The sequence below is a fragment of the Faecalicatena orotica genome, assembly GCF_905197545.1.
In the GTDB taxonomy this organism is placed as follows: Bacteria; Bacillota; Clostridia; order Lachnospirales; family Lachnospiraceae; genus Faecalicatena_A; species Faecalicatena_A orotica.
Genome location: NZ_CAJJZH010000005.1, coordinates 1 through 230,686, shown reverse-complemented (window position 1 = coordinate 230,686; position 230,686 = coordinate 1). Strand labels below are relative to the sequence as shown.

Genomic DNA, 230,686 nt, shown 5'->3' with positions numbered 1-230,686 from the left:
TCCATACCGGAGAGCACAATCTCAGACATCTATTCCGGCAATACGGACGAGAACCGGCATATTTATATAACTGACGGGGAGGGCATCGTTAAAAGTACTGACGGAAGCCTTCCGCTGGAATCAGATTATGCAGACTTTACAACGAAAACAAGAGACCTCTCCACCAGTTATATTACATTTACAAGGCACCTGTCACGGCTGGACTGGTATATTACGAACAGTATTTCGTTTGCCACCTTTTTCCGTCCGCTGGTGCAGGTACTGCTGCTGAGCGTGCTTGCCGCGATATTCTGTGCCGGGATTTGTTTCGTTATATCACGCAAACTGTCCAAAACGATTACCTCCCCTATTTACAGCCTGATCGACCATACACAGAAGATCAAACAGGGGGACTGGTCCACCATCGACAACATTCCCTGTGACGATCAGGATATCGCTCTGCTCTTTACAGAGTTTAACGCCATGATCCAGGCACAGGAACAGCTGAAGGACAACCTTCTGGAAACGACTAAGATGAAGAATAAGATTTCTCTTGATCTGATCCAGCAGCAGGTTAACCCACATTTTCTTTACAATACACTGGATAACATTTGTTCTCTCGCTGAATTGGATGAAAAACAGACCCTGATCGATATTGTTATGAGCTTGTCCACGTTTTACCGGGTCGGCTTAAGCAGCGGCAAGTTCCGCGTTACGGTCGGGGATGAACTGGAGATTACAACTGCCTATCTGCATATCATGCAGATCCGGTATTTTCATAAATTCGATTATACAATTGAGTGTCCCGACGAGCTGAAACAGTATTCCTGCATTAAACTTCTTTTACAGCCCATCGTGGAAAACAGTATTTACCACGGAATCAAGGAAATGGAATCCAAGGGGCTGCTGGAAATCCGGATACAGGAGAAGGATGAAAATATTCTGATCATTGTGCAGGACAACGGTGTGGGATTTACCCAGGAGGCTTATCAGAAGATATGGGAATGCAGTGACCATTTCGGTGTCAAGAACATCCATCAGAGAATCCAGCTCTACTATGGCGAAGAATATGGACTCGTCATGTCCAACAGGCCCACGGGAGGCTGTATAACAACAATTACAATTCCTAAGAAGGAGGCAGTAAACAATGCAGACAACATTAGTGATCGCGGATGATGAATATTTTATCCGCCAGCGCCTGAAAAAAATCATCCCCTGGACGGCGCTGAATTTAAAGCTGGCAGGTGAGGCAGAAAACGGGGTCGAGGTCCTTAATATTTTAAACGAGCAGCACGTGGATATCGTACTTTTGGATATCCGTATGCCCAAGATGCTCGGGACAGAGACGGCGCTGCATATCCGGCAGAACTTCCCGGATACACAGGTGATCATCCTTTCCGGATATAACGAATTCGAATACGCACGCTCTGCACTTCAGAACGGAGTCAGCGACTACCTGCTGAAACCGGTTGACCCGTCTGCACTGCTCTCTTCCCTTGAAAACTGCATAGAGAAAATTTCACAAAGGCAGAAGACAACCGCCAAGTTAAAATCCTTTGACCGGCATATGCGCAGTAATGCGCTGGCTGACGTCCGTGATAAAAAGATCAGTTATGCAGAAGTCTGCCTTAAGTATCCTGATTTTTCACAGTACCGGTATTCTGCATATATCGGTATCTATACTATGGATGATACGCCCGCAGGCGTTTTCGGACTTACGGATCTGATCCAGAGTGAACTGGGGCTCAATTGCGAACATTTTCAGGAATCCGGGCACATTTATGTGATCCAGCTGTTTTTCAGCACCGGCTCTGATATCAGCCACCTCGGAAGTGTCCTGACTGGTTTTGTTGCGGAATCTCCCAACTACATTTTCCTCACTGCCAATCATGTTTTTTCTCTCGAGGAAGACTGGGGAACATACTACCGGCGGATTACATCCAGTTTAAACCAGCGGTATTTCCATCCGTCCTCAGATCTCTTTATGGAATTTAAGCATAAAGAACAGGGAAATGAAAAACTTGACCTTGTAAAACTCAGGCAGACTGTCATGGAGTACCTGAACTTAAGTGATGTAAAGAATTTCGAGAGTTTTATCGAAAAGTCCTTTGACACCATTATGCAGAAGAAAAATATTGACCTGCTTTTTTCGTTCCTCAACGAACTGTTTATCACCTTCCAGATTCATTATAAGATTCCTGCGAATCTGGACTGCAGTATTTCCGATTTTATTTCAGATATGATTGAAGAGGAGCACGACTGCGGACGGCTGAAAGAGGAGGTCCTGCATTACGGGAACCAGTGCATGAGTCTGAAGAAAACACCGCCGTCCGATGTCAGCTACTGCCGGAAGATTACGGCCTATATTGATGAAAACTATATGAACCCGGACCTCACTGTCTCATCCATAGCGGAGCATTTCCAGCTGAATGCCTCCTATCTGGGCACGATTTTTAAAAATGTCAGGGACCAGTCAATCTTACAGTATATTACAAAAGCCCGGATGGAGGCCGCAAAAAAGCTGCTCGCAACCGGGGACTATCTCGTGTCCGAGGTTGCGGCAGCAATTGGCTACTCAGATGTATTTTATTTCAGCAAATGTTTCAAGAAAAACTTCGGATGCTCTCCGAAAGAATTCATCCGGATCTGCGAGGCAGAAAAGGAGTAAACACTGCGGCCTTCCGGCTGTTGCTATACAAGGCCGTTCATTTCCTGATACAGCCGTTTGGCATAGCTGTCGGTCATGCCGCATATATAATCTGTTACAAGCAGCAGGCGGAGATATAACTTCTCCGCTTCGCTTTTCCCTTCAGCCTGATATTTGTATGCATTCTTGTAATTATCGGAAATAAAGGAAATTACCCTGCTGTCGATAGAATTTAATTTTGCATCTGTATCATAATACAGTACGGCATGTACCAGTTTATTCATGAGAAAGTCCAGTATCACTGCTTCTGTCACTTCCATCTTATAGATGGCCGTGGAGGAAAACACGTATCTGTATGCCATATCCCCCAGCAGTTCCATAAGCTGTTCTCCAAAGGTCCCGAAGAAGATATCTTTTTTGAAAGTCCCATTCATGATACTTTCATAGTTCGATGTAAACCCAAAAGTTGCACAGCTGATCAAATATCCCTGCACACGGACGATCCAGTTCTTCACTGCATAAGATTCCGGGCTACCGGACTGTTTTTGTTTTCCTCTTTCATAATATGTGTGAAGCTTCTCAAGTGCATTGAAATTGGAATCCGGATAGGTTTCCTGCAGCTGCTCCAGTTCCCGCTCCAGATCATAGTAGCTTATAAACCCTTTGACGAATGCATCCTCTATATCCGCCGTCTTGTATGCCAGATCATCCGCCGCCTCGAGTATATAGGTCAGGGGGTGTCGTATACCTGTCGTCCCTGTATCTGCGGCGATCTCCTCGTAAATCTGCTGGTCTGCGTAGTAGTATCCCATCTTCTTATCTTTGATGTTCCCGGTGTTTTTGTCAATGCCCGTGGATGGTACCGGATACTTCACGATTGTATTGAGCAGTGCATATGTCAGGTTCATTCCGTTTTCGTCCACCAGATAATGCAGCTTTGTCACAAGCCTGAGTGCCTGCGCGTTTCCCTCAAAATGGTAGAAATCTTCCCTCATCTGGGGCGTGAGCATCTCCTCTACACTCCTGTCAAAGAAGGTGAGTGTGGAAAGGTGCCGCGTAAACCACTCGCGGATTGCATCTTCACCGAAATGTCCGAAAGGAGGATTCCCTATATCATGGATCAGACCGGCGCACTGAAGAATATGACATATATCCTCCTTCATCTGCGGTGTGAACCCGGGGTCTCTTTTATGAGTGATAATGTTCTCCCCGATATTCTGGCCGAGAGATTTGGCAAAGGAAGATACTTCCAGTGAATGCGTAAGGCGGGTACGGATAAAATCGCTCTTATCTAAAGGAAATACCTGTGTCTTGTCCTGCAGGCGCCTGAAAGACGCACTGCCTATGATCCTGTGGTAATCCTTTTCAAACTCGCTTCTTAAATCTGTTGATTTTACCCTTGCACCTGAGGCGCTTCCGCGCATTCTCCGGGTAGAAAGCAGTGTATTCCATTCCATTTTAATTTCACCATTCTTTAATCTAAATAAATCGGCGGCTCATAATCTTTTCCAAGCAGAGCTTTCTTCCTCTCCTGATACCCGAGGAAAGCCCATTCCGTCATATCTGTCCATCTATGTGTATTGCGGTCATAGACCTGCACATAACCGATCCTGTTCGGATGCATGCGCACGCTGTTAGACTGGAACTCACGTCCTGTATATGGATTGATATCGCCCTGCACCAGATCTTCTTCCGCATCATCATGTTTGATGACCGGCTCGAAATCTTCCGGGTCAGGCAATGGTTCTATTGTCTTTGTCTCCTGTACAATTGGTTCTTTGCTGATCGCTTCTTCTCTGTCCGGTTCCGGTGTGACGCCCTTCTTTCGCAGGAAAATGCCTCCGGTGCGGAACTTTTCCTTCTTGGGCTTTTCTTTCTCTGTACCGTTTACCGCAGCTGACGGGGCTGTGTCCTGAGGTGATTCTTCCTCTGCACTCTTTTCCAGTTCAGATAATTCCTCATGTATTTCATAGAGTTCGCCAATGGTCATATCAACTTCTTCGGCGTCTTCCTTGATCTCAACAGATTCTGCTGTCTCTTCTATATCTTCAGCATCTTCTTCATCCAGCAGTTCTTCCGCCTCCTGCGGCTGTTCTGCCGGCTGCCGGTCTACTGTAAGTCCGGAAGGCTTCTGCTCATACTTTGACTCTTGTTTCCTCTGCTCCTTCACCGGGGCCGCCTCTGCTTCTGCTGCCACTACTGCTGCCGTCGGCGGTGCTTCTCCTGATAATATGCTCAAATGAAAAGGACAGCCAAGAATATTCGCAATCATGCGCATATCCTGTTCCTGAAAGTTGTCTCTGCCCAGGCGCTGTGTCAGGTTCTGTCTGGACATCTTCATTCCCGTACGTTCCTCAATAATCTCTGCCAGTTCTTTAATCGTCATGCCTTTTCGGCCTAAAATAATCTTGACCTGTTCTCCGAATGTAAGATCTTCCATGATGCTTCGTATACCTCCTTATTGAATTCAACTTATACTCCGTAGTTCTAACACGTCCCCATCCACATCCTGTTTTTTACACAGGCTCCCTATGAATCGGTATGTGAGAAACAAATTAATTGCTTCATAAACCTATCTTTTTCCCTATTCTTCATTTTAGCAAATACACCAGAACCCGTCAACGACAATTTATGCGCTTATGCAACCCCCAGATACTCCTCGAGTGTGACATTCTTTTCCATAATCTCTTTTGCTGCCTCTTTTCCTACATAGCGGTAATGCCAAGGCTCGTACACGATCCCTGTGATGTCGGACTTGTCAGACGGATAACGGAGGATAAAACCGTACTTGTAACAGTTTTCTGCAAGCCATTTGGATTCTTTTGTATCAGCCTGTTTGTCATCCAGGTCCTGATAATCTTCGGAAACGATATCCATTGCCAGCCCGGTTGCATGTTCACTGTATCCGGGTATTGCTACAGATTTCTTAGTCTCCTCATAGGCATCCAGATAGGTGCTGCCCTGATTGATCCAGTCCCCCATCGTTTCATTGAACACCGTCTTCTGATCTTCATAGTTACGATAAGCAGAAAGGACATACATCTTCAGGCCGGCTTCCTTTGCGTCAGAAAGCATCTTTTTTGTGTCTTCCGCAATTCTTGCGTCAACTGAACGTCCCTCTGCTATCTCTTCCAGCTCTGGTTCATACTTTTGATCCAGCGGATAGTTATCGTTCACCAGCAAAAGCTCCCAGTCATCTGTGCCTTTTGTTGACAGAGTGGCCGCAGCCTCTATCGACTTCTGCTTTTCGACCTGCTCCTCAAGAGCCTTTTTTTCTTTTTTCAATGTCTTCTCAGTCTTGGCGAAAGCTTCTGCCTTCTTATCGACCGCCTTACTTGCAGCCGCAAATGTAATCAGCACGCCAAGTGCGGCACCCGCAACCGCCCCGAATGCCAGGGCCCTCTTTATCTTTCGGTTCATTTTCACACTCATAATCTGCCTCCTAATGAGCCGTCATATACCACTGCTCACTTGATTTACAAAACATGAGACACGACTCTTCTAGTCAAATCTCAGTTCTGTATGTATTTCAGTATCTATCTTTTTCTCTGTGGAACAAACTGCTATTTTATAAGGTACCCCGTCCAGCTTATATTCGCAATAATAATAGCTGCGCGGAAACTCATCCGGCTTTCGCTTCAGAACGGGCGGGCAGCCGAGCCCAATTTCAAAACTTTTCATATCAAGCGCCATTCCCTGACGCGTTGCTTTCATGAAACTTTCCTTCAGCACCCAGAAACGGTAAAAGACATCACTTTTTTCTGCCGCGCTCTCCTGCCTTAGGATCTCTTCATATTCCGACGGGCAGAAGAATCGGCCCGCGACTTTCATATTTGCTACCTTTATCTTCTCAATGTCGCATCCGACCTGAGTATTAAGGCCTCCGTCTGTATCAACAGAACACAGCACAAAATCCCCCGAATGCGAGAGATTAAATGCTGCCTGTTCTTTCACTCCATATTCTTTTCTGATACTCTGAAGCAGTGTCCAGGCTCCGGCGCTCTGCGCCTTCCCCTCCTGAAACCGCATACGGTCAGCCTTTTCTTTCCGGAAATCAGGAAGCTGCCTGTAATGCTTGCGGTAATGTGCTTCATCATATAACGGTGTGATGTCGGCAATCCAGGTTCTAATCATCGCCTTATCCCTTCATATACCGTACTTCAAATGTATCAATGGTAATAGGCTTATTAAATAAAGTTCCCTGTGCATAATCACAGCCCAGCTCTTTCAATACATTCAGCTGATCCTGTGTCTCCACACCGGCCGCCGCCACGTGCACGCCGAGCTGGCGGCACACATCGATCACTGCTTTCGCAACGATCTGGCTTCTGTTATTCCCCACAATATTGGTAACCAGACTCTTGTCCAGCTTCAGCCCGTCAAACTCCATAATGGAAAGAATGGAAAAGCTGGAATCTTTTGCTCCAAAATGATCCAGAACAACCCTTACATTTTCTTTTCTTATCTTATTGCTGGTCTCGGCCAGCATCTCCTGATTCATATCTGTATAGGATTCGGAAACCTCTACTTCCAGATATTCGCAGGAAACCCGGTACTTTTCTACCAGGGAAAGCATCTTCTCGGCAACACTTTCCTCACGGAGTGTGGCCCCTGCAAAGTTTACAGAAACAGGAAGCATTGGCATGTCTTCCAGTTCCCATTTCCTCAATGTCTTACAGACCTGTTCGAACACATATAAGTCAAGGAAGTGTGACAGCTTCGTCTCTTCCAGAAGTGTAATATATTTTCCCGGGTCTACGATCCCAAGATCTTTATGGTGGTAACGCACTACCGCTTCGGCCCCGACGACTTCCTCTGTCATTACATCCATTTTGGGGACAAAGCACACGATAAAGCTGCCATGTTCAATGTCTTCCAGAAGGTCCTGCTTAATGATCGGCTCATGATGGCCTTTTTTCAGATGCTTGTAGTACTTCTGCTTCTCCTCGCGCATCATATTCTCGGCATGTGCAACAAGGCTGTCCACATCGATGTCAACCTTCTCCCATGCATACCCCATCGTTACGAGTCCGAGACTGATATTCTCCAGCTTATTATGCGCGCCGTGAACATGCTTCATAAAGTCCTCGTATGAGACGTCTTCCATAATCGCCAGATATTCATCACCGGTCAGCCTGAACACCATCGCCCCGCGGAAGTACTCTTCCAGAACTTCACCGACACGGATGACAACCTCATCCCCGTATTCCCGGCCGAACTCCTTATTGAAATTCTTCAGCCCATTAATATCAACGGACAGCGCACCCAGCGACTTAAGTTCCTCCTGCTTTACCTCTGCCAGATACCCGACAAAACTGTTGCGGTTCAAAAGACCTGTCAGGTCATCATGGTAACTCAGATATTCCTGCTGCTTCTGCATCTTCTGAAGCACGATCGCCTGAGAGATATACGGAATGACCGCACGCATAAGCGAAAGGTCGCATCCCCCCCTGTGTACTCCAACCGCTGCCAATACAGCCGTCACATCATCATCTAAAGGACGGAATACACTGTAGTCCGCCTCAGTTGTATCTGTAATCTCCTGCCTGATCCACCTCGGCAGCTGATCAGCATCCAGCATCTTGATACGGTCTCTCTGCCACGGAACATTCTCTGCACACCACTCATAGATTGCGAGGATATCATCCTCTTCTTTTTCTATATAATAAACATATTCCGAATCATAGTAGTCGCGTATCGTGCTTAATACGTCGTTCATAATCTCAATGATAGAACGTTGTTTATACTTCTCACTCATGGATTCTTCTCCCCTGATTTCACTAGATAACAGTTATAAATACCATCTGGACTGACTAAAGTACAGATATGATTATTGTAGTATAATCTTATTTAAATTGCAAGAAGCAAAAAACGGAGGCGCAAAGGGGTCTGACCCTTTTGCCCTCCGTTTTCAGAATATTCTGTCTTTGATCCGCAAAAGGGTCAGACCCCTTTGCTACAAATTCCATTTCTGTCCCTGTGACACTTTCAGCCGGTTCATTGCCCGCGCCAGTGATGCCTGGGTCCGGTAGTATTCCTGAATGCTCTGCTTCTGCCGCATCTGCTCCTCGGCACGCTCTTTTGCTTCCTCGGCCCTGCGCACATCGATCTCTTCCGGGCGCTCGGCAGTGTCCACGAGCACCGTAACACGATTGTTCACGACCTCGGCAAAACCTGCACCAACTGCAACGTCCACCCAGTTTCCTTCTTCGATCTCCATTCTGGCATCCCCGACTGTTACGGCAATTACCATGTTCTCATGATTGGCCAGAATTCCCATCTCCCCGTCGGGAGCCGGGAGGGTCAGCTTTCTACAGCGGCCTTCGTAGAACACCCTGTCGCTGGCTATTATTTTCAGCCCAAATGTATCCATATGCATACACCTCTATTCTGCGGCACTTTCCGCCTTTGCTTTCTCAATGACATCTTCGACTGTTCCTACATTGAAAAATGCAGATTCCGGATACTGGTCCATCTCGCCGCTGATAATCATTTTGAAACCGCGGATTGTCTCTTTGAGCGGCACGTATTTACCCGGGATTCCGGTAAATGTCTCAGCAACGTAGAATGGCTGTGACAGGAATCTCTGGATCTTTCTTGCACGCATAACGACCGCTTTATCTTCATCTGACAGTTCTTCCATACCCAGAATTGCAATGATATCCTGCAGTTCCTTGTATTTCTGGAGGATTGCCGTTACCTGGTTGGCCACTTCATAGTGTTCCTCTCCGACAATATCAGCCTCCAGAATACGGGAGTTGGATTCCAGAGGATCGACTGCAGGATAGATCCCCTGCTCTACGATCTTTCTGGACAATACTGTTGTCGCATCCAGATGTGCAAACGTTGTGGCCGGGGCCGGGTCAGTCAGGTCATCGGCAGGCACATATACGGCCTGTACGGATGTAACGGAACCGTTCTTTGTCGATGCAATACGCTCCTGCAGCTCACCCATTTCTGTAGCAAGGGTCGGCTGGTAGCCTACGGCTGAAGGCATACGTCCGAGAAGTGCGGATACCTCGGAACCAGCCTGAGTAAAACGGAAAATATTGTCAATAAACAGAAGCACGTTCTGGTGCTCTTTATCCCTGAAATACTCAGCCATTGTAAGCCCTGTCTCCGCAACACGCATACGTGCTCCGGGCGGCTCGTTCATCTGTCCGAATACCAGGGCCGTCTTCTCAAGAACCCCGGAAGCCTTCATCTCCGTCCATAAGTCATTCCCTTCACGGGAACGCTCACCGACTCCTGTAAAAATAGAATAACCGCCGTGCTCTGTAGCAATATTACGAATCAATTCCTGAATCAGTACGGTCTTACCTACACCGGCACCACCGAAAAGGCCAATCTTACCGCCTTTTGCATAAGGCGCCAGAAGGTCAATAACCTTGATACCTGTTTCCAGAATTTCAATAACCGGGCTCTGGTCCTCAAAACTCGGCGGATCTCTGTGGATCACCCATTTCTGATTCGTTTCAAGAGGCTGGCCATCATCGATGGTTTCCCCCAAAACATTAAACAATCTGCCCAGTGTCTGCTCTCCAACCGGTACTTTGATGCCTTCCCCGGTAGCAGTCACTTCCATATCTTTATGCAGCCCTTCGCTGGCAGCAAGCATCAGACAGCGCACCTCATTATTCCCGAGATGCTGTGCGACCTCCATGATGCACGTCTTACCACTATTTTCAACTTCAAGCGCATCTTTGATAAAAGGAAGATTGCCGTCTTCAAATACTACGTCAACGACAGGTCCCATGACCTGTACAATTCGTCCTTTATTCATAATCGTTCTCACTTCCTTATTTGTGAGTGCAAAGGGGTCTGACCCCTTTGCACTCCATTGTCAGAATATTTTACTTTTTCCGTTTCTGGGCATTTGCCCCGCTGCATACCTCGGTAATTTCCTGGGTGATGGCAGCCTGCCGTGCCCTATTATATAAGGTAGATAAATCTTTGATGATACTCTCGGCACTGTCTGTTGCAGCCTTCATTGCCATCATACGGGCGTTGTGCTCGCTGGCATAGGCCTCTACCAGACAGCCGTAGACCATACCTGTTATATAATTCGGAATGATGCTGTCCATGACGCTTTTGGCGGATGGATAGAGTTCTATTTCTTCCCTGTACATGTTCAGAGGCATAATCATCTTATTAAAGGAAGCCCTCTCCAACGGGAGAAGTCTTACTTTTTCAGCATCTGACTGCACAGAGTTTTCCATGCGGGTGTAAATCATGTATACTTCATCCAATTGCCCCATTTCAAACTGGTCCAGAATGACGGATGAGATATTTCTAGCACGGTGCATCGTCGGCTTCTGGACTGTATACTGGAAGTTTGTATCAATTTCTACCTTATGTTTGGCAAAATAGTGTCTTCCCAGTTCTCCGACAACGAATAGTTTATGTTCCCCGGGCCCGCTAAGCAGTTCTTCTTCAAGCTTGATGATATTATGGTTGTATGCCCCTGCAAGTCCTTTATCCGCAGTTATGACAATGGAGCCGATCTTCCTCTTTTCAGCGGGGATCTTCTCCCTCAAGTCAAAATACGGATGTTCAATATCAGGGACATGGCGCAGGATTCTGGAAATCTCACCCTGCAGGCCATAGAAATACGGCTCTGTATCAGACAGCTTCTTCTTTGCCTGTTTCATTTTGGAAGAAGAAATCATATACATCGCATTCGTAATCTTCATCGTATCCTTTACGCTGTTTATACGGGTCTGTATTTCTCTGATATTTGCCATATTAACACCTGCTCTTCTTAAATTCCTTCGCTGCTTCCACGATCTTTCCAATCAGCTCGTCGGTCAGGGCCTTTGTTTCTTCTATCTCTTTCCCGATCTCCGGATATTGTGTATCAAAATAGCTTAACATATCTGCCTGAAACTGTTTGATCTTCTTCTTTTCAATACCAAGCAGCACCTTATGTGTAGCTACACAGAGGGTGATAACCTTTTCATGCAGGGAAAGCGGATGGCACAGAGGCTGTTTTAAAAGCTCCATCAGGCCGCCGCCGTATTCCAGCTGCTCTTTTGTGGCAGCGTCAAGGTCAGAGCTGAACTGTGTAAACACTTCCATTTCTCTGTACTGCGCCAGATCGATACGGATACTTCCTGAAGCCTTTTTCATCGCCTTCGTCTGGGCAGCACCGCCGACACGGGATACGGACAGACCTACGTTGACCGCCGGCCTCATTCCCGAGAAGAACAAATCACTCTCCAGAAAAATCTGGCCGTCTGTGATGGAAATTACGTTGGTCGGTATATAAGCAGATACATCACCTGCCTGCGTCTCGATAATCGGGAGAGCCGTGATGGAACCTCCGCCCAATGCATCACTCAGCCGGCTTGAGCGCTCCAGCAGTCTTGAATGAAGGTAGAATACATCTCCCGGATATGCCTCACGTCCCGGAGAACGTCCGAGCAGAAGGGATAATGCACGGTATGCAACCGCATGTTTTGATAAATCATCATAAACGATCAGGACATCTTTCCCCTGATGCATAAAATGTTCCGCCATCGCAGTTCCTGCATAAGGTGCGATATACTGGAGCGGAGCGCAGTCACTTGCAGTTGAGGAAACAACAATTGTGTAATCCATAGCGCCATTCGTCGTCAGCGTATTCACAACCTTGGCTACAGTAGATGCCTTCTGCCCGACCGCAACATAAATGCAGACAACATCTTTTCCTTTCTGATTGATAATCGTGTCCAGGGCAATGGACGTCTTTCCCGTCTGCCTGTCTCCAATGATCAGTTCTCTCTGTCCACGCCCGATCGGGAACATGGCGTCGATTGACAGAATACCTGTCTCCATCGGCACACTGACTGACTTCCTGTCTATAATTCCCGGTGCCTCCTGCTCGATCGGCCTGTAATCATCAGCCTCGATCTCGCCCTTCCCGTCGATCGCCGCACCCAGAGAGTTAACAACTCTTCCTATATATTTATCACCAACCGGAACTCCGGCTTTTTTCCCAGTCCGGGTCACTTTTGTGCCTTCCTTAATCTCGGTATCATGTCCGAAGAGGATACATCCGATAGAATCCTTCTGGATATCCTGGACCATCGCCTTCAGCCCGTTTTCAAAAGTCACAATCTCCCCGTACATGGCGTGATCAATTCCATAAACAGTGGCTATACCGTCTCCTACAGTAATAACCGTACCGACCTCACTGTCCTTGCTGATTGTATCAAAATTTTCTATTTCATTTTTCAGAATAGAAATAATTTCATCTGAATTGATTGAACTCACCTTGTTCACCTCCAGGTCAATTTTTGTTCTAATCTATTCAGGCGTCCTTTCAGGCTCCAGTCATACTCATCACTGCCGGCCGTTAACACAAAGCCTCCCAGCAGAGCGTGATCCGTCCTGATTTCAATATTTGCCTCAACGGCATTATATTTCCTGCAAAGAAACGCCTTCATTTCTTTTAGCTGTACCTCACTTGGAGGTTCTACACAAGTCAGCACTGCATTCAGAACCCTGTTCTGTTCATCACAGTACCTGTCATATGATACGAAAATATCCCCGATCAGGTCCATCCTCTGATTTTGGCATGTCACCTTCAGGAAATTCCTGATTTCTTCCGGAAATACCTGGTCGATCACTCTCAGTTTCTGTTCCTCTCTGATAGTCGGATTTACGAACACATCGTTTAACTGGGGAACTTCTGTGAATATATCCTTTGCTTTCTGTATGGCTTCTTTGGAAATATTCAGCTCATACAACACTTTTGCATATCTTACCGCCGCCTGCGGGCAGTACTGGATGTTAGTGTTTATCTGTGTCTTCATGAGCGTCACCTGCTTCTTCCAGAAACTGATTATATATGTCCTGATTTCCTTGATTCTCTGTCTTTTCGCCTACAATTCTGGCAGCCGCTGTCATCGCAAGTCCTGCAATCTCTGACTGCAGGGCCTTCATTGTCTGCTCCCGTTCTAACTGAATCTGTGCCTTCGCAGAATCCAGCATGCCGCCTGCTTTTACGCCGGCTTCACTTACAATCCGCTCATACTCGGCCTTTGCCTGCGTCTGTGCCTTTTCCACGATCTTCACAGACTCGTCTCTGGCACCCGTAAGGGCTGCTTCATACTCAACTTTAAGCTTTGCGGCTTCTTCCCTGGCACTGCTTGCCTCGTTTAAGCCGTCCGCAATCAGTTTCTCACGCTTTTCCATGATATCAGTTACCGGTTTGATCAAAAACTTTTTCAACAAAAGATAAAGAACAACAAGGTTTATTATGGTAAAGAGAAGGTTCACATTTAATTGCAGCACCTGTCCCACCTGCCTTTCCTGTTTTTATGGTATCTGTTCAGAAATATGAACGGATACACCTGTGATCTATTATTTCAAAAGTAAAATAATCAGCAAACCGATAATAAAACCGTAAATAGCAGTTGCTTCGGCGAGCGCACATCCAAGGATCAGTGTCTTGCTGATCTTGCTTTCAGCCTCTGGCTGTCTTGCAATTGCATCTGCTGCTTTCCCTGTTGCAATACCAATACCGATACCTGCTCCTACACCTGTTAAAACTGCGATTCCTGCTCCAATAGCTATAATTGTTCCCATAATACAAATCTCCTTTTCTTTCAAAAATTTCTTTCAGAATTCCTCTACTCTTGTTCTTCATTCATAAACAGTGCCGTAAGGAATACAAACACATATGCCTGCAAAAGACCGTCAAATATATCAAAATAAAAACTAAACGGTATAGGCACCAAAACCGGCACAATGGCTTTTAAAAGCTCCATAATGACAAATGCTCCGAGCACATTACCGAATAACCGCATACAAAGAGACAACGGACGGATTACAATCTCCAGAATCATAATCGGTGCAACTACAGGCACCGGCTTTGCAAAATGCTTCATCCAATGCTTTACTCCATTTTTATGTATGCCTGAATATTCAATCAGGAACATGCTCATAATCGCGAGCGCCGCTGTCACGTTCAAGTCCTTGGTAGGCGGCTTGAACCCAAACAGACTGATAATATTGGAAACACCCAGATAGAGAACTATTGTAATAAGATAAGGTATATATCTCTTATTCTCTTTCCCTATGATGCCCTCGAAGAAGTCCGAAGCCCATCCAACAGCCGACTCCAGCACAATCTGCTTCCTGCCCGGATTCTCAACCTTCAGGTTCCGGACGAAGATAATTGACAGCCCGACCAGCACAGCCATGATCACCCATGTTACGACTACCGCTTCTGATACGCCGATTCCCCCGAATATAGGTATTGTAAACACGGTCTCACAGTTCAGCTCCTCCAGCAACTTCTCTGTTAAACTTTCCGTATCGCTCCCTCCCTTTCTTTTAAATATTTAATGCAGCGGTAATTCTTTCACCCATGATTATTTCTTGCATAAAAAAAGAATTTCTTCACCTGAAATTCCCTCACCGCCGCTCACTCTTAAGATTTTGTTCTCTTAAAAGTTAAATAAAGATTACGCCCAAATTTTTCGTTTGTCAACGATAAAAAAATGATGCTATTTGTCGACCCACATTGACCTTTTTTATCCAAATTTTCCTTCTTTTAAATCTCGAAATTTATGATTTTTATATAAATTTAATCTTTATTTTTTTATTTTTTACATTTCCAAAATAATTTCAAAGTCATTTTGCACAAATACGATATTGATGGTCCCAATACATTTCGTCATTATATCCATCACTATGTCTATGTTTTCACAATGGTTATGGAAACTTTAGCAATTTCTTAATCCCCCGGCCCTTATTTCTACATTATACTGCCAATCTTCCTCTTTATTCCTGTTATATATTAAAATAGCAAATAGTTTTATGTGGCAGCGGTAAAAATGAATATGAAGAACATTCCTTTATGCCGCAGATTTGATGTGCACTTTTATCATATTTGAATTATAATAATGCCAGAGACAAAAGGTTAAACGACGCCTGACTGAAGGCATCAGGGGGCAGATAAAAATGAGTACGTTTGAAACGAAAAACAAAACCAGTATTAAATTCAACCGCTTTTTCTTTTTTTGCGGCATGATTATGGCATTCAGCGAAGTATGGAAGCAGTGCTGTCTGACCTTCATCGTCAACAGGGGGGTCTATGACTGGTGGTATTTCCCTTTCCAGCTCTGCAGTATTGCAATGTATGTTCTGCTGGTCCTTCCCTGGGTAAAGAATACACATATACGCCCTGCCCTGCTGTCATTCTTAATGAATTACAGCCTGCTTGGCGGGACAGCCGTTTTTGCGGATACAAGCGGACTCCACTATCCGGTTCCGGCACTGACGGTCCACTCCTATCTGTGGCACGTCCTTCTAATCATAACCGGGATCTCCGCCGGAGCTGCGTGTATTGCAGAAAACCAGAACCATATGCCCGGCCGCCGGCTGTTTAGAAACAGTACTTTTATCTACCTCGGCTGCTGTGCCGCCGCCACAGGAATCAATCTACTGTTTGACCGCTTCGGAGATATCAATATGTTCTATATCAACCCGGATTATGAAATGCAGCAGATCGGTTTTTCCTCACTGGCCGGCTATATTGGTAATATTCCCGCAATCATCCTGTATATCCTCACAACGATTCTCGGAGCATGCATCCTTTTTCACATCTGGCGCCTGGCTGCCCGTTGTTATCAACATTTTTTCAGACATTGAAAGAAAAAACTGATCATACTATTTTGCATAAACATACAATTTTAAAAAAGAGTTTCGCTTGCGAAACTCGCGTCTGCGGCGGCCGCTCCGCGGCATCTACCGCTTACGCCGCAGTGCGCATCCCGCCGGGAGGGCCTTTTGTTTCATAGGGCGTACTTTCTCCTATGAAACAAAATGGCCAGGCAGCCTCAATTCTGAGGGGTGCCTGTACCCTTTTTCTCAAGATTCTCTTTTTCTACCTCTTCAGCCTCTACAATCTTCAGGAAGTCCCTCTCCGCCTTTTTCTTGCGCGGGATAAATCTTCTGGCAACCGATCCTTTCCCGCGGTTCTTCACATAGAAGAAACCAATTACGGAAAAGACGACCGCCCCGACAAAATTTACCATAAGGTCTTTCATCGTATCTATCAGGCCAATATCCAGATAACCGCCAAGCCCTAGGTCCTTTCCATTGACTGTCACATTCTTTATATTATCGATAACGGCGACATTATTTCCCCCCGCCGGGTCTAACATAACCGAGCGGATCGTATGGATCACCGTATCTTTCTGCATGTCATATCCCAGAATCTGATCCATTCCGAACTCAAAGAACTCCCAGATGACGCCGATTGTCATGGAAAAGCAGAAAGCGACAATTGCCGTAAACAGAGGCGAAAGCTTGAAAACCATCTTTTCACTCCTGTTGAGGAGGTCAACAAGGGAAAAACCTATTGCAGCCGCGAGGAACCCGTTCAGCGTATGCAGAACCGTATCCCAGAAAGGAAACACAATATAGAATTCCCGAATCTCACCCAGAATCTCCGCCGCAAAGATAAACACGAGGATAATGATCTCAAGCGTCGTCGGGAGTTCTATTTTCATGGTCACCTGCACAAGACTGGGAACGACTAAAAGCAGCAGCGTCAAAATGCATAAAAACACATTTTCATAATTTTTGTTGAATATTTGCAGGATCATCATGATAATGACCAGCAGGCGTAAAATAAAATACACTATGAAGGAGCTTTTATGCTCCCGAAGTTCCATGCCCAGAGCCTTCCACATGTTGCGGAAGAAGTGTTTTTCCCTTTTGTCGTTATTTTTCATTTCATACCATTCCTTTAAAATCAGTCCACATTTATCCTCCTATTATAGGGATATTTACTGATTTATGCAAGGAATTTATCTTAATCTGTCAACCAGCGCTTCTTTGCGGAATCCACGCAGCATTACGGATGATACAATGACCGGTACGATTGCGGTGAATACGGCATATCCCAAAAACATAAGCCACGGAAAGTGAAAGTGCATATAGCCTGCCCCAAAATACTGCATTATCCGCACCATTGCATACCCGGCTGCCGTTCCCAGTATAAGTGTGATCACCAGATTTCCGGCTGTCAGCATCAGCCCTTCGGCCTGAATCATGTGAAACAGCTGTTTTGTTGTCATTCCTACAGACTGCAGCATGGCAAACTCTCTTTTTCTTGTCAGAATATTGGTAATAATCGTATTCAGCATATTCAGGATACTGAATGCCACAATAAAGATGCTGAGTCCGATCATAACTGAATTGAGTATGGCGAATGAACTTTCCCCTTCTGCTGCTATCTCCCGCAGGGTCCCCATTGTAAGGGCAGGGTAATCCTCAAGAACAGCGTCCAGCTGCTTTTCAACCTCACTTTCTTTTGTCTGGTCAACCTTCACGATCATTTCATGGTTCAGGTTCATTCCGTTCGTCATTTCTGCAAGTATCTCTTCCGGCAAAATAAAAGCGGAGAAATTATTGCTGTAATTTACATAGTCATTTGTATTGAGAATCCCTGCAACAGTAAATTCTTTTTCTTTCTCTGTCTGGCCATCGTACCATGACAGTTTCACCTTATCACCGACCTGATAGCCCCATCCGAATACTTCCTGTTGTACTTCATTATACTGTATAAGAACAGAATCGCCTTTCAGCATGGTATCATAGTCAATGCTGCCTTCCTCAAGCATAGTACTGAGCTTATCTGTTTCTTCTCTGGTGAAAGATGCCATGCTGTCCTCATCGTTATCTCCTTTTGCTTCCCACTTTGTGCTTGCTTTCTGGCCGATTCTTATCTTTTCTACGCCATCAATCGCCTGTACTTTCTGCATCAGTTCTTCATTAATCGGATTATTCATCTGGATGTCTGTATATCCATGATCCGCTGTCTCTGCCAGATTATAGGATAGGTTGATGACGAACTCTCCGTATTTATAGGACCCTTGCCGGGCATATTCTTCCAGATCTGTAGCTATCGTAAAAAAAGCCGCCAGCATATACAGAACCCCGCCTATTCCAAGAGAAACCATTGTCAGTACTGTTTTTTTCTTGTTCCTGCTGCGGTTCATTGATGCCATGCTGACAGGAGTAATTTTGCGGTACAATTTTTTGCCCGCAGTCCGGGGTTTTACAGTTTGACTCTGTTTCTTTTTTCTTTTTTCCTCTACTCCGGAAAACTTACTTGCTTCGACAGGTGAAATCGAGGATGCAATCAGCGCCGGTTTTCTGATCGAAAGAAGTACCGTTATGATATCCGCCACTACTACACAGGCCCCTATAAGCAGAGTATTTTTCCAGCTCCAGCCTGCAGGTTTGATAAAGTAGCTGACCGTACTTCCGATCAGCAGACCTGCCGGAATTCCGACACTGCACAGAACCAGCCCCTCATAGCGCACCATCCTGCGGATCTGTTTCTTTGTCATTCCGATGGTCCGCAGCTGTCCGAACTGCTGGATTCTCCCAACCACTGCCAGATAGAAGACACTGTAGATCACGAGTACACTGACAAACAAGATTCCGATGGCAACACAGATAATCATGATGTTCTGCTGCCTTTCCATATCACCGCCTGGCAGGGTATTCAGGAAGTAGTTATTCTCGTTTATATTTTTTCTTTCTACTTTATAATCGGAACCCATCGCACGGATTATGTCAAGAAATCCCGACTGGTTCATTTTATCCGCACCATGAATCCTTACAATGCCGTCATATGTCATATCTTTCAGCTGAGAACCGCTTTCGCCATATGTCTGTGAAAGTATAATGCTGAAAAGCTTTGGATTTCCATCCACATGATAGATACCTGATATGACAAACTCTTCCGTCGTCCCGTCCAGAAACGTAAAGGAAACCTTTTCCCCCGGCTTATCTTCTATATCAAGTGCCCTGCAGTGTGCATCCGAAAGCATTACCTCGTCTACTTTCTGCGGTTCGTGTCCTTTTACCGGAGTCACGGTCTTTATGTGAACTCCCTCATCCTTTGCCGGTTTACTGTCGTAGCATACCGGCTGAACCATTTTCCCGTCCACTTCCATACTCTGTCCACGTTTCATCCCGAGGACGAATTCCGTACGTTTATCCTGTGCAAATTCCTGAATCTGTTCTCTGTCCAGACCATAGTAAACCACATGCTGCATTTCTGCGACCTGACGTGAACGTTCCGTATTCATGGAAGCATAAAATAAAGACATGACCATCAGCAGACTGACGGAAAGCGTGATGGTAACTATAATAAAGAAATTACGCAGCCTGCTGCTCTTCACACTGTTGACTGCCAGCTCCCATACAGTCTTCCCGTTATTATTACCGGCTATTTTTCCTTTCACACTACGGCTCATGCATTCCACCTGCTTTCCCTGATCCGGCCATCCTCAATGCGGATCGTCCGGTCTGCAAGCTGTGCAATTTCTTCGTTGTGGGTAATCATAACAACGGTCTGGTGGAACTGTCTGCTCGTCATCTTGATCAGGCCCAGTACATCCTGACTGGTTCTGGAATCCAGATTTCCGGTCGGTTCATCAGCAAGTATGATCGCCGGCTTTGATGCCAGAGCCCTGGCGATTGCAACCCTCTGCTGCTGTCCTCCTGACAGATTGTTTGGCATTTCCCCAAGCTTTTCCTCAAGGCCCAGCAGGGAAATGATCTTATTTATATATGTCCCGTCCGGTGTCTCGCCGTCCAGCGCCACCGGAAGTACGATGTTCTCATAAACATTCAGAATCGGGATCAGGTTGTAATTCTGGAAGACAAACCCGATCCTCCTGCGCCGGAAAATCGTCAGCCGTTCATCGTCCATCCCGGATAAATCCTTCCCCCCAATGATGACCTTCCCTTCCGTCGGCTTATCCAGTCCGCCCATCATGTTAAGCAGGGTGGATTTTCCGCTTCCCGATGTTCCTACAACCGCGACAAACTCACCTTCTTCTATCTCCAGTGACACGCCGTCCAGCGCACGCACAATATTCGGTTCTTCCCCGTAATACTTTTTCAGATCTTCCGTTTTCAGTATACTCATGTTACACACTCCTTTGTCTGTATTTTCGACCTGAAATAAGAATAACAGAGAATTGTTTCAAAAACCTCTCGAAAAAACAAAGAAATGTTTAGTTTTCTTTTATCCCCCTATTTTCCCTGATTTGGAAGATATACAGATACGCTTGTCCCCTTTCCCTCTTCGGACTTTATCTTAAGATATCCGTTTTGTCTCGTTATGATTTCTCTTGTCAGATACAGGCCAATTCCAACCCCCTCTATACTGCTTGATTTTTCTTCCCTGAAAAACCGCCTGCATACGTCATTTATATGCTCCGGCGCTATCCCCGTGCCGTTATCCTCTACCGTGATTTTCGTATAAATTTCCAAGGGCTCCGCACAGATCCTGATTTTTCCACAGTCGCCTGTGTATTTGACGGAGTTATCCACAATATTAAATATTGCTTCTGCAGTCCACTTCTCATCATAATATACGTGCAGATTTTCAGGACACTCCAATGTAACCTCCGTTCCCTTCTTCTGTGCACGCAGCCGGATACTCTCGGCCACTTCGAACAATGTATTCTTCAGCACATTTTCCCGGGGATGCAGTACAATAATCTCATTCTCCAGACGCGACATCTGAAGAAGAGACTGGATCAGCGAATCCAGTTTTCTCACCTGATTTTTCAGAGTCCTGAGGCATTGCTGCCTTGTCTCCTCAGACAGCTCCGGCCTCAAAACCGTATCAGAATACATCGTAATATTGGCGATCGGCGTTTTTAACTGATGGGAAATATCTGAGACAATACTCTGCACCTGCTTCTTCTGCTCTTCACTCTCACGGGCCGCAGCCTCAGTAATATCCGCAAGCCTTTCCAGTCTCATCTGAATCTTAGAAAGGAGGCTTTCGTCATCAAAATCAAAGTCCCCTGTTCCCTCTCCTGACAAAATCTGATCAATGGAGCCACAGACCGCATTTGTAAAATCCACATATTTCCTTCTCATATAAATCCAGACACCCGCCCAAATACAAACCGCACACAGTAAAACTGCGGCGATTGCCAGAACCAGACCGTTACTCATCTTCCATTCCCGCCTTCTCTAATCAGATCTCCTCGCCGATCCACCGATACCCTGTCCCGTACATCGTCTTAATATAGGAATACGTTTCATCAGATATCTTCGACCTGAGCCTGCTCACAAAAATAGTCAGCGTATGCTCATCCACATAGTTTTCCTCTTTATCCCACAATTCCTCGAGCAGTACCTGCCTCGTCAAAACAATCCCCGGATTCTGGCAGAACTTAACAAGCAATTTAAACTCCGTGGGCGTCAGCGATAATACATCTCCATTTTTCATTACCGTATAACTCTCGAAATCAATCACCAGATTCCCCACCGACAAACGCGCCGCTTCCTCCTGAACCACCTGATACCTCCGCAGCACGGCATTCACCCGCTGAATCAGCACCTGTACATTAAAAGGCTTCGTAATATAATCATCCGCGCCTGCCTGAAACCCGACAATCATATCCTCATCCAGATCCCTCGCTGTCAGAAAAATAATCGGAATATCTATCCTGCCGCGCAGCTCCCTTGCAAAAACAACCCCGTTCCCGTCCGGCAGATTCACATCCAAAAGAAGCAGATCCACTTGACAGCCGTCAAGAAATCTCTCCGCCTCCTTAACTCCATACACAACATCCGGCTGGTAACCGGCAAGCTCCAGATTCAGTTTTAGCCCTTTTGCAAGAGCAACATCATCCTCAATAACCAAAACCCTCACCCAAAAACCTCCTTATTGGGGACGTAGCCTTCTTGAAGTTTACTACGTCCCCTGTTAAAATATTGACGAGGTGATATTTATGAAACATCCGTTTAAATACGAAATTATTTACAGCAGCCGCAAGACTCTTGCCATTCAAATCACACCGGATGGCAGTGTAAAGGTCCGCGCCCCGAAACGCTGCCCTAAATCTACAATTGAATGCTTTCTCAATGAGAAAGAATCCTGGATTCTTAAGCATGTTAATAAGGCCATGCAAAATCCGCCTGTTATGAAAAATCTTCTTTCTGTACAGGAACGAAACCGCTATATTAAAATTGCCCGGGATATTTTTACGCAGAAAACGGCTTATTATGCTTCCATTCTGAATGTAACATATGGCCGTATCTCTATCCGTGAACAGAAAACCCGCTGGGGCAGCTGTTCGAGCGAAGGAAACTTAAACTTCAACTGGAGACTGATCTTTGCTCCTGAGGAAGTTCTGGACTATATTGTGGTCCATGAACTTGCCCACCGCAGAGAAATGAATCACTCTCAGGCATTTTATGCAATCGTGAAGTCTATACTCCCCGACTATAAAAAATCTCAGAAATGGCTTCGTGATAACGGACGTTCCCTCTGGACTGTTGTGTAGATGATAGACACAGTTCAGCATTTTAGAAACTTTTTTATTTCATATTCCAGAATATTCTGAAAGTGGGCCGCAAAGGGGTCTGACCCCTATAAGTTACATCTGTTTCCTGACGATTTTATATTCGTCTCCACCACGATAATAGGGGCACTCATGAAAGTCCCCCTTCACAAACCGCACCATTTCATCTTCATCCAGATTCTGTGTACAGATGTAGCATTCGTAATCTTCATCATATTCATAGTTCATACAATATTCGCAGTTTGATGCCTCACGTTTTTTCATTTATCTGCTGCCCCTTTCGGTGATTGGGTAATTCCGGTTTTCTTTAATTGCTGGTATATATACGAAACCGGAAGTCCAACTACGTTATAATAGTCTCCTTCTATTTTATCAATATAGGCGGCAAATTTCCCCTGTATTCCGTATGCCCCGGCCTTGTCCATTGGTTCTTTGCTTTTTATATATGAGAGTATTTCCTGTCTGTCCATCTCATGTACGTACACTCTGGTCTCCACAGCATGGCTGCTTACCTGACAGTTTCCGGTCTGGTCAAAATCCAGGATGGCTGCGCCGGTGAATACCTGATGGGACCTTCCCTGAAGGCTGGTGAGCATTTGATATGCATCTTCTTCGTCCTTTGGTTTGCCCAGTATCTGTTGGTCCAAAGCTACTATCGTATCTGCCCCGATCACAACGGTGTCTTCCAGTCCCCCTTTTTCCCTCAATTCGGAAGCCACATTTTCTGCTTTCATCAGTGCCAGTTCTTTCACGATTTCTTCCGGCCTGGTACTTTCATAGCTTTCCTCTTTATGGCTTATCACGATTTCAAACTCCAGCCCAATCTGCGATAGCAGTTCTCTGCGGCGCGGAGAGGCGGAGGCAAGTATTATTTTCTTCATTGTAAAATGTCCTCTCTTATTTCAATAATATGGTGTCAGAGACAAAACTTCTTTTACCCCGACATTATAGTGCTATTGTACCATGACTTCTCTTGATACTACAATATCGTTATGTCAAGGATAAAATATTATCGTTTATCGTTAATAAATTATTGACTTTCTATAACCACTCACATATACTTTAGTTAAGGAACCCTGCCAATATGATTTATTAAAGAATCTCAGCCTATACCTGCCGTTTTTAAAGAAAGGAGCTTTCTATAATGAGCGAAAATAAAACCATGTCCCCTCCGCCTCTATGGCATCTTAGTCTCGCCCGCGTTCTGTTCTGCTTTCTTTTCATATTTTTTGTGTACAGAACTCTTGCAAGTGTTGTAAATATCATTTACTTTGCATCACAGCCGGCTCCCGCCATTTCAGTATCAGCTAATGAAAGTCGTTACATTTTCCCGGGACTCTTTGGTTACTACAGAATTCCCTTTGATTATCTGGCAGTATATGATGGAATCACCAACGGTAAACTGTTTGCACTTTCCATAACTATTGCCTGCTTCCTGTTTAAAGATATCCCTTTACTCGTGATCATAAATCTGGGGAGAATCCTATTCAAAAATCTGAAAGGTTCCTATACGCCGTTTACTGCCGGAACGACATCCTGCATTAAGAAAATAGGGATTATTATGATTTGTATGGGTTCATTAAGCAAATTGCTTATACAGGTGAGCGTAAATGTTGTTAACCTCCACCGGTTCAACTGTGTGAATCCATATGAACCGAGCTGGATTCTGGCTGGAATATTTACATTTCTTCTGGCGGATATTTTTGCAAGGGGATGTTACCTCCAACAGGAATCTGATGAAACGTTATAAGGAGAAATACCTATGGCAATTATACTAAGATTAGACCGTGTCATGGCTGACAGGAAGATTTCCTTAAAAGAGCTTGCCGAAAAAGTAGGGATCACCAATGTAAATCTGTCCAATTTAAAAACTGGCAAGGTTAAGGCAATCCGGTTTTCAACGCTGGAAGCCATATGTAAAGAACTTAAGTGCCAGCCCGGAGATATTCTGGAATATGTAGAAGACTGCCCGATGAGGACTGACAAAGAGAAAGGATAAACTTATGATAAAAATTATTATTTCGCCTGCAAAAAAAATGAATATCATCGACGAATATGACTGTACGCTTACCCAGCCGGTATTTATGGAAGAGACAAGGTTGATCCAAAGCATGCTGAAGGAAATGGCGCGCGAAGACCTGAAGAAGTTATGGCAGTGCAGCGATAAGCTGGCCGACTTAAATTATGAGCGCCTCCATACATACAGCCTGGACAAAAACCTCACCCCGGCGCTCATTGCCTACGAGGGGATTCAGTACCAGTACATGGCGCCCCACATTTTTTCAGATGCACAATGGAATTACGTCTCTGAACATCTCCGTATTTTATCCGGGTTCTACGGAATCCTCGCTCCCACGGACGGAGTCATTCCCTACCGTCTGGAAATGCAGGCAAAGTTAAGGGCAGATGATAAAAAAGACCTCTATCAATTCTGGGAAAATAAGATTTACGACAAACTGGTACAGGATACAGACGCCAGTGATCTCCAGATACTCAATCTGGCATCCGCTGAATACAGCAAGGCAGTCCTTCCTTATATTGCTCCCCCCGTATCCTGCGTCACCTGCGTTTTCGGCGAAGAGACAAACGGAAAAGTAAAAGTAAAGGGAACCCAGGCAAAAATGGCCCGCGGGGAGATGGTGCGCTGGATGGCCGAAAATCAAGTAACTAAAATAACCGGCGTCCGGGAATTTGACCGGCTCGGCTATGCATTTTCAAAAGACCTTTCTAATGACAGTGAATATATTTTTTTGAAAACCGAAGATAAAAAGGATGAGGAATTTTCTCTATAGATCGACGGACACGCCTGCCGCTCATCATTCTTTGACCAGCACCGCCCTGCACGGCGCCCCGTCGCATCCCGCTAATTTCAGCGGCTGGGCGCACAGGAAATATGTTCCCTCTTCCACCTCTTCCAAAACAAGCCCCTCTAAAATAGCCATACCGGCCCCGAGCAGGATCTTATGCACGCCTTCCGTATGGTCTGCTGGTCCCACAGTCTGGCTCTCGACCCCTACCAGTTCAAGTCCCGCTTCCGCAAATGCCCCGGCTGCATCCTCCGAAAAAAACACATCTCCCTTCCAGAGAATTTTCTTCCCCCTGCCCGATATCAGCATTTTTGCAGTTTCCCCATCCAGTTCTCCATCATACCTTAACACATAGCAGACACCCATCACCTGCTCAAGCGGCAGCTCATCAATCGATTTCCCCTCATCCAGAAAATGCCTCGGTGCATCCATATGCGTGCCGTTATGCGCACACATTTTCAGATAAGTCAGATTACATGCATCCCCATTCTTCACTTCCATAATCCTGTCATACTCCGGGGCCGGGTCTCCCGGATAAACCCTTGAACTGAACAATTCTCTCGTAATATCAAACAATTCCATCCCTATTTTCAATTCCTCTCTGCCTAAAACGGCGGTTTTCCGCAAAGGGGTCAGACCCTTTTGCGGTCCGTTTTCTGAATATTCTGAACTTTTCCGATCAGCCGGATCAGTGATTCTTCAAAATGTTCATCGTCTTCCTTCATTCGTTTCCTTGGTCCTTTTAAGTGATTTTTCTTTGACTTCCTGCGGACTTCTTTCGCGATATGGCGTTCAAACATCATCTGGTCTATGTTTTCCAGTGTATACCACTTTCCGCTCTGATGTATCGGAAACACGCCTTTTCCAAGGCACATGGAGGCTACGCCGTAATCCTGGGTGACTACGATGTCTCCTTTTTCTGACAGGGTAACGATTTTAAAGTCTGCGGAATCGGCTCCTTTTTCTACGGTTACTACCTGACTGTATGAAGTCTGGAAGATATGCGCCGTGTCACAGACTAATATAACCGGTATGTTTTCTTTTTCAGCGGTTTTCTCAACGATGCCTACCACCGGGCAGGCATCTGCGTCTACGATGATCTTCATTTTCCACCTTTCTTTAACAATTCCCTACAAATACATGTTTCAAATACTTCCGTGCCGTATCCGCCAGCTCATATACCCTTTCGACATCGGTCGCCGGGCGGTCTTTCATATGGTACTGCGGGAAAAAACGTGTCACGTGGAGGGGGATTTCTGCATTCAGGGAGGCGATCCACCCGGCTTCTGCTTCCATTTCACGGGTGCTGTCACTCTCCCCCGGGACGATCAGCGTCGTGAGTTCCACATGGCAGGTTTGTGCGGACCGTTCGATAAAGTTCTTTACCGTCTCAAGATCACCGCCCAGTTTCCGGTAATATTCCTGTGAAAAACCCTTCAGGTCGATGTTCATGGCATCGATATATGGAAGAATCTCTTCCAGCACCGAAAGGCTCGCAGAACCATTGGTTACCAGAACATTTACCATCCCCGCCTCCTTTACCAGTCTGGACGTGTCCCGCACATATTCATAGCCGACCAGTGGTTCATTGTATGTGTAGGCAATTCCTATATTGCCGATTGATCTGTATTCCGCCGCCTTATCTGCCAGATCCTGTGGAGAGAGGTACAAAGTCTCTGAATCTATTTCCCCAGCCATAGATATCTCATGGTTCTGGCAAAACGGACACCGCAGATTACATCCGTAGCTTCCGGCCGACAAAATCATCGTCCCGGGACGGAACATACGGAGGGGCTTCTTCTCAATCGGGTCAAGGGCAAGTGATGTCACCTGCCCATAGTTTGAACAAACGATACTTCCACCTTCGTTCTTTCTTGCCCTGCAGATACCGCTTTTGCCTTCTTCTAGCTGGCAGTGGTGCATACATACCTGACAGATTACTTTCATCGTCCATTCATCTCCTTTTTCAAATCAGTAATGCCGTACAACCTCAAAACGTTCCAGCTTCACCCCGTCATTTTCTCCGATCCCCGCTTTCCTTTTTGCAATCGCAATCTGCTCCTCAACCGTATCCACACCGTCCAGATTCGGAAGCAGGAGCCCTCTTTTATACCCTCTGGTCACAACAACGCCATAGCGCTTTACGTCCAGTTCCTCTGCAGAACTGATCTTTTCTGTATCTCCGAGGACATCCACGCTGATTGACAGTTTATCCAGCTCCTCCCGTCCTATCGCAGGAAACCTCGGATCACGCGAACATGCACTGACTGCATTCTCAATGATCTCCTGCACAAGGGAAGGCTGCGCCGCCTGAATTGTTCCGATACAGCCCCTCAGCCGGCCCTCCTCCTTGATCGAAACAAATACTCCCGCCCTCTTTCTGTACATTTCCTCCGGCAGCCCTTCCGGAACCGGAATCATTTCCCCTGTACGCACATACGCCTCAATCGTCCTGCGCGCAAGCTGCACATAAGCATCCTCTTTCTTTTGTCCGGCAAGCACACGCTCCCGCTCCTTCTTTTCATACTGATCCTTATAATTCCGTTCCTGATTTCTTCCGCAGACTGCATAACCGCAGACACCATATCCTACACCAAACGGGCCCTCATAAGACATCCTCTCTGCAACCACTTCGGCCGCATCCAGCGCTCCGGCCATAATAGTAAACGACCGGTGTCCGCACTCTCCCGCCTTCTCACAAAAATCTTCCGAAAATTCCAGCAGTTCCCCGAATTCTCCGCGCCCCATTACCTCCATGATCCGCGCATCATATTCCGGTCCCTCTTTCCTGTATCCATAAGGTCCTTCCTCCTTCAGATGGTGGGATAAATCCCCGCTTGCTATCAGCACGACGTTTCTCCCCAGTTCCTCCGTTGTTTCTTTGATACACTGTCCAAGTTCATAATGCTTTGTGAGAGGAAGGCCTGATAAACCGATCCGGACAAGTTTATATTCTTTCCAGAACTGATTTACAAAGTAAAGTGGCACCATCGTTCCGTGATCCAGACGTTTGTCTCGCTCCCCCAGCGTCCCCGCGTTCAGGTCATGTGCATCGGCCAGTTCACAGAGATGTTCCACAAACGCTTCGTCATACCGGACTTCCATTTTAACATGCCCTGCGCCAAACTGTCCGAAATCTCCCTTCGCACCTTTTCCCGGGGAAATGTGGAAATAATCGGCATACATAACCTGATGCGGTGTTGTCAAAACGATCGTCTCCGGCTGGAGCTGCCCGATCCGTTCCGCAATCTTCCGGTAAGCATCAATTGTCCTTTTAATCTTCTGCTCTTCCCCCCGCCCGATATCCGGCACAATCAGCGGCGGATGCGGTACCATAAATGCTGCAGTAATCCCCATAACATGACCTCCTTTGTGAATAATGAACCGAGAGTATCTGTCCTTTACATTTCCTTCCACGCCTCTTCAATCTTTTCAGGATGCTTCACCAGAATCCAGCTGCCAAGTGCCATACACTCCGCCACATACAGCATCCCCTTCTGCCCGATGCCCATCCCGGCCTGAGCCGCAGCGGACCAGTGGTGGAGCGGCGTCCCCTTGCACATCGCCTGGGCGCTTAACATGACCGTCGGCACGGTATGGCTCACATCAGAAACATCGGTTCCGATGGACAGCAATACCGGTTCCTCCTCCAGAGGCTCCAGCCCCGAAAAATAGACACCGTCATTCTCAAGGCCTGCCGCCTGGCTTACCTTCTTTGCAAACTGAACTTCCTCCTTCGTGTACTCCGGTACCGGAACCTGCTCCATAGCATGGAAAAATATTTCCGAAAGTGTCCGGTTCACCTTCATTTCTTTATTACTCGTCACAAGCTCGATTTCCACTCTCGTACCGGTCATCAGTGCAGCGCCCTTTGCACAGTCATCCACACGCATGGACGCATTTTCCGTCCGGGAACGTTTGCCGGAACGGATGAAATAATTTGTTGCAGCATAATCCGGGACAATGTTGGCTGGTCCGTCTGTATTTGTGTACGTGTAGTGCATCCGCACATCATCTGCCACATGTTCCCGCAGATAATTCACGCCCACATTCATAAGTTCCGCCGCGTCAAGCGCACTGCGCCCCAGCTCGGGATGTTTTGACGCATGGGCCGCCGTCCCGTAAAACTTATAATTTTTTACATCCTGCGCCTGCCAGATATCGTAGCTCACCCGGTTCCTGTCAAAAGGATGCCATGTCACAGCCACGGAAAGGTCATCAAATACACCGGCCTCATTCATCTGAATCTTACCGATTACGATTTCCTCCGCCGGACATCCATACACCCGGACCGTTCCAGCAGTACCGCTGTTTTCCATCTGCTCTTTTAGTGCACAGGCGGCCCCGGCACACGCCGTACCAAGAAGATTGTGGCCACACCCGTGTCCCGGCCCGCCGGACGGCTCGTATTCAGCCACCGGTTCCTGTCCCAGTCCGGGGAGAGCGTCGTATTCAGCCAGAAATCCGATCACCGGCTTCCCGCTGCCCCACTCCGCGATAAACGCAGTCTCGAATCCTGCAACATTCCACCTGATCTCAAACCCTCTTTCCTCAAGGAAATCCGCCAGACGTCTGGAAGAATAAACCTCCTCCCCGGAAAGCTCCGGATGCCGGAAAATATCATCCGCTGTCCGTATCATCTCCCCGCTGTTTCTCTGAAACCAATCACAAAACGCTGCCACGTCTCTGTCTGCACCCTGTCTATCTGCCATTTTTACCATTCCTCCCTCTAACATGGGGTGTGCTAATCAATAATGCTGTACTGGAGATATTCGTACAACAGCCTACTGCCCTCCCTAATCTCCATAGGCAAAAGCGCCCTCGCCACCAGCTTCGGCTCCGCTTTCGGGTCTGTCTCATCCGTCCTTCGAAGCAAAGCATAATCGCCGTCAATTCTTTCTACTATATAAGTACATGTCAGCATCCCTTTTCTCCTCCTAAAGTTTCTGTTTTTTTCTGCTCTCGAAATAAATGAATCTGTCAATGGAGTCGAGTATATCTTTAAAATCCTCCCTCGGCGCCAGTTCGATGTATCTCGTCAGCAGTTCCTGTTCCTGCGCCTTATATCTTCCATAAAATATATCATACAGGTTATGCCCGCGCAGATAGACCCGGATCTCTTCCATATGCATCTTCACGTCCCCGGCCGTCTCAAGATCCTTCCCCAGAACCTCGCGCAGATGCCTGCCGCTTCTGATCTTGTAAAGATATTCTTTCCATTTCTGAATAAAAATCTCATAAAATTCCTCTTCCGACCCAATCACCCCGAGCTGTGCCATAATCTTCGGGTTCAGAAAATAGTTTTCGAAAGAATAGTAGTGAAGGATCAGGACATTCTGGGGCATGACCCGCGGAAGCTTATCAATATCTTCCTTGTTCCGCTCCTCATAATACCTGCAGAGCTGGTGCTTCAACTTTTCCGGGTCATCACCGTCCCCGTCGCGGATCATCAGAAACTGGTCCCTTAAATATATCTGGTTCATGTATTTCAGATTCGCGTAAGTCTTGATATTCGTACAGCTGTTTGTAGTGATAATCGCGATTCTGGACAGGTTGCCCTCCTCGTCAAATGTTTCCGAGTAATATTTCCTGATCAGCAGCGGGAGCCTGCTCTTATCCTGTTTGCCTTCGACTATAAAGACAAAGTTCACGTTCATCAGATCATTTGCCGTATATCCCAGATCATCCAGAATTGCACTGATGTCGGTCTTTTCGCGAACCGTTGAAAATCCCTCTTCATCCAGCACGGTCTGCCGGATCTGCCTGCTGCTGAAATTGGCGAGGAGATTCGGTGAATGTGTCGAAAATATAACCTGGTTTTTCCTCGACAAACGGTAAAGGATCTCCCCGGACACTTTCTGAAGCCTCGGATGGAGGAATATCTCAGGGTCCTCCACCATGATAATACTTGGCACCCGGTCCTCCCCCTCTGCATAAGTTTCCAGAAGGGACAGCATATAGACACTGCGCATGCCCTTTCCCATCTGGCCGATCGGCCGAGTGGCGCTTTTCTCCCGGTTCCTGATCTCCGCAGTAACAAGGAGCATCCGCTCTACATCCCGGTTCATGGAATAAATGATCTCTTCCTGCCCGCCGTTCTTCTTAAAATTCTCGTTCACCCGCTTCGCAAAATCACCCAGATTCAGCTGGTAAAGCTTATAGTCCAAAAGCTTCGCCGTCTCAAATGCATCCAGCTCTTCCGGTTTTTTCTGGTTAATCAGCCCGATACAGGCAAAGCAGTGGTTGCATGTCTTTGACTGGTCAAATATACAGCAGTCACGCCTCATTTTTTTCAGAAGCTCATCCTCCTGAAGCATCAGCAGATCCTCCTGGAGCTGGTCTAAGTCCCTCTGCGTATCCATATAGTAAATCTGTGGAAACACTTCTTTAATATAGGGGTTATTTTTCTGGACCCCGTCATGATACCGGATGCGTCCGTCTTTATTTGCAGAAAATTCAAAGGACAGCACCCTCTGGTCGTCAAAGGAGGGCAGTTTCCTTCTGAAATCCTTCTGCCATGCCTCCAGCCGCCTGTACTGGCTCACAATCCCGCGCTCATGCAGGCGAAGTAAATCCTGCTCCTCGAACTGCAGCGTCACAAACACCTCAATATTCGGAAAATTTTCCTGAAAATCCTCCGGCCGGATACAGTAGGATCCCCCGACTGCACGTATGGCGTCCAGAACCGCCGTTTTTCCTGTATTATTCTGACCCACAAGAATCAGGGCATTATCAATGTCATCCAGATACATGTTCTGAATTGATTTAAAATTCCGGATTCTTAAACTGGTTATCCGCATAAAGCGCTCCTTCTTTCTCTGCGTGAAAAGCCTCCCGCAATGAAATCCCTTTTTACCATTATACGATTTTTCACAGATTACATCCACCCAAATTTCAAATACAGCAGCCCAGACACAGCAAAACCGGCGTGACCTGTGCCACGCCGGTTCCCCTTAAGCCATTTCCATACACCGGACAAGCTCCGCTTAGCTGAATTCCTCGATAATCTCCCGCTTCAGATCTTCAATATCTTCTTTCAGGATATCCAGAGACAGTTCCAGATTACGCTCTGACATCGCCTCAATTAGTTTCTTGTGCCGCTGTGCCTTCGTATCATGACGCCGGTTCCATGACACGGAAAAGTACTGGATCGCTCCGCGGTAGGAAAACTTCAGGGCCCTCTCTACCTCTGTGGTGATCTGTGTATTTCCGCAGAAACTGCATAGGAGCAGATGGAAGCTGATGTTGCTTTTCCAGTGCTTCATCATGTTTTTCCCTTCATGGATCTCATTCGCCTCAGAAATATTTTCTTTCAGCAGCCGGATATGGTGCTCGTCCAGAATCGTAAATGTCTTTCGCAGTGCCGCCAGCTCCAGAATCACACGCAGTTCCACGATATCAGATATCTCCTTCATCGAAATGGGACGTATCTGGTAGCCCATACGGGGACGGCTTTCTAAAACCTTTTCATTACAGAGTTCAATCAGTGCCTCCCTGACCGGAGATTTGCTGACTCCATACTTTTCGATCAATTCCCGCTCCGTGATAATTTCATTCTGCTGATAATAACCTTCTGTAATCTCATTCAAAACCTTCTCATATATCTGGTCTTTCAGTTTTATCGTTTCCGCCATAAGTTTCTCCCCGATCTATTATATTTGAGGTGGTAAATACAAATAGTATACCATGTACACTAGATTCGAAAGGACCTCATCAAGTGTCCAGGTATGCATTTTCACTAAGCTCGATAGAACCTCGCTAAGTGTAAATAGTATACCATATTTTGGAAGTCCCCTGCATCTGATTTCTTACTTCTATTCACAGGTTCCCCGTGCACAGCGGTGATTTCTGCTTTCTGTCCTTTGCAGCATGATTTCGATAATCTTGCGGTCAGTCTGCCTCATTCCCTCTTTCCCCAGAATACCTACGTTCTTGATCGTTTCATCCGCATCACACGTTACAATGCCGTCACCGCCGACAAATTCTTTCTTATCCCTGAACATATCATATCCGAGCAGGCCTGCCTCGACTGATGCCGCGATCTTGGCCGCACAGGAGGGTTTTGCCCCATCACAGATCACGCCGGATACCGCAGCCAGTGAGTTAATCAGGGTGTGGGCGACTTCCTCAAAGCCCCCGCCCTCCAGATATGCAATCCCTGCCGCGCTGGCACACCCCGCATTGACGGCACCACAGTATGCCGACAGCCTGCCAATGAACTGCCTCTGATATATGGTAAGCAGGTCCGAAAGTGCAACCGCGCGGATCATCCTCTCCTCATCGAATCCTTTTTCTGCCGCATATACGGCAATCGGAACAGAAGCGGTAATCCCCTGGTTCCCGCTGCCCGACACGATAATGACCGGAAGTGTACAGCCGCTCATCCGTGCATCTGACCCGGCCGCTGCATAGGCCCTCGCCTTATCTGCCGGTGTCTGTGCAGAATGGGACAATATGGTCCGACCCACAGAGCCTCCATATTCGTGTGCAATCCCTTCCCTGGCAATTGCCATGTTAAAATCTATCTGCCTGCGGATAAGGGGTCTGATTTCATTGATTGCTGCCTCGTCCGCAAATTCTACAATCTGCTCGATTGTAAGAGCAGTTTCCGTGTTTTCTAGCCCTGTTTCTTCCGTTTTTTGAAATACAGTCTTCCCGTCTTTCTCCACATATACGATATTCATATGCTCCCTGACAATACGGACAAGCGCCTGTTTCTCATTGTCTTTTACGGAAACCCTGATATCAAAGACCTCATCGTTTTCGCTCGCAGATACCCTGACAGGCACCTGTTCTAAATATTTTCTGATGAAAGGAATCTGTTCTTCAGTAACTGCCGAGATTACTTCCAGTTTCTTCTGCGGGTCCCCGGCCGCGATGCCGGCCGCAGCAGCAGCTTCTATTCCCTTCATTCCGCCCGTATTCGGTATCGTGACACTTTTTACGTTCTTAATAATATTGCTGCTGACCTTAACGTCAACTTCTTTAGGCATTGCCCCCAGTACTTCTCTTGCGTACGCCGCTGCATAGGCAATGGCGATCGGCTCTGTACACCCGAAGGCCGGGACCAGTTCTTTTTCCAGCAGCCTGATATATTGCTGATTATGTCTCTCCATACGATTCACCCTGCATGTTTTCCAATAGCTCCGTTACCAAGTCAATCTCCTCTTCCGTGTTCCAGTAATGGACCGACAGACGCGCCGTCCCTTCTATACCAAAGAGCTCTGTAACACCGGGGCAGAAAAAGTGGTGGCCCATCATTCCGACTCCGTTTTGATTCAAATAAGCCGCGATCTCCCCGCACATTTTCCCTTCCATGACAAATCCCAGCGTTCCGCATCGGCATGACGCATCCTCCGGTCCGATGATCCGTACACCCTTTATTACTTTCAGTTTTTCGAACAGGTAACACGTCAGTTTACGGATTCTTGCTTCAACATCCTGCATTCCACCGATTTCACCTATATATTCAACAGCCTTCGAAAGTCCGAATATCCCCGGAAAGTTTTTCTCCCCGAACTCCAGCTTACGGATATCCCCGTGAAATGTAAACTCATTTCTTTGATAATCCCAGTTCCCGCTGTTCCACGCCGGTACATATCCTTTTAACTTCTCTGTCATTTCCTTTTTCACATACAGGATGCCTGTCCCGGACGGCCCCCTCAGATATTTCCTGCCGGAGGCAGTAAGAAAATCACATCCTATTTTCTTCACGTCCAGAGAAACCGCGCCCATCGTCCCCGCTACATCAACCAGATAGGGAATCCCATATTTTTGTGCCAGTTCACCGATCTTTTCGACCTCCTGAAGAACACCAAGGCTATTGGCTGCATGGGTCACACTGATTAATGCCGTATTTTCATCGATCAAATGCTCCAGTTCCTCCAGATCCAGATATCCCGGCAATACAGCCGGTATATAACGGATCTCCAGCCCATACAGTCCGGCCGCCTCTATCCAGGGGGCTGCATTACTGACGAAACTCATAGAATCCAGCAGGATATTCTGTCCCTTTTTAAAGCGCAGCCCCCTGGCTGCCATATCGATCCCCACAGTACCGTTAGGCACGAACATGATTTCCTCTGCGTCCGCATGAATAAATTCTGCCATGTTCTGCACGGCACGCCCACATATACATGCGGTCATCTCTTCCGCCTGCCGGCTGGTCGCCCCATATTTCATGATCATCCTGTAATATTCCTGCGCGGCTTCTGTCACCGGAAGCGGCGGAACCGAAGTCGATGCGTGATTCATATAAATATTGCCGCAGGGGGTATCCTCTCTTATTTTCTTTATATCCATATTTCTCCCTCATATACAAATCTGCTCAATTAAGTTCATTCCTCTTTCGGAAATATGCGGTTTTCAGCCAAATGACAGGATACCAGATGGGCATTCTTCACATCATTCAGTTTCGGCCGTTCCGTTTTGCAACGATCTGTTGCATACCTGCACCTTGTATGAAATGCACACCCTTTCGGTATATTCACCGGGTTCGGGACATCACCCGCCAGCATGATCCTGTTCTTTTCCTGCTCCGGATCAGGAAGCGGAATCGCAGAAAACAACGCCTGCGTATAAGGATGCAGAGGATTTTCATACAGCTCCTCACAGTCTGCCATCTCCACAACCTGTCCCAGATACATGACAATGACCCGGCTGCAGATATGCCTTACAACCGACAGGCCATGTGAAATGAAAAGGTAAGTCAGGCCAAATTCTTTCTGAATATCTTCAAGGAGATTAATGATCTGCGACTGTGTGGAAACATCCAGAGCCGAAACCGCCTCGTCACACACAATCAGCTCCGGTTTCAGAATAAGTGCCCTGGCGATCCCGACCCTCTGCCGCTGGCCGCCCGAGCATTCAAACGGGTATTTCCCGTAAAAATCCCTTACGAGCCCGACAACATCCAGCATTTCAAGAACTCTCTTACTGATCTCTTCTTTACTGCCAAGGTTCTGTATCTTTAATGGTTCTCCGATAATCTCACCGATCTTCATCCTTGGATTCAGGGATGTATAAGGGTCCTGATAGACGATCTGGGCATGTTTTCTGAACTGGCGCAGTTCCTTTCCTTTTAATTTCAGAATATCTTGTTCCTGAAACAGAATTTCCCCGGATGTAGGTTCAAACAAATGCAGAATCAGTTTCCCGAGAGTTGTCTTTCCGCAGCCGGATTCACCGACCACTCCTATCGTCTCTCCCCTGAAAATCTGAAAGCTGATGTCATCCACAGCCTTGACCACCCGTTTGTCCAGTGAAAATGCCCCTGATTTGGCCGAATAATATTTGGAAATATGGCGAATATCAAAAAGTGGTTCCATTCTCTCTAACTCCTCTCCCAGTGTCGGACGCGTCCGGTCAGTCTTTCGCATAGAGCCAGCACGCAGTCTTCTGCCCGTCTCCCATATCTTTCATTCCCGGTCTTTCTTCCCTGCATCTTGGAAGTGCATACTCACACCTGTCGCAGAATTTACATCCCTTCATCTTATACTGTTCTTCCGCGCCCGGCACAGTCCCTTCGATCATATACAGCCGTTCCTTCTTTGTATCCGGTCTGGGGATGGCCTTCAGAAGCCCTTTTGTGTATGGATGGAGTGGATTCCTGAAAAACTGTCTGACCGGTGCTTCCTCTACCACGTTTCCCGCATACATTACAATGACTCTGTCTGAAATGTCGGCAATCACCCCCATATCATGGGTGATAAACATAACCGCCATGTTTCTTTCCCGCTGGAGCTTCTTCAGAATGTCCAGTATCTGTGCCTGTATTGTCACATCCAGAGCCGTGGTCGGTTCATCGGCAATCAATAGTTTCGGATTGCATGCTATCGCCATCGCAATCATGACCCTCTGGCGCATTCCCCCTGAAAGCTGGTGCGGGTACTCCTTCACACGTTTTTCCGGCAATGGAATCCCTACCATTTCAAGAAGCTGTTCTGCCTTTTCCCATGCCTCTTTTTTCCCGATCTTTTCATGATACCTGATAGACTCTACTATCTGATATCCGCAGGTAAGCAGCGGGTTGAGCGAAGAAAGCGGCTCCTGAAAGATCATAGTCAGATCTTTTCCTTCAATTTTTGAGAACTCTTTTTTGTCCATAGAAAGAATATCTTTCCCGTCAAATAGAATCTCACCGCCGGTAACCCCGCCGGCCTGTTCGGGAATCAGACGCATGACAGACATGGACGTCACACTTTTTCCGCAGCCGGATTCCCCTACGATTCCCAGAATCTCGCCTTCATTCACATGGAAGGAAACTTCGTCCACAGCCTTTGTAGGATGGTCTTCCCCCCAGAACTCCGTAACCAGATTGTTCACCCGCAGTATTTCTTTAGACATATTCCTCACCTCTTTCCGAGAGTATTTCCTACTCTGTCGTCAGGATATCATGTGTAAGCTCTGTCAGGCATTCAGCCTTATCTTCCCTCAGAAAAAGTACGTCCTCCAGCCGGATGCCGAATTTTCCCGGAAGATAGATTCCCGGTTCGTTTGAAAACACATTTCCACTGGAAAGCGGAACCTGATTTCCTTTTACGATATACGGTTCTTCATGGACATCCATTCCAATCCCATGCCCCAGTCGGTGCGTAAAAAATGCTCCATACCCGGCTTTTTCAATGACAGTACGCGCCGCTGCATCCAGCGCTTCTCCGGTCATGCCCGGCCTCGCTGCTTTAGCGGAAGCCTCATTGGCCGCCCTCACAATCCGGTAAATCTCTTCGAATTCTTTTGGTATGCCTCCGACCGCAGCTGTCCTCGTAATATCTGCGTAATATCCTTTATAACAGCCTCCGAAATCTATAATAACAGTATCCCCTTTTTGGATAACTGTATCGTCTGCACCATGATGCGGCAGAGCACCATTTGCGCCCGCCGCCACCAGCGGCGTCCCGGGGCATTCCAGTCCTGCTTCCCTCATGAGGTCATTGAGCCTCAGGGCAGCCTCCAGTTCTGTTTTTCCGGAAAGCCCCTCTTTTAAAAGGGACAGCAGCGCCTGGCCGGAAAGTTTCTGTGCTGTTTTCAGACACTGGTACTCTTCTTCATCTTTTATGGAACGAAGGCGTGCCATAATGGTTCCAGCCGGTTCCCACTGCCAGTCCGGAAATGTTTCTCTCAGCCGGTAAAACATAACCGCCTGCATCTGATTGCCAAAGACTGCACGGCTGACCTTCTCTAAAGAGAGCACCTGTGCGGCTTTTCCATACGGGTCCTCCTGTTCCTTCCAGGGCACCGGAACTACGGCGGACTTCAGGTCCGTGTCCAGATTATCCAGCTCAAATTCCGGAAGAACAAAGAATGCCTTCTGTTGTGTCAGCACCAGAAAGATGGGGCGTTCCAGTGATATCCCGCGGAATCCGGTCAGATAGGAAAGATCAGTGGAAGGGGCCAGTACGATACAGTCCTTCCCACAGTTTTTCATGATACTTCTTGCTTCTTCGAATTTTTTAGTAATATCCATAACTGTTCTCCTAACGGATGTTTACAAATTTTTCAGTTCCGGGTTCGTCGCTTCCTGCAGGGAATCCCCGAGAAGACTGAACCCCAGCACTGCAAGGAAAATGAAGATTCCCGGAATAATAACATAATACGGCGCGTTAAATATAAACCTGCTGCCCTGCGATATCATTGCCCCCCACTCCGGCGTAGGCATCTGTGCGCCCAGCCCTATGAAAGAAAACCCGGACGCCGCAATCAGGGCATTGCCGATCCCCATCGTAATCTGGGGGATTACCATCGACATCGTCTGCGGAATGATAATTGTAAAAATAATCCTTAAAGGATGCATCCCGATGGATTTCGCCGATTCCACATACAGCTTTTCCTTGATTACGATCACCATCCCCCGTACCATTCTTGCATAATTGGGCCACCAGGAAACGGCCAGTGCAAAGATCGTGGGCCCGATACCGGCGCCTATTGCCGCCGCGATAATCATAGCCAGAAATACCTGTGGAAATGACAGGAACACGTCACAGATACGCATGACCAGATTGTCAAACCAGCCTCCCACATATCCGGCTATCCCTCCGATGACGATTCCCGCCAGTGCAGCCAGCAGAACAACCGCCAGTGCGGTTCCCATTGAATACCACGCCCCGTATGCAAGCCTTGAGAAGATATCCCTCCCCATTTCATCCGTCCCGAAAATATGCGCACTTCCCGGTTTCACGAGTTTTGCCCCCATATCTACGGTCAGTGGGTCAAATTTCGTTACAAAAGGCCCTATGATCATGAACAGGAGGATTCCCAGCGATATCACAGTTCCCATTGCAGACGGAATATCTCTGAAAAAGTATTTTTTAATCGTTTTCATCATGACAACCTCACTCTCGGATCTATGAGTACATAGGAAATATCTACAATTAGGTTAATTAGTATGAAAATGACAGCCATTACCGTCGTAATTCCCGCTATGACAAGCAGGTCCATAGACATGATCGCCTCCAGTGCGTAAGAGCCGAGTCCCGGCCAGCTGAATATCTTCTCGATCAGGACCGTACCTCCGATCATGCCCCCCGCCTGCATTCCCAGCATCGTCAGAATCGGGGATATTGCATTTTTCATGGCGTGGCGCCTGATCACGGTACGTTCCGGAATCCCCTTGGACCTGGCTGTCCGGATATAATCCTGACGCAGTTCCTGAAGCAGCTGTGTGCGCATCATTCTTGTAGTAATGCCGCAGTAGCCGATGACCAGACTCAATACCGGGAGGAACAAATGCTTCGCGGACAATGCAAACAATGTCCAGTTCCCCTGGATCGCGCTGTCCAGAAGGTAAAATCCGGTCACGGTATCCGGGCCGGCCATTCCTGCCGGGAGCCTGTAGCCTGATGGGAACCACTGTGCTTTATAATATAGAAAGTACTGGAGCAGCAGGGCCAGCCAGTATGGCGGCACAGCCATACTGCCGACCGAAAGGAAACGGATGATATGGTCGATCACCCTGTTTCGTTTCAGTGCCGCAATACTTCCCATTAAGAGTGCGATGATAAAGAATATAATCAGGGATAAAACAGTAAGCTCCATTGTGGCTGCCAGTCTGGAAGATATTTCCTGTGTGACCGGCTGTTTACTTTTATAGGATTTACCCATATCAAAATGCAGAAGCCCTTTCATATAATCCAGATACTGGACGTATACGGGCCGGTCCAGTCCCAGCTCCACTCTCTTTTCTTCAACCTGTTCCTTTGAAGCGGACGGCCCGGCAGCCGCCCGCGCAGGATCAGCCGGAAGACAGTGTGTCGCTATGAACACAATTAACGTAATTCCGATTACGACGAATATTAAGGATAACGCCCTTTTCGCCAAAAATTTAGCCATAACCTGCCCCCTTAACCTTCCGGATGAGTATGTATTATTCTCCGATACTGATCTGGTAGAACCGGATGGAATAATAGTAATCCAGCGGATGAATCTTAAAGCCCTGATATTTATTGTTAATAGCCTCTACTGAATCCGGGGATGTGATATAAAGTGCCGCACAGTCATCCACGAGGATATTCTGGGCCGTATTCAGATATTCCTGTTTTTCTTTTTCATCCACGGTTGCTGTTGCCTTATCAATTGCCTCATCAAATTTCGGATTTTCATAAAAGCTCCAGTTGTACGGCTGGCCGCTGTACATACTGTGGAAATTCTGTTTCAGGAAGAAGACAGAATCCCCTGTAAAAGCACCCATGTTAAGCGCTGACAGTTCCGGTGCAGTATCTGGTGAAGAGTTTTCTTCTACCATAGAAAGCCACGGCATTACTTTTACTTCCAGAGTAATTCCGATTTCCGCCAGATTAGCCTGAAGAATCTGGGCCATCTGGACCTGGTCGTCACTTCCTTCACACAGATGTACCGAAATATTACACTCACCCACGCCTGACTGCTCCATCAGTTCTTTCGCCTTCTCCAGATTCTGGGACTGCTGTGGGATACTGTCATCATGCTCTGCAAATTTTGCCGGCATGAATCCGCTTGGAACCGTAGCCTTTCCATTATAAACATTATCTTTTACACCCTCATAATCCATTGCTAGAGTCACGGCCTGCCTCACCAGAAGGTTATCAAAAGGAGCTTTTTTTGTATTAAACGTAAAGATATTCGTCTGTAGTGATTCTTCTGTCAGCACATCGATATTTTCATTCGCTTCCAGAATGTCAAGATTTTCCGTGATCGGAATCTGGAGTTTGTCTACTTCACCGGAGTTCAGCATCTGAATCTGGGTCGCATTGTCTTTTACGATCAATGTCTGGATCGTGTCGATCTGGTTATCTTTCCAGCCGCCCCAGTAATCCTCGAATTTTTCCATCGTATAATACTGGTCTTCCTCATAACCGGAAATCTGGTATGCGCCCGTACCGCAGGAATGGCGCGCGCAATATGCCTGTGCCCAGTCGCCGTCAGATTCGTTCTCTTTGCACCAGGTTGGGGAAATGATCCCTATTTTTGCTACGTTGTACAAAAATCCTGAGTTGTCGCTCTTTAATTTGATCGTGACGGTCATATCATCAGTCGCTTCTACGCTCTCTATCTCCTGTACCAGAGTCGATATGGAGCTTACAAATGCCATCGCACGATTGTAGGAATATACGACCGCTTCTGCATTTAAATCTGTTCCGTCAGCAAATTTCACTCCTTCACGCAGCTTGAATATGTATGTCTTCGCATCCGGCACCTCGTAACTCTCTGCCAGCCACGGTTCCAGTTCTGTCGTCCCGCGCACTTCCTCGACAAGGGGTTCGTAGCAGGTTCTGGATGCATTCATATCGCCGGCCCCTACCAGATTCGTCGGGTCAAAATTGGATGGCATGACACCTAATGCCGCAGTAAATGTTTTGTCTTCATCACTGACCGCATTCGTGGAATCTTTTTTGCCTTCCTTTTTATCCTCAGACTTACCGCATGCTCCAAGGCTCATGAGCATAGTCAGTATTACAACAAATGCAGCCGCCTTCTTCAAATTCTTTCTCATAAACTTACCTCCTGTACAATCTCTGAACATGTTCCAGTGTCAGGTATCCATTCTCAATATCTGACTTAATTGCTTCCTGGCTTCTCTCTCCCGGATCTCCGTATCCACCTCCTCCGCCTGTACTTATTTTTATGATGTCCCCCTTCTTCACAGGGAGCATGTTTGTCTTAAGATAATGTTTTTCTTCGGGTGTTCCCGGATTCACGACCACATCGGGTGCCTGCGCCGCATGCCCGCCAAGGAGGCCCCACGCCGTAGTTTTGGAGCGTTCCACCCAAAGCATCAGGTTACATTCCTCTTCGGTTTCCACACGGTAAGTACGTTCCAGGCCAAGACCGCCACGGTATTTCCCGGCGCCTTCCGAATCAGGCCTCACCTTGTAAGACAGAATTCTCAGAGGGTATTTACTCTCAATAAATTCGATCCCCCAGTTCTTCAGGTCACCGTTCACCACATTGATCATTCCGTTCTGTCCGTCCCCGCCATCATATGCTCCCCAGCCTCCTGCCGTTGCCTCGCAGATTGCAAACTGTTTCTTACGGATGCTGTCATAGCCGCTGAACAGGATGACGTTGGAATCACCGTAATGTGCGGCCGCCGCCTGCTGCGGGATCACTGGTGCCAGCGCCTTGATGATCAGGTCGATCAAAAGCCCCAGTCCCGTAAAATACCAGCCGCACGGTGCGGGTTCCTCCGCCGCCAGAAAACTGCCCTTCTCAACGATCACTTTGAGGTTGCGGAAGGTTCCGCCTGATACCTGGCTTTCCGGATTAATGACTTCTTTATATCCTACACGGCAGGCTGCAATTGTCTGCGCCTCGCCACAGTTGATCGGACCGATTCCCATCTTTGAACTTCCACTTAAGTCAATCGTCATCTCTCCCCCCTGAATCGTAACTTTTACCTTAAGTGGACGTTCTTCCTGTGTAATTCCGTCATTGTCAAGACAGCCTTCTGCAAAATACTCCCCATCCGGTATGGCCGCCACGGCCTGTCGGTCCAGCAGTTCGGACTGCCGGAATATCTCAAGTGCCGCCTCCTGCACTGTTTTTGTGCCGTAACGCCTATAGAGTTCCCCCATCCTTGTCTCTCCGGTATAGCAGGCTGAGATACAGGCGTTCAAATCTCCTCTCATCATGGCATGGTATCTGCTGTTGATCGTCAGAAGGTCCATGACATCCTCACATATCTTCCCTTCACTGCACAGCCTGACCGGCGGGATTCTCAAGCCTTCCTGATAAACCTCTGTACTGTCCGAACACCCCATCGGGTTCTTTCCGCCCATATCCTGCATCGCCGCACGGACAGCCGAAAATCCTTCCAGCCTGCCTTCATAGAAGATCGGCGAAAACACGGTTATATCAGCGGCATGTGTCCCCTGCAGATACGGATCATTCATGACAAATACATCGCCTTTTCTGTAACCCCCGAGCCCAATCTTATCTGTCACGATCTGGATACAGATTTCCAGATTTCCAAGAAAGATTGGAAGCCCGGAAGACTGTCCCAGAAGCCTTGCCTCTCTGTCAAAGATCCCCACGCTGCAGTCTTTCATCTCATAGATGCCGGGTCCGAATGCACTCTTGATCAGACAGCTGTTCATTTCCCTTGCGGCTGAATTTACCGCATTGCGGATAATTTCTACGACAATCGGATTCACTCTATCTGCCATCTTCTGTACCTCCGTTTCCTCTTCTCATCACCATGCTGTCCGCCTCGTCAACCGTTAATTCCCACCCCGGCGGCACGATCGTAGTAGAAGTCAGTTCTGTAACGATTGCCGGGCCGGAGATTTCTCTTCCTGTCACAAGACATTCTCTTGCATATATATCAATGTCATACTTTTTGCTGCTGAAATATCCCTGCAGTGTCCCGACCGGTTCTGCCGGGCTGTCACTTAAGCGCCTCTTTACCGCTGCCTTATTTACCGGCACGAGTACGGTCATCCTGTAATTCACCAGTTCCACTATATTGTCCGGAGAGTGGTGGCCGTAAAGTCTTTCATAAATGGCACTGTAGGCCTGTTCGATCTCTTCCCTGTCAAATACCGTTTCATCCGGGATATCTACGGAAATGGTATACTCCTGACCAAAATAGCGCATATCGAGCGCACAGATATAGTTTCTCTCCTCATTCTGCAGCCCTTCTTTCAAAAGCACCTCATCCAGTTCCTTCTTCAGTTCTGCAAAGTTCTGGTGGAAGTCCTCTTCTGTAAGCGAAGACAGCAGGCATACCTTCGTGTGCCCCGTATCATGCCGTATGTCCGCGTGCAGCATGCCCCATGCGGAAAATACACCCGGGTTCGCCGGGACGATGACTTCTTTTATATCCAGCATCTCTGCAATCAGTGCCGCATGCATCGGGCCTGCACCGCCGAATGCGAGGATCGAAAAGTTCCTTGGGTCGATCCCCCTCTTTACCGTAAGTTCCCGGATGGCATCCGCCATCTTATGATTCGCAATCTCACATACCCCTTCAGCCGCAGCCTCCGCATCCAGCCCAAACTGCCTGCCGTACGCTTCAAAAGCAGCCATTGTTTTTTCTGCATCAATCTGCATCCTGCCGCCTAAAAAATGCTCCGGAGACATATGTCCCAGTACAAGATTCGCATCTGTAAGTGTCGGCTTCTCTCCGCCCCTGCCATAGCACACCGGACCTGGGGCCGCCCCGGCACTCTGCGGGCCGACACGCATTCCACCTGCCTCATTCCATGCAATGCTTCCGCCGCCTGCACCGATACTGAACACATTTACAGTCGGCGCCAGTACCGGAAATCCCTCGATTTCTGCTTCTACCGTGGTTTCCATCCGGTTATTCACTACAATACTCACATCAAAGCTTGTGCCGCCAATATCAAAACCGATGATATTTTCCCGGTCAATCACACTCGCCCCGATAGCGCCTCCTACAGGTCCGGACATCAGGGTGTATACCGCCGTGGACGATGCCATCTCTGCACGGATCACACCACCGCTCGACTGCATCATATAGAGAGTTCCACCGAAACCTCTTTTCAGAAGCTCCTCTGATAGTGCAAAAACATGTCTCCTCGTACTCGGCGCAACGTAGGCGTTGAGTACAGAAGTACTGACTCTCTCGTATTCCCTTGACTCTTTAGCAATCTCATGGGACGCCGTAATAATGGTTCCTTCGTCCAGCTCTTCCTCCAGAATCCTGCATACCTCTTTTTCATTTTTCGTATTTGCATAGCTGTTGATCAGGCATACCGCCACAGAGTCATATTTTCCTTTTAATGCCTCTATGACTTCTCGCATCATCTCTTTTGTAACTTTCTTTTCAATCGTCCCCTCAAAAGAAACCCGCTCGTCTATCTCATAGATATCTTTCCTCGGTATCAGGGGCTCCGGCTTATGATAACGAATATTATAGATCTCCGGCCGGTTCGCCCTTGCTATCTCATATACATCCCTGAACCCCTTCGTTGTCACGAGGGCGCAGTGGGCGCCCCTTCTCTCGATTACAGAATTCAAACCTGATGTCGTACCATGTACGATGCTGGTTATCTGGCCGTACTTATCTCCGGCCAGTTCATCAAATCCCTTTAGTATCCCTTTTTCCAGAGCGTCCGGAGTCGTCAGCACCTTTGTTGTCTCATAGACGCCTGTGTCATCATTCAGCAAAACAATATCTGTAAAGGTTCCGCCCACATCCGCTGCTAATCTGTATGACATACACGTTCCTCCTATTCTCTGGCCGCCTCTGCCGCCGCTTTTACCCTCCAGCACTCGATCTCTGTAGGAATGGTGCAGTCCGCGCCCAAAATGAAGCCCGTCTTTCCATTCTCCTGAATAATCTTTCTTACCTCCGCCCGGATCTCTTCCTTTGTACCTTCAACGAGTACACCGCTTCTGTTTGCAAGGCCTCCCATGATAGCCGGCTCCGGAAATAGCTCCTTTGCCTGTGCGATCGTAAACGGCGCCTCATAGATCCCCCAGTTCACAACATCCGCGTACCTGCCATAACCGGCATAGCGCTGCATATTCAGTCTGTCCTTGCAGATGTGGAGGAAACAAGTACCCCCGCTTTCCCTGATGGCTGACATGACCTGTTTGTCAAGAGGTGCGATGTAAGTCTCGAATTCCTCATCCGTATAGTAGCGGTACTCTCCGCCCAGAGCCGCATAATAGACAGAATCCAGCCCGGCCTTTATGTATTCTTCGGCCAGCACACACATGATATCGGCAACCCGTTTATATACATCAAACACAGCATCCTTATCCTGCCGCAGATGTTCCGGCATCACCAGGCGTCCCGTATCGTATCCGTATGTCTTCTCGATCAGGTGCAGGCTGGAAGCCACGATCCCATGTAGTGTCCCCATTGTATAGTGTCCCGGTTCACACTTGTCCAGTATCCGTTTCACAAGATCGAGCTGCCTCGTCATCCACGCATCATTTTTGGAAAAACCCGGAATCAGCTTCCAGTCCGCACCGCAGCGGATGCCTTCACATGCAGGCAAAAGATTCTCATTCATGATTTTATAGATGTCTGTGCCTGTCTTCTCAAAAAACTCCAGATGCGCTTCCGCGCCCTTCTCCCCATATTCACATCCTGCCGGGAAATGGAGTGAGAAACTTGATGGAATCCCGTCAACCGGTTCTTTTTTTATTGCTGCTGTCACACGCTCTCTGCCATTCATCTCTGTTACTTCCTTTCTTGTTGATATCACTGTTATTTCCTTTAGTATTATCTCTGATATTATCAGAGGGAGTAAAAAAAATAGATGTACATCTGTAAGCTTAATTTGATATTATCATTGCAATTGCGTTTTGTCAATCCAATTTTTCAGATTCTTTCACTTTTACTTTACTTTTATTTCATAGTTAAATAAAACATGTATAGAAAAAGCGGTTAACTTTCATATATCAGCAAAATTAACCGCATATTTCTAGATACCATATTATACTCATTTATTTCTCAACCAATTCAATTTTATTTACTTCAGCGAGGATAGCAGGAATTTGCTCGCGGATACCGCCACTATAAGTAATAGAAACTTTATCCCCTACTTTAAACTCAGACAAGTCTTCAAGGTTATCTGGTTTACCAGCCTCACACAAATGACCGTCCGAATCTAACCTAACGATTAAATAAGTATCCTGATTTTCAACTACCTGACCCATCACTGTTATGTCTATCAGCTTATCGTCCAAATAATCCTTGTACTTGTAAACAAAGGGCAATAGCAGGGGAATTAAAACCAGTACGATACCTATAGCATATTTAAGTTTCCTTTTCATAATAAGTCCCTTCTCGAATGAAGTTAAAAAACTTGTAATAATCCGGACATTCTTGATACTAAAACTATTATAGCATTTTTCAATTAATTTAACATCCAATCTTAAAGTTGAACTCTAATATCATGATTAGACAGTATAGCAGTCAGGGGTAAAGCCTTTCATATTAAATTTAAGTTTATTAACCAACATTTATTGAAATGAATTAGTTTGTATGTTAGCAGAAAGAAAATGTATTTGCTTATCAAATTGAACAATTCCACAGCTGACTATGACATTATTGTGGTTTTGTGTGGCATTCAGCAACACGCGATGTGGTTTTTTGCTAGATTTGAACATTATTTCGTTGCTATTTCCCTGTAGTTGTTGTATAATTAAAATACTATGAACAGTAATCCCAATTCCGTTAGGAGAAGAGAAAATATGAAGAGATCAAAACGTATTGAAACACTGGACAGGCGCCCCGTGAATCTGGATGGTTATATCAACGAATGGCCGGAGATGGGGTTTGTCGCAATGAGCAGCCCATACGATCCGAAGCCGTCAATCAGGATAGAGAACGGAAAAGTGACAGAACTTGATGGCAAAGAAAGAGAGGATTTCGACTTCATCGACCAGTTCATCGCCGATTATGCAATCAATGTTGACCGGGCAGAAAGGTCCATGACCGTGCCTTCACTCGATATTGCAAGGATGATCGTGGATATCCATGTTTCCAGAAAAGAGATTCTGGAAGTCATAAGCGGGATCACTCCTGCCAAGATGGTCGAGGTCATGAACCATCTGAATGTCGTGGAGCTTATGATGGGGATGCAGAAGATACGCGCACGTAAGACTCCGGGGAATCAGGCCCATATTACGAACTTAAAAGACGATCCGGTACAAATTGCCGCCGATGCCGCCGAGGGAGCCTTAAGGGGATTTGCCGAGGAAGAGACGACGATGGGTGTTGCAAGGTACGCGCCGCTGAGTGCAATGGCGCTTTTGATTGGTTCCCAGGTCGGCCGTCCGGGCGTTCTCACACAATGTTCCGCAGAGGAAGCTACCGAGCTTGAACTCGGAATCCGCGGGCTGACTACATATGCAGAGACACTTTCCGTCTATGGCACGGAAAAGGTATTTATAGACGGGGATGACACCCCTTATTCCAAAGCTTTTCTGAATTCCGCCTATGCATCCAGAGGATTGAAGGTCCGGTTCACATCCGGTTCCGGTTCCGAGGTGCTGATGGGGAACAGCGAAAAGAAATCCATGCTCTATCTGGAATGCCGCTGCCTCTATGCAACAAAGGGCGCGGGAAGCCAGGGAATCCAGAACGGTTCCGTGAGCTGTATCGGTGTACCCGGAGCTGTGCCGGGAGGTATCCGTGAAGTCATGAGCGAGAACCTCGTTGCCGCACTGCTCGGTCTGGAATGTGCTTCCTCCAATGACCAGAGTTTTTCCAATTCTGACATGAGAAGGACTGCAAGGACAATGCTCCAGTTCCTGCCGGGAACCGATTTTATTTTTTCAGGTTATGCCGCAGAGCCGAACTACGACAACATGTTCGCAGGCTCCAATTTTGATGCGGAAGATTTTGATGACTACAATGTACTGCAGAGAGACATGCAGGTGGACGGCGGTCTGAAGCCGGTTACCGAGGAAGAAGTGATCCGCGTAAGGATGAAAGCCGGAAAGGCCATACAGGCAGTCTTCAGGCAGCTCGGCCTGTCTCCGGTATCTGATGAACAGGTAGAAGCGGTCGCTTATGCACATGGCAGTAAAGATACCCTTGAACGTGACGTGACGGCCGACTTAATGGCGGCCGAGGATGTCTTAAAACGTGGAATAACGGGAGTGGATGTGGTAAAGGCTCTGGCAGAATCCGGTTTTCAGGATATTGCAGAGAGTGTGTTAAGTATGCTGAAGCAGCGTGTTGCAGGTGACTACATGCAGACAGCCGCCATTCTGGACCGCGATTTCCATGTGCTTTCCGGAGTCAACACCCCGAATGACTACATGGGACCGGGAACGGGATACCGTGTTGAAGGTGAACGCTGGGAAGAGATCAAGAAGATCCCCCATATCATAAACCCACAGGATATATAGGAGGAAAGAGCATGCAGGTAAATGAAGATTTAGTAAAACAGATAACAAATGCTGTCCTCACAGAGATGAAGCACCGGAAAGACACGAACCCGGCCCCTGTGACGTCCGGCAGTCCGGCTGCAAGTACAGCAGTTTCCCAGTCTCTGGCCGGACGCGACAGAATCAACCCGGTTAAGACTTCCTATGCTTCTTATCCAAGGGCAAAAAAGGGAACCGATCCGAAAGAAGTTGTCATCGGAGTCGGCGCTGCCTTTCAGAAGGAAATCCAGAAGACCATCTGCGGTATCCCGCTGGATGATGTCTTAAAGAATGTAAAAGCCGGCATTGAAGAAGAGGGCATGGTCCCGAGGGTGGTCAAGATTCTTGACACTTCGGATGTCTGCTTTATGGCCCTGGAAGCTGCTAAGACTTCCGGCTCCGGCATTGGCATTGGCATCCAGTCCAAGGGGACAACAGTCATCCACCAGAAGGACCTGTATCCGCTTTCCAATCTGGAACTGTTTCCGCAGGCGCCGCTTATGGATCTCGAAACTTACCGGAAGATCGGAAAGAACGCGGCAAAGTATGTTAAGGGCGAACAGGTTGTGCCTATACCATGTACCAATGACCCTATGTCCAGACCAAAATACCAGGTAAAAGCGGCCCTGATGCATATCGCTGAGACCGAGCAGCTTGACCCTGAGGTCGGAATTATCGAATGGGAGGAGAAATAGATGCAGTACCCCTTAGGTGAACACGAGAAAGAGAAGATCACATCCAAAACCGGAAAAAAACTGACTGACATCACTCTGGATGAAGTCATGAAGAACCACGTTTCCGCTGATGATATCAAGATTTCCAAAGAGATCCTGAAAGCACAGGGACAGGTTGCCCTCAAAGCGGACAACGGCCCGATGCAGAAGAATTTTGAGCGCGCCGCCGAGCTGGTGGACGTACCGGATGATGTCATTTTAAAAATGTATGATAAACTGCGCCCGAACCGTTCTACCAAGCTGGAACTGGTTCTTATGGCACAGGAACTGCTTGAAAAATATAATGCCAAAAACTGTGCAAGGCTCGTTATGGAAGCCGCAGAAGTTTATGAGAAAAGAGGTATTCTGCTTTGAGTTTAATTGCTGGAGTAGACATTGGGAATTCCACAACAGAAGTCTGTGTCGGGGAGGCAGCCGCTGACGGCACCATCCATTTCCTGACAAGTGCTTCACGCCCTACAACCGGGACCAAAGGTACGGTTGCGAATACTCATGCAATCAAAGCAGCTTTAAACAGGGCCATGAGCAGTATCGGACGTACGATCAGCGACATCTCGCTCATCCGTCTCAACGAAGCCGCACCAGTCATAGGTGACACTGCTATGGAGACACTGACCGAGACGATTATCACAGATTCGTCTATGATCGGCCATAATCCTTCGACTCCTGCCGGAGCCGGACAGGCAGTCGGGGAGATCCTGCTGATTAATAATCTGTCACGGGGAATTCCCGGGTCGCCTTACATCGTAGCCGCCGATGATTCTTACTCCTACGAAGAGGTTGCCGCGATCCTCAATCAGTCTGCGGATACACTGGATATTGCCGGAGTCATCCTGAAGGCGGATGAGGCAGTGCTGGTGGAAAACCGGCTTCGGAAAAAGATACCGATCATCGATGAGGTTGCAAGGATTGACAAACTGCCTGACGGCGTTCTGGCTGCGATTGAAGTTGCCCTGCCCGGACAGACCGTGCGCATGCTTTCCAATCCATACGGAATTGCCACACTCCTGCATTTGAATGCGGAAGAGACGCGGACTGTCACGCCAATTGCCAAAAGCCTGATCGGAAAACGCAGTGCAGTTGTTTTAAAGACACCGGGCGGAAATGTCCGGGAAAATGTCCTGCCCGCCGGGGAGATTTATCTCGATGCCGAGAACAGTGCATCGATCAATCTTGATGAAGGTGCCGCAGAAATCATGAAGGCAGTTGCAGATGCCGGGAAAATTCATGATATCAGCGGACAGCCGGATACGAATGTCGGCAATATGCTCACCCGCATCAAGCGTGGTATGGGGGAATTAGACCATACTCCGGATGCAGATATCCGGATCACTGATATCCTTGCCGTGGATACACTTGCGCCGGTCCTGATTTCCGGTGCACTCGCAGGGGAAACCTGTCTCGAGAAAGCGGTCGGGATTGCAGCGATGGTAAAGACGCAGCACCTTCCGATGCGGGAGATTGCGGATAAGCTGAAGATGGAACTCGGAATGGATGTCAGAATCGCCGGGGTAGAGGCCGTCATGGCAAGTCTCGGGGCACTCACTACTCCGGGAACGAAGCTGCCTCTGGCCATTCTGGATATGGGCGGCGGTTCTACAGATGCGGCAGTGATTTCGGAAGACGGCAGAGTGACCATGACGCATCAGGCCGGTGCCGGGGAACTGGTATCCATGCTGATTGAAACCGAACTTGGTCTGGGTGACCGCCATATTGCGGAGCAGATCAAGAAATATCCACTCGCAAAAGTAGAAAGCCTTTTCCATATGAGAATGGAAAACGGGCAGATGACATTCGTTGATGAGTCCATTGACCCCCGTTTCTACGGGCGGGTTATTTTACTCGCAGAAGACGGATATATCCGGATAGAAAAAGAGATTCCAATGGAAAAGATCGTTCAGGTACGGCGGGATGCGAAAAGAAAGGTATTCGTCACCAATGCGTTCCGTGCACTCAAGAGCGTCGCCCCCGGACAGGATTTGAAGAACATTTCCAATGTGGTGCTTGTCGGAGGGTCTGCCGAGGATTTCGAAATACCGGAAATGCTGATGGAGGAATTTGCCGATTACCGGATCGTATGCGGGCGCGGCAATATCCGCGGAACAGAAGGACCACGCAATGCCGTGGCAACCGGACTTGTGCTTTCATATGCAGGAGAGAGACAATGATTATAAAAAGACCTTCTATTTTCATATATGTAAACCATCCGGACCCTTCTGTCCTGAAGGAGCTCTGTGCAGGCATCGAAGAGGAAGGCGTGTTTTTTGATATCAAAGAAATGGATTATGATTCGCCTGACGAATTAGCCTGGAATGCGGCGAATGATTCGATGCTCGGCTCCGGAATCGGGATGTGCAGGACTCATGCCGCACTGCAGATGCGAGGGATTGAGAAGGGGCATAATATTGAAAGCTATCTGGCACCGGATAAGGAACAGAGCAGAAAGCTGGGGGCTAACAGCGCCCGGGCCATAAAAAAGCTTGCTTTTAAATAAAAAGGGGAGATGACCATGAAAATTTACACGAAAAACGGGGACGCAGGGAAGACTTCCCTCATGAACGGAATCAGCGTTTCCAAGTCCGATGACCGGATTGAGCTTCTCGGCACGATTGACGAGCTGAGCAGCCATATCGGACTTGCCAAGGTAATCGCCGATTCCTCTTTGAGTGAACGTCTTTCCAAGATTCAAAAGGAACTGATGCAGATTATGGCCGGTATTGCTGATCCGCGTAATCCGGACCATCGCTTTACAAAAGAAGAGACTCTTGCTCTGGAAGAAGAAATCGACCATCTGGAGGATTCGTTCCCCCGCGCAAAGGAATTCGTCCTTTACGGCGGCTGTGAGCAATCAGCCCGGCTGGATGTGGCAAGGGCCGTTGCAAGACGGGCCGAACGGAGGTTCCGCAAGGTTTCACAGAATTACGGTGCTGACAGTAAGGCAATGCAGTATATAAACCGGCTGTCTGACTACCTTTATGTAGCGGCAAGGTATGCCGATTACAAGTCTTCTGCCGAGCCTGATGAGGAATTCCGCCAGGAAGTCGTGAAAAATGTTATGAAAAGTATCGGGAAGTAAAATATGCCGGCCCTTCCACTTTACCTGGAGGGACCGGCATATTTTTTATTGTCTTTTGATCTTCCTGGAAGGTGTTTTTTCAAACTCTTCTTCTCTTATTGTCAGCCCGTGTATCTTTTTATAAGGGGGAAGCCCTCTGTTGTAATCGTCAATGACCTCCTGCAGGCGGGCGGGAACATCCTTGATTCTCTTCTTCTGCGCGTACTCCATGTCCGGATATATTTCTGCTTCTATGACGGATTCTTTCTCCCTGACGATAATCTCTTGTACAAGAGGGTCTTTTCCAATCTCATTCTCGAGCTCTTCCGGTGATACATTTTCCCCGTTTTTCAGAATAATCAGATTCTTCTTCCGTCCCGTTATGTAGACAAAGCTGTCCTCATCAATGTATCCCAGATCACCCGTCCTGAGCCATCCGTCCGTCAGTGCCTCTTCTGTTTCTTCGGGCATTTTATAATATCCGAGCATGACACTTGAACCCCGCACCCAGATTTCACCGTCTACGGTCTTTGCTTCACAGTTAGGAAGGAGTTTACCAACCGAACCGGTTCTGGAGTCCCATGCCAGATTTGTGCTGATAACCGGTGAACATTCTGTCATACCATATCCCTGAAGTACCGTGATGCCATATTCTGCAAATGCCTGAACCATCTCCGGCGGCAGGTATGCCCCACCGCTGCAGATTGTTTTCAGGTTTCCGCCGAAAGCCGCCTTTGCGACCATTTTCTTTGGCAGGATACCTGTTGATTCTTTCAGTTTTTTATAGACTGATTCTATTACCATAGGCACAAGCAGTACGATCTCCGGCTTGAAAAGCTTCATGTTTTTCGATACATGCATAATAGAATCGTTGATACAGATCACAAGGCCAATATAAATTCCTTTCAGGATATCCATTGTAAAGCAGTATGCGTGGTGAATCGGAAGGAGCGTCATCGATACTGTACCGGCAGGGATCTTCATATCCAGACATACTGCATTATCCGTCAGATTCCTATGACTTAACATAACGCCCTTGCTCTTCCCCGTCGTACCGGAAGTAAACAGAACAGCACACATTTTTTCTGGATCCAGTTCACATTCAAAGCTTCCTTCATGCTCATCCAGCAGTTGGTGGAGAGAAAGAATATCCTCTTTGCTTTCCTCTGCCTGCATGGAAATCATGTATTTCACCCCGGGACATGCCTCCTTTGCCTTTGCGGCCACATCTTTGCGCAGACTGTCAAAAACGAGGACACTTATGTCCGCCCGGTTCAGAAGCTCACAGACATCCTCCGTTTTCAGCTGCGCATCTAGCGGGACAATGACACTTCCGCTATTTGCCGTACCGAAATAACTTATGATCCACTCATAGGTAGTCGGCCCGATCACAGCCACATGCTTCCCCTGCATTTCCAGCGATTCAAGTACTCTGCTGAACGATTCGCTGTCCTTTTTCAAGTCCTGATAGGTCTTCGATACCACTTCTTTACGCACTTTATACCGGATTGCCGGATTTTCCCCGTAAGTATCTGCCGCATAGCGGATAATATCTTTCATTGTCTCCATCTTCATACCTTTACCTGCCCCTCTTAATCCTGCAGACTCTCAATATACCTGACAGCCTCACCTACCGTCACGATGTCTGCAACCTCACGTTCTTCCACTTCAACATCAAACGTATCTTCCAGTTCACCAACCATACTCATAAAATCATAAGAAGTGAAGCCAAGATCCTCGACAAAACGCGAATCCTCCGTAATAGATCCCTTATCCACTTCAACGTACTCACAAATAATATCACGTAACTTATTAAACATATTTTAACCTCCTAGGGGTCAGACCCCTTTGCGCTCCGTTTTCAGAATATTCTCAAGTTTTAGACTGCCGATATGAGTTCCCCTACTGTGATGTCCGGATTTTCAACACCTTTGAAGATGATACGGCAGAGGTAGTAATAAAATTGTTGTAATTGTTTGTAATTTACTACCCCTGTCTGGTGTTCAAAGTTGAAGTTCATTCCGTTGTCTTCCGCCCGGTGCATCACGGTCAGGTAAAGGGCATGTGCCGCGGCACCATTGCTGTACCACGCGGATTTGTACCGGATGTCCCCCAGGCGGTCCAGACCTTTGTCTTTCAGGGTCAGGGGCTGGTAAGTCAGGCTCAGTGGCTCATATGTCTGGCCGGACTCCAGTCCGTAATATTTACTGCGGTATTTATAATACTCCGTCGGGTCATAGTTAGCATGGCGGAAAAGCTGGTTCTGCCCGTCTCTTATCTTGAACAGCCCTTCCATAAAGGTATCTGACTCCTTTACAATCGTACGGAATGGAAAGCAGTGGATTCTGGTTCCGCCGCATTTTTTCTCGGAGAGCGTCGCTCGTCTGGCGACTGTTGTCGTCACAGAGACGTCATCATTCCCATTTTCTTTTTGTAAATATGTACGAAGCCCCATCATCAGGAGGCACACCATCGAAATATGGTTTTCTTCGCAGAATTTCATCAGCCGCCTTGACGGATCTTCTTCCAGCTCAAATGTAACGATGTTTGCATCTACGTTATCCGAAACTGCCGTAACTGCACGCAGGGACGAATCTTTTTTGTTCTCCTGTTCTTCCAGAAGCTTTTTGGGACCAAATACGCCGTTAAATACAGGTTCGGATGAAGAAATCATTTTCTCAAAGAATTCCGTATCTCTCTGTTTTGACCTGCACCCGGCCTCGTATGCGAGGTCTTTTTCGAGCTGCGCAATATAAGAGGACATTTCCTTCGGATAACCAATCCCCTCGTATTTCATGTTGCAGTAGATTTCTATGACGTCTTTTAAAAATAAAATCAGTGACTGGGCGTCCATTGTCATATGGTCAACGAGAAGATAGATTCCCTGAAATCCGTCCGGGGTAATAATCATGACGACTCTGTTCAGAGGAGAATGGAAACGCTCAAACGGAACGGATGTCCATTCTTTCATCTTCGCCTCCGCCGCCCAGCCTTCCCAGCCGGTGAAATCGAAGAATTCAATGTCTCGTTCCTCTCTGGCCGCAATATACTGCACAACGTTTCCGTCTTCGTCCTCTGCAAAACGCAGCCGCATGGATTCGCATCTGGAATAGGCTTTGTAAATTGCTTCTTTCAGTGCACCAAAATCCAGGCTCTGCTGGATCGTCAGGCTGGTACCAATGTTCAGCACCTGCTTTTTCGGGCAGTATTTCTGGTAAAAAAAATGCAGTTTCTGTGCAGCGGTCAACGGGTATGTTTCTTTTCCATCAATAATTTTCATGATTCCATCCCTCTTTTCTTTAAAAAGGCCGTCAAAGTTTCCTCATATTTTTCCTGATCTTTATAAAAGGATTCGCAGTGTCCTGCCCCTTTGATGATCAGTATTTCTTTCTCTGAAGCACAGGCATCATAAATTTCCCGGCACATCCGGCACGGGACAAATGTGTCCGCATCCCCGTGAATAAACAGGATCGGCACTTTTGCCTTCTTCACTTCCTCTTTCGCACTGCATTCCCGCAGGCTGTAGCCTGCACGGCTGATTGTCATTTGGTCGGAAATATTCAGGACCGGAAATGCGGGAAGGTGGTACTGCGTCTTAAGCACATGGGAAAACACCTCCCAGGCGTTTGTAAAAGCGCAGTCGGAAATAATTCCCTTCACCTCACGTGGAAGATTCATCCCGCTTGCCATCAGCACAGTAGAGCCTCCCATCGACATGCCGTGAAGCCATATTTCACAGCCCCTGCCAAGGATCTCCACCGCGTATTCTGCCCATTTTGCCGCATCTTTCCTGTCCAGACATCCAAAACCGATATATGTACCTTCACTTTCGCCGTGTGCCCTCTCGTCTACGAGCAGCATCCGGTATCCTCTTTTGATGTAATAGTTTGAAAGACCGATATAATCGCTCATTCCTTTGCTTGTGTAACCGTGGAACCCTAGGATGATCTTATTTCCACCCTCTCCCGGGAAATAAGTCCCATGCAGCTTCAGTCCGTCTGACGAGCGTATCCATACATCCTCATGCGGCTGTGACAGCATCCATGCCTTCCACTCTTTCATCCGCGGCATGTACTGTTCCCAGTCCGTCCCCGCCATATCTATCGTACGTTCTGTTTTGGCATTCTGCGTGAGCATGGTGCGCCTGAAAAAATAAGATGCAATACCATATTCAGCGAAAGCCGCTGCTGCCCCGATTCCAAGTAATGTCTTTAAGCCCTTCATAGTCGGTCCCTCCCGGAATATCCCTGTCCTATTTACCTGCTGCCGCTGCTTTCTTCTTATCCACAGCCTTTCTCACCGTATTTTTTACCGATGCGGCCTTCTGGACCGCAGCCTTCTTCACACCGGATGTCTGTGACGCCCCCTTCGTAAAGTCCTGAAGCTTCAGCGCTTTCTCAAAGTCTCCTTCCACCTTCAGCTTCCCCTTAGTAAACGCATCCACTGCATCTAATTTACCCGCTGAAATTTCCAGAAGCGTTTCCGCCGTTGTTGTAAAAAGCACATCCCTGTCATAGTACTCATATGGTTCAATGCTCAGCTTTCCGTCAGCTATATCTGCATAGAAAGCACCCTGCGCCTCACCCTCGATATTAAACTGATATGCAATATGCTCTTTGATCCGGCTCACATCTGCCTTCATAAACTGTTCCTTTATCTCTGCCACAAGCTCATCATATTTCATTTTCTCATTTCCTCCTCGAATTTCGACATTTTTCGACCAATGGTCGAATCAGTATCTTCACTCAAAATAACACTTTTTCGACCATCAGTCAAGTTTACATTTTCCAGATTACATGATACAATCTAAAAAAATCGGAGATGAAAATTATGCATAATAATCAAAAAAAAGACCTGATTTTAGATGCTATGCAAGAATTAATGAACAAATCAAACGCACAGACTATATCAGTAAGCGATATTGCCAAAAAAGCCGGGATCGGGAAAGGAAGTATTTACTATTATTTCAAATCCAAAGAAGAAATTCTGGAAGGTGTCATCGAACGCTCCTACTCAGACGCCCTGAAAAAGGCAGAAGAACTGGTGAAAAATCCGGAATTGAAAGCACTGGACAAACTCGAGATCGTATTCAGGACCTGCCGTGACTCCTCACTGGAGCTTTTAAGACAGGAGGCCGGCGATTTTTTTGAGATACAGCAGAGCGCACTGCTACACCAACAGTACATACAAATCATGATCAGGAACCTGAGGCCGGTTCTGGCAGATATCATACGTCAGGGAAATGCAGAAGGGACAATGTTTTGCAAATCACCCGAAGAGGCTGCCGAGATTGCATTAATCGTGCTGCTTATCAAGATGGACAGCCGGCTCAATTCCCAAAGCCGGGAACAGGTCCAAAAGACGCTGGATGTATTCTCCTATATGCTGGAGACCAGCTTCGGAATCGAGAAGGGAAGGCTGGATTACCTGTGGGAAGGATTTAGCAGCCATAATCCGGACAAGTCACAGGCAGTGTCTTAGAGGGGGCCTGTAAAAGGCCCCCCTTAGTGTGTCTCCCCCATTGCCACACTCACGTCCTCATCACATTCCACCACCGCCTCCACGGCAAATTCCAACGCATCCGCAATCATCCGGGCGGACATGCTCGGCGTGCCGTCAGGAAGGTTAACCACCTGCTCCGGCAGATAAGGTACATGGATAAAACCACCTTTCAGATTCGGAAAAGTCCGGTCGATCATATAGAGCAGCCTGTACATCACATCGTTGCAGACAAAGGTGCCCGCCGTGTAAGAGATTTTTGCCGGTATACGGTGTTCCCGTATCTTCTGCACCATTGCTTTCACCGGGAGCTTTGCAAAATAAGCATTCTCCCCGTCTGCACAAACCGGCCTGTCAAGCGGCTTTTTCCCCTCATTATCCGGAATCCTCGCCTCCATCAGATTAATAGCCACCTTTTCTATCGTAACCGCCGACCGGCCTCCGGCCTGTCCCACACAGATCACCGCATCCGGCCTGTGTTCCACAATCCCTTTTTCCAGAATCTTTCCTTCCTTCTCAAAAACCGTCGGTATTTCTATCTTTACAATATCCGCCCCTTTGATTCTGTCCGGAAGCAGCTTTACCGCCTCATAGGCCGGATTAATATCCTCTCCGCCAAATGGATCAAATCCCGTTATTAATATCTTCATCATATTCCTCCTTTAACTGAAATCCTGTGCATAATACTTAACGTTGCGCGCATTAAAAATCATAACTGGCAGCATGTCAAAAAAATACCGGCTCCGGTATGATAATCTTCCCCCGCTCCATTATCTTCCTGTTGTCCGCATAAATATCCGGCCGCTTCGCCACAATATCAAAGTGCCCGTTCGCCTCATGTACACCGCCAAGGGCAATATTTCTTCCAACCCCGATATGAAATGTCCCATAAGCAGACTCATCCTCAATATAGGAATCCCCCCGGCATTTTGCGTAAGAATTTAAACCAATCCCAAGCTCCGACGCGGCATAGATTCCCGGATCATGAAAATCGTCCATATATTCCTTCAGCTTTCTTCCCACCGCAGTCATCTCAATTTCCCGGATATATCCATCTTCCAGCCTGATCCAAAACGGTTCGTCCACCCTTCCTATATATCCAAGCGAGCCGTCTGGTATCAGTATCCCTCTCGTTTTTGTCTCCTCAATCGGGACATATACCTCGATACTGGCCGATGAAAATCCCTTTCCGTCCCTGACGACACCGTTAAAAAATCCTGCCGGGCGGTTTCTTTTATACAAGGTAAGGTCCGTTCCCAGCCTTGTCGTGACATGGACCACGGAAGAGGAATTTAGATATTTCATGATGATCCCTGCCATCATTTTACTCTTTTTTGTATCCATCATCATAAACTGAAAAGCCAGCATCGATTTTCCATTATTTGTAGAAAGCGGAAGTGACAAAAACTTGCTGCCTCTTTGTATCGCTCTTTTGGCCGCTTTTGTCGTGACCAGTGAATAGTCGGTTGCTCCTAAGACTGCCTGATAGCCGTCAAACACATCTTCGTGGCTGTCAAAAAAGACGCCCACATGTTTCCCGCGCTTTTCAACTACCATCAGGTCCACTGCTTTTGACCGCCTGTGGGCACATTTCCGAAGAATCTCTGCCTCTGCGATATGGTTTTCACTCGTAACTATCAAAAGTTTCTCCCAGGGCTTCAATCTGAGCCAGTCCCTGACCACGATCATGGCTCCGCGCTCCGTTTTACTGTGTTCTGCTTTCCTGTGTTCTTTCATCTGTACACCACCGCTATTTCAATAAGATCATGTAAACGATCTGAAATATAAAAATCAGCGCTGCCGGGACAAGCTGGTTTTTGATTACGCCAAAGCGGTCCTTCATATCAAGCATGGCCACCGGGACAACATTAAAATTGGCCGCCATCGGTGTGCAAAGTGTTCCGCAGAATCCACAGGTCAATGCCAGCATTCCGATTACAGCCGGATCGGCCCCGTAACTCAGAACAAACGGCGCCCCGATCCCGACAGTCATAACAGTGATTGCCGCAAATGCATTTCCCATAATCATCGTAAACAGCGCCATTCCAATGGCAAATATGACAATCCCCAGGTTCACATTTCCTTTGGGAACCACTCTTTCCACCAGACCTGCAATGACCTGCCCCACACCCGCTTCTGTAAAAACCGCTCCCAGACTCGCAAGCAGCATCGGAAGCATGCTTAAAGGGCCTACCGTTGACAGCAGGCGCTCGGAATCTCTCAGGAACACGGCCGGTTTATTATCTCTGGATAAAAACATCAGGATGATCATCGAAACAACAATTCCGGCGCCAACCCCGACGATTGCCCCCAGATCGGGAAGGAACACGGCAAAAATAATGGCTGAAATCCCAATGGCAAGGGCTGGTGCAAAAATTTTCATACCGATCTTCTCCGACATTTGATTCACATATTCTTCCGGCAAAACTTCTGACTTTCCAATCTTCACTTTCTTCAGAATCGCAGGTATCGTCATTAATATGATCAGCCCTCCGTTGATCACGGACGGAATCCACCGCCCGAAAGCAAGGACGATTCCGAGAACACACCAGAAAAATCCCGTCCCAAATCTGGACGGATTATCCTTGTCCACCGCATTTTTGACACCTGTGTACAGCGCAGTTAATCCCATAGCTATATAAATCACTTCAAGAAGCTTCGCCCCTAACGTAATATCAGGACTGGTAAAATAGGCCATAAGGCGCCTCCTTTTTTATAACCACTTTTGTAGCTGTCCAGAATCATGAACAGTTACCTCTTTTCTTTTTTGCGGCCATAGTACTTTCTATATAGTTTTCTGTCTTTCAGGAAATAATATACAGTTCCCACTGCAATCGCAAAAATTCCTACCGGGATTTCCACTTTGGCCAGCTCAATCAGTTCCACCTTATACCCGAGTGTTTCCATTGTAGACTGCACAAGAAGTGCTCCCGATCCGCCGACAAATAAAACCTGGCAGAAGAACCACGCAATATTCTCCATTCCCGAAGACATACCCTTAAGCTGTTCCACATGCTCCTCATCCGGCTTCTGTCCCCCCGCCTCTACAGCCCCCGTGGCCATCGGCATGACGATCGGTCTTACGAAACCTGCCACACCGCCAAAACTGACATTAAACGCCGCAAAAATCCCGCGCATGATCCCATATGCACCGATCACTGCACCGGCAGAAGCATTTTTTATCTTTCCAATTAAACCTGCGGCCGCGTGCTTCAATCCGTTTCGTTCCAGAGTTCCCGTAACAAGCATGATCAGAATAAAAATCGCCATATTGCGATTGGAAATAAAGCTCGACCCCAGCGTCTCCAAAAGCCCCATAACCCCAAGATTTCCGACGGCTGCCGTGACAATTGCAGCAATCAGAATAATCAGGATGGAGTCCAGTTTTAAGGCAAAACCTATAATAACAATTAAAATACCTGACAACTTTATCAGTTCCATTTTCATTTCCTCCTTGTGGTATGTAACGCATATATTCTTTCTCATTTGGGAGGATTTTACTCGGAATTGCCTGCTTTTTATTTTATAGGGCATACTTTCCTCGTATAAAATAAAAAGCCAAAGGGTGTATCAAATAAACACCCTTTGACTCAATTATGTTAGTTATTCTTATTCAAAAATCAGACCCGCTGTAACTTCTTTAAAAATGACACCCAGAGCGTGTGCTCCTGCGTCAGGGTATCCAAGGCTTCTTTCACCGACTGTGCCGGCTCTCCCCATGCGTGCAACAATCTCTTTTGTCTTTTCGGCTCCATCCGCCGCTGCCCCGGCTCCCTTTTCCAGAGCCCCTTTCATCGTCATCTTTTCCTCTGCACTCTGAGTCAGGATATCTGCACACGGTACAAGAGCATCAATCAAAGTCTTGTCGCCTACAACAGCACCGCGGCCAAAAGAACGTTCTCCCGTTTTTTGTATTCCTGTAACCGCCGCCTGCATCATACCGGAAAAGTCTTTCAAATCAAGCTGCGTCTTATCTCCCGCCTCAATTCCGGCTGCACGAAACGCAGCTCCCCATATCGGTCCGGAAGCACCACCGCAGTATTCCATAATCACGATAGCGCATGCCTTCAGAAATTCACCGATTGTCCGGCTTTCCTCTGCAAGTATTTCCTCCCATTCATTCATCAATTCCAGAAAACCTTTTGCAACACTCATTCCAAAGTCTCCATCTCCTGCATAGGAATCCAGCTCACAAAATGCAACTTCGTTCTTTAGTATACATTGGCCCATAGCCGCAACCATATACTGCAGATTCTCAAGGCTTATTATATTGTTCTTTACTACTTTTGCCGACTCCTCTACTTTAAATTCCTGCGGTGTATGTTTCTTTTCTCTCATCCGCTCCGGCTGATACATAACCGGTGTAACAGGCCCGTCTACCCTGAAGCCCGGAGCATCTGACGGCATATCCAGATAGTGTTTTAATGTGTCATCCAGTTTCATCAGGCTGACTGAAGCCCCCTGCATGTCAATGCTCGTCATATAGTTTCCTGCAAAACATCTGTAGACTTTTATTCCTCTGGAGTTTAAGTATTTTATCACGGAATTAGTAAAAACATACAGCTCCTGCATAGGGGTACCGCCAAATCCATTGATTAAAAGTACCGTCTCTTCCTCTTTTGAAATTTTAAGGTTCTTTAACAAATCTTCTGCCATTTTTTCAGCCATTTCGTCTGCCGGGACTATTTTCGTTCTGCTTATTCCGGGCTCGCCATGTATCCCAACACCATATTCCATCTCTTCTGTTCCTATATCGAAGGTTGGAGTCCCTTTCGCCGGCACGGTACAGGAAGTATAGGCAAACCCGATACTCTTTACCGAGTCTGCTGCATGCTGCGCCACATTCTTTACCCCTTCCAGGTCAAGTCCGCTTTCCGCAGCAGCCCCTGCGATCTTATGTACAAGAACAGTTCCCGCTACGCCTCGTCTTCCGACCGTATACAAGCTGTCCTGAACCGCAATATCATCCTCTACTTTAATATATTCACACTTTATACCATCTTCCCCTGCCAGAGCTGCACCATTTTTAAAATTCATTACGTCTCCGCTGTAATTTTTAATAATCAGCAGTGTCCCTTTATCTGACCGGGTTTCCCTGATCGCCTGATATACCTGAATCTGAGAGGGTGATGCAAAAACATCCCCGCACACGGCGGCATCCAGCATCCCCGTTCCGACATACCCGGCATGGGCAGGTTCGTGTCCGCTTCCGCCGCCGCTTATAAGGCTCACCTTGTTACGATCCAGCTTCTTCTTCCTGATAATCTTATATTTCTGTAAAAAAATAACATCTGGATTCGTAAAGGAGATACCATCGCACATCTCATTTACAATTGTCTCCGGACGATTTATTAACTTTTTCACTTTTTTGCCGCCTCCTTTTATCAATCCAAAAACACTTTACTTAGCTATTATCTGCCTGTTCAGAAAGATTTTTATAATATTGTGTCTCAATTTCCTGAATACGTTCCACCTTCTTAACAGACCCTCCGCCCGCAAAATCACAATTGATCCAGATGTCAACCAGATAGCCTGCAAGTTCTTCTCCAATTACTCTGGCGCCCATGCATAATATCTGTGCATCATTACTCTTTCTCGAACGTTCTGCGGAATATGGGTCATGGCAGACTGCAGCGCGTATTCCTGGCACCTTATTTGCGGTAATTGCCATACCAATCCCGGTACCGCATATCAGGATGCCTCGTTCAAACATACCTTTGGCAACTGCATTTGCCACACTCTGCGCCACATCGGGATATAGAACCGTCTCACCTTCTCCGGAACCAAAATCCTGATACTCGATCCCCCGTTCCTCAAGCTGTGCCATAATTTTTCTTTTCAGGCTGTATGCAGCTTCGTCACAGCCAATTGCAATCTTCATAATCGTTTTCCTTCTTCCTGTTCCTTCAGCTTTCTAGCAGCCTCATCATTGCCTCTGCCATTGCCTGAAGTATAATGAAACAAGACACTGCCCCTGCATCCAGTACTCCCCTCGATCTTTCCCCGAGCCGGCTGGAACGTCCAAACCTTGCAGTCATATCTTTTGTAGCATCTTTTCCTTCCTCGGCCGCCAGTTCCATCAGTTCCAGTGCTTCACCAAAAGAGGTCTGCTTCCCGGCCGAATCCCGTAAACTACACACTGCCGGTGAAAGCGTATCGATCAGGGTCTTGTCCCCCGGCTGCGCTTCTACGATTTCCTTCAGACCGTCAAGTCCGGCCTCCAGCATATTTCGGAAATCATTAAGTGTTATTTTATCTAAGGCTTCTGCCTGTTCTCCCATTTCCATAAAAATAGTTCCATATATTGGCCCCATAGAGCCGCCTATCTCATTCAGCAGAACCATTCCAAGTTCATTCAGTCCGTCTGAAAAAGAAATTTCGTCTTCATGCAAACCTGATGCAAACAGTGAAAATCCTTTATTCATATTGGCCCCATGATCACCGTCTCCGATCAGCCCGTCTATTTCTCCCAGATATGTCTTATTTTCCTGTATTGCCCTGACCATCGCCATCAGAATTGGCCAGCCATTTTTGTTTCTGATATACTCCATACCGCCACCTCAGAATTGTTTTAACCCAACGCTTTCAGCCGGATAATCTAACAGCTGTTTGAGTTCATCGTCAAGCTTCATTACCGATAATGTCGCCCCCGTCATTTCAAGGGAAGTAAAGTAATTACCAACATAAGATTTATATATCCGGATTCCTTTTTGTTGTAATTCCTTTACAATCTCATCATATAGAATATAGAGCTCCATGACCGGAGTTGCTCCCAGTCCTGATACCAGTACTGCTACCTCATCTCCGGCCGTAAAGGGATAATCAGGAAGTATAATATCTGTCATCCTCTTTGCCATCTGAGCCGCATCCTCCAATGGCAGTACTTCAATTCCCGGCTCTCCGTGATGACCAATCCCGACCTCCATCGTCCCTTCCTCAATCTTAAAATTTGGATGACCTACAGATGGGAGTGTACAGGGGGACAGCCCGATTCCAATGCTGCGGGTCCGCCCGACTGCCTTTTCTGCAGCCTGTACAACATCATCCAGATTTCCTCCCTGGGCTGCTTTTGCACCGCCAATCTTCCACATAAAGATCTCTCCCGCCACTCCCCTGCGTTTTTCTTTCTGATCTTTTGGTGCTGAAGCAACATCATCATTTGCAACGACTGTTCTGACTTCTATTCCCAGCTTTTTTGCCATTTTAACAGCCATCTTCACATTCATGTTATCTCCGGAATAATTTCCGTACAGACAGGCAACGCCTTTCCCCCTGTCAGCTTCCTCAAATGCATTTAAAAATGCCGGGGCTGTGGGTGAAGAAAATATTTCTCCGACTGCGGCCGCATCACAAAGATTTCTTCCTACATAACCAATAAATGCTGGTTTATGTCCGCTCCCCCCGCCTGTTACGACACCGACCTTGTCCGGCTCCATATGTACAGATTTTACGACCCTGGAATGGCTTCCGCCCGCAACAATCTCTTTATGTGCCTTCAGGAAACCACTCAGCATATCCTCAACCATAGTATCCGTATTTTTTATGATCCTCTGCATGACCCCACCTGCTTTCCTGATTTCCTACCATGTTCTGGAAGAAAAATCATAGCCATTTCCAAATAATTCAATAGACTCCTTTACAGCATTTTTCATAGCATCTTTTGCAATATCCAGAAGCTCATGGAAAAACATCGGTTCCTCGCTCCTTGACATCGCGTCCTGCAGAGCCGGCTGTGCTGAGGTGGATAATTTTGTATATGCATTAATCTTGCGTATACCATACGGGATCGACTGTTTTATCTGCTCTGTCTCGACCCCGGAAGAACCATGCATGACAAGGGCACAGTCTGTTGCATCCTTTAGTTCCTGAAGCAGTTTGAAGTCAAGCATCGGCTGCATGATCTTCATATTATGTACCGTTCCGAATGATATTGTCATGGCATCTGCATGTGTAGCCTCCACAAATTCCTTCAATTCATCCGGGTTTGAGAAATATTCCCGGATATCCAGATCCGGTTGTTCGGCAAGATCGTAAACAGACGGCATCTTCCCACACATTGCCTCCACTGATATATCCACACTATGGCAGAAATCCACACATTTCCTGACCATTTCCACATTCTCTTCGAACGGGAGCATAGAAAAATCTGCCATTACAGATGTATACCCCGACCTGACGGCCTTCATAATGTACTGGATACTCTGTCCGTGGTCTAAATGCAGGCACACCGGAACTTTTGCCCTTCTTGCCATGTCCGCCATGATTGGTCCGTATATCTCTATGTCTCCATACTGCTTCCAGCATTCTACCTGTCCCACCATGACAGGAGCATTCATTTCTTCGGCCGCTTCTATTACAGCCTCGGCAAACGGCATTGTCGGGGCAGTAAACATACCTACTGCATAATTATTTTTTTCAGCATCTGCCATTAACGTACTCATATTTACCAACATTTACTTATCCTCCCGTTCTAATTTTCTTTTGATTTTCTTATCACATCAATGATGACTGCAAGGAGTATGATGATGCCTTTGCAGACATACTGCCAGAATGAATTTACTCCCATCAGATTCAGTCCATTCTGGAGGACACCTATAATCAAGATACCAAGGACCGTTCCGCCTACAGTTCCTACGCCGCCCGACATGCTTGTGCCCCCGATGACTACCGCGGAAATCGCATCCAGTTCAAATCCGTTGCCGAGCATCGCGGCTGCAGATCCCAGACGTGCCGTCCACAGGATTCCGCAAAAAGCGCATGCTATGCCGCTAAATACATAGGGAAGCGCATTAAACAGCTTTACATTAATCCCTGAATATTCGGCAGCCTGACGGTTACCGCCTATAGCATAGATGTAATATCCAAATTTCGTCTTATTCAGCAGCAGCCACGTAATCAGCAAAAATATAACCGCATAAATGATAATGACCGAAACCCCGCCAATGTTTGTCATCGCAATATTCGAAAAAGCATCGTTTCTTACTCTGATCGAGATACCTCCCGAAATTACCTGTGTCAGGCCTCTTCCGATACATTGTGTAGCCAGAGTTGCAATAAATGCCGGAACTTTAAAATAGGCAATACTCACACCATTTATAATTCCGATCACTACACCTACCAGAAGACTCACTAAAACAGCAACGCCGACCGGCATTCCAAAATCTGTAATCAGTGATGCCGAAACAACTCCCGCCAGCCCCACTGTAGAACCGACAGAAATATCGATTTCACCGAGAAGAATAGCCATCAGCATGGCACAGCTTATAATGGCATTTACAGAATTGGATTTAAGCAGATTCAACAGGTTCGTACCTGAAAATAATTTTGGTGCAATTACTCCTATAATAATAGACAGCGCCGCCAGTCCGATTAATGACCCCAGATTTCTTCTGAAGTAATTTGTAAAACTATTTGATGCCACTATTTTATTTTTTTCCTTCATCTTCTTTCCTCCTAACTAAACAGCTTCTTCTTTTTCGATTCCGGTCATGGTTGAAAATGTCATGATCTTTTCCTGCGAGAATTCTTCCGCCGATAGTTCGCCTGTAATACGTCCTTCGCACATAATATAGGTGCGGTCACACATATTTATAATTTCAGGTAAATCAGAGGACACAATGATAATTGCTGCACCATCCGCTGCCAGATCATTAATAATGGAATATATCTCAGCTTTGGAACCTACATCAATTCCTCTGGTAGGCTCATCCAGAATAATCACCTTAGGCTTTATTGCAAGCCATTTTCCGAGAACAACCTTTTGCTGGTTTCCTCCGCTTAACCGTCCTGTTTTCTGCCGGGGGGATGTAATCTTTATAGAAAACTTCTCCACATAATCGTCTACGATTTTTTTCCATTTGGATTTTCGTACACGTATTCCCTTTACCAGATCTTTTATATCAGCCAGTCCAATATTAAACTCTACATCATTCAAAAGGACCAGCCCTTCTCCCCGCCGGTCCTCCGGCACATACGCGATTCCTGCTTCCATCGCATCACGGGGCTTTCTTATCTTCACTTCAGTACCTTCAAGCAGTATCTTCCCTCCATCATGGGGGATCCCCCCGAATACAGCCTTCATCACTTCCGTACGGCCTGCTCCTACCAGTCCTGAAAACCCTATAATTTCTCCATAATGCACCTGAAAGCTAATATCACTAAACAGTTTTTTATGCTGCAGCCCCTTTACTTCTAATGCAATATCCCTGATCTCATTCTTCGTCCTCACATAATATTTATCAAGAACCCTGCCTACCATCATGTTTATCAGTTCTTCTCTTTTTGCCTCCGCAATAGGGACCGTATTAATTACTCTGCCATCCCTTAAAACCATAATCCTGTCTGATATCTGAAACAATTCATCCAGGCGATGTGATATATAGATTATGCCGACGCCTTTTTTCTTTAGCTTTTCAATGATCTGAAACAATATTTCTGTTTCACTTTCTGATAAAGATGAAGTAGGCTCATCCATTACTACAATTCTGGCATTTGCAGAAACTGCTTTAATAATTTCAACCTGCTGCTGAAGACCGAGGGACAGTTCACACACTAACGAATCCGGATCCAGATCAATCCCAAACTCATCCATTATTTTTTGAGATTCTGAAACCATTTTCTTATAATCTAAGGTACCGAGGGATGTACGTGGTTCCCTGCCCAGAAAAATGTTGGCAGCAATCGTCCTGTGCGGAACTAATACGATTTCCTGATGTATGATTCTAACACCGAATTCCTGTGCAGCCGCCGATGTGGAAATCGCTTTCTTTTCTCCATCTATGTAAATTTCACCGGAATCAGAAGAGTATATGCCGCCCAGTATCTTTATCAATGTAGACTTGCCCGCACCATTTTCCCCCAGCAGTGACAGAATTTCACCATTATGAAGATCCAGACTAATATCAAGCAATACCTTATTGCTTCCAAATGCTTTTGATATCCCTTTCATTTGTAAAAGACAATTATTTTCCATGTATACCTCCCTGGAATGCATTCTAAATGAAAAACATAGCCAGCCTCAAACACATGAAGCATCCAAGGCTGGCCCATTACCCCCGATACGGCATCAGATATCATGCCTATGACCAATTGTCGATATCGTATTCGTCAATATTATCCTGTGTAACGCTGAATGCATCTATTTTAGTAAAGAAATCAAAGTCTTTATCAGCTTTTTTCCCATTAATCAGTTCATAACATCTTTCACCACTAATTGATCCCACTGATAATGGAGATTGTCCGGATGACTGAACCTGTTTTCCGTCTTTAATCGCCTGCTTGCCGATTGGTGCCGCATCTTTACCAAGGACTGCAATCTTATCGCTCTTTCCTGCTTCTTCCACTGCCTGAATTGCGCCCTGCGCGGATGTATCATTAATACAGTAAATTACATCAATGTCATCGTGTGCCTGTAATGCATCTGTTACGGCGTCAAATGTTACGTCCGATGCACCTCCGCCTTCTACAACCTGAATCTCTTTATATTTAGACGGATCTGATGCCTTTTCTTTGATTCCGTCCCAGAATCCTTTTACATTTAAGACACATGCTTCAGCTGTCTGAAGATGTGCGATCAGCACATTTGCCCCATCCGGATAATTTTCAGCAACCCATTCGCCCGAAAGCTGTCCAAGCCCTTCATTATCTGATGCTACAATCGCATCCACTACGTCATAATCATCTTCAGAAACTACGGCGTCCGCATTCACCACGTATACTCCTGCATCCTGCAGTGTCTGGCATACATTTCTTGCCCCGGAAAAATCATATGGGATATAAACGAGTGCTTCAATCCCCATACTGATCATATCGTCAATCTGTTTGCTTTGTGTCGTAGGATCGTTCTGGGGATCATAATAAATGAGTTCCATGCCCAGTTCGTCACATTTACTCTGAAGCCCGTCAAGAATTGCAGAAAAATATTCATTGGTCATCGTATAAGGTGAATATCCTATTTTAATCTTTCCGCTGTCACTCTTGTCACCGTCTTCTTCTGCCTCAGTTTTTCCTTTGTCCGCTGTGTTTGCATCCTTTTCCTCTGAAGAACTACTGCATCCCGCCATAGAAAATACCATTGCAGCTGCTAACAATACGCTTAACACTTTTTTCTTCATACTTCTCTCCCTTTCTTTTGTTTGAATATGTTTCATGTTGTTTGTTTATGTTTGAATTATATAACATTATATTACAATTTACAATATGGCAATTAATACAAATCGTCAGCCTTATTTTCGTATAAAATTAACAACTTTCTTTTATCTTACGTTATAAGTCGATTTTTTACTTATTCTGCATGTTTTTAGTTTACATATTATGTTTTTACATGTATAATATAAGAACAATTTCAAACATTTTAAAACATTCATTAACATTTTGATTCAGAAAGGTGGTTTCATAATGGCATATGCAGGAATTGACATTGGAACAAGCGGATGTAAAATGACCGTCTACAGCAGTAAAGGCCAGATCTTATCTTCAGCTAAAAGAACATATCAGGAAACCGGACACAGCGGATATAGGGAATTAAATGCAGATATGGTATGGAAACACACAAAAGAAGTCATCAAGGAAGCGGCAGCTGCTTCCAGTGAATTAATCGAGAGTATTGCCGTGGCCTCACTTGGGGAGTCCATTGTTTGTATAGACGAACACGGTACTGTGCTGGCAAACTCCATGCTCACCGGGGATAAACGGGGTATTGAAGAATGTATCCGGCTTCAGGAATCCGTCAGTAAAAAGGAAGTGATGAATATAACAGGGCTCCCTTTAAGTGAAATGTATTCACTCCCCAAATTTATCTGGATGAAAAATCATACCGATATATTCAGTAAATCAAAGCATATTTTTTTCTATGAAGATTATGTGGGGTATCTGCTTACCGGAAAAAGAATGGTCAGCTATTCTTCTGCCGCAAGAAGTATGGCATTCGATATCAAACGAAAATCATGGTCAGACAAACTTCTTTCCTGTGCCGGGCTAAATAAGGAACGATTCTCTGTTCCTGTCCCCTCCGGTACGGTTCTCGGCACTGTCCTGCCTGATCTTGCAGAAGAACTTGCTCTCTCACCCGGAACACTGGTTGCCGCAGGTGGACATGACCAGGGCTGCGCCGGATTGGGCAGTGGAATGATCCTCCCTTCAGAAGGAGAAGACGGACAGGGGACATGCGAGGTTATGCAGTTCATACTTCCCGGTATGACAACGTCCTCGTATATGATAGAGAATGGAATCCCATGTGCGCCCTACGTGGTTCCCGATGTTTACCTTGCACAAATCGAGCTTACAAACTGTGGTATTTTAATGAACTGGTCGAGAGATACGATTTTCTCAAATATTTTTAATGATTGTGCAGAACGCGGAGAAGACTTTTTCTCCTACATGGACTGCCTCGCTTCCGAAAGAGCGCCCGGCGATATCCTCGTTCTTCCGTCTTTTGGTTCCTCCGGAAATCCCGACATATGTTATGATGCACTTGGCACAATATGCGGGCTCACAATACATACACAGCCGGTTGAACTCTATCAGGCTATTAAAGAAGGGATGGCATATCAAATGTATATGGCATACCAGACACTTGACCAGCTGAACATCAATGCTGATGTGATCCGCATCACCGGAGGCGGAGCCGCTTCAGATTATACCCTTCAGTTAAGAGCGGATATATTTGGCGTCCCTATGGAAACAATAGATAACAATCAGGCCGGAACTATGGGCTGTGCCATCCTGGCCGCACATGCTGTCAGGCCGGATGTTTCGATAGAAGAACTTATTCAGAATATGGTACATACGAAAAAGCGTTTTATTCCAAGGCCTCAATATCATGACCTTTATATGAAGCATTACAGACATTATAAAAAGCTATATAATATGTTGACAAATTTTACCAACAAATCTATCATAAAATTAAAATAATAAAGAATGAGGTAAGCTATGCTCAAAGAAAAAAGACTGCAGAAAATAGAGAATCTTTTAATTTCTAACGGTTCTGTGGAAACTGGTCAGCTCAGCCGGACTTTTGATGTAACAGAAATGACTATCCGCAGAGACCTAGAGACTTTAATCAAAGAGAACCCCAAAATTGTACGCACGCATGGCGGTGCCATGCTGACCAATTCCGGTGACCAGGGAGAACTGCCATATGAACGGCGAATGGCAGAAAACGGCAGTCTCAAAGACCATATTGCCCAGAAAGCGCTGTCCTTCATACATCACGGGCAGGTACTTTTTATTGACTCAGGAACAACCACCCTCCATTTAGCACGGCAGATGTCTAATGAAATAAATAATACAGTAATTACAAACGGAATCAATATCGCTACGGAGCTGCTTACACGAGACTGGATCAATGTGATTTTAATCGGTGGGGACCTGAGAAGAAATACACATTCTACAAGAGGCCCTCTTGCTGAGGAGCAAATGCGTAATTTTAAGGTTGATGTTGCGTTTATCGGAGCAAACTCCATTGGAGACAACGGCAATATTTATCTAGCCAACACCTCCGAAATCGGGTTCAAAAAGAGCGTACTGGCTTCAGCAAAAGAAGTATATGTTCTGGCAGATTCAAGTAAGTTTGATAAATTCAATCTAATCTCCTGTGCTGATGGACAGGATGTGACAGGAATTATAACCGACCACAAATTACCCGGCGAGACTGCATCCCGGTTAGAAGAGCTCGGAGTCAGACTGATCATCGCATCATGAGCTATTTCCATCCACCAAAAAGAATATCCCCGCTGGAACCAATGTTTCTGACGGCATTGAACTTTCCAGCAGGGATATGTAACGGGAATGGGGGAATGCCTCCCCCTATTTCTCATTGACCTAAGATCTCAATATTATAATTTACCCTCTGACAACTTTTTTACTATATTTCTCAATTCTTCAACTTCTTTTTTCAGTTCTTCCTTCTCAAGCCTCTCTTTTTCCATCAGCCTGCGCTGTTTCTCAACTTCTTTGTTCTTTTCCTCAGCCTCTTTCTTCTTTTCCTCAAGTTCCTTGTTCTTTTCTGCAACCTCCTGGCTCTTTTCCTCTAGCTCCTTGTTCTTTTCTGCAACCTCCCGGCTCTTTTCCTCAGCCTCTTTCTTCTTTTCCTCTAGCTCTTTCCACTTTTCCTCAAGCTCGTTTCGCTTTTCCTCAACTTCTTTGTGCAATGTATCCAGTTGTTCCTGCTGCTCTTCAATCATATACTGCACTGTGTTGCGGTCTAATTCCAGTAATTCCTTAGAGAACATATCCATCACCCCTTCGATATTACCGCAGATTTCGTATACCTCTTCATACATTTCCTGAAAGACGGGATACTTACCTACAATCTCTAAAATCCGTTCCGGGCTGTCATCACACAAAAAACTCAGCCAGGCCTCCAACTTGTTATTTATAGTTTTATTGTGCGTGCTTTCTTTGTAAATGTCAAGTGGGATTAAAACATACTCCTGCAGCATATTCAAATTCAGTCCTGTCTGAAATACCTGTTTTGCCCTGTGAATATATGCGGATTCGATTTCGTGAAACTCAGATGTGCTTTTTTCGAAAAATACAATGGTATAGACGGTTTTTACATCTTGATATGTAAACTTCTTTTTCCTCTGTCCTTTGACCCTTTTGTATTGTCTCAGCAGTAAATCGGCGGAATAGCAGGCTCCGCGCTGGCCGGGGAATGCATATCCGATTTTCTGGATTTCAATATTTGCCAGACTTCCCTCTTCCAGTTCGACCACGATATCCGTAATCAGAAGCGAACTTTCGTCGGCCAGCCGGACCGAGTCATTGGGAAGCACCTGCCGGATATGTATATTCTGCCCCAGTAATAAGGAAAGCAGTTCTTCCAGACGTTCCGGATGAACATCGGGATTCATAATTTCTTTAAAGAATGAATCATATGTCATTTTTACTCCCCGTACACCCGTGCATACATCCAGAAATTCTTTTTTCTGTTCATCATTCCACTGGGCAAACTGCCACGAACATACCGGACTGCGGTTAATCTCATCTAACACCTCCTTTCGTGTCCTGATTTGTGGAAAATACTTTTTTAGCCCTTTTTGCATAGGCAATGCTCCTTTCTTTGCATACTGCACTGATTTCTTCTTTGTTTTGGTTTTTTCATTCGCGGATACAGTTTCGATAGTGAAACGCCGAAATGAGATGTCAAACGGCTCTGAGCCGGCGGAATCGCCTGCCGTTTTGATGGATTAAGAGTATCATATCCAAAATGAGAATTCAATAAATAATCTATTAAATTTAAATAAGAATTTCTGCCGGTTACTGTTCTCACCATAAGAATACCGGAAAATAGATAGCTCCACAGGAATCAGTGCTGCTTAAAACAAAGATTTCCGTGAAGCTACTTTTTTAATGGCCGGATTATCTATATTTGCTATTTAACCAATACCGCATCAGCGTCCGCGTCTTCTCTGCCGCTGCATCTCTCTTTCCCGTTCTCTCTGTCTTGCCCTCTTCCGCTCCCATCTGCGCCTGCTGCGCTCCATCATTCTTCCCGGGGCAAGGAACGTCCAGCAACAGATGCGTACGGCCATAATACCAAAAAAGACACCGATACTGTCAATCCCGACATCTTTCACAGAAGGTCCCCTGCCGTCTACAAAAGACTGGTGATACTCATCCCCGCAGGCAAATCCTACACAGATAAGCCCTGCAACGATCATGAGTCCAAAGCCCCTCAGACCATATACATAGAAGGGAAGAGATACCGTAACGGCAAGGATAAAGTATTCTGTCATATGGGCCAGCTTTCTGACCGGATATTCGATTTCATAGGCCTTCTCATCTATCTCCCAGTCCTCCATATTCTTCTGAAGAACTTCATTCCCAAATGTAACAATCTTGTGGCTCACCGTATAGCTCAAATTTCCGGAATCATCCCCTGTCTGAGCTGAAAAGTTAAAGATGACCAGCATCATGAGGATCGCCGGTAAAAAAGACAGCGGTTTTAATATTAACAACATACATTTCTTGAACATTTATGTCACTTCCTTTGTATAAAACACTTATATGGTAACTGTTAGTGGTAAAATTATTTTTCTATCATACCGTGTTCCCCACATAAAATCAAGTTCTGGAAGGACTTCAATTCAGTGTTAATGCTGCTGTAATTCCATCATCCGTTCAAACTCCGTCTTCTCCGGAAGATCAAGCGCAAACCGTTTTTCCAGCCAGCACTCTGCCAGTTCAATCCATTTTGACGCATCTTTGTTTATCATCTTTTTTGACATTGCCGTTGCCTGGGTAGCAAGACTTAAGCCGTGGTCCCCCTCTTCGAAGATATGCAGTTCGAACGGAACCTTCTGGTCTGCGAGGGCATGTGCCATACGCAGGCTGTGCTGAACCGGAACCATTGCATCTGCGGACGTCGCCCATAAAAATGTAGGAGGAGTATGTTCAGTCACATTCAGTGCAGGACTAACTTCCCTTAATTTTTCTTCAGAAGGTTCAGGCTCGCCGAGGTAAGCTGTGTTTGACCCCTTAAAAAATGCTGTATCCATCTCATTCATTTCAAATTTTTCCATAAAAGTATAGTCACTCAGCGTATATCCCAGAATAATCGCGGCAGGTTTCAGCATATCCGCCTCCACCCCGAAATACTCTGTCAGCAGGGGACTGTTCCAGTAAACGGAATACATGGCCGAATTATGGGCGCCCGCGGAAAAACCGCACACTGCAACGCGTTCCATGTCAACCAGCCATTTTCTTGCGTGTTCACGGATATAGAGCATGGCCTTCCCAATATCACGGACAGGCGCCGGATGTTTCGTATCCTCTTTCGGTACAACCGGCCTGGAAAGATCTGGGAATGTATTTTTTCCGTCATCATATGTAGAATATCTCAGGACAAATGCATGGTACCCCATAGACACAAACCTCAGTGCAACCGGCTCCGCCTCCCTGTCTGAACAGCTGAAATAACCGCCGCCGGGACAGATCAGGATAGCAGGACGCTTTCCCTGCTGCCTCATTTCCCCTTCCTCTGCTGTCACATAGGTTGTTAAAGTGACATTATCGCGATCCTCATAAAGCTTAATTTTTTCAGTTAACATAACTTTTGCCTCCTTAAGAAATACTTCTTTGATTATACCACTTTTTTACCAATGAACATCAACCGATATCCAACAGTTCACCGAATGTTTCTATCCTGTAATCTGCTTTCTCATATCCCGATGCATCTCCAATCCCGACCGATGCCATGCCCGCTGCCTTTGCGGCATCTATCCCGGCATACGCATCTTCTACAACAATACACTCCTTGGGATTCACTCCAAGAAACTCCCCGGCCTTCACAAACACCTCCGGGTCCGGTTTCGAACGGGTAATATTATTTCCGTCTGAAACAGCGTCGAACGCATCTGTAAGCCCCACCTTATCCAGAATAAATCCGGCATTTTTACTCGAAGAACCGATTGCAAGCTTATGGCCTCTTTCGCGGAGTCTTTTCAGCGTTTCTCTCACTTCTTCTGTTACATCATCCGGAGTCATTGTTGCGAGAAGCTCACGGTAGGTGCAATTCTTCTGTTCCATCATCTGTGCCTTTTTTTCGCCGGACAACGGCTCTCCTTCATACTTTTCCAGAATAATTTCCAGACTTTCCGCACGGCTCACACCCCTGAGCCGGTTGTTGATAGTTTCATCAAAATAAATCCCCATCTCATCCGCCATCTTCTTCCACGCCTGATAGTGGAACTTGTCTGTAAATACAATCACACCGTCTAAATCAAATATAAATGCTTTCACTTCTCTTCTCCTTTATCCTTGTACCGGTTGGTTTCACGCCGTACACTTTCATGACCTGCTTTTTCTCGATGAAAATACTTGCATTTCTGTATCTCACCCTGCATAATCTCTCTGCCCCCGGGTCCATTTCTACAAATGGATGGTTTAATTTATCCTCTATGGCTGCGGTTCCGTCAAATATACTGTCTACAAGCCCTGCATAATCATCAAGATAACTTTTTGCAATCGGATATCCATTGTGGTTCGGGAGTATGTAATCAAAACAATCTGACATGTCTTTCAGCCTGAGGAAGTTCTCTTTAAAGTTCTTCAGTCTCTCTTCCACGTCATACGGAGCTTCCGGGTTTCTGGAATTATCAAACATCATTACCTGTCCGGCCTCGAGCTCGTCACCGCTAAACAACATCCGGTGCCCTCTGTCCAGATAAAACAGGCTGCTGTTACAGTGCGCCGGTCTGACATCCAGCACGTCTACGGTCCGGCCGCCCAGTTCGATTGTATCTCCCTCACCGATATATATTTTTTTATAATCTGGATACGGAAGGAGTGTCAGGTCAAAGGGGACCGCACCGGGTGTTTCAACAGACGGAGCATCAATCCTTTCCCCCCTGCTTACATAAACCTCCTCAAATTCTCCGTTTCCCCCTGAATGGTCCGGATGATAGTGGGTATTTGCTACAATGACCGGCTTTTCTGTCAGCCGTTCCACATACGGCCTCAGATTGCCGGCCCCGTATCCTGTATCAAGCAGAAGGGCTTTTTCTTCCCCTTCCAATAGATACATGTTTTCTGTCCCGTTCATGAAGTTAATCACCCATGTCGTATCGTCTATCTTCCATGACATATATGTCCCGAAAATCTGCTCCAGTGTTGGTTTCATGCTGCTGTCTCCTTCCAATTTTTATCTATTATTTATCGACCACCTTTAGTTCACTGATCTCTTCAATGGCTTTTTTCAGCTGTTCTGGTTCAAACGGCAGATACCCCATCTTCGAAATATCTTCCAGTGTATTCGCCCCCATTTCCGGGTCACCGGATGCAGCCATTCCTGCGATTGCCGGCGCGTATCTGCCAAGTACCTCCATCGCTTTTTCATCCCTCGCAATTCGGGAAAGTGTGGTTTTGCTATGATACGGCTTTCTCAAGTCTTTCTCTGGCTGATAAGCAAAATCGTAACTTCCCGCTCCCAGAAGCTGTTTTCCTCCGGGATATCCAGGCAGGCAGGCCTCGGCCTCACAGCCGAATGGGACCTCAATATGCACCTTAAATGTTCCGTTTTCCTCAATGCTCCACTTACTGACATACAGGCCGTTTACAGAATCGTAGAGGCATTCCAGACTTCCCAGACGTATGTCCGGATGCGGTGCGATCACAGCCTTCCTAAAACCGGGTTCCATCGGGCGGATTCCTGCCACATATGCGTAGACAAATTCCATGACGGAACCATACGCATAGTGGTTCAGAGAGTTCATCCCCGTATCACTGATCGTTCCATCCGGTAAAACCGAATTCCACCGTTCCCAGATTGTAGTCGCCCCGAGGTCGACGCTGTACAGCCAGCCGGGGAAACCTTCCTGAAACAAGAAGTCATATGCGGTTTCGTACATGCCCGCTTCAGCCAGAACCGTGCACAGTAGAGGTGCACCAACGAAGCCGCATTTGATCTTGTTGCAGTCTTTTTTCAACCGTATTTTAAATTGTTCTATCGTTTTGTCTCTGTCAACATACAGTCCGAACTTCAGAGCAATGACATAAGCCGCCTGCGTATCCACGGCCAGACGCCCGCCGGGTGTAAAGAATTCATGTAAAACTGCCCGTTTAATTTTTTCTTCCAATGCAAGGTAATGTTCTGAATCCTCCTGTTTCCCCAGCCTCTGAGCCATCTTTCTCACAATCTGCGCGGAGCGGTAGTAGTAAACGGATGCAATATAGTCATCGTCTGTACTTCCCTTGAAACTGGATTCGGTAGGACCGTCCAGCGCAAGCCAGTCTCCGAAATGGAATCCGAAATTGAACAGATACTGCCTATTTCCCCTCATGGAATCTTTTCTGTCAATATAATCTACCCAGTCTTTCATTAGGGGATAGCAGTACTCCATCTCATCCAGATTTCCATAGTATGTATAAAGCGTATCGGGAAGAAATGTGGCGATATCGCCCCATACACTTCCTACATCCTCTTTGTGCCCGATATTCGGCAGATAGTTTGGAACCCCGCCCTCCAGATATTGCTGCTCATCTCTCAAATCCTTCACAAATTTATGGAAGAAGGCGCGTGTATCCATGTGGTAGCTTGCGGTTGGCGCAAAAACCTGTGCATCTCCGGTCCATCCGAGGCGCTCGCTTCTCTGTGGACAATCCGTAGGCATATCGATAAAGTTGGATTTCAATCCCCATACTGTGTTTTTATATAATCGGTTAATTTTCTCGTTTCCAGTAGTGATATAACCAATTCTGCGGAGATCTGAATAGAGTACCCGGCCTGTAAAATCTTCTTTCTTACATGCTCCCGGCCATCCCGTCACACGCACATAGCGGAAACCAAAGAAAGTAAAATGTGCCCGCACAGTCTCTTTACATCCGTTGGAAACGTAAACAAACTGTGATTTTGCCTCACGGTAATTTTTGTTGTAGAAATTACCTCCCTGCAGGATTTCCCCAAAATCAAGCACGACCTTCGTCCCTTTTAGGAAATCTGCCCTGAATTCGAGATATCCCGCGAAGTTCTGCCCCATATCCAGCACGGTCTCCCCCGCCGGAGTACGAAGGACCTCCTGCACCGGGATTCTTTCCTTTGCCAGGACCTTAAGGCTGATGCGGTCCGTCAGATGGGACTTAGCAAGGTTTCTTGTCCCTTCCCCATTCTCCGGATGCTCCAAAACCTGTACCGGACGGTGTGGATTTTCCTTTTTCTCCCACAGCATCCGGTTCAGAATCTCCCCGAAATAAATGCCAGATTCCTCGATATCAGAGCCATAATATTTCCAGCTTTTGTCCGTACAGATACATTCGTGCGTCCCGTCTTCGTATTCCAGATGCAGCTCTGCAATCGCAGCCATGCGGTCCCCGTAGTTTTCCTTCTGCATTTCCAGCCCGAAGGTCCCCATGTACCAACCCTTTCCAAGCAGCAGTTCCAGCGTATTCCCACCGTTTTCCCTCAGAATGCCATCGAGCGGGAAGGTCATGACCTGAATATTTTTCTCATAGTTGTTCACGTAGGGGGCCAGATATTCCTCCCCAAGTTTCTTCCCATTTATATATGCCTCAAACAAGCCCACTCCGGCCGCATATAATCTGGCACGGCGTATCTTTTTGGAAACGGAAAAGGATTTCGTCATGACAGAGTGGAAGGTATCCTCTTTTTCCGTGCTGATCCAGTCGGCATCCCAGCACTCATCCATTTTCCCCGTCTCAAAAGTGCAAATATCACTGACCGCGCGGTCCCTGACATCGCCCTCTACCGCAATACGGTAAAAATAAGTTGTCCGCGGCCTCAGGTCCATATCCAGCCTTTCACCGCCCTGCTTTAAATCCGGCCCCTCCTTTTTACAGAGTATCGTTTTAAAGTCTCTGCTGTCACTAACCTCGATCACTGCATTTGTCTGTCTTTTACTTGCCGTATCACGGACATTCCATGAAAAAATGAGCTTCTCATAGAGAAATCCAGCCGGATTGTCGATCCCGTTGATCCTTATATTCGTAATTCTCATGTTCCATTCCTCCCAAAAACGACTAAAATGTTAAGTCCTCCCTGCCGCAGAAAGCATCTACAGGTGATACCCCTTTGAAGCTGCTTCTGCCCAGTATCTTTTCAACGACTGACTCGATGACATACTCTGAATTACAGTATCCGTTGATATACGTCTTTATCATCGGCGCGTCCAGAAGATGATACGGATTTCCCACGCTGACAAACATGACCGGAACCTCATGTACCATCCACGGCATATTGTTGCCAAGCCCAAACATCGTGTGCCAGTTCAGGCGGGATACTGTCTTGTTGGAAGCGGTCTCTACATTACCAATATAAAGAACAAGATCGTACCTCTCTTTAAAAGCGGTAACTGAGTCTTCCATGACTTCGAAGCCTTCCGGTTCATATACCGTAACCTCAAAGCCTTCTCTCCCAAGCTTCTCCGTGAAGGACGAGCAGACTCTTTCATTGGACGGAAAGTCCCCCATCATCTCCAGAAGGATTCTTTTCTGTTTCTGCGGGCTGATCGGAAGTAAACTCTGCGTATCCTTTACAAGTGTCACACCCTTGTCAGCACATTCTTTCGCCCATGTATCGTGTAATCCGCAGTTCAGAATCTCCAGGGCTTCCGGTCCGGGTACAAGGTTTTTGTTTTTCTGCTTTTCAATGAGTCCCATTGATGCTTTTACTGCAAGTATTCTTTTTACAGCCTCCTCGAGACGCTCCTTTGACAGAATTCCTTTTTCATATCCCCTGCGCATGAAACGGAAGTCCTCTTCCATGTTCCTGTTAAACAGAATGACATCGCATCCATTTTCGATGCTCAGCGGAATCGCTGTCTCCCTGTCGCATGCAGCACAGAAGCCTGTCATCGGGGTCGCATCTGTGGAGATCAGTCCGTTAAAACCAAGTTTTTCCCGCAGCAGACGTTTCAACAGATTTGGTGACAATGTGGCCGGAATTATTTTTGCCGGTTTTTTTCCGTCGAAATATTCCTCATATGCAGGCATGGCAATGTGTGCGGCCATGATTGTCAGGGTGCCTGCCTCTATCATTTCGCGGTATATCTTTCCATAAGTCTCATCCCATTCAGCGCAGGAAAGGGAGTTGACACTTGTCACGAGATGCTGGTCACGCTCATCGACCCCATCCCCCGGGAAATGCTTTACAGAAGCTGCCACTCCCTGTTCTTTTGCCGCTTCCAGATATGCTTTCCCCATCTTTATGACAGTTTCCGTATCCGAGCCAAAGGTGCGGACATTCGTAATCGGGTTGTGGTAATTGAAATCAAGGTCTACAACTGGCGCAAACGACCAGTTTACGCCGACTGCCGCTCCTTCACTGCAGCTTACCCTGCCGAGCTGGTACGCTTTTTTTTCATCCCCCGATGCCGCCACAAGCATTTCCCTGCCAAAATAAGTTCCCTCAATTGCCGAACCATTTCCGCCATACTCCAGGTTGGAGGCTGTCAAAAGCGGGATTTTCGATGTGTCCTGCAGCACTTTATGGGCCTGTCTGATCTCTTCTCCCGGCCCCTCTCTGTACAGCATACCTCCGATATGTTTCGTTTCCACTAATTCCTTTAATTCATTTTCATTTTTCGTAAAGACAATGGGGCAGAATAACTGCCCGATCCGCTCGTCAAAACTCATGGAATCATATGTATCATGCACCCATTTCACCTGTTCGTCTGTTAAATAAAATGGTTTTTCCTTATATCTGATCATGCTCTCTTTTCTCCTTTTGATACACATTTTGTATTCTTTTCCTTTTCTACTTACTATTGTAGTGTACCCGCACCATAACCTCCATGTAATATTTTTTTTATTATCCGACTTATTTTCAGTTACTGTGTCACCCTCTTGAATGTCCACAACTATTTTCATATATACGGTTTATTTAATTTCCTGAATATCCCTGCTTATTTTGTTGAATATAAATCCGGCATTTGTTATACTTTTGGTAATCAGGAAAGGAGGGACAGACATGCCATATTACATTACCTACGGGGAATTTCAGAAGCATATGAAAGACTATTATCTGCGGACCGGAAACAGGATGCAGTTCCCGGAGATGTCCGACTATTTATATAAAAAGGGGCTCCTTCTGGAAACGTCCCCTGAATCCCCTGCTTCGAGTGAATTGTTTGGAAGCATGACAGATGATGAGTTTAACCGCGTTGTAGATTCTATGGTACTGACTCTGAATCCCAGCCAGACTCTGAATTTCAAGGTTGCCGAGACAGATATCTTCCCTACGGCAAGGGATGCTTTTATCATCCGGCATCCCCGTTATACAAGGCCATCCACACATACTCATAACTATTTTGAGATTAACTATGTGGCACAGGGAACCTGCACCTTTGTGTTTGAGAAAACAAACCGGGTACTCAGCGAAGGAGAGCTGTGTATTATCGCACCTTCTTCGGAACATGACCTGGTCATTGACGATGATTCCACGGTGTTCTGTATCATGCTCAGAAAAAGTACGTTTGACACAACCTTTTTCTCACTAATGTCCAGAAAAGACCTGCTTTCCTACTTTTTCCGCACGATTCTGCAGGATGATTCCCACGCGAATTATCTCCTGTTCTTTGCTGAAAATAATACATGGCTCAAGACCATCGTGCGCAATGCTATGGGAGAGAGCTACAAGAATGATGTTTATAGCAATACCTGCTGCATCAGCTGGATTAACCTGCTATTCTCCAATCTACTGAGAAATTACAGTAAAACTCTTCAGTTTTATAATTATCAGATGGGATCAGATTTTTCACTCGTACTGCAGTATATCCAGCATAATTACCAGACACTGACTCTGTCCTCGCTAGCGGAAATGTTCCACTACAGCGAACCTCACCTTTGTACTTTGATTAAGCAGAATACGGGGCATAACTTTACAGAACTGATCAAAAGACTGCGGATGGCCGACGCCGTAGATTATCTGACGAATACAAACCAGAAGATAAGCGAGATTGCCGAACAGATCGGTTATAACTCCGCGGACCACTTTTCCCGGGTGTTCCGGGGGACTTACCATATGTCACCTCAGGAGTACCGGAAGGTGCACGCAGGGGAAAAAGAAGACTTCCGGCCCTTTACTTAGGACCGGAAGCCTTCTTTTTCATCTAAATTCACAATTCCTCTGCATTTCGGGAATCTGGAACATCCGTAAAACTCCCTGCCTGCATTTTTCCCCTTTGCCGCAGTGCGCTTTACCATGACCGCCCCGCATCGCGGACACAAAACATCAGTACAAGGTTCTTCCTCTGCTTCCACAGGCTCCACATCTGTAGGTTCTTCGCTTTTCCCCGGATCTTCACATTCTGTCTCTTCAAATAACTCCTCTTTATATTTTGCCACATAATCTATCGGGTTCTCTGTACTTTTCTCAAGAAAAAACTGCGCTGTTTTCATCATTTCTTTTTCTGAGCAGCTTTCCGCGCCTCTTTCAGAATTGGCATTTCTGATAAATGATATCAACTGGTCTGCCCTGATAACCTGGTTTTTAACTTCTTTTTTGGCATATTTTGCATTTAAAACTGTCTTGGAATTTGCCAGCACAACAATAGAGCGGTAATTCTCTGGAAAATATTTCTCAAATAGTGCTTTTGTCAGCATATTCCCTTTCGCTTCCATACGGATTTTTTTAATCACTTCCATGTGCCGCTGGTTTTGCGTAATCGGTGAATATACCCCCTCTTTTCTGTAAAACTTCCCATAAGTCAGAGTTCTCACAAAATTCCCGCCGCTGTCGATCTCAATATTGCCTATGAGATTTTTACATTCAACAATAAATGTTCTGCTCCTTGTAACGATCAAAAAATCGATCTGTGCAGTGAACCCATCTTTTTCAAAATAGAGATCATGCAAAACCACCATTGGCATGTGACTGTTCTTAAGTTCAAACATAATCTGGTTTTCACCATAAATGCCTGCCTCAACAATTTTAATTTCATCTTCAATCTTCTGCAGTAATTTACCTGATGCCTGCTGTTTTAGAGTATTCAAAGCCTCCAGTTGTTTTTCAGCAGAACTACTTTCTTTTAAAAAAACTGGTTCCCGTATTGTATCAAATAATCCCATCCGTACTCTCCCACCCTGCACTTCACCACATTTATTTTATTTTAACACATAATCATAGCAAAAACACCTAAATGATTGCAGTAGAAAAGGACCTGCCGTAAGTGCTGGTCCTTTTCCTTTATCAATCTTTAATGCTATTGTATTCTAAATTCCGCGAAATCCAAATTCCCCTCTTTTACCCTGAAGTACAATGCATGCTCCCCTTCGACCCTCTCCATGTTCGCCGATACTTCTGTCCATGCTTCACTGCTTTCTGGCCCGCCGACTGGAACCCCGGCAATTCTTTGCCCCTCCAAAGAATCCAGCAGGACTTCCATGACTCCTCTGCCCCGCAGTGTAAGCCGTATAGACTTCTCATTACCGTCGAACCGGAAATACTTGAACCCCGCCGCAGCGCCTGCCCGCATATTGTGTATATAAGGGTATAGTCCATGTTCCGCATTGCGGTCCGGTTCTTCTGTGATATAAGGCATTTCTTCCGGGAGAGGAGGCAGGGGCTGTCCCGGCATGCTCATTATGACCTGCCCTACCTTTGTCCTGTCTCCCTCCGTCAGATGGCATGCAATATATGTCCTGTAGGATGCTTTAGACGGAAGTGCCTGACCGTTCAGGCCGCAGCTCGTGATTTCAACCTGCGGAATTGTTCCATCCTCCAAAATCTGAACCCGGTCAGCGCAGCCCTGACGGCTGAATGCTGTTCCGTGTGTATGTCTGTGCCAGAAAATATAGATCTCACGAGCCTGCTCATTTCCGGCCATTTCTTCGCCCGACACATTTTTGATATCCTTCTTTATTTCTATCAATCCGCCATGATTGTTTCCTGTGTAGTTGACCGGCAGCGTGTTTCCCTGATATCCTATATCGCCGTTGGATACAATGACACCCTTAAATGCAAAAGGTCCCTCCGGACTCTTAGACATCCCATAACACAGTTCGTGTCCCTGCAGACTGGAATAAACAAAATAGTACCAGTTTCCTATTTTACGGATACTGGATGCCTCAAAAAACGGATTTTCCTCATATGAAGTACCTGACGCAGTGTCCACCCCGTTTGCCACGCAGACCGGTTCACTCATAATCGTATGCATGTCATCCTTCAGCCTCACCATCATCGCCCCCGGGTAATTTGCATCCTCCATCCCCGGAAAACGCACCGGCGGGCAGAAGCCATAATACAGGTAGTTTCCACTTTCTTCACACAGAATCGCCGGATCAAACCATCTTCCGACCGTGGGAATACTTCCGTCCTCCCGCCTGACATAATCCAGAAATTCATATGTCCCGGCAGGGGTATCACACACTGCAACAGAAATCACATTAACTGTGTCCAGGGCGTAGTAAAGATAATATCTTCCGTCCGGTCCCTGAGCCACATCCGGTGCATATAAAAAACGTGTATTCTCCCCTGTAAAGGAAGGCTCATACAAAGGCATGCCCCCGTCATACGGTGCCCCGTTTATCGGGTCCTGCTCCTTTTTATAGATAGTTCCTTCACATCGCCAGTTTCCAAGATCATCTACCGGTGCACTCCAGCACACATAATCATCCTCACAGAAAGAAATTCCGTTTAATTTATCATGGCTACCGTAAATATAAATCCGGTCCCCAAATATATGCGGCTCTCCATCCGGAATTGTTTCCCAGAACGGAAGATAAGGATTGACTGCTGCCTGTTTCATTATAATCCCTCCCTGCTTATCATTCTATATACAGCGGGACTCCCCAATAAGCAGGGAGCCCGGTTATATCTTACTATACTATTCCATTTTTGATTTCATCTCTTCAATTTCCGCACTGTACTTTTCTACCGGATTAAAGAATACACAGATGATCAGGATAATCCCCGTCAGGGACGGTGCGCCGAACTTCAGGAAATTCAATGCAAACATTGTAGATTCAGGCTGTCCCCCGATTGCCTCTGCAATATATCCGGATGCTGAAAGAACGGCCAATATGCCGGAACTAACTACTGTATTTCCGCATTTCTGGGCAAATCCCTTGATAGAAGAGATTACGCCATTTGCCGATAAACCTTCTTTATACTGTATGTAATCAATTGAATCATTTACCAGTACATTCACAAGTGCATTCTGCATTGCTGAGAAGCAGGATGAAATAAATGTCACTACACATAAAAACGTAAAGCTTGATTTTCCAAAGAAGAATAAAATTACATAGCATATAATAGAAGCCACCTGAGATACGATTAATGCTTTTTGCCCGGTTTTACAAATCTTCAATACAATAGGCATCAAAACAACCATAGAAACCAGAGCGCCTATAGAAATAACACCCATGTAAGCAGAAATCAGATCAGGCCTCATATAATAGTACTTCATGTAGTAAACAGAGGTAGAAAACATCATACCGTATCCCATTGATGCCATGATCCATGCAATGATATTCGGAAACAACTCTTTATGCTTTAAAACAAGTTTCATATCTCTGAATGCAGTTCCTTTTTCTACCGGCTGCAAGTACCTCTCTTTTGAAGTACCAAACAATCCCCAGAAGGATATGAAAGCGAAGACACCGCAAATAAGCATAAGCGGTACATAACCGTTGCTGAGTCCAATCCCCTGGAAGACCCCTGTGATCTGAGGTGTAAATGTATTTCCAATTGTAAATGCACATGCACAGACACCGGCACCCATCGTAATGATCATGTTTCTCTGCTGATTATTCTTAACACATGCAGGAAGAATCGCTACCTGAGGCATTGTATACATCGTGACCGTCATTCCATATCCAACATAAACAACCAGAATATAAATAATTTTCCCTGTTGTTGAAAATCCCCAGTCGATCCAAAGCAATGTTGAAAACAATGTTAACAATATGGGGGCAGCAATAAAGTAAGGTCTGTAACGTCCCCATTTTGTATGTGTCCTGTCGGCGATCACTCCCATCATCGGATCGTTAATCGCATCCCATAAAGTTGCAACAAACATAATCATCGAACAAGCTGCTGCCGGAATCTTCAGGGTATCAGTCATATATACTGAAAAAAAGCTTGCTATCACTGCCGCAATTAACATAGCCCCACCGTTAACAGATGTTGCATGGAACCATTTAAATGCTGTCGTAACTTCCTTATTTTTCTTCGGAACTGCTGCAGCACCTGCCGTCATTTCGTTTTCCATTTTTCTCTCTCCTTTTCCTGTTCTTTTTTCACCTTCGTTCAAGATAGTTATAGTTTAGCGCAGCACAGTGTATAAATCCATGTTATAAATTACCTCAAATCCGACATTTTTTCATATCACTTTTCTGCATCCGGCTTTTTTTATTCGTAACCCGACATATCTTTTGACAGCCTCAATTCGTTGCCTTTTGAAGAACAGGAATCCATATTTCTCATCTTTTTATATTATCAACAATATACACTGATTTTTCAACAATAAACACATTGAAATTACTATCTGGCAATGCTATCCTGACCATACAAATCTTTATTTCCGGAATATTTTATTTTCTGACTTTCGTCAAAAAATCCAGATTTGTATTTCACAATTGAATAAAGCTGTATTAGAAACAGAACCCACAGTTTACAGGCCTGACTGTGGACAATAGCAAAGAGAGCACTGTACATATCCATTTATACCGTAATACGCTCTTTTTAAGCTCTTTTTAAGTTACAAACAGATATACTCCGTACATTTTCACATGCTATAATGGAGGTGTAATACATGACAGATAAAAGGCTGCAATGGCACCCGGCATTTATTGCCGCCATGCAGATTGACTTTGGAGAGGAGGCTGACCGTCTTATTTTTCTTTCCGAGTTGGAATTAAACAAGATGCCCATGCGGATTGACGCACTGGTCATTAAAAAAAGCGGCTCTGAACCGTTGAAAAAGAATATGGGCCGATTATTAAAGGGACATAATATCTTCGAATATAAAAGCCCGGAAGACACCCTGAATATTGATGATTTTTATAAGGTTTATGGCTATGCCTGCTTTTACAAGTCCAATTCAGAGCAGACGAATGCAATTAAACAGGATGATATCACTATAACATTCGTCTGCAGCAGGTATCCGCGTAAAATGCTGGAAGAAGTTACACGTTTTCGAAAACTTGAAGTCCGAAAGACTGCCCCGGGAATTTATTATCTGGAGGGTGACCCCTTTCCAATACAAATTTTAATATCAAAAGAATTATCCCCGGAAGAGAACCGATGGCTGGGCAGTCTGCGTACAGACTTACAGCCTGACCAGAGTCTGAATGTTTTGTTTGAAGACTATGAGCAGCATAAAGATTCTAAACTCTATCAGGCTGCTATGGATTTAATAGTGCGGGCTAACCCCGCGGCAATGGAGGAGGCGAGATCAATGTGCGAAGCGCTGCATGAATTATGGGCTGATGATCTGGAAAAGGCTACTAAGGAAATTGCTAAAGAAATTACTAAAGAAGTTACCAAAGAAGTTACCAAAGAAGTTACCAAGGAAGTTACCCACAATGATATCCTGCTTTTTGTTGAAATTCTGCTTGAAGACGGATACGGGGAATCCACCGTCTGTGAAAAACTACATCAGAAGTTTCACATTCAGAAAGCGGATATTCAGGATTACATACGGCAGGTACAGGGCAAAAATGCTGTTTACAGACAGGCTTGTGAGCAGTGATTTGGAACATATAATTTATTTTTTGCATTTACCATAATTAAATATGAAGATACCGGGTAAGCGTCCACATCGTACCCGGCATTACATCAAGTTATCCACATAAGATATCAACAGTAAGCTTTCATCTTATGTGGATATTTTGTAGCTTTTCAAGATTTTGAACAGTTACAAGATTTTTTCTTAGACCCGTAGTACTGCTTTTTCACACAAGGAACAGTTTGAGTCTCCGCCGGCATAGAATACAAACTCTCCCGGGTCAATTACATAGTTCATGTTCCAGTCATAATATCCCAGTTCTGTAAATGGTATGATGAATTCTACCGATTTTGTCTCTCCTGCCTCTATTAGAACTTTCTCAAACGCTTTCAGCTGCCTTATGGGTCGTACTCTTTTTGCAGTTTTATCCTGAACATAGCACTGCACGATCTCTTCTCCGTCCCGGCACCCGACATTTTTTACGCTAACATGGATTCTGAATGCAGACTCCTCACATCTCACCTGCAGACCGCTGTATTCATATTTTGTATAGCTGAGTCCATATCCGAAGGGATAGACCGGGTCAAGGGGAGTGTCTATATACTTGGAAGTGAATTTTGATTTTCCACCCGGCCGTCCAGTTTGAATATGTGCGTAATATACCGGGCACTGTCCCGACGCATATGGAAACGTCGCAGTCAGCTTTCCACTTGGATTCGCATCTCCAAACAGGATATCCAGCACTGCGCTGCCCGCTTCTGTACCGGGATGCCATGCTTCCAGAATCGCAGGGACCTTTTCTGCAATATGCGGAATGGACAGAGGTCTGCCATTAAACAGTATCGCGACCACCGGTTTTCCTGATGCCAGCAGTTTTTCCACAAGCGCAATCTGCTCTCCGGGCAGCGTGATATCGGCCCTGCTGGCCGCTTCTCCACTTTCATCTTTCTTTTCACCAAGCACGGCAAGGAAAACATCTGACTTCGCTGCCATTTCCGATATATTCTCAGCATCACGGCTGTAGTTATATGTAATCCCTCTTAGCTCGCATGCCTCCAGAATACTGACACAATCCTCCGGATTGGAGCCAATGGCCCATGCGCCTGTCATCTCTTTCTTGTCTTCAGCCAGTTCCCCGAAAATGCCGAGACATGTGCCTTTCTGAAGAGGAAGAAGCGGTCCTGCATCAGATTTTCTCCGGGTACCATCCTTATCCGGCATGCAGTCGTTCTTGAGGAGCACCATCGACTTTACTGCCGCCTCTTTTGCCAGCGTTCTGTGATCTGTTTTCAATAATGTACTTTTTTCACGCTCTTCATCCGTCTGGTATGGGTTGTCAAACAGTCCCAGTTCAAACTTCACCCTGAGGATATGTTCCACGGCACGGTCTACAGTTTCAATTTCTGTCTCAGAATCCTGCACCAGTTTTAGAAGCTCCCCGGCATAGACATTTGAGGTCATATCCATCTCCATGCCCGCTTCCAGGGCTGCCTTTGCAGCCGTTTTTCTATCCGGGACAATCCCATGTTCCACGCATTCTGCAATGGCGTTGGCATCACTGATGGTCATCCCGTCAAATCCCCACTGTTCGCGAAGCACATGCTTCAGCAGCCAGCCATTTACAGAACAGGGCACACCGTTTATGTCATTAAAGGCCGGCATGATTGCCCGCGCCCCGGCATCCACACACGCCTTATACGGCGGAAGATATTCCTCGAACAGCTTTTGCATGGACATATCCACACGGCCATAGTCTTTTCCCGCCTCCACGGCCCCATATGCCGCAAAATGCTTTACACAGGCAGCCATCGAATTTGTTTTTTCAAGGTCTGTCCCCTGAAATCCACGAACCTTGGCCGTACCATATGCAGAATTTAGAAAAACGTCTTCCCCTGCCCCCTCGCTGATGCGTCCCCAGCGTGCATCCCTTGCGACGTCCACCATCGGGGCAAATGTCATATGGACACCGCCGGAGGTCGCTTCTTCGGCCGCCATTCTGGCCGTCCGCTCCCAAAGCCCGGGGTCCCACGCACAACTTTCCGCCAGCGGGATCGGGGTTACTGTGCGAAAACCGTGAATTACATCATACCCGAACAAAAGGGGAATACCAAGTCTTGTCTCTTCCACGGCTATTTTCTGCAGTCTGTTTGCAGTCTTCGCATCGCCTACGCCATTATAGGATCCAATCCGGCCCGCTTTCAGGTCATCTTCGTGAAAATCCTGTTCCGCAGTACTCATCAGTCTGCCAAATTCCTCTTCACTGATACGCCCGTCAAACATCATATCCAGCAGTTCTTCAAAACTAACCTCGAAAGCCCCGACTAAAGAAGGACCACACTGCCGGAGCTGTCCGATTTTTTCTTCCAGTGTCATTTGAGACATCAGGCTTTTGATTCTCTCATCATAATTTTTCTTCATTAAATACACCTCCGAAACCTGCAGGCACATGTTTCCTATTCGTTACTGTGCATACCTTTCTGGTGCGCACAGCACTCCTATTCTGGCATCAGGTTTAGTTTTGCATGCTTTCCGTCTTCTGAACTGACTTGGACATTTATCTCACCGGGACCTGTCCTCATAAGAATAATCTGGGCCCGTCCATGAAATGTTTCTGTTACACCTTCGTTAAAATTATATGACGGCTTCGGATTCCCACTGCCGAAGCCCGCCGCCACCGCGCAGCCCTCTACATGCAGGTTCAACCGGATATCCCGGTCTGTTACCAGATTCCCCGTACTGTCCTTAAGCAGCACGTCGATATAGAAGAAATCCTCCTTCATCTCCGGTTCGGCCGCCATTACAATCCTGTACTCCTCTGCCGCAGTATGAAGCTCCATTCTTCCCAGTTCATTCCCGTTCTCATCATAGGAAACCGCGGTTACCGTGCCCGGCTCATAAATGGTCTCAAAAAGTGTCCTGAATCCAGCTTTCTTTCCCGCCGTCTTTCTGCCGCAGGACTTTCCGTTGACCAGCAATTCTGTTTCGGTTCCCGGTGAATATACCTCCACTATAGCAGGCTGTCCCTCACAGCCTCTCCATGTCCAGCTTGATACCGTGTCACTTATGACCCACGGTGTTTTGATCAGCTTCTGTCCATACCGGTTCGGGTCCTGCACTGCAATATAAGGATCTTTTCTCAATCCAAAGACAACTTCACGAAAGTAAGATGCGGGCCTCCTGTAACCCGTAATATCCAGATCTCCCGGATACGCAAGCTGGCACGGGAATCCGGCACCGAATCCGCCTTCTCCCCATTGATAGGCAGGGACACCAACACCTGCTTCGCCAATATAGTCCCAGCCGGTCCATGTGAAATCACCAATAACATGGTTATGCTTCTCAACCAGATTCCAGTTTCTTGCAATTTCAGGTGGGTATGTCTCACTTCCCACAATCACACGGTTTGGATATTTCTCCCCATCTATCTCATATCTGGCTGTCATATAATTATAGCCTGCAATATCCACGCCTGCACATGCCTTTTCCAACCGCTCTGTGATCGCCTCATGAACCACGATTTCATCCAGATGCCCATCCATCAGTGTCATGAAATCATTCACATTTCCGTCGATTTTTCCTTCCCGGCTCAGATCAGATACAACATCAGACACAATCCTGTCCACCTGGTCTCCGGCTGCAAACACACCATTGATCGATGCCAGTGTGTATCTCGTATCATCCAGCTCTTTTATTTTCCCGCTCAGGTCACTGCATATTTTTGCCCCATGATCCGTTCCGATCTCGGGAATCTCGTTGCCGACAGAATACAGGATGACGGACGGATGATTATAATCTTTTCTTACCATAGCCGTCACATCGCTTTCCCACCATTCCTGAAAATACAGACCGTAATCATAATTGGACTTGCACCGGTTCCACATGTCAAAAGTCTCATCCATGACATACATCCCGAGAGCGTCGCATGCCCGGAGCATGGCCGGGGCCATCGGGTGATGGGACATGCGGACCGCGTTAAATCCTGCTTCTTTCAGCTTCCTGATCTCACGGAACTGCACAGGTTCATACGTGGCAGTTCCCAGCAGCCCGCTGTCATGGTGGATACACGCCCCCCTTAATTTTACTGTTTTTCCGTTTACGCGCAGCCCTCTTTTTGCATCCAGCTGAAGCGTCCTGATCCCGAATTGTTCCTTGCTTTCATCCAGTACACCCTCTTGGTTAAGAAGTCGTGTCGTACAGGTATACAGTGCAGGATGATCCTCTGACCAGAGCTCTGGCGCCTCCACGGTCACCCGCTGTGATACCGTCCGGGTTTCCTGAGAAAAGAGCACAACAGGTGTCACCTCACTCGATACAACGTGCCCTTTTGCGTCCCTGACCACCGTTTCCAATGTCAGTTCTGATGCCCCATGACAGTTGTTTTGCAGCTCCGTATTTATATGCAGTACTGCGTATTCCCTGTCCGCCGATTCTGTTTTAATCTGCACCCCTTCCGGTACAATATGTACAAGGCCGGATACCAGCAGATATACATCACGGTAGATGCCGCCCCCGGAATACCAGCGGCTGTTTGTCATCGCGCCGTTCCTGACCTGGACACGGATTTCATTTTCCTCACCAAATCTCAGGTAGTCGTTAAGAGCCACATAAAATGTCGTATACCCGAACGGGTTCTTTCCTGCAAGCTGCCCGTTCACATAGACAAAGGCGTTCATATAAACACCTTCAAATTTCAGCATAACCACCTTATCTTTATACTCTGCCGGAGCCTGAAACAAGTTAACATAGGTATAAATATCACCGTCCCGGTATCCGGTATTGCCTCCATTTTCGCTTTCCGCATGTGCGGGCTTCTCAATCATTGCATCGTGCGGCAGTGTCACATCTGACGCAATATCAGGTATGTTCCACACCAGGGCAAACGAGTCCTTATCCACCCAGAATTTCCAGTTATCATTAAATTTTTGTTCAAACATTTTTTCTCCTCTTCTCTATCTTATAAATCTATATAAACCTGGGGCCAGTTCGTGAGTTTCCCCGTCCGGAAACTTGATTACGGCTCCGGCATGAAACGGCACCTGAACTTCATATGCCGCCGTCCCGTCATCCAGACAGTCCCACCTGCATCTGTAAGTCCCCGACGCGGTATCCATTTTACACTCGGCGTATCCCAACCGCTTATCTGGATGCGGCTCAAACGCGGCCCTCCTGAATCCCGGTTTTACAGGACGGATTCCGCAAAGGTCACGGTACATCCACCCCACAATACTTCCATAGCTGTAATGGTTCAGACTGTTCATCCCCTCTTCGCTTATCCTGCCATCTGCAAGTACCGAGTCCCACCTCTCCCAGATCGTGGTCGCCCCGAGATTCACACAGTAAAGCCATCCGGGAAACTCTTCATTCAGCAGCAGGTCAACCGCTGTCTTATGGTGTCCCGTATGGGTCAGCGCGGGACACAGAAGCGTGGTCCCCACGAACCCGGTATTCAAATGCCCCTGATTCTCCCGGACTCTTTTTTCCAGTTCCCTGCCTTCTTTCTTCTGCTTACCCGGCATAAGGCCAAATTCTGCCGCGATTGCCGCTCCCGTCTGTGTCCTGCATTTGCACGTGCCATCCTCTTCAAAATAAGTATCCTGCACCGCCCTTAAAATCTCATCCGCCAGTCTGCCGTATTCCTCCGCATCTTTTTGATAATTCCTGCCTGTCAGTATTTCCGCCGCCTGGGAAACTATTTTCGTACACCTGTAATAATAAGCACTCGCTATATACAATGGGTCTGTCGCCCCGAATGGCCCCGGCTGCTCATTGTCCAGTGCCAGCCAGTCCGCAAAGTGGAACCCGTCTTTTACAAGATAGGGTCCGCCCAGTGCTTCTTCCCGCCTTCTCTCACATTCCACCCATGCCTTCATGCCCGGATAACATTCTTCCAGCAGTGTTTTGCTTCCATAATAAAGATACACGTTCCACGGAATTATGACCCCCGCGTCCGCCCACGGACAGGATCCGTGCTCCGCGACCATCCCCTGTTTCAGCCTCGGCACAACGTTCGGGACCGAGCCGCCTAAAATACTCTGCTCCGCCCTCATATCCCAAAGATATTTTCTGTAAAACGCAGGCATATACATGTTGCAGCATGCGGTTTCCGAAAATACCTGTGCATCTCCGGTCCAGCCGAGGCGCTCATCCCTCTGCGGGCAGTCTGTAGGAACATCCAGAAAGTTATCCTTCTGGCTCCAAAGTGCATTTAAAAACAGCCGGTTCACTTTTTCGTTTCCCGTTTCAATCCAGCCCGTCTGGTCAAAATCACTTCTTATGTGGTATGCCATAAAGTTTTCTGGTTCTATGTCAAACGAACATTCCACTTTCATATAACGGAATCCATAAAATGTAAAATGAGGCCTCACATGGGCTCTTTTTCCGTTTGAAATGTATGTGAATTCCGTCTTTGCCGTCCTCAGATTGTCATGGTAAAAGCACCCGTCCTGCAAAATTTCGGATGCCGTCAGCCTGATCCTTGCACCTTCCGGCAATTCACAGTCAAATTCAACCCAGCCTGTCAGATTTTGTCCAAAATCCAACACGAGTTCTTCTTTTGGCGTCCTGATAACCTGACAGACAGAAAGCTTCTCCTTTTTTACAATGGGAAGACTGAACCGGTCCGTCAGCGCTCCGCATTTTTCAGGTTCATACAGTCTTACGGGGCCCCAGTTTTGTGCATCCTCTAACCGGGCGTCGTATATTTCCCCATCATAAATATTGCTGAATGTAACCGGTGATACCTTGCTCCTCCAGCTCTCATCCGTACAGACCAGTGTATTTGGGCCATCCTCATGCCCAATATGAAGTTCCGCTGTTGCACAGCACCTGTCACCATACAAATTCACATAGCCGCCGTCAAATCCAAGCCTGCCTTTATACCATCCATCGCCAAGCCAGATTTGAATTTCATTTTCCCCTTCCTTCAGATAATCCGTTACATCGTAGGTTTGAACCTGAAGGTGAAAATCATACGAATGATAGCCAGGGGCAAGGAATTCGTTCCCGGCCTTTTCCCCATTCAGATACAACTCATACACCCCGAGGCCGCAGACATACATTCTGGCTCCTGTTACACTTTTGTTTATCGTAAATTTCTTCGAAAGAACAGGCTGTACAGATTGATCCAGTTCAGGAGTGATCCATTTTCCCTGCCACCCCTCAGTCATCTTTCCAGTCTCAAACCAGCTTTCCGCATATGCCGTTTCTCCGTTATCCGCCGTCACACAGACTGACCACTCATATCTTGTACGCGGTAAAAGTTCTATATCTGCCCGGTAATCCAGACTATCTGCTTTCGAATCTTCCCCGCTGTCAAAGACAGTCACATCCTTCCTTTTTACTATTATCCTTGCCGTCTTTTGGAACTTAGCGTTACCCGCGTCTTCCACCTTCCACGAAAGGCTTACCGGTGTAATATTAAACCCTGCCGGTGTTTCTATATGGTTCACCCTCAACTGTGTCAACTTCATATTGCACATCCTCTTCCTTTTCTTTCTGCTACCCTTATTTTAAAAGTGTTTTTCCTGAAATACCACTTCATAAATTTATGGAAATCCGACATTTTATAAGATGATCGATACAAGAGCACTTTTATGCATCGGATTTCTTTTAACATGATATAATAAAATTAAAGAAGAAGAGAAACAAGTATTGATGGAAGGAGGCCATACCCATGATGAAATCCCACAAAATGTCCCTCGCTGTTTTATGCATATTTGTCACCCTGTTTTCTGCCGCCTGTGCAAAGGCTCCAAAGCAGGAGGAGGATACCGAATGGGTATTCAACTCCATCCACACTTATAATCAGGACAGGGTAAAACAGTTCAGTAAAACCATCATCACAGAAACAGCAGCCGGTACCTATGAAAAGACGCAGATCCTGATTTCAGACTCCAATAATGACATCGTGTATATGAACTGTGTACAAAAAGGACCCGGCAATTATCATTTATATACCCGTGACTACATGATGCTCAAAGACGGGAAAGGTTATGACATTTACAAATATGACACACAGGAGACTTTTTACAAAACAGAAATCAACACAGACTTCATAAACAATGCTTTTAACTCTATGTATATAATCCTCTCGGATAAAGCAGAAGCCAAAATTCTGGGAAATGAGACAGTCGACGGGACCGACGCCGTCAAAGTTCTTGTGACGGACCGTGATTTCCCCCGCATCCAGAACTCCAGTGATTTCTCAAAACTATATGCACAGGCTGTTGTCTCTGACGTTTATCAGGAGGAACTAAAGGCTGCTCACGATAATTATATGAATATGAAAGAAAAGGAATGGACCTTCTGGTTTTCCAAAGAAGACTCTCGTCTGCTCAAGATGGAATATGACAACACGCTGGACACGACATTTACATATTACACCCTTGCCGCTGCCAATCAGGGGATCTGTGCTGAAAAAAATGTCCCGTCAAAGGAGATTGTAACAGGTTATATAAAGTCAGGAAATGACTGTGACAAGATTGAAGTTCCTTTAGAATATCAGACTTTATAGATGAGTTCGCGCTGCATCAATGCGGCACGTATATTTAAAAGCTATACAGGGCTGCTTTGTCCTGTATAGCTTTTTTATTCCCGGGGCAACGATTCAGTGCTGCCTGACATTAGCGGCTTTTCTGTTACTATGCATAGCCTCTGGCCGTGAATAGAGACGCTTTACATAAACAGATACGCCGTCTGTGCCACGATAAAGCACAGGACCATGCCCGCCAGTGTGGGGATTACCAGTGCAGTAAATGTCCATTTCCAGCTTCCGGTCTCTTTCTTTATGGTCAGCAGTGTCGTAGAACACGGCCAGTGCATGAGTGAAAACAGCATCGTGCAGACTGCCGTGACCCAGGTCCACCCGTGGCTGACAAACAAATTTCTCATCTCTGTCAGGCTATCCATTTCCAGAATACTCCCCTGTGCCATATAAGCCATGATGATAATCGGAACAACGATTTCATTGGCCGGAAGTCCAAGAATGAAGGCAATCAGAATCACACCGTCCAGCCCGAACAGTCTGGCAAACGGGTCCAGCATGGCAGCACAGTAATTCAGAAGACTCTGGTCACCGACAAAAATATTTGCGGCGGCCCAGATGAATAGACCGGCTGGAGCTGCCACCATTACCGCACGCCCCAGTACGAACAGGGTTCTGTCGAAAATAGACCTGACGATGACCTTCCCGAACTGTGGTCTGCGGTATGGCGGAAGTTCCAGTGTAAAGGAGGACGGCACTCCTTTTAAGATTGTTCTCGAGAGAAGCCACGACACGAAAAATGTCATACCGACCCCAAGCATGATAAATAAAGTCAGTAAAAGGGCGGATAGCAGTGAAGTACCTGCCCCTTTTGACGTTCCTATGAAGAACATCGTAATGATCGCAATCAGGGTCGGAAATCTCCCGTTGCACGGCACAAGGCTGTTGGTCAGAATGGCGATCAGACGTTCTCTCGGGGAGTCTATAATCCGGCATCCGGTGACTCCCGCAGCGTTGCACCCGAATCCCATGCAGAGTGTTAATGCCTGTTTCCCGCAGGCACAGCATTTTTTAAACGGTTTATCCAGATTATATGCAATCCTCGGCAGATACCCCACATCCTCAAGCAGGGTAAATAATGGGAAAAATATTGCCATCGGCGGCAGCATGACTGAAACGACCCACGCCAGCACTCTGTATACTCCCAGCACAAGCATCCCATGCAGCCAGACCGGCGCCCCCATATAGCGGAAAAACTCTGTCAGCCGGTCCTGCACCCAGAACAGTGCTTTTGACAACATCTGTGACGGATAGTTTGCCCCGGTTATGGTAAGCCACAGGATCACCATCAGAAGAACCGCCATAATCGGATATCCAAGCCATTTTCCCGTCAGTATATGATCGATCTTTCTGTCTTTTAAGTCAGACCGTTCTTTTTCATTTGCTACAGCTGCCCGGCTGATTTCTTCGGCCGTGGCCATTACGGAAGAGACGATCTCTTCCTCCAGCCGTTTCTGGTCCAGACCAGCCTGTGCCAGAAGCTTCTCTGCACGGGGCAGCGCCTCTCTGACAGGCAGTTCCTGACAGATGTCCTTCTGAAGGTATGTACGCACCCCTTCATCCAGAGCACTGTCATAATCCAGAAGTTTTAGTGCAAGCCATCTGGGTCCCGGGCCTTTCAGTTTCCTCTGCCCTATCCTGCATTTCTCATATTGAAGCGCAGTCTCTTCCAGCACCGCCTCTGCCGCAGGTTCCAGTATGGCAATTGCCTGCTCAACCGCATCCGGATAGCATATCCGGTATCTCCCGTCAGAATCATACATCCTGCGTCCGTCGTCTGCGTAGCAGACAGCTACAGCCTTCACGGTAATCCTTTCACTGTCCATCATATCGTCCAGTGTATCTAAAAGTTCATCAATTCCCTTCCCGTCACGGGCGACCATGCCGATGACGGGAACCCCCAGTTCCTTTGAGAGGGCATCCAGATCAATATGAATCCCCTTTTTTGCTGCTTCATCCAGCAAGTTCACACATACGATGACACTGCCTGTAATCTCCATAGTCTGGAGTACGAGATTCAGATTCCTTTCCAGACACGTTGCATCGCACACTACGACAACCGCATCTGCGTCACCAAAACAGATAAAGTCCCGGGCGACTTCCTCCTCCGCAGAGTGTGCCATGAGAGAATAAGTGCCCGGTATATCCACCATTTTGTAAGAAAATTTTTCGGTACTGCAGTACCCCGTTGCGTTCACAACCGTTTTTCCCGGCCAGTTTCCTGTATGCTGGTGCAGGTTCGTCAGATTATTAAAAACCGTACTTTTCCCTACATTCGGGTTGCCCGCAATCGCAACAACACGTTCTCTGTCCATACTATACTCCTTCCGGCAGCTGAATCATAATATTCCCGCAGTCTTCTGAACGGATTGCGATCACCGCACCGCGGATCAAGAATGCACAGGGGTCCCCGCCAGGGCTTCTGCCCACACATTCCACTTTTGTCCCTTTCACCAGGCCGATATCCAGAAGCCGCCTGTGGATACTCCCGTCAGCCTTTAGTTCTCTGATGACTGCCTTCTGTCCCGGATGTATATCATTTAAACAGAATTCCATTTTCATAAGCGCCACCGCCTTAACATAGAATTTAGGAGAAGGAAACTTTCTTTCCTGATTCTATAATATTAAATGATTCTCATTGTGTTACTAATCTCTGAGAAATTCATAATTAAATATGGAATTACAAACGTAGATTAATGATGAATGGGAGAAATATTTTAATGGACAATAGAAATGATTTTTATACGCAAAAAGGATATGAACTTCACAGTACAGATGATTTAACTGCTTCTATGGAAGATTATCTGGAAATGATATGCCGGATGCTGAAATTAAACGATGTGGTAAGGATACAGTCCTTATCTGAAAATCTACACGTCAAGCCCTCCTCGGCCTCTAAGATGGTAACCGCCTTAAAGGACAGAGGGTATATTTCCTTTCAGAAATATGGTTATCTGACTGCCACGGAGAAAGGACTTGATGCAGGAAATTATTTACTTTACCGTCACGATGTCCTGCATGAGTTTCTCTGTCTGCTAAATCATTCTGATAATGAATTGGAACAGGTTGAGAAAATTGAGCACTACATAGACCGCAGGACCGTGCATAATCTTCAGATGTTACTGGGAGAACTGAAATCTTCGACCTCTTTTTTCCAGTAAATTTGAAACTGTGTGTCATCAATGCGCTCCACAAACTGCCGCTTATAATTCAGGAAATCTTCCAGATCCATCAAGATATGATAGAGCACCGCACGGCCTTCAAATTCTTCCCGGGTCTTCGGAAGTTCCTCTTTTTTCATATCATTTGACAGCTGTTCCAGCCTTTTCAACTGATTTTCAGGGTCATTCATCTCGGTCACATGCCGGGACAGATAGTGGATATACTCCGCGATCACGGCTGCCTGTCTGGGCACCTGCTTAATCTTTTCCATTTCATAATGCAGATTATGAAGAGCTTCACACTGCTTTTCCCGCATCTCAAAGTAACGGCCGTAATAACTCGTATGGGGCTGAAAAGTATTATTATAATATACCCGGGCCTGCTGGATAAAATCATCCAGATCTTTTGTCAGCAGTTCCAGTTTTTCCCATACGGCATCCGCGCCTGTCCCCTCCTTCTGACCTTCCCGTTTCTCCGAATGCAGGAGGTACCAGGACAGTTCATTCAATATATTCTGGAAGGCACCTTCTGTATATCGCATATTTGCAATTATTTTATTTCTTTGTAAATTATTATTTTGAAACAAGTTTACGATGACAGCTATGGTAATCCCCAGCAGTATGATCAGAAACTCATTCATAATAAAAGAGAAACTGAAGTCACGTACAGCCAGAAAATGGGTCCCGATCACGGCATTTACGGACGCGGTCACTCTCCAGCCAATCCATTCACTTGCAAGAATCAGGAAAAATACGAACACTCCGAATGCGGCCCCCTCATTCTTAACCTGCGTAAATATTATCCAGCATAGGAGAACCGCCATGAAAAACGTGATAATACGCGCGGCCGAAAGCTTCAGTGTTTCCCATTTCGTCGTAAGAATTGTGAGCAATGTTACCATCCCGGCCGACGCCGCAAATTCCAGATGGAGCGCCGATGCCGCAAACATCGCCGCGCCGCTTCCCGCCGCAATCCTGACTGCCTGTACGATTGTATCCGCAGCCGGCATTTTGTCTCTTTTTTGTATTCTTTTCATCTTCGACTTTAAATTTTCCATATCCGCCATCCCTTCTTTCCATATCATATCCTCTTTTCTTTCAGACTATCCTGACGTATCGCAGTCTCCATTCAGGACACCCACCAGTGGTAATGAAAAACGCTGCAGACTGAGGGACTGGCTCCGTTCTGCAGCGTCTTTTCATTTTATATTCATTCCGATCATAGTAAAAAAGTCCAGCAGCGGTTTCCATAATCCGGGATGATGTTCCAAAAGGAATCTCCGTATCGTGGTTTCTGCAATTCCGTCATAGTACGTCAGCTCATGAATTCCGCGGGTGCTCTCCCCGATGACCGTCTTTCCTCCTGCCGCAACACCTACCGCAATCTGGCTTCCGTAAACCGCAACACCACCTGCATAGACTCCGACTGCCGCGGTTCCAAATGCCAGTAATCCGAATGCCACGACCCCCAGAGCCGCAATTCCCACCGAAATAACACCAAGTGCAAGCGCTCCCAGTGCCAGACAGCCAAACGAAAATATGCCTGTGGATAAGATTCCTATGCTAATCACCCCTACAGAAACATTACCGATTGCGATTATCCCTTTCGCGACTGAGCCTTTCCCTAATCTGCGCGAAAGCCTTATAGAAACGAGCGGAATCCCGGCAATCTTCGTCTTGCTTGTAAACTCGTATCCTCTCATATAGCTTCGGATTTCATCCACTGTTTCCTCAAGTCTTGCAGCATCATAACCATTCTTCCTGTCTGAATCCCCGTCACCGGAATCATCTCTTTCTGTCTCATTCTCAATATAATCCTTTACCAGATAGTCCACACTTACATCAAATATCTCCGACAGGGTGATTATTTTCATCAACTCCGGCAATGCCAGTCCTGATTCCCATTTACTCACGGACTGTCTTGTGACTCCAAGCCGGTCCGCAAGCTGTTCCTGGGACATCCCCCGCTGCTTTCTCAATGTAATTAGTTTTTCATCAAATCTCATGTCCGCCTCCTGATCTCCTCTTTAAATGAATGAAAGGGTATGTCTGATGTTCATGTGCACCAATGCAATGAATCATTAAACATACCCTAAACCATCCTGCTAAATCTGACAAGAACATGCTGCATTGCAATTTGTCAACCAGAGGTTGCAGGGCCGCAGAACCGCGGTTTAAGCACTATATTCTTCCATCGCTTTGCTGATACTTTCTTCACAGGAGCGCATCGCCAGAATGGTCTTTTCAAACAGATCGTTCATTTCCCATCCAAGCTTCAGGGCACCCTCTCGGATCACATTTCTGGAACATCCGGCGGCAAATCTTTTATCTTTAAATTTTTTCTTTATACTGGATACTTCCATATCCATTACGCTTTTTGAAGGACGCATCAGGGCAGCTGCACCGATCAGCCCTGTCAGCTCATCCGCGGCAAACAATACCTTCTCCATCTCATGCTCCGGTTCGATATCACTGCAGATCCCATACCCGTGTGAACAAATGGAACGGATCATATCCTCCCCCACACCGCCTTCTCTCAGCAGTTCCGGTGCCTTTTGGCAATGCTCTTCCGGATAAAGTTCAAAATCAATATCGTGGAGAAGCCCGGTAATTGCCCAATACTCATCTTCGTCCGCAAAACCAAGTTCATTTGCATACCAGCGCATTACACCTTCTACCGTCAGTGCATGCTGAATATGAAACGGTTCTTTATTATATTTCTTAAGCAACTCTAATGCATCTTCCCTTGTGATTTTACTTTTCATTTTCTCTTCCACCTTTCTTAATCATGATACCAGCAGTATTTAGCTTTACCGGAGGCTTTCGCCATGTACAGGGCCCGGTCTGCCTTATAATAAAGATCTTCAAAGTCTGCCTGCCGGGCTTTCGCACAGGCAATCCCGATCGAACAGCTTTGTTCGAATTGTACCTCACCAAGCACCTCACTGATCTGGCTTATCAATCTTTCCGCGAATTTTTCTCCCTCTTCCTTCGTCCTTTCTCCCGGAAGAAAAATCATAAACTCGTCACCGCCGACCCTTCCCGCAATTTCCGGGGACTTTACATTGTCTGCCAGTATGCGGGATGCTTTCTTGAGTAATTCATCCCCCGCAAGATGTCCAAAGCAGTCATTCACATGCTTGAAATCATCCAGGTCAATCACAAACATCAGTCCTCCAGCTTTATCTTCTGTCAGCAGCCTGTTAATATGCAGTTCTGTATACTGCCGGTTATACAGCCCGGTCATCGAATCCAGCTGGATGCTCTTCTCCAGAACAGCGCTTCTCTTCAGAGCCTTTTCTGCAAGATTAGCAAACGTCTTCGGGTAATATTCCCCCTCCTGCTGGTAAATATATGGCACAGACTGGTGAATACTGTCAATCATCAGTTTCCCATCGGCTTCTCTGTGCACCGATGCCGTAATTCTCGTATCCATATTGATGATCACCTGTTTTCCCTCAGTATTCGTCTCACAGGCCTCAAACTCCCCATATACCACACATGCATCTTCCGTAATCTGCTTCGCCTCAAACCATTGCCTCTTGATCGTAAACTCAATCCCGCTGGCTTCTTCCTGATCCTTCTCCAGCCATTGTAAAAGTGATTCAAGATTATGATAAAACTCATGCTTTCCTGTTCCAATCACAATGATATCAGGAGAAAAATACGGAATCATGCTTTCAATCTTTACCGGATCGCCCGATATATAACTCTCCATCACACGTCCAGTCAAAAGGCTGGCTTCCCTGCATATCGAATCCTTCATATCCGCCTCCCGTGTCCTAAAATTCTGAAATCATCATAACATAAAAACGCCTGCATTGTCGACTTTATTTCTGCCTGCATTTCCAGCCTTAATTTCAGAAAATTCTGAAAACGGTCCGCAAAAGGGTCTGACCCCTTTGAACCGAATACTCCGATGCCTTCGCATTATTCCATATTCAGGTTTCCCTCCCCCTGTTCCAGATCTTTTATCCCCAAAAAGGCCGGTCTGGCAGCTACACTTAGCAGAATGATACATACAGCCGATCCGACCATAATCCACATCACATTATTTCTGAATGCATCAAAGAGTACGCCATATATAACCTGCCCAAGCGGCTGTGCACACAAGGTCACTGTTGCAACATATGCCATCACCTTCCCCAGAAGTTCATTCGGTGTCCTCTGCTGAATCAGTGATACGCAATAAATGGAAAAAATGCTGACCAGTACCTGCATAACTGCAATTGAGAGTAAAATAATCAGGTAAATCATTTTTTCATTATCAAGCAAAAACCCCATTCCCATTGGAATCATACATATCCCCACTGCCAAAGGGTATTGATACATCTTATCAGCCTTCAGCCGGCCTGCGGCGACTCCTACAATGACACTCCCTAAAATAGCTGTAAGACCGCAAACGCTTTCCGCCGCCCCCGCATATTCCGCATTCAGTCCCAGAATCGTCCGTATCATAAAGGGCATGCCTACGTTTACCGTTCCCATGATGAAAAAACTGATTGCCGATGCTGCAAGGAGGATCTTCATGATCTCGGGCCTTTCTCTTGTAATAAAGCTGAAACTGATTTTGAAATCATTTCTTATTACACGTATCCAGCTCTCATGAAGAGTTTCTTTTGTAAACGGGAGTCTGATAAAAATTTCCAGGAATGCAGTCAGGAAAAATCCAAGGACACTGACAGCAAGAACTGTTTTTACACCGAAAGCAGTATAGCATGCGCTCCCGATAAACGGGGCGATCAGCGCAGCCAGTGCCGCCACCTGGTTGACAACCGCATTCGCCTTGATGATGTTGTCCCCTGTCTGCATTTGTGGCACCGCGGCCTGCACAGTCGGGGATTCGAATGCCGCAAGTATGGAGTATGCAGTCAGCGCCGTTCCTACAATGATAACAGCATTGGATTCGCGAATCGTAAGCATCGTAAACACAGCGATTACCCCTGACAGAAAATCAAGTCCCACCATAATGTTTCTCCGGTTGGCCCGGTCGGCCAGAACACCGCCAAACGGGGACAGTATCACCGTAGGAATCATGGAGACCGCCAGAAGCCCTGCAAATATAGACGCAGAACCCGTCAGATCAAGTATATACATGGATAACGCAAACCTGAGGATCGTATTGGCGAACAGAGAACTTACCTGCCCAAAGACCAGAAGGGTAAAATTTCTGCTGAATAATTTTCCCTCTGTATTTGCTTTCATTTGACTCATAAAATTTCCTCCTATTATTTATACATGTTGTATGTATGTATTTAGTTAAAAAAATATTGCCTGGCTTGTTTGAATATTCACGATGCCGAGGAGGACGCACTGCAGCATATAATTCTTACGCTGCAATGCGGTTCCTGACCGCAGGACTCCTTATCACTCTTCCCCTGCAGTCTCAAGAACTGTCTCCAGCCGGGCAAAAGTTTCATCATCCAAGAGCGGGACCCCCAGAAAGGCACTCAAATCTTTTACCATCTCCAACCTTGCAAGCCCTTCTTCCTTGGTAAAAGGAAATATGGTCGGCACCATCCAGAAATTGGTCAGAAAAGTAAATAATTCAGCAATCTGCTTCGGATGCCTGCACTTCACAGACCCATCCCGGATGCCTTCCTCGATCAGTTCCTGATACGCCGGAACAAGCACATCCCGGTTACTCTCGATAAACTCGGCTAAAAACTTCGGATTTTCCAACAGAGAGACGGCCTGCCCGCTCAATTTACGATAATCCGTCTCCACCGTAGTGTCCTTTATGATCTGCTGCAGTTTCTGAAGCCCGTTCAGCTCCTTTTGTTGTTTCACCTTCTCAAATGGATTGTTTTCACGAAACATCTGATCCGTCAGGGCATCAATCACTTCCTCCTTTGACTTGAAATGATGGTAGAAAGCCCCACGCGTCAACCCTCCCAAGTTGTCTACGATATCAAGCACGGTCGTATTCTCATAGCCTTTTTCCATAAACAGCTTCATAGAAACCTCCAGAATCTTCTGAACCGTCTCTTCCGGGTATTTATTTCTCGGCATATTATCACCTCTTTACATACAGTTTGTATGTTTAACTTAACAGATGGTTCCGGCCTTGTCAAGTAATAAATACATTGTGTATGTAACTTATGTCAGACCCCGGCTTTTGGAATTAATGAAATTAGCATTTCCAGTGACATAAAAACTGTATAATATGATAAAATGAGAAAAGCATCTGCAAGCGGCCGGAAGGGAAGGACCTTTCAATTATTATAAGAGCTATGCAGGCCGACAAACCGAAATGATATTGTCTGAATACAAAATGTAAATCAAGGAGGATTACCCGTATGAAACGTTCCCGAATCAACCAGGTCATCAAGGACATGGAAAGCCTGATAAAAGCGCATGGATTTGAAATGCCGCCCTTTGCCTGCTGGACGCCTGAAGACTGGCACAGCACCGGCCATGAATATGATGAGATCCGCGACAATAAATTAGGGTGGGATATTACAGACTTTGGTCTTGGCAGATTTGACGAGATCGGCTTCTCACTATTCACAATCCGAAACGGCAACCTGAAGATGCCTGAGAAATATAAAAAAACATATGCCGAAAAGCTCCTGATGTTATACGAAGGCCAGACAGCGGCCATGCATTTTCATGTAAGTAAGATGGAGGATATTATCAACCGGGGCGGCAACGATGTATACATAACCGTATATAACGGTACACCGGATGAAAAAATGCTGGATACGGATGTTGTCGTATGTTCGGATGGGAAGACAGAATCCGTACCTGCCGGAACAAAAGTCTGCCTGCATCCGGGACAAAGCATTACGATCACACCGTATATGTACCATGATTTTATAGTACCTGAGACGGGCGGCCCGGTGCTTCTGGGTGAAGTTTCTATGTGCAATGATGACGATAACGATAACTTCTTCTATAATAAAGAGATCGGACGTTTCCCGGAGATCGAAGAGGATGAAGAGGCCTACCGGCTGCTTTGTAACGAATATCCTAATCCGGATTAAGAAGTTTTTAAGGCCCGCCTGTGTATCAGGAGCACAGGCGGGCTTTTACTATTTTTCTTTGAATGTATGGACCACATAGAAGCCCACCATCAGGTGGCAGCACTTCAATGCAGCTGGAAAATTAAAATAAAAAAGTTGTAACGAATTACTTTTCAAGGACACTTATAGGCAAGGAGGTAGGACATGAAAGACATGGAACAGATTTATAAGAAATATATGCCTCAGGTATATAAATATCTGTTTAGCCTTTGCCATGACACCCAGCTGACAGAAGAACTGACACAGGAAACCTTCTTCCAGGCCGTGAAGTCCATAGAAAGTTTCCGCGGGGACTGTAAGCTTTATGTCTGGCTATGCCAGATCGCGAAGCATCTGTGGTGCAGAGAATTGAAGCAAAGAGGGAGAGAAAACCTCACGGAACTAACAGAAGATATCCCCTCTCCAAAGCAGCCACCGGAATCAGCCGCAATTCAGAAAATGGATACGATTCAATTGTACAAGCTGCTTCACGCCCTCGAAGAGCCGATGAGAGAAGTCATGTATTTAAGGCTAAACGGGAATTTCAGTTTTAAGGAAATCGGGGAAATTCTGGGCAGAGACGAAAACTGGGCACGTGTAACATTTTACCGGGGCAAACAGAAAATCAGAAAGGAGAGCCATTATGAAATGTGAACTGATCCGGGACCTGCTCCCGCTGTATATCGACGGTCTGACAAGCGAAGAAAGTAACAGGGAAATCGAAAAACATCTGAAAAGTTGTAAAGAATGCAGAATCTACTATCTGGAAATGAAGGGCGAAATTCCTGAAGCTAAAGCCGTATCGGAAGAGGAAATCGAAGATGCCGGCCTGATAAAGAAGATAAAGAAAAAAAGGAAACACAGAATCACAGCCGCCTGCGCGGGCGCCGCCGCAGTACTGCTGCTTGCTATTTTCGTACTGCTTCCCCGTACCTACGGTGAAGTAAAATATGAGGATATAACATTAAGCTACGGCACAAGAGAAAACAAGGCCTATCTCCAGATGACCATAAAACCGGGACACGAAATAGTCTTTTCCGGTGAAACAAATCGTAACGGTACTTACTTTAAAGTACTGGCAGCTACACGGATTTTGAACAATGAGAGTGACAGCATGGGATGGGAAGATGAACTCGGGACGAAAGATTCCCCGTGCAAATGGACACTCGAGTTTAAAAACAAAATCCTGTACTTCGAAAACGGAGAACTAATTCAGGAAAAAAACAAATAACCACAAACAGAGCGCCCGTACCGCTTGATACAGGGCGCTTCTGTTTCATGGAGAAAATATTCGTTGTTTCAGTCAGTTTCACTCATCCTCGAATTCAAACAGTTCTTCTACTGTAACCTGAAAGATCCGGGCAATATCCATCGCCAGCTTCAATGACGGATTATAACGTCCGTTTTCCAAATGCCCGATCGTCTCGCGTCTGACCCCCACCCGTTCCGCCAGATCTGTCTGGCTTAAGTCGAATGCCAGCCGGTATTCTTTTATCTTTGTCTTTAGCATCCTACTCCTCCATATATTTTCTTTCCTGCCGGTTGATCTGCCAGAGCATAACAATGAAAATTGCCATCGCTGCCACAAAACTGATGAGATACAGCCTCATAACCAGCGTAACCATGTCAGCCGAAATATACTTTATATGTTCGAGAACCGCAACGATAACCAATATAAGACTATTGGCTGCCACTTCAAAAATAAACGCCCTGAACCCCGCTTTTCTTACATTCATCCAAAACAACTCATCAGCTGGCATATTCGTGTAAATGAAGAAAAAGAAATAAATCAGAAACAGCTGCAGCAGCCAGTCTCCTGTATTGATCCCCACTACACCGACCAGCCCAAGCCATCCTAAATAAGACAGTGGATTATGTTTTTTCGCTTTTGCCATACTAATCCCTCCTCCTGACAGGCCTGCCGCATCTTACTGTGCTCTCTTTGCAGCGCCTTTGTGTTATAAATATATCACATTTGTTGTTATAAATATATAACATAAGAAAGTAAAAGTCAATAGCAAATCACAAACTCTTATCTTTTATTTTCTACAGCTGTTTCCGGTACTCCCGCGGAGTAATTCCTGCCGCCCGCTTAAACTGCCGGATGAAATAACTCACATTTTCAAATCCGCAGTCCAGGCTCACCTCCAGCACTGTTTTGGTCGTATCCTCGAGCATCTCCTTTGCCTTTTCTATGCGGTATCCGATGAGATACTGAACAGGCGAAATATTTGCTATCTCCTTAAAGAAATGGCAGAGGTACTGCGGGTTGCACTGCGCCTCCCCGGCCAGCTGTTCCAGAGTAATCTTCTCCATATAATGCTTCTCCACATAGGAAACAATCTTTTTATACCGGTCAATCCGCTCCTTCTCCGATGCATTCAGAACACTCGCTGCCGCCACCATCCTGCGGTTCCTGTCCAGTTCATACATCATTTCAAGCAAAAAGAGCTTTGCCCGGAAATACCACCCCTCATTTTCTTCCAGTCCACACTTCGCCGCCTGATCAAACAATTCCGATATCTTCCTGTATATCCCATCCCGCGGCCCAATCACCCTCGGAAGCGAAGAAACATGTGCGAGCAGCGGTGCCGCAAACTCTTTCTGAAATTCATCCTGATAAGTAAATTCCAGTATATGAGGGTTAAAAATAAGAACGTCATGCACGGTATCCTGTCCGGTTCCCTCTATCTGATGGAGCTCTCCACTGTTTATAAAACCTATCTCCCCCTCTTGCAAAACAAAATTTTCAAGGTTCAGCTCGACTAAAAAACTTCCTTTTATAGCCTTTAAGATCTCAACATTATGATGCCAGTGTCTCTCTACATAAAAATGTTCCGGGTAAATCGTTCCCGGCCCGGTGGTAAAATGCATGGCCGTCAATGGCCGCTCCTGTGTGCCGTGCCTGACATCTTCTTCCAGAGAATGATCCTTATTCATATAAATCCTCCCGTCTCTGCACGCATTTAAGAAACATACGCAGATTTTCCACAACCTCAATATTGTGTTATTATTTTAAGTAATAATGCAAGATATTTCAATCTTTTTTTCTTATACTGATAAAAAAGTGTTACAGGCGTGCCTGTAAACAGTAATACAGATTGTATATCAGGAGGTCACGAAAATGATTCAGAAGTATGTATATGGAAGTCCATTTGAAACCGGGGCAGTTACCGAAGCCTTAGAACCCGCTTCAGGCTCCCCGAAACACGGCAGCATTTCCTTAAATAACGGTTTTCATTTCACCTGCGAAATGGAGGAGGAAGACATCGTGTATGGTCTGGGCGAGGCCAACAGAGGCATTAACAAGAGAGGTTTTCTCTATATCAGCAATTGCAGCGACGACCCAAATCACACCGAAAACAAGAATTCCTTATACGGCGCACACAATTTCATCATCGTTTCCGGACAGGAAACCTTCGGTCTTTTTCTCGACTACCCCGGCGCAATGCGGTTTGACATCGGCTATACAAGGCAGAACCGGCTGGAAATCAGCTGCGAAGATGCGGACCTTGACCTGTATGTCATCGATGGTGACAACGCCTATGATATTGTAAAACAGTTCCGTAAAATCATCGGCCAGAGCTATATCCCGCCAAAGTTTGCATTCGGATTCGGACAAAGCCGCTGGGGATATACAACCGAAGAAGATTTTAAAAATGTAGTAAAGGGATACCGCGAAAACCACATCCCAATTGATATGCTGTATATGGACATCGACTACATGGACAATTACAAAGATTTTACTGTAAACAAGGAAAACTTCCCTGACTTTAAAGGATTTGTAGATGAAATGAAGGCGGAGAATATCCATCTGATCCCTATCATTGACGCAGGTGTCAAGATTGAGGAAGGATACGATATTTATGAGGAAGGAAAAGAAAAAGGTTACTTCTGCAAACGGGAAGACGGAAGTGAATTTGTAGCCGCAGTATGGCCGGGCTGGACACATTTTCCGGATGTCCTGAATCCTGATGCCCGCGCATGGTTCGGAAGCAAGTATGAAAGACTGATCTCCCAGGGAATCGACGGATTCTGGAACGATATGAATGAACCGGCAATCTTCTGCACTCCCGAAGGAGTCGATGACCTGAAGAGCTATTTTAAAGACCTGCTTGAAAAAGAGGATGAAGTACCGGGCTTCCTCCTCAATGACAAGGTGATCGGCCTCGCCAATAATCCGGACGATTACAAACGTTTCTACCATGAGGTTAACGGAAAGAAAATCCGCCATGACAAGGTCCACAACCTGTACGGCTTCAACATGACCCGCGCGGCATCAGAAGCGTTTGAAAAAATCGTTCCTGACAAGAGAATCCTGATGTTCTCCCGCTCCTCCTACATAGGAATGCACCGTTACGGCGGAATCTGGACCGGCGACAACCAGTCCTGGTGGTCACACATCCTTCTGAACCTGAAAATGATGCCGTCCCTCAACATGTGCGGTTTCCTCTATACAGGGGCTGACTTAGGCGGTTTCGGTTCCGATACGACAAGAGACTTAGTCCTTCGCTGGCTGGCGCTCGGCGTATTCACACCGCTCATGCGCAACCACGCCGCACTCGGGACAAGAGAGCAGGAATGCTACCAGTTTGAAAACATCGAAGATTTCCGGCATGTAATCTCCGTCCGCTACCGCCTGCTGCCATACCTTTACAGCGAATACATGAAGGCCGCCTTAAACGACGATATGTATTTTAAGCCGCTCGCATTCGAATACCCGGAAGATGCAATGGCAAAACAGGTCGAGGACCAGCTCATGATCGGAAACGAAATCATGATCGCCCCCGTCTACACCCAGAATGCCGCCGGAAGATACGTCTACCTCCCGGAAAACATGAAGTTCATAAAATTCCTTCCGGACGGAAACATCTCCGAGAAAGAACTGCCAAAGGGCCACCATTATGTAGAAATCGCACTAAACGAAGTTTCCTTATTCATCCGCAGCGGAAAAAACATACCAATAGTCGATGCAGCAGAATGCGTAGAAAAAATCGATATGGGCACAAAACAAACAATCGGATATCCTGACGGCGAATATGCACTTTATGAAGACGATGGAATCTGCAAAGGGGTCTGACCCCTTTGCAGTCCGTTTTCAGAATATTCTTAAAATTCAACTCCGCAGCATATTTTCGCTGATGTTTGCGAGTATCTCCAATACTTTCTCGTTTTCATCGTTCATATGCTGTTCGAAGGCACGGAACGTGCCCTGAATCAGGACGGTAAACAGCAGGTCCTTTTCCAGATCGCCCTGATATTCCGGACAGTTACTGTATATCACTTCTTTCAGAAGCTGTTCCAGACGGTCCACAAGCAGCGGCCTTCTCGTGCCGGAATACAGGATGTCGAGCATCGGGCGCCGGGAAAGAATGGCATTTGCAATTTCCATGACACCCTCCCGCGGGTCTGAGATAAGATTTTCTGGATGGTTCATATCCTGGATTGCCGAAGTGAGCACTTCCAGCTCTAATTTTTCCGATAAATCATAGATGTCCTTATAATGCTGGTAGAAGGTGGCTTTGTTTATACAGGCCAGCTCTGCCAGCTCTTTTATCGTAATCCGTTCCAGCTCCTTTTTTGAGCGCAGTTCAATAAATGCATTGATAATGCTGTTTCTTGTCTTCTTCACTCTTAAGTCCATAGACTCCACAGTTATTCAACAATATCCCGAAAGCGTTGAATAACATACTCCTTTCAAAAATTGTCGATTGATTCCATCTCTAGATCCTTTATAATGATAATAGTACTAAGAAAAGCGACGGTAGTCAATTAAACTATTATAGTAAAAAAACAAGTACGGGAGGATAAGAATGGATTATTACGGATTTTATACGGGAAAAATATTTGATGCCTATAAATTCCTCGGATGCCGGCTCACCGGAAACAAAGCTGTATTTACTGTCTTTGCCCCTGCGGCCCAAAAGGTAGGTTTGATCGGGGAGTTCAATGGCTGGACTGAAACGCCGATGGAAAAGATTTATAACGGCCAGTTCTGGCAGATTACGCTCGACAACATGAAAGACGGTATGCTGTATAAGTACAGAATCTATAAAAACGACGGCAGCTGCACAGACCACTGCGACCCATACGGCTACGGAATGGAACTCCGCCCGCAGAGCGCTTCCGTTGTGCGTGACCTGAACAGTTATACCTTCCACGATGAAAAATGGATGAAAAAAAGAACCGACTGCAAGAACAGTCCCCTCAATATTTATGAAATGCACCTCGGTTCCTGGAAAATGAATAAAAATGACGAAAATGGCTGGTATACTTATGCCGAAACGGCTGACCTGCTCATTCCTTATCTCAAAGAATACGGTTACAACTATGTCGAAGTCCTTCCCGTCAGCGAGCACCCCTCGGACGATTCCTGGGGCTATCAGGGCACCGGCTATTTCAGTCCCACCTCCAGATACGGAACGGTAAACGACCTGAAATACTTTATTGATCAATGTCATTTAAATGATATCGGTGTCATACTGGACTTCGTTCCGGTCCATTTTGCAGTCGATAACTACGCCCTTGCTGATTTCGACGGAACACAGCTTTATGAGTACCCGAACAGCGACGTCAGTGTCAGCTCCTGGGGAAGCAAAAACTTCAACCATTCCAGAGGTGAGGTCCAGAGTTTCCTGCAGTCCAACGCAAATTACTGGCTTGCAGAATATCATTTCGACGGACTGCGCATGGATGCCATCAACAATATCATTTACTGGCAGGGCGACCCCCAGCGGGGAATCAACGTAAATGCCACCGAATTTCTGAAAAACATGAATCGCTATATCAAGGAAACTTACCCGACTGTCATTCTGGCCGCAGAAGATTCCAGCGCTTACGCAGGAGTTACAAAAAAGACGGAAGAAGGCGGTCTTGGGTTTGATTACAAATGGGACATGGGGTGGATGAACGATACACTGGAATATTTCCGCACAGATCCGCTCTACCGCGGCAGGGACTATCACAAACTAACCTTTTCCATGCAGTATTATTATGACGAACATTTCCTGCTGCCGTTTTCACACGATGAAGTTGTCCACGGGAAGGCAACCATCATCCAAAAAATGTTCGGTGAATACGACGGGAAATTCCCGCAGGCACGGGCCCTGTACCTCTATATGATGACGCATCCCGGAAAGAAACTGAACTTCATGGGAACCGAACTGGCCATGTTCCGAGAGTGGGATGAAAAACGGGAACTGGACTGGGATATCCTCAAGTATCCCCTTCATGATGCCTTCCACCATTACATCCAGTCACTCAACAAGCTTTATCTGGAGCATCCGTCCCTGTCCGCTCTTGACTTTGACAGGTCCGGCTTCCAGTGGCTCGACTGCCATCAGGAGGAAAAGGCCATCTATGCCTTCATGCGCTCCGACGGAAAAGAAAAAACCGCCGCAGTATTCAATTTCTCCGGGGAAGATATCGAAGATTATGAATTACCAGTTGGGGAAGGACACGAACTGAAACTGCTGATCGCAAGCGATATGGACTGCTATGGCGGAGAAACTTCTTATAAAAAAGGCCAAAGCTGGAAGATCAAAAACGGAAAGGCTGTTCTGAAAATGCCTGCATTTTCTGGAAAACTGCTAGATTTAAAATAAGTTTTTCAGCATAATTTTATATAGGAAAGAAGAAAAAGGCGGGTGCTCTACTGCATCTGCCTTTTCCATACATTTTTATTCTGATTTTTATTTTTCGCATTTTGACCGAAAAAAACACCATCCCCGCGGCTCTGGACTCCGCGAAAACAGTGCTTCAAGTGCGCGATCAGGGGTTCGAACCCTGGACACCCTGATTAAGAGTCAGGTGCTCTACCAACTGAGCTAATCGCGCATATTTCTTAATTTTTGTCTGCATCCTTTAACTGTGACGCAAGTGATATTATATATGATAAAAAATAAAAATGCAACCCCTTTTTTAACATTTTTTTATTTTTTTCTAAATTTTTTTATATAATATCACTTGGTCCGCTATCCGGCGACAGGAAACATCCCGGATTATGTACTTTTATATGTCTCTCTTCCTTCTTCCGAAGTGATGTCCGCACACCAGCATTTCAATATTATCTATCAGGAATAATCACCGCTTGCCCGGATGTCTTCCAGCACGGCCCCGAATGATTCGAGTGGTTCGAACCTGACATCATATGGATACTGCGGATAGTCCCAGTCCAGTTTATGGATGTCTCTGACTTTTACGCTCATGACGCGTTTCAGCAAAAGCAGTGTCATTTCATCCCTGACGGCCCGGTAAGAATCGTCATGGTAAAGATTATGGAGTTCGTGCGGATCTTTCTCAAGATCGTACAGTTCACCGAGGTCATCTGCATAAACAGAAAGTTTCAGGTTTCCCTTCCTGATCATCGCTCCCGGTCCGAACGAGGTTGGGGCATGGGGCGCCGTTATGGTGAAGCCCTCGATTGGTTCCTGACAGGTCGGGCATCCGCCTCCTGCCTCGCAGAGAATGGTGTCCCTGCCGGTATCATCGCCTGCGTCCAGAGCCTGTACCCAGGATCTGCCCACCATTGTCGGGGGAATCTGTACGCCCAGTATTTCAAGCAGGGTAGGAACCATATCTACTTCCTCAGTCAGCCCACTGAACACGGTATTTTTCCATCGTCCGTCCGGATGGACAAGGATGGCCGGAATATGGGAAAGACATTCATAGAATGTCGGATTTTTGTGGGTCATCCTGTAGTCTCCCAGCAGTTCTCCATGATCAGAAAAAAACAGAATCACTGTCTTTTTATCCTGACCGTTTTCTTTTAGTGCATCGCAAAGTCTTCCCACATTGTCATCCACATACCTGATCTGTCCCATATAATGTGCGATTGCCTTTTTCAGGTCATCTTCCGTGCACTGATCCATCTCCGAGTGCACACGGAACACCTCATTTTTTACCGGCTGGCTTTTACTGTCATAAGCATAGAAGCTCTCCGGCACATCGATTTCTGAAGGATCGAACATGGTATCATATGGACCCGGACAGCAGAACGCCGGGTGGGGGTCCTGATAATTTATCCACAGAAAGTACGGTTCCTCCCCGGAGTTTTCCACAAACTGAATTGCTTCTGTCGTCAGTTTGTGGGTAATGTTGAAAGGATGGTCTTTTTCCAGAGTAAAAGAGGAATAAGAATGTTCATATTTGGGATGTCCATCGTAATTGCCCAGACAGACTTCGTCCAGACTGTCCCAGAGCTTTGGCAGTTCCGAGTATGTGAATAAATGGTTTTTCCCAAACATCCCTGTTCTGTACCCGGCCTGTTTCAGTGATGTGACGATATTCGGCACGGACGGGGAGATCGTGGACCAGTAATTTCTGTGATTATGCTCTGAAAAATACGTGCTTGTCGCGAAACTGCATCTGCTCGGTCCGCAAAGCGGAGCCGCACAGTACATATTTTTAAACCGGACGCCGTTCTGTGCCAGGGCATCGATATGTTTTGTGCCTATTGTACTGTGCCCGTAGCATCCCAGATAATCGGCGCGCATCTGGTCCGGGGTTATGATAATTAAATTATACTTTTCCATGCTACCACCATTTTATCAGGTCCGTTACTTGATTACGAAGTGCTACAAATTCCGGATCAGATACCTTTCTCGGACGGGGGAGATCGTTAATGATTTCCGTTTTGATATGAGTTGGTTTATTTGTCAGGACGATAATCCTGTCAGACAGATAAACAGCTTCCTCTATATTATGTGTGATGAACAGGACCGTTGTTCTGATTTCCTTCCACATTTTCAGCAATTCATCCTCCAATTTATACTTTAGTGTCAGATCAAGCTGCCCATATGGCTCATCCATCAGGAGTAAATCCGGCTCTATGGCAAATGCTCTCGCGATAACCACCCTCTGGAGCATACTCGCCGACAGCTGGCTGGGATAATAATTCCGGTATTTGTCAAGCCCTACCATCCGGATTACATAATCAGAGCGTTCCTTTAGCTTATCCGGCGGGAACTTCTTGGCTTTCAGCCCGAATTCCACATTTTCCTGAATATTGAGCCACTCCATTGTAGAATACTCCTGAAAAATATATGCCAGATTATGTTTCTTCGGATGGATATCCTCGCCGTCTACCTGAATACTGCCTTTATTGATGTCATAAACCTTTGTCAGGGAGTTCAGAAACGTTGTTTTTCCGCACCCGGTAGGCCCTACGATACACAGGAATTCTCCGTCGTATACATCAAAGGAAATGTTGTCCAGTACCAGCAGGTCGCCGAATGCCTTGGTCAGTTCCTTTACTTCCACTTTCACCCTTTTCTCATCCATTTTAACCCTGCACCTCCTCTTCGGCCACATTCCCCTCCACGCACTGTGTAATCTCTTCGCGCAGTGCCAGAAATGCCTCGCTTGTATAGTCTCTCGGCCTCGGCAGGCCGATGATGTATTCTTTCTTAACCGAAGCAGGCATTTCTGTGAGCACAACGATCCTGTCCGCCAGATAAATTGCCTCTTCCACATTGTTCGTCACAAATACGACTGTACGTTTTTCTTTGGAGCAGATTTTCTCAATCTCTTCCTCCATCAGATACCTGGTCTGTGCATCCAGATGGCCGAACGGCTCGTCCATGAATATCACATCCGGGTTGTTGCAGTAGGCACGGGCAATCCCCACCCGCTGCTGCATGCCGCCTGAGAGCTTGACCGGATAGCTGTCCTCGAACCCGGTCAGGCCGACTAAGTCAATATAGTACTGGGCTCTTTTTTTCCACTCTTCCTTCTTAACCCCCTGCATCCTTGGTCCGAAAGATACATTCTTCATAACGCTCATCCACGGGAACAGTGCAGTTGTCTGATAGACCATCCCGCGGTCACAGCTCGGCCCGTCCACCTTTTTCCCATTCACCTCTATCTCCCCTCCGGTTGCATCTACAAGGCCCGCCAGCAGGTTCAGGATGGTTGTCTTCCCGCACTGTCCCGGCCCGAACAGGACCAGAAACTCGTTTTCCTTTACTTCAAGGTTTAGATTCCGGATAACCTCATTCACTTCATCCTGTTTTCTATTTTTTGCATAAAAAGTTTTACAGAGATCCTTACATCTGACTGTTACTTTCCCCTTACCGTCCATGAACATAATCTCCTTTCTAAAACTCTCATAATATTAGCTAGTGCGAACCCGATGATTGCTATGGAAATCATGCCGACCAGAATCAAAACGGTATCCCCTGTGTTCATTCCCATATTGATAATCCATCCTGCCCCCTCATAGGAGCTGATCATCTCCGCCGCCAGAACTGCCATCCAGGATGTGGACAGGGAAACCTGCAGCCCTGCGAATATGTATGGTGTGGCGCTCGGGAGGATGATGTTCACAAAAATCTGGAACTTATTCGCGCCCAGAAGTTCTGCCGCCCCGACCAGTGTCTGATCGACTTTGTTTGTGCCGTCATAAGAGTTCAGCACAATATTAGCAAAACCACCCATAAAGATGATAAAATATTTTGTCGTCTCGCCGATTCCAAACCAGAGGATTGCCAGCGGTATCCACGCCAGTCCCGGGATCGGGCGGATAATATTGAAAATGGGCCTGACGATTGCATTGACTGTTTTGGAGTATCCCATTGCAACCCCCAGGATAATTCCTGTTACAGAGGACAGACCGAACCCCACAAATACGCGCTTCAGACTATACAGTACATGCATCTGGAGCGTATACTTCCCAATCGGGACTGACAGTGACTCGGCGAATCTGGAAAAGACTTTCTGGGGAGTCGGAAAGAACAGCGACACCTTTGTATAGGAGGCCGCAAAGTACCATATTAAAAACACGCTTAAAATCGCCGCCGCCCCAATACCCACGGCAAGGCTTTTTTCCTTTGTCTTCATCTTCTACCTCCTCACGAATTTCTTTTCCAGAAATTCCAACGTTCCTGTCAGAATTGCACCGACTCCGGCAATGACAAGCATCCCCATCACAATGATGTCCGGGCGGCCGATCGTCCTTGCAATCTGCAGCATGTATCCAAGTCCTTTCGTAGCCGCCACGAGTTCGGCAGCTACCAGCGTCATCCATGCAACCCCGAGAGAAACCCGCAGGCCCGTAAAGATCATGGGCAGTGCCGTCGGGATAGCTATCTTCCGGAGGATTTCAAATTTTGTCAGCCCAAAGGTTTTTCCCACATTGATATGTACTTCACTCGTCTGCTTAATGCCTGAATAGGAATTGATAATGCAGGGAATGACTGCGGACACGAAGATAACCATTGCTTTCGATTTAAGGTCAATGCCCAGCAGGAGGATCATAATCGGAACCCAGCCAATCGGGGGGATCGGCCTTATAAGGTCGAAAATAGGTTTTACAAACAGATCCACGGGCTTATACCAGGCCATCAGAATTCCAAGCGGGATTCCCACGATTGCACCGAGCACATAGCCGGTCAGGGCCACCTGCAGACTTGCCGCAACATGGACCAGTAAGACAGAGCCGTCCGGGGACGGGTTTACCAGTTTGATAAAAAATGCCTGAAATGTCTTGATGGGACTCGGCATGGAGTACACCGGAAATAAATGGAATACGTCTGTCACCAGCTCCCACAGGACAAAAAAGCATATCATGGAAATTGCGGAAATGACCATATATTTTTTGTTCTTCTTCATTTTATCCAGCCTTTCATTTCTTTTATGTCTGTTACAGGAGGATGCCGGGTAAATGACCATTCACATGCCCGGCATCCTGTCTCTTTATTTCAAAGCTTCATCAAGAAATTCTGAAGTTGTGTTATTTTTTACAGTTTCTACTTTATCGCCGTCGAGTTTATCCTGAGATACCATGAATTCGGCGTAAGCTGCCTCATAATCGCCCAGTTTTAATGCTTTTGCATCTTCTGTTGTCACAAACGGCTTTAAGTCGCATTCTGCCTGGATATCTTCATCTGTAGCAGACCCGCCGTTGTCGTTGTACCATTTCTTAACAGCCTCGAACTTCTTGTCCGGGTTTGCCTCCAGTTCGTCGTTTACTTCATAGAGTGTCTTTAAAAATGCCGGGATAACAGCCTTAATCTCTTCATTGTTATATGCCTTGTCTGTTAAAGTGATTTCCTCATAAAGCTGCAGCCCTAACTGGTCGAGGTCCGCCACTTTTACCATCGTATCGTCTGTCTGGAAACAATAAGGTGAGGTGAGCGCCGCCACATCGGCCTGTCCGCCCTTGAAAGCCTGATAGCACTGTGCAAATTCCATATGTACCATCTGTACGTCTGTCTCCGGCACGCCGATGGCCTCCAGCCATTTTGTCACGGCGAGCTGTCCGGTCGTTCCGGTTGTCTGTACGATCTTCACTCCTTTGACTGTATCCGGTGATCCGAGTACATCCGGGTAGTCCGGGTTAGTCCCCTTCACACCTGCGAGTGCAGAATCTTTGTAGGCCCAGATTTCATTGCCGCCGGTCCCGTTGATATGGCTCGCGATAACATGAGCGTCAAAATTGGCAACTCCAAATACAAACGCTCCACCGATTGTTGCCACATCATAGGAATCGGATGCGATCGCTTCGTTCATTGGCGCCCCTGTCGGGAACATGACAGGTTCAATCTTAAATCCGTTTGCCTCATCCAGCTTGTTATCGATGATGTAGCCGATCTGTGAAGAAATATAAAACGGCATAACCGCCACCCGGACCACCGGGAGTTCTCCGGAATCCGTATCCTCTTTCGCATCCGAAGCCTCTGTTTTCCCCTGTTTTTCTTCCGTTTTTCCTCCCGACTGGCAGCCAACCAGACATGAGAGTGCCAAAGTCATTGCCAAAAATCCCGCCAATACTCTTTTCTTCATAACCTTTCTCCTTTATTCCTTTTATTTTAAACAAGACAATTCTTGTTTAATTCCCTCTGTTCTGCGTCTCAAATGCCTCCCGGAACAGCTCCCGGTCTACATTTTTATCTACATTTGGAAGTCCGAGAGGCGGTATATTTCCGATCGCCGCCATATACTCCGCATATTTTATTTCAAAATCGCCAAACTTCTCTATGTCGTAATTTTTCCTTGTCACTAAAATCTTGTCCTTACATTCCATCTCCAGAATATCCTTAGAAACCGACTGTCCCTGTTTCAGATACCAGCTTTCACCGGAGGCAGCCTTCTCTCTGGAGTCAGCTTCCAGTATCTCATTTGCATATAAAAGACATTCCATAAAACGTACCAGAGATTCTCGTTTTTCCTCATGCGCCTTTTTAGTCGCCAGAATTACCTCATATATTTCCGTATGCAGTGACTCGGTGTCGGCCACCTTCTTAAACCCTTCCTTCAGGGCCATATAAGAATAAGGTGCGCTGAGCACAACCGCATCGCCCTCACCATCCAGAAACCTGTTGTAGGTATCCTGAAAGTCCCCGTAAGCAAGTTTTACAGAGCCCTTCTTGACTCCGATCGATTCCAGCCATTTCATCCCCAGATACTGCTGGGTCGTGTTGCTCTTCATCAGAATCCGGCATCCCTTCACCGTATCGAGGTCCCCGTATACCTGCGGATAAGTCGGGTTAAAGCCTTTCACGTCCAGTATCCGGCTGCTGTTTCTTGCATAAACCGCATCCCCGCCCGTGGACCGGATATGTTCCCCGATCACAACACCCTTGTTCTCCACCAGAGGGTACAGAAACGCCGCGCCTGTCGTGGCAACATCATACTTATCCTTTTCAATATCCACGATCTGCTCCGCCCCAGACGGATATTCCACCGGAACCAGCTTCAAACCAAATTCCTCGTCCAGACCATGCTCCATAATATAGCCGACAGGTGAACTGATGTAATACTGCTGTACCGCAACCCGAAGCTCAGCCAGCTCTTCTTTATCCGCCGGCCGGCCCTGCCGGTCCACATCATCCGTCACATTCCTGCCACATGCAAAAATTCCGATCGCTAAAATGACAGAACCCAATAACAGTACTTTTCTCTTCATCTCTATCTCCCTGTCTCTAATAATATCTTACCGGATCTGCAGAAAAATCCAACACACAGAACTGTAAGCATCTTGCACTTTTCTGACTTCTTAAAAGAAATGCTTCTTGGTTATTAACACAAAAACGACTTTTTGTCGGGATTCTGCAAAGGGGTCTGACCCCTTTACCGCTTCTTTTGGTAAAAGAACGGATTCACACCCATTACCTTTTTGAATACCCTCGAAAAGTAGGACAAGTTGGAGTACCCGACCTTCTCAGCTACTTCATATACCTTCAGATCGGTGTTGGTGAGTAGTTCCACAGCTTTTTGAATCCGGCAGTTTGTCAGATAACTATTATAGGTAGACCCTGTTTCGGCCTTGAACAGCCTGCAGAAATAGTCTGCATTGATATTCACGTAATCAGCGACTTCTGTCAGTGATTCGATGAAAGCGTAATTGTCCACAGTATAAGCAATCGCTGATTTCACGTATTCGGAGTATGCTTTCTCGCCGACTACCATTGTGCCTTTCAGTTCCCGCAGGAAGGTATCCATTTCTTTCCTGAGCTGCTCCAGACTCCCGGCGCCTTCAATTCCATCCCTGGTCTTTCTGCATAGTTCCTCCAGCCCGCGGCCGGCGAACTCCATCTTCGACACTTTGTATGCATCCACCATATCTGTGAAGCATCCCCGCACCTGATCCAGATCCAGGACCTGTGCCTTCGTAAGCTCTTTGTACAGGTCTGCAATATATCCCTTTGCCTCCTCCTGACGGTCTTTGCGGATCATCGATATTACATTTTTCCGAATGCCCTTTATCTTCTGAAGACCGGCCTCCTGATTCTCTTCCTTGTACAAAAATACACCCTGGCGGTTCTCATAGAATCCGAGGTTCAGTGCCATCCTCGCACGCCGGCATGCCTCCGGGATTTCTTCCGTAAAACCGGAAAACCCGACCCCCGTTTCTTTCAGAAGCGCCAGATTCTTACAAAATGCCATCGCCTCACCAAAACATGCCCCCGTAGAATAGCTGTTTTTATAGCTGCATACCCAGACCGAAATATCTTTCTCATAAAAACAAGGCTCGATTCTCAGCACAAATGCATTCAGAAAGCTTTCAAATACCGCCTTGTCCGATTCCTTCTCTGCAAAAGCAGCCGCAAAGATGTGCTCTCCCTCTTTCTTTTTCACCGGAAATGTTTCTGTCAGATGAGGGTTCGTAAGCAGGTCCTTGATGTACTGGGGTTTTTCCACCTCTTTGCGGCTCTTTTTACTTTCGTGATAATTTTCCATGATCTGCCCGAGCACTTCTGCCGTAATCTCATTTTTTAACACATACTCATTCGCCTGATATTTAATCGCCTCTCTGGCATATTCAAACTCACTATATGAAGTCAGCATCACGACATATGTCTCCCCGCATGAATCCTTGATCTTCTGCAGAAGCTCAAGCCCTCCCATTTTTGGCATTTTAATGTCCGTTACAACCATGTCGAACGGCTCCTTTGAAAACATCTCCCACGCATCCTTGCCATTTGGCGCAGTACATACCTCATTTGTATTTCCTTCCAGTGCTGATATGGACATCTTCAGCCATTCACGGATTGGAAGTTCATCATCCACAATCAATATTCTCATTCTTTTACCCTCCATGCTTATGTAAAACCGGTCCTTACACCCCTGACCTATTCCAGCACCGGAATCTTAACGATAATCCGGGCGCCATCCTCATAATTTGTATCAATGCTTAAGCCGTATTTTTTTCCGAAGTTCATCTTAATCCGCTCCCGGATATTATTCATCCCGATCATGTTCGACTGCTCCTTAGAACGGATTTTCCTGCTCAGTTCCATGTAATTCTCATCCGTAAATCCTACGCCGTCATCCGTTACCGTAATCAGCATATCGCCATCGCACACCTGAAAACTGACCGTTACGTGGATCGCATCCACCTCATCATCCAGACCGTGGAAAAGCGAATTCTCGACAAGAGGTTCCAGAATCATTCTGAGTACCTTTTTCTGATACAGTTCCTGCGGACATATAATTTCGAGTGAAAACTGATCTCCGTACCGGTATTTCTGCAGGATTGAATAATCCTCCAGAAACTTGATCTCCTGCGACACATCCACAAATTCACTCTTATATGACAAAATATATTTCAAAATCGAAGTGAACGCATCAATGATCCCGATCGCCCCCTGTTTATTCCCCATATCCACAAGACAGCGGATGGAAAACAGAGTATTATAGAGGAAATGCGGACTCATCTGTGACTGCATAAATCCCATCTCCGCGGCCCGCTTCTTTTTCTCCGAATCTTTAATCGCGGTCACAAGACTCCTGATCCTCTGGTTCATATAATTGCATTCCTCGCAGATCGTGTTAATCTCACGCCACCCCGCGGCCTCGAATTTCTGGTCATTTTTTTCAGATTTCCCCACCTTCTCCAGTTCATGCACCAGCTCCCCGAGCGGCCTTGTTGTCCTGTGGGAAATGTAGAAGCAGACCAGCATACTGACCGAGAAAATGATCAGCCCAATCATCACCATCCTCCTCTGTATGGATTTCACGTCTCCCAGAAGTAGTTCGAGCGGAATCTCCTCCACCAGAATCCAGTTCAGCTCCTGATTTTTATAGATGGAAAACAGATATTTCTTCTGACTTTTCTCGATGATATTATAATTCTGCTCCCGGAACATCTCATTCATGACATCCATATCGTAAAAACGAATTCCTATCAGTTCTTTATTCCTGTGCGATACGATATTCCCAATATTGTCCACAATGTAGATATCGTTTTTATCAGACAGTGACTCAAACACCTGGCTGAAATTCTTCTCGTATATATTAAAAAGGAACAATCCGATAAAATCCCCGTTTTCATCCGTCATCGTCCGTGCAATCGAAACGATACTCTTCCCCTGACTGTCCTCATATGTAGAAATCCATTTTTCTTTCTCTTCCAGCACATCGAGAAACCACAGCTTATTCCTGTAATCTGCCAGTGACTGTGCATTTTTCGCCGGACCCGTACTGTAGGTATACCCGTTTTCCATGAGAAAAGAATAGTAAAAATCAAGCCCTGTCGCAGCCTGGGTCATTCCTGATAAACTTTCTATATTTTTGAAATTCTCCAGTATCTTTTCCTGCTCCTCCCTGGTATAGCTTCCCTCGTGGTAGAGATCTGTCAGATTTTCATTATAAAAATACAGGTTCGATAACATCTCTGCGTTAGATTTAATTGCCGAAACCTTCTCAGAAATCTGGGTCAGTACATCCACTCTGGAATTAGAAATTTTCTGTACCATCAGTCTCTCAAACATCTGGAAAGAAATAATCCCGCTGATACCCAGCGTACAGATAATAATACTTGCAGATAAAATAATCAGAATTGTCTTCAGTTTTAAGGGGCGGCGGTGTTTTCTCATATTAACTTCTCCCATCGGATAAAATAACTATCAAATACACTATAGTTTTATTCTATCTGCAATTTTAAAATAAGCAACTGAAACTTAAAAAGGAAGCGCAATATTTTATCTATTTACGATTATCTAATGTTAAAGTTAAATTTTCAGAATGCTACCCTTTTTCATGATAAATTGATATACTGACTTCATAAGAATATTATCTAACACCAGTTTAAAGGAGGAATCTGCCATGTCACCAACACAGCCAGCTTGTAAAATCGAACATCACGCCACCCTTTTCGGCCTTTTAGCCAAATACGCCATTAAAGAAAACGGCGAAAAGGGAAAAGATGCGATTCTCAAAGGCATGACAAGATATGGAAACGAACGCGGCGCACGTATGGCGCAAAATGCCTTAAAACACGGGGACGACCTGACCACAATGACCAGCCAGGCTTACGGGGAGTGGCATCCTGATTATGAAGGACAGATGGACGCCGGACAATTATGTATAACCCCCACCCTGAGAACCTATGTCTCAAGATGTGCGTGGTGTGACGCCTGGAAGAAACACGGTCTGTCCGAATACGGAAAATATTACTGCCTGAATGTGGATAACGCCGTCTATCAAGGGTTTCGAAGTGACTTCATATGCACACAATTATCCACACCATTAAGCTGGGGCGGTGAACGGTGTGAATTTGACTGGGGGCACCCGCTGACAGAGGAGGAAAACCAACTGCTGGCAAAGAAAAAGACAGAGCTTGGCACTTCCTGTATGAAGGACTTTACATATCATACCGCACATATTTTATATACCATCAGTAAAATGCTGGAAAAAGAGCTTGGCGATGCTGGCAGAAATGCGGTGAAGTGCGCTGTAAAAGAATATGTCCGCATATTCGGGGCGGAATATCTTGAGGTACTCGACCAGGTTTATGAAGAACACTCCATGCAGGAATACCTTTAAACTGCAGGAGCACCATCGATGCTTCACTTTATTTTGAAGCCTTAACTTTGTTTATAAAAAGAATTTAAGGTGCATAACTGACGGAGTCATGATATACTTTCATCAAGTCAGGGGAATTACTGATTCTCCGTCACGCAAAAAAATAAGGAGGACCTTTGAGACTTATGCTTAATCCTATCTTTATGACTGCATAGCAGAGGCTATTGCGGTGAAATGAATTTTTATCACAGATACCCTGAGCGGGCAGAAGCACTGACGCTTTAGCCAGGGTATGAATGTTCAGATTTACAAAAATAGCCCTTGCTGATCCTGAAACAATTTCAACTTAATTAAACGCTATGTTTCATTAAGAACGAACTAGGAGAGCAACATGAGCTATCAGAAAGCAAACCATATCCTGCCCCGTGATTTACTGGAAAAGATACAGGAATATATAGACGGCGAGCTGATCTACATCCCCAAGGCTGCGGCAAATAAAAAGTCCTGGGGTGAAGGAACTTCAACCCGCCAGGAACTCAGACTCAGGAATGAACAAATCTATGCCGACTACTTAAAAGGAGAAAGCATGGACCGCCTTGCAGAAAAATACTTTCTGTCTTTCAAGAGCATCCAGCGGATCATTGGCCAGGAAAAGAAAAAGAAATGATATAAGGAGACTAAACCCATGCCATAACCGGCATCCGTTTGGTCTCCTTTTTTATGCCCCGCCGCAAAGTAAAGTATAAAAAATCTATTAGGTAGGTTTTACCTGCCTGTCATGCTACACTTTTTACAGCAGGAAAACCTGCAATCGTAAGAAAGGAGACCAGATCATGAGAAAATCCGAAAAAAATCCACCTGTTATTACTTTCTTGTTCTAAATTAACAGGAAAGGACTCGAAAGAAATGCAAAAAATAGTATGGGAGGTGCAGTACAGCACCCCTCCTCTGGCACTTAAATACTGCAAAAAATGCCAGAAAAAAACAGAGCATGCAAGCTCTGGCAGGTTCCGGGTAAATGCCCAAGGCAAATATCTGGACATCTGGCTGATCTATAAATGCAAAAACTGCCGGACAACCTGGAACCTGCCCCTCTATTCCAGAATCAAACCCGAAAGCATCGACAACCGCCTGCTGGAACAATTTTACAGCAACGATGGAAGCCTTGCCCTTCAATATGCTTTCTCCACCTGGCTTCTCCAGACTAACGGCGCAGAAATCGTACTTCCCGATTATCAAATCCTTGGCCCCCATCCCGATTCCGGCACAACCGTTGAACTTCAGATCACAAGCCAGTATTCTCTTCCCGTGAAAGTATCCCAGATCCTTCGGGAAAAGCTTGGACTCTCCTCACGGGAACTCGAAAAACTAATAACTGACGGCAGAATACAAAATATTTCTTTAAAAGGACTAAAGAAATGCAGGCTAAATCAGGAAATTACTCTGTACATAGATATGTCCACTCCCTATAAATAGAAACCGGCGGTATACCTCCTGTCCCGGAAAGCATACCGCCGCTCCATATCATGACTCGATCATATCTATCAGAACTTCCTTATTCAGCACCCCGCTGGCCGCTGAAACCGGCCTGCCACCTTTAAAAAGAACAAAGGTCGGCACCACCTCAACATCAAATTCCGATGACAGGATTTCACATTCCTCAATATCAATCTGACACACCTTGACCCTGCCTGCATATTCAGATGCAAGTTCATCCACAATATCAGCCATCATTGCACATTTCCCGCACCAAACAGCAAAGAATTCAACTAACACAGGCATCCCTGACCGAAGTACCTCCTGTGGGTAATTTTTCGCAGTTACTTTGATTTTCATAGCAAACACCTACGTTTCTCTATATTCTATTTACCACGGCAGCTCCCGCTGTTCAGTATCTCACACACCTCGTCAAGCGAACGCTTCAGACACATCAGCTTGCGGTTCAGGTCCGGCCTGCAGTACATCTTATGACAAACAAAATCCTTCCAGCCTCTGCCTCTCATACATACCTCCAACTGCCCGTGTAAGGCTATATCTCCTCATGGATATAATATGCAAAATATGAAAAAACTGTGAATGGGGACGTAATATTTTAAAGGTTTACTACGTCCCTAATTAACTTTTGTGGTGTACCTAATTGTAATGTTTCTGCCTGTTTGTGCTCTTATTTTCTCACTGCTACCAGTTTATTAATCGGATTTCCCTTTGCTGAGAATTTCTCTTCGTATTCTGTCATTACATTTCCCGCATTCATTATTTCATGATGGTGCAGGTCATATGTATAATTCTCAAGAATCCACCCTGCTTCCCTTACCTGTTCCATCGAAAATTTAAATAATTCTGTATTATCCGTCTTAAACTCGATTTTTCCACCCTTTGCAAGAATCTTCTCATACCTTGTCAAAAATTCTGTTGAAGTCAGGCGTCTTTTCGCATGCCTTGCTTTAGGCCAGGGATCAGAAAAATTCAGATATATTTTTTCCACTTCGTTTTGTGCAAAAACTTCTTCGACATCCTTTGCATCCATGCAGACAAGCCGTACATTTTTCAGCATATTAAACTCCTCGGTATCAAACTTTTCCACAGCCCGGAGTAATACACTGGAATATCTCTCAATCCCGATAAAATTAATCTCAGGATATTTTACTGCCATATTCAGCAGGAAACGGCCTTTTCCCATTCCAATTTCTATATGTATTGGATTTTTATTGCCAAAAACCTGCCTCCAACAGCCTTTCTGTGCCTCCGGACGTTTGATTACTGCCGGATGTGCCTGAAGCGTGCCTTCCGCACGCGGTATATTTCTCAATCTCATAATCTATATACTCCTTTTTCACTTACTTCCCATAAATAACGTTTTTTATTTCCATTTATGGTAAGTATAATACAGAACAGCTAAAAATCAATCCTCTTATTGTGTAAAACTTGAAATATTTTTCTACAAATTATAATACCATAACATAAGGTACAGGGCAAAATACATTTTGGGACACCACTTAATTCAATTTGGGACACCATCTAACTTAATTTGGGACGTAGTATACCTGAGAAATATTACGTCCCTAAACGGTTCGTAACTTGCTTTTTTTTTGAAAAGGTGTATTATAAATACAACTACTATCAATGATTAACAGGAGGCTTAACATGGACTCTATTGTAAGGAAATTATCGGAAATAGAATCTGCCGCCGCCGCTATCGTGAGCCATGCCGAAGCGCAGAAATCTGTTCTGGACAAGGAATATGATGCCGCGCGGCGCAGGTTCGACGAGGATCTGGAGGCAAAGACTCAAGAACGCATCGGAAAGATACGGGATGAGCTGGAAAGCAGCACTACCAGACTTTTAGACAGCCAGACAGGGGCTAACAGTGACTCCATCGAGGCATTGCTAAGAGAGTATGAGGAAAAGCATACACAATACGCACAAAATATTTTAAAACGGATAACAGAGGTATAGCCTATGGGGAATCTACTTGTTTACAGCGGGATTGTGACGAAAGTCCGGGCTATGGAAGCAAGGCTTTTGAAGCCGGAACAGTTTGAAGAGATTGCAAATCTCCACAACGTGCCGGAAGTTGTCTCCTACTTGATGGAGAATTCTTCTTACACAGATGTTCTGGATGAGATTGACGAGGCCAGGCTCCACCGCGGTGACATTGAGAAAATCCTGATCCAGTCACTTTATCAGGACTACACCAAGATATACCGCTTCTGCAGTCTGGAACAGCGCAAGTTCCTGCAATTATATTTAAAGCGTTACGAAGTAGACCTGATCAACTACTGTTTTCGTATCGTTATCAACCACTACGCCGAGCCGTTCGACTTGAATTACAAGAAACCATTCTTTGACCGTTATTCCCAGATATCCATTGAGAAGCTGATCACTTCCCGGACGACGGATGAACTGGTCGAGAATCTGAAGGGCACGGAATATTATGAACCGCTGAAAAAGCTGCGGGACACCCAGTCAATCACATTGTTTGATTATGACCTGACACTTGACTTATATTATTTTTCTACCGTATGGAAAGAGAGAAAAAAGGTTCTAAAAAAGAAAGAGCTGGAGATTTTCACCCGTGATTGCGGCGCCAAGATCGACATGCTGAATCTTCAATGGATCTACCGTGCAAAGAGATATTACGATATGGCACCTGCTGACATTTATTCCCTTCTGGTTCCGATCCATTACAAGATTTCCACGGATCTGGTCAAGGAAATGGTTGAGTCTTCTAATAAGGAAGAATTTTACAGCGCCATGCGCAAGACATCCTATTCCCGCCACTACGATTTTGGCCAGAACCTGACGATTGAACAGATGTATGCGGAATGCCTTTATCATCTCTACACCGTGGACAGGAGGCGCAATCCTTACTCCATCGCCACGATTAATACGTATTTATTCCTGAAAGAAGAAGAGCTTAAAAAGCTGACGACCGCCATAGAGTGTATCCGTTACGGCCTTACACCAGGTGAGACGCTGGCATACGTTGGAGGTAGAACTCAATGATAGTTAAAATGAAATTCATCAACATCTCCGGCCCCAGAGGTGACATAGACCGTGTTACGGACCTGTACCTGTCGCGATATGAAATCCAGCTGGAATCTGCATTATCCGAGCTGAAGACCGTAGACAATCTAAGGCCATTTGTTGAAATCAACCCATACCGGGATGCACTCAATAAAGCAATCCAGTTCGTAGGATACCTGCAGAATGCAGACGAAGTCGAACCGGACGTTTCCCTTGGGCTGGACGATATGTTCGAAGTTGTAAGAACAGCCAACCATGACTACATGGAACTTCAGGACAAGAAGGATAAACTAAAACGCAAGATCGATGATCTTCGTAAGAAACAGCAGATTATAGCGCCTTTCAGGCCTCTGGACTGTGAATTGAGCCAGATTTTGAATTACAAATACATCACATACCGTTTCGGGAGAATCGCCATAGAATTTTATCATAAGATGGACAAATATCTGATGGACGATCTCGGCGCTATCTTCGTGGAAGGTGAGCGTGATGAAAGCTATGTATACGGTGCTTACTTTGTATCCCCCGGAGAGGCCCAGAAGGTGGATGCCGTGTTCCGGTCCCTGCACTTTGAAAAAATAGAACTCCCGGAGGAATTTCAGGATACGCCCGCGGAGGAATACCGCAGGATTGTAAAAGCCATTTACAACACAAACCAGGAAATCGAAGAACTGGACAAACAGGCCGGTGAAATGCTTTCCGGGCGTGCACCGCAGCTGATTGCTGCAAGAAACCGTCTGGAAGAGCTGGCGAATAACTTTGATGTCCGCAAGATGGCGGCACGCATGGAGGATAAGAAGGAAGATTATTACATCCTCTGCGGCTGGATGGCAGAAGATGATATTGAAAAGTTTCTGCATGAGATCAAAGATGATGACAAGGTTTTCGTTGTTGTCGAGGATGACCATGATACTTATTTCGGTGAACCGCCGACCAAACTGGAGAACCCGAAGATCTTCAAGCCCTTCGAGATGTTTGTCCAGATGTACGGGCTGCCCTCCCATGATGAATTTGACCCGACTGTGTTTGTAGGCCTGACCTACTCATTCATATTCGGAGTCATGTTCGGGGATGTGGGACAGGGACTTCTTCTGTTAATCGGGGGAGGCCTGATCTACTACTTTAAAAAGGCACCGCTGGCGGGAATTATTTCCACAGCCGGTATATTTTCCACAATTTTCGGTTTCATGTTCGGCAGTATATTCGGATTCGAAGACGTTATAAAGCCACTCTGGCTGAGGCCCATCGACCATATGACCACACTGCCGTTTATCGGTAAGCTGAACACCGTATTTATCGTGGCGGTCGCATTTGGTATGGCTGTCATACTCGTGGCTATGGTTCTTCACATTGTCAACGCAGTCAGGAGCCATGATATGGAGAATATCTGGTTTGATGCAAACGGCGTTGCCGGACTCGTTTTTTATGCATCTGTCGCTGTAACGATCGTATTATTCATGACAGGACATAAGACACCGGGCGGAATTGTCATGGCAGTCATGTTTGGTATACCGCTTTTGTTAATTTTATTAAAGGAACCTATCACAAGAAAGATCCAGAAACGTGCTGACCAGATGGAAGAAAGCGCAGGTATGTTCTTTGTACAGGGCTTCTTCGAACTATTTGAAACACTGCTCAGCTATTTTTCCAACACGCTGTCATTTGTGCGTATCGGCGCATTTGCAGTCAGCCATGCAGCAATCATGGAAGTTGTCCTGATTCTGGCAGGTGCGGAGAGCGGGTCACCGAACTGGGTGGTCATTGTACTCGGGAACTTGTTTGTATGCGGTTTTGAAGGGCTGATCGTAGGTATCCAGGTACTTCGTCTGGAATATTATGAGATGTTCAGCCGTTTTTATAAAGGAAGCGGAAGAGCTTTTGATCCATATACAAAAAAATCGAAAAAATCTAAGAAAAAGTAGGGAGGACCTTAACTATGAATTTAGCAACAAAAATCATTCTTATCGCAGCTTTAACCTTAAGTATCATCATTCCATTCGGATACTATTTAATCGGAGAAAAGAACAAGAAACGTTATAAAAGAACGATTGGTGTAAATGCCTTCTTTTTCTTCGGTGCTTTTGTCCTTGCATCCATCATGATGCTCGGCGGCAAAGTAGAAGCAGCTGACACAGCAGCCGCTGCCGCTTCTACAGCAACAGGACTTGGCTATCTCGCAGCCGCTCTGGTTACCGGTTTATCCTGTATCGGCGGAGGTATTGCCGTGGCAAGTGCAGCAAGCGCTGCCCTTGGCGCTATCAGCGAAGATTCCAGCGTACTTGGTAAGTCCCTGATCTTCGTAGGTCTTGCGGAAGGTGTATGTCTGTACGGACTGATCATCTCCTTCATGATCTTAGGTAAACTGTAAGATGAAAATGTATCTGATCAGTGATAATGTTGATACCTATACAGGAATGCGTCTTGCAGGCGTGGACGGAGTTGTCGTCCATGAACGTGATGAGCTGCACACAGCCCTTCAGGATGTCCTGCAGGACAAAACCGTAGGCATCGTCCTCCTGACTGAAAAACTGGGACGCGAGTTCCCGGACATCATTGATGAATTCCGTCTGGAGAGGAAGATGCCTCTTCTGGTTGAGATTCCTGACAGGCACGGAACCGGACGTAAGAAAGACTTTATCACATCCTATATCACAGAAGCAATCGGATTGAAGCTGTAGCCAAAGGGATTCCATCCGGATCACAGATGCATCAGTTTCAAAAATTGACAGTTTAAAGAATAAATGAAGGAGGTACCCCTCTTGACCCTGGAAGAAAAAATCGCACACTTACAGACAACCTCCATGGAGGAGGCGAGGGCTGAAGGAAACGCCATCATCGACACCTACCGTGAAGCGTTGGAAAAAGTATTACAAGATCATAAAGAAGAGGCGCTCCGCCAGTCTGAGACCCGTATCAAGGCCGAAACAGTCAGCGCCAAGCAGCAGTTAAATCAGGCTATGGCCAGGTCCCAGCTGGAGTTAAAACGCCGTCAGGGAAAGGTTCAGCTGGAGTTAAAGGATAAGATCTTCAATGAAGTGAATGATCTGGTCAATAAATTTATGGAAACAGAAGCTTATGAGGATTATCTGATCAAATGTATCCAAAAAGCAATCTCTTTTGCCGCAGGTGACCCGATGGTTATCTATATCAACCCGTCAGACGAAACACGCCGTTCCGATCTGGAGGACGCAACCGGCACAAGGCTTACAGTCAGTGCTGAAGATTTTACAGGTGGTATCCGTGCAGTCATCCGGAACCGTAATATTTTGATTGATAACTCATTTAAAACAGCCCTGCGCAACGAATATGATAAATTTATTTTTTTAGGAGGTGACGGCGTTGCTTAATACTGGAACAATTTACGGAATCAACGGTCCCGTCATCTATCTGAAGGGCAACACGGGCTTTCGTATGTCCGAGATGGTATATGTCGGCAAAGAAAAGCTTGTCGGCGAAGTTATCGCTCTGGACAAAGACCTGACTACAATCCAGGTTTACGAAGAAACAACAGGGCTTCGCCCTGGTGAGGAAGTGGTGGCCTCCGGCAACGCAGTATCGGTTGTCCTTGCTCCGGGAATCCTGAATAATATTTTCGACGGTATCGAACGTCCGCTTGAGAAAATCGCAGAATCCGGCGGGGCATTTATCACCCGCGGTGTTAGTGTAGACTCCCTCGACCGCACAAAGAAATGGCAGACACACATCGTAGTCTCAAAGGGTGATTATCTCCACGGCGGAGATATCATAGCGGAAGTCCCCGAGACACATGCAATTACACATAAATGCATGGTTCCCCCTGATTTGGAAGGAAGAGTTGTCGATATGGCAGAAGACGGGGAATACAACATCGATGAAGTTCTGGTTACTCTTGAACTTTCCGACGGCACCTTAAAGAAACTGACCATGACACAGCACTGGCCAATCCGCGTGGCGCGTCCGACGCATCACCGTTTTCCGGCATCCACACCACTGATTACCGGGCAGAGAATCATCGATACCATGTTTCCAATCGCGAAAGGTGGTACGGCCGCAGTTCCCGGAGGCTTCGGTACCGGCAAGACAATGACACAGCACCAGATCGCCAAGTGGTCGGATGCAGATATCATCATCTACATCGGCTGTGGAGAGCGTGGGAATGAGATGACACAGGTTCTGGAAGAGTTCGGACAGCTGACTGACCCCCGTACAGGAAATCCTCTGATGGACAGGACTACTCTGATCGCGAATACATCCAACATGCCTGTGGCCGCCCGTGAAGCCAGCATCTATACTGGTCTGACACTGGCAGAATACTACCGCGACATGGGCTATGATGTAGCCATCATGGCCGACTCCACCTCCCGGTGGGCAGAAGCCCTGCGTGAATTATCCGGGCGTCTGGAGGAAATGCCTGCCGAGGAAGGTTTCCCGGCATATCTGGCATCCCGCCTCTCCGCATTCTACGAGAGAGCAGGCATGATGCACAACTTAAACGGAACTGACGGCTCCGTCACCATCATCGGTGCGGTTTCCCCGCAGGGCGGTGACTTTTCCGAGCCTGTCACACAAAATACAAAACGTTTCGTGCGCTGTTTCTGGGGTCTGGACAAGAGCCTTGCGTACGCGAGACATTTCCCGGCGATCCACTGGCTGACCAGCTACAGTGAGTATCTCGGTGACCTTGCCCCCTGGTATCAGGACCATGTTTCACCGAAATTCGTGGATTACCGCAACCGCCTGATGGCCCTTCTGAATCAGGAAAGCAGTCTTCTGGAGATTGTAAAACTGATCGGAAGCGATGTGCTTCCCGATGACCAGAAACTGGTACTCGAAATTTCCCGTGTCATCCGGCTCGGTTTCCTGCAGCAGAATGCGTTTCATAAGGACGATACCTGCGTATCAATGGAAAAACAGTTTTTAATGATGGATATTATTTTGTATCTTTATAAACAATCACGTGCACTCGTCACGATGGGGCACCCGATGTCAGTACTGAAGTCAGAAAACATTTTCGATAAGATCATTTCCATTAAATATGATGTGCCCAATGACAGGCTGGAAATGTTCGCACAGTACAGGCGTGATATCGATGCCTTTTATCAGCGTGTGCTTGAAAAGAACGCGTAAGGAGGGGATTACCGTATGTCAATAGAATATTTAGGACTCAGCAGTATTAACGGCCCCCTGATCGCATTAGAAGGGGTCCAGGATGCCTTTTTCGATGAAATCGTAGAGTTTGTCGTGGACGGCACTGAACGCAAAATAGGACGTATCGTAGAGATCTACGAGGACAGGGCAGTCATTCAGGTATTTGAAGGCTCTGAGAACATGTCTTTGAAGAATACACACACACGCCTGACCGGGCACCCGATGGAGATTGCACTCTCACCTGAGATGCTGGGCCGTACGTTTAACGGAATCGGCCAGCCCATCGATGATCTTGGACCGATCACATCCACACTGAAACGTGATGTGAACGGACTTCCTTTAAACCCAGTCATGAGAGAGTATCCACGAAACTATATCCACACTGGTATATCCGCAATAGACGGTCTGACGACACTGATCCGCGGGCAGAAGCTTCCGATCTTTTCCGGAAACGGACTTCCCCACGACCAGCTGGCAGCGCAGATTGTAAAGCAGGCTTCCTTGGGGGAGAACTCCGACGAACAGTTTGCCATCGTATTCGCTGCAATGGGCGTAAAGCATGATGTGGCCGACTTCTTTCGCCGGACCTTTGAAGAAAGCGGTGTGGCGGACCACGTTGCCATGTTCCTGAATCTGGCAAATGACCCGGTTGTAGAGCGTCTGATCACTCCGAAAGTAGCGCTTACCGTAGCAGAATATCTCGCATTCGAAGAGAACATGCATATCCTTGTTATACTGACCGATATGACTTCCTTCGCCGAAGCCATGCGTGAGGTCTCCTCCTCCAAAGGAGAGATCCCCAGCCGTAAAGGTTTCCCCGGATACCTCTACAGCGAGCTTGCCACCATATACGAACGAGCCGGCATCGTACAGGGAATCAATGGTTCCGTAACCCAGCTTCCGATTCTGACCATGCCGAATGACGACATCACACACCCGATCCCTGACCTTACCGGTTACATCACAGAAGGCCAGATCGTACTGGAAAGAGAGCTTCACGGACAGTCCATCTATCCGCCGATCAACATTCTCCCGTCACTCTCCCGTCTGATGAAGGACGGTATCGGAGCCGGATACACAAGAGAAGACCATCAGGACCTGGCAAACCAGCTCTTCTCCGCCTATGCAAAAGTAGGTGATGCAAGAAACCTGGCATCCGTAATCGGCGAAGACGAATTGTCACCGATCGATAAAAAGTATCTCGAATTCGGTAAAGCTTTTGAGGAGCATTATATCGGCCAGGGACCAAACGAAAACCGCAGCATGGAAGAGACACTCAACCTCGGCTGGGAGCTTTTAGGGCTTCTGCCTAAAGAAGAACTCGACCGTGTCGACACAAAGATACTCGATAAGTATTACCGGACTGCATAGGGGTCTGACCCCTTTGCACTCCGTTTTCAGAATATTCTGACTAATCAATTGTAAGAAGGAGGAGTTGCATGGATCCGCGTACCTTCCCTACCAAAGGAAACCTGATGCTTGCCAAGAATTCGCTTGCGCTGGCAAAGCAGGGTTATGACCTGATGGACAAAAAGCGTAATATCCTGATCCGGGAATTGATGGATCTGATCGACGAGGCCCGGGATATACAGGACGAGATCGACACCACGTTCACTTATGCGTATCAATGCCTTCAGCGTGCTAATATTGAACACGGTATCAATATGGTATCACAGCTCGCCTATACGGTGCCCATAGAAAACTCCATCACGATTCAGACCCGCAGTATCATGGGCACAGAAATCCCCCATGTCAAATATACTCCGGGTACCAAGACTCCAACCTACTCGTTCAGTACGACGCGTGAGTCTATCGATATCGCCTCGGAAGCGTTTCGTAAGGTGAAGGACTTAACGGTCAAGCTCTCGATGGTGGAGAACGCAGCCTACCGTCTGGCATCTAATATTAAGAAAACGCAGAAGCGCGCCAATGCCCTGCAGAATATCACGATTCCAATGTATACACAGCTTGTATATAGCATTACAAATGCCCTGGAAGAAAAAGAGCGTGAAGAATTTACACGTTTAAAAGTAATCAAGCGTATGAAACAGAGAAAAGGAGCCTGATCAGAATCAGTGCTCCTTTTTATATGCGTCTTTCTAAACTGTAGATTTAAAATACTATATACGGGTCCAGCCCTTCCGGCAGGTCCGGATTGCATCCTCTTACAATCGCCTTTTCATAAGCCAGTATCTGGATCACACTGATGAGCACAATCCCCCATGTCTCATACCGTACACTTTCCCCCGCAAAAATATGCAGGTCAGAACCATAAGTACTACTTTGGTCACAGGACACCGTCACAATCACCGCTCCCTTAGCCTTCAGGTCTTCCGCCAGATTTTTCTGCATCTCATTTTTACCAGGCTTTATCAAAATAATATCCAATGTTTCAGAATCATTCAGAACCATCGGCCCGTGCCTGTAATCCAAAACATTCGAATACCGGCCGGGAATTCTGGCAATCTCCGTAAACGCCAGCGCCCCCTCCTGTGCGATACCACACGGCACCCCGTCAGCAAGCACTGCCGCATTCTTCCAGCCTTTCTCCGCAATACGTGCCAGATCTGCCCTGTATTTCTTTTTCAGTGCCTCATTTTCTTCTATCGTAACCCTCAGATTATAGACAAGGTCCATGTCCTTTCCGTAAAATCCGGCCAGCATCAGAACAGCAGCGTATAAATTTGTCACTGTTCTTGTCTGGCAGACACTTTTATCGTAACACCAGTCCATGATCAGTTCCAGATCACTAAACTTTGACAGATCATTCTCCCGCAGCATGGAAAAACTGATGACCGGGCACTTATAATTCTCCTTAATAAACTCCACTGCCTTCACAATCTCTGTTGTCATTCCCGAACGCGACAAGGTGATCACAATACTGTCTCTCACGGACGCATCATAAAGGTCGCTGTTCAGGAGGAAATCGCCCCCTGCCACTGCTGCCGCAGACGTCCCCTCATATCTGGATAAAGCCCTTTGGGCGGATTTCGCCAGCATATAGCTGGAACCACAGCCCAAAATGATAAACTTTCTTTTCGGATTCTCTGAGAAAAACTGCTCGATTCTGGGCTTTTCTTCCATGAAGTACGCAAATGTATCTTTAAGGGCCTCATGCTGTGACATAATTTCCTTTTCTGTATAAAACATTCTTCTCCTCCCGCTGTATACTAACCCTGCATTTCTAAAACCGACATAATACTATCTAACTCTTGTTCCGTCTTCCCCCCTTGCTCTGCTGCCAGAAGCACGGCTCCCTGAGCCGGTGAAAAACGGGGTATCTGAAACCTGATTTTTTTCTCCTTAAGCTGTTCCTGCAGCGGCTTTAATACCAGATCTCCCGCATGGAACAGGCCGCCGGAATAAGAAACCGGTACTGTTCCTTCAAACTCTAACTTATCATAAACCGCACACACGATCAGGGCCAGCTCCTTTGCCGCCTCTTCATACATCCCCTGTGCCGCCGCGTCGCCGTCCACGGCAGCCCGAAGCAGAATCTTCTGCAGTTCTGCTATTTTCGTCCGATTGCCTTTCAGCCTGTTATCAAAAATATCAATCAAATCAATATCGCTTTCCAGCTGAAAATGTTCCCGCATCAGATTCAAGAGACATCCTTTCTCCACTCTGCCGTCACTCTCTTTAGAAAACAATTCCAGTGTCCTCCTCCCGAGCCAGCCGCAGGACCCTTCATCTGAAAATACATCATTCCATCCTCCGGCACGTGCCGACTTCCTGTCTGCCCTCTCACCATAGGCAATTGATCCGGTCCCGGAAACCAGATTTATCCCTGGCTGCAGTGCAAGCGACCCTGCCCATCCTGCTGCACAGTCATTCACCACCTGAATCGGATGCCTGCTTATCTCACTCAATCTTCCGGCAAAAAGCGCATCATTCTCTCTCGATTCCCCCCAGTTCGGAAAAGCAAGGCAAATACTGACCTCTTCTTCAATCCCCTCAAGCATGCTGCCGATGACATCCTTCAGAAGAGTAATGCATTCCTCCATCCCGATCTGCTTATATGAAATCGTCCCGCTTCTTCTCCGGGACACTGTGCATCCGTCTTCCCGAACCAAAAGAAACTCTGTTTTTGTACCGCCCCCGTCTATCCCTAAAAAATACATTCTAATCCTCCATATCTTTAAAAGCTTCCCATACGAATACCAGAGCCCTCACAAGGTGGAATGCACACTTCCACGGGGTTCCCTTATCGCTGTTCTTTACCTGGGCATCATATGTCAGGCGTTCATACCACTCACCATACAGGGCATCATAAAAATTTTCCCTGCAGTACTCATGCTGCTCCAGAAACTGTTCCAGATAGAAAACGTCTCCCGAGCTTTTGTACGCAATCGCATACGCAGCAAGCGCCTCTGCGTTTGGCCACCACACCTTCTCATTCCACAGTGAGTTCGTCTCTTTAAACCAGTCGATAGGTTCCGGGGTTTTCCCAAGTGCATCTGCATAGGAAATTATTCCACCGTCCTCCCTGTCCTTTCCGACCCGGTTGGCCCATCTGGCTAATTCCACGCCACGCCTTACTACCTCTTCATCCTTCAGCATCTCCCCGGCTTTTATGCAGAACCATGCAGATTCATGCATATGCCCCGGATTCACAAACCGGCCCTTGTCCGTATCCAGACAGATATCATTGTCCCGCGTCACCGCCTCGAAAATCACCTGATACTGATCACGGGCAAACCAGTTTTCAATCTTATCCACGCATTCACCCAGCAGCCTCTGCGTTCTTTTAAGCCCCAGTATCTCCGCGCAGGTTTCCGTCGCCGCGAGACAGGTCAGGTACATATCATGCCAGATAAATACAGGGCTCCAGGTATTTTCATAGATGTCCTTGAATTCAGGGTCGAACATGTTCTGCTCCATTACATCGAAGCACTCACTGAGCAGCTCCATCCCCTCCTTCGTTCTTTCCCCTTCTATTTTCAAATACTCCGCAACTCCCTGTATAATATGGAAATCCGAAAAAATAGAAACCGTCCCGCTAAGAACCCGCCCCCTTCTGTCAAGCATATAATTCCACCGGCCGTTTCCCGCGTATACATGCTTCACTAGAAATTCATACCCATGTCTGGCATTTTCAAGCCATTCTGCCCTCTTTTCCACCTTATTATAAAGGAGTGCGTACACATATAGCTGACGCCCCTGAAACCAGCCGTATTTCTTATCATCTGTCAGATTCCCCTGCCTGTCAAAACAGGTCAGGTACCCGCCGCACTCCTTGTCAATACACCTTGCATCCCAGAAAGGCATCACCTCTTCCTGTATATGTTTTTCATAACAGGATGCAATCTCACCGCTCAACTTCCCTTCCATAGAACCCTCCAACTTATGATTTCCAGAGCATCACAATCTGCTCCTCTGCATAATCCAGTGCAACCCTGACGCCTCCGATCACCGGCGCATTCACTCCCAGCTTAGACACCACTACCTCAGGGACAAAAGGGCACACCTTCTCCAGAACCATTTTTATTTCGCTAAGGTACTCCTGAGTAAACGCCTCTGACATCCCGCCTAAAATCACGACTTCCGAATTCAGCATAAGGACCGTATTGGCAATCACAACGGCGATCTTGCGAATAATCTGTTTAACAATTACAGCTGCCTTTTCATCTCCTTTAGCCGCAAGCTTCTCGAGCTTTACGAGATCCAGATTCTCTTTGCCGGTATATTGTTTTAAACTCTTGTCACAGACGTCTCTCTCAAACCGCCCCGGACAGACAAATCCTTCTGTCAGCTCATCCTCCATACCTGCATAATATCCCAGCTCACCCGCCGCCATATTATGTCCCTTTAAGAGATACCCGTCTACAATGGCTCTGGCGGCAAAACCATCCCCATATTTGATATAAATAATATTCTGCTGGTCTTTCCCGTCGCCTTTTTCCCTTTCCCCCATCAGCGCCAGTTCAACGTCATTGACAATAATTGCCTTTACCTGATACTTACTGTAAATATACTCTTCCAGATCTACGTTCTTCCAGTCATCCAGATAGGCAGAAAAAAGGTCATTCAAATCGTTCTGCCCTGTAAGGGCCGGGACTCCAATCGCGATTGCTATAATCTTGACATCATTGTTCTTATCCTCAATCAGCTTATCAATCACATATTCCAGCTGGATCAGAACGCCTTGTGCCCCATGATCCATCGTAATCTCTTTTTCTTCCCAGTACAGCACGTTCCCGTATAAATCTGCAATTCCCCCGCGCACTTTCTTCGGCATCAGTTCTACCGAAATCACATAATAAAGGTCACCCTTATAACTGAGCTGTCTCGGTTTCCGTCCCAGACTCGTATCGTCACAGCCCGTCTCATAAATAATTCCGTTTTCAATCAAAGCCGCAACATTATTACTGACTGCCGGTGCACTCAGGTGCAGCCTCTTTGAGATCTCCTGTCTGGAAATACCATCATTATTCTTAATTGTATGTAATATGGAGAGCTTATTCCTGTCCCCTATATCTGTCGGGTTATAAACCTTCAATGCATGTCCTCCTTTTCTCCTACTCTTTCACAGAACCTGCCAGCATCCCTTCAACCAGATACTTCATTACTTTTGCTACAGCCGGTTAACAACGATACGAATAAAACAAAAGCAAACACCACAAAAACTTTTTTCATAACCTTATCCTTTCAATATTTAATGTTGTTAATTAATATAATTAAATAATAACATAAATTATATGTTTGTCAATCACTATATCGCTATTTTGCCAACAAAAAAGGAATGGTAAATATCACCATTCCTTTTTCCTGTTATATAATCTCTGAAATTTTCGTTAGAACTCGAAAACTGCAACCCCGTATCCCGGCAATGGATAGGCAAAGGAATAATTCCTGCCATCGCATTCCTGCTTTACAGCCTTATAAATCAATGGACGCTCTTCCCCGCTGCCCCCGTATCTGGCATCATCACTGTTCAGGATCAGCCTATACTGTTTCCTTCTCGGCACTCCGACCCGGTAATCCGGGCGTTCAACCGGCGTAAAATTACAAACAAACAAAAGATTCTTCTTTTTATCCTTAGAATGCCTTACAAAGCTGAATATACTCCTGAACGTGTCATCCTTATTGATCCATTCGAATCCGTCCGGATCATTATCCAGCTCATACAGGGCCTTATTCTTTTTATATAGATGCAGCAGATCACGGTAAAAATTCTGAAGCTGACGGTGAGGCTCTTCTGCAAGCAGATACCAGTCCAGCTCACGCTCTTCACTCCACTCGCGCAGCTGTGCAAACTCCTGCCCCATGAAGAGAAGCTTCTTCCCCGGATGCCCGATCATAAATGCATATCCGGCCTTCAGATTGGCAAACTTATCAAACCCGACTCCCGGCATCTTATTAATCATAGAACACTTCAAGTGCACCACTTCATCATGGGACAGCACAAGAATATAATTCTCTGCATATGCATACTCCATCGAAAAACACATCTGGTAGTGTGCGTTCTTCCTGAACAGGGGATCCAGCTTCATATACTCCGTAAAATCATGCATCCATCCCATGTTCCATTTCAAACTGAATCCAAGCCCGTCATCTTCCGGCGCCCCGGTTACCTTTGGCCACGCAGTGGATTCTTCCGCAATCATCATCGCGCCGTGGTTTCTGCCAAGGACAACAGAGTTCAAATGTCTGAAAAACGCAATTGCTTCCAGGTTCTGGTTGCCACCATACTTATTCGCTACCCACTGGCCGTCCTGCTTGCCATAATCCAGATAAAGCATGGATGCTACCGCATCAACACGCAGTCCGTCGACATGATAGTGCTCAATCCAGAACAGCGCATTGGCAATCAGGAAGTTCTGGACTTCCGGTTTTGCATAATCAAAGATCTTCGTGCCCCAGTCCGGGTGCTCTCCCTTTTTCGGATCTGCATACTCAAAGACAGGTGTCCCGTCAAAGTCGGCGAGTCCGTGTGCATCCTTTGGAAAATGTGCCGGTACCCAGTCTAGGATAACACCGATCTTATTCCTATGAAGATAATTGATCATATATGCAAAATCTTCCGGAGTGCCATATCTGGCTGTCGGTGCATAATATCCCGTCACCTGATATCCCCAGGATCCGTCAAATGGATGCTCTGCCATCCCCATCAGTTCTACATGTGTATATCCCATCTCTTTAACATACTTCACGATTTCCTTCGCAAACTCGCGGTATGTATAGAACCCTTCATCCTCACGGCCCGGATGTCTCATCCATGACCCTAAGTGGACTTCGTATATAGACATCGGATTCACCCTGCAGTCCCACTTCTCCCGTGCCGTCATCCACTCGCTGTCTGTCCAGTCAAGGTGGGAAATATCCGTAATTCTGGATGCCGTACCCGGCCGCAGCTCCGCATAATTAGCAAACGGGTCTGCCTTGAATATCCGTTTGCCCTTCTCGGTCTCTATACAGTATTTATATAACTCGCCTTCCTTAACCCCGGGAACAAAGCAGGTATAAATACCGACGGGATCATGGCGCTCCATATAATTTGCCTCAAAATCCCATTCATTGAAATCACCGACCACAGCTACACGTCTCGCATTCGGGGCCCAGACTGCAAAATAAACGCCTTCCTTTCCCCTTACTTTTACCTTGTGAGCACCAAGCTTCTTATAAATCTCATAGTGTGTGCCCTGCCCGAAGAGATATTGGTCCAGTTCTCCAATCTCATAAGGCTGCACCTTCTTTTGTACGGTCTTTGTCTTTCCCATAAGCCCACCTCACAAATCGTATTTTTATATGTACAATTATACTTGAAATAGAGTAAAAAGGAAAGAGAAATCCGCCGCATATAGGAAAATGAAATACATATGCAAAACAGGCAGATCCAAACGGGTCTGCCTGCCATAAAATTCTTAAATATTAAAGTCTTTTTCTGACAGGATAATTCTGTCAGCATCATCTGTATTTTTACCAAATACACGTTTTACAAGCTTCTTCGCAGACGCCTTCTGTGAATGTGCCATCGCCTCATCCATCACTTCCTTGACCTCTGCAACAGTTACTGCATGGTCTTCTCTCTGAAGCGTGTCAATCTTGCTGTAGAGTGCCAGGATTCCCATCTCATCGATCCGGTATCCATTCTCCTGTGCATAAGTCTGACCAAAAGTTACCAGCTCATCATTGATGAAAATCGGTACCTCAAGACGGCTTGTAAACTTTCTGCGGAACTCTCTGTTGGAAGAAAGCAGGCGGTCCAGAGGCTTTCTCTGCTCCTCCAGAACAATCAGCATCTCTCCGGTGTCCCGTTCCATTGCCTTATTCAGCCGGGCAACTGTCTTTTCATTCATCTTAGAAGCTTTTTCAATAATCAAAGCACCGCCGTATAATTTTGCGAAGATATCACCAATCTTCTTCTTATTCAGAGAATCACCGGTTACAATAGCGACCTTGCCCTGACGGATATTTCTCTGTTTCTGAATGGCTTTTACAACATCAACGGCCAGCACCGTCTTACCGTTTCCTTTATTACCGATAATCAGGAGATTTCCTGTTCTGGAAGTTCCCTCCCTGTTCGTGCAGTTGCGGTCCTGCTCCAGAACATCCACAAGCTGTTCGCTCATACCTCTTACCGGAACAAAGTAAGAGAACAATTTCTTCTGCTCATCTGTAAGGCCTGCCCTGGTTCCGATCCCGCTCTGAGCTGCAAGATCATAACGGCCATGAACTACAAACCCTGTATCTGATAAAGAGAGGGCATCTGAAATCTCATCCAGAGGGAGCGGAGAGGTCTTTCCTGTAGCAATCAGTTTCGCTGTTTCCTTACGGCTCAACGGCGTTGTAGCGGATAAAATGTCCATTCCGTCATCTTCATCCGGAATCTCCCTGTCATCCGGCTCGTTCGCATGCTTTGGATTCGGGCGGAACTCTTCCTCAAAGCTCGCCTCTATATCACCATAATCCTCTTCATATCCATCTGCGGCATCATATTCGTCATCGGTATATTCTTCCTCTGCATACTCGTCTTCGTACTCATCGGTGTAGTCTTCCTCCGCATACTCGTCTTCATACTCATCGGTGTATTCTTCCTCCGCGTACTCGTCCTCATACTCATCGGCGTATTCTTCCTCCGCGTACTCGTCCTCATACTCATCGGCATATTCTTCCTCCGTGTACTCATCCTCATACTCATCGGCGTATTCTTCCTCTTCGTACTCGTCCTCATACCCGTTAGCATATTCTTCTTTAGCATACCCGTCGCTGTACTCGTCAGCTGCTTCCTCCCCCGGGTACTCATCCTCATACTCACCGGTGTAGTCTTCAGCATACTCGTCTTCATATGCATCGGCATCAATCTCTTCCGGCAGGTCGTCCATATAGGTCTCGTCATCTGTAGCGGCCAGATAATCAGCAATATCATCTATCCTGAGCTGTTGTGTAATCGCCCCCATGTTATCGCGGCGTTCATCTCCCCTTCTCCTGATCGGACGCACCGGCTCCTCTTCTGGCTCTGTCGGCAGCACACCTTCAATCTCATCAATCATACGCTGGATATCAGGCGGCAAAATCGGCTCCGCCTTTTTCTTATTATCTCCCATGTCTACCTCTTCCGCCGACTCATTTTTCAAGTCATTCATAATATCCTCAATACTGAGCTGACCTTCTATTTGTTCCTCTTCTGCCGGCTTCTTACTTTCTGGTTTTATATTTTCTGCTGTTTCGACTTCTTCTATTCCTTCTTCACCCTCCAGCGCCTCTGCCATTTCAGGTACTTCCGGTATTTCAGGTGTTTCTGGCATTTCAGGTACTTCCGGTATTTCTGACATTTCCGGTACTTCTGGTGTTTCTGTCTCAGAAGCAATTACTGGCTCAGAATCAGTTTCTAAAGAATCAGTTACTTCTTCAATCTCTTCTGCAGATTCTTCCGGAAATTCTTCATTCTCCTCCGGATATGGTTCCTCTTCTGGAAGTTCCTCCCCTTCCTCGAAATCTTCTTCCACAAGTTCTTCTTCAGCTTCGGGATAAACTACTTCTTCCTGAATATCTTCTGAATCCTCTTCACTCAAATCTTCTATATCTTCCAAATATTCTTCTGAAAGTGATTCCTCTGGATAAATATTTTCCGTATACTCTTCATCAGGAAGTTCTTCCTCTTCTTCAGGGTATTCCTCTATATACGCTTTGGCTTCATCATAGTCATCTGCTTCTTCGGAATCCGCAAGCTCCTCTGCCTCTCCTTCTGGAAGTTCTTCGGCGTCTTCCAGATATTCTTCAGAAAATTCTTCTTCCTCTTCCAGATACTCCTCCGGAAGTTCTTCTTCCTCTACTAAATATTCCTCTGAAAATACTCCGGCCTCTGCAATATCTTCTTCAGAAATTTCCTCTTCCGACTCTTCATATGCTTCCTGAGTATCTTGAGATGTGCCAATTATTCCACCCTGAGCTTCCTCGATTTCTTCCAGAACTTCATCTGGAATATCCTCAAGTGCTTCGGTTTCATCAGGCTCTGATCCTACGCCCTCATCTTCATCCGGCAGCTCTTCCAATGGCTCTGCTTTTAGTTCTTCCAGATCGGAATCAAACCGGATTCCTTCTTTTTCTGGCTTTCCTGTGATTTCGTTAACCAGTTCCAGATCAATCACATTCTCAATCTCTTCTATAGCAGCCTCCAGCTCAGGCATTTCTTCTTCCTCATCCTCGTCCGGGTCTTCTTCAGCTTCCTCGGTGGTTGGATGGAGCAGGCTCTTCAGTGCATCCTCAAGCTTCATCCTGCTGCCAATGCCCTTTTCTTCCAGTTTCTTGACCGTTTCGTCTACCTCTGGCTCCTCTTCCGGTTCAGCATCCTCCGGCTCCTTTGCTGCTTCCTCCGGCCCAGTCTCCTCTGCGGTCTCAGGTTCTTCTTCCTGAACGTCATCATCGTCTGGTGTTTCTTCTTCAGAATCCTCCGGTGGTGCCTGATCGCCTAATTCTCTCTTACGGAGTATTTCACGTTCACGTTCTTTATCCAGCTCTTCCCTGTCCAACAGGGTATTTTCTTTCTCTTCATTACGCATCTGGTATTCAGATAAATCAGGAATCTCTACCGTCTCTGATTCCAGTTTCTCATATCTGCGGTCATACCTTTCCTGCTGTGATGGTGTAAGCTGCTTATACTGCATCTTTAACTCCATCGCCTTATAAACAAACTTGCCTTCGCTGAACCAGAGTATCAGATCATCACATTCTTCCAGGCATTCCGCCGTCATTCCCGCTTCCTGATATAATTTGGCAAGTTCGAACGCCCACTCTTCAAGATACTCTGCCTTTTTAAACTCTTCAAGTGCTTCGATCTGCTGTTCAATCGGAGCTCTCCGGGCCCTTAAAATCTTATATTTCAGAATATGCTGATTCGGATCCTTTGGCGCTACCTGAATGAAGTCATCATAATAATCAATCGCCTCATCAACATTTCCGGTCTTAAGTGCCAGTGTGCATAACCTGTAAAGCACTTTTCTGCTTCCTTCTGCACGATGATAAGCAATATTCAGAACTTCATAGCTCTTCTGATAATCTCCGTTTTTCTCATAGATATCACTGACATTCGTCAGCATCGTAGCGTTTCTGACTCGTTTCCAGTCAATGGCATCCGCAATCTCCGCTGCCCTGTTGTATGCACCGTTTTCCATAAGTTCAAGCATCTGTTCTGTCTTTAACTTATATTCGTACTTATCCACTGCACTCACCTCGTAATGTAATATTATTTATACTCTCCAAGCACCCCGTAATTCATGCCCCGTCGGCAGTAAACATCTTAGGATTTCTGAAAATCACAAGTCATTTACCGTACCTGTTTATTCACTGACTTCGGGCGGGCGTGCAGTAAAGGCTGCACGATATTGTATACGCACACTTTGAGATAATTCTGTCCTTAGTTTACCATAAGCACTTCTCAATGTCAAAAAAATGCATCCTCAATTGACATTGAAGATGCATTTTAAGATTTATTTAATTTTTTCATTCTATTTATTTTATAAATCGGAGGAATGTTTTGATTTATGTTCCTGTAAGACCTTTACCTCTTTGTTAATTGATATTTCAGTCTGTTCACTAAGACTGGCTTATTAAACCTCCTGTCTTACAATATAACAAATCGATGAATAACTAGAATCCATTCCCTTTCGTTCCTGGTATCCGTTCATATTTCAAAATATAACCTTGAGTTATTCATCCTATAACCGTTCAGCTTCCGCAGTATTGTTTAACAATATTCCAAAAACTTATTTAGCTATTTCTTCTATAACTGTGTATATTTTTTATGAACTGACATCCTTTTTCATGTTTCTTTACACATTACTAGGAATTCTGTTATATGTGGTATCTATATTCAATACGTTTGCAAATGGTTAAATCTTTTTATTATCATCCAGCTTTTACGAACTCTCCGATCAATTCCTTTTCATTCATCTTTTACTGGATTCCTTTATCTTTTAATGGTAAAGGTCTCTTCTTCACAGGAACTTCCATCTGCCGTACCACTAACATATTGAATTATAACTGATGTTAAATTGTCCATTGGACCTCTGCCTCCTTAAGCTAGTATTTTAATCCATCTGAACATTTTTATTTATGTTCAATAGATAATATCCTTTGAGATGTTTTTTATTTTTGTATCTCTTTTGGATTGACTTTATCTTAGCATATGAGTTTTTATTTGTCAACACATTTTTATTATTTTAAATAAATAAATTTTTAATTGTATTATTTGTATATAATTATCTGATTATTTATACATATAATAGTATTTAATGTGCATCTCCACATCTAGATTTTGTGTTTTCCTGAAAAGTGTAAACACAATTCTGAAAACGGACCGCAAAAGGGTCTGACCCCTTTGCGGTGCCGACCCCTTTTCGGTCCGTTTCTGATTACTTCAAGTTTCCTACCCTGTCATATTCATTGCACAGTGGATGCAGTACGGTTTCGTCTTCTTCTATCTCGGAAAACCGTTTCTGCTCTTCTGCAAATACATTATCCTGATTATCATCGTTAATCTTTGAAACTTCCCCCGCTACCAGATTCCCGGCGTGCTGTTTTGCACCGAATCTGTGGTACAGTCCCGGGGTCAGAGTGATGCTGTTTCCCGGAGTGATCTCCAGGATTTCCCCGGCCTTCACTGTGTAGAGGATTCCGTCCATATAGACTTCCACATTTTCTGTGTTATAATCTATTTTGCCGTCTTTTGTGGAGTTGTAGAGTTCTATTTCCATGATTCCGTTGCCCCGGTTGATGATATCCTCTGTTTTGTTATTGTGGTAATGGAACGGTATAACTTGTTTTTCTTCATCACTGAATACGATCACTTTTTCACAATACGGAACACCGGCCTTTGGATTATACAGGTTGCCGTTTCTTATTGTAAATAATACGGCGCCGGTATGTTTAAAATCTCCGCTGCCGAAGTCAGTGACGTCCCAGCCCAGCATGACCTCTCTGATATTGTCTGCCTTACTTATATTCTCCAACCATTCTTTTTCTCCCCATTCTGCAAAATACGGGAGTTTAAAATGGATCGCATCCAGTGCTTCTTTTGCCGTTTTTATTGCCTGATTGATCTCTGATCTTTTCACTTACTTATGTCTCCTTATATGCCTATTCCTGATAAAAAATCTCATCCATTGTGCTCCAGAGTCCGTCTGTTTCCCCCGGATCCGCGGGTTCCTGGCACTTGTCGGTTTCTTTTAACCATTCTGCGGTTAGTTCATCCAGCTTTTTCATATCATCTTCATATGCATTTCCAACATATTCAAAATAAGAAAACAGGATTTCTCCTTTTACGTAAATTGAGAAGTTTCTGATTCCGCAAATATGGATCGCTTCTGTGACCTCGGGCCAGGGATCGGCGTGCAGCCGGATGTACCGCTCTTTCATTTGTGGTTTTAATTTTACAATTCTGCCAACACGTTTCATAACGTTTCCTTCCTGTCTGCTTTGCTTATTTGGCAGGAGCTTCAAACTTGTCTGCCCATGTTTTTGCGATTTCCATCGTTGCTTCTTTCTGAGTCTCTTCTACCTTGTCTACATTCTCTGAAGTAATATAGAAGGAGCCTGAATCAATCAGAAATTCTTCGCTGTCTTTGTATGTCCAGCCGTCTGTCAGCATTTTCAGGGTTACTGTTGCCAGATAAGCCTGTCCCCACGGGTTCTGTGACATGGTCCCGTCCAGTGCGCCGCTTTTGATTCCATCGAGGACGGCTTCGTCAGTGTCGCATCCGATGGCATGAATCTCACTGTATTTATCTTCGGAAAGTATACTTGCCAGCGCTACGGAAGGGTAATAGCATGTACTGATAAACCCATTGATCTGGTCTCCTTTAGCAGCCAGAATGTTTTCTACTGCTGTCACAGATGCTTCAGACTCATCGATGTCACCGATAATCTGCACAAGATTGACGTCAGGATACTCTGCACAAGCGTCCTCTATGGCCTTCATCCTGGACTGGGTATTTGTATCTGTTACCGCACCACACAGGCCGACAACTCCGCCTTTCCCGCCCATTGCCTCGATCAGGTTTATGGTTCCGTCATAAGATGCCTGATAAACATCCGTTGCTAATGTAAGCGTTGCTTCTGAAGGGGTGTCCGGTGAACCTCCCACACATACGACTGGCACACCCGAACCAACCATCTTGGAAATCTGCTCATTTCCGGCGACCGGGTCAGAGGTCATCATGTAGATGCCCTTCAGTCCTTTCGCAATCAGTCCGTCGAGGATGGTATTCTGGTCATTCTGAACCCAGTCTTTGGGGGCGTCGAACTGTGTGGAAGGAATCCCCAGTTCTTCAGCCGCCTCATCTGCGGCCCCCTGCATCGGGTCACTATAGGAATTGATGGCTCCGAATACACCTCCGAAGGCGTAGTCCTTATCCGTTTTCCCGTCTGCCGGTCCGTAATCAACGACATCCTTCCAGACGCTTTCACCATAAGCCGCTGATGGTTCCTTTGAATCTGAACTACTGCCGTCTGTATCCGCATTTTTACCGCCTGAACACCCTGTTACCAATGTTGCTGCCATTGCGATGCTTAATAATATACTGATGATTCTCTTTTTCATATCTTTTCTCCTTTACTTTGACATTGAACTTCATACCCGCCGGTGTGGCCTGCTGTATCTTCGGGTACACCGGGTTCCTCTATGCAAAATGGTGGAATACGGCCGTTTCTTCCTCCATCTCTGCCTGAATCACTATAATAAAATACTTCCCATTACTTTAGTGCTCATTGTTCCGTAATCTTTACTGTTCTCAAGTTCACCTTTGATTTCATTATCTTTAAACACAACAATCCGGTCTGCAAGTCCCACCAGTTCCCCCATGTCTGAGGAGATCACGATGACGGAAATCCCCTGACCGGAAAGCCCGTAAATCAGTTTATGGATCTCACCCTTTGTGTTGACATCAATACCCACGGTGGGCTCATCTATGATCATGATTTCGGGATTTACACACAGCCCCTTCGCAATACATATCTTCTGCTGGTTTCCCCCGCTCAGGCTTGCCGTTTCTACAAAGATGTCTTTCGCCTTGATGCTGAGAGATTTTTTGTATTTTTCTGTTATATCATTCTGTTTTTTATAAGAAATGAATCCGGCTTTGCTGCATATCATTTTCAGGGCAATGATCCCGATATTATCGGTTATGCTGTGCTGCAGAAAGAGTCCTTCTTCTTTCCGGTTCTCGGAAATATAGCATATTTTATGCTTCCGGAAAGCTTCCTCATAACTGCTGATCCTGACAGGCTGTCCATTCACCTTCAATGTCCCGTTTCTGACAGGGTCGATACCTATGATCTCCCGTGCATATTCCGTTCTGCCTGCACCTACCAGTCCATACCATCCTAAGATTTCGCCCTTCTTCAGAGAAAATGATTTTGGTATAGGGTTCTTTTTACTGCTGATCCCTTCTGCCTCCAGTACGACGGGGGCATCCTTGAAGTCTCTCACCGCATAAGTCTCTATAACATGCCTGCGCCCAACCATCAGTTCAATCAGTTTATCCTTATCCAGTGTATCCGCCGGAAGCGTCTGCCCTACATTTTTGCCGTCCCGGATGACAGTAATACTGTCAGCTATTTCAAAGATTTCCTCCAGCTTATGGCTGATATAGATGATAGAGACGCCTTCCTCCCTCAGCTGCTTCACCGTTTTCAGAAGAATCTCCGCCTCTGTCAGTGAAATAGATGCGGTCGGCTCGTCTAAAAGCAGGACTTTGGAGTCCATACACATTGCCCTGGCGATTTCTAACATCTGTTTTTTCCCTGAGGTAAGTTCCTCGATCCCCTGTTCCGGGTCCAGTTCCAGACCAACGCGCTGCATCGCTTCCCGGGCCTTTTTATGCATGGCAGCTTTATCAACGAATTTCGTTTTCCCGGTTGATACATCCATAAAACATATGTTTTCAGCAATATTGAAGGTATCGATCAGATTTCTTTCCTGATGCACTACGCCGATACCAAGTTCAAATGCCCGGCCCGGATTCACAATGTGTTCTGCCTTCCCGTCTACTTTAACCTGCCCCTTTGTAGGCTCAAATACACCGGATATAATATTGATCAGAGTCGATTTTCCTGCACCGTTTTCTCCAACCAGCGCATGGATTTCCCCCTTTTTTATTTTGAACGATACATCATCCAACGCCTTTACACCCGGAAAAATCTTGGTGATGTTTTCTAATTCTAATATGTATTCAGACATGTGTCTCACCTTATCCTTCCTACTTCCTCACTGCACGCACCCGGTCGAGGGCCATAATCACGATAATCACCACGCCATTGATCAGTTCGGTCCAGTAAACATCTACGCTCAGGTGGACCAGGGCATTTTCTATGATTGTCAGTACCAGGGCTCCTAGAATAACTCCGAATACGACTACTTTTCCTCCTGCCTGTCTCGTTCCGCCAATCAGCGGTGCGGCGAAGGATTTCAGCATCCAGTCGGAACCGATATCGGGCTGTGCCGTTCCTACCCTCATGACGACAAGCATTCCTGCCACTGCTGCAATCACGCTCGCAAGAATGTTCACAAGCAGAATCGTGCGGAATCTTGATATCCCGTATAGTTCGGCCGCCTTCGGATTCGCGCCAAATGCAAGAATCTGCCTTCCCGGGCTTGTATACCGGAACATGATATATACAAGAGTCAAAATGACCAGCATAATCACCACCGACGTCGGAACCGCACCCAGCTTTGTGTTTCCAATTGCAATGAAGGCGCGCGGAATCTTGCTGACACCATGTCCTGTCGTAATCATATAAATAATTCCCGTAAATACGGAGTTTGTAGCAAGTGTTGTCAAAAAGCTTGCCACACCGACTCCACCGTTTCGGAAAATCAGAAGCCCGTTGATTACGCCGCAGACGGCTCCTGTCAGCAGCCCGGACAGGATGGCCAGCGCCACCGGCACCCCGGCATTCTGCATGAGAAGGCCGCTGAAAATCGCTGACATGGCTCCGGTTGCCCCGATAGATACGTTCATTCCCCCGCTTGCAATACTGATCATCTGGGAGGTTCCAACAAGAGCTGTAACTGCCAGTACCTTTAACAGTGCACTAATGTTATCCGCCGACAAATAATTTCGTTTTATCACACACATTCCAAGAATCATACAAAGGATAATGATGGATACACTAAATGCGTTTGATTTCCTGATTTTTTTGAAATCCATAACTACCCCTCCCTCTCAACAGCATTTTTCGCCTGATTTGTCATCATCTTCTTCCGCATACGGTCTACTTCGTATGCCAGCAGGAGAATGATACCGACAGCCGCATTTGTGGCGTAGGAACTTACACCCCACAGAACGATCGCATTATTGATCAGCACCATCAGGAAACCTCCGAGAAAGGTTCCTATAACATTTACCTTTCCACCTGAAAGCAGGGTGCCTCCCAGTACGGGTACAACAAAGGAAGTCAGCATCCAGTCATCCCCGATAGAAAGCTGTACGCTTCCAAATCTGGACACCTGGAGGATGGCTGCTATTGCACAGAGCACTCCACTTACACAATGCCCGGCAATCACCGTTTTATCATAGTTTACACCTGAATAAACCGCCGCCACTCCGTTGGCCCCACATGCCAGAAGTTTCTTTCCAAGCCTGCGGTACCGTATAAGAATGTACATAACAACACTGACTAAGATGGCTATAAAAATAGTAGCCGGAAATAAGTTGGCAATTTTCATGTTTCCGAATTCCTTAAATCCCACACTCAGCTGGGAAAACGGCTGCCCGCTTGTGATGACCAGCGCCAGTCCCTTATAAAGACTCAAAAGCGCCAGTGAAATGATGAATGGATTGATCCCGGACTTTGTTACCATGACCCCCTGCAGAAATCCCTGGAGCAGCCCCGCCCCGCATGCCAGTATGATACATATTGAAGCGGGCAGGCCGGCTTCCTGCATCGCAATTCCGAAAACCACACTCGACAGAACTCCGATTGAACCGACTGCAAGGTTCATCTGCCCCAGTGATAAAACAACCATTTGTGCCAGCCCCACGATGACAAAAATGGGAACTGACTGAAATACCGAATACATGTTATAGGAAGATAAGAATCCCTCGCTCGTTGCCGCCAAAATTGCAAAAATCACAATGATTGGCAGTATAACGCTGGACAAATCTGCCTGTAACAGCTGTTTTACTTTTTTCATATCTGACTCCTCTTCCTTTACTCCCGCAAGCAGCTTACTGCGCGGTCTCTGACTTTCCCGAAATCAGTTGACTGATTTCATCCCGTATTTTTCCGAGTGCCTTTTGCGGCGATTCCTTTTTCAGAACTGCTTTTTTAATCCCTCCGGATATCGCATCATCAATCAGTTCTGTGTTGATGATCCGCTTTTCACGGTCCATGATTTCCTCCCGCAGGCGGCCCAGTTCCACTTTTTCATTTACCATGTTCAGCCAGGGATAGCTCAGTTTCAGCGTATCGTCCTGAAACACGGTCGTTGTCGGAACACACCCGCACAGACGCATGTTTAGAATTGCGGTCTTATCGTTCAGGTTCCATTTTATGAACTCATAGCACTCTTTTATATTCTCTGAAAACTTGTTGATTCCCAGGGCCCAGCCTCCCAGCATCGGCCTGTGTCCGGGCACCGGAACCGCTTCTATGTATTTTTCATATGTATTACCCTCGACGGAATATTTCCCTGGCTGGTAATGTGACGCGAATCCCTGCGCCATTGGAATTTCCCCTCTGAGAAGCATTTCAAAAATCTCATCCCAGAAGTAGCCTTCCGTGCCCTCAGGGATATGCTCGAATGTAGCTGTCAGATTCTCCAGTGCTTTCACATTCTCCTCACTATCTATCACTACCTTGCCCCAACGGTCCGTTATCTGTCCGTGGAAGGCCCATTGCCGGGGGAGAAATTCATTGATCAGTCCGATCGGCTCCAGTGCACTCGCTGCGGTTCCATATCGGAACGGGGATCTCGGATTGACGCTTCTGTCGAAGAATTCCGCTATTGTGTTAAAGTTTGACCATGTGCCCGGAGGAGACAATTCGTAACCATACATATTCATAAACTGCGATTTTACATCCGGGTTGGTAAAAATATCTTTCCGGTACAGCAGGACCTGAGTTGTCGCTATGATCGGGAATATATGCACTCCTCTGTCGAACCTGTAAAATGCCTTTACGATTGTTTTTGGATAGCGCCTGAGCAGATTGTCTTCCTTAACCTCCTTAGACAGGTCAGCAAAAACGTTTTTCGAGAGCACACTGCCCATCCAGGGAAGGTCAAACATATAGATATCGTATTCCCGGGACTGTGCTGCAAACTCCTTTTTCAACTGTTCTCTGAGCTTTGTATATCCCAGTTCGTGGAACTCTACTTCTGTCCCGCACTGTTTTCTATAACTGGCAGCCAGCTTTTTCAGGGCATTTGATGCATCACACTTATAGGCCAGAATCCGGATTTTTTTTCTGGATTTCTCATTCCCGCTAACCTCGGATATACTGTAATTTTTCTTTGATTTGATATAAATAGTATTTCGTTCCGGAAGGTTTCTGTGCGACAGCAGTTCGTTCATCTTCTCCCCTGCCTGTTTCCCCATAAGGATTGCATTTCTGCCGTATTGAACCATATTTTTCTGGATATCCGTCATGTACCATTTTTCTCCCGCAAGGGCATGGATACAGATATCAGCCTTTAGAATGTTGCATACTTCCACACATATTTTTGCAAATTCAACGGAAGACGCTATGACGTGTGCCGGCTTCGGATCAAAGTACATAAGGCAGCGGTAAATGTGGTCGAAAACAGCTTCCCTGTTAATTTCCTTGATTACCTCAATGTCACCTTTGCCTGATTCACGCGCCGCCAGATACCCCTCCGCACAGTCCTTTTCATTGGAAAATTCCTGTTTGCCAAGCAGAACCTTGATATTGACATCTGGATTCTCCTGGAGCAGTCCGGCTGTTATGTCATAGACCAGATCTTTATTCTCAAAAAGTACGTTGCTGAAACTTCCCTGTCCGACTTTTCTCTCAACAAATACGAAGGAGACACCTTTTTTCTCTATTTTCTTGTATTTTTTTATGTTTGCGGCATCATTGGATACCATAATGATTCCGACTGCACCGATATTGACCAGCTGGTCCAGAAACTGATTTTCCAGAACAATATTATTCTGTGTTAGTTTCAGTACGGTTATGAAATCCTTCATGTCCAGATATTCGGTGAGTCCTTTATAAATATCGTTGTAGGGCTCATCTAAATTCGGAAAAAGAATTCCGATAATCTTCCTTTTCATCCCTTTGAGATTCTGCGCCATGTAATTCGGCCTGTAATCCAGACTCTCCATAGCCTGCTTAATCAGTTGTACTTTCTCTTCCTTCACATTTTCCTTCCCATTCAGGAAGTTTGAAACTGTACCGACTGAAACCCCTGCAATCCGCGCAACATCCTTGATTGTCGACATCACTCTAACCCCTTACGGCTGCATTTTTTCACGGAACATTTTTACTGAGACTGCAGCCAGCCTTTCCATTTCCTCTGTCTGGGCGCCTTTGCTGATATCCCGCCAGACCTTGATATCACGTCCAACCTCGCCACCCATTTTTATGAATGGCTCCATTACGATGGCTCCTTCATAATGGATGGACTTCAGTGCACCTGTGATCTCATCCCACGGCATCCTTCCGTCTGGCTTAGGCGGTCTCCGGTTCGGTTCTCCTACGTGGAAATGTGCAAGACTGCCGCCCGCCAGCTGAATTGCCTTTTCGAAGCTGTCTTCTTCAATATTCATGTGGTATGTATCCAGCAAAAGCTTACAATTCGGGCTTCCGACACGGGAAATATACTCCATCGCTTCCTCTGCCGTATTTACAAGTGAGGATTCATAACGGTTAACCACTTCCACTGCAAATGTTATTCCTTTCTCTTCTGCGGACTTCATGATTTCCTGCACAGATTCGATTGAATATTTCCATTCCCTGCTTTTGTCAATAACACCGTATGAGTAGGTCTGGTTCCATGTTCCGATGTCTACACCGGAATACATCGTACTGCCCATTTCCTGCATAATATCGAATGTGTCCAGTGTAAATTGGATTCCAGCTTTTCGGATCTCTTTATCCGCAGAAGCAAGATCATACTCCTTCCCCAGCCCCACGGAGAAAGTCAGGTCAATCCCTTTCTCCTCTGCATGGTCACGGATCGCTCTTCGCTGTTCTTTCGATAACTTCATCAAAGGCGCCGGTGCAACTTCCAGAATATCAAAGCCGATCCTTTTCACCTGATCAATCTGGCGGATAAAATCCGTATCCCAGTCCGTATTGAAATACCCAAAATGTATGCCTATTTTATTCATCTAAATCCTCCTGTCTGACAATTTGTTTTCAAGTCATCCTGATGCAATAAACTTATTAAATTCCGGAATTAGTATATGAAAATGATAACGGAAGAATATAGAGAATACAATACTCCCGAAATGCAAATTCATTGAAACGTTTCAATATACGATTCAAAAATTAATAGGATTTTTTATATATTTTTAACTATACACTTGATATTTACAGATATTCTATAGGTAAATAATCCCATAGACTTAGAGATGAATTGATAAACGATTCTGAAAACGGACCGCAAAAGGGTCTGACCCCTTTGCGGTCCGTTTACAGCATTGGAAATGTGATCTGTACGTTATATACTCCGGCCTGATTTATGACGTATAATGTCCCGCCATGCAGTCCAACCATTTTTTCGACACTTTTTAGTCCAATCCTGTTGCTGTCTATTTCGTCTTTTTCTGTTTTTACAGTATTGATTAATGTAACCTTGATTTGTTGCTTTTCTGTCTGGAAGGTTAGCTTTACCGGATATTTCTTATCTCCGTACTTGAGGATGTTAGAGAATAAGTTGTTGAAGATTCTTTTGAGCATAGTCTCGTCTCCGAGTATCCTGCCTGTACATTCTTCCAGCACAGCCTCTGCCTGAAATCCGGCCAGCTGCAGGAAGTCCAGGTTCTCCCTGAGGACTGTGCGGACGGATGCAGCGCTTACTTCTGTCATGTTGACATCCTCGGACTCCTCGAATACGAGGGCATATTCGAACATTTTGTCTGTCATTTCCTTGATGTCACTCGTCTTCTGAAGGCACCGGTCGAGATATTCCTCTTCTGTTTCAGGGGGGATTCTTTTTAACTTTAATACCTCGAGATAGCCGTTAAGGATTGTAAGGGGTGTCCTTAAGTCATGCGATATGGCAGTGATCAGGTCCTGGTTGGCTTTCCGGCTTTCTTCCTCCTGCTGAATATTCTCTTTTAGGGCAACCCTTAAATTATCCAGCTCGCCGGATAGTATTCCGATCTCGTCTTCTCCGCAGTCCGGGATCTTATGTTCCAGCTCGCCGGAGGCCATCAGCAGGATTTCGTCCTTCAGGTTCAGGATTGCTTTCATTCTCCGGTTAATAAATATGAGTGTCAGTGACAGGAATACAGCAACACTGAGCAGCACACTGATTAGTAAATAAGGATAGATCATGTTTAGGGCATGGTAGGAGTAAATGTATACATTATATTCTCCGTTATGGAATTCCATCGGGATAAACTCGTATTCTTCAATTTTTCCTGTTGTGACTCTGTATCCTAAATCCATCAGACTTCCAAATACGGCCTCATCCATGATTTCCGGGTACCTGCCTGTCCGGTACAGGCCGTCACCATCGGCTTCGTAGATATACACCCCGGTATATTCATCCTTTGCATCAAAAAACGGGGCAATCTTTGCTGCCCCTTCTTTATCTTTTTCACTCTCCGGCACATCATAATACTTTGCCGTTTCCTTCAGCGTCTCGATGAGCCCCTGCTTGTCCCACGACAGCGCCGGATACCTGCATAAAAAATCCCATGCGTTCCCGACGTTTTTCCATAAAAATGAAAATAACAGAAGGCTGATTACAGCCGATGTCAGCATAAGGAGGGATAGTTTTGTTCTGATTTTTAATTTACGGATGCGGGCAGACATTCTTTTAATCACACCGATACCCCTTTCCCCATATAGTCTTTATCATGACCGGATTTTTCGGATCTTTTTCTATCTTCTTTCTGAGATTGCGGATATGGACCATAATCGTATTATTTGCCCCATAATAGTACTCCTCCTCCCAGACTGCCTCATAGAGCCGTTCTGCGGAAAATATCTGCCTGCGGTTTTTCACAAGCAAATGAAGCATGGCATATTCTGTATCAGTGAGTTCGATCTGATGCCCTCCGGTAAAAACAGTCTCCGCAGACTCATCTATTTCTAAATGATGAAAGTGTATGATGTGGCTGTCAGAACCGTGCGATGCCATTCCCTTTATGTTATCCTGCGGCTTTAAAGTCTCTGATGCGGCATCCTTGCCTTTGTAGATCTGGTACCTCCGTATGAGCGCTTTGGAACGGCTGACCAGTTCATTGTAGGAAAACGGCTTTACAAGATAATCATCTCCCCCGCTTGAAAATCCGAGTGTCTTGTCGCCTTCCTGCCCCTTTGCGCTCAGAAACAGGATCGGTGCATTGCTTTGCTTGCGGATTTCCAGACATGTCTGATAGCCATTCATTCCCGGCATCATAATGTCCAGAATAATCAGGTCAAATGCCTGTCCCGCGAGGGCCTGAAGCGCCTCCATACCATTTTTCGCCTGTTCGATCGAAAATCCTTCTCCCTGAAGCAGAATCTGAATAATTTCACGGATTTCAGGATTATCATCAACGACTAATATACTCACCGGTTCCATTTCTACGCTCCCCCTTACGTCGGATTTCTTAATAACAGTACTTCTAAATAAGTACCATTATACATGAATTTTGAAAAAATATATTCCATCTTAAGAATTCTTCAGATTCAGTTTGGGCAATCTTTAAGAAATAGCGGGTATATTAAATACTGTTGAATTTATTTGGAAGGAGAGCGTTATGACCCGAAAAAAATATTTCTTCCCCGTGCTTTTAACCGGGCTCTTCATTTTGTTCATATTGACAGTGATACCAAAAGGTACTTTTTATGGCTCCTATACGGACTGGCTGAGCCAGCATGTCCGGCTGGCCGAGACGATACGTGATACCTGCATCGAGCAGAAAACGCTTGTCCCTGCCTTTCTTCCGCTGGGCTCCGGAAGCAACGGATACCAGTTTTCCTATTATGGATATCTGCGCCCGGATATCGTCATCGGGTGCCTGCTGCCATCAGTGCCGATGGTGTATCTCCTAATCGGCTATATGCTGGCAGGATATTTATGCTCTGTCCTGCTGTTTTATTATTTCCTGAAGTCAGAAGACGGAATCGACAGCCTATCTGCCTTTGCCGGAAGCCTGCTTTTTATGACGGCGGCATGTTTTTTCCATACACACCGGCAAGTCATGTTTGTCAATTATATGCCCTTCCTGATTCTGGCACTAATAGCCGTTAAAAAAAGACGGTTCCGGTTTCTGCCGTTGATTTTATTTTTTATTTATGTAAATAGTTTTTATTACTCGATTGCATGCCTTGCAGTAATTGGGTGGTACTGGCTTAGGCAGGAAGGCCTCACTTTCTGGAAAAAAGGATTTCCCTGCTTTCTGAAATCAGCTTTTCTTTCCATCGGGATGGCTGCCATACTCCTGATTCCGACCGGGCTGGTCATACTGGAACACCGCCGGGCGTCCGCAAGTTTAAGCCTGCCGGAAATATTCGGCGTGTCACTGAATCTTCAGTCCATCCTTTACAGTCCATACGGGATGGGGCTGACCGCTGTCTGCCTTTATGCACTGATTCTCGGCGTTACAAGTAAAAAATACCGGACTGACAGTATTTTTCTTTTGATTATATCCACCTGGTTCTTTGCATCATGGGTGCTTAACGGTACATTGTATGCGCGCGCGAAGATTCTAATTCCTTTTGTTCCTCTTATTTTACTGCAGTGTACGAAAATCCTCAGTCTGCTGCGTCAGGGGGACATCGGCCCGAACCCCGCATCGGCCCCGGAAGATACCGGACAGGAACACCTTCACTGGAAACTCTGGCCCTGTCTCATCATTGCGGCCTTCTTACCGGCGTGGATGTATTCCGGTAATTTCAAATGGATTGTCGCTGACATAGGAATTCTGGTCTTTGTTGCAATCTGGCAGAAAATACGATGCAGCCAAAAGACAGATCAGCTTCGTTTTCTGGTATCACACCTTCTCCTCTGCATCATGCCGTGTGTGCTGTTTTTGCAGACTATGCAGACAGAAGATTTCGTAGACAAAAACGATGTATTTGAACAGGAAATAACTGCTTCAGATACGGATACCCCCGTGATGGACCCGCTCTACCGCTATGACAGCCTTGCAGATGTACTGGCTTCCTGTAATCTTACCTCGGATACCACGGTGCAGAAAAGCGGAATGTACTCTTCCATCACCAATAAGGATTATTCGAACCTCTACTATGATACCTTTCACTCCGCAGTACAGATCAACAACAGGCTCGCCGTTCTGCCGTCAGCCAATCCTTTTTTGCTGAATTTCCTCGGGGTGCGCTATCTGCAGACAACAGAGGATAATATCCCCTGCGGTTACCAGATTGTATCCCAGGCAAAAAAAGGCCGAATCGTATTTGCAGAAAACAAAAACGTACTGCCGATTGCCTATGTGACCGGCTCCTGCATCACTGATTCCCAGTTTCTAAGGCTGAACCAATACGACCGTCTGGATGCGATTACACGTTATACCGTTGTTCCTGACAGTGAGGAAACCGTCGTTTCCAACAATGAGGACACAGCCATTTCTGACGGTGAGGCCACAGCCGTTTCTGATTATGCGAAAGGAATGAAGGAATATGCACCGGCTTTTAAAGACCTGGTTCTTCCCGACACAATCCGTGTCACCAAAACCAACGGCGGATACCTGTTGGACGTAAAGAAAGAAACTTCGGTCACAATGGCACTGGAACATACCTTAAAAGATAAAATACTGCTGCTCGATTTCGACGTTATAAATCATGGAAAGAATGCCGTTGTCATCGATATTAACAGCATGAGAAATAAACTTTCCGGCGCTTATGCACCTTATCCGAATGAAAACGACACCTTCCATTATCAGCTGTCCGATTCAAAAGGGAAAGGGCTTAAAAACATTAAGTTCCAGTTTTCGAAGGGAAAATATTTTATAAGAAATATCACCTGGCATCTTTATGATGAGCAGCTGCTCGGGGAAAAACAGTATACCCCTGTGGAGAATCACGATACAGAAGGCAGCGAAATCTTATCCTGCACTGCAGATGCCGCAGCGGACGGATATTTTGTAACCTCAATTCCACTTCAAAAAGGAATGGAAATTACAGTTGATGGGAAAAATGTACCTATATTAAAAATAAATCAGGCGTTTGCCGGAGTGAAGCTGGAAAAGGGGACACATGATATCCGGATCCTATTCCACGCTCCCGGTCAGAAGGCCGGATATGTGATTAGCATTCTTTGCTTCCTGATTTATCTAATATCGGCCGTAATTACCGGATGGAAAAATTTACAGGCAAAAAACATGCAACGGAGGGATTAATTTATGGACAGAATCAGTATCATTGTCCCCTGCTACAACGAAGAACAGGTGCTCCTTCTCTTTTATGAGGAGACAGAAAAAGCGGTACGGGAAATCGAAACAGCAGAGTGCGAATTCATTTTTATAGATGACGGCAGCCGGGACCACACGCCTGAGATACTGGAGAGCCTTGTCTATAAGGACAAGCGCTGCAAGTACCTTTCCTTTTCCAGAAATTTTGGCAAAGAGGCCGCCATGTATGCGGGATTACAGCATGCCTGCGGTGAGTACTGCGTTTTCATGGATGCAGACCTCCAGCATCCCCCTTCCTTGCTCAAGGAAATGTACGATGTCCTCAAAAACGAAGGCTACGACTGCTGTGCCGGATTCCGCGAAGACCGAGAGGGCGAAGGAAAAGTCCGGAATTTTCTTTCGCGGAACTTCTATAAAGTAATCAACCGGCTGTGCGACCTCAATATGAGTGACGGCGCGGGCGACTTTAGAATGATGAACCGGGCGATGGCCGATTCGATTCTCGAATTTAAGGAATATAACCGGTATATGAAAGGAATCTTCTCCTTTATCGGATTTGACACCAAATGGATCCCGTTCCACAATGTCGAACGGGCCGCCGGAGACAGTAAATGGAACCTGAAAAGCCTGTTTAAATACGCACTGGACGGGATATACTCCTTCTCAACCGCCCCGGTCAGACTGGCCGGGAGCACGGGAATCCTCCTGCTCATCCTCGGAATCATCCTCGGAATCACCGCCGCAGTCCGCACAATATTTTTCGGATACGCCCTGAACGGGGTCATGCTGATCATACTGCTGATCCTCATCCTGAATGGAATACAGCTGCTGTTCATATCCGTACTCGGACAGTATATATCAAAAGATTACATGGAGACAAAAAAACGGCCACTTTACATCGTAAAAAAAGAAAAAGGCTTTTAATTGGGGACGTAGCCTTCCTTAGAAATAATACGTCCCCCGTTATTTTTTTCACATTCTTTTCGGGTATTCGTTACACAGCAGCCGGTACGGCTTTTCGTCCTCTTCTATTTCCGGAAAACGTCCTGTGCTTTCGTAAAATCGATTGTCAGTCTCATCATCATTGCACATGGAAACTTCTCCCAGAAGTACATCACCGGTCCCCGGTTTGACATCGAAGTCGTGATACATATATGGGTAGATTGTGATGCTTTCCCCGGGATTGAGTTCGATCTGTGTCCCTGCTTCTACGGTGAACTGACATCCATCGCAATGGACTTTTACTGGTGTGTCGGCCAGTTCTTCGTTTTCTGTGGAATTATAAACTTTGATTAATACTGTTCCCCCGCCTCTGTTGATGATGTCCTCCATTTTGTTCCAGTGGAAATGCATAGGGGAATGTTGTCCTTCTTTTAGCATGAGTAGTTTTTCTGCATATGTTTTTGTGTACCTGGAATCTTTCTGGTTTCCGTTTCGGATTGTGATAAGCGCAAATCCGGTCTTTGAAAAATCTCCTGTACCATAATCTGTAATGTCCCATCCGAGTCCGTTATGGCGTATTTCATCATACTGGGGACCTTTTTGGGTCCACTCCTCCGGGGTAAAGGAACAAAATGGAGGCAATGCAAATCCATGCTTTGCTGCCAATGCTTCCATGTCCCTTATGGCCTTATTTATCTCTGATCTTTTCATTACTTTTGCTCCTTCAGATTTTATAATTTTATGTACTTGTTTCTTCTGTCCACATTTTACTCTTAATATAGTGTTTCCTATTCCCGGGCTGCCTCGGCCATAGCCCTGATATTTTCAGGAGGTACATTCCCCAGAATTTCTTCATGGCTCGGCGATACCACGAGGCCAGGTCCTAATATGTCTCTTACCCTGTGTACTTCATCCCTGATCTGCTGCGGCGTTGCATTTACAAAGAAAGATTGTGCATCAATTCCCCCTACAAAGGCAATGTCATTCTTGTATTGTTTTAGTTCCATAGCACTCATCCCGAACGCCTGTGCCTGCAGCGGGTGGAGAATATCGACGCCTGCATCGATCAGGTCCGGTATGATCTGGTAAATGGAGCCGCAGGAATGCACCATGACTTTTTTATGATGTTTTTTCCCGACATCGATCAGTCTTTTCAGTGACGGCATTACAAATTTTCGGAACAATTCAGGTGAGATCATGAGGTTCCTCTGCGTCCCGAAATCATTTCCGATAAACATGACATCAGACCGGTCACCTGTTTCTGTCAGCATTTTATCGTTTGCTGCCACATAATAGTCCACAATATGCTCGGTAGCCGCTTCTACCACCTCCGGATCTGTATACATTTTTATAAAATAATTTTCCATACCAAAAAAATTGCACAGGTCCTGAAAGAAACCGCTCCATATACCGCCTAAAATCATTTTGTCCTGATGCTTGTCCATTTCGGCAATGACATCCGTAAAATCCATATATTTCACATCTGGCCAGGGATATGCTTCGATCTCGCTGATTTCCTCGCATTCTGCAAAGCACCCCGGGCAGCTTAAGGATTTGCCTTTTTCCATGTTCCAGAATGCATCCAGCGCAGGGCGCCCATCGGGTGCATGATAGCAGTTCACCCCGCCGATCCACCGGATATCATCATTCAGATAACGAAAGACTGCCTCACGGCTCGCCTCTATGTCCCATGCCTTCGAGAGTATCGGTATAATCTCGTCACTCGGGTGCCCGGTCCACATTGCCCCTTCTGGTACCTCTTTCCGTTCAAAAACTCTCATCACTTTTTCTCTTGCATTCATTCTATTCACCCTTTCCGGCCCTCTGCCCGCATCCTGTGTTCTCGGCAACACGGTCATTTATCAGTCCGGCTGCCTGATTATCATCCAAATCTTTCATTTTCCACTGCTGCACACAACGCATGGTATACCGGGAGGTGCAGCTCCTGAATTTTATATGTTTCATTTTCAGGGACAGCTATCGTCACGTCACAGAGTTCTCTCAGCAGACCGCCGCATGCCCCGGTCAATCCGATGGTCTTGATTTCCATTACTTTTGCAACCTTTACAGCATTTGCCACATTGGCAGAATTGCCCGAAGTACTGATTCCAAACAGAATATCGCCCTTTTTCCCGTAACCTAAAACCTGCTGTGCAAATACAGTTTCTGAACACACATCATTATTAAACGCTGTTGCAAATGCCGTATGTGCCGTCAATGCAATCGCAGGCAGAGCTTCCTGAAGCTGGTCTGCCAAATGGTCACTCTGATATTGTTCATCAAGTCCTCTTCGTATTTTATCCGGGAGGGGTCTTCGCAGCCGGAAGCCCTTCATCAACTCACCGACGATGTGTTCTGAATCCGCCGCACTGCCCCCGTTCCCGCATACCAGCAGTTTGTTCCCCGTCCGGTATCCGCCGAGAAGTATCTCAAGTGCACTTTCGATCTCTCCTGAAATTCCCGCAAGTGCAGGGTAATCCGTATAAAGGACTTTCAAAATTTCCCTTGTTTTATCTTTCAACCTAATCCTCCTTATATCATATCAGGGAGTCTTTAAAGCTGCTCCCCCAGGCCAGCTCAGTGGCTGACAGAAACCTCATCTGCACCCCAGTGCAGTAGTCAGTGCCGCCATGTCACCAATGGATTCCGAAAGCATCGCCGGCAGAATCCTGCAATTTTCCGCCGCTGCCGGTATGCACTCTTTTTCTATTACTCTGCTTACCGCAGGCATCAGAAGCTCATAATTTCTGGCGAAAACGCTTCCCCCGATAATTGCCTGTGGGTTCAGGATGTCAATCAGTACCGCCATTCCCCTGCCCATATATTCCCCTGCTATATTGCAAATTTCCATGCACAGTTCGTCTTCTTCCCGGGCAAGGCAAAATACCTCTTTTGCTGTAATCTCTCTGTCCATCAGCGGATGCGGTAATCCTTTCTGCCTGTATTCCATTACCTTCAGTTCCGCCAGGCAGGCAATACCACCGCCGCTTCCAAACCCTTCAAACGCGCCGCTTTTACCATATCCTACAGGTCCGAACTCTGCCAGACGGATATGCCCCGCTTCTCCTGCCAGATCATTCCCACCTGTGTATAAACTTCCGTTGAGTATGAGTCCCGCCCCCAGTCCTGTCCCGCATGTCAGGAAAATCATGTTGTCCAGACCTTTTCCGGCACCAAACTTCCATTCGGCAAGTGCCCCCGCATTTGCATCATTCTGCAGATATACAGGTATCCCAAATCTGTTTTTAAAATAAGAAACCGCCTCCACATGATCCCAGCCAGGAAGGTTCGGCGGTGACAAGATGCAGCCTGTACGGCTGTTAAGCGGGCCTCCACAGCTGATTCCGATACCTGAATAAGATGAGAAATCGCCGCCTGTCATTTCTATTGCTGTTTCAGCAATCTTCTTAAGGGCTTTTTCCGGCTTCCGGCAGTCCCTTGTCTCAAAAGCCTCTCTGCCCGTCACACAGAGTTCTCCCTGACTGTATCTCCCGTCAATTACTGCGCATTTCGTTCCTCCTATATCAATCCCTAATAATTTTTTCACCTTTTCCACTCCAAATTTGATTTTCCAATTTTATCTTTTCTTCCCGTTTCATAGACTTTATATCCCCAAGCAAATATTCAAGCCCTATTTTCCCCCACTTTCCGGCACCTGTACTGTGATAAGGCATAACTTCAACCTCTGTAATGCAGGCATATATTCTTGTCAGTTCCCTTATTTTATCCAAATGTTCCGGATTATCGTTAATGCCGGGTATTATAGGACACCTCAGAATCGCTTTTTTCCCGGCCTCTGTCAGCAAAGACAGAAGCCTGAAAACGTCTCTGTTATCACTTCCGGTATTTCTTATATGCTGAACAGGGTCCGTCACCTTAAAATCCACCAGAAATAGGTCTGTAACATCCATAAGTCCTTCAAAATTCTCTCGTCTTCCGATTCCATTTGTCTCAACAGCGGTTGATATTCCCTGGCTTTTGCAGCTTTTCAGCAAAGAGCGTAAAAATTCATACTGCACGGTTGGCTCTCCGCCGGAAAACGTGACACCGCCGCCGCTTGCGTCGTAATACTTTTTATCCCGCAGGACAATCTCTGTGACTTCCCCGCTGTCCATCCACTTCCCGATCATACTGACGGCCTTACTGGTGCAGACTTCCATACACTCTCCGCAGCGGATACAGCTTTTAAAATCAATATGGTGTCCTGCCCCGTCAAACGTATGAACGCTTTGCGGACAGACCGCTTCACACTTCCGGCATCCAATACACTTTGAACTGTCATAGGCAAGCTGGGGATTTACCTCAAAAGACTCGGGATTATGGCACCATCTGCACCTCAGATTACAGCCTTTTAAAAATACCGTAGTCCTGATTCCCGGGCCATCGTCCATGCAGCATCTCTGTATGTCAAAAATACAGCCCTTCATTTACACTCCTCCCCTTAACACACTTTAGTACAGTGTCCTCGCTATGATTTCTCTCTGTTCTTCCTCTCCGAGCTCTACAAATCTCGCACTGAACCCTCCGACACGCACCAGCAGGTTTTTATACTTTTCCGGTTCCCGCATGGCATGTTCCAGATCCTCACGTCCTACCACGCTGATCATGGCCTGACTCCCGCCGGACCGGAAGTAGGTTTTAAGCATCGCCCTGACTTCCTCTGGATGCTCCGCGAACATCTGCTTTGAAAATTTTATGTTCTGCACGCAGCCTGCATGGATAGAGGGGTCAAGCTTTGACAGCGAATTCAGAAGGGCTGTAAGTCCGTTTGCATCATTTCCGTTAAATGGATTGTTGGCATTCGACATAAACGTATGTGCCATCCGCCCGTCTGCCGAAGCGGATGTATGCTTCCCTAACACGCTGTTTGCGTTGTTGTTAATAATAACGATAAGATATGTGGACAGATCCGTATACTGTTTTCCTGCCCGGGCGGCGGCTCGGCAGATGTGGTCATGCACCATCCATGCCATACCGTCGGCCGCATCATCATCATTTCCATATTTAGGGGCGGCAAGCAGTATATCCCTGACGTCTTCATACCCCTGAAAATTACTTTTTAAAGCCTTTAGAAGAGTCTTCGGAGCAATTTTCTTTTCCTCGTATACAAGCTGACGGATCGCAGCCAGACTGTCCGATGTATTGATATTCCCATAGGATTCCAGTGTACCGCCAAGGTAGCGCACGCCCCCATCCAGCAGCCCTCTCCCCCTCTCTATGCAGTCATCATATAAAATGCTGAAATAGAGGAAAGCACATTCTCTGCCCGCAGTCTGGTATTCCTTTTCTTCCTGGATTGCCAGATATTTCAGGAAATACTCACACTGCCTTTTATAAGTCTCCACTAACTCATCGAAAGACGTATAATCTTCAATGCTGCCCCATTCCGGGGCCAGTTGTTCATCCGTATGCATATCGTGTCCGTTATTCAGCGTCACCTCCAGAACCTTCAGCAGATTAATCAGACCGCTTGGCGTTCCAATACTCTGATGATAGATAACATATTCCCCGCACCCGTACGGACAGTAATCCTGTGCGGTCCGTGAGTCTACGCCAAATGCCCTGCAGACAGCCGGGATATTTATCTCATCACAATACAGCATAGGGAATGTCGCACCTTTCCCAATGGCTTCGAAAGCCTTTTCCATAACAGGTTCTGGTGTTTCTTCTGAAAATCTCAGCGTAAGCTGGGGCACCACATCCATTCTTTCGAGCGTTGCCTGAATTGCCAGTATACAGAATCTATCTGCCTCCTCTTCATTCGTTCTTCCCTTTCCGCCGATCACAACCCTTGTATCATAAGGTTTGTTTCTCACAGAGAAAGCCTTCCACATTCCTTTGAGTAGTTCAAGTGCACGCTCTTGTGTAATCCTGCCGCTGTCTACATCCCGGACATAATAAGAAGCCAGATAGGTATCCATTCTCCCAAGGTTCAGACTGCCTGACTGGAGCCAGTAGAGCAGGACAAGCTGTATGGCTTCCATAAAACTTGCCGGCTTCTCCCTGCTGATATGAAGTAATGCCCCAGAAAGCTCTGATAAGTGTGCGGCACGTGCTTCATCCTCTGTCTCCTTAAGCATTTGAATGACCATCTTACGGTAATACAGACAGGTATCTGACAGGACCGTGAGTGCAATCTGCATCCCCTCATAGAGTGCTTCTGCATTCTCGTCACAGTCCCTTTTCTTCTCTTCAATTATTTGCTGCAACCCGTCCAGTCCATGCTCTAACAATAATCCAAAATTGAGCTGGGTTCCTGAAATCCGGTAGAGTGCATAAGCCGCCGCTCTCTCATATGGATAAAATTTATCAGGAACCGCCTTTTTCAGGTCGCGGTCATAAGAACTCTTTATTTTAGAAATCGTATACTGCGTTTCCCAGAAATCCCTCATCTCCAGCATCGCTGTTCTCTGCTCGCTGGAAATGTCCTCCTTCATAATTTCTTCAAAATGGTACTCGTCGTAATAATATCCGAGCTGCTGGCATTCCTCCTGTGGGTTAAACCCGATCGGGACTGCCCCCAGCCGCCCGGCAAACAGATCCTCATCTGTCATCCTCCCCATAACTGCAGGAAACTGGACCTGCAGACACATTGCCTCTCTGATTGCGGGCGGTGCATTTTCATACTTTTTATAAGTGTCCGTAAATGCTTTCATCAATTGAATCTTTTCACTTGTGGAAAGCACACTCTCGTGCATGATCGTAAACATTTTATTGATCCTCCGTTTCCAAAAAATCGGTTTCCTGCATCTTCCAGCCCTGCTCTTCCCCTGCATCATACAGCCAAATACTCTTTACTTCATTTGGCTGAAACTGAATCGAAAATGAGAGGTTTTGTTTTGGAAGAATAAGCTGTGTCTGAACAGAACTTCCATAAAGTTCCTGCATTCTCATCACAAATCCATTCTTCGATTCCGCTTTTTTAAAAGCCGTAATGGAGATATTCTCACTGGTAATCTCCGCGTAGCTCCCACTCATTGGCAGCTTCCCCCTGTGCCATGTCTCCACAAGTGGCCTGAGTGGAGAGTTCAGCTCTTCCGCCTCCTGAATGATGCCGCTTGTTTCGAACGCTCCTTTATACGGTATAAGAATATATTGGAATTCGTGCCACCCCTGATCCATATAGTGTCTCCTCTCCTCACAGGGCAGCTCTTCCGGCTCATGGTGTGCATAAACTGCCGAGCGTACGGCCGTCATAGAAAATGACTGATGTTCTGCACTGAAACTGTACTGGCTGTCATTGACCAGACCCAACCCATAAGGGAATCCCCTATCTTTATCAACCCCTGCATAATCCAGCCATCTCTGGGCACATACTTCACTGCCGTTGACTGCCCTTTCCGCTCTTCCATACGGTATTTCGTAAGTACAGCGGTTAAAAATGGTGTCGGGCCGGAAGCAGAGTTTCAGGACTTTTCCCTTTTCCTGCCATAAAAGTCTGGCCGAAACCCTTATGTTTCTACTTCCATAGTAAAGATAGAATTCCTGAATCATCACAGAAGATCCACAGACACTCGTCACACGCACCCCCTGTCTCACAGAATTGGCCTCAGTCAGTTCCGTCTTTACTTTTGAAAATTCCCCGCAGACCTCATTGAACCGGTATACATTGTGAGCCCATGTATCACTGCCGGCATCTTCCATAACTCTCGGGATTCCTAAACCGGTATGGCTTACAGACACTTCGTTTTCCTTGTCATACAGGGCATCTATTCCCGGACACCCGTCTTTTTTAAACGTCAGTTCCAGATACTCGTTTTCGATCCTGATACTGTCCTCAATTTTCTTAACCTCGTCCCACTTCCTCGGCGTATTTTCCCTGTATACCCGGTAAACACAGTATCCAAGCGACGGTACTGCTGCCTGAAACACAATTCTTGTCCTTCTGCCAGCCAGTGATTCTTCGGGAATCACCGCAAATGGAACACTCCTGCCATCACTGTCTAGTACAGATGTTACATTGTCCGTCCCCTGAAACTCTACTTCCACCGGCTGGCATGCCCGACGCGAATGAGAGTGAAACAGTACTACCGGAAGCATTCCCTCTTCCTTTTCAATATCAATATTCCACGCAACAGACTGAAGCGCATGGTTCATATTCTCATGACCAATTGTCAGTGCAAATCCATAAGTGTCCCTGACATGCTCATAAGCCGGCGCAATACAGGTTCCTGCCAGAATGTCATGAAACTGATTGAACAGTACTCTTTTCCATGCCTCATTAAAGTTATCCGGGTAGGCGTATAACTGCTCCAGATCAGAAATACAACAGAATACCTCCGACTGGATCAGGCAGTTCTCCGACTTTCTGTTATACTGCTTTACCATCCTGCATGCGCTGTAGCAGCCAGGAGAATGGTACTGTAGTTCCTCTGTGACCTCAGGATATCCGGTCCGGGTGTCCAGTGCCGCAAAATACTCCTCTACCGTGCCGCAGGAAATGCCCATTCCTTCCTCACTGCGCATTGTACGGATACACTCCAGATTTGCCCGTGTAGGACCTCCTCCGTGATTTCCCACACCGTAGAAGCACATGTTTTGATCCAACGGTTCCCTGACTGCGTCCATACACCTTTTAATATGCTCCTTAAGCGTGTTCTCCCAGCTTAGGTATTCATACGGAAGACGAAAGGTGCGGACCTTCGATCCGTCCGGTGCATACCAGTCAAAAGTCTCCTTTGGCAGTGGCTTTTCCCCCGGCATTGGGCGCATAAAGACATAATTCTTCATTCGCCCTCCCCGCAGCAGCATAGGCAGCGTCCCCGCATGTCCGAAGCTGTCGGGGCAGAAACCGGTCTCTGCAATTGTGCCGAACTTCTCCATATAATACCGCTGCGCGATCAATGCCTGACGTGCAAATGACTCTCCGCAGGGAATGTTGCAGTCCGGCTCTATCCACCACCCGCCCACGATATTCCACCTGCCCTGTTCTATCCGTCTTTTTATTTCCCTGAACATTTCCGGATCATTTTCCTCCACAAATTCATAGAATGCCGCAGAGCTGCAGGTGAATACAAATTCATCATATTCATCCATCCGGTCCAGAGCCGAACGAAATGTAGCTTTCACTTCCTGCATCCCTTCCTGCCACTCCCACAGCCACACCGGGTCCAGATGTCCGTGACCGATCATGATCAATTTTTTTCCCATATCATATTCCTCTTTTAAAAGTAACCTTGAATGTCTTGATTTCATATGGTGCCACCTCAACGGTAAAACTGCTGCCATTCACTTCGACAGGCATAAGCTCTTCCTCCATCAGGCTGCACTCCCATACAGATGCCGGCTCTCTGTCAAAACAGAAGGCAGCCTTCCCTCTGTACTGCATACATTCATAAGCACGGATGATCCATGCCTCTTCGTCCTCTGCCTTCTTCACCGTTTCTATCACAATATTGTGGCTGTCTGACCGGACAAAGGAAAACTGCTCCGGAAGATACTCCTGCCCTTGGTCCGCCGTTCTCCAGTGCATCGGATAGTTCAGTTCGAAGGCACTTCTGTGGCTTTGGGCCTCTTTCCAGGAACCCCCGTGAGGCAGTAATGCATAAGTAAAAATATGCTCTCCCAGATCCGCGTTCCGGTCCGGATAAGAAGAAGTCTTAACCAGTGTCAGGCGCATCTTCCTGCCCTTAATGTCGTAACCGTATTTGCAGTCATTCATCAGCGTGACACCGTAATTTCCTTCCGACAGGTCGGCCCACTTATGTGCACACACCTCAAACTGTGCATAATCCCAGCTTGTATTCGAGTGCGTATTCCGAGCGACATTGCCAAACTGGATATCGTAAACCGCCTGTGTGGAGCGTATATCCACATCAAACGAAGTCTTCAGGAGAGAATGTCTTTCCTGCCAGTCACACCACGTGTCAAACCGTATTTCCCTGCTGTTCTGGTATACCGTAATTCTCTGGCGGATCATGGATTTTCCGAATTCATATGTAAGCTCAAGAACCATTTTCAGGGGCCCGTTCTCTATCACCCCGGCATCTCTTAGTTTTGTGATGCTCTTATATTTCTGATAAGCATAAATCTCGGTATTCCAGGCTTCAAACTGGTGCGGTTTATCTTCGAATACACATAGTTCATTTCCGAGCCCGCCGTCTGCCAGCACCTCCCTTTTGTATTCTTTATCGTAAATCCGTATGATCTGCCCTGACGGGTTAAACTCGATTTTATAATACGGGGTTTCCAGTGCCCCGTCCCATTTAAAGGGCTTATCTTCCTGCTGCGTCCCGCCGTCTGCCCAGTAAAAGCTTTTAAAGCCACAGGAAGGGATCTGTCCGGCCAGATACTCACCGTATCTCTTTCCGCCCCTCATCGTGTACTGAACCGGCACTTCTTTTCCGCCGTCCATCAGGACCTTATTTTCAGGCACATCTGCGATTTCGATCAGGCCATTCCGTTCCCAGGGCAGTGAATTAAAGACTATGACTTTGTCCCCTGACAGCCGGGCAGATCCTGCGATATCATCCAGGGCCCGGGTTAATAAGCGGTTTCCGTCGTCATGGATCTCTTTGTACAAATCCCTGGCATCCCTGTAGACTTCTGCAATACTGGAGCCGGGTATGATGTCATGGAACTGATTTGTGCAGATTTTTTTCCAGTTCTTTTCAAGGTCTTCTGACGGGTAGGAATGGCTTTCTTTCAGGACATCCCTAACAGAAGAAAACAATTCAATGTCATGATATAAAACCTCTGCTTTTCTGTTTTCCCGTTTTATAAATGCCTGTGAAGTATAAGTGCCCCTGTGGTATTCGAAATACAGTTCTCCATCCCATACAGGTACTTCCTTCTTGTCCAGGTTTTTTTCCAGATCTTCCGCGAATGCTTCAATATGTTTCATTTTCACTTCTGGCAGCCCCGGCAGGTCATGCATGACTTCATATGCCTCCAGCATTTCTCTCGTGGGACCTCCGCCCCCGTCTCCCCATCCGAACGGTATCAGTACTTCCTGATTAATATCTTTCTGCTGGTATTTGTCCCATGTTCCTTTTACTTCCCACGGGGCAATTACCCCGTTATAGGTGCTCCCCCATGTCACACCTTTTTCCGGGCAGGTCCCAAGCTGTGTCAGCAGCTCTGTGCCGTCAAGGCCTCTCCACATGAACGTATCATAGGGGATTCTGTTATACTGATTCCAGCTCATCTTATTCGTCCAAAACAGACGGATGCCGCTTTTTTTCAGAATCTGCGGCAGCACCCATGAATAGCCGAACACATCCGGCAGCCACAGTACGGTCGTGTCTTTCCCGAATTCTTTTTTTATATACCGCTTGCCAAGCAGGAGCTGCCGCACTAAAGACTCTCCGCCCGGGATATTTGTATCCGGTTCCACCCACATACCACCGGTTATTTCCCATCTGCCTTCCCTGATTTTTTCGCGGATTCTCCCGAACAGCCCGGGATATTTTTCACGAACCATCTCATAAAGCAGCGGTGAACTCTGGGAAAACTTATATTCCGGATACTGATCCATGAGATGCAGCACCGTTGAAAAACTTCTGGCGCCTTTATCTGTCGTATGGCAGAGCCTCCACAGCCAGGCCATGTCTATATGCGTATGCCCGCAGACGGCAACAACAGGTTTTCCACTCTGGTGCATCTTCATTTTTTCCAGATTTTCTGTGAGGAACTGATAGGCCGTATGAATACTCTGCTCATATTCAGCACTGCCTTTGCTTAGGTAGTCCACGTGCAGAAAACTGCTGTCCAGAATTTTTATCAGATCAACTCTCCTGTAATCTTCTGCATCCAGTTCCTGAATTGTTTCCAGCAGGATTTTGGACAGGTAATAATATTTTTCTGTTGTTTCCCGGACCTGTTCCAGCCAGATCCCCTGAAAATGGCGCTTCTGCCCAGTTTCATTCATTCCCGACCATACACGCAGCGCAATAGGAATTTCCTCACGATTACTCCATTCTGTGCCCAGCCGCATTCTGGAATGCCAGTTATCAAACGCACAGCTTTCTGTTCCGTCCAGATACAGAAGCGCTTCGGCCTTGATTTCCATTGTTTCCTTCGGTCCTGCCTCCACTCTCAAATCAAGGCACCGGCCCCTTAAATACAGCGGAATCTTCACCGTCCCCCTGATCCAGATGACACTGTCGTGTCCGTTCCATTCCTGGCCGCTGTTCAGGACCCTCCACCCGGAATCGTCATACCCCGGTTCACGGAATTTCAGATCATCCTCTTCTGTATAGCTTAAGGAGGTGATTTGTTCTGATTCCGCATGTATATCATCCTCTAACTCCTGTATACGGTGTTTCAGTTTCTCCAATATGTATGCGTCCATGTATGACCTCCACTTTGTTCTTTACATATTAAAATAGTCAAATCTGATTTCCGGCCGCGTTGACTCGCACTTCAGATCGTGATTCAAAAATCCAGATTCAAATTTAGGTGAATACTGTATCTTTATTTCTGCCGCTTCACCCGGAAACAGCGTAATATAACTCCTGTCGCACAGCAGGTTAAATTCTTCACTGCAATACGGATAAATATGCAGAAGCGGGACACATCCTGTGTTCTTAAGCTGCGCTTTGATGATCCCGCCGCTGCTTTCGTTCATATTTACTGATAATTCTCCCTTTTCCATTGCAAGTGCCCCGGAATACGTTAGGGTGCTTCCACAGGAGAAGAAATATACGTTATCCGCTTTCTGTTCCCCCATCTCTATATGCAGCCTGACTGCAAACATTCCATCCAGTTCCTCCGGCAGGGAAAAGTCCAGTTCGAACGCTTTCTCTGTTTTTGAACAGCAGGCTGTGCCTTCCTGAACTTTCCGGAAAATCCGTTTTCCTGTCAGGTCGAGCACCTCGCATTCCAGATCGTAGTCCATCTGCGCCGCAGGAATTTCCTTCCCGACATATACACCGCCGGAAAAGCGCTCTCCTGGAAGGTAATCCAGTTTACGGTAGTCAAGAGATACCGCCAGATCCGCAAATGCTATTTTGCTCCAGTAATAGGCCATCTTAGGCTCCAGATAATAGTCTGCAAGACTAGTGCAAAATACATTCGGCCACGGCTCATTGATCTGCCAGATAATGCTTCCGCTATTATGGAACTTTCTTCTCCTGTTCGCCTCCAGAATAAACCTGAGGCCTTCCGCCTGCATCCACTGGCTGCACTTCACCATCTCTTCCATGTTTTTCCGGTCCCCGAAAATTTTCCGGTCCCTCTCAAAGGTGCACCACCACTCTCCGTGATGGCGATATACCATATTCACCGCGGCAGGCTCAAGCGTCTGGCACTCTTTTGACAGAAATCTGTCCAGACTCCTTACAGAACACATCCCCTCCGTACCAAATTCACTGTGAAACAGACTGTCTGTACCCGCGTACAGTTCATAATGTCCGGGATTACCCATGTAGTTCCAGTTTCCGTGAATGTCATGGCTTACATCTTTCTCTTTATTGATGAACTCGTTCGGCCCTGAAGCTGATGTGGGGAAGAAGATCCGCTGCCTGTCCATAGATTCCACGGTCTGCTTTAACATGGCGATGTTCTCATCCCCGTATCCTGCCGGTACATAGTTCTCATCTGTCAGCTCGTTTCCCCCGCTCCAGACTGTGAGCGAAGTATGGGACCTCAGCGCTCTCAGCGCGGACTCTGCTGTTTTCTTCAGAAGGTTCAGGAATTCCGGCCGTTTTGACGGGATATTATCCAGTCCGGAGCTTGATTGAATAAACTCCTGCCAGACCATGATGCCGTATTTGTCGCAGAGTTTATAAAATACTTCTTTCTCAATAAGTCCGCCACCCCATACACGTACCATGTTTACGTTCATGTTTTTCATCATCCTGACAAGATACTCATAGTGCTGCTCATTGACATTCCCGTAAATATGATCAAGTGGTGTCATATTTACCCCTTTTATATATACAGGCATGTGATTTATGCAAAACGTATACGGCAGCGCGCCCTTGGGACTGCCTTCATTTTCTCGATACGCAAGACTCCTGATACCCACTTCTGTTTCAAAGCTGTCTTGAATTACACCGCCTGTTTTCAATTCCAGCCTGATACGGTAAAGATCCTGCCTGCCAGATCCATTCGGATACCACAGCCTTGGATTTTCAACTTCAAACATACCCGAAACCTGTCCGCCTGACACAGGCAGTACCTGCTGCATCCTTCCGTCTTCGTTTTCCAGTGTGACGACAGCTTCACAGGAAACACCAGCCTTGTCCCTCTGTCTCACACCTGCCGAAAAATGTACATAGCCCTTATCCTGATAATCGGTATATATATAAGGCTGCTCCCACGACGCATCCTCTTCAAATCTGATATAGCAGTCATCCCATATCCCTAAATTAACCAGTCTCGTTGAAAAATCCCATTTATAGTTGAAGCGGCTTTTTTGTGTATATGTCTGTGACGTCATTCCGATCTGCCCCATTTCATCGGGCGCATGCATAAGCAGTACTTTCAGCTCGATGTCTCCGCCCAAAGCAGCCTCCTGTGTCATGTCGATCACAATCGGTTCGTACATGCCTTCGTGACGCCGCCGCTCTCTTCCATTTATATAAATAACCGCCTTATAATCAATTCCCTTAAAAACAAGTGTCTGATATTTTCCCCTGATAACCTCCTTAGGAATCACTGTCTGGTACAGCCACCATCTGTTCTCCACCCATTCACATTTCAGGCTTTCCATATCTCTATATGGATGGGAGATTATTCCGGCTTTGTACAAATCATAGTGGACTCCTCCCGGTACCTTTGCTTCTATCCAGTCCGTAATCCCCTGGAGTTCTTTTCCGGTCTCCATACTGCGGTCTTTGAGTGGAACCCACGGATAATATCCCTTCACTTTCCATTTACAGTCTGATAAGTTGTAGATCATTTTTTTCTCCTCATTATTCTTTTGTTAACCTTTTACTGCCCCTGCTGCCACACCTTCAATGATGTACTTCTGCAGCAGAAGATAGATAATGACCATCGGCAGAAGCATGAACACAATATCTGCACTCACAAGCGTCCATTTCAGCCCATATTCTGTCGTAAATGTATACATGCTCAGAGGCAAAGTCTTAATGCTTCCATCCGTAAACATCATCAATGGCAGGAAAAAATCGTTCCAGACACCTAGTCCGTTGATAATGGCTATCGTCGATATCTGTGCCTTTGTAAGTGGCAGCATAATCTGAAAATAGGTACGAAAGTGCCCTGCACCATCTATCTGCGCGGACTCGATTATCTCTTTTGATACGGACTGCATAAACTTCGTAAATATGAAGATGCAGGTTGCAAGCCCTGTGGCAATATAGATAATAACCAGACCGGTCCTTGTGTTTAGCAGGTGTACTTCTTTATAAATCAGAAATAACGGGAAGATGACAGTCTGAATAGAAAATACCATAGGGATCAAAAACAGCGAAGAAAATACTTTTGCATGTTTAAACTTCATACTGGTCAGGGCATAAGCAGCCAATGACCCGGCAAAGACCTGTCCCAGTACTGAACAGAGCGTAATCGTAAGGCTTGTAAACGTGACTTTCGGTATCTGGGCATCCTTCCATACCTTGATATAGTTTTCAAGATGGAGGGGAAATGTGGGCAGGAAGTTGGTCTTCATAAATTCCGGTTCCGTTTTAAACGATATCACCACTACAATCAGAATTGGCGCCAGCACCAGACAGGCTATGATACCCAGAATCAGGATCTTTAAAAATTTCTGTATTTTGCTGCTGTTCGTTATCATCAGACATCTACCTCCCTTTTACTTAAAAGCTTATTCTGTACAAAGGATACAAACAGAATCATAATGAACATTAAAAATGCCATAGCAGACCCAAGTCCTGCATTTTTCTGCCTGAAAAATGCATCTACACTCGCCATTGCGAATGTCTCGCTTGCATGTCCCGGTCCGCCGTTTGTCATAACGTACATCAGGTCAAAGGCTTTCAGCCCCCCCATTGTTGACAGGACCACATTAATCGTAATAGATGGTGCCACTAACGGCAGTGTAATCTTAAAAAACTGGTATACCTTACCTGCGCCGTCAATCGATGCAGCCTCATATAAGTGCGTCGGTATCGACTGCAGTCCTGCAAGATAAATCACCATATTGTAGCCGGTCCACTGCCATACATTGACCAGAACGATGGAATACATTACAATCTGTGGATCGGAAAGCCACTTGATATTTGCAAGAAACTGCCAGCCGAAGTGTTCCGCTATTAAACCGAGCGGTCCCATCACCGGGTTGAAGATCAAAGACCAGGCATATCCGACTGCAACCATAGAGACGACACACGGCAGAAAAAGTACTGTCCTAAAGAAATTTCTTCCTCTAAAGCTTTTGTTGAGCGCCACGGCCAGAAGCAGCGCCAGTATGCCCTGAATCACGACTGTAAGGATCGTAAATTCAAACGTATTCAAAAGCGGCTCCATCAGGTTTTTATCCGTAAATATTTTTATAAAGTTATTCAGCCCTATAAAGTCAAAACCGGGACTGATTCCGTTCCAGTCTGTGAAGCCCAGTACAAATGTGGCCAGCATCGGCCCTGCATAGACAAACACAAAAATTAATATTGCGGGCAGCATAAACAGATACGGGAGAAGTCTTTTCTCCTTCTTCTTGTTCTGGTACATAGTCATTCCTTCCTTTTAGAAAATGGATGAGAAATCACCCCTTATTTCATGATACCGGTCTGTGATTTCCCATCCACTATTTACAACAGCTTGTTATTTCCTGCCTGTAATCCGCAGGAATCGTATCATACTGTACTGGTTATTCTGCCGATCGGTCTCTGCAATCCGCCAGACTCTGTGCAAGTTCTTCCGGTGTAATAACGTCCAGGAACATTTCCTGCAGCAGTTTGTCTAATTCAGAGTTATCTTCCGCATTCTGGCTTGAATAGAAGAAGTCCACGCTCTTTTCCGTCAGGAACGGATTAAACAGATTCATGGCGGAATCGCCCTCTAATTCTACGCCTTCAACCGGACTGAATGATTTCATCTGATTCGCAGTAATGGATGCTCCTTCCTGTGTAGACATAAACTCCAGAAACTTATTTACTTCTTCCGGATGTTTTGTGCTTGAGACACCGGCATTGTATGAACCTACCGATACAGGTATAACGGTTTCGTCAGTACTCTCTACAGGTATCGGGAATACGCCCAGTTCAAAATCAAGATCCGCATCATCAAATACGGTAGCCTGCCACTCACCCTGGCAAAGCATCGGTATTTTCTCACCTACAAAAAGTGCCACTGCATCATCACCGGTAAAACTCATGGAATCCGGTGAAAGATACCCTGCATTATAAAAGTTATCTATCTTCTTAAATGCATCAACAAATACAGGATCTGTATAAGCAACTTCACCACGGTTTGCCTTCTCGAAAATTTCAGGGTCTTTCACAATAAGGTCATGCATATAGGTATAAATATCAAAGTTAATCGGCCAGCCATCCTTACATCCATTTGCCATGCTGTAGAATCCCTTTTCCTTGAAAGCTTCGCAGGCTTCCATGAACTCTTTGTAATTCTCCGGTACCTTTATATTATTTTCCTTGAACATATCCTTGTTATAATAAACACCAATCAGATTGATTGCATCTGCGATTCCATAGACCTTACCGTCTCTTGTGATCTTATCCAGCATTCCTTCTTTATAGTTATTCAAGTACTCATTACCGGTAATATCCATGAGATAACCGGCATCTATATAGTCCGCAATACCTTCAGGACGTACTGTCGTAACATCAATGTCCGTACCTGAGAGCATTCTTACCTGCTGCGCCTTTAAATATTCATCCAGATTTTTAACAATCTGATAATTCACTTTAATTCCCGGGTTCTGTTTCTCAAACTCTTCAATCAGCTTTTCAGGATGCCTGTCTGCCTGGGAACGGTATGTGAAATAATTAATTTCGACCACCTTGTCCGATCCTTTTCCTCCATCTTCTTCCTTTTTCTCCTTTGATTCTCCGCATCCTGCCAGTGTTGTAACTGCCAGAGCTGCTGATAACAGAACTGCCACTGCTCTTTTCATATCTTTTCCTCCTTCGGATATTTGTTATGTTTATATTATCATTTACGTTTTTCTTTTCCCATGTTTTCTTCCTGCCATATTTTTGTTGTTTTTCCTTAAAACGACTAATCACATCGTAACCATTCTTGTTTTACTTGTGTTTTTTTTGACACATGTTGTGTTTTTTATAGGATGATATTCCTGCACCTCCTTTTTGCTTACACGGTTTCTGATTTCTGTTATAATTCATAATATACCCCCTACACTTTATCCGGTCAGAAGATTGATCTGAATATCAGAAAGAGAAAGGATTCATTATGAAGCGCTTAAAAAACACATTCTCCGCAAAGTTAATATTGCTGCTTATATTTGTCATATTTATGCCTATGGCTATTCTGAGTACATTTATTTCCGTGAAACTATACCGTTTGGCTGTTCAGAATGACTCAACCATGAACCAGAGCAATCTAGAGTCCATGTCCAGTAATCTGAATGCTTACTTTAAGGGGTTTACGCATGTAACGGATTCTATTTTTATTTCTGAAACACTTCAGGACCTGCTTTCTCAAAGGCCTGAGACCCCTTATGAGCATCTGCGGGCCGACCGGCTATATGCCGCCACGATGGGAGATATCACGGTAAATACTTATGATATTGAGAATATTTATCTGATCGCCGACGACGGGACGGATTATTTTTACAATGGAAACCGTTACCTTTCTGATATTAAAAAGAAATGTGAAGAGCTTTCCGATATAAAATCATATGATTTCCCCCTCCTGACCGGTTTTTGCACAAACAGTTACCTGACTGGCAATGCACCTGTTTATATCGCAGTCATTATGCAGCCGCTTTTCAACCTGAATACCCGTGAATATCTTGGTATGGCCGTGGTCCAGTTCCATTCGAATATTTTTAATAAGCTTTTGGATTATAATACGGACACCACCATGATTACTGACGAAAAAAAGAAGATCATCTATAATTCTGCCGGCACTTATTTAAACCAGTCTTCAGACGCCTTGTTCCCTGACGGGCTGGCCGGACCGGTACAGTTTGAAAATATGACTGTACTCCCCAGTTCCATAACGCTTGAAAATGGATACAAGTTAATCCAGTTGAAGGATTACGATGCAGGCAACATTAAATTTTTTATGGAAACCGTACCTGTAATCTGGATTTTCTTCGCCTGTACCCTTGTCTTCATCCTGATCGCTATCTTACTGGCCAAAAGACTGACAGCTCCGATCAAGGTACTGCAGAATGCAATGGCGACGGCCTGGCCTGAGGGCCTTAACAGCTACGTGGACATACGGACAAATGACGAATTTGAGTACCTGGGGAAAAGTTACAATCACATGCTGGAGCAGCTTAATTTATTTATTGAGAAATCCTACAATCAGGAGATACAGCATTTAAATGCGGAATTTCGGGCCTTACAGTCCCAGATCAACCCACACTTTTTATATAACGCCCTCGAAAATATAAACAGTATGGCCCAGATCAGACATGAAGCGGAGATTTCCCGCATGGTATGCTGCCTTGCGGATATGTTCCGCTATACTACCCAGCAGACAGAAAAACTGATTCCGCTGAGGCAGGAAATACAGCATGTAAAAAATTACTACCAACTGCAGAGTATCAGTTGTGATAATAAAGTTTCTCTGCAGTACAGGATACCGGACAGGCTTCTGGATGTTCCTGTTCCGAAGCTGATCATCCAGCCGATTATAGAAAATTGTTTTAATCACGGGTTTGATAATTCTGATACGAATCTGGAAATCAGACTAAGTATAGAAGAAATTGACAGCACTCTGTTGATAAGGGCAGAGGACAACGGGAAAGGAATTCCGCCTGACACACTGGCTGAAATTCAGGAAAAACTGGAGCATTCCAGCGAATATTGCAGCCAGAGCTCTTCCATCGGGCTGATCAACATCAGCCAGCGGCTGAAGATGATCTATCAGCCGGGAAGCGGGGTGGAGATATCAAGCACGCTTCATAAAGGAACTGTTGTCCTTCTTAAACTAATAGAAAAGGAGCATTCAGATGTACAAAATTTTAATTGCTGAAGATACCTCCCTGATCCGCCGCGGCATCATCAGTATGATACACTGGGAACAGCACAACTGCGTTCTTGCCGGGGAAGCGGAAAATGGAAAAGATGCGATCAAGATGCTTAAGTCCCTTGATCCGGACATCCTTCTGCTCGATGTTAAAATGCCGCATCTTGACGGGATGAGGGTTCTTGACTATATTAAAGAACTTAAGATACAGGTGAAGGTAATTATGATTAGCGGATATAGTAATTTTGAGTATGTGAAGCATGCCCTTCAGTCCAATACGGTCGACTATATCCTGAAGCCGATCCATGAAGAGGAATTAAACCACGCTCTGGCCAGGGCAGTGGAACAGCTTGAACCGGATAGCCCGGGACAAAATGCCCGTGCCGGGCACTCCTGCAGACAGCATTTTATTTCACTGTTGGAGGAAAACATATACAGCACTTTTGGGGATATCCTAAGTTCAGCCGGACTTGCTGCCTCCGGCGGAGAGATGTTTTTCTGGGTTGCTTCTTTTAAAAACAAATATAATGATTATACTTCCTTCATAGACAGGATAAAAACGACCACAGAGGCTGATATTCATGTCCTGTTCCATGAACATGCTGACCGGCTGGATATGATCTTCTATTCTTCCTCTGAAGACAATTATGCTTTTTGCCAGGACATGTTACGGCGTATCTATACGGTATCCGACAGTCTGTTAAAGAATCTGCTCTATATCGGATTGAGTGATATCCATACTTCTGACTATATAGTCTCGAAGGCCTATTATGAGGCCCACAAAGCCTTGTGTAATAAAATGCTGCATCCTGAACAGTATCTTCTGGTTTATCAGGAATTCAATACAAAGAATTATAGTCTGGAGGATGTCTTTCAGGCGGAAAATGCACTGCTTGATTCACTGCTTGCCGGCAACCAAACGGGCGCCGTCCTTCACTGCCGGGGAATCATAGAAGAGCATTTACAGAATAGGATCGTCTCACTGGATGAATACTGTATGCTCCTTACAGAATTATACTGTACCCTTTTAAAAACAAATACAGATTATGTCGGCGAGCTACAACAGGAAATCAGCGCCCTGCATAACCTTGAAATTCTTCTCAATTACGATAACTGCAAGGCACTCAATGAGACACTTTATAAATACTGTGGGCTGATAACAGAAGAGGTAATCAGACGCAGAGTTGATATTGACACCGCCATATTAGAAATCAAACGTTATATAGAGCAGCATTTTGCAGAACAGATTACCCTCAAGGGTTTAGAAAACCTATTCCACCTTAATGGTTCTTATATAAGCGTCACATTTAAAAGAATAACCGGAATCGGCCTAAATAAATACATTCGGCAGCTACGTATGGATTATGCAGTAAAACTGCTCTCTGATACAGACTACAAAATGTCCGACGTCTGCGAAAAGTCCGGCTTTACAAACTACGTACACTTTTCGAAAGAATTCAAAAAATATACCGGCTACTCACCAAGCGACTACCGCAACAAAAGTTAATTGGGGACGTAGCCTTCCTTAAAAATACTACGTCCCCTGTTAATTTATTAACAATTTTGGCTGTCATGATATTGATATATTTTTCCTATTAAGATAAAGATCCCGCATTTGTGTTACTGAAAATGCAGGATCTTTGATTGTGATTTTCTGTTATTTTTAACGAATTTCTGCTCCTGATGGCATGTTTTTCTCAGGTGTCATTAATGCCAGGTTTCCCTCTGCATCTTCTGCACAAAGTAGCATTCCCTCTGACAATACCCCCGCAAGTTTGGCTGGTTTTAAGTTAACAAGTACCATGACTTTTTTGCCAATCATTTCTTCTGGAGAGTAATAGTTCTTAATTCCGGAAACGATTTGTTTTACCTGACTTCCGATTTTCACTTGGGAGCAAAGTAGTTTTTTGGATTTTTTTACTGCTTCACAGGCAATAATTTCGCCTACCTGAAACTGCATTGCACCGAACTCTTCGAATGTGATTTCCGGCTTTGTCTCGATGTCGATCACATTCTCATCCTCTGCACTTTCTGAAGTTTCCCCTGCCTGAGGGTGAAGTTCCTCGACTTTTTTCATTACTTCTTCCAGGTCCAGCCTCTGGAAGAGAATTTCCGGCTTGTCTGTTACATGGCCGTTATTGAGCTGAGCCAGAATTTTTTTGCTTGTGGATGGCATGAAGGATTCCAGAAGGACTGCACCTGCGGAAATGCTCTGGATCAGATTCCAGAGTACGGTCTCCAGCCTGTCTTTTTTCTCTTCATCTTTTGCAAGTACCCACGGCATTGTTTCGTCAATATATTTGTTGCAGCGTTTGAACAGATTGAATATTTCCGTGATCGCATCTGCAACCCGGAGGTCATCCATTTTGTCTTTAACGGTCTTTGGTGTGTTCTCAACTACAGCCTTTAAGTCTGCGTCGACTCCTTCTGCTGCGCCTTTGTCGGATACGACACCGCCGAAGTATTTATTTGTCATGGAAACAGTACGGTTTACTAGATTTCCGAGCGTATTTGCAAGGTCTGAGTTCAGACGCTCTACCATCAGCTCCCAGGAAATGACACCGTCATTTTCGAACGGCATTTCGTGGAGAACAAAGTAGCGCACGGCGTCAACACCAAAGAAATCAACCAGTTCATCGGCATAGAGCACATTTCCTTTGGACTTGCTCATCTTGCCATCACCCTGCAGCAGCCACGGATGCCCGAAAATCTGCTTTGGCAGAGGGAGGTCCAGAGCCATCAGGAAAATCGGCCAGTAAATCGTGTGGAAACGGATGATATCTTTTCCGATCAAATGCAGGTCCGCCGGCCAGTCCTTCTTAAACTGGTCCGTACACTCACCGTCACAGTCATATCCGATGCCCGTGATGTAGTTGGTAAGGGCGTCTAGCCACACATAGACAACATGCTTCGGATCAAAATCCACAGGAATTCCCCATTTAAAGGAAGTTCTGGACACACACAGATCCTGAAGTCCCGGAAGCAGGAAGTTATTCATCATCTCATTTTTACGTGATACCGGCTGAATAAATTCCGGATGTGTATTGATATGCTCGATCAGGCGGTCTGCATATTTGCTCATCTTAAAGAAGTAAGCCTCCTCTTTCGCAGGCTGAACTTCACGGCCACAGTCAGGACATTTCCCATCCACTAACTGAGACTCTGTAAAGAAAGACTCACACGGAGTACAGTACATGCCCTCATAATGCCCCTTGTAAATATCACCCTTGTCATATAACTTCTTGAAAATCTTCTGAACCTGTTTCTCATGATAATCGTCAGTCGTACGGATAAACTTATCATATGAAGTATCCATCAGGTCCCAGATTCTCTTGATATCACCGGCAACACCGTCAACAAATTCCTTTGGTGTAATTCCGGCCTCTTCTGCCTTTAACTCAATCTTCTGACCATGCTCATCTGTGCCAGTCTGGAAAAACACATCAAATCCCTGGCTTCGCTTGTATCTTGCAATTGCATCCGCAAGAACAATTTCGTATGTGTTTCCGATGTGCGGCTTGCCTGACGTATAGGCAATCGCGGTTGTAATATAATACTTGTCCATCCTAAAACCCTCCTTGGGGACGTAATCTTTTTAAGGTTTACTACGTCCCTAATTAACTTTTGTGGTGTACCAAAACGCTGAGAGCCCTGTACCTTTTTGAAGTTTTGTAAAATAAAATAGAGTTTCGCTTGCGAAACTCGCGCCTGCGGCGGTCGCATCGCGACATCTACCTTATACGCCGCAGTGCGCATCCCCCGGAGGGCTTTTTATTTCATAGGAGTACTTTCCTATGAAATAAAAAAACCGCCTTCTTTTGTTAAGAAGACGGAGTTATCCGTGTTACCACTTCTACTTTGCTCTCTCCTCACGGACAGAACCTCAGCAAGTGCCGTATGCATCTGTTAGATATGCCGTCAGCACTTCCTCGCTGTAAAGGGCGAACCCATCGCAGCCTTGCACAGGACAAATAGCCGGCCCTTCCGTTCATGATGGCCATGCATTCTTTCGTACTGTCCTCTGTTCGGTGCGCCGCTCGGAAGCCATGTTCGCCTGTGCTTCATTCATCCCTCTCAGCTAGGAACCCTGACCGGGTTTATGTGGGATTTCTCTGTAGAATGTCCTTCAGGTTACTCTCTTCGTCACTGCGTTTTCCAAGTGAATATTCTATTTGGTCTGTTAAAAAGCGTATCACAGCAAAATCGGAATGTCAAGGCAGTTCTTATGAAAGTCCGCAGGAAATCTGGCTGAATACCTGACTGGCCCCCCTGTCGTACGGAACCAAATCAATAGTTCAGTAAGTGTTAATGATTCCTTTACAAACTCTTAATTTCAACATCACAATTTTATCACAAATAAAGGTTATCTTATAATCATACAAAGCATAAATGCTTTTTAACATATATTTTCTTTTCATTCCTTTCTCCGCCGGAGCCAGATGCCCCGGCTTTTTTAATTCTGAATCAGAAACCCTTTCCTGATGAGCATTTCCTCAATCAAATCCAGTGTTTCTTCATTTTCTGCCTCTACTTTATGGTAGTGATAGTTGGACGTGATGTTCTTAAGCGGACTTGATTTTCCGCTTTTGATATCTTCCATGAACTCCATCACCTTCCGTCTGGAGTTGATATTTAAAACTGCCTCCATGTGTCCGTACACCCTGTGGTTGATCATAACATTCACGATCCTGCCGCCGAGGTCTACGATGGAACATAGTTCGTTTTCCAGTTCGTCATCCGTGTGCTGAACTTTGAATGTCCTGCTGGCGATATTCGGTGCGTTGAGTATATAACCGCGATTTGTAGAAATAATATCGTGACCGGATGCGCGGATCAATGCGATATCCTGTACGATAACCTGGCGGCTTACCTCGTAAGCCTGTGCCAGCGCCTTGCCGGAAACCGGTACAGCACTGTTTTTGATACGGCTGATTATATCACTTCTTCGTTCTGGGCCTGTCATCATCTGACGCTGTCACCTCCTGATTTTTTCTGCAAATTTGGTTCCCCTTGTTATACTGCATGCAGGTTCTTCAGTGAAATATCCAGTATTGGGGCTGAATGTGTCAGTGCCCCGCTGGACACGTAATCTACACCGAGAGATGTAATCCGGCTGATATTTTCCTTTGTCACATTCCCGGAGCATTCTGTCTCGGCCCTTCCGCCGATCACGCGGATTGCCTCCTGCATCTCTTCTGTCGTCATGTTGTCAAGCATGATAATGTCCGCGCCTGCTTCTACAGCTTCTTTTACCATATCCAGATTCTCTACTTCCACCTCAATTTTCCGTACAAACGGCGCATATTCTTTTGCCATCTGGACGGCCTTTGTTACGCTTCCTGCCGCACCGATATGATTATCCTTTAAAAGCACTCCGTCAGACAGGTTATATCTATGATTATATCCGCCCCCGACACGTACGGCATATTTTTCAAAAATGCGCATGTTCGGTGTTGTTTTCCTTGTATCCAGAAGCTTTGTTTTGCTTCCTTCCAGAAGTGCTGCAACAGAATGTGTATATGTAGCAATCCCGCTCATCCTCTGGAGATAATTCAGCGCAACTCTCTCCCCGGATAAAAGGACCCGGATATCTCCTGTCACTTTTCCCATCAGCTGTCCGTTTTTAACCTCATCACCATCCTGACAATTGAATTCCACTTCCACCTGTTCATCCAGAAGTTCAAAAACTCTTTTAAATACGTCGAGTCCCGCAATGATTCCATCCTGCTTGCAGATCAGTTCGACTTCGCCTTTCACGGCCTCTTTCATAACCGAATTTGTTGTAACATCCTCGCTTGATATATCTTCTTTCAAGGCTTCTAAGATTAAGTTGTCTGCCTGAAGTGTCATTGTAATCTTATTCATTTCTAATATCTCCTTTTTTTACATTTTATCAGGAAAACGTTCTGGTACATTATACTCTTCCCTGATTTTCGATGCCGCGCGTTTTGCAAATACAAGACTCTCGAGCAGGGAATTGCTTGCCAGCCGGTTGGCACCATGCACCCCGTTGCAGCTTGTCTCACCCACCGCAAATAATTTTTCCATCGAGGTCCTGCTGTCTGAATCCACCCAGATTCCTCCCATGAAATAATGCTGCGCCGGTACCACCGGGATGCATTCTTTTGTCACGTCAAATCCTTCTTCCAGACAATGCTGGTAAATATTCGGAAAATGAGACATGATAGTCTCTGTATCAATGTTTTCCATTGAGAGCCAGACATAGTCTGTCCCGTCCTTCTCCATCTGCTCATGGATGGCCTGAGTCACTACATCCCTCGGAAGAAGCTCGTCCACAAAACGTTTTTTGTCCTTGTTGTACAGCACGGCACCTTCGCCGCGGACTGACTCAGAGATCAGGAAACGCCTCCCGGGTTTCTTTGAGTAGAGCGTTGTCGGATGAATCTGTACATAATCGAGATGCTCCAGCCTGATCCCGTGGTTTTTCGAGATATCCAGCGCATCACCCGTCAGATGCGGAAAGTTCGTGGAATGCCTGTACCTTCCCCCGATCCCGCCGCTCGCCAGAATTGTAAAGTCTGCGCGGATCTCTCCCTTATCGGTGATGACCCCTGCGCATTTTTCGTTTTCTTCTATAATATCTGTCATAGTCGTGTATTCCAGAATCGTAACATTCCCAAGCTTCTTTACCTGTGCCAGAAGCTTGCTTGTAATCTCTCTTCCGGTAATATCTTTGTGGTACAGTATTCTCGGCCTGGAGTGGGCCCCCTCGCGGGTATAGGCAAATTCCTCACCATTTTTCTCGAACTCAACGCCATAGCCTACCAGGTCATTTATAATATCCGGGGAACTTTTAATCATAATCTCCACAGACTCCCCGCGGTTTTCATTATGCCCCGCATTCATGGTGTCTGCAAAATAACTATCGTAATCTTCTTCGCCCCTCAGGACGCAGATCCCCCCCTGTGCCAGAAATGAATCACTGCTTTCCAGATCTGATTTTGTGATCATGACTATTTTCTTGTCTTTCGGCAGATTCAGTGCAGCAAATAAACCGGCCACACCCGTGCCTACGATTACGATGTCTGTCTTTATTTCCATAACCAGCCTCCCCGAGCTTTTCCTATTTTGCCAGTTCAAGCATCCTCTCCAGAGGTTTTCTGGAATTTTCTCTGCGTGCATCTGACACATGAACTTCATTGTCGCCTGTCTTTAAGACATGACGTATCTTTTCCAATGTGATAGTCTTCATGTCCTGACAGACGGGCTCTGTCTCCGTAAAATAAAACTTCTTTCCGGGGTTGTCCTGTTCGAGCTTATGGCGGACACCGTTTTCCGTACATATTATAAATTCCCCGCAGTCGCTCTTTGCCGCATAATCAATAATCCCGCTTGTACTTCCTATGTAATCAGAGAGGTCCAGTATGGCTTTCGGGCACTCCGGATGGGTCAGGACGAGCGCTCCCGGATGTGCTTCCTTTGCCCTCACGATCTCATCAATCCTCATTTTTTCATGAACAGGACAGTATCCTTCATTGTATACAAAATGCTTCTCCGGTACCTGCTCCGCTACAAAATGTGCCAGATTCCTGTCCGGGATAAAAAATATGTTCTTATTCGGCAGCGCTTTCACGATCTTCACCGCATTTGCGGAAGTAACGCAAACATCAGACAGTTCTTTTAACTCCGCGGTTGAATTAATGTAACACACGACCGCCAGATCATCGTATTCCCTGCGCACCCTTTGAATTGTCTCCTCATCGGCCATATGCGCCATTGCACAATCAGCAGACGCATCCGGCATCAGGACCGTCTTCTCCGGATTCAGGATCTTCGCGCTCTCTCCCATAAACGAAACCCCACAGAACACAATCGTCTGCTCCTTCAAACCGACCGCCACTTTACTGAGATAGAAAGAATCCCCTATATAATCGGCGATATCCTGAACCTCCGGATTCACATAATAATGTGCCAGTATAACTGCATTCTTTTCCTTTTTCAATGCATGAATCTCATCAACTATAGACATCTTTTTCACACCTTCCCCCGCCCGCTAAACCGGCGGATTTCACTTGCAGATAAAATCTGCGGTAAATTTTCACTATTATAGCATATAAGTTTACAGGTGACAAGACAGATAACCGCAAAAGGGTCTGACCCCTTTGCAGTCCAGACGTAAAATAGAGTTTCGCTTGCGAAACTCGCGCCTGCGGCGGTCGCTCTGCGACATCTACCACTTACGCCGCAGTGCGCATCCCGCCGGGAGGGCTTTTTGTTTCATAGGACGTACTTACCTATGAAACAAAAAAAGGCCCTGCCCTCTGCCTCAGAGCCTGGCCTTGTTCCTGCTATTTTTGTACAATATGCACAATTTTACTCTTTTTCTTCGTAAAAAGGGCTTGGAATATTAACAGTTAATAGTTTAACTATCTTGTTGGTACAGTTCATCCAGTTATGGTCTTTATTGGATGAAAACTGTACGCAGTCGCCCGGATTTAATGTGTATCTCTGGGAGTCTAATAGGAGTGTGACCGTACCTTCGAGTACATAGATGAATTCTTCGCCTTTATGGTTATACATCTCAAGCTCTTCTTCATCCAGATTGGCCTGAGGCATGAGCTGGGTGAGTCTTGGCAGCATTGCAAAGGATGACACATCGTGGTTCAGGACAGCCTGAAAAATCTTGGACGCCGTCTGGTTATAGTGCTGTGAAAAGCTGTACATGATGGGTTCATCGTTTTTTTCGGAATAGCTGTCAAAAAAAACTCCGAGGTTTACGTTTAAGGCATTTGCTATCACCTCGAGACTGTCCACTGCAATGGACGACAGCCCCCTCTCCAGCTGTGACAGAAAGCCTGTGGACAATCCTGTCAGTTCACTTAACTGCTTTAATGTCAGATTTTGCGAGGTGCGGATTGCTTTTATTTTTTCTCCGATCGTATCGGCCTGACTCATATTGATAGTCTCCTTTCTGGATGAAATCTCAGTATTTGGCAGTCCCGAAGGTGAAATCTTATCCGTCCCCGGGACCTGCCGGTTTTTCTATTGTACCATAAATACTAAACTCGTGAAATACCTCGTTAAGTATTTAGGTGTATGTCTTACTAGGCTCGTAAATTCATTTACATAAACAAATATTTCACAAAATTGATGCTTTCATTGCTTATTTTTCATTCCGAGCACATTTTAAGTTATTTTTTTCACATTCAAGCAAAAATAATTCACAAAAATGAAATTCACCACTTGTTTTTGTCAGAAAGAATGATAGAATGAAGTTAACAGTATAAATGTATACAAATAATTAAATCGTATACAAATTTTCGTGAAGGAGGAAAAATTTTTGAAAATTAAAAAGACGTTTCATACGATTGACACTCACACCAGCGGAGAACCGACAAGAAATGTATTGGGCGGGATTCCATACATTAAGGGTAATACGATGCTGGAGAAGCTTCAGTATATGAGGACGGAAGGTGACTGGGTCAGGCAGCTTCTAACGTATGAGCCAAGAGGCAATGAAGTCATGTCCGGAACGATCATTACTTCCCCCTGCCGCGAAGAAGCCGATATTGGGGTGCTTTATTTTGAAGTCGGCGGCTGGATGCCGATGTGCGGCCATGACACGATCGGTGTCGGAACCGCCCTCGTTGAATCCGGAATGATTGAAGTAACGGAGCCCTTTACATATGTCACTCTGGACACCGCCGCCGGTCTTGTCAGGCTCAAGATTGAAGTTGTAAACGGGGAGGCCAGGAGCGTTTCATTTTTAAATGCACCGGCATTTGTGATGGCAGAAAATGTGACCGTTGACACGAAAGAATTCGGACCGCTGACACTGGATATTGCATACGGTGGCAATATTTATGCGATTCTGCCCGCTGCCTCTGCAGGATTGATTCTGGAACCGAAGAACTCCGGAAAAATTATTGAAACCGGAAATCTGTTAAAAAGCTATATTAACCAGCAGATCCGGGTTGTGCATCCTGAGATTCCTTTTGCAAATCATGTGACCCACGTAGAGTTTTATGAAAACAGCAAGGACGAACCGAACCTCATCCGAAATGCCGTTGTAATCCCACCCGGAGCCATCGACCGCTCCCCGTGCGGAACCGGGACATCCGCCAAACTGTCGGTGCTGGCGAAGAAGGGTGCAATCAAAAAGGGAGAGTCTTTTACCCATGAGAGCATCATCGGCGGAAGATTTGAATGTACCTATGTTGATGACGCTGAAGTAGGCGGTCTGCCGGCAGTCCTTCCTGAAGTCAGGGGACGGGCGTTTATAACAGGAATCCACACATTTATGCTGGACCCGGAAGATATTTTCCCGATGGGATACCAGCTGGCGTAAAACATAAAACAGGAGGCAGTGAAATGGATGAAATGCGGGTAAAAAATCATCCCATACTGGGTGAAGATAATTGCGAAGAATTTGTAGAGATCACCGTGGACGGAAAAGTAATGCAGGCAAAGAAGGGCGAAATGATTGCGGCCGTCCTGCTTGCAAACGGGATTAAAATCCACAGATATACAGCAAAAGAGCACAAACCACGCGGTATTTTCTGCGGAATCGGTCAGTGTACGGACTGTGTCATGACGGTAAACGGCAAGGCAAACGTAAGGACGTGCATCACTCCGGTGGAGGATGGCATGACCGTCGAAACACAGGAAGGTTACGGGAGGAAGAAGCCATGAAAAGAGAAGTTGTAATTATCGGTGCCGGCCCGGCCGGTCTTGCCGCAGCGATCGAAGCGACGAAAAATGGATGTCAAGTCCTTCTGGTCGATGAGAACAGAACCGCCGGAGGACAGTTTTTCAAACAGCTCCATAAGTTTTTCGGGTCACAGGCGCACAGCGCAGGTATCCGCGGGTTTGAAATCGGAAAGCAGCTCTTAAAAGAAACCGAAGAGCTGGGGGTTGAAGTCTGGCTGGAGAGCTCGGTGATCGGCATTTTCGCAGGAAAAAGGGTTGCTGTGCTGCGAAACGGCATCACAGAAACAGTAGAGGCTCAGAGTATTCTCATCTGTACCGGTGGTGCGGAAAACCCGCTTCGTTTTCCGGGATGGACTTACCCGGGAGTCATGGGTGCCGGCGCGGCCCAGACAATGGTAAATGTAAACCGGGTGCTGCCCGGAAAAAGAATTCTAATGATCGGCTCCGGCAATGTAGGCGTCATTGTTGCCTACCAGCTCCTGCAGGCAGGGGCGGATGTTGTGGGAATTGTGGAAGGAATGCCGCGGATCGGTGCATACGGTGTCCATGCAGCGAAGTTAAAAAGAGCCGGAGTACCGTTTTTCATAGGCCATACAATAGCAGAGGCCAGAGGCAGTGACCGGGTAGAGGAAGCCGTCATAGCCCGATTCGAAAACGGACAGATTTTAAAAGGTACGGAACGAAAGATTGACGTCGATACCATCTGCGTTGCAGTGGGATTAAGGCCCTTAAGCGAACTTGCACAGATGGCGGGAGTAAAGCATGGCTTTATTCCGGAGCTCGGAGGTTTCATGCCCATCCATAATGCGGATATGGAAACGAGTGTGGAGGGCATCTACGTGGCCGGTGATACGGCGGGTGTGGAAGAAGCCAGCACCGCAATGGACGAGGGACGCCTTGCCGCAGTATCCGTCTCCTGTGCACTTGGGCATTTAAACCGGGCAGATGCAGAACAGAAAAAAGAGGAAATCAGAGACCGGCTCGCATCCCTGCGCCAGGGACCCTTCGGGGAGCGGCGCATGAATGCAAAAAACCGTGTGATAGAAATGGGGGTGACCATGTAATGGAAAAACTAAGAGGATTGATATACGACGGCTATCCTTCCAGAGAAGAAATCGTCTCTGCAAACGGCTGGCCGAGTGAGGAACGTTTTGCCAGAGGCCCGGTTGCAATTGCGGAATGTGTGCAGGAGATCCCCTGTAATCCGTGTGAGGCGGCGTGTCCGTTCCATGCGATTAAAATCGGAACCCCGATCACCAATACTCCAAGAATCGATGAGGACAGTTGTACCGGCTGCGGCTCCTGTGTGGCAGCCTGCTCCGGACTCGCTATTTTCGTTGTGGATAAGACCTATTCCGAATCGGAGGCTCTAATTAGTTTTCCTTTCGAATACCTGCCTCTCCCGGAAAAAGGAGACAAGGCAGAGGCTTTGAGCAGGGCCGGTGAATATGTCTGTGAAGGTACGGTGGTAAGAGTCATGAATCCAAAGAAAAATGACCATACTCCTGTGATTACGCTGGCAGTCCCTACGGATAAGGTGGATGACGTCAGGACCATGAGAAGGCTCGTTCTGCCGGAACCAGGGAAAGGCTTTGAAAATGTGGAGCCGGAAGGCGTACTGGACGATGATGTGATCGTATGCCGCTGTGAGGAGATCACGGCCGGGGAAGTCCGTGATGCGATCCGCAATAAGAAAGCGACCACTGTCACGGAAGTAAAAAGAAGATGCCGTGCCGGCATGGGACTCTGTCAGGGCAGAACCTGCGGAAAGCTTGTCAGCCGCATTCTGGCCGAGGAACTTGGCAGCGCTCCGGATACCCTGACCGGAAGTACGGACCGACCGCCTGTCAGGCCGACCACGTTCGGGGAACTGGCCGGGACAAAGAAGGAGGTGTGATATGAGCCAGATATATGATATAGCTGTGATCGGAGCCGGTTCCATCGGAACCTCATGTGCTTACTACAACGCCAAAAAAGGAGCGGATGTCATCCTCATAGATGCGGGTGATATTGCAGATTCCACAAGCAGCAGAAGTGACGGAAATATTCTTGTATGTGATAAACAGCCGGGTTTCGATGCCTTGTTCGCAAAAGCAAGCCAGGATATGTTTCCCGGACTCGAAAAGGAACTGGATTATAACATTGAATGGACCCAAAAAGGAAGTCTTTATCTGACAGAAACAGAAGAAGAATTCGAGATTGCCTCCCGATTCTGCAGCGATATGAAGCAATGCGGAATCGAGATGAGAATGCTGGACCACAAAGAAGTGCTGGAAGACGAACCCTATCTCGCGAAAGATATTTACGGCGGACTGGAGACCATCTCTGACGGCTCCGTATATCCCATCGGACTGGCATACGCCTTCGCACTGGCGGCCGAACGACTGGGTGCCGTACTCTCTCTGCACAACCCGGTCGTGGACCTGAAAAAGGAAGAGAATTATTTTTCCATTTCCTGTGAAAACGGAACCATTCTGGCTAAAAATGTTGTGAATGCCTGCGGCGTGCGTGCACCGCTAATCGGCAAAATGGCGGGACTCGATATTCCGATCCGTGCCAGGCAGGGACAGATCCTCGTTTCTGAGCAGACCTTCCGTGTGGCGCGCAGAAAGGTGCATGAGTTCGGGTATATGCTGACAAAATTCCAGAGTGGAGACTATGAAAGACCGGTATCCGAGCGGGTAAAACGAAATGAAGTGGCCTTCGTTTTCGAGCCGACGGCATCCAATAACTTCCTGATCGGCTCCTCCAGAAGTTTTGTCGGGGAGGATATCCGCAGTGAGATTGATGTCATGCAGGCGCTGGCCGAACGGGCAATCCGCTTCTTCCCTGTCATCGCCGGCATCAAGGTAATCCGGGCATACAGTGGCCTGCGCCCGTTTACCCCGGACCACATGCCCATCGTTTCCGGCACTGCAATCCCGGGATTTTATATTGCGGCAGGGCACGAAGGGGACGGCATCGGACTCTCCCCTATTACGGGAAAATGTATGGCAGATATCATCGCAGGGGAGGAAACTTTCATGGACCTCTCTCCGTTAAGTTTCAAGAGATTTAGCAATTAAGTTTCGAAAGTTTTTGCAATTAAGTTTCGGCAGGATTTGCAATTAATACAAGACTTCGCAGAAAAGTGCGGGAATAGAAGGAAGGAAAATATCACTATGAATGAAAAGTTTAAAGGAATCTATGCGGTAGCAGTCACACCATTTAAAGAAAACGGGGAGTTTGACCTGGAGCAGTCCAAAAAGAATCTGGACTGGCTGATTGAAAACGGGGTTCACGGGGTCTGCATCCTCGGGGCTACCGGAGAATACCAGAGCATTTCCGACGAAGAGCATATGAACTATGTACGCGAGATTGTTCCTTATATCAACGGCCGTGTAAGCGTCATTGTTGGGGCTTCCAGAGAAAGGCCTGAAGATGTTGTCAAACTGGTGCAGAATATCAAATCATGTGGGGCCGATGCGGCGATGGTGCTTTCTCCGTTCTACTGCCATCCGGCGCAGGACGAAATCGTGAAATTCTATCACTATGTGATGGACGAAACCGATTTTCCGATCGTCGTTTATAATAATCCGGGATCAGCAGGTGTGGAGCTTGAGCAGGATACTTACAATGAGATTCTGAAACACCCCAGAGCCGCAATTGTAAAAGAATCCAGCGGTGATATGCACAAGCTCACCCAGGTGTTGAATGATGCCCCGGACACAACTTCCGTATTCTGTGGCTGTGATAACCTGGCCTTCGAAAGTTTTGCTGCCGGCGCCTGCGGCTGGATCTGTATGCTGGCAAACGTGGCTCCGAGGGATTGTGTGGATTTGTATGAAGCAGTGTGCGAGGAAAAGGATCTGGAAAAAGGAAGAGAAATCTATAAAAGAATCCTTCCGTCACTGGATGTTCTGGAATCCTTCCCGAAGCCGGTTCAGGCCCTGAAACATCTTCTCGGCTGCAAAGGATTGAATGGGGGATATGTCAGAAAGCCACGCTATGAACTCACCAAAGAAGAAAAAGCTTTCGTGGAAAGAGCAATGGCCCCGGAAAAAATTCAGTAGCATACAAATTCCGGGGTGCAACGGGAATCAACATTTTTTCAGATGAAGGAGGATATGAAAACTTATGGATATTCGTAAATTGTATATAAACGGGGAATGGGTTGAATCAGAAGGACATGAGTATATCGACATTGAGAACCCTGACACACATGAAATCTTCGCCCAAGTCCCGCGTGGCAACAAGGACGATGTTGACAAGGCTGTGAGGGCCGCCAGAGCTGCCTTTGAAACCTGGCAGTATACGCCGCTTGAACAGCGGACGGCCCTGATGGAAAAGGTGGTAAACGGTCTGGAATCCAGAAGGCAGGACCTGATTGAAACGATCACAAAAGAACTCGGCTCCCCTTACAAGGTGTCCGCCGAAGTTCATACCGATCCGTTTATCCTTGAGGCGAAACATTATATTAAGGTTGCGAAAAACTTCCCGTATGAGGAGCGCCGCCAGACTTCTGTTGTTGTAAGAGAACCAGTCGGGGTAGTCGGAGGACTGACTCCGTGGAATTTCCCTCTGGAGCAGATTGAGAAGAAAGTAGTGCCTGCACTGCTTGCCGGGAACTGCGTTGTATTAAAACCCAGCCAATTCACACCAATGACCGCCTATATCCTTGCAGAAGAGATCGACAAGGCCGGCTACCCGGCCGGTGTATTCAACCTCGTAACCGGACGGGGCGGGGAAGTGGGTGACGCACTGGCCGCTCACCCGGACGTAGACATGATTTCCTTTACAGGTTCTACCGATGCCGGAAGGGCTGTTGCCATCAAAGGCCTCAGCAACATCAAAAAACTGGCTCTGGAGCTGGGCGGCAAATCCGCTGCTATCTTCTTGAAAGGCGGCGACTGGGAGAACGGGGTAAACGGGGTTCTGGAAACCGTCATGCTCAACGGGGGACAGACCTGCAACGCCTTGACAAGAATGCTTGTACCGGAAGATGAAACTGGTAAAATAGAAGAAATCCTGAAACGAAAAGCTGCGGAATATCATTTTGGCCCGCTTAACGATCCACAAACGACACTCGGGCCCCTTGCTTCCAGAAAGCAGTTTGACAGAGTGCGGAAATATATCGAAACAGGCATAAGCGAGGGCGCACGCCTCTTAATAGGAGAAGTACCAGAAGATAATGGCTCCTACAATGTAAAACCCGTTATTTTCTGTGATGTAACCCCGGACATGGTCATTGCCAGAGAAGAAATCTTTGGACCAGTTCTTGTTGTACTGACTTACAAGACAGTAGAAGAAGCGATTGAAATAGCAAATGACAGCATCTACGGACTTGCCGGCGCAGTATACGGGCCGGAAAAAGAAGCCAATGAAACGGCAAGAAAAATGAAAACCGGAACCGTGTATGTGAATGAAGGCCAGTGGGATGAGGCCTCACCGTTCGGCGGATATAAACAATCCGGACTGGGACGCGAAGGCGGTATAGAAGGATACGAGGAATTTCTGGAAATAAAAACGATTTATGATAAATAAACCGTGGGATGGATCTTTCAAAGATCAAAAGGGTCAGACCCCATGCAGTCATCTGCATAGGGGTCTGACCCTTTTGCGGTCCGTTTTCAGATAATTCTGACTATTTTTCACCGCTCTTACTGTATACCGCCCAGTTCTGCTCTCCGTCATCCCTGATCTGGATATCCGAGAAGCTCTGGATATACTGCTTGAACTGGGAATATCCATAATCTCTCACCTTAAAGTCACCGAAACGATTCCTGATCTTATTGCCGAGCGTCCCTAGCGAAACACCCTGAGCCCCTGCATTCTGCACGAGCATGATCACATACTCTTCCAACATCTCTTTCTTGCTCTTATCTTCGTAAACCGTCACCGTAACCTGCGTTCCATCCTGTTTCAGCTTCAGCTTCGGAAATGTTTCCAGAAACTTTGACAAGAGGCTGTAACCATAACGGCGCACATCAAAATCAGGGTATAATTTTACAAGACGGCTTCCGACTTCCCCCAGGCCGGTCTCCTTATCATCATTCTGGTTCTCTGTGATAATCTTTACGACTGCTTCTTCTATCTGTGCCTTGGACACTACATCTGTACTACTCTTCTTGTTTTCTTTTCCGGTAGCATGGACGCAAGGCTTCTCTTCCTTCTCGATCATGTTATCCTCAAGCAGCAGCTCCAGCACCGTAAAGATATCACATGCCTTACGGAACGGCGCCGGCGTCTTATCCTCACCCATACCGATCACGGTCTTGCCGCTTTCACGCAGGCGGCTGGCCAGTTTTGTAAAATCGCTGTCACTGGAAACAAGGCAGAATCCCTCCAAATCACTCGTGTACAGCATATCCATAGCATCTATAATCATCGCGGAGTCTGTAGCATTTTTCCCATGTGTATAACTAAACTGCTGGATCGGTGTAATCGAATTCTGGAGAAGCTCCTCCTTCCAGCTCGAACTGTACGTACTCGTCCAGTCCCCGTATATTCTCTTGTAAGTTACATTTCCGTACTTAGACAGCTCATCCAGTATCGGCTTGATGTATTTAGCAGAAACATTATCCGCATCTATCAGCAGTGCATATTTGTTTTCCATGTCCGGTAAACCTCTCCATTCATATCTTTCCATTCAAAGATTTTATTTTCATATATCATATAACTATGCGCCGAATTCTCTTTTGGTATCGAAACAGAGCCCGGATTCATATAAATATACCCGTCCTTCTCCTCGCATGCCGGGATATGGGTATGACCATTTAACAGGATATCCCCTTTTTTCAACATCAAAGGATTGGATGGATTCCAGACATGCCCGTGCGTCGCCAACACAGACTGCCCGTCAAGATCCAGAAAACAGTACTCCGCCATGATCGGAAATTCCAGCACCATCTGGTCCACCTCTGTGTCACAGTTTCCACGCACACAAAGCAAATGCTCCTTCATCGGATTCAGCATGGCAATGACTTCCTTCGGCGCATAATCCCTCGGCAGGTCATTGCGCGGACCGTGGTACAAAATATCACCCAGCAGCAACAGCCTGTCCGCCTTCTCTCTTTCGTATGCTTCCAGCATCTGCCTGCAGTAGAAGGCAGAGCCGTGGATATCTGATGCAATCATGAACCTCATGTAAGTACTCCTTTCTTCAGAGGGGTCTGACCCCTTTGCGGTCCGTATTCAGAATATTCTTAAAATTTAGCCGATATCTGCTCCGGGCATTATGCATTCCCTGTCGGAATAAACGGCCGTATAGACGCTGCTACGCTGGAGATCGGCATGGTCTGCAGCCAGACTTTTCCAGGTCCGGTCAGGACTGTATTGAACAGGCCTTCACCGCCGAGCAGTTTGTTTTTCAGGCCGGGTACCTGCTGGATATCGATCTGGACGCCTACCTCGAAGCCGGCAACATTTCCGGTGTCAACGACAATCTGCTGCCCTGCCGACAGTTCATATTCCACCAGTTCGCCGTCGATTTCAACAAACGCAATCCCGCTGCCGGACAGACGCTGCATGATAAAGCCTTCCCCGCCAAATACGCCTGCTCCCAGTTTTTTATTGAAGTGGATTGATAATTCCACACTGCTTTCAGATGCCAGAAATGCCGTCTTCTGTACGATCATTTCGCGCCCCGGGGAAATCTGTACCGGCATGATCCTGCCCGGAAAGCTTGAGCCGAATGCAATCAGCCCTGCACCGCGTGCTGTATAGATGTTCTGGAACATACTTTCTCCGGAAAATGCTTTGGAGAACATTTTGCCGATTCCGCCTCCGGCTGTTTCCATATGCATATTCGGACTCATCCAGACCATTGACCCTTTCTCAGTAATCATCTGCTCGCGGTCTTCGAGTTTACATTCCACAACGGGAAATGCGCCGCCCTTAATCTCGTAATTCATACCTTTACCTCCAATTGAAGTCGATGTAAACGTGTCTCTTCTTCCATCCTACTTTGCCTGCGGGATGCTGTCAAGCATAAACTTTCCCTGAAAACAGGCCGTGCTGCTGAATATTACATCAAAAACCGGCTGCATAAATCCACAGCCGGTTCTTACTTCTTTATAAAAATAAAATCATTGGATGTCTATTCATAGTTAAATCGGTATTACCAAGCATCCGACAATCGCAAACAACATCGCGATAACCGCAGTAATTGCATTTCCGAGTGTGTAGCTTTTTAGTCCCCCCGTAATGGTGAAGCCTGACAAATTGGTGCTTACCCAGAATCCGCTGTCATTTACATGCCCGCAGCTCAGTGACCCTGACAGGCATGCAATTGCCATCCAGACCGGATGCATGCCGACAGCTGCTGGTACAGATGCCATGATTGTCATGGTCGTAATAGAAGCTACCGTTCCCGAACCAAGGGCCACCCTGAACAGCGCTGCTATGACAAATGCAATCAGAAGCGCCACGATCGGTGAAGCCGAAATATTTTGTATTGTATCCGCAAGCATATCCGCCATTCCAGTTGCACTGATAATTGCCCCGAATGAGCCGCCCGCTCCGGTAATTAACAGCACAATCCCGCAGCTTTTTAATGCTTCTGTTGCAGACTGGTCACGTTCTTCTTTATTCATTGCCCTTGCAGAGATTGCATAAGCACTGAGCGCTCCGAGCAGCAATGCGGTTGTCTTATTACTTAAAAATATGACTGCCTCAGGCACTTCCTCCAGAACCGCATCCATTACAGTCCCTACCAGAATTAAAACTACGGGAAGGAGAATCGGTATCATCGACATAAAGAAGGTCGGTTCCGCTTTTCTAACCTCTGCCGTATGTTCTTCATACACCTCTACACCGGTTTCGTCTTTTTCTTTATTCCAGAATCCTTTATCAAGGAGGGTAAAATATATTTTCATTGCAATCATTGCTGCAACAAGCCCCAGAACGATTCCAACAATGACCATAACCCCCAGATCAAAATGCAGGATTTCCGCTGCAGCCAGCGGATTGGGCGTCGGAGGCGCCAGCGTATGGGCCGCACCCGCCCCGATAATCATCGCACCAACTGTATAAGGAAGGGGTTTGTGGATCTGTCTCGATACCGCAATTGCAAGTGGAATTAAAATAACAAAAGTCACATCATAAAATACAGGCACCGACAGAAGAAATGCGGTAATTCCGAGTGCATACAATGCATACTTCTCAGATGTTTTCTGGATCATCGTAGTTGCAATCACTTTTGCACCGCCTGAATCCGAGAGCAATTGACCCAGTATAACGCCAAAACCTACCGGCAGTGCAATTCCTGTCATGAGGTTCCCGAATCCACTGCCTATAGTCGTAATTGTATTGGAGGCTCCAAGCCCTGATGCAAGCCCCATGAAAATACTACCGAGAACCAGTGCTATGGCGGGATTCAGTTTCAATTTTAAAATCGCAAACAGGATAATGGCAATTGCCACGACTAACCAAACAAAAACCATGATATTCAAAATGTCCTCCTTCTCTGCTGTTTCTGCGCACAGCAGAACGACTTTTATGTATCGATTTTACTTTAATCTGGCTTTTAAACGGTCCTCTGCTTTCGTGAAATCACAATTGAAAGCATCCTCCTCAAGCTTATTCAGCGTACTGAGATTATTTTCATGCTGCTCCTTATCCCATTCTTCCGCAAATTCCCCGCCTTTGATTCGGTCATAGCGGTTTTTTAAGAAACTGCGGATCTGGCTTGTATCTACATCGGTAAAACCTATCAGCTGACCATACTGACTTGTGTGTGAGTGGTACGGGAGCTGCCGGAAAAATCCTACTTCAGCCGCTTTTTCCATCATAACTGCCGGCTCCTTGGATAAATACATTTCCATGAGTACAGCTTCTTCTGGATGCCCCATCTCCACCTGAAGCTTGAACGCCTCTACAAAAACATTATAAATAATTGGCCATGTTCCCTGCTCTGCCATCAGATCCAGACAGGTCTCGTCATCAAATGTAACTTCGATCGCTCCCTTCCTTGTGGCCCCAATTGCCTTGCAGAGTGCCTTTCCGTATTCCAGTGCCTTGCCGGAAGCATCCTGATGAACCGCAACGAATGCCGGTGAGCCTTCTCCACTTACAAACAGTTCACGTACCCCCTTGCCGATCATACGCGGCGCCGCCATAACTACATCGAGCCCTTCCGCCGGTGTGATCCTCTTAAATGTAATATTATAACCGGATGCAAAATTCAAAACATTGCCCGGTTCAAGGTATGGTGCGATCTGTGCTTCATAAATCTCCGGGGCCACTTCGTCAGGAAGAAGAAGGAAAACAATATCCGCTTTTTTTGCTGCTTCTTCTATAGAGTATACCATAAATCCATCTTCGTTAGCCTGATCGAAAGATTCATCATGCCTGCTTCCCACGATCACATTCTTAATCCCTGAATCACGCATATTAAGCGCCTGGCTGCGTCCCTGATTCCCATAACCGATAATAGCCACTGTTTTGTCAATTACCAGCCCCAAATCTGCATCGTCATCATAATAAATGTTTGCCATAATAATTTCTCCTTTTAACTTGTTTTTTGTTTTGACATCAGACATCTGATGTCTGTTCTCTGATGTTAGGTTAGCACTATTTCAGGTAAAGGTCAATAGGATTTATAAACTTTGACTATTTCAACAATTTTTCCGCTTAATTTATGTACACATTTCACAAATAAATGCAGTTTTTATTTAAAGAAGTACAAAAAAAGATGCATCCGCCTTTCATTAGCAGACACATCTTCTTCTCTCTAATCCAGACACTCATCCAGTGCCAGTTCTTTCCATTTCCCGAGGGATAATATAATCGCATCCTCCATTGCAGCTTTATCACGCTGTTCAAGGGCCTTTAGTATTTTATCATGGTTGTCCGTTACAATCTTTGAATAGTCCCTGTTGGCAATAACAAGCGACGGCTGGAAGAGCTCCATAATACTGCGGCCAATGCTCACGACAAATGGATTGTGCGTACTTTCGTATATCATATTATGGAATTCCATATCATTATCCACAGTAGCCTTACCCTTTTTAAAATCATTTTTCGTCCGCTCGTGGACCGCCTTCAATTTTGCAATATCCTCTTCCCCGGCATTGTCAATAGCCAGAAGGCTGCCTGATACTTCTATCATGCGCCTGAATTCAACCAGCTTGTCCCTGCTCTCTTCCCTGCTCTGGAGAATCAGCTGGAATATCAGCGGATTCATAACTGAAGAATCCACAGTCGTGCGAATCCTGCTGCCGTTTCCCTTGCATATTTCCACAACCCCGAGAGCCTCCAGCATCTTGATTGCCTCGCGCACACTGGATTTGCCAACACCGAACCTCTCTGAAAGCTCCGTCTCGGACGGCAGAAATTCACCCGGGGTAATAGCACCACTGATCAGCCCCTCCTTGATCTTTTCCACAACCATCTTCGATAATGACTGCTTGGGGACCGGGGTCAGCCAGCTGTCCTTCTTACTATCCATAACTTACCTCCTTGAGGTGCAAAGGGGTCAGACCCTTTTGCGCACCGTTTTCTGAATATTCTGAATATGGAGGGCAAAAGGGTCTGACCCCTTTGCACCTCGGCACTACTCTTCCTCAATCAGTTCAGCAAATTCGCCTTTTTCGAACTCCTGTATTGAGATATGCTTCTTATTTGGATTTGCGTATACGAATGTCTTGTCTACATTTTCCAGATAATTCTGTATTTTGTCGTTGGTTGCACTAATGATTGCCTGAAACCCGAGCCCGCGTATGAGTGAGATACAGCTTGCAACTTTTTCTGCGTCCATCTTTGAAAAGGCTTCATCGAGTACGACGAGACGGATTGTCGGGTTTCTCTGGATCTTTGGTGACAGGTTGATCCGGTATACCTGTGCAAAGCTTGCCAGAAGTGCTACATACAGGGGGTTCTGTCCCTCCCCGCCGGAGTTTTTCTTGATCATCTTGCTCAGCCCGATTGTCATGTCTTTTTCACCCCGCACGATCTGCTGCATGTCAAATGACAGGTAGGTCCGGTAATCCGCATATTTATCCATGTTCTTTTTGGTTTCCTCGAGTTCTTCCCTCGTGGCATCGTCCGGCGGGATAAAGATATTGATCAGCTCGTTCATCATATCGCCGTACTGGTCTTCGTGTTCCATCGTAAACATATTAAGCTGGTTCTCCATCGCGTCGGTCAGCTGGGACGGGTTGATCTGGAGAGAATCGTCCATGAACATCTTGTAGTACTTTCCATCCGGCCCTTTATTCTTCGTGATCACGAACTGGTACTTATCCTTGCCAAAATCCAGCTTGCTGATGATCCGGTTGAGCTCGTCTTTTCTCTGGTAAGCCTCCCGGATGGCACTGCGGATTTTGAAGATGAAGTCATCTTTAAAATGCTCTACCGCAGAACGTGCCTGTTCCTTTGCCGCCTCTTTATAGGTCTCGAGGTGGTCGCAGCCAAGGCTTGTAAGCAGTCTGTCATAAGGCCTGTTGTCCTTAATACTCGTCGAAAATGTCCGGTTCGGATATTTCTGTATATAGTGGCTTCGCACATCCACCAGCTCCTGATAGACACGTTCCAGCTTTTCTTCCATCGGAACCCGGTCACTTAAGCGCTGCCTTCTCAGGTATTCATAATTGGACGACTTCCGCCCCTCCATAAATGCCTTAAACGCCTCTTCGAAGGCCGCATCCTCGTGGAAATAGCGCTCCCTGTCGGCCAGCTGCGTGTTCAGCTCCAGATTGTCAGACTTGCATTTACTGATGAAATCCTTATTCTTCCAGATCTCCTCCTGCACCTTCTGTATCTGCGCTTTCTTCTCCTCCTGCTGACGCATCAGTTCCAGCTTCTCGATTTCCCACGCAGACACAGACTCTTCACGCAGCTGTCTCATCTTTCCGGTCAGCTGCACCTTGCGCCGTTCCTTCTCCGCAATCTTTTCCATATCTGACTGCCATTCCAGATAATCTTCAGCCGGCTGCTGCAGACTTTCCAGCTGCCCCGTCTTCTTCAGCTCCTCCACAATCTCCATGAGCGGCAGGCGTTCCTTCTGCAGGGTCTGGCATTTCTCATCCAGCTGCCTGATCCGCTGCCGCATACTCGTCTCACCGATATACGCCCTTCTCGTATAATTTTCCGGATTGATATGCTGCAGCCGGAAGCTGTGGTACAGAACGCAGTCCGGTGTAATTCCAACCCTGCTCGTACGCAGCTCGTCGAGATTTTCACACTTCATCACATTTCCAAGGAAGTTATCCACATATGCACGGACATATTCCTCTTTCGCTGTGACTTCTTCCGCAAGCGACCCCGGACGGACAGAATGGCCGCCCTTCTTAGCACTCTCCATAACCTTCTCCGTATCCAGCACAGCTGCGCGGAAGAATTTCTTCTTATCCATTTCTTCATAAATGTCCATCGCCACTGCCGCATACTCCGGTTCCACCACGAGCAGCAGCTTATTATTTCCCAGATACCCTTCCACGGCATTATGCCACCGTTCATCCCGGATATCCAGAAGATCGGCGAGAATCTGGACATTCACAAACTTCCCACACCGCTCATGCAGGCGGCCCCGAAGCTCATACCGCGCTTCCTCAAGCTCCTTCGGGTAGGCCTTGCGCCCCTGTTTCAGTTCCTTAAGCTCCTCACGGGCTTCGTTTTCTTCCTTCTTGATCTTCCGCAGTCTGGCATCGGTATCCCTCCGTTCTTCCTCAAGCTCTTCCTTTAGCTCCAGAAGGCTTGTCTTCAAACGTGTCAGCTCTTCAGCTGAAATATTCCCCTTTTCAAACTTCTCGATATCCCATACCGTCTGATTCGGTGTGATATCCCTCGTCTTCCACTCGTTCAGCCGCTCTGCCGTCTGCATCCATCTGGCCCGGCTGCCCTCCAGTCTCTCCAGCGTCTCGTTCACACCGGAAAGTTCTGTCTCAAGACTCGAATATCCACTATTATTAATCCGGAGCAACACTTCCTCATACTCCTTCTGAATGCCCTTTTCCTCTTCCTCCAGACGGACCTTCATAGCCTCCTGACGGCTGATTTCCTCCTGACGGTTCCCGATCCTGTCCGTCAGTTCCTGTATCTTTGCCCTCAGCTGGAGCATTTCCAGCTTATCAATCTGATAGGTACACGCCCCGGCTTCCCTTACCTGTTCCTGATATTTCCTGAAACTGTCCTGTATCTCCTGAAGCCGCCGGATCTCCTCCAGCGTCTCCTCAATCTTGTTGCGCATCCTGCCATACTGCATGACACTCTCCTGAAGGTCTTCGATATGGATATCCTGCTCCATGCAGATATATTCCTTCACAAAGTCTTCCAGACGGATATTCATGCGGAATGGGATCGCACGCTTAAACAGCCTCGGAAACTTATCCATATCCAGACCGCCGAGATAGATATCATACAGCTGCCGCCTGAACCGTTCATTACTCGGCCCACAGTAATACTGCTCCGCCGGGTATGTCCTCTGCAGATACTCGCGGAATTCGGCCGTAGTCAGGCAGCGCTTGTCCGCCCGGTAGCCGTTTTCCAACAGGCCTCCCGTATGCCAGAAAAAGAGCCTGTTAATCTCATTTGTCGCTGTCTCTACGTCAAAAATAACCCCGACACACTGCTTTTCTTTTGTGTTTGTCTGTTCCAGCTCCAGCACAATCGTACTGGAAAAATTACGGTTCCTGAGATACTGCGACTCATTGTTCTCACTGATGTTCACCATCCCCCGCAGGTATTCTATCAGGGTCCTGTCCGAGTCATCCGCGGCAGCCTTGTTAAAAAAACCCCTTCCGTCGGTATTCGCATACAGCACGATCTGAAGTGCATCAATCACCGTAGACTTTCCGCTTCCAGAGTGTCCGGTAAAAAAATTAATCCCCTCATTCAGTGTCAGTATCTTTTTATCTATATAATGCCAGTTATTCAGGCATATCTTCGAGAGTGCCTTGAACGGCTGATTCTTCTCCAATGTTGTCCTCCTCGTTAAACGTATTCAGCAGTTTGCGGATGTCATCCCCCATCAGCACCGCATTGATGCACGGGTAAATGATCAGGCGGGTATGTTCATTTAATTCCTCCAGCACATCCAGAGGTTCAATAATCTGGTATTTCTTCAGCAGCGAAACTGTCCTTCTCATCTCCGTGGGCGAGGGCAGCCCCCTCAATACCTTAAATTCCCCGGCCTTTCCGTTGACAGCCCCCATCGTCGTCACAATGTGGCTGCTGGAAGATACCGCCGCCATCTGTTCATCGTAGATCAGCTTCAGAATAAGCAGGTAAATCGTCGCAAGTCTCGGCAGCTTCTCCCCCCAGAGTGTTTCGCCCTGTATGTAGATAAGCCCCATCTGGGCATTTTCATGCAGCTCGATCCCGGCAACCTTAAAATACTCCGTTAAAAATTCGATATGCTTGCTGCACGTCCTGTATTCCTTCACAAACGCCAGCCGGCCGGCGCGCTTATCAAACTTCCGCTCCAGCAGAAATGTCTGGCGCAGCAGAAGCTGGATCACCTCTGTAACGGCCTCCTGCTCCTCCACCAGAAGCTCTTCATAATATCCTGTCATATGTAATCTCCTATCTTCTGCGTACAAACTTCAAATCCGGATACCGGTAACCGCCATGTTCGATCATATCCGGTTCCCCGTCAAGCACCATATATTTACTGTTCCTTCTGGTACTCAGGTCATAGGCCAGTATCAGCTTCTCAAACGCCTCACCGTCTTCAATTTTCAGCTTTGCCGCATCCATGATTTCTCCGTCCATATGCTCTTCAATAAATTCCTCGATCTGGCTTTTACTGTACCTTGCCTGAATCTTATTCAGCTTCAGCACGTCATCCCGGTCCAGATCCTCCGCCACTTCCTCCGGCGCCATCTGGCTAATGAAATCCTGCCGCCCTTTCCGCCGCTTATATAAAGACTTCTCCGAAATAATTTCCAACAGAGGCAGGTTCATCTTCTGCCCTGTAATCTGCAGCATTTCCTCATACTCTTCACTCGCAGCCATCTGATTCAGCAGCTGGATCACCAGTCCCTTCGTATCTGTCTCACCGCTCAGCAGATAATTCAGCCTTGTCACCGTAGCCCGGACATACTTCGTATGCTCCTTATCCATATTCGATATACGGTGTTCGATGTCGTCAAATCCGCGCTCAATCATATCCAGCAGGTCCAGCACGTCTTCCCCCGTATCTCCCTGCGCCCGGGAACGCCCGCGAACCGTCTCTATCCACTCTTCGTCCTCGCGCATGTCCCTTAAGACCTTCTTAATATCCATCTTATAGATATAGAAGTTATCCGAAGTCTTCAGAATATGGTATTTCTTACGTACAATCTCTTCCACATATCCTTCCAGATGCTCCCTTAAAAGCTCCCCATAAGATTTCTGGTCAAGAAGCCTTGAAAAAAACTTATCCATATTATGCAGCATATCCTGAAGAGCCTTGTTAAGCCGCCTCGTATTAATCAATGCGGTCCGCAGCATATTTAGATTTACCCTGTAATCATTTTTAAAAGAAAACAGCGTCGCATAGACATTCTGAATATAAATTTCCGTTTCCTCCATATCTTCTGAAGTCAAACGTTCAAAGGCGTCTATGAAAATAGCAGAATAATCCGGTATAACAATGTTCGTGGCCAGCGTGTTATAATCCTCGATCTTTTTCAGCCAGCCCTTGCGCAGCAGCCAGTTTAAAATACGTGATGACGGAGTCTCCAGCATATCAAACTCTGTCTCATCTTCCTCACGCATCAGTTCAAAGCGCTTCTTCGCATTCATGTCACTTAGAACCTGGATACATGCTTCTCTGGTTAAAAAATAGTTACTGTACTGGTATTCTTCATTTATTGTTAGTAATGCTTCAATATAAACATCCCGGTTCACCGAACGGAATAAACTCCAGAAGGTGTCCGGGACCTCAAAACGCATCTGCATGTGTGATTTTCCCTTTCTGATTAAAAGCCTGTACCCATTTTAACATAACCGAAAAATACTGTAAACTCATATTCAGCGGTCAGATTTGCACTTTGCATTTTTTAACATTAATGGTACAATTGAAGCAGTGATGAAATTTATCCGTCAGAAGAATGTGAAAAGGAGGCGTGATGTGATGAAGAAAAGAAACTTCCGTTTTATCAGTGTGACTCTGATAGCCTTCATCATGTCCGCCTTTCTCTTGGGCTGTTCTGGAAACGGTTCTGACATATCCGATGCTTCTGCCTCGGAAGGGAAAAAAAGAGAGAGTGCCCTGCAGATCCTGACTCCCCAGAACACCGGGAAAGTCATATATGGAAATGATATCGTTTCTATAGACGCATCTAACACGAGTGACGGATATATTATGCTCCAGTACAAGGGGAATGCCGCCAAGATGAAGCTTCAGGTTACAATCCCTGACGGAACGGTCTATACTTATACAATAACAGACAGTTCTTTAACAACCTTCCCCCTGACAGGCGGCAGCGGCGGCTATCACATGGATGTGCTGGAACATGTCAGGGATAAGCAGTATGCCATCGCTTTTTCGCAGGATATGGACGTTAAGATTACCGACGAGTTCAAGCCATTTCTGTATCCGAACCAGTATGTCTGGTTTACGAAAGACTCCCAGTCAGTCAAACTTGGCAAGAAACTTTCCGATAAATCTACAGACGATCTGGATTATGTAAAAAATGTTTACCATTACGTTATAGAAAATGTTGCGTATGACGAGAAAAAGGCAGAAAATACGCCCACAGATTATGTGCCGAATCTGGATGAAACACTGGACACCGGAGAGGGAATCTGTTTCGACTATGCTTCACTTATGGCTGCGATGCTTCGTTCCCAGTCTGTCCCGACAAAACTTGAGGTCGGATATTCAGGAGAAGCATACCATGCGTGGGTGAGTGTTTACATCAAGGAAAAGGGATGGATCGACAAGATTATAGAATTTGACGGCAAAGACTGGTCTCTGATGGACCCGACGCTTGCTGCAAATAACTCCACAAAATCTGTGGGGAAATATATTGGTGACGGAAGCAATTATAAAGTGAAATATTCTTATTAGAAAACAATGGAGGACACACAATGGAGAAACAAGTGCAGGGTAAGCCATTTTCAAATATGGAGGTCTCTTCTTTCTGCGGGCAGATTGCCCTGATCCTGAAGTCCGGCATCTCGTCTGTTGAAGGCGTCACAATCATGCTGGAAGACGCGTCGTCTGCTGATGAAAAGCAGATACTTCAGGCTGTATTAGAAAATATTCAGGAAACCGGAAGCCTGTACCAGGCACTGGCCGATACAGGGCTCTTTCCATCCTATATGCTGCATATGATACAGATTGGGGAGGAGACCGGAACTCTGGATGAGGTCATGTCCGCACTGAGTGAGCACTACGACAGGGAGGACTCCATCTCAAAGAGTATTAAGAATGCCGTCACTTACCCGCTGATTATGGCAGGGATGATGGTCGTCGTTATCGTCGTACTTCTCGTAAAGGTTATGCCAATCTTCAATCAGGTTTTCATCCAGCTTGGCACCGAAATGACCGGGTTTTCCAGAACATTAATGAATCTGGGTAATGCAATTAACCGGTATTCTATCGTGTTGATCGTGATCCTTGCGGTCATCGTGGCACTGATTTTATATGGAACAAGAACGGCCCACGGAAAACAGACATTCCGCAGGCTGGGGTACAAGCTGAAATTCACAAGAGCAATCTTCGAAGAGATCGCGGCCTGCCGTTTTGCAAGCGGAATGGCGCTGACCTTAAGCAGCGGCCTGAATCCGGAACGCAGCATGGAACTGGTAACCGCATTGAATGATGATATTCATTTCCAGAAAAAGATCGACTCCTGCCAGAATCTTATCAATGAGGGCAGCGACTTGTCCGTGGCACTCCACGATTCAGGAATTTTTACCGGCATGTATGCCCGTATGGCCTCCATCGGAGAAAAGACCGGTTCTATGGACCAGGTCATGGGAAAGATTGCCGGGCTTTATCAGGATGACATCGATAACCGGATGAACAATGCCCTTGCCGTTCTGGAACCTACACTTGTTATCGCGCTTTCACTGATCGTTGGAGTCATCCTGCTCTCCGTCATGCTGCCGCTGATGGGGATTATGTCCAGTATCTAGACCCTGACCACTTCACATATACCAAGGAGGTGCTTTATGGCCCGGTTTCAATATCAGAAAAAACAGCATAATTACCGGAAGTTTATTCTCTCGGTCTGCGCTTTTCTGCTGATTATCATTCTGTTTTATCAGGGAATCCAGTCTTTGTCGTCCAGCACCTTAAGGCGTCAGAAGGAGAGTCTGGAAAATGCGCTGAACAGGAATATTACATACTGTTATGCCGTGGAGGGTGCCTATCCGGAAAGCCTCGATTATCTGAAGGACCACTATGGGCTTACCTACGATGAGAGCCGTTTTTATGTGGATTACAGGGTAAGCGGCGCAAACATCCTGCCGGATGTGACGATTATTGAGAAGGGGGACTGACAATGCGTTTTCGGACACAGAGAAACCATATGATCGATTTTTTATTTCCTGTTGCATTGTTCTTCATGTTTGCAGTGTCAGCACTGACGGTCATCCTGCTTGCCACAAATATATACCGGTCTACGACAGAACATTCTTCTCTGAACTACACGGCCAGAACCTCGATGTCCTATATCAGCGAGAAAATCCACCAGGGTGACGAAGACGGGAATGTCTCGATCGGCATGTTTGACGGTAATGATGCTCTGGTCATCAAGCAGGAATATAGCGAGGAAACCTATTTTACTTATATATACACGGACCAGGGGAGTTTGAAGGAAATCTTTATCAAGGATGGTGTGGAAGCTGATGCTGCCGCCGGAAAGACCATTCTCCCGGTCAGGTCCTTTACTATGAGTCAGACCGGAAAGCAGGCGTTTTCCTTTACCTGTGTAGATGAGGACGGCCAGGAGGCTTCCTGTGTTGTCAGCATACACAGTACTTCCCGCTAAGTAACAGATCATTTTAATCAAAGGAGACAATTATGACACGCAGAAACCGGGCAAAATCTTCCAGTCTGTTCCTATTGGAACTGATCCTTGCGATCCTCTTTTTTTCGATGGCAAGTGCTGTTTGTGTACAATTATTTGTGAAATCACATCTGTTGAGCAGGGACGCCTGGGAACTTAATACTGCCGTTACGGAAGTCTCCAGTGCCGCAGAACTCATCCATGTATCCGATGATATCCCGTCCGCTGCCAGCCTGCTCAAAGCAGAATATCCCGAATCAGAGGTATCCGGCGGCTCCGGCATTGAAATATACTATAATGAGGATTTCCAGTCCTGTAAAAAGAAGGATGCAGTATATTGTCTGAGTACCCGTTTTACAGAGGACGAATCCATGTTAAATGGAGAACTGAAGATGAATAAGCTTAAAGACGGCAGTGTCATCTATTCCCTTGATATTTCGCATCACCTGCAAAGGAGGTACAGCAATGGAAACGAATAAGAAATCAGCTCCTTTTGTTAACATTGGTTCCTCTTCACTACTGGTCATTTTCCTCGTCCTGTGTCTTGTAACATTTGCCACCCTCTCGCTTTCCAGCGCACAGAGCGATTACAAGTTCAGCCAGAAGCTGGCGGACCGCAGAACGGATTATTACACAGCCTCCAATCAGGCAGAAGAGATACTGGACTCGATTGATGCAGTACTTGCACATTCTTATAAAGAATCCCCGGACACATATTTCACTGAAGTACAGAGCCGCCTCAGTGAGCTCACTTTTGGGGACACACTGGAAATGGATTTTTCCACTGGGACACCATCTGTTGCGTATCAGGTTACTGTAGATGAAAAGCAGGCACTGTCGGTTGTCCTCGAACTGAATCCCACGGACCGGATTTCCGAAGGTTTCTGCCGGGTCCGGCAGTGGAAAGTGGTCGCAACACAGGAATGGAGCGGAGATGATACCCTGAATCTGATGAAGTAGGCAGGGGTTTTAATCCGTGAAATCTTTAGAAGTAAGGAGAGATTAAATATATGGACGCAAAATTAATATTAGAGCAGGCAGTCTCACAGGGCGCATCGGATGTCTTTATCATAGCCGGCCTCCCTGTATCCTGCCGGATCAACGGAGTCATCAGCCGTGAGAATGACACCCGGCTGCTGCCGCCCGATACAGAAGCCATATTAGATGAGATTTACAGGCTGGCCGGGCACCGCGATATCAGTCAGCTCCACAAACACGGCGATGATGATTTTTCGTTCGCCATACAGGGGGTGTCCCGTTTCCGCGTCAGCGCTTACAAACAAAGGGGCGCTCTCTCCGCGGTCATTCGGATTATCACCTTCCAGCTGCCTGATTACAGAGAACTTGGAATCCCGGATTATATCATGGAACTCGGAAACAGCAGCAAGGGAATGGTGCTTGTCACGGGACCTGCCGGAAGCGGCAAATCAACTACCCTTGCCTGCATTATTGATCAGATTAATAAAACGAGGGATGAACATATCATTACGCTGGAGGACCCCCTTGAATTCCTCCACCGCCATAACCGGTGTATTGTCAGCCAGCGTGAAATCAACGTGGATACTGATAATTATGTAACTGCGCTGCGTGCCGCCCTGCGGCAGAGCCCAAACGTCATCCTGCTGGGTGAGATGCGCGATTATGAAACGATCACAGTCGCCATGACGGCCGCGGAGACCGGACACCTTCTATTCTCTACGCTCCATACTATCGGTGCGGCTAACACGATCGACAGAATCATCGACGTATTCCCGTCCAACCAGCAGAGGCAGATTGCCGTCCAGCTTTCTATGGTTCTGAACGCCGTTGTGTCACAGCAGCTCGTGCCGACAACAGACGGAAAGGTAACTCCTGTATTCGAGATCATGACAGTTACCCCCGCGATCCGCAATATGATCCGTGACAATAAGGTCCACCAGATAGACGGCCTCATCTATTCCTCCGTAAAAGAGGACATGGTATCGATGGATTCCAACCTTCTAAAGCTCTGCCAGAGCGGAACAATCACGAAGGAGACCGCCCTGACCTACGCTTCCAATCCAGAAATGCTCGGGAAAAAACTGTAACAGCCATTTTCAGCAGGAAAGGCTATCTAAGGCCTTTCCCGAACTGGCGGCGCCTTGTGCCCGGCTTTGAATCTGCCCTGTCCTCTCCTGTTTCTCCCTCCTTCTCAACGATTCCCAGCAAAACGAAAATCTCATGTGCAAGTACAGGGAATGCTGCAAGTACGATTAGTGCTCCCCATTCTCTTATTGACAGTGCCGCCGTTCCGAATAATACGGTCAGATACGGAACTTCTGTGACTGCGGCCTGTAGGAAGAATCCAACGCCAAATGCGGCAAGCATGACCGGATTAAAGTCCCGTTTCCTCGAAAAGACAGAGGTATGTACATCTTTCATGCCAAGCGCATGGAACAGCTGTGACATCCCTAGAACCGTAAACGCATACGTCTGTGCCCTTGCAAGAATCTCCGCAGACTGGAACACCCCCGAGATGTTTGCAAGCGTAAAGGCTTTCTGCTGCTGTGCCAGTATTTCCCACGGCAGCTTCAAAAAAGCCGTAAGGCTGATTGCCGCAATCAGGCATCCATAGAATACCGTACACGTAATCCCGCCGTTTGCAAACAATCCTTCCTTCGCTTTTCTCGGCGGACGTTTCATAAGTGCTTCTTTATCATTTTTATCAACCCCCAGCGCCAGTGCCGGAAGAGAGTCCGTGATCAGGTTGATCCACAGAATGTGACTCGCTTTCAGCGGGGATGCCATTCCCATGATTACCGCGGCAAACATGGTGATGATTTCTCCAAAATTCGAAGAAAGCAGGAAGAGGACGGTTTTCTTAATATTCTCATAGATGCCCCTTCCTTCCTCAATCGCCTTTTCTATGGTAGCAAAGTTATCATCCGTCAGAATCATATCCGCCGCGTTCTTTGCGACATCCGTCCCGGTGACCCCCATCGCGATACCGATATCCGCCATCTTAAGGGAAGGTGCATCGTTGACCCCGTCACCTGTCATTGCCGCAATATTCCCCGTTTCTTTCAGTGCCTTCACAATTCTTACCTTATGTTCCGGTGAAACCCTTGCAAATACATTCGTTCTCTTCAGCCTTTCTTTCAGTTGTACGTCCGAGAGATTTTCCAGCTCTTCCCCGGTCATGCATTCATCTATCTTCTTTGCAATTCCAAGTTCTCTTGCAATGGCAAACGCCGTATCTATGTGGTCCCCCGTAATCATAACGGTGCGGACAGAAGCCTCTTTAAACCGCTCAACTGCAGCCTTTGCCTCAGGTCTGACCGGGTCGATCATACCGGCCAGTCCCACAAATGTCAGTCCGTCCTCATGTACATCTTTCTCCCCCCGCCTGACAGCCACTGCTAACACCCGCAGAGCCTGTGCCGAGAAATCATCCACTGCCCGGCGGATCTGCCTGCGGTGGGAATCCGTGATCGTCTGTGCCCTTCCGTTGACCAGAATCTTCGTGCACCGCCCCAGAAGCATTTCCGGTGCCCCCTTTGTGTAAGAGACAAATCCGGACGGGCCACGGTGGACCGTAGTCATCATTTTTCTCTGGGAGTCAAATGCCTTTTCCTGAACTCTGGGCATCCTTGCTTCCATACCTTCTTTTCTCGAACGCCCCGCATTTTCAGATGTATATCCCGATGCACCGCCTTTGGCGCGGTACCCTTCAGCAAATCTTAAAAGCGCCAGTTCTGTCGGGTCCCCCAATTCCTCCTTGTCCGTTATCACCGCATCGTTACAGAGTGCCATCCCCTCCAGAAATTCATCCGGCATATCCGGCGCCGCTTCGCTGCTTTTATAAACATTCTGATTTATAAAATATTTTACAACAGTCATCTTGTTCTGGGTCAGCGTGCCAGTCTTATCCGAACACACCACATTGACTGCACCAAGTGTCTCTACGGAAGGGAGCTTTCTGACAATCGTATGTACCTTTACCATCTTCGAAACACTCATTGCCAGTACGATTGTCACGATGGCGGGCAGTCCTTCCGGCACTGCGGCAACGGCCAGTGAAATCGCTGTAATCAGCATTTCTAAAATATTACGTTTCTGCAGGACTGCAATGACAAACAACGCCACACACAGCAGGACGGACACGATACTTAGCATCTTCCCGAGGTCAGCCAGTTTCTTCTGAAGTGGTGTAAACTCTCTGGGAACATCGTTGATAATGGATGCGATCTTGCCAATCTCGGTCTCCATTCCCGCACCGATGACAATCCCTTCTCCCCTTCCGCCGGTTACAAGTGTAGACATGAATGCCTCATTCTTCCTGTCGCCCACCGGAAGCGCCCCGGACGCCTGAAAATCCGCATCCTTATTAACCGGGAGCGATTCTCCCGTCAGCGCGGACTCCTCAATCTTTAAATTCCACGTCTTCACAAGACGCAGATCGGCCGGTACCTGTGCGCCTGCCTCCAAAATCACAAGGTCTCCCTTTACAAGTTCTGCCGCCGGAATTTCCCGTACAATCCCGCCCCGGCGCACAACAGCTTTCGGGCTTGTCAGCTTTTTAAGCGACTCGAGCGCCTTCTGGGCCTTCCCCTCCTGAATCACACCGACCGTAGCATTCACGATTATAACGACCGCGATGATAATGGCATCACTAACTTCTTTTAAGAGAAAGGAAACCAGAGCAGCAACCAGCAGGACACAGATCAGCGGGTCATTCAGCTGCTCTAAAAACGCCTCCGCCGGCGTTTTCTTTTTCCCCTCTTTTAAGATATTCGGACCATACTCTTTTAATCTCACACGAGTCTCATCCTCTGTCAGGCCGTTCTCCCGGTCCGTATGCATCAGATCCGATATCTCTTTTACAGACTTTTCCTCAAACAAAAATAACCTCCCCTTTCACGCTTGTACAATACTTAATGTATCGTATGCCGGAATGGTAAGGTTTAGTCCTGTTTTCTTTTCAGAAATCAAAAACTTTTAAATAACAAATAAACTTTATGTTTTCAGGAATTTCTATATCTTTTTTTCGGAAAAGGGAAAGCCAAAAAATGTGTCACACTTTGTGGTCAACAATTTTTAAGGAAAATTATGGATATTTTAAGCCCTTTTTCTTATCATTTTATTATACTTTTTAGGGGGGCCGCTTTATGACAAATTTACCAACTATGTTTTCAAAAATTTTATCCGAATATATTAAGTCAAAAAATATAAAAACAAACCTGCTGGCACAATACTGCGGGGTGGACCGCTCCAATATGTATAAGCTGATCAGCGGGAAAAGGAATCCGGGTTCAGAAGAACTGGTACATAAAATGGCTGACTATATGCGTCTGACACCGACAGAATGCAGAGAACTGGTGGAGGCCTACCGGATTACAGTTACCGGATACGAAACCTATTACCGCCGGAAAACAATACAGGACTTCATCGGAAATTTTTCAGGCAAGATGGATGATATTGCTGATATCTCCTCCTTTTTTTCAAACGACCTGAACCCGGAACAGTTCTCCGATAACCGCTCTATTTCAGGCAGGACAAAGCTATATCATACAATATACACGATAATGGCACTGGAGTCACAGAAGGAACATGGTCATATCAAGCTTCTTTTTCAGCCGGATTCTGATGATTTCATGGAAATTCTGGCCTCCATCAGTAAAAATAAACCGAATCTGAAAATAGACCATATTATATGCCTGAATAACACCGATAAAATTACTTCTGATAAACGGGATTATAACCTCTGCTGCCTTCAGAAGATAATACCCATGTACTACACCTGCCTGTGTGATTACACACCATTCTGCTATTATGACAGTATTAATTCGCATAACAGCAATTTTAATCTGCTTTCCTCTCTGGTCATAACCTCTGAATATGCCATCACATTTTCGCCGCAGCTTAAGTATGGTATTTTATTTATCTGCAAAAACACGCTTCAAAAATTTCAGTCGATCTTTGATGACCTGAAAGCAGAAACTACGCCTGTTGTATGTAAGATTGATTCTGTCTTCACACAATTTGATTATTTAGACAACCTTGATATCGGGGAAAAGACAGGGTATTCCTATCAGATGGAACCCTGCCTCATACCGCTGATTCCACTTTCTTTTCCCGAAAAATACCTGTCAAGGGCTCTGCCGGGACGGGATCAGTTCGTTTTATCGGTAAAGCAGTACATAAGACAAAAATCAGAAATCGTAAAAACGGTATCCACACATTTCATGTTTACGGAAGCCGGTGTCATGCACTTTCTGAAGACCGGCCGTATCTTTGAGCTTCCGGATGCCGTCTACAGCCCGATTGAATATTCCGACAGGGTTCTGGCCGTGCGCACCCTAGTCAATGCATGCAAAAACGAGAAGTACCGTATGCTGCGACCGGACACTCCCGTTTCCCTAAGCAGCCTCTGCATTTATGTTACGGCGCACAGCGGATATCTTCTGTTTTCGTCCGCGGACGGCAATCTGGTCTATCTGAATCTGGAAGAACCAAGCCTTCTGTTCGCGTTTTATGACTATCTAAGTACACTGAACGAAGACTTTTTCTACCCTGCAGATGAGACTGTATCCAGACTCTTACACTTGATTAAGAAAAATCACGCATAGGGCTTTTGTAATCTTTTTCTACAAGACTCTGCACCTGTTACAGAGTCCTGTATGTTCTTTTTCCGGCGATCTCCAGACTTCTCATCTCAGCCCGGTATGTGTTGACAGCCGCTCTGCGCAGGACTGCTGCCGTTTCCATAAGAGAATTGCTGTGCTGTCTCATCAGCATGGCAATTCTCTGCCCTTTCCGGCAGTAATCAGCGGCACATTCCCCTTCCCATACACTCCGGATTCCAGATGACGTTCCTTCCTCTGCCTGTGCGGCCAGCGCTTTCATCCGCTGTGCCATTCTTTCCAGTTCATCGGCCTGTCTCAGCGTTTTTTTATAGTTTAATTGTATTTCATCTCTGTTTGCCATTGTTCCTTACACCTGCCTTTATTCCCGCAGGCAGCGAGCCAAAATCATGTTTACATGACCTTGGCTACTGCCGCGAGGGTCTGTAACCTACCGTCCGAATTCGACTTTCAGCCTGGTTTCCCCCGCCTTAATGACATCCCCAGTGTGGAGAAAAACCGGGCTGTCCGCCTTTTTCCCATTGACATAAGTATGATTTTTAGAATTCTGGTCTGCCAGACAGAGAGTGCCTTCCCCCTCGTAAATCATGCAATGCCTTTTTGATACCTTCCCATCACCTTCCAGTACAAGGCAGACTTCTTCTTTTTCAGTCGGCGGCATCCGCCCGATCGTCATTTGCCGCGAAAAACGATATTGAAAGATTCTGCCCGTATCCATATCCTGAAAGGAAATCTTCCATGTCGAATATCTGGGGCCATTGATATAATTTGTATCATACTCTCTTAAGTTTCCCGAAAAATATTCCCCTTTTCCGGAGCCCAGCATCTGTTTTTTTACATCTATCCCGTTCTGTACCAGAATATTCTTCTGCTGGTTCTGATACTCCCTGCGCCTGTCTGCCCTGCCTGCTGCGAGCTTGTAAATAACGAATGCCACAGCTATAACTATAACGAGAAGTATAAAAATCAGTACTGTCCATCCTTGATTGCTCATCTGTTTCCTATGCGGTCTTCCGCAATCTCCTTTGCTCTCTTTTCCATAAGCTCTGCCTTTACAGCAGCCTGATGCAGGGCTTCCTTCGCCTGCACGATAAGCATACACGTACTGTCCATTTTATCCTTAAGGAGTTCTGCCTTGTGTAGGAATTTTATACCTGCTTCGCCCTGCCAGCCCTGCATAAGCTCATGAATGGTATCTCCATAAGGGCCTGCGGCAGTCTGCCGGAGCTTTTCTGCCGTTTCACCCAGCCGTTCCATCTCTTGTCCTGCCGTCAGAAAATCAAATTTAAATTCATTCATATCTTTCTTCCCCCAAAACGGCTGACCGGGCTACTCAGTGCAATCGTCATTGTATACTTCCAAAATACTGCAATTCTATCCCTGTAAGCTTCTGGTTTTCATCTACGGTGAATCTTAGTGTATCCTCGTCTGATTGAATGGAATTAACTGATGGCATCCTTAAATCATCTGTCTGTCCTTTATAGAACTTATACCCAATAGTTGTTGTATCATCCTGAGATGTTGATTCAGAAAAAACTGGCTCATCCGTTCCATATGTTTTCTTGATATCTGCCGGCGTACTGCTAAGTGAAATTCCGTCTGCCGTCTGAAAACGCACATTGGACGCACCCTTGGCGTATATCATAATACCTCCTATTTCACAGTCTTTTAACTGCTGTTCCTGATCCGTCAGATTCACAACGTTCAGCCGCACGGAACTGCCGTTGGCATCGGTCATCGATGTAATAATATAACTCATTCCTTCCATAGTCTGTCCGGCATCCCCCTCCCTGAGCGTCCATCCGTTCTCCTCCAGTTCTGATACGGGAAATGGGAGCTGATAGGTATGTCCGTCCAGTTCAAACCGGTATATAGCTGCAATGTCATTTGCCTTAGATAGTGTGTCGGCATCCTTTTCGGGCTTTGTCTTACTCTCATCTTGATTTCCTGTTTCTGCTGGCTGGCTCGCCTCTTTTTTATCCCCGGCATCTGTCTGTTTCTCTTTTTGGCTTCCGCAGCCTGCACAGAACAACATAACTGCCGCTGTCAGATAAATTACACACTTTTTTCTGTTCATCATTTTCTTCCCTTTCCTCCTGTCTTTGATTCCCTGCACTATGAACGGTCTGTTTATAGAATGATATCTGCCGGCAGATCGTGGTTCAGCTCGTTCGCCGCCTGATCTGCTTCACGATATATGCCTGCAATCCTGCGGAGGTCTGTTACATTTTCCTGAAATCTGGAAAGCGCCTCCGCGATCTCTTCCTGATACTCCTGATATTCCCTCCGGTGCGCGTCATTGGCGTCTCCTTCCCAGTAACTGCGGGAATTTGCCACAGTCTCACCGATTTTATCAAACCGCTGCCTTACATTTTTAATCTTCTGCTCCACCGCGTCTGCACGTGCTTCCAGTACAGCGGTCTCCACCTTAATACGAATCTGCTCCATGATTCACTCTCCTGCCTGCTTTCTGCCTCCGGGATACTATATCCGGATACGGTCAATCAAATTTCCCACTTGGTTTTCACATGTCCGGTATTCCCTTGCCGCATATTCCATATGGCTGATATAAGCAGACAGCTTTTCATATATCGCCTGCATGTTTTCGATATCTGATGCAGCCTGATTCTGAAATGCGGCCCAGGCAGGGCCTTCCCAGGTCTGTCCCAAAAGCTGCATTTCCTGTGACAGTTCCTCCACAGACTGGCTGACCCCTTTTAGCTCATTCTGAATTGCAGCTTTGTCCTCCTCCAGCCTCTGCGTCGATACTTTCATATAAGTTCCCATGATAATCCCCCGTCCATTTTTCCGTCATAATCAGATGTGGAATGCCAACAGATTTTCATATCCGTCCAGACCCGAGATATGGCTCGTTCCAAACACTGTCTTTGGATAGACGATCCTCTCCAGGTCATAGGTATCTGCAATCCCCTGCTCCGTTTTTTTGTACAGCGCTCCCCCCTCTTCCAGACACTGAGCCATACACCGGAGAATATCCATCTCCTCCTGCAGCTCATCCCTGCTTCTTCGGAGAAGATATATTGTCTCATCCATATAGGCCATGTCTCTGATCTTATATTCCGCCAGTGTCAGTTCCTCTTTCAGTTCCCTCAATATGGAAATCTGTTCAGACAGCCTCTCCCCGGCTGCCTGAACAATCTTGAAATCAATATAATTCACGGTTACTCTTCTCCTCCCGGATATGTCTTGTGTGTTCCTGTCCAAATTTCCGGACAGTTACATCAAACCGGCTAAATAATGACGTCTGAGGAAAGGCTGTTTGCCTCGTCCGCATTTGCGGAATCAGACTGTGCATATACCTGTGCCATCTCCTCGAGATCACTGCTGTGCTCCTGAATCATGCGCACCATTCTCTGGATATCATCCTCCAGTCCTTTAAACTTGTTAATATATGCTGCTGCCGCATCGCCTTCCCATGTGGAAGACATTCCCGTGATCAGATTCATCATCTCCCCTGTAAGACTATTGACTGCCGCCCCCTGGCTGCTGAACTCTGATGCTGTATTTGTTAATAACTGCGGTGATACTTTAATGATTCCTTCCATGATAAGTTCTCCTTTTCTGTGATTTTATGTTTGTTCTGAGCAGTTACACGATTTACTTGTATGTTCTCTCATTTGCGATCTCTACATTCGTTGCCTCTGCCTGCGCATATCTGGCTGCGATTGCCTCCAGCCTTTGTGCATACACTTCTACCGCGTTGTAAAAGTTATCCATCTGCACCTTGTCACTGGCAAATGCATTATGGAAACTTTCCCTTGCCTGCCCTTCCCACATCCCGTTTAAGTTAGCTTCTGTTCCCTCCAGCTCATTGATCTGGCTCTTAAACTGTGCATTTAACTGTCTCAAAGAATCCACCTTTGTTTTTAAATCATTGATTGATACTGTAAAATCTGACATTTTCAATTCCTCCGTTTCATACTTATCTGAGTGCTGTATCTCTTTGATGTACATATCATAACAGTTTTAAATCTGCTTTTTATAATTCCTGACGGACGGCACATTTCACGGGATGAACGGATGATGAGGGTGAGAAAATAAGGGGGTACTGTTTAAACATTAATTAACGAGTAACATTTTTTACTCGTTAGATATTGATGTCCAAATTTCAAACCACAAATTGACAAATTAATTATTTATTAGTAACATAAAAATATAAATACTTAATGTTTTTATAACAATTAACTGAAATTTGTCATTATAAGGGGGGAGATGGTTACAAGCTTAGAGTATTAACACTCCATAATCAAATTTTGTTGAAAGGATGTGATTTTATGTGAAATGGAATAGAAAAAATTATTCTCAAATATTTATTGCATTCGGTATTGTCATTACACTGGCAACCGTGACTTATTTGCTATATAACGTACAAATACAAAAACAAACTGTGTATTCATCAAATACTATTGAAATCATAAAACTTGACAATAAACAAAGCATGAAGTATACAACGAGTTCAACATTTATGTTTAATAAGATTTTAGACTATATAAACAGGTATGAAGATGTTAATTCTCTAAATGAGCATAATGAGATTAATAATTATGATTATCAAATCAATATAAATCATAACAACGTAAAAACATTTATAGAAATATTCTTATCTGGAAATATTTTGAAAGTTAATGATAAGTTTTACAACATTATTTCTAGAAATCAACTAAATTCCATACTTCAAACTGCTGAAACAGTCTCTTTGACCATTACATTTATAGAGCCGGTTGAAAAACAAACACGGGAAGAAATCACTTTATCTTCAAAGAATAATTCCGATGCACAAGCAATTTATGATATTATCTGTGTTTTAGATAAATATACAAAGAAAGATACTGGCTTTAGTGAAGAATGTATAAATATTATGAAATCTCAAATAAATGGTGGTATCTCGTATTATCAAGTGCTAAATTCTAAAGAGGCACTCACTTGGATGAACGAGATCATAGCTGATTATCGCACACAAGAGCTTAGGAGGAATAAAAATGAAAAAAATAAGTAGAATAATGTCAGCAATAATTATTATATGTTTATTTTGTTTGTTAACTGATGTTTCCGTTTCAGCAAAAGGCTTAGATCAGGTTGATGAATCATTGTCTCAGTACCGAGAAGTTCTTGATGATTTTAATAATGAATATGGAACAGATTTCTACTTTTTATCTGTGGATGAATTAGAGAAGAATAATCTTAATGTTCAAGAAATTAAAGATAATATTTTAAGTATGTCTTTGGACGAGTTTAAATCTAGCCTAGTTGCAGACTATACTCAAATGCAAAGCATTGATAGCTCTGCTGATACCATTAAAATTGATCCTGTTAAACCGCCTTTAACAAGAGGAACCTTTACACAATTTTGTTATTTGCAAGCAAATGGAAACAGCAGTTATTATGGTGCGTTCACTTTAAATGCAAATGGCGTAGATGCTGGCGTATATCAGTATACTTCTGTAAATAGTATTGGCTATCAAGCAGGTATTTCTGTTTATGAATTTGCTTTAACCTCCACCTCTTATTACTTTTCTAATAGTTATAAAAACTGTAACGTAACTTATAGTGGTAGTTACTATAATTCAAATACAGGTTTAGGCATAACTAATTTAAGAACATACAATATAACATACACATATGGAGGTGGAAATTTAATTATGAATATTGGCAATTTATAATATCATTATAAAGAGAAAGCTTTCAACATTTAAAGTTACTGTTCACACCGTGCCGTGCACCCTGCTGCACGGCATCGGGCCAATAAAGTGATGGTCTCAGGGCATCTGCTTCTCGCCGAAGGCGACTTGAAATAAACAGTAACACGTAGGCAACTTTAAATAACCTTATTGAAAAAGAGGACTTGAAAAATTCAAGCCCCCCGTGTATAATGTACTTAGAAGTAATCAAAAGACTTCGGTATGTCTGATGATTGCACCTCGGATTACTAGAGTAATTTATAGTTACCAGCTATCCTCTATGGGCGTAGAGGATAGCTATTTTTTATTCTGATGATTATCTATGTAAGCAAGTGCTGTAAAAATCACCAGCACTAATGTCAACACTTCAAGTGTATTCATGCTACATTTCCTCCTTCGATTATTTCCGAAGGAAACCATCAGACTATCCTCTGACTTCTTTTCAATTATACATAAATATTTTATCATGGTGAAAAAGCAAATACAATGCTAATTAAATAGCATAGTCTTTCATAAACTGAAACGCAATGAGCAAAATTATAGATTCCTTCCAAGTGTGCCTTGCAGAATATGTGACTGGGAACACTTGTTCCATAGCTCCTGAAAATGACAACATCCTAACTGTTCAGATAAAAAATTAAGTTTTTACTATACATTTAGATACTTGAAGATTATACGCGAACATG

At 46.2% G+C, this 230,686-nt stretch carries 205 protein-coding genes and 1 tRNA gene (1 of these 206 cut by a window edge); 58 read left to right on the top strand and 148 right to left on the bottom strand.

The window, feature by feature from the left end:
* A protein-coding gene (locus ABIN22_RS12700) for a sensor histidine kinase (RefSeq protein ID WP_346909080.1) crosses the window boundary here: on the top strand, nucleotides 1-1,155 show its 3' portion. 567 nt of this gene lie to the left of the window's left edge; 1,155 of the gene's 1,722 nt are visible here — the last part of the coding sequence; the start codon falls outside the window, past its left edge; the stop codon is at nucleotides 1,153-1,155.
* Nucleotides 1,127-2,647, top strand: coding sequence for a response regulator transcription factor (locus tag ABIN22_RS12695; protein WP_346909078.1), 1,521 nt, complete (start codon nucleotides 1,127-1,129; stop codon nucleotides 2,645-2,647). The genes ABIN22_RS12700 and ABIN22_RS12695 overlap by 29 nt, the downstream gene beginning before the upstream one ends.
* 23 nt (nucleotides 2,648-2,670) lie before the next feature.
* Here the strand turns inward: ABIN22_RS12695 and ABIN22_RS12690 are convergent, their stop codons facing one another.
* The 13 genes from ABIN22_RS12690 to ABIN22_RS12630 form a co-directional block, all read right to left on the bottom strand.
* A complete protein-coding gene (locus ABIN22_RS12690) occupies nucleotides 2,671-4,083 on the bottom strand; it encodes a deoxyguanosinetriphosphate triphosphohydrolase (protein ID WP_109732517.1) in 1,413 nt (470 codons plus the stop codon).
* 17 nt (nucleotides 4,084-4,100) lie between these two features.
* Nucleotides 4,101-5,066 (bottom strand): hypothetical protein, encoded by a 966-nt coding sequence (locus ABIN22_RS12685; protein WP_346909075.1) that lies wholly within the window; start codon nucleotides 5,064-5,066, stop codon nucleotides 4,101-4,103.
* A gap of 197 nt (nucleotides 5,067-5,263) precedes the next feature.
* A complete protein-coding gene (locus ABIN22_RS12680) occupies nucleotides 5,264-6,058 on the bottom strand; it encodes a M15 family metallopeptidase (RefSeq protein WP_346909073.1) in 795 nt (264 codons plus the stop codon).
* A 69-nt stretch (nucleotides 6,059-6,127) separates the two neighbouring features.
* Nucleotides 6,128-6,760, bottom strand: coding sequence for a 4'-phosphopantetheinyl transferase family protein (locus tag ABIN22_RS12675; protein ID WP_346909071.1), 633 nt, complete (start codon nucleotides 6,758-6,760; stop codon nucleotides 6,128-6,130).
* Nucleotides 6,761-6,764: 4 nt separating this feature from the next.
* The gene (locus tag ABIN22_RS12670; RefSeq protein WP_109732521.1) at nucleotides 6,765-8,384 is read right to left on the bottom strand and encodes an EAL domain-containing protein; all 1,620 of its coding nucleotides are present in this window, start codon (nucleotides 8,382-8,384) and stop codon (nucleotides 6,765-6,767) included.
* Between the two features lie 198 nt (nucleotides 8,385-8,582).
* Nucleotides 8,583-8,999 carry an ATP synthase F1 subunit epsilon gene (gene atpC, locus ABIN22_RS12665; RefSeq protein WP_109732522.1) on the bottom strand — a complete coding sequence of 139 codons (417 nt, stop codon included), beginning with the start codon at nucleotides 8,997-8,999 and terminating at the stop codon, nucleotides 8,583-8,585.
* 12 nt (nucleotides 9,000-9,011) lie between these two features.
* Entirely contained in the window at nucleotides 9,012-10,409 is a 1,398-nt protein-coding gene (gene atpD / locus ABIN22_RS12660; RefSeq protein ID WP_109732523.1) for a F0F1 ATP synthase subunit beta, read from the bottom strand.
* Between the two features lie 70 nt (nucleotides 10,410-10,479).
* Nucleotides 10,480-11,370, bottom strand: coding sequence for an ATP synthase F1 subunit gamma (gene atpG / locus ABIN22_RS12655; RefSeq protein WP_109732524.1), 891 nt, complete (start codon nucleotides 11,368-11,370; stop codon nucleotides 10,480-10,482).
* Between the two features lies 1 nt (nucleotide 11,371).
* Entirely contained in the window at nucleotides 11,372-12,880 is a 1,509-nt protein-coding gene (atpA, locus tag ABIN22_RS12650; RefSeq protein ID WP_181368772.1) for a F0F1 ATP synthase subunit alpha, read from the bottom strand.
* 5 nt (nucleotides 12,881-12,885) lie between these two features.
* Nucleotides 12,886-13,422, bottom strand: a complete 537-nt coding sequence (atpH, locus tag ABIN22_RS12645; RefSeq protein WP_346909068.1) for an ATP synthase F1 subunit delta — start codon at nucleotides 13,420-13,422, stop codon at nucleotides 12,886-12,888.
* Complete coding sequence (gene atpF, locus ABIN22_RS12640; protein WP_109732594.1) at nucleotides 13,400-13,903, bottom strand: F0F1 ATP synthase subunit B; 504 nt, start codon at nucleotides 13,901-13,903, stop codon at nucleotides 13,400-13,402. Before atpF ends, atpH begins: the two co-directional genes overlap by 23 nt.
* Before the next feature lie 69 nt (nucleotides 13,904-13,972).
* The gene (gene atpE, locus ABIN22_RS12635; protein WP_109732527.1) at nucleotides 13,973-14,197 is read right to left on the bottom strand and encodes an ATP synthase F0 subunit C; all 225 of its coding nucleotides are present in this window, start codon (nucleotides 14,195-14,197) and stop codon (nucleotides 13,973-13,975) included.
* Nucleotides 14,198-14,241: 44 nt separating this feature from the next.
* Nucleotides 14,242-14,904 carry a F0F1 ATP synthase subunit A gene (locus ABIN22_RS12630; protein ID WP_109732595.1) on the bottom strand — a complete coding sequence of 221 codons (663 nt, stop codon included), beginning with the start codon at nucleotides 14,902-14,904 and terminating at the stop codon, nucleotides 14,242-14,244.
* Between the two features lie 673 nt (nucleotides 14,905-15,577).
* On the opposite strand from ABIN22_RS12630, the gene ABIN22_RS12625 reads away from it, so the two are divergent.
* Nucleotides 15,578-16,267 (top strand): TMEM164 family acyltransferase, encoded by a 690-nt coding sequence (locus tag ABIN22_RS12625; protein ID WP_346909065.1) that lies wholly within the window; start codon nucleotides 15,578-15,580, stop codon nucleotides 16,265-16,267.
* A gap of 188 nt (nucleotides 16,268-16,455) precedes the next feature.
* On the opposite strand, the gene ABIN22_RS12620 is transcribed toward ABIN22_RS12625, so the two are convergent.
* From ABIN22_RS12620 to ABIN22_RS12600, 5 genes are all read right to left on the bottom strand, one after another.
* Nucleotides 16,456-17,355 (bottom strand): DUF2238 domain-containing protein, encoded by a 900-nt coding sequence (locus ABIN22_RS12620; RefSeq protein ID WP_346909063.1) that lies wholly within the window; start codon nucleotides 17,353-17,355, stop codon nucleotides 16,456-16,458.
* 75 nt (nucleotides 17,356-17,430) lie between these two features.
* Nucleotides 17,431-19,893: an ABC transporter permease gene (locus tag ABIN22_RS12615; RefSeq protein ID WP_346909061.1), complete on the bottom strand. Its 2,463-nt coding sequence runs from the start codon at nucleotides 19,891-19,893 to the stop codon at nucleotides 17,431-17,433.
* On the bottom strand, nucleotides 19,890-20,570 hold the full coding sequence (locus ABIN22_RS12610) for an ABC transporter ATP-binding protein (RefSeq protein WP_109732531.1): 681 nt from the start codon (nucleotides 20,568-20,570) through the stop codon (nucleotides 19,890-19,892). The genes ABIN22_RS12615 and ABIN22_RS12610 overlap by 4 nt, the downstream gene beginning before the upstream one ends.
* 107 nt (nucleotides 20,571-20,677) lie before the next feature.
* On the bottom strand, nucleotides 20,678-21,613 hold the full coding sequence (locus ABIN22_RS12605; RefSeq protein ID WP_346909059.1) for a sensor histidine kinase: 936 nt from the start codon (nucleotides 21,611-21,613) through the stop codon (nucleotides 20,678-20,680).
* Nucleotides 21,614-21,635: 22 nt separating this feature from the next.
* Nucleotides 21,636-22,316: a response regulator transcription factor gene (locus tag ABIN22_RS12600; protein ID WP_346909057.1), complete on the bottom strand. Its 681-nt coding sequence runs from the start codon at nucleotides 22,314-22,316 to the stop codon at nucleotides 21,636-21,638.
* Between the two features lie 79 nt (nucleotides 22,317-22,395).
* Between ABIN22_RS12600 and ABIN22_RS12595 the strand changes: the two genes are divergently transcribed.
* Nucleotides 22,396-22,950: a M48 family metallopeptidase gene (locus ABIN22_RS12595; protein WP_346909055.1), complete on the top strand. Its 555-nt coding sequence runs from the start codon at nucleotides 22,396-22,398 to the stop codon at nucleotides 22,948-22,950.
* Nucleotides 22,951-23,043: 93 nt separating this feature from the next.
* On the opposite strand, the gene ABIN22_RS12590 is transcribed toward ABIN22_RS12595, so the two are convergent.
* Both ABIN22_RS12590 and ABIN22_RS12585 read right to left on the bottom strand, forming a co-directional pair.
* Nucleotides 23,044-23,232 (bottom strand): DUF6472 family protein, encoded by a 189-nt coding sequence (locus tag ABIN22_RS12590; RefSeq protein ID WP_118621615.1) that lies wholly within the window; start codon nucleotides 23,230-23,232, stop codon nucleotides 23,044-23,046.
* The gene (locus ABIN22_RS12585; RefSeq protein WP_109732536.1) at nucleotides 23,229-23,849 is read right to left on the bottom strand and encodes a Maf family protein; all 621 of its coding nucleotides are present in this window, start codon (nucleotides 23,847-23,849) and stop codon (nucleotides 23,229-23,231) included. Before ABIN22_RS12585 ends, ABIN22_RS12590 begins: the two co-directional genes overlap by 4 nt.
* Nucleotides 23,850-24,112: 263 nt before the next feature.
* Here ABIN22_RS12585 and ABIN22_RS12580 point away from each other — a divergent pair, with 263 nt between their 5' ends.
* Genes ABIN22_RS12580 through yaaA form a run of 3 tightly spaced genes read left to right on the top strand, consistent with a single transcriptional unit; the run spans nucleotide 24,113 to nucleotide 25,760 of the window.
* Nucleotides 24,113-24,718, top strand: a complete 606-nt coding sequence (locus ABIN22_RS12580; protein ID WP_346909053.1) for a hypothetical protein — start codon at nucleotides 24,113-24,115, stop codon at nucleotides 24,716-24,718.
* A 12-nt stretch (nucleotides 24,719-24,730) separates the two neighbouring features.
* Complete coding sequence (locus ABIN22_RS12575) at nucleotides 24,731-24,967, top strand: helix-turn-helix domain-containing protein (RefSeq protein WP_346909051.1); 237 nt, start codon at nucleotides 24,731-24,733, stop codon at nucleotides 24,965-24,967.
* Nucleotides 24,968-24,971: 4 nt separating this feature from the next.
* Complete coding sequence (gene yaaA / locus ABIN22_RS12570) at nucleotides 24,972-25,760, top strand: peroxide stress protein YaaA (protein ID WP_346909049.1); 789 nt, start codon at nucleotides 24,972-24,974, stop codon at nucleotides 25,758-25,760.
* A gap of 24 nt (nucleotides 25,761-25,784) precedes the next feature.
* Here yaaA and ABIN22_RS12565 read toward each other — a convergent pair whose 3' ends face one another.
* The 20 genes from ABIN22_RS12565 to ABIN22_RS12470 form a co-directional block, all read right to left on the bottom strand.
* The gene (locus tag ABIN22_RS12565) at nucleotides 25,785-26,357 is read right to left on the bottom strand and encodes a cyclase family protein (RefSeq protein WP_346909047.1); all 573 of its coding nucleotides are present in this window, start codon (nucleotides 26,355-26,357) and stop codon (nucleotides 25,785-25,787) included.
* Nucleotides 26,358-26,407: 50 nt separating this feature from the next.
* Entirely contained in the window at nucleotides 26,408-26,881 is a 474-nt protein-coding gene (locus tag ABIN22_RS12560) for a YaiI/YqxD family protein (protein ID WP_346909045.1), read from the bottom strand.
* Nucleotides 26,882-26,894: 13 nt separating this feature from the next.
* A complete protein-coding gene (amrS, locus tag ABIN22_RS12555) occupies nucleotides 26,895-27,722 on the bottom strand; it encodes an AmmeMemoRadiSam system radical SAM enzyme (RefSeq protein WP_346909043.1) in 828 nt (275 codons plus the stop codon).
* Between the two features lie 24 nt (nucleotides 27,723-27,746).
* Nucleotides 27,747-29,132 (bottom strand): AmmeMemoRadiSam system protein A, encoded by a 1,386-nt coding sequence (amrA, locus tag ABIN22_RS12550; RefSeq protein ID WP_346909041.1) that lies wholly within the window; start codon nucleotides 29,130-29,132, stop codon nucleotides 27,747-27,749.
* A 44-nt stretch (nucleotides 29,133-29,176) separates the two neighbouring features.
* Nucleotides 29,177-30,487: an amidohydrolase gene (locus ABIN22_RS12545; RefSeq protein WP_430517202.1), complete on the bottom strand. Its 1,311-nt coding sequence runs from the start codon at nucleotides 30,485-30,487 to the stop codon at nucleotides 29,177-29,179.
* A gap of 32 nt (nucleotides 30,488-30,519) precedes the next feature.
* Nucleotides 30,520-30,699 carry a chorismate--pyruvate lyase gene (locus tag ABIN22_RS12540; RefSeq protein ID WP_118621625.1) on the bottom strand — a complete coding sequence of 60 codons (180 nt, stop codon included), beginning with the start codon at nucleotides 30,697-30,699 and terminating at the stop codon, nucleotides 30,520-30,522.
* Nucleotides 30,700-30,712: 13 nt separating this feature from the next.
* The gene (locus tag ABIN22_RS12535) at nucleotides 30,713-32,575 is read right to left on the bottom strand and encodes an ATP-dependent nuclease (protein WP_346909039.1); all 1,863 of its coding nucleotides are present in this window, start codon (nucleotides 32,573-32,575) and stop codon (nucleotides 30,713-30,715) included.
* Between the two features lie 186 nt (nucleotides 32,576-32,761).
* Nucleotides 32,762-33,409 carry a GntR family transcriptional regulator gene (locus ABIN22_RS12530; protein WP_118621627.1) on the bottom strand — a complete coding sequence of 216 codons (648 nt, stop codon included), beginning with the start codon at nucleotides 33,407-33,409 and terminating at the stop codon, nucleotides 32,762-32,764.
* A 180-nt stretch (nucleotides 33,410-33,589) separates the two neighbouring features.
* A complete protein-coding gene (locus ABIN22_RS12525) occupies nucleotides 33,590-34,891 on the bottom strand; it encodes an L-cysteine desulfidase family protein (protein WP_346909037.1) in 1,302 nt (433 codons plus the stop codon).
* Nucleotides 34,878-36,077: an aminotransferase class V-fold PLP-dependent enzyme gene (locus tag ABIN22_RS12520; RefSeq protein WP_346909035.1), complete on the bottom strand. Its 1,200-nt coding sequence runs from the start codon at nucleotides 36,075-36,077 to the stop codon at nucleotides 34,878-34,880. The genes ABIN22_RS12525 and ABIN22_RS12520 overlap by 14 nt, the downstream gene beginning before the upstream one ends.
* 35 nt (nucleotides 36,078-36,112) lie before the next feature.
* Nucleotides 36,113-37,102: an ABC transporter ATP-binding protein gene (locus tag ABIN22_RS12515; protein ID WP_346909033.1), complete on the bottom strand. Its 990-nt coding sequence runs from the start codon at nucleotides 37,100-37,102 to the stop codon at nucleotides 36,113-36,115.
* Between the two features lie 37 nt (nucleotides 37,103-37,139).
* Nucleotides 37,140-38,120, bottom strand: coding sequence for an ABC transporter ATP-binding protein (locus ABIN22_RS12510; protein WP_346909031.1), 981 nt, complete (start codon nucleotides 38,118-38,120; stop codon nucleotides 37,140-37,142).
* Between the two features lie 28 nt (nucleotides 38,121-38,148).
* Nucleotides 38,149-39,240: a M24 family metallopeptidase gene (locus ABIN22_RS12505; protein WP_346909029.1), complete on the bottom strand. Its 1,092-nt coding sequence runs from the start codon at nucleotides 39,238-39,240 to the stop codon at nucleotides 38,149-38,151.
* 21 nt (nucleotides 39,241-39,261) lie between these two features.
* Nucleotides 39,262-40,098 carry an ABC transporter permease gene (locus ABIN22_RS12500; protein ID WP_346909027.1) on the bottom strand — a complete coding sequence of 279 codons (837 nt, stop codon included), beginning with the start codon at nucleotides 40,096-40,098 and terminating at the stop codon, nucleotides 39,262-39,264.
* Nucleotides 40,095-41,102 carry an ABC transporter permease gene (locus ABIN22_RS12495; protein WP_346909025.1) on the bottom strand — a complete coding sequence of 336 codons (1,008 nt, stop codon included), beginning with the start codon at nucleotides 41,100-41,102 and terminating at the stop codon, nucleotides 40,095-40,097. The genes ABIN22_RS12500 and ABIN22_RS12495 overlap by 4 nt, the downstream gene beginning before the upstream one ends.
* A gap of 34 nt (nucleotides 41,103-41,136) precedes the next feature.
* Nucleotides 41,137-42,741 carry an ABC transporter substrate-binding protein gene (locus ABIN22_RS12490; protein WP_346909023.1) on the bottom strand — a complete coding sequence of 535 codons (1,605 nt, stop codon included), beginning with the start codon at nucleotides 42,739-42,741 and terminating at the stop codon, nucleotides 41,137-41,139.
* A 4-nt stretch (nucleotides 42,742-42,745) separates the two neighbouring features.
* Nucleotides 42,746-44,413 (bottom strand): hydantoinase B/oxoprolinase family protein, encoded by a 1,668-nt coding sequence (locus ABIN22_RS12485; RefSeq protein WP_346909021.1) that lies wholly within the window; start codon nucleotides 44,411-44,413, stop codon nucleotides 42,746-42,748.
* Nucleotides 44,403-46,433, bottom strand: a complete 2,031-nt coding sequence (locus ABIN22_RS12480) for a hydantoinase/oxoprolinase family protein (protein ID WP_346909019.1) — start codon at nucleotides 46,431-46,433, stop codon at nucleotides 44,403-44,405. The genes ABIN22_RS12485 and ABIN22_RS12480 overlap by 11 nt, the downstream gene beginning before the upstream one ends.
* Nucleotides 46,434-46,444: 11 nt before the next feature.
* Nucleotides 46,445-47,401, bottom strand: a complete 957-nt coding sequence (locus tag ABIN22_RS12475) for a uroporphyrinogen decarboxylase family protein (protein ID WP_346909017.1) — start codon at nucleotides 47,399-47,401, stop codon at nucleotides 46,445-46,447.
* Nucleotides 47,402-47,672: 271 nt separating this feature from the next.
* Nucleotides 47,673-48,002 carry a hypothetical protein gene (locus tag ABIN22_RS12470; protein WP_346909015.1) on the bottom strand — a complete coding sequence of 110 codons (330 nt, stop codon included), beginning with the start codon at nucleotides 48,000-48,002 and terminating at the stop codon, nucleotides 47,673-47,675.
* Between the two features lie 420 nt (nucleotides 48,003-48,422).
* Between ABIN22_RS12470 and ABIN22_RS12465 the strand changes: the two genes are divergently transcribed.
* From ABIN22_RS12465 to ABIN22_RS12440, 6 genes are read left to right on the top strand one after another with little or no spacing between them, the layout of a single operon-like run.
* The gene (locus tag ABIN22_RS12465) at nucleotides 48,423-50,087 is read left to right on the top strand and encodes a propanediol/glycerol family dehydratase large subunit (RefSeq protein ID WP_118621632.1); all 1,665 of its coding nucleotides are present in this window, start codon (nucleotides 48,423-48,425) and stop codon (nucleotides 50,085-50,087) included.
* Nucleotides 50,088-50,098: 11 nt separating this feature from the next.
* Entirely contained in the window at nucleotides 50,099-50,800 is a 702-nt protein-coding gene (locus tag ABIN22_RS12460) for a propanediol/glycerol family dehydratase medium subunit (protein WP_346909013.1), read from the top strand.
* Nucleotides 50,801-51,193 carry a diol dehydratase small subunit gene (locus ABIN22_RS12455; protein WP_118621634.1) on the top strand — a complete coding sequence of 131 codons (393 nt, stop codon included), beginning with the start codon at nucleotides 50,801-50,803 and terminating at the stop codon, nucleotides 51,191-51,193.
* On the top strand, nucleotides 51,190-53,007 hold the full coding sequence (locus ABIN22_RS12450; protein ID WP_346909011.1) for a diol dehydratase reactivase subunit alpha: 1,818 nt from the start codon (nucleotides 51,190-51,192) through the stop codon (nucleotides 53,005-53,007). The genes ABIN22_RS12455 and ABIN22_RS12450 overlap by 4 nt, the downstream gene beginning before the upstream one ends.
* A complete protein-coding gene (locus ABIN22_RS12445; protein ID WP_109732564.1) occupies nucleotides 53,004-53,333 on the top strand; it encodes a glycerol dehydratase reactivase beta/small subunit family protein in 330 nt (109 codons plus the stop codon). Before ABIN22_RS12450 ends, ABIN22_RS12445 begins: the two co-directional genes overlap by 4 nt.
* A 15-nt stretch (nucleotides 53,334-53,348) precedes the next feature.
* The gene (locus ABIN22_RS12440; RefSeq protein ID WP_118621636.1) at nucleotides 53,349-53,915 is read left to right on the top strand and encodes a cob(I)yrinic acid a,c-diamide adenosyltransferase; all 567 of its coding nucleotides are present in this window, start codon (nucleotides 53,349-53,351) and stop codon (nucleotides 53,913-53,915) included.
* Between the two features lie 45 nt (nucleotides 53,916-53,960).
* On the opposite strand, the gene ABIN22_RS12435 is transcribed toward ABIN22_RS12440, so the two are convergent.
* From ABIN22_RS12435 to ABIN22_RS12415, 5 genes are read right to left on the bottom strand one after another with little or no spacing between them, the layout of a single operon-like run.
* Nucleotides 53,961-55,469, bottom strand: coding sequence for an AMP-dependent synthetase/ligase (locus ABIN22_RS12435; protein ID WP_346909008.1), 1,509 nt, complete (start codon nucleotides 55,467-55,469; stop codon nucleotides 53,961-53,963).
* A gap of 17 nt (nucleotides 55,470-55,486) precedes the next feature.
* Nucleotides 55,487-55,714 (bottom strand): acyl carrier protein, encoded by a 228-nt coding sequence (locus tag ABIN22_RS12430; protein ID WP_346909006.1) that lies wholly within the window; start codon nucleotides 55,712-55,714, stop codon nucleotides 55,487-55,489.
* 59 nt (nucleotides 55,715-55,773) lie between these two features.
* Nucleotides 55,774-57,174 (bottom strand): condensation domain-containing protein, encoded by a 1,401-nt coding sequence (locus ABIN22_RS12425; protein WP_346909004.1) that lies wholly within the window; start codon nucleotides 57,172-57,174, stop codon nucleotides 55,774-55,776.
* Nucleotides 57,171-58,118, bottom strand: coding sequence for an alpha/beta hydrolase (locus ABIN22_RS12420; RefSeq protein WP_346909002.1), 948 nt, complete (start codon nucleotides 58,116-58,118; stop codon nucleotides 57,171-57,173). The genes ABIN22_RS12425 and ABIN22_RS12420 overlap by 4 nt, the downstream gene beginning before the upstream one ends.
* Nucleotides 58,119-58,146: 28 nt before the next feature.
* A complete protein-coding gene (locus ABIN22_RS12415) occupies nucleotides 58,147-58,578 on the bottom strand; it encodes an SCP2 sterol-binding domain-containing protein (RefSeq protein WP_346909000.1) in 432 nt (143 codons plus the stop codon).
* A 146-nt stretch (nucleotides 58,579-58,724) separates the two neighbouring features.
* Between ABIN22_RS12415 and ABIN22_RS12410 the strand changes: the two genes are divergently transcribed.
* On the top strand, nucleotides 58,725-59,375 hold the full coding sequence (locus tag ABIN22_RS12410) for a TetR/AcrR family transcriptional regulator (protein WP_109732571.1): 651 nt from the start codon (nucleotides 58,725-58,727) through the stop codon (nucleotides 59,373-59,375).
* A gap of 23 nt (nucleotides 59,376-59,398) precedes the next feature.
* Here the strand turns inward: ABIN22_RS12410 and pcp are convergent, their stop codons facing one another.
* The 12 genes from pcp to ABIN22_RS12350 form a co-directional block, all read right to left on the bottom strand.
* Nucleotides 59,399-60,043, bottom strand: coding sequence for a pyroglutamyl-peptidase I (gene pcp, locus ABIN22_RS12405; RefSeq protein WP_346909243.1), 645 nt, complete (start codon nucleotides 60,041-60,043; stop codon nucleotides 59,399-59,401).
* Between the two features lie 76 nt (nucleotides 60,044-60,119).
* Nucleotides 60,120-61,130 carry a 2,5-dihydroxypyridine 5,6-dioxygenase NicX family protein gene (locus ABIN22_RS12400; protein ID WP_346908998.1) on the bottom strand — a complete coding sequence of 337 codons (1,011 nt, stop codon included), beginning with the start codon at nucleotides 61,128-61,130 and terminating at the stop codon, nucleotides 60,120-60,122.
* A 13-nt stretch (nucleotides 61,131-61,143) separates the two neighbouring features.
* Nucleotides 61,144-62,091 carry a DUF979 domain-containing protein gene (locus tag ABIN22_RS12395; protein ID WP_346908996.1) on the bottom strand — a complete coding sequence of 316 codons (948 nt, stop codon included), beginning with the start codon at nucleotides 62,089-62,091 and terminating at the stop codon, nucleotides 61,144-61,146.
* 53 nt (nucleotides 62,092-62,144) lie between these two features.
* Nucleotides 62,145-62,834, bottom strand: coding sequence for a DUF969 domain-containing protein (locus ABIN22_RS12390; protein WP_346908994.1), 690 nt, complete (start codon nucleotides 62,832-62,834; stop codon nucleotides 62,145-62,147).
* 168 nt (nucleotides 62,835-63,002) lie between these two features.
* Entirely contained in the window at nucleotides 63,003-64,757 is a 1,755-nt protein-coding gene (dhaK, locus tag ABIN22_RS12385) for a dihydroxyacetone kinase subunit DhaK (protein WP_346908992.1), read from the bottom strand.
* Nucleotides 64,758-64,797: 40 nt separating this feature from the next.
* Complete coding sequence (gene rpiB / locus ABIN22_RS12380; RefSeq protein WP_109732576.1) at nucleotides 64,798-65,274, bottom strand: ribose 5-phosphate isomerase B; 477 nt, start codon at nucleotides 65,272-65,274, stop codon at nucleotides 64,798-64,800.
* 25 nt (nucleotides 65,275-65,299) lie between these two features.
* On the bottom strand, nucleotides 65,300-65,944 hold the full coding sequence (dhaL, locus tag ABIN22_RS12375; protein WP_118621645.1) for a dihydroxyacetone kinase subunit DhaL: 645 nt from the start codon (nucleotides 65,942-65,944) through the stop codon (nucleotides 65,300-65,302).
* Between the two features lie 9 nt (nucleotides 65,945-65,953).
* Nucleotides 65,954-66,949: a dihydroxyacetone kinase subunit DhaK gene (locus ABIN22_RS12370; RefSeq protein WP_109732578.1), complete on the bottom strand. Its 996-nt coding sequence runs from the start codon at nucleotides 66,947-66,949 to the stop codon at nucleotides 65,954-65,956.
* Between the two features lie 24 nt (nucleotides 66,950-66,973).
* Complete coding sequence (locus tag ABIN22_RS12365; protein ID WP_346908989.1) at nucleotides 66,974-67,834, bottom strand: class II fructose-bisphosphate aldolase; 861 nt, start codon at nucleotides 67,832-67,834, stop codon at nucleotides 66,974-66,976.
* 29 nt (nucleotides 67,835-67,863) lie between these two features.
* Entirely contained in the window at nucleotides 67,864-68,835 is a 972-nt protein-coding gene (locus ABIN22_RS12360; RefSeq protein ID WP_346908987.1) for an ABC transporter permease, read from the bottom strand.
* A gap of 15 nt (nucleotides 68,836-68,850) precedes the next feature.
* A complete protein-coding gene (locus ABIN22_RS12355) occupies nucleotides 68,851-70,365 on the bottom strand; it encodes a sugar ABC transporter ATP-binding protein (RefSeq protein ID WP_118621647.1) in 1,515 nt (504 codons plus the stop codon).
* A gap of 106 nt (nucleotides 70,366-70,471) precedes the next feature.
* Nucleotides 70,472-71,506, bottom strand: coding sequence for a substrate-binding domain-containing protein (locus ABIN22_RS12350; protein WP_346908985.1), 1,035 nt, complete (start codon nucleotides 71,504-71,506; stop codon nucleotides 70,472-70,474).
* 283 nt (nucleotides 71,507-71,789) lie between these two features.
* On the opposite strand from ABIN22_RS12350, the gene ABIN22_RS12345 reads away from it, so the two are divergent.
* Entirely contained in the window at nucleotides 71,790-73,304 is a 1,515-nt protein-coding gene (locus tag ABIN22_RS12345; RefSeq protein ID WP_346908983.1) for an FGGY-family carbohydrate kinase, read from the top strand.
* 18 nt (nucleotides 73,305-73,322) lie between these two features.
* Complete coding sequence (locus tag ABIN22_RS12340) at nucleotides 73,323-74,093, top strand: DeoR/GlpR family DNA-binding transcription regulator (RefSeq protein ID WP_109732584.1); 771 nt, start codon at nucleotides 73,323-73,325, stop codon at nucleotides 74,091-74,093.
* A gap of 134 nt (nucleotides 74,094-74,227) precedes the next feature.
* Here ABIN22_RS12340 and ABIN22_RS12335 read toward each other — a convergent pair whose 3' ends face one another.
* The 7 genes from ABIN22_RS12335 to ABIN22_RS12305 all read right to left on the bottom strand — a co-directional run bounded on the left by ABIN22_RS12335 (nucleotide 74,228) and on the right by ABIN22_RS12305 (nucleotide 83,558).
* Complete coding sequence (locus ABIN22_RS12335; RefSeq protein WP_346908981.1) at nucleotides 74,228-75,439, bottom strand: PD-(D/E)XK nuclease family transposase; 1,212 nt, start codon at nucleotides 75,437-75,439, stop codon at nucleotides 74,228-74,230.
* A gap of 348 nt (nucleotides 75,440-75,787) precedes the next feature.
* Nucleotides 75,788-76,357 carry a VanZ family protein gene (locus ABIN22_RS12330; RefSeq protein WP_346908979.1) on the bottom strand — a complete coding sequence of 190 codons (570 nt, stop codon included), beginning with the start codon at nucleotides 76,355-76,357 and terminating at the stop codon, nucleotides 75,788-75,790.
* Between the two features lie 132 nt (nucleotides 76,358-76,489).
* Entirely contained in the window at nucleotides 76,490-77,446 is a 957-nt protein-coding gene (locus ABIN22_RS12325; protein ID WP_346908977.1) for an alpha/beta hydrolase, read from the bottom strand.
* Nucleotides 77,447-77,504: 58 nt separating this feature from the next.
* Entirely contained in the window at nucleotides 77,505-78,137 is a 633-nt protein-coding gene (gene pgmB / locus ABIN22_RS12320; RefSeq protein WP_346908975.1) for a beta-phosphoglucomutase, read from the bottom strand.
* Nucleotides 78,118-79,017 carry an MBL fold metallo-hydrolase gene (locus tag ABIN22_RS12315; protein ID WP_346908973.1) on the bottom strand — a complete coding sequence of 300 codons (900 nt, stop codon included), beginning with the start codon at nucleotides 79,015-79,017 and terminating at the stop codon, nucleotides 78,118-78,120. The genes pgmB and ABIN22_RS12315 overlap by 20 nt, the downstream gene beginning before the upstream one ends.
* Before the next feature lie 28 nt (nucleotides 79,018-79,045).
* A complete protein-coding gene (locus ABIN22_RS12310) occupies nucleotides 79,046-81,847 on the bottom strand; it encodes an alpha-L-rhamnosidase (RefSeq protein ID WP_346908971.1) in 2,802 nt (933 codons plus the stop codon).
* Between the two features lie 22 nt (nucleotides 81,848-81,869).
* Complete coding sequence (locus ABIN22_RS12305; RefSeq protein ID WP_346908969.1) at nucleotides 81,870-83,558, bottom strand: glycoside hydrolase family 3 protein; 1,689 nt, start codon at nucleotides 83,556-83,558, stop codon at nucleotides 81,870-81,872.
* A 259-nt stretch (nucleotides 83,559-83,817) separates the two neighbouring features.
* Here ABIN22_RS12305 and ABIN22_RS12300 point away from each other — a divergent pair, with 259 nt between their 5' ends.
* Nucleotides 83,818-84,936: an AraC family transcriptional regulator gene (locus ABIN22_RS12300; RefSeq protein ID WP_109732890.1), complete on the top strand. Its 1,119-nt coding sequence runs from the start codon at nucleotides 83,818-83,820 to the stop codon at nucleotides 84,934-84,936.
* On the opposite strand, the gene ABIN22_RS12295 is transcribed toward ABIN22_RS12300, so the two are convergent.
* From ABIN22_RS12295 to ABIN22_RS12285, 3 genes are all read right to left on the bottom strand, one after another.
* Nucleotides 84,933-85,916, bottom strand: coding sequence for an NERD domain-containing protein (locus ABIN22_RS12295; RefSeq protein ID WP_118622326.1), 984 nt, complete (start codon nucleotides 85,914-85,916; stop codon nucleotides 84,933-84,935). The genes ABIN22_RS12300 and ABIN22_RS12295 overlap by 4 nt on opposite strands.
* Nucleotides 85,917-86,050: 134 nt before the next feature.
* Nucleotides 86,051-87,595 (bottom strand): family 43 glycosylhydrolase, encoded by a 1,545-nt coding sequence (locus ABIN22_RS12290; protein ID WP_346908966.1) that lies wholly within the window; start codon nucleotides 87,593-87,595, stop codon nucleotides 86,051-86,053.
* A 78-nt stretch (nucleotides 87,596-87,673) separates the two neighbouring features.
* Nucleotides 87,674-89,059, bottom strand: coding sequence for an MFS transporter (locus ABIN22_RS12285; protein ID WP_346908964.1), 1,386 nt, complete (start codon nucleotides 89,057-89,059; stop codon nucleotides 87,674-87,676).
* Between the two features lie 543 nt (nucleotides 89,060-89,602).
* Between ABIN22_RS12285 and ABIN22_RS12280 the strand changes: the two genes are divergently transcribed.
* A complete protein-coding gene (locus tag ABIN22_RS12280; RefSeq protein WP_346908962.1) occupies nucleotides 89,603-90,541 on the top strand; it encodes a 3-isopropylmalate dehydrogenase in 939 nt (312 codons plus the stop codon).
* 180 nt (nucleotides 90,542-90,721) lie between these two features.
* On the opposite strand, the gene ABIN22_RS12275 is transcribed toward ABIN22_RS12280, so the two are convergent.
* The 3 genes from ABIN22_RS12275 to ABIN22_RS12265 all read right to left on the bottom strand — a co-directional run bounded on the left by ABIN22_RS12275 (nucleotide 90,722) and on the right by ABIN22_RS12265 (nucleotide 97,986).
* Nucleotides 90,722-92,935, bottom strand: coding sequence for a glycoside hydrolase family 3 N-terminal domain-containing protein (locus tag ABIN22_RS12275; protein ID WP_346908960.1), 2,214 nt, complete (start codon nucleotides 92,933-92,935; stop codon nucleotides 90,722-90,724).
* A 77-nt stretch (nucleotides 92,936-93,012) separates the two neighbouring features.
* Entirely contained in the window at nucleotides 93,013-95,451 is a 2,439-nt protein-coding gene (locus tag ABIN22_RS12270) for a glycoside hydrolase family 2 TIM barrel-domain containing protein (RefSeq protein WP_346908958.1), read from the bottom strand.
* 15 nt (nucleotides 95,452-95,466) lie between these two features.
* Nucleotides 95,467-97,986, bottom strand: coding sequence for an alpha-L-rhamnosidase (locus tag ABIN22_RS12265; RefSeq protein ID WP_346908956.1), 2,520 nt, complete (start codon nucleotides 97,984-97,986; stop codon nucleotides 95,467-95,469).
* 203 nt (nucleotides 97,987-98,189) lie between these two features.
* Here ABIN22_RS12265 and ABIN22_RS12260 point away from each other — a divergent pair, with 203 nt between their 5' ends.
* Complete coding sequence (locus ABIN22_RS12260) at nucleotides 98,190-99,029, top strand: hypothetical protein (RefSeq protein WP_109732885.1); 840 nt, start codon at nucleotides 98,190-98,192, stop codon at nucleotides 99,027-99,029.
* 161 nt (nucleotides 99,030-99,190) lie between these two features.
* On the opposite strand, the gene feoB is transcribed toward ABIN22_RS12260, so the two are convergent.
* A complete protein-coding gene (gene feoB / locus ABIN22_RS12255; protein ID WP_346908954.1) occupies nucleotides 99,191-101,374 on the bottom strand; it encodes a ferrous iron transport protein B in 2,184 nt (727 codons plus the stop codon).
* Between the two features lies 1 nt (nucleotide 101,375).
* Nucleotides 101,376-101,621 (bottom strand): FeoA family protein, encoded by a 246-nt coding sequence (locus ABIN22_RS12250; protein WP_346908952.1) that lies wholly within the window; start codon nucleotides 101,619-101,621, stop codon nucleotides 101,376-101,378.
* A 158-nt stretch (nucleotides 101,622-101,779) separates the two neighbouring features.
* On the opposite strand from ABIN22_RS12250, the gene ABIN22_RS12245 reads away from it, so the two are divergent.
* Nucleotides 101,780-102,220 (top strand): metal-dependent transcriptional regulator, encoded by a 441-nt coding sequence (locus ABIN22_RS12245; RefSeq protein ID WP_109732882.1) that lies wholly within the window; start codon nucleotides 101,780-101,782, stop codon nucleotides 102,218-102,220.
* On the opposite strand, the gene ABIN22_RS12240 is transcribed toward ABIN22_RS12245, so the two are convergent.
* The 6 genes from ABIN22_RS12240 to ABIN22_RS12215 all read right to left on the bottom strand — a co-directional run bounded on the left by ABIN22_RS12240 (nucleotide 102,172) and on the right by ABIN22_RS12215 (nucleotide 108,232).
* On the bottom strand, nucleotides 102,172-103,305 hold the full coding sequence (locus tag ABIN22_RS12240) for an aromatic acid exporter family protein (RefSeq protein ID WP_346908950.1): 1,134 nt from the start codon (nucleotides 103,303-103,305) through the stop codon (nucleotides 102,172-102,174). The genes ABIN22_RS12245 and ABIN22_RS12240 overlap by 49 nt on opposite strands.
* Before the next feature lie 114 nt (nucleotides 103,306-103,419).
* A complete protein-coding gene (locus ABIN22_RS12235; RefSeq protein ID WP_109732881.1) occupies nucleotides 103,420-104,226 on the bottom strand; it encodes a helix-turn-helix domain-containing protein in 807 nt (268 codons plus the stop codon).
* A gap of 168 nt (nucleotides 104,227-104,394) precedes the next feature.
* Nucleotides 104,395-104,985, bottom strand: a complete 591-nt coding sequence (locus ABIN22_RS12230; RefSeq protein ID WP_346908948.1) for a hydrolase — start codon at nucleotides 104,983-104,985, stop codon at nucleotides 104,395-104,397.
* Nucleotides 104,986-105,002: 17 nt separating this feature from the next.
* Entirely contained in the window at nucleotides 105,003-105,986 is a 984-nt protein-coding gene (locus ABIN22_RS12225; RefSeq protein ID WP_118622266.1) for a diguanylate cyclase domain-containing protein, read from the bottom strand.
* A gap of 164 nt (nucleotides 105,987-106,150) precedes the next feature.
* Nucleotides 106,151-107,434, bottom strand: a complete 1,284-nt coding sequence (locus ABIN22_RS12220) for an MFS transporter (RefSeq protein ID WP_346908945.1) — start codon at nucleotides 107,432-107,434, stop codon at nucleotides 106,151-106,153.
* A 153-nt stretch (nucleotides 107,435-107,587) separates the two neighbouring features.
* Nucleotides 107,588-108,232, bottom strand: coding sequence for a TetR/AcrR family transcriptional regulator (locus ABIN22_RS12215; RefSeq protein ID WP_346908943.1), 645 nt, complete (start codon nucleotides 108,230-108,232; stop codon nucleotides 107,588-107,590).
* Nucleotides 108,233-108,519: 287 nt separating this feature from the next.
* Between ABIN22_RS12215 and ABIN22_RS12210 the strand changes: the two genes are divergently transcribed.
* The 3 genes from ABIN22_RS12210 (at nucleotide 108,520) to ABIN22_RS12200 (ending at nucleotide 110,455) form a co-directional block, all read left to right on the top strand.
* Nucleotides 108,520-109,206, top strand: a complete 687-nt coding sequence (locus ABIN22_RS12210; protein WP_346908941.1) for a D-lyxose/D-mannose family sugar isomerase — start codon at nucleotides 108,520-108,522, stop codon at nucleotides 109,204-109,206.
* A gap of 183 nt (nucleotides 109,207-109,389) precedes the next feature.
* Entirely contained in the window at nucleotides 109,390-109,878 is a 489-nt protein-coding gene (locus ABIN22_RS12205) for an RNA polymerase sigma factor (RefSeq protein ID WP_118622258.1), read from the top strand.
* Entirely contained in the window at nucleotides 109,868-110,455 is a 588-nt protein-coding gene (locus ABIN22_RS12200) for a zf-HC2 domain-containing protein (protein WP_346908939.1), read from the top strand. The genes ABIN22_RS12205 and ABIN22_RS12200 overlap by 11 nt, the downstream gene beginning before the upstream one ends.
* A gap of 78 nt (nucleotides 110,456-110,533) precedes the next feature.
* Here ABIN22_RS12200 and ABIN22_RS12195 read toward each other — a convergent pair whose 3' ends face one another.
* From ABIN22_RS12195 to ABIN22_RS12185, 3 genes are all read right to left on the bottom strand, one after another.
* Nucleotides 110,534-110,734 (bottom strand): helix-turn-helix transcriptional regulator, encoded by a 201-nt coding sequence (locus tag ABIN22_RS12195; protein ID WP_109732858.1) that lies wholly within the window; start codon nucleotides 110,732-110,734, stop codon nucleotides 110,534-110,536.
* Nucleotide 110,735: 1 nt separating this feature from the next.
* The gene (locus ABIN22_RS12190; RefSeq protein ID WP_118622254.1) at nucleotides 110,736-111,119 is read right to left on the bottom strand and encodes a DUF3796 domain-containing protein; all 384 of its coding nucleotides are present in this window, start codon (nucleotides 111,117-111,119) and stop codon (nucleotides 110,736-110,738) included.
* Between the two features lie 151 nt (nucleotides 111,120-111,270).
* A complete protein-coding gene (locus tag ABIN22_RS12185) occupies nucleotides 111,271-112,164 on the bottom strand; it encodes a helix-turn-helix transcriptional regulator (protein ID WP_346908936.1) in 894 nt (297 codons plus the stop codon).
* A 184-nt stretch (nucleotides 112,165-112,348) separates the two neighbouring features.
* Here ABIN22_RS12185 and ABIN22_RS12180 point away from each other — a divergent pair, with 184 nt between their 5' ends.
* Entirely contained in the window at nucleotides 112,349-114,304 is a 1,956-nt protein-coding gene (locus ABIN22_RS12180) for a glycoside hydrolase family 31 protein (protein WP_118622250.1), read from the top strand.
* A gap of 36 nt (nucleotides 114,305-114,340) precedes the next feature.
* On the opposite strand, the gene ABIN22_RS12175 is transcribed toward ABIN22_RS12180, so the two are convergent.
* Nucleotides 114,341-114,868, bottom strand: coding sequence for a TetR/AcrR family transcriptional regulator (locus ABIN22_RS12175; RefSeq protein ID WP_109732854.1), 528 nt, complete (start codon nucleotides 114,866-114,868; stop codon nucleotides 114,341-114,343).
* 169 nt (nucleotides 114,869-115,037) lie between these two features.
* On the opposite strand from ABIN22_RS12175, the gene glgB (ABIN22_RS12170) reads away from it, so the two are divergent.
* Entirely contained in the window at nucleotides 115,038-116,828 is a 1,791-nt protein-coding gene (glgB, locus tag ABIN22_RS12170) for a 1,4-alpha-glucan branching protein GlgB (RefSeq protein ID WP_346908934.1), read from the top strand.
* Nucleotides 116,829-116,987: 159 nt separating this feature from the next.
* Here glgB (ABIN22_RS12170) and ABIN22_RS12165 read toward each other — a convergent pair.
* The 10 genes from ABIN22_RS12165 to ABIN22_RS12120 all read right to left on the bottom strand — a co-directional run bounded on the left by ABIN22_RS12165 (nucleotide 116,988) and on the right by ABIN22_RS12120 (nucleotide 127,541).
* Nucleotides 116,988-117,060: transfer RNA gene (locus ABIN22_RS12165), tRNA-Lys, on the bottom strand.
* 236 nt (nucleotides 117,061-117,296) lie between these two features.
* Entirely contained in the window at nucleotides 117,297-118,757 is a 1,461-nt protein-coding gene (locus ABIN22_RS12160; RefSeq protein ID WP_346908932.1) for a sulfatase family protein, read from the bottom strand.
* 1 nt (nucleotide 118,758) lies between these two features.
* Nucleotides 118,759-119,505: an ABC transporter ATP-binding protein gene (locus ABIN22_RS12155; protein ID WP_109732851.1), complete on the bottom strand. Its 747-nt coding sequence runs from the start codon at nucleotides 119,503-119,505 to the stop codon at nucleotides 118,759-118,761.
* Between the two features lies 1 nt (nucleotide 119,506).
* Nucleotides 119,507-120,310 (bottom strand): ABC transporter ATP-binding protein, encoded by an 804-nt coding sequence (locus ABIN22_RS12150; protein ID WP_109732850.1) that lies wholly within the window; start codon nucleotides 120,308-120,310, stop codon nucleotides 119,507-119,509.
* A complete protein-coding gene (locus ABIN22_RS12145) occupies nucleotides 120,283-121,062 on the bottom strand; it encodes an ABC transporter permease (protein ID WP_109732849.1) in 780 nt (259 codons plus the stop codon). The genes ABIN22_RS12150 and ABIN22_RS12145 overlap by 28 nt, the downstream gene beginning before the upstream one ends.
* A gap of 3 nt (nucleotides 121,063-121,065) precedes the next feature.
* Nucleotides 121,066-121,833, bottom strand: coding sequence for an ABC transporter permease (locus tag ABIN22_RS12140; protein WP_109732902.1), 768 nt, complete (start codon nucleotides 121,831-121,833; stop codon nucleotides 121,066-121,068).
* Nucleotides 121,834-121,917: 84 nt separating this feature from the next.
* On the bottom strand, nucleotides 121,918-123,006 hold the full coding sequence (locus ABIN22_RS12135; protein WP_346908928.1) for an ABC transporter substrate-binding protein: 1,089 nt from the start codon (nucleotides 123,004-123,006) through the stop codon (nucleotides 121,918-121,920).
* A gap of 46 nt (nucleotides 123,007-123,052) precedes the next feature.
* Nucleotides 123,053-124,129: an ABC transporter substrate-binding protein gene (locus ABIN22_RS12130; RefSeq protein ID WP_346908926.1), complete on the bottom strand. Its 1,077-nt coding sequence runs from the start codon at nucleotides 124,127-124,129 to the stop codon at nucleotides 123,053-123,055.
* 164 nt (nucleotides 124,130-124,293) lie between these two features.
* Nucleotides 124,294-125,748, bottom strand: a complete 1,455-nt coding sequence (locus ABIN22_RS12125; RefSeq protein WP_346908924.1) for a response regulator transcription factor — start codon at nucleotides 125,746-125,748, stop codon at nucleotides 124,294-124,296.
* Nucleotides 125,749-125,795: 47 nt separating this feature from the next.
* Complete coding sequence (locus ABIN22_RS12120) at nucleotides 125,796-127,541, bottom strand: sensor histidine kinase family protein (protein WP_181368799.1); 1,746 nt, start codon at nucleotides 127,539-127,541, stop codon at nucleotides 125,796-125,798.
* 229 nt (nucleotides 127,542-127,770) lie between these two features.
* Here ABIN22_RS12120 and ABIN22_RS12115 point away from each other — a divergent pair, with 229 nt between their 5' ends.
* The 3 genes from ABIN22_RS12115 (at nucleotide 127,771) to ABIN22_RS12105 (ending at nucleotide 129,945) form a co-directional block, all read left to right on the top strand.
* Nucleotides 127,771-128,490: an L-2-amino-thiazoline-4-carboxylic acid hydrolase gene (locus tag ABIN22_RS12115; RefSeq protein WP_346908922.1), complete on the top strand. Its 720-nt coding sequence runs from the start codon at nucleotides 127,771-127,773 to the stop codon at nucleotides 128,488-128,490.
* Between the two features lie 370 nt (nucleotides 128,491-128,860).
* On the top strand, nucleotides 128,861-129,136 hold the full coding sequence (locus ABIN22_RS12110) for a CD3324 family protein (RefSeq protein ID WP_346908920.1): 276 nt from the start codon (nucleotides 128,861-128,863) through the stop codon (nucleotides 129,134-129,136).
* A gap of 239 nt (nucleotides 129,137-129,375) precedes the next feature.
* Complete coding sequence (locus tag ABIN22_RS12105) at nucleotides 129,376-129,945, top strand: DUF1062 domain-containing protein (protein WP_118621874.1); 570 nt, start codon at nucleotides 129,376-129,378, stop codon at nucleotides 129,943-129,945.
* 48 nt (nucleotides 129,946-129,993) lie between these two features.
* Here the strand turns inward: ABIN22_RS12105 and ABIN22_RS12100 are convergent, their stop codons facing one another.
* The 3 genes from ABIN22_RS12100 to trmB form a co-directional block, all read right to left on the bottom strand.
* A complete protein-coding gene (locus ABIN22_RS12100; protein WP_346908918.1) occupies nucleotides 129,994-130,305 on the bottom strand; it encodes a thioredoxin family protein in 312 nt (103 codons plus the stop codon).
* A 26-nt stretch (nucleotides 130,306-130,331) separates the two neighbouring features.
* The gene (locus tag ABIN22_RS12095; RefSeq protein WP_181368798.1) at nucleotides 130,332-130,472 is read right to left on the bottom strand and encodes a hypothetical protein; all 141 of its coding nucleotides are present in this window, start codon (nucleotides 130,470-130,472) and stop codon (nucleotides 130,332-130,334) included.
* 161 nt (nucleotides 130,473-130,633) lie between these two features.
* Nucleotides 130,634-131,284, bottom strand: coding sequence for a tRNA (guanosine(46)-N7)-methyltransferase TrmB (gene trmB, locus ABIN22_RS12090; protein WP_109732840.1), 651 nt, complete (start codon nucleotides 131,282-131,284; stop codon nucleotides 130,634-130,636).
* Nucleotides 131,285-131,613: 329 nt separating this feature from the next.
* Between trmB and ABIN22_RS12085 the strand changes: the two genes are divergently transcribed.
* The 9 genes from ABIN22_RS12085 (at nucleotide 131,614) to ABIN22_RS12045 (ending at nucleotide 140,189) form a co-directional block, all read left to right on the top strand.
* Nucleotides 131,614-131,925 (top strand): hypothetical protein, encoded by a 312-nt coding sequence (locus ABIN22_RS12085; protein WP_109732839.1) that lies wholly within the window; start codon nucleotides 131,614-131,616, stop codon nucleotides 131,923-131,925.
* Nucleotides 131,926-131,928: 3 nt separating this feature from the next.
* Nucleotides 131,929-132,975 carry a V0D/AC39 family V-type ATPase subunit gene (locus ABIN22_RS12080; RefSeq protein WP_118621873.1) on the top strand — a complete coding sequence of 349 codons (1,047 nt, stop codon included), beginning with the start codon at nucleotides 131,929-131,931 and terminating at the stop codon, nucleotides 132,973-132,975.
* The gene (locus ABIN22_RS12075; protein WP_346908915.1) at nucleotides 132,972-134,918 is read left to right on the top strand and encodes a V-type ATP synthase subunit I; all 1,947 of its coding nucleotides are present in this window, start codon (nucleotides 132,972-132,974) and stop codon (nucleotides 134,916-134,918) included. Before ABIN22_RS12080 ends, ABIN22_RS12075 begins: the two co-directional genes overlap by 4 nt.
* Before the next feature lie 14 nt (nucleotides 134,919-134,932).
* Entirely contained in the window at nucleotides 134,933-135,364 is a 432-nt protein-coding gene (locus ABIN22_RS12070) for an ATP synthase subunit C (RefSeq protein WP_109732836.1), read from the top strand.
* A 1-nt stretch (nucleotide 135,365) separates the two neighbouring features.
* The gene (locus ABIN22_RS12065) at nucleotides 135,366-135,674 is read left to right on the top strand and encodes a V-type ATP synthase subunit F (RefSeq protein WP_109732835.1); all 309 of its coding nucleotides are present in this window, start codon (nucleotides 135,366-135,368) and stop codon (nucleotides 135,672-135,674) included.
* An 81-nt stretch (nucleotides 135,675-135,755) separates the two neighbouring features.
* Nucleotides 135,756-136,343: a V-type ATP synthase subunit E gene (locus tag ABIN22_RS12060; RefSeq protein WP_346908913.1), complete on the top strand. Its 588-nt coding sequence runs from the start codon at nucleotides 135,756-135,758 to the stop codon at nucleotides 136,341-136,343.
* A complete protein-coding gene (locus ABIN22_RS12055) occupies nucleotides 136,336-138,102 on the top strand; it encodes a V-type ATP synthase subunit A (RefSeq protein ID WP_118621870.1) in 1,767 nt (588 codons plus the stop codon). Before ABIN22_RS12060 ends, ABIN22_RS12055 begins: the two co-directional genes overlap by 8 nt.
* Nucleotides 138,103-138,117: 15 nt before the next feature.
* The gene (locus tag ABIN22_RS12050; RefSeq protein WP_346908911.1) at nucleotides 138,118-139,494 is read left to right on the top strand and encodes a V-type ATP synthase subunit B; all 1,377 of its coding nucleotides are present in this window, start codon (nucleotides 138,118-138,120) and stop codon (nucleotides 139,492-139,494) included.
* A 68-nt stretch (nucleotides 139,495-139,562) separates the two neighbouring features.
* Nucleotides 139,563-140,189 carry a V-type ATP synthase subunit D gene (locus ABIN22_RS12045; RefSeq protein WP_109732832.1) on the top strand — a complete coding sequence of 209 codons (627 nt, stop codon included), beginning with the start codon at nucleotides 139,563-139,565 and terminating at the stop codon, nucleotides 140,187-140,189.
* Nucleotides 140,190-140,235: 46 nt separating this feature from the next.
* Here ABIN22_RS12045 and ABIN22_RS12040 read toward each other — a convergent pair whose 3' ends face one another.
* The 16 genes from ABIN22_RS12040 to ABIN22_RS11965 form a co-directional block, all read right to left on the bottom strand.
* Nucleotides 140,236-141,273 carry an SIS domain-containing protein gene (locus ABIN22_RS12040; RefSeq protein WP_346908909.1) on the bottom strand — a complete coding sequence of 346 codons (1,038 nt, stop codon included), beginning with the start codon at nucleotides 141,271-141,273 and terminating at the stop codon, nucleotides 140,236-140,238.
* 20 nt (nucleotides 141,274-141,293) lie between these two features.
* Entirely contained in the window at nucleotides 141,294-142,244 is a 951-nt protein-coding gene (locus ABIN22_RS12035; protein WP_346908907.1) for an N-acetylglucosamine kinase, read from the bottom strand.
* A gap of 1 nt (nucleotide 142,245) precedes the next feature.
* Complete coding sequence (locus ABIN22_RS12030) at nucleotides 142,246-143,454, bottom strand: AGE family epimerase/isomerase (RefSeq protein WP_346908905.1); 1,209 nt, start codon at nucleotides 143,452-143,454, stop codon at nucleotides 142,246-142,248.
* A gap of 13 nt (nucleotides 143,455-143,467) precedes the next feature.
* Nucleotides 143,468-144,622 (bottom strand): ROK family transcriptional regulator, encoded by a 1,155-nt coding sequence (locus ABIN22_RS12025; protein ID WP_346908903.1) that lies wholly within the window; start codon nucleotides 144,620-144,622, stop codon nucleotides 143,468-143,470.
* A 295-nt stretch (nucleotides 144,623-144,917) separates the two neighbouring features.
* Entirely contained in the window at nucleotides 144,918-146,843 is a 1,926-nt protein-coding gene (gene glgB, locus ABIN22_RS12020; RefSeq protein WP_346908901.1) for a 1,4-alpha-glucan branching protein GlgB, read from the bottom strand.
* Between the two features lie 144 nt (nucleotides 146,844-146,987).
* Nucleotides 146,988-150,785, bottom strand: coding sequence for a hypothetical protein (locus ABIN22_RS12015; protein ID WP_430517201.1), 3,798 nt, complete (start codon nucleotides 150,783-150,785; stop codon nucleotides 146,988-146,990).
* A gap of 1,191 nt (nucleotides 150,786-151,976) precedes the next feature.
* Entirely contained in the window at nucleotides 151,977-152,678 is a 702-nt protein-coding gene (locus ABIN22_RS12010) for a D-lyxose/D-mannose family sugar isomerase (protein ID WP_346908897.1), read from the bottom strand.
* 22 nt (nucleotides 152,679-152,700) lie between these two features.
* A complete protein-coding gene (locus ABIN22_RS12005; protein ID WP_346908895.1) occupies nucleotides 152,701-153,018 on the bottom strand; it encodes an L-rhamnose mutarotase in 318 nt (105 codons plus the stop codon).
* 25 nt (nucleotides 153,019-153,043) lie between these two features.
* On the bottom strand, nucleotides 153,044-154,162 hold the full coding sequence (locus ABIN22_RS12000) for a sugar ABC transporter substrate-binding protein (RefSeq protein ID WP_118621862.1): 1,119 nt from the start codon (nucleotides 154,160-154,162) through the stop codon (nucleotides 153,044-153,046).
* A 132-nt stretch (nucleotides 154,163-154,294) separates the two neighbouring features.
* On the bottom strand, nucleotides 154,295-155,800 hold the full coding sequence (locus ABIN22_RS11995) for a sugar ABC transporter ATP-binding protein (protein WP_118621861.1): 1,506 nt from the start codon (nucleotides 155,798-155,800) through the stop codon (nucleotides 154,295-154,297).
* A gap of 19 nt (nucleotides 155,801-155,819) precedes the next feature.
* Nucleotides 155,820-156,770: an ABC transporter permease gene (locus ABIN22_RS11990; RefSeq protein ID WP_118621860.1), complete on the bottom strand. Its 951-nt coding sequence runs from the start codon at nucleotides 156,768-156,770 to the stop codon at nucleotides 155,820-155,822.
* A 2-nt stretch (nucleotides 156,771-156,772) separates the two neighbouring features.
* Complete coding sequence (locus ABIN22_RS11985; RefSeq protein WP_118621859.1) at nucleotides 156,773-157,756, bottom strand: ABC transporter permease; 984 nt, start codon at nucleotides 157,754-157,756, stop codon at nucleotides 156,773-156,775.
* Nucleotides 157,757-157,790: 34 nt separating this feature from the next.
* Nucleotides 157,791-160,028 carry an extracellular solute-binding protein gene (locus ABIN22_RS11980; protein WP_109732817.1) on the bottom strand — a complete coding sequence of 746 codons (2,238 nt, stop codon included), beginning with the start codon at nucleotides 160,026-160,028 and terminating at the stop codon, nucleotides 157,791-157,793.
* 12 nt (nucleotides 160,029-160,040) lie between these two features.
* Complete coding sequence (locus ABIN22_RS11975) at nucleotides 160,041-160,919, bottom strand: D-psicose 3-epimerase (RefSeq protein ID WP_346908891.1); 879 nt, start codon at nucleotides 160,917-160,919, stop codon at nucleotides 160,041-160,043.
* 304 nt (nucleotides 160,920-161,223) lie between these two features.
* Nucleotides 161,224-162,585, bottom strand: a complete 1,362-nt coding sequence (locus ABIN22_RS11970) for a HAMP domain-containing sensor histidine kinase (RefSeq protein WP_109732815.1) — start codon at nucleotides 162,583-162,585, stop codon at nucleotides 161,224-161,226.
* Entirely contained in the window at nucleotides 162,578-163,327 is a 750-nt protein-coding gene (locus ABIN22_RS11965) for a response regulator transcription factor (RefSeq protein WP_346908889.1), read from the bottom strand. The genes ABIN22_RS11970 and ABIN22_RS11965 overlap by 8 nt, the downstream gene beginning before the upstream one ends.
* Nucleotides 163,328-163,505: 178 nt before the next feature.
* Between ABIN22_RS11965 and ABIN22_RS11960 the strand changes: the two genes are divergently transcribed.
* Entirely contained in the window at nucleotides 163,506-166,106 is a 2,601-nt protein-coding gene (locus ABIN22_RS11960; RefSeq protein WP_346908887.1) for a YfhO family protein, read from the top strand.
* Between the two features lie 3 nt (nucleotides 166,107-166,109).
* Nucleotides 166,110-167,042, top strand: coding sequence for a glycosyltransferase family 2 protein (locus ABIN22_RS11955; RefSeq protein ID WP_118621854.1), 933 nt, complete (start codon nucleotides 166,110-166,112; stop codon nucleotides 167,040-167,042).
* 48 nt (nucleotides 167,043-167,090) lie between these two features.
* On the opposite strand, the gene ABIN22_RS11950 is transcribed toward ABIN22_RS11955, so the two are convergent.
* The 12 genes from ABIN22_RS11950 to ABIN22_RS11895 form a co-directional block, all read right to left on the bottom strand.
* Nucleotides 167,091-167,771: a D-lyxose/D-mannose family sugar isomerase gene (locus ABIN22_RS11950; protein WP_346908885.1), complete on the bottom strand. Its 681-nt coding sequence runs from the start codon at nucleotides 167,769-167,771 to the stop codon at nucleotides 167,091-167,093.
* 77 nt (nucleotides 167,772-167,848) lie between these two features.
* A complete protein-coding gene (locus ABIN22_RS11945; protein ID WP_346908883.1) occupies nucleotides 167,849-168,862 on the bottom strand; it encodes a uroporphyrinogen decarboxylase family protein in 1,014 nt (337 codons plus the stop codon).
* A gap of 80 nt (nucleotides 168,863-168,942) precedes the next feature.
* Entirely contained in the window at nucleotides 168,943-169,581 is a 639-nt protein-coding gene (locus tag ABIN22_RS11940) for a D-sedoheptulose-7-phosphate isomerase (protein ID WP_346908881.1), read from the bottom strand.
* Nucleotides 169,582-169,656: 75 nt separating this feature from the next.
* Nucleotides 169,657-170,607, bottom strand: a complete 951-nt coding sequence (locus ABIN22_RS11935) for an ROK family protein (protein WP_346908879.1) — start codon at nucleotides 170,605-170,607, stop codon at nucleotides 169,657-169,659.
* A complete protein-coding gene (locus tag ABIN22_RS11930) occupies nucleotides 170,585-171,487 on the bottom strand; it encodes a glycyl-radical enzyme activating protein (protein ID WP_346908877.1) in 903 nt (300 codons plus the stop codon). Before ABIN22_RS11930 ends, ABIN22_RS11935 begins: the two co-directional genes overlap by 23 nt.
* 24 nt (nucleotides 171,488-171,511) lie before the next feature.
* Nucleotides 171,512-173,770 (bottom strand): pyruvate formate lyase family protein, encoded by a 2,259-nt coding sequence (locus tag ABIN22_RS11925; protein ID WP_346908875.1) that lies wholly within the window; start codon nucleotides 173,768-173,770, stop codon nucleotides 171,512-171,514.
* 1 nt (nucleotide 173,771) lies between these two features.
* Nucleotides 173,772-176,210: an alpha-mannosidase gene (locus ABIN22_RS11920; protein ID WP_346908873.1), complete on the bottom strand. Its 2,439-nt coding sequence runs from the start codon at nucleotides 176,208-176,210 to the stop codon at nucleotides 173,772-173,774.
* Nucleotide 176,211: 1 nt separating this feature from the next.
* Nucleotides 176,212-179,352: an alpha-mannosidase gene (locus tag ABIN22_RS11915; RefSeq protein ID WP_346908871.1), complete on the bottom strand. Its 3,141-nt coding sequence runs from the start codon at nucleotides 179,350-179,352 to the stop codon at nucleotides 176,212-176,214.
* Between the two features lie 21 nt (nucleotides 179,353-179,373).
* On the bottom strand, nucleotides 179,374-181,905 hold the full coding sequence (locus ABIN22_RS11910) for a glycoside hydrolase family 2 protein (RefSeq protein ID WP_346908869.1): 2,532 nt from the start codon (nucleotides 181,903-181,905) through the stop codon (nucleotides 179,374-179,376).
* A 24-nt stretch (nucleotides 181,906-181,929) separates the two neighbouring features.
* Nucleotides 181,930-182,763, bottom strand: a complete 834-nt coding sequence (locus ABIN22_RS11905) for a carbohydrate ABC transporter permease (protein ID WP_346908867.1) — start codon at nucleotides 182,761-182,763, stop codon at nucleotides 181,930-181,932.
* Nucleotides 182,763-183,656 carry a carbohydrate ABC transporter permease gene (locus tag ABIN22_RS11900; RefSeq protein ID WP_346908865.1) on the bottom strand — a complete coding sequence of 298 codons (894 nt, stop codon included), beginning with the start codon at nucleotides 183,654-183,656 and terminating at the stop codon, nucleotides 182,763-182,765. Before ABIN22_RS11900 ends, ABIN22_RS11905 begins: the two co-directional genes overlap by 1 nt.
* Before the next feature lie 139 nt (nucleotides 183,657-183,795).
* Entirely contained in the window at nucleotides 183,796-185,061 is a 1,266-nt protein-coding gene (locus ABIN22_RS11895) for an ABC transporter substrate-binding protein (protein ID WP_346908863.1), read from the bottom strand.
* A 365-nt stretch (nucleotides 185,062-185,426) separates the two neighbouring features.
* On the opposite strand from ABIN22_RS11895, the gene ABIN22_RS11890 reads away from it, so the two are divergent.
* Nucleotides 185,427-187,112 carry a cache domain-containing sensor histidine kinase gene (locus ABIN22_RS11890; protein ID WP_346908861.1) on the top strand — a complete coding sequence of 562 codons (1,686 nt, stop codon included), beginning with the start codon at nucleotides 185,427-185,429 and terminating at the stop codon, nucleotides 187,110-187,112.
* On the top strand, nucleotides 187,090-188,613 hold the full coding sequence (locus ABIN22_RS11885) for a response regulator transcription factor (RefSeq protein ID WP_346908859.1): 1,524 nt from the start codon (nucleotides 187,090-187,092) through the stop codon (nucleotides 188,611-188,613). Before ABIN22_RS11890 ends, ABIN22_RS11885 begins: the two co-directional genes overlap by 23 nt.
* A 156-nt stretch (nucleotides 188,614-188,769) precedes the next feature.
* On the opposite strand, the gene metG is transcribed toward ABIN22_RS11885, so the two are convergent.
* The 6 genes from metG to ABIN22_RS11855 form a co-directional block, all read right to left on the bottom strand.
* Nucleotides 188,770-190,671 (bottom strand): methionine--tRNA ligase, encoded by a 1,902-nt coding sequence (metG, locus tag ABIN22_RS11880; protein ID WP_346908857.1) that lies wholly within the window; start codon nucleotides 190,669-190,671, stop codon nucleotides 188,770-188,772.
* 888 nt (nucleotides 190,672-191,559) lie between these two features.
* Nucleotides 191,560-192,069, bottom strand: a complete 510-nt coding sequence (locus tag ABIN22_RS11875; RefSeq protein WP_109732899.1) for a transcription repressor NadR — start codon at nucleotides 192,067-192,069, stop codon at nucleotides 191,560-191,562.
* Between the two features lie 50 nt (nucleotides 192,070-192,119).
* On the bottom strand, nucleotides 192,120-192,971 hold the full coding sequence (gene nadC / locus ABIN22_RS11870; RefSeq protein WP_118621852.1) for a carboxylating nicotinate-nucleotide diphosphorylase: 852 nt from the start codon (nucleotides 192,969-192,971) through the stop codon (nucleotides 192,120-192,122).
* 18 nt (nucleotides 192,972-192,989) lie between these two features.
* A complete protein-coding gene (locus ABIN22_RS11865) occupies nucleotides 192,990-194,168 on the bottom strand; it encodes an L-aspartate oxidase (protein ID WP_346908855.1) in 1,179 nt (392 codons plus the stop codon).
* Between the two features lie 22 nt (nucleotides 194,169-194,190).
* A complete protein-coding gene (nadA, locus tag ABIN22_RS11860) occupies nucleotides 194,191-195,096 on the bottom strand; it encodes a quinolinate synthase NadA (RefSeq protein ID WP_346908853.1) in 906 nt (301 codons plus the stop codon).
* 344 nt (nucleotides 195,097-195,440) lie between these two features.
* The gene (locus tag ABIN22_RS11855; protein WP_346908851.1) at nucleotides 195,441-196,022 is read right to left on the bottom strand and encodes a helix-turn-helix domain-containing protein; all 582 of its coding nucleotides are present in this window, start codon (nucleotides 196,020-196,022) and stop codon (nucleotides 195,441-195,443) included.
* Between the two features lie 385 nt (nucleotides 196,023-196,407).
* Between ABIN22_RS11855 and ABIN22_RS11850 the strand changes: the two genes are divergently transcribed.
* The 7 genes from ABIN22_RS11850 to ABIN22_RS11820 all read left to right on the top strand — a co-directional run bounded on the left by ABIN22_RS11850 (nucleotide 196,408) and on the right by ABIN22_RS11820 (nucleotide 203,300).
* On the top strand, nucleotides 196,408-197,415 hold the full coding sequence (locus ABIN22_RS11850) for a proline racemase family protein (RefSeq protein ID WP_118621849.1): 1,008 nt from the start codon (nucleotides 196,408-196,410) through the stop codon (nucleotides 197,413-197,415).
* Nucleotides 197,416-197,438: 23 nt separating this feature from the next.
* Entirely contained in the window at nucleotides 197,439-197,759 is a 321-nt protein-coding gene (locus tag ABIN22_RS11845; RefSeq protein WP_207657872.1) for a (2Fe-2S)-binding protein, read from the top strand.
* Nucleotides 197,756-198,841: an NAD(P)/FAD-dependent oxidoreductase gene (locus ABIN22_RS11840; protein WP_118621848.1), complete on the top strand. Its 1,086-nt coding sequence runs from the start codon at nucleotides 197,756-197,758 to the stop codon at nucleotides 198,839-198,841. The genes ABIN22_RS11845 and ABIN22_RS11840 overlap by 4 nt, the downstream gene beginning before the upstream one ends.
* Nucleotides 198,841-199,674, top strand: coding sequence for a (2Fe-2S)-binding protein (locus ABIN22_RS11835; protein WP_346908848.1), 834 nt, complete (start codon nucleotides 198,841-198,843; stop codon nucleotides 199,672-199,674). Before ABIN22_RS11840 ends, ABIN22_RS11835 begins: the two co-directional genes overlap by 1 nt.
* Before the next feature lies 1 nt (nucleotide 199,675).
* Nucleotides 199,676-200,842 carry an NAD(P)/FAD-dependent oxidoreductase gene (locus ABIN22_RS11830; RefSeq protein WP_346908846.1) on the top strand — a complete coding sequence of 389 codons (1,167 nt, stop codon included), beginning with the start codon at nucleotides 199,676-199,678 and terminating at the stop codon, nucleotides 200,840-200,842.
* Between the two features lie 96 nt (nucleotides 200,843-200,938).
* Nucleotides 200,939-201,829 carry a dihydrodipicolinate synthase family protein gene (locus tag ABIN22_RS11825; protein WP_109732802.1) on the top strand — a complete coding sequence of 297 codons (891 nt, stop codon included), beginning with the start codon at nucleotides 200,939-200,941 and terminating at the stop codon, nucleotides 201,827-201,829.
* A gap of 64 nt (nucleotides 201,830-201,893) precedes the next feature.
* Nucleotides 201,894-203,300: an aldehyde dehydrogenase family protein gene (locus tag ABIN22_RS11820; protein ID WP_346908844.1), complete on the top strand. Its 1,407-nt coding sequence runs from the start codon at nucleotides 201,894-201,896 to the stop codon at nucleotides 203,298-203,300.
* Nucleotides 203,301-203,400: 100 nt separating this feature from the next.
* On the opposite strand, the gene ABIN22_RS11815 is transcribed toward ABIN22_RS11820, so the two are convergent.
* The 9 genes from ABIN22_RS11815 to ABIN22_RS11775 form a co-directional block, all read right to left on the bottom strand.
* Complete coding sequence (locus ABIN22_RS11815) at nucleotides 203,401-204,372, bottom strand: NYN domain-containing protein (RefSeq protein WP_109732800.1); 972 nt, start codon at nucleotides 204,370-204,372, stop codon at nucleotides 203,401-203,403.
* Complete coding sequence (yfcE, locus tag ABIN22_RS11810; RefSeq protein WP_109732799.1) at nucleotides 204,348-204,902, bottom strand: phosphodiesterase; 555 nt, start codon at nucleotides 204,900-204,902, stop codon at nucleotides 204,348-204,350. The genes ABIN22_RS11815 and yfcE overlap by 25 nt, the downstream gene beginning before the upstream one ends.
* Before the next feature lie 89 nt (nucleotides 204,903-204,991).
* Entirely contained in the window at nucleotides 204,992-205,669 is a 678-nt protein-coding gene (locus ABIN22_RS11805; protein ID WP_109732798.1) for a TIGR00266 family protein, read from the bottom strand.
* Nucleotides 205,670-205,864: 195 nt separating this feature from the next.
* Nucleotides 205,865-207,199, bottom strand: a complete 1,335-nt coding sequence (locus tag ABIN22_RS11800; RefSeq protein WP_242996200.1) for a GntP family permease — start codon at nucleotides 207,197-207,199, stop codon at nucleotides 205,865-205,867.
* Between the two features lie 66 nt (nucleotides 207,200-207,265).
* Nucleotides 207,266-208,252, bottom strand: coding sequence for a ketol-acid reductoisomerase (gene ilvC / locus ABIN22_RS11795; protein ID WP_346908841.1), 987 nt, complete (start codon nucleotides 208,250-208,252; stop codon nucleotides 207,266-207,268).
* A 236-nt stretch (nucleotides 208,253-208,488) separates the two neighbouring features.
* Nucleotides 208,489-209,205 carry a FadR/GntR family transcriptional regulator gene (locus ABIN22_RS11790; RefSeq protein WP_118621841.1) on the bottom strand — a complete coding sequence of 239 codons (717 nt, stop codon included), beginning with the start codon at nucleotides 209,203-209,205 and terminating at the stop codon, nucleotides 208,489-208,491.
* A 105-nt stretch (nucleotides 209,206-209,310) separates the two neighbouring features.
* Entirely contained in the window at nucleotides 209,311-212,673 is a 3,363-nt protein-coding gene (locus ABIN22_RS11785) for an ATP-binding protein (protein ID WP_346908839.1), read from the bottom strand.
* Entirely contained in the window at nucleotides 212,624-213,268 is a 645-nt protein-coding gene (locus ABIN22_RS11780) for a DUF4194 domain-containing protein (RefSeq protein WP_118621839.1), read from the bottom strand. The genes ABIN22_RS11785 and ABIN22_RS11780 overlap by 50 nt, the downstream gene beginning before the upstream one ends.
* A 10-nt stretch (nucleotides 213,269-213,278) precedes the next feature.
* Nucleotides 213,279-214,637, bottom strand: coding sequence for a Wadjet anti-phage system protein JetA family protein (locus ABIN22_RS11775; protein WP_346908836.1), 1,359 nt, complete (start codon nucleotides 214,635-214,637; stop codon nucleotides 213,279-213,281).
* A gap of 175 nt (nucleotides 214,638-214,812) precedes the next feature.
* On the opposite strand from ABIN22_RS11775, the gene ABIN22_RS11770 reads away from it, so the two are divergent.
* From ABIN22_RS11770 to ABIN22_RS11740, 7 genes are read left to right on the top strand one after another with little or no spacing between them, the layout of a single operon-like run.
* Nucleotides 214,813-215,751 carry a transglutaminase-like domain-containing protein gene (locus ABIN22_RS11770; protein ID WP_346908834.1) on the top strand — a complete coding sequence of 313 codons (939 nt, stop codon included), beginning with the start codon at nucleotides 214,813-214,815 and terminating at the stop codon, nucleotides 215,749-215,751.
* A 20-nt stretch (nucleotides 215,752-215,771) separates the two neighbouring features.
* Complete coding sequence (locus tag ABIN22_RS11765) at nucleotides 215,772-216,824, top strand: type II secretion system F family protein (RefSeq protein WP_346908832.1); 1,053 nt, start codon at nucleotides 215,772-215,774, stop codon at nucleotides 216,822-216,824.
* Between the two features lie 36 nt (nucleotides 216,825-216,860).
* Nucleotides 216,861-217,190: a G protein-coupled receptor family protein gene (locus ABIN22_RS11760; protein WP_109732789.1), complete on the top strand. Its 330-nt coding sequence runs from the start codon at nucleotides 216,861-216,863 to the stop codon at nucleotides 217,188-217,190.
* A 2-nt stretch (nucleotides 217,191-217,192) separates the two neighbouring features.
* On the top strand, nucleotides 217,193-217,681 hold the full coding sequence (locus tag ABIN22_RS11755) for a DUF4860 domain-containing protein (RefSeq protein ID WP_346908829.1): 489 nt from the start codon (nucleotides 217,193-217,195) through the stop codon (nucleotides 217,679-217,681).
* A 32-nt stretch (nucleotides 217,682-217,713) separates the two neighbouring features.
* Nucleotides 217,714-218,178, top strand: a complete 465-nt coding sequence (locus ABIN22_RS11750; protein WP_109732787.1) for a hypothetical protein — start codon at nucleotides 217,714-217,716, stop codon at nucleotides 218,176-218,178.
* Nucleotides 218,165-218,659, top strand: coding sequence for a hypothetical protein (locus tag ABIN22_RS11745; RefSeq protein WP_346908827.1), 495 nt, complete (start codon nucleotides 218,165-218,167; stop codon nucleotides 218,657-218,659). Before ABIN22_RS11750 ends, ABIN22_RS11745 begins: the two co-directional genes overlap by 14 nt.
* A 50-nt stretch (nucleotides 218,660-218,709) precedes the next feature.
* The gene (locus ABIN22_RS11740) at nucleotides 218,710-219,765 is read left to right on the top strand and encodes a type IV pilus twitching motility protein PilT (RefSeq protein ID WP_109732785.1); all 1,056 of its coding nucleotides are present in this window, start codon (nucleotides 218,710-218,712) and stop codon (nucleotides 219,763-219,765) included.
* Nucleotides 219,766-219,787: 22 nt separating this feature from the next.
* On the opposite strand, the gene ABIN22_RS11735 is transcribed toward ABIN22_RS11740, so the two are convergent.
* Entirely contained in the window at nucleotides 219,788-222,559 is a 2,772-nt protein-coding gene (locus ABIN22_RS11735; protein ID WP_346908825.1) for a cation-translocating P-type ATPase, read from the bottom strand.
* Nucleotides 222,560-222,825: 266 nt separating this feature from the next.
* On the opposite strand from ABIN22_RS11735, the gene ABIN22_RS11730 reads away from it, so the two are divergent.
* Nucleotides 222,826-224,286, top strand: a complete 1,461-nt coding sequence (locus ABIN22_RS11730; protein WP_109732783.1) for a helix-turn-helix domain-containing protein — start codon at nucleotides 222,826-222,828, stop codon at nucleotides 224,284-224,286.
* 37 nt (nucleotides 224,287-224,323) lie between these two features.
* Here the strand turns inward: ABIN22_RS11730 and ABIN22_RS11725 are convergent, their stop codons facing one another.
* From ABIN22_RS11725 to ABIN22_RS11685, 9 genes are all read right to left on the bottom strand, one after another.
* Nucleotides 224,324-224,644: a hypothetical protein gene (locus ABIN22_RS11725; RefSeq protein ID WP_109732782.1), complete on the bottom strand. Its 321-nt coding sequence runs from the start codon at nucleotides 224,642-224,644 to the stop codon at nucleotides 224,324-224,326.
* An 87-nt stretch (nucleotides 224,645-224,731) separates the two neighbouring features.
* On the bottom strand, nucleotides 224,732-225,295 hold the full coding sequence (locus ABIN22_RS11720; RefSeq protein ID WP_346908822.1) for an FHA domain-containing protein: 564 nt from the start codon (nucleotides 225,293-225,295) through the stop codon (nucleotides 224,732-224,734).
* Nucleotides 225,292-225,600 carry a hypothetical protein gene (locus ABIN22_RS11715; RefSeq protein ID WP_346908820.1) on the bottom strand — a complete coding sequence of 103 codons (309 nt, stop codon included), beginning with the start codon at nucleotides 225,598-225,600 and terminating at the stop codon, nucleotides 225,292-225,294. Before ABIN22_RS11715 ends, ABIN22_RS11720 begins: the two co-directional genes overlap by 4 nt.
* Before the next feature lie 46 nt (nucleotides 225,601-225,646).
* Entirely contained in the window at nucleotides 225,647-226,381 is a 735-nt protein-coding gene (locus tag ABIN22_RS11710) for a hypothetical protein (protein WP_346908818.1), read from the bottom strand.
* A 50-nt stretch (nucleotides 226,382-226,431) separates the two neighbouring features.
* Nucleotides 226,432-226,749: a WXG100 family type VII secretion target gene (locus tag ABIN22_RS11705; RefSeq protein ID WP_109732778.1), complete on the bottom strand. Its 318-nt coding sequence runs from the start codon at nucleotides 226,747-226,749 to the stop codon at nucleotides 226,432-226,434.
* Nucleotides 226,750-226,785: 36 nt separating this feature from the next.
* Nucleotides 226,786-227,088: a WXG100 family type VII secretion target gene (locus tag ABIN22_RS11700; RefSeq protein ID WP_346908816.1), complete on the bottom strand. Its 303-nt coding sequence runs from the start codon at nucleotides 227,086-227,088 to the stop codon at nucleotides 226,786-226,788.
* Nucleotides 227,089-227,118: 30 nt separating this feature from the next.
* Nucleotides 227,119-227,481: a hypothetical protein gene (locus ABIN22_RS11695; RefSeq protein WP_346908814.1), complete on the bottom strand. Its 363-nt coding sequence runs from the start codon at nucleotides 227,479-227,481 to the stop codon at nucleotides 227,119-227,121.
* Nucleotides 227,482-227,552: 71 nt separating this feature from the next.
* Nucleotides 227,553-227,867 carry a WXG100 family type VII secretion target gene (locus ABIN22_RS11690; protein ID WP_118622148.1) on the bottom strand — a complete coding sequence of 105 codons (315 nt, stop codon included), beginning with the start codon at nucleotides 227,865-227,867 and terminating at the stop codon, nucleotides 227,553-227,555.
* A 52-nt stretch (nucleotides 227,868-227,919) separates the two neighbouring features.
* Nucleotides 227,920-228,222 (bottom strand): WXG100 family type VII secretion target, encoded by a 303-nt coding sequence (locus ABIN22_RS11685; protein ID WP_181368795.1) that lies wholly within the window; start codon nucleotides 228,220-228,222, stop codon nucleotides 227,920-227,922.
* 376 nt (nucleotides 228,223-228,598) lie between these two features.
* Between ABIN22_RS11685 and ABIN22_RS11680 the strand changes: the two genes are divergently transcribed.
* Together ABIN22_RS11680 and ABIN22_RS11675 are read left to right on the top strand one after the other, a co-directional pair.
* On the top strand, nucleotides 228,599-229,318 hold the full coding sequence (locus tag ABIN22_RS11680) for an SH2 domain-containing protein (RefSeq protein ID WP_346908811.1): 720 nt from the start codon (nucleotides 228,599-228,601) through the stop codon (nucleotides 229,316-229,318).
* Nucleotides 229,302-229,982 (top strand): hypothetical protein, encoded by a 681-nt coding sequence (locus ABIN22_RS11675; RefSeq protein ID WP_346908809.1) that lies wholly within the window; start codon nucleotides 229,302-229,304, stop codon nucleotides 229,980-229,982. The genes ABIN22_RS11680 and ABIN22_RS11675 overlap by 17 nt, the downstream gene beginning before the upstream one ends.
* Nucleotides 229,983-230,686 lie beyond the last annotated feature (704 nt).

What these genes read in the sequence shown, in the direction of transcription:
- ABIN22_RS11910 (WP_346908869.1), bottom strand. Translation starts at nt 181,905, where the DNA reads ATGATCTACAACTTATCAGACTGTAAATGGAAAGTGAAGGGATATTAT.
- ABIN22_RS12185 (WP_346908936.1), bottom strand. Translation starts at nt 112,164, where the DNA reads ATGAATAAGGATCATTCTCTGGAAGAAGATGTCAGGCACGGCACACAG.
- ABIN22_RS12120 (WP_181368799.1), bottom strand. Translation starts at nt 127,541, where the DNA reads ATGAGAAAACACCGCCGCCCCTTAAAACTGAAGACAATTCTGATTATT.
- ABIN22_RS12330 (WP_346908979.1), bottom strand. Translation starts at nt 76,357, where the DNA reads ATGTTGTTAATATTAAAACCGCTGTCTTTTTTACCGGCGATCCTCATG.
- ABIN22_RS11945 (WP_346908883.1), bottom strand. Translation starts at nt 168,862, where the DNA reads ATGAATGCAAGAGAAAAAGTGATGAGAGTTTTTGAACGGAAAGAGGTA.
- ABIN22_RS12345 (WP_346908983.1), top strand. Translation starts at nt 71,790, where the DNA reads ATGGCATATGCAGGAATTGACATTGGAACAAGCGGATGTAAAATGACC.
- ABIN22_RS12050 (WP_346908911.1), top strand. Translation starts at nt 138,118, where the DNA reads ATGTCAATAGAATATTTAGGACTCAGCAGTATTAACGGCCCCCTGATC.
- ABIN22_RS12205 (WP_118622258.1), top strand. Translation starts at nt 109,390, where the DNA reads ATGAAAGACATGGAACAGATTTATAAGAAATATATGCCTCAGGTATAT.
- ABIN22_RS11745 (WP_346908827.1), top strand. Translation starts at nt 218,165, where the DNA reads ATGGAAACGAATAAGAAATCAGCTCCTTTTGTTAACATTGGTTCCTCT.
- ABIN22_RS12695 (WP_346909078.1), top strand. Translation starts at nt 1,127, where the DNA reads ATGCAGACAACATTAGTGATCGCGGATGATGAATATTTTATCCGCCAG.
- ABIN22_RS11855 (WP_346908851.1), bottom strand. Translation starts at nt 196,022, where the DNA reads ATGAGTCAGGCCGATACGATCGGAGAAAAAATAAAAGCAATCCGCACC.
- ABIN22_RS11865 (WP_346908855.1), bottom strand. Translation starts at nt 194,168, where the DNA reads ATGGAAATAAAGACAGACATCGTAATCGTAGGCACGGGTGTGGCCGGT.
- ABIN22_RS12685 (WP_346909075.1), bottom strand. Translation starts at nt 5,066, where the DNA reads ATGGAAGATCTTACATTCGGAGAACAGGTCAAGATTATTTTAGGCCGA.
- ABIN22_RS12295 (WP_118622326.1), bottom strand. Translation starts at nt 85,916, where the DNA reads ATGGGATTATTTGATACAATACGGGAACCAGTTTTTTTAAAAGAAAGT.
- ABIN22_RS12625 (WP_346909065.1), top strand. Translation starts at nt 15,578, where the DNA reads ATGAGTACGTTTGAAACGAAAAACAAAACCAGTATTAAATTCAACCGC.
- atpE (WP_109732527.1), bottom strand. Translation starts at nt 14,197, where the DNA reads ATGGGAACAATTATAGCTATTGGAGCAGGAATCGCAGTTTTAACAGGT.
- ABIN22_RS11915 (WP_346908871.1), bottom strand. Translation starts at nt 179,352, where the DNA reads ATGGACGCATACATATTGGAGAAACTGAAACACCGTATACAGGAGTTA.
- ABIN22_RS12680 (WP_346909073.1), bottom strand. Translation starts at nt 6,058, where the DNA reads ATGAGTGTGAAAATGAACCGAAAGATAAAGAGGGCCCTGGCATTCGGG.
- rpiB (WP_109732576.1), bottom strand. Translation starts at nt 65,274, where the DNA reads ATGAAGATTGCAATTGGCTGTGACGAAGCTGCATACAGCCTGAAAAGA.
- ABIN22_RS12340 (WP_109732584.1), top strand. Translation starts at nt 73,323, where the DNA reads ATGCTCAAAGAAAAAAGACTGCAGAAAATAGAGAATCTTTTAATTTCT.
- ABIN22_RS12225 (WP_118622266.1), bottom strand. Translation starts at nt 105,986, where the DNA reads ATGAAGGATTCGATATGCAGGGAAGCCAGCCTTTTGACTGGACGTGTG.
- ilvC (WP_346908841.1), bottom strand. Translation starts at nt 208,252, where the DNA reads ATGGCAAACATTTATTATGATGACGATGCAGATTTGGGGCTGGTAATT.
- ABIN22_RS12575 (WP_346909051.1), top strand. Translation starts at nt 24,731, where the DNA reads ATGGCAATTATACTAAGATTAGACCGTGTCATGGCTGACAGGAAGATT.
- ABIN22_RS12480 (WP_346909019.1), bottom strand. Translation starts at nt 46,433, where the DNA reads ATGTCATACAGATTAGCAGCGGATGTGGGCGGAACCTTTACAGATATT.
- ABIN22_RS12425 (WP_346909004.1), bottom strand. Translation starts at nt 57,174, where the DNA reads ATGAAAATTATTGATGGAAAAGAAACATACCCGTTGACCGCTGCACAG.
- ABIN22_RS12495 (WP_346909025.1), bottom strand. Translation starts at nt 41,102, where the DNA reads ATGGCTAAATTTTTGGCGAAAAGGGCGTTATCCTTAATATTCGTCGTA.
- ABIN22_RS11770 (WP_346908834.1), top strand. Translation starts at nt 214,813, where the DNA reads ATGAAGAAAAGAAACTTCCGTTTTATCAGTGTGACTCTGATAGCCTTC.
- ABIN22_RS12045 (WP_109732832.1), top strand. Translation starts at nt 139,563, where the DNA reads ATGGATCCGCGTACCTTCCCTACCAAAGGAAACCTGATGCTTGCCAAG.
- ABIN22_RS12305 (WP_346908969.1), bottom strand. Translation starts at nt 83,558, where the DNA reads ATGATCAGATATAAGGAAAAACCATTTTATTTAACAGACGAACAGGTG.
- ABIN22_RS11760 (WP_109732789.1), top strand. Translation starts at nt 216,861, where the DNA reads ATGGCCCGGTTTCAATATCAGAAAAAACAGCATAATTACCGGAAGTTT.
- ABIN22_RS12065 (WP_109732835.1), top strand. Translation starts at nt 135,366, where the DNA reads ATGAAAATGTATCTGATCAGTGATAATGTTGATACCTATACAGGAATG.
- ABIN22_RS12465 (WP_118621632.1), top strand. Translation starts at nt 48,423, where the DNA reads ATGAAGAGATCAAAACGTATTGAAACACTGGACAGGCGCCCCGTGAAT.
- atpD (WP_109732523.1), bottom strand. Translation starts at nt 10,409, where the DNA reads ATGAATAAAGGACGAATTGTACAGGTCATGGGACCTGTCGTTGACGTA.
- ABIN22_RS11710 (WP_346908818.1), bottom strand. Translation starts at nt 226,381, where the DNA reads ATGATGAACAGAAAAAAGTGTGTAATTTATCTGACAGCGGCAGTTATG.
- ABIN22_RS11805 (WP_109732798.1), bottom strand. Translation starts at nt 205,669, where the DNA reads ATGAATTACGAGATTAAGGGCGGCGCATTTCCCGTTGTGGAATGTAAA.
- pcp (WP_346909243.1), bottom strand. Translation starts at nt 60,043, where the DNA reads ATGAAGATATTAATAACGGGATTTGATCCATTTGGCGGAGAGGATATT.
- ABIN22_RS12505 (WP_346909029.1), bottom strand. Translation starts at nt 39,240, where the DNA reads ATGGATATTACTAAAAAATTCGAAGAAGCAAGAAGTATCATGAAAAAC.
- ABIN22_RS11995 (WP_118621861.1), bottom strand. Translation starts at nt 155,800, where the DNA reads ATGTCTGAATACATATTAGAATTAGAAAACATCACCAAGATTTTTCCG.
- metG (WP_346908857.1), bottom strand. Translation starts at nt 190,671, where the DNA reads ATGGACAAGTATTATATTACAACCGCGATTGCCTATACGTCAGGCAAG.
- ABIN22_RS11750 (WP_109732787.1), top strand. Translation starts at nt 217,714, where the DNA reads ATGACACGCAGAAACCGGGCAAAATCTTCCAGTCTGTTCCTATTGGAA.
- ABIN22_RS12000 (WP_118621862.1), bottom strand. Translation starts at nt 154,162, where the DNA reads ATGAAAAAGAGAATCATCAGTATATTATTAAGCATCGCAATGGCAGCA.
- ABIN22_RS12005 (WP_346908895.1), bottom strand. Translation starts at nt 153,018, where the DNA reads ATGAAACGTGTTGGCAGAATTGTAAAATTAAAACCACAAATGAAAGAG.
- ABIN22_RS12080 (WP_118621873.1), top strand. Translation starts at nt 131,929, where the DNA reads ATGGGGAATCTACTTGTTTACAGCGGGATTGTGACGAAAGTCCGGGCT.
- yfcE (WP_109732799.1), bottom strand. Translation starts at nt 204,902, where the DNA reads ATGAGGTTCATGATTGCATCAGATATCCACGGCTCTGCCTTCTACTGC.
- amrA (WP_346909041.1), bottom strand. Translation starts at nt 29,132, where the DNA reads ATGGGGATTACTGCAGCATTTATGGTACCGCATCCGCCGCTGATTGTG.
- ABIN22_RS11780 (WP_118621839.1), bottom strand. Translation starts at nt 213,268, where the DNA reads ATGACAGGATATTATGAAGAGCTTCTGGTGGAGGAGCAGGAGGCCGTT.
- ABIN22_RS12335 (WP_346908981.1), bottom strand. Translation starts at nt 75,439, where the DNA reads ATGCAAAAAGGGCTAAAAAAGTATTTTCCACAAATCAGGACACGAAAG.
- ABIN22_RS12315 (WP_346908973.1), bottom strand. Translation starts at nt 79,017, where the DNA reads ATGAAACCAACACTGGAGCAGATTTTCGGGACATATATGTCATGGAAG.
- ABIN22_RS11920 (WP_346908873.1), bottom strand. Translation starts at nt 176,210, where the DNA reads ATGGGAAAAAAATTGATCATGATCGGTCACGGACATCTGGACCCGGTG.
- ABIN22_RS12510 (WP_346909031.1), bottom strand. Translation starts at nt 38,120, where the DNA reads ATGTCTAAAGAAATACTGCGGGTGAACAATCTGGTTACGGAGTTCTGG.
- atpH (WP_346909068.1), bottom strand. Translation starts at nt 13,422, where the DNA reads ATGAAGACACAGATAAACACTAACATCCAGTACTGCCCGCAGGCGGCG.
- ABIN22_RS12605 (WP_346909059.1), bottom strand. Translation starts at nt 21,613, where the DNA reads ATGAGTAACGGTCTGGTTCTGGCAATCGCCGCAGTTTTACTGTGTGCG.
- ABIN22_RS11800 (WP_242996200.1), bottom strand. Translation starts at nt 207,199, where the DNA reads ATGGTTTTTGTTTGGTTAGTCGTGGCAATTGCCATTATCCTGTTTGCG.
- ABIN22_RS12400 (WP_346908998.1), bottom strand. Translation starts at nt 61,130, where the DNA reads ATGAAAGAACACAGGAAAGCAGAACACAGTAAAACGGAGCGCGGAGCC.
- ABIN22_RS11955 (WP_118621854.1), top strand. Translation starts at nt 166,110, where the DNA reads ATGGACAGAATCAGTATCATTGTCCCCTGCTACAACGAAGAACAGGTG.
- ABIN22_RS12370 (WP_109732578.1), bottom strand. Translation starts at nt 66,949, where the DNA reads ATGCAGAGGATCATAAAAAATACGGATACTATGGTTGAGGATATGCTG.
- ABIN22_RS11675 (WP_346908809.1), top strand. Translation starts at nt 229,302, where the DNA reads ATGAAAAAAATAAGTAGAATAATGTCAGCAATAATTATTATATGTTTA.
- ABIN22_RS12135 (WP_346908928.1), bottom strand. Translation starts at nt 123,006, where the DNA reads ATGAAGAAAAGAGTATTGGCGGGATTTTTGGCAATGACTTTGGCACTC.
- ABIN22_RS11765 (WP_346908832.1), top strand. Translation starts at nt 215,772, where the DNA reads ATGGAGAAACAAGTGCAGGGTAAGCCATTTTCAAATATGGAGGTCTCT.
- yaaA (WP_346909049.1), top strand. Translation starts at nt 24,972, where the DNA reads ATGATAAAAATTATTATTTCGCCTGCAAAAAAAATGAATATCATCGAC.
- ABIN22_RS12475 (WP_346909017.1), bottom strand. Translation starts at nt 47,401, where the DNA reads ATGAATGGCAGAGAGCGTGTGACAGCAGCAATAAAAAAAGAACCGGTT.
- ABIN22_RS12125 (WP_346908924.1), bottom strand. Translation starts at nt 125,748, where the DNA reads ATGAGAATATTGATTGTGGATGATGAACTTCCAATCCGTGAATGGCTG.
- ABIN22_RS12115 (WP_346908922.1), top strand. Translation starts at nt 127,771, where the DNA reads ATGTCACCAACACAGCCAGCTTGTAAAATCGAACATCACGCCACCCTT.
- ABIN22_RS11685 (WP_181368795.1), bottom strand. Translation starts at nt 228,222, where the DNA reads ATGTCAGATTTTACAGTATCAATCAATGATTTAAAAACAAAGGTGGAT.
- ABIN22_RS12325 (WP_346908977.1), bottom strand. Translation starts at nt 77,446, where the DNA reads ATGTTAACTGAAAAAATTAAGCTTTATGAGGATCGCGATAATGTCACT.
- ABIN22_RS12690 (WP_109732517.1), bottom strand. Translation starts at nt 4,083, where the DNA reads ATGGAATGGAATACACTGCTTTCTACCCGGAGAATGCGCGGAAGCGCC.
- ABIN22_RS12275 (WP_346908960.1), bottom strand. Translation starts at nt 92,935, where the DNA reads ATGAAGAAAAATTATGATGAGAGAATCAAAAGCCTGATGTCTCAAATG.
- ABIN22_RS11705 (WP_109732778.1), bottom strand. Translation starts at nt 226,749, where the DNA reads ATGGAGCAGATTCGTATTAAGGTGGAGACCGCTGTACTGGAAGCACGT.
- ABIN22_RS12540 (WP_118621625.1), bottom strand. Translation starts at nt 30,699, where the DNA reads ATGCTGACATGTACTTATATAGTAGAAAGAATTGACGGCGATTATGCT.
- ABIN22_RS12470 (WP_346909015.1), bottom strand. Translation starts at nt 48,002, where the DNA reads ATGAAAAGGAAACTTAAATATGCTATAGGTATCGTACTGGTTTTAATT.
- ABIN22_RS12455 (WP_118621634.1), top strand. Translation starts at nt 50,801, where the DNA reads ATGCAGTACCCCTTAGGTGAACACGAGAAAGAGAAGATCACATCCAAA.
- ABIN22_RS12435 (WP_346909008.1), bottom strand. Translation starts at nt 55,469, where the DNA reads ATGAAGATGGAGACAATGAAAGATATTATCCGCTATGCGGCAGATACT.
- ABIN22_RS11960 (WP_346908887.1), top strand. Translation starts at nt 163,506, where the DNA reads ATGACCCGAAAAAAATATTTCTTCCCCGTGCTTTTAACCGGGCTCTTC.
- ABIN22_RS12565 (WP_346909047.1), bottom strand. Translation starts at nt 26,357, where the DNA reads ATGGAATTGTTTGATATTACGAGAGAATTGTTCAGTTCAAGGGTTTAT.
- ABIN22_RS12525 (WP_346909037.1), bottom strand. Translation starts at nt 34,891, where the DNA reads ATGGAGAGACATAATCAGCAATATATCAGGCTGCTGGAAAAAGAACTG.
- ABIN22_RS12390 (WP_346908994.1), bottom strand. Translation starts at nt 62,834, where the DNA reads ATGGAACTGATAAAGTTGTCAGGTATTTTAATTGTTATTATAGGTTTT.
- ABIN22_RS12520 (WP_346909035.1), bottom strand. Translation starts at nt 36,077, where the DNA reads ATGGATATAAAGAAAATAAGAGAGGATACCCCCTGCGGCAATATTTAT.
- ABIN22_RS12620 (WP_346909063.1), bottom strand. Translation starts at nt 17,355, where the DNA reads ATGAAAAATAACGACAAAAGGGAAAAACACTTCTTCCGCAACATGTGG.
- ABIN22_RS12675 (WP_346909071.1), bottom strand. Translation starts at nt 6,760, where the DNA reads ATGATTAGAACCTGGATTGCCGACATCACACCGTTATATGATGAAGCA.
- atpC (WP_109732522.1), bottom strand. Translation starts at nt 8,999, where the DNA reads ATGGATACATTTGGGCTGAAAATAATAGCCAGCGACAGGGTGTTCTAC.
- ABIN22_RS12155 (WP_109732851.1), bottom strand. Translation starts at nt 119,505, where the DNA reads ATGGATGAGAAAAGGGTGAAAGTGGAAGTAAAGGAACTGACCAAGGCA.
- ABIN22_RS12440 (WP_118621636.1), top strand. Translation starts at nt 53,349, where the DNA reads ATGAAAATTTACACGAAAAACGGGGACGCAGGGAAGACTTCCCTCATG.
- ABIN22_RS12245 (WP_109732882.1), top strand. Translation starts at nt 101,780, where the DNA reads ATGGACAATAGAAATGATTTTTATACGCAAAAAGGATATGAACTTCAC.
- ABIN22_RS12260 (WP_109732885.1), top strand. Translation starts at nt 98,190, where the DNA reads ATGATGAAATCCCACAAAATGTCCCTCGCTGTTTTATGCATATTTGTC.
- ABIN22_RS12040 (WP_346908909.1), bottom strand. Translation starts at nt 141,273, where the DNA reads ATGTTTTATACAGAAAAGGAAATTATGTCACAGCATGAGGCCCTTAAA.
- ABIN22_RS12360 (WP_346908987.1), bottom strand. Translation starts at nt 68,835, where the DNA reads ATGAAGGAAAAAAATAAAATAGTGGCATCAAATAGTTTTACAAATTAC.
- ABIN22_RS12195 (WP_109732858.1), bottom strand. Translation starts at nt 110,734, where the DNA reads ATGCTAAAGACAAAGATAAAAGAATACCGGCTGGCATTCGACTTAAGC.
- glgB (WP_346908901.1), bottom strand. Translation starts at nt 146,843, where the DNA reads ATGGGAAAGACAAAGACCGTACAAAAGAAGGTGCAGCCTTATGAGATT.
- ABIN22_RS11820 (WP_346908844.1), top strand. Translation starts at nt 201,894, where the DNA reads ATGGATATTCGTAAATTGTATATAAACGGGGAATGGGTTGAATCAGAA.
- ABIN22_RS12410 (WP_109732571.1), top strand. Translation starts at nt 58,725, where the DNA reads ATGCATAATAATCAAAAAAAAGACCTGATTTTAGATGCTATGCAAGAA.
- ABIN22_RS11905 (WP_346908867.1), bottom strand. Translation starts at nt 182,763, where the DNA reads ATGATAACGAACAGCAGCAAAATACAGAAATTTTTAAAGATCCTGATT.
- ABIN22_RS12590 (WP_118621615.1), bottom strand. Translation starts at nt 23,232, where the DNA reads ATGAAAAAACGTGAGGCATCAAACTGCGAATATTGTATGAACTATGAA.
- ABIN22_RS12445 (WP_109732564.1), top strand. Translation starts at nt 53,004, where the DNA reads ATGATTATAAAAAGACCTTCTATTTTCATATATGTAAACCATCCGGAC.
- ABIN22_RS12140 (WP_109732902.1), bottom strand. Translation starts at nt 121,833, where the DNA reads ATGAAGAAGAACAAAAAATATATGGTCATTTCCGCAATTTCCATGATA.
- ABIN22_RS11835 (WP_346908848.1), top strand. Translation starts at nt 198,841, where the DNA reads ATGGAAAAACTAAGAGGATTGATATACGACGGCTATCCTTCCAGAGAA.
- ABIN22_RS11885 (WP_346908859.1), top strand. Translation starts at nt 187,090, where the DNA reads ATGTACAAAATTTTAATTGCTGAAGATACCTCCCTGATCCGCCGCGGC.
- ABIN22_RS12460 (WP_346909013.1), top strand. Translation starts at nt 50,099, where the DNA reads ATGCAGGTAAATGAAGATTTAGTAAAACAGATAACAAATGCTGTCCTC.
- ABIN22_RS11755 (WP_346908829.1), top strand. Translation starts at nt 217,193, where the DNA reads ATGCGTTTTCGGACACAGAGAAACCATATGATCGATTTTTTATTTCCT.
- ABIN22_RS11690 (WP_118622148.1), bottom strand. Translation starts at nt 227,867, where the DNA reads ATGGAAGGAATCATTAAAGTATCACCGCAGTTATTAACAAATACAGCA.
- ABIN22_RS12490 (WP_346909023.1), bottom strand. Translation starts at nt 42,741, where the DNA reads ATGAGAAAGAATTTGAAGAAGGCGGCTGCATTTGTTGTAATACTGACT.
- ABIN22_RS11930 (WP_346908877.1), bottom strand. Translation starts at nt 171,487, where the DNA reads ATGAAGGGCTGTATTTTTGACATACAGAGATGCTGCATGGACGATGGC.
- ABIN22_RS12095 (WP_181368798.1), bottom strand. Translation starts at nt 130,472, where the DNA reads ATGAGAGGCAGAGGCTGGAAGGATTTTGTTTGTCATAAGATGTACTGC.
- ABIN22_RS12670 (WP_109732521.1), bottom strand. Translation starts at nt 8,384, where the DNA reads ATGAGTGAGAAGTATAAACAACGTTCTATCATTGAGATTATGAACGAC.
- trmB (WP_109732840.1), bottom strand. Translation starts at nt 131,284, where the DNA reads ATGAGATTGAGAAATATACCGCGTGCGGAAGGCACGCTTCAGGCACAT.
- ABIN22_RS12265 (WP_346908956.1), bottom strand. Translation starts at nt 97,986, where the DNA reads ATGAAGTTGACACAGTTGAGGGTGAACCATATAGAAACACCGGCAGGG.
- ABIN22_RS12350 (WP_346908985.1), bottom strand. Translation starts at nt 71,506, where the DNA reads ATGAAGAAAAAAGTGTTAAGCGTATTGTTAGCAGCTGCAATGGTATTT.
- ABIN22_RS12310 (WP_346908971.1), bottom strand. Translation starts at nt 81,847, where the DNA reads ATGAGAATTACGAATATAAGGATCAACGGGATCGACAATCCGGCTGGA.
- ABIN22_RS11890 (WP_346908861.1), top strand. Translation starts at nt 185,427, where the DNA reads ATGGCTATTCTGAGTACATTTATTTCCGTGAAACTATACCGTTTGGCT.
- ABIN22_RS12230 (WP_346908948.1), bottom strand. Translation starts at nt 104,985, where the DNA reads ATGAAAAGTAAAATCACAAGGGAAGATGCATTAGAGTTGCTTAAGAAA.
- ABIN22_RS12365 (WP_346908989.1), bottom strand. Translation starts at nt 67,834, where the DNA reads ATGAGTACGTTAATGGCAGATGCTGAAAAAAATAATTATGCAGTAGGT.
- ABIN22_RS12220 (WP_346908945.1), bottom strand. Translation starts at nt 107,434, where the DNA reads ATGAGTCAAATGAAAGCAAATACAGAGGGAAAATTATTCAGCAGAAAT.
- ABIN22_RS12430 (WP_346909006.1), bottom strand. Translation starts at nt 55,714, where the DNA reads ATGTTTAATAAGTTACGTGATATTATTTGTGAGTACGTTGAAGTGGAT.
- ABIN22_RS12215 (WP_346908943.1), bottom strand. Translation starts at nt 108,232, where the DNA reads ATGCCGAGAAATAAATACCCGGAAGAGACGGTTCAGAAGATTCTGGAG.
- ABIN22_RS12300 (WP_109732890.1), top strand. Translation starts at nt 83,818, where the DNA reads ATGCCATATTACATTACCTACGGGGAATTTCAGAAGCATATGAAAGAC.
- ABIN22_RS11845 (WP_207657872.1), top strand. Translation starts at nt 197,439, where the DNA reads ATGGATGAAATGCGGGTAAAAAATCATCCCATACTGGGTGAAGATAAT.
- ABIN22_RS12485 (WP_346909021.1), bottom strand. Translation starts at nt 44,413, where the DNA reads ATGGCAGATAGAGTGAATCCGATTGTCGTAGAAATTATCCGCAATGCG.
- ABIN22_RS12190 (WP_118622254.1), bottom strand. Translation starts at nt 111,119, where the DNA reads ATGGCAAAAGCGAAAAAACATAATCCACTGTCTTATTTAGGATGGCTT.
- ABIN22_RS11700 (WP_346908816.1), bottom strand. Translation starts at nt 227,088, where the DNA reads ATGGGAACTTATATGAAAGTATCGACGCAGAGGCTGGAGGAGGACAAA.
- ABIN22_RS12285 (WP_346908964.1), bottom strand. Translation starts at nt 89,059, where the DNA reads ATGGAAAACGAAATGACGGCAGGTGCTGCAGCAGTTCCGAAGAAAAAT.
- ABIN22_RS11980 (WP_109732817.1), bottom strand. Translation starts at nt 160,028, where the DNA reads ATGTCGACAATCAAGGATGTTGCGCGGATTGCAGGGGTTTCAGTCGGT.
- ABIN22_RS12070 (WP_109732836.1), top strand. Translation starts at nt 134,933, where the DNA reads ATGAATTTAGCAACAAAAATCATTCTTATCGCAGCTTTAACCTTAAGT.
- ABIN22_RS12035 (WP_346908907.1), bottom strand. Translation starts at nt 142,244, where the DNA reads ATGTATTTTTTAGGGATAGACGGGGGCGGTACAAAAACAGAGTTTCTT.
- ABIN22_RS12160 (WP_346908932.1), bottom strand. Translation starts at nt 118,757, where the DNA reads ATGGAAAAGTATAATTTAATTATCATAACCCCGGACCAGATGCGCGCC.
- ABIN22_RS12290 (WP_346908966.1), bottom strand. Translation starts at nt 87,595, where the DNA reads ATGAAACAGGCAGCAGTCAATCCTTATCTTCCGTTCTGGGAAACAATT.
- ABIN22_RS11975 (WP_346908891.1), bottom strand. Translation starts at nt 160,919, where the DNA reads ATGAATAAAATAGGCATACATTTTGGGTATTTCAATACGGACTGGGAT.
- ABIN22_RS12280 (WP_346908962.1), top strand. Translation starts at nt 89,603, where the DNA reads ATGACAGATAAAAGGCTGCAATGGCACCCGGCATTTATTGCCGCCATG.
- ABIN22_RS12175 (WP_109732854.1), bottom strand. Translation starts at nt 114,868, where the DNA reads ATGGACTTAAGAGTGAAGAAGACAAGAAACAGCATTATCAATGCATTT.
- ABIN22_RS12545 (WP_430517202.1), bottom strand. Translation starts at nt 30,487, where the DNA reads ATGGCAGATAGACAGGGTGCAGACAGAGACGTGGCAGCGTTTTGTGAT.
- ABIN22_RS11825 (WP_109732802.1), top strand. Translation starts at nt 200,939, where the DNA reads ATGAATGAAAAGTTTAAAGGAATCTATGCGGTAGCAGTCACACCATTT.
- ABIN22_RS12515 (WP_346909033.1), bottom strand. Translation starts at nt 37,102, where the DNA reads ATGGAACCACTTTTTGATATTCGCCATATTTCCAAATATTATTCGGCC.
- nadC (WP_118621852.1), bottom strand. Translation starts at nt 192,971, where the DNA reads ATGAATAAGATTACAATGACACTTCAGGCAGACAACTTAATCTTAGAA.
- ABIN22_RS11815 (WP_109732800.1), bottom strand. Translation starts at nt 204,372, where the DNA reads ATGGAAAACAAATATGCACTGCTGATAGATGCGGATAATGTTTCTGCT.
- ABIN22_RS12610 (WP_109732531.1), bottom strand. Translation starts at nt 20,570, where the DNA reads ATGAGTATACTGAAAACGGAAGATCTGAAAAAGTATTACGGGGAAGAA.
- ABIN22_RS11985 (WP_118621859.1), bottom strand. Translation starts at nt 157,756, where the DNA reads ATGAAAAAAGTAAAACAGCTGTTACAGGCAGATTTGTCCAGCGTTATA.
- ABIN22_RS12250 (WP_346908952.1), bottom strand. Translation starts at nt 101,621, where the DNA reads ATGAAAATGGAATTCTGTTTAAATGATATACATCCGGGACAGAAGGCA.
- ABIN22_RS12615 (WP_346909061.1), bottom strand. Translation starts at nt 19,893, where the DNA reads ATGAGCCGTAGTGTGAAAGGAAAAATAGCCGGTAATAATAACGGGAAG.
- ABIN22_RS12150 (WP_109732850.1), bottom strand. Translation starts at nt 120,310, where the DNA reads ATGTTCATGGACGGTAAGGGGAAAGTAACAGTCAGATGTAAGGATCTC.
- amrS (WP_346909043.1), bottom strand. Translation starts at nt 27,722, where the DNA reads ATGAAAGTAATCTGTCAGGTATGTATGCACCACTGCCAGCTAGAAGAA.
- ABIN22_RS12580 (WP_346909053.1), top strand. Translation starts at nt 24,113, where the DNA reads ATGAGCGAAAATAAAACCATGTCCCCTCCGCCTCTATGGCATCTTAGT.
- nadA (WP_346908853.1), bottom strand. Translation starts at nt 195,096, where the DNA reads ATGTCTATAGTTGATGAGATTCATGCATTGAAAAAGGAAAAGAATGCA.
- ABIN22_RS11740 (WP_109732785.1), top strand. Translation starts at nt 218,710, where the DNA reads ATGGACGCAAAATTAATATTAGAGCAGGCAGTCTCACAGGGCGCATCG.
- ABIN22_RS12145 (WP_109732849.1), bottom strand. Translation starts at nt 121,062, where the DNA reads ATGAAGACAAAGGAAAAAAGCCTTGCCGTGGGTATTGGGGCGGCGGCG.
- ABIN22_RS12235 (WP_109732881.1), bottom strand. Translation starts at nt 104,226, where the DNA reads ATGAGATTTGATGAAAAACTAATTACATTGAGAAAGCAGCGGGGGATG.
- ABIN22_RS12180 (WP_118622250.1), top strand. Translation starts at nt 112,349, where the DNA reads ATGATTCAGAAGTATGTATATGGAAGTCCATTTGAAACCGGGGCAGTT.
- ABIN22_RS12560 (WP_346909045.1), bottom strand. Translation starts at nt 26,881, where the DNA reads ATGAAGATCATCGTAGACGCAGATGCCTGCCCGGTGGTAGGCATCGTT.
- atpG (WP_109732524.1), bottom strand. Translation starts at nt 11,370, where the DNA reads ATGGCAAATATCAGAGAAATACAGACCCGTATAAACAGCGTAAAGGAT.
- ABIN22_RS11950 (WP_346908885.1), bottom strand. Translation starts at nt 167,771, where the DNA reads ATGAAAAGATCAGAGATAAATAAGGCCATAAGGGACATGGAAGCATTG.
- ABIN22_RS11990 (WP_118621860.1), bottom strand. Translation starts at nt 156,770, where the DNA reads ATGGATTTCAAAAAAATCAGGAAATCAAACGCATTTAGTGTATCCATC.
- ABIN22_RS11775 (WP_346908836.1), bottom strand. Translation starts at nt 214,637, where the DNA reads ATGCAGATGCGTTTTGAGGTCCCGGACACCTTCTGGAGTTTATTCCGT.
- ABIN22_RS12530 (WP_118621627.1), bottom strand. Translation starts at nt 33,409, where the DNA reads ATGGCGGAAACGATAAAACTGAAAGACCAGATATATGAGAAGGTTTTG.
- ABIN22_RS11900 (WP_346908865.1), bottom strand. Translation starts at nt 183,656, where the DNA reads ATGTACCAGAACAAGAAGAAGGAGAAAAGACTTCTCCCGTATCTGTTT.
- ABIN22_RS11730 (WP_109732783.1), top strand. Translation starts at nt 222,826, where the DNA reads ATGACAAATTTACCAACTATGTTTTCAAAAATTTTATCCGAATATATT.
- ABIN22_RS12200 (WP_346908939.1), top strand. Translation starts at nt 109,868, where the DNA reads ATGAAATGTGAACTGATCCGGGACCTGCTCCCGCTGTATATCGACGGT.
- ABIN22_RS12355 (WP_118621647.1), bottom strand. Translation starts at nt 70,365, where the DNA reads ATGGAAAATAATTGTCTTTTACAAATGAAAGGGATATCAAAAGCATTT.
- ABIN22_RS12535 (WP_346909039.1), bottom strand. Translation starts at nt 32,575, where the DNA reads ATGCGGATAACCAGTTTAAGAATCCGGAATTTTAAATCAATTCAGAAC.
- ABIN22_RS12500 (WP_346909027.1), bottom strand. Translation starts at nt 40,098, where the DNA reads ATGATGAAAACGATTAAAAAATACTTTTTCAGAGATATTCCGTCTGCA.
- ABIN22_RS11830 (WP_346908846.1), top strand. Translation starts at nt 199,676, where the DNA reads ATGAGCCAGATATATGATATAGCTGTGATCGGAGCCGGTTCCATCGGA.
- ABIN22_RS11720 (WP_346908822.1), bottom strand. Translation starts at nt 225,295, where the DNA reads ATGAGCAATCAAGGATGGACAGTACTGATTTTTATACTTCTCGTTATA.
- ABIN22_RS12595 (WP_346909055.1), top strand. Translation starts at nt 22,396, where the DNA reads ATGAAACATCCGTTTAAATACGAAATTATTTACAGCAGCCGCAAGACT.
- ABIN22_RS11840 (WP_118621848.1), top strand. Translation starts at nt 197,756, where the DNA reads ATGAAAAGAGAAGTTGTAATTATCGGTGCCGGCCCGGCCGGTCTTGCC.
- ABIN22_RS12420 (WP_346909002.1), bottom strand. Translation starts at nt 58,118, where the DNA reads ATGAAGGGCTTAAAGACATTACTTGGAATCGGGGCAGCAGCGGCTTTC.
- ABIN22_RS12075 (WP_346908915.1), top strand. Translation starts at nt 132,972, where the DNA reads ATGATAGTTAAAATGAAATTCATCAACATCTCCGGCCCCAGAGGTGAC.
- ABIN22_RS11725 (WP_109732782.1), bottom strand. Translation starts at nt 224,644, where the DNA reads ATGGCAAACAGAGATGAAATACAATTAAACTATAAAAAAACGCTGAGA.
- ABIN22_RS12210 (WP_346908941.1), top strand. Translation starts at nt 108,520, where the DNA reads ATGAAACGTTCCCGAATCAACCAGGTCATCAAGGACATGGAAAGCCTG.
- ABIN22_RS11895 (WP_346908863.1), bottom strand. Translation starts at nt 185,061, where the DNA reads ATGAAAAGAGCAGTGGCAGTTCTGTTATCAGCAGCTCTGGCAGTTACA.
- ABIN22_RS12415 (WP_346909000.1), bottom strand. Translation starts at nt 58,578, where the DNA reads ATGAAATATGATGAGCTTGTGGCAGAGATAAAGGAACAGTTTATGAAG.
- ABIN22_RS11875 (WP_109732899.1), bottom strand. Translation starts at nt 192,069, where the DNA reads ATGACAGGCCCAGAACGAAGAAGTGATATAATCAGCCGTATCAAAAAC.
- ABIN22_RS12105 (WP_118621874.1), top strand. Translation starts at nt 129,376, where the DNA reads ATGCAAAAAATAGTATGGGAGGTGCAGTACAGCACCCCTCCTCTGGCA.
- ABIN22_RS11925 (WP_346908875.1), bottom strand. Translation starts at nt 173,770, where the DNA reads ATGTTTACGATCATGCACGAGAGTGTGCTTTCCACAAGTGAAAAGATT.
- ABIN22_RS12030 (WP_346908905.1), bottom strand. Translation starts at nt 143,454, where the DNA reads ATGGAAGGGAAGTTGAGCGGTGAGATTGCATCCTGTTATGAAAAACAT.
- ABIN22_RS11965 (WP_346908889.1), bottom strand. Translation starts at nt 163,327, where the DNA reads ATGGAACCGGTGAGTATATTAGTCGTTGATGATAATCCTGAAATCCGT.
- ABIN22_RS12585 (WP_109732536.1), bottom strand. Translation starts at nt 23,849, where the DNA reads ATGAAGAAAATAATACTTGCCTCCGCCTCTCCGCGCCGCAGAGAACTG.
- ABIN22_RS12240 (WP_346908950.1), bottom strand. Translation starts at nt 103,305, where the DNA reads ATGATATGGAAAGAAGGGATGGCGGATATGGAAAATTTAAAGTCGAAG.
- ABIN22_RS12395 (WP_346908996.1), bottom strand. Translation starts at nt 62,091, where the DNA reads ATGGCCTATTTTACCAGTCCTGATATTACGTTAGGGGCGAAGCTTCTT.
- dhaL (WP_118621645.1), bottom strand. Translation starts at nt 65,944, where the DNA reads ATGGAGTATATCAGAAACAAAAATGGCTGGCCAATTCTGATGGCGATG.
- ABIN22_RS11790 (WP_118621841.1), bottom strand. Translation starts at nt 209,205, where the DNA reads ATGGATAGTAAGAAGGACAGCTGGCTGACCCCGGTCCCCAAGCAGTCA.
- ABIN22_RS11715 (WP_346908820.1), bottom strand. Translation starts at nt 225,600, where the DNA reads ATGAATGAATTTAAATTTGATTTTCTGACGGCAGGACAAGAGATGGAA.
- ABIN22_RS12130 (WP_346908926.1), bottom strand. Translation starts at nt 124,129, where the DNA reads ATGAAGAGAAAAGTACTGTTATTGGGTTCTGTCATTTTAGCGATCGGA.
- ABIN22_RS12270 (WP_346908958.1), bottom strand. Translation starts at nt 95,451, where the DNA reads ATGTTTGAACAAAAATTTAATGATAACTGGAAATTCTGGGTGGATAAG.
- ABIN22_RS12100 (WP_346908918.1), bottom strand. Translation starts at nt 130,305, where the DNA reads ATGAAAATCAAAGTAACTGCGAAAAATTACCCACAGGAGGTACTTCGG.
- ABIN22_RS12110 (WP_346908920.1), top strand. Translation starts at nt 128,861, where the DNA reads ATGAGCTATCAGAAAGCAAACCATATCCTGCCCCGTGATTTACTGGAA.
- ABIN22_RS12085 (WP_109732839.1), top strand. Translation starts at nt 131,614, where the DNA reads ATGGACTCTATTGTAAGGAAATTATCGGAAATAGAATCTGCCGCCGCC.
- glgB (WP_346908934.1), top strand. Translation starts at nt 115,038, where the DNA reads ATGGATTATTACGGATTTTATACGGGAAAAATATTTGATGCCTATAAA.
- feoB (WP_346908954.1), bottom strand. Translation starts at nt 101,374, where the DNA reads ATGGACAGAGAACGTGTTGTTGCGATTGCGGGCAACCCGAATGTAGGG.